Origin of the sequence: Bordetella trematum (assembly GCF_900078335.1) — a bacterium.
GTDB lineage: Bacteria > Pseudomonadota > Gammaproteobacteria > Burkholderiales > Burkholderiaceae_B > Bordetella > Bordetella trematum.
In genome coordinates this window covers 166,538-355,489 of record NZ_FKBR01000006.1, presented here as the reverse complement: position 1 = coordinate 355,489, position 188,952 = coordinate 166,538, and the positions used below count along the sequence as shown (strand labels likewise).

Annotated in this window: 163 protein-coding genes and 1 pseudogene (1 of these 164 running past the window's edge); 99 read left to right on the top strand and 65 right to left on the bottom strand. The window is 64.9% G+C overall.

Going from position 1 to position 188,952, the window contains the following annotated elements; genetic code table 11:
- Positions 1-226 precede the first annotated feature (226 nt).
- From A7V84_RS20985 to A7V84_RS02230, 4 genes are all read right to left on the bottom strand, one after another.
- Positions 227-817 carry a DUF6988 family protein gene (locus A7V84_RS20985; RefSeq protein WP_147297407.1) on the bottom strand — a complete coding sequence of 197 codons (591 nt, stop codon included), beginning with the start codon at positions 815-817 and terminating at the stop codon, positions 227-229.
- Between the two features lie 248 nt (positions 818-1,065).
- Positions 1,066-2,271, bottom strand: coding sequence for a tyrosine-type recombinase/integrase (locus A7V84_RS02240; protein WP_212760399.1), 1,206 nt, complete (start codon positions 2,269-2,271; stop codon positions 1,066-1,068).
- A gap of 668 nt (positions 2,272-2,939) precedes the next feature.
- On the bottom strand, positions 2,940-3,206 hold the full coding sequence (locus tag A7V84_RS02235) for a hypothetical protein (protein WP_025516440.1): 267 nt from the start codon (positions 3,204-3,206) through the stop codon (positions 2,940-2,942).
- A 377-nt stretch (positions 3,207-3,583) separates the two neighbouring features.
- Positions 3,584-3,910, bottom strand: a complete 327-nt coding sequence (locus A7V84_RS02230; protein ID WP_033534660.1) for a hypothetical protein — start codon at positions 3,908-3,910, stop codon at positions 3,584-3,586.
- 178 nt (positions 3,911-4,088) lie between these two features.
- Between A7V84_RS02230 and A7V84_RS02225 the strand changes: the two genes are divergently transcribed.
- On the top strand, positions 4,089-4,364 hold the full coding sequence (locus A7V84_RS02225; protein WP_025516435.1) for a hypothetical protein: 276 nt from the start codon (positions 4,089-4,091) through the stop codon (positions 4,362-4,364).
- Between the two features lie 75 nt (positions 4,365-4,439).
- Here A7V84_RS02225 and loiP read toward each other — a convergent pair whose 3' ends face one another.
- Positions 4,440-5,213 carry a metalloprotease LoiP gene (loiP, locus tag A7V84_RS02220; protein WP_025516434.1) on the bottom strand — a complete coding sequence of 258 codons (774 nt, stop codon included), beginning with the start codon at positions 5,211-5,213 and terminating at the stop codon, positions 4,440-4,442.
- A gap of 186 nt (positions 5,214-5,399) precedes the next feature.
- The gene (locus tag A7V84_RS02215; protein WP_063492227.1) at positions 5,400-7,790 is read right to left on the bottom strand and encodes a heavy metal translocating P-type ATPase; all 2,391 of its coding nucleotides are present in this window, start codon (positions 7,788-7,790) and stop codon (positions 5,400-5,402) included.
- Between the two features lie 113 nt (positions 7,791-7,903).
- Between A7V84_RS02215 and cadR the strand changes: the two genes are divergently transcribed.
- Both cadR and A7V84_RS02205 read left to right on the top strand, forming a co-directional pair.
- Positions 7,904-8,338 (top strand): Cd(II)/Pb(II)-responsive transcriptional regulator, encoded by a 435-nt coding sequence (cadR, locus tag A7V84_RS02210; protein ID WP_033534662.1) that lies wholly within the window; start codon positions 7,904-7,906, stop codon positions 8,336-8,338.
- 145 nt (positions 8,339-8,483) lie between these two features.
- Positions 8,484-9,086 carry a nitroreductase family protein gene (locus tag A7V84_RS02205; protein ID WP_033534663.1) on the top strand — a complete coding sequence of 201 codons (603 nt, stop codon included), beginning with the start codon at positions 8,484-8,486 and terminating at the stop codon, positions 9,084-9,086.
- A gap of 66 nt (positions 9,087-9,152) precedes the next feature.
- Here A7V84_RS02205 and A7V84_RS02200 read toward each other — a convergent pair whose 3' ends face one another.
- The 3 genes from A7V84_RS02200 to A7V84_RS02190 are packed head-to-tail and all read right to left on the bottom strand — an operon-like array spanning position 9,153 to position 11,685.
- Complete coding sequence (locus A7V84_RS02200) at positions 9,153-9,644, bottom strand: GNAT family N-acetyltransferase (protein WP_025516426.1); 492 nt, start codon at positions 9,642-9,644, stop codon at positions 9,153-9,155.
- Between the two features lie 41 nt (positions 9,645-9,685).
- Entirely contained in the window at positions 9,686-11,020 is a 1,335-nt protein-coding gene (locus A7V84_RS02195) for an ATP-binding protein (RefSeq protein ID WP_025516424.1), read from the bottom strand.
- Positions 11,017-11,685: a response regulator gene (locus A7V84_RS02190; protein ID WP_063492228.1), complete on the bottom strand. Its 669-nt coding sequence runs from the start codon at positions 11,683-11,685 to the stop codon at positions 11,017-11,019. The genes A7V84_RS02195 and A7V84_RS02190 overlap by 4 nt, the downstream gene beginning before the upstream one ends.
- A gap of 165 nt (positions 11,686-11,850) precedes the next feature.
- On the opposite strand from A7V84_RS02190, the gene dsbD reads away from it, so the two are divergent.
- The 4 genes from dsbD to A7V84_RS02170 are packed head-to-tail and all read left to right on the top strand — an operon-like array spanning position 11,851 to position 16,610.
- Complete coding sequence (dsbD, locus tag A7V84_RS02185) at positions 11,851-13,602, top strand: protein-disulfide reductase DsbD (RefSeq protein WP_425320897.1); 1,752 nt, start codon at positions 11,851-11,853, stop codon at positions 13,600-13,602.
- A gap of 38 nt (positions 13,603-13,640) precedes the next feature.
- Complete coding sequence (gene dsbG / locus A7V84_RS02180; protein WP_025516421.1) at positions 13,641-14,405, top strand: thiol:disulfide interchange protein DsbG; 765 nt, start codon at positions 13,641-13,643, stop codon at positions 14,403-14,405.
- A 13-nt stretch (positions 14,406-14,418) separates the two neighbouring features.
- Complete coding sequence (locus A7V84_RS02175; protein ID WP_081695081.1) at positions 14,419-15,207, top strand: sulfite exporter TauE/SafE family protein; 789 nt, start codon at positions 14,419-14,421, stop codon at positions 15,205-15,207.
- 44 nt (positions 15,208-15,251) lie between these two features.
- Complete coding sequence (locus A7V84_RS02170) at positions 15,252-16,610, top strand: dihydrolipoyl dehydrogenase (protein WP_063492230.1); 1,359 nt, start codon at positions 15,252-15,254, stop codon at positions 16,608-16,610.
- 21 nt (positions 16,611-16,631) lie between these two features.
- Here A7V84_RS02170 and plsY read toward each other — a convergent pair whose 3' ends face one another.
- Positions 16,632-17,270 carry a glycerol-3-phosphate 1-O-acyltransferase PlsY gene (gene plsY, locus A7V84_RS02165; RefSeq protein ID WP_025516417.1) on the bottom strand — a complete coding sequence of 213 codons (639 nt, stop codon included), beginning with the start codon at positions 17,268-17,270 and terminating at the stop codon, positions 16,632-16,634.
- A 174-nt stretch (positions 17,271-17,444) separates the two neighbouring features.
- On the opposite strand from plsY, the gene surE reads away from it, so the two are divergent.
- From surE to rlmD, 6 genes are all read left to right on the top strand, one after another.
- Entirely contained in the window at positions 17,445-18,203 is a 759-nt protein-coding gene (gene surE / locus A7V84_RS02160) for a 5'/3'-nucleotidase SurE (RefSeq protein WP_025516415.1), read from the top strand.
- A complete protein-coding gene (locus tag A7V84_RS02155) occupies positions 18,188-19,021 on the top strand; it encodes a protein-L-isoaspartate(D-aspartate) O-methyltransferase (protein ID WP_025516413.1) in 834 nt (277 codons plus the stop codon). Before surE ends, A7V84_RS02155 begins: the two co-directional genes overlap by 16 nt.
- A 17-nt stretch (positions 19,022-19,038) precedes the next feature.
- The gene (locus A7V84_RS02150; protein ID WP_025516412.1) at positions 19,039-19,896 is read left to right on the top strand and encodes a peptidoglycan DD-metalloendopeptidase family protein; all 858 of its coding nucleotides are present in this window, start codon (positions 19,039-19,041) and stop codon (positions 19,894-19,896) included.
- A complete protein-coding gene (locus A7V84_RS02145) occupies positions 19,893-20,666 on the top strand; it encodes a 3'-5' exonuclease (protein ID WP_063492231.1) in 774 nt (257 codons plus the stop codon). Before A7V84_RS02150 ends, A7V84_RS02145 begins: the two co-directional genes overlap by 4 nt.
- 123 nt (positions 20,667-20,789) lie before the next feature.
- A complete protein-coding gene (locus A7V84_RS02140; protein WP_063492232.1) occupies positions 20,790-21,341 on the top strand; it encodes a hypothetical protein in 552 nt (183 codons plus the stop codon).
- Between the two features lie 149 nt (positions 21,342-21,490).
- Entirely contained in the window at positions 21,491-22,909 is a 1,419-nt protein-coding gene (gene rlmD, locus A7V84_RS02135) for a 23S rRNA (uracil(1939)-C(5))-methyltransferase RlmD (RefSeq protein ID WP_063492233.1), read from the top strand.
- Positions 22,910-22,913: 4 nt separating this feature from the next.
- Here the strand turns inward: rlmD and cueR are convergent, their stop codons facing one another.
- Complete coding sequence (gene cueR / locus A7V84_RS02130; protein ID WP_025516405.1) at positions 22,914-23,315, bottom strand: Cu(I)-responsive transcriptional regulator; 402 nt, start codon at positions 23,313-23,315, stop codon at positions 22,914-22,916.
- A gap of 185 nt (positions 23,316-23,500) precedes the next feature.
- Here cueR and A7V84_RS02125 point away from each other — a divergent pair, with 185 nt between their 5' ends.
- The 3 genes from A7V84_RS02125 to A7V84_RS02115 all read left to right on the top strand — a co-directional run bounded on the left by A7V84_RS02125 (position 23,501) and on the right by A7V84_RS02115 (position 26,086).
- Complete coding sequence (locus A7V84_RS02125) at positions 23,501-23,701, top strand: heavy-metal-associated domain-containing protein (RefSeq protein WP_063492234.1); 201 nt, start codon at positions 23,501-23,503, stop codon at positions 23,699-23,701.
- A 140-nt stretch (positions 23,702-23,841) separates the two neighbouring features.
- Positions 23,842-24,570, top strand: a complete 729-nt coding sequence (locus tag A7V84_RS02120) for a glutathione peroxidase (protein WP_025516402.1) — start codon at positions 23,842-23,844, stop codon at positions 24,568-24,570.
- A 106-nt stretch (positions 24,571-24,676) separates the two neighbouring features.
- Entirely contained in the window at positions 24,677-26,086 is a 1,410-nt protein-coding gene (locus A7V84_RS02115) for a dihydrolipoyl dehydrogenase (RefSeq protein ID WP_063492235.1), read from the top strand.
- 5 nt (positions 26,087-26,091) lie between these two features.
- Here A7V84_RS02115 and A7V84_RS02110 read toward each other — a convergent pair whose 3' ends face one another.
- On the bottom strand, positions 26,092-26,967 hold the full coding sequence (locus tag A7V84_RS02110) for a 23S rRNA (adenine(2030)-N(6))-methyltransferase RlmJ (RefSeq protein ID WP_025516398.1): 876 nt from the start codon (positions 26,965-26,967) through the stop codon (positions 26,092-26,094).
- Between the two features lie 9 nt (positions 26,968-26,976).
- Entirely contained in the window at positions 26,977-27,723 is a 747-nt protein-coding gene (ugpQ, locus tag A7V84_RS02105; RefSeq protein ID WP_025516397.1) for a glycerophosphodiester phosphodiesterase, read from the bottom strand.
- Positions 27,724-28,013: 290 nt separating this feature from the next.
- On the opposite strand from ugpQ, the gene A7V84_RS02100 reads away from it, so the two are divergent.
- A complete protein-coding gene (locus A7V84_RS02100) occupies positions 28,014-29,969 on the top strand; it encodes a SurA N-terminal domain-containing protein (protein WP_025516395.1) in 1,956 nt (651 codons plus the stop codon).
- On the opposite strand, the gene A7V84_RS02095 is transcribed toward A7V84_RS02100, so the two are convergent.
- Positions 29,951-30,601 (bottom strand): arylesterase, encoded by a 651-nt coding sequence (locus A7V84_RS02095; RefSeq protein ID WP_051348275.1) that lies wholly within the window; start codon positions 30,599-30,601, stop codon positions 29,951-29,953. The genes A7V84_RS02100 and A7V84_RS02095 overlap by 19 nt on opposite strands.
- Here A7V84_RS02095 and A7V84_RS02090 point away from each other — a divergent pair.
- Positions 30,600-31,280: an ABC transporter ATP-binding protein gene (locus A7V84_RS02090; protein WP_033534672.1), complete on the top strand. Its 681-nt coding sequence runs from the start codon at positions 30,600-30,602 to the stop codon at positions 31,278-31,280. The two genes, A7V84_RS02095 and A7V84_RS02090, sit on opposite strands and share 2 nt — an antisense overlap.
- Before the next feature lie 3 nt (positions 31,281-31,283).
- Here the strand turns inward: A7V84_RS02090 and A7V84_RS02085 are convergent, their stop codons facing one another.
- Positions 31,284-32,225 (bottom strand): DMT family transporter, encoded by a 942-nt coding sequence (locus A7V84_RS02085; RefSeq protein ID WP_025516390.1) that lies wholly within the window; start codon positions 32,223-32,225, stop codon positions 31,284-31,286.
- A 270-nt stretch (positions 32,226-32,495) separates the two neighbouring features.
- Here A7V84_RS02085 and A7V84_RS02080 point away from each other — a divergent pair, with 270 nt between their 5' ends.
- From A7V84_RS02080 to A7V84_RS02055, 6 genes are all read left to right on the top strand, one after another.
- Complete coding sequence (locus A7V84_RS02080; protein ID WP_063492236.1) at positions 32,496-40,775, top strand: two-partner secretion domain-containing protein; 8,280 nt, start codon at positions 32,496-32,498, stop codon at positions 40,773-40,775.
- Between the two features lie 326 nt (positions 40,776-41,101).
- Positions 41,102-41,806, top strand: coding sequence for a fimbrial biogenesis chaperone (locus A7V84_RS02075; protein WP_025516386.1), 705 nt, complete (start codon positions 41,102-41,104; stop codon positions 41,804-41,806).
- A 79-nt stretch (positions 41,807-41,885) separates the two neighbouring features.
- On the top strand, positions 41,886-44,348 hold the full coding sequence (locus A7V84_RS02070; RefSeq protein ID WP_231886740.1) for a fimbria/pilus outer membrane usher protein: 2,463 nt from the start codon (positions 41,886-41,888) through the stop codon (positions 44,346-44,348).
- On the top strand, positions 44,345-45,445 hold the full coding sequence (locus tag A7V84_RS02065; protein WP_063492237.1) for a fimbrial protein: 1,101 nt from the start codon (positions 44,345-44,347) through the stop codon (positions 45,443-45,445). Before A7V84_RS02070 ends, A7V84_RS02065 begins: the two co-directional genes overlap by 4 nt.
- Before the next feature lie 94 nt (positions 45,446-45,539).
- Complete coding sequence (locus A7V84_RS02060; RefSeq protein ID WP_157988189.1) at positions 45,540-46,658, top strand: fimbrial protein; 1,119 nt, start codon at positions 45,540-45,542, stop codon at positions 46,656-46,658.
- A gap of 170 nt (positions 46,659-46,828) precedes the next feature.
- On the top strand, positions 46,829-48,724 hold the full coding sequence (locus tag A7V84_RS02055; RefSeq protein ID WP_231940035.1) for a ShlB/FhaC/HecB family hemolysin secretion/activation protein: 1,896 nt from the start codon (positions 46,829-46,831) through the stop codon (positions 48,722-48,724).
- 9 nt (positions 48,725-48,733) lie between these two features.
- On the opposite strand, the gene A7V84_RS02050 is transcribed toward A7V84_RS02055, so the two are convergent.
- The 3 genes from A7V84_RS02050 to A7V84_RS02040 are packed head-to-tail and all read right to left on the bottom strand — an operon-like array spanning position 48,734 to position 51,502.
- Complete coding sequence (locus A7V84_RS02050; RefSeq protein ID WP_025516374.1) at positions 48,734-50,029, bottom strand: TRAP transporter large permease; 1,296 nt, start codon at positions 50,027-50,029, stop codon at positions 48,734-48,736.
- On the bottom strand, positions 50,022-50,522 hold the full coding sequence (locus tag A7V84_RS02045) for a TRAP transporter small permease (protein WP_025516372.1): 501 nt from the start codon (positions 50,520-50,522) through the stop codon (positions 50,022-50,024). Before A7V84_RS02045 ends, A7V84_RS02050 begins: the two co-directional genes overlap by 8 nt.
- 5 nt (positions 50,523-50,527) lie before the next feature.
- Entirely contained in the window at positions 50,528-51,502 is a 975-nt protein-coding gene (locus tag A7V84_RS02040; RefSeq protein WP_025516370.1) for a TRAP transporter substrate-binding protein, read from the bottom strand.
- A gap of 368 nt (positions 51,503-51,870) precedes the next feature.
- On the opposite strand from A7V84_RS02040, the gene A7V84_RS02035 reads away from it, so the two are divergent.
- Positions 51,871-52,377: a winged helix DNA-binding protein gene (locus A7V84_RS02035; RefSeq protein WP_025516368.1), complete on the top strand. Its 507-nt coding sequence runs from the start codon at positions 51,871-51,873 to the stop codon at positions 52,375-52,377.
- A gap of 54 nt (positions 52,378-52,431) precedes the next feature.
- Complete coding sequence (locus A7V84_RS02030; RefSeq protein ID WP_063492239.1) at positions 52,432-56,055, top strand: hydantoinase B/oxoprolinase family protein; 3,624 nt, start codon at positions 52,432-52,434, stop codon at positions 56,053-56,055.
- 39 nt (positions 56,056-56,094) lie between these two features.
- Here A7V84_RS02030 and A7V84_RS02025 read toward each other — a convergent pair whose 3' ends face one another.
- Genes A7V84_RS02025 through gmk form a run of 3 tightly spaced genes read right to left on the bottom strand, consistent with a single transcriptional unit; the run spans position 56,095 to position 59,277 of the window.
- A complete protein-coding gene (locus A7V84_RS02025) occupies positions 56,095-58,380 on the bottom strand; it encodes a RelA/SpoT family protein (protein WP_033534677.1) in 2,286 nt (761 codons plus the stop codon).
- A 23-nt stretch (positions 58,381-58,403) separates the two neighbouring features.
- Positions 58,404-58,607, bottom strand: coding sequence for a DNA-directed RNA polymerase subunit omega (gene rpoZ, locus A7V84_RS02020; protein ID WP_025516363.1), 204 nt, complete (start codon positions 58,605-58,607; stop codon positions 58,404-58,406).
- Between the two features lie 37 nt (positions 58,608-58,644).
- Positions 58,645-59,277, bottom strand: a complete 633-nt coding sequence (gene gmk, locus A7V84_RS02015; RefSeq protein WP_025516361.1) for a guanylate kinase — start codon at positions 59,275-59,277, stop codon at positions 58,645-58,647.
- A 148-nt stretch (positions 59,278-59,425) separates the two neighbouring features.
- Between gmk and A7V84_RS02010 the strand changes: the two genes are divergently transcribed.
- Entirely contained in the window at positions 59,426-60,196 is a 771-nt protein-coding gene (locus A7V84_RS02010) for an SDR family oxidoreductase (RefSeq protein ID WP_025516360.1), read from the top strand.
- 34 nt (positions 60,197-60,230) lie between these two features.
- Here the strand turns inward: A7V84_RS02010 and A7V84_RS02005 are convergent, their stop codons facing one another.
- Positions 60,231-60,818 (bottom strand): C40 family peptidase, encoded by a 588-nt coding sequence (locus A7V84_RS02005; protein ID WP_025516358.1) that lies wholly within the window; start codon positions 60,816-60,818, stop codon positions 60,231-60,233.
- 339 nt (positions 60,819-61,157) lie between these two features.
- Here A7V84_RS02005 and cml point away from each other — a divergent pair, with 339 nt between their 5' ends.
- Positions 61,158-62,351 carry a CmlA/FloR family chloramphenicol efflux MFS transporter gene (cml, locus tag A7V84_RS02000; RefSeq protein ID WP_025516356.1) on the top strand — a complete coding sequence of 398 codons (1,194 nt, stop codon included), beginning with the start codon at positions 61,158-61,160 and terminating at the stop codon, positions 62,349-62,351.
- A 96-nt stretch (positions 62,352-62,447) separates the two neighbouring features.
- Positions 62,448-63,938 carry an AMP nucleosidase gene (locus A7V84_RS01995; protein WP_025516353.1) on the top strand — a complete coding sequence of 497 codons (1,491 nt, stop codon included), beginning with the start codon at positions 62,448-62,450 and terminating at the stop codon, positions 63,936-63,938.
- Between the two features lie 80 nt (positions 63,939-64,018).
- Here the strand turns inward: A7V84_RS01995 and A7V84_RS01990 are convergent, their stop codons facing one another.
- Positions 64,019-64,930 carry a YicC/YloC family endoribonuclease gene (locus A7V84_RS01990; RefSeq protein ID WP_025516352.1) on the bottom strand — a complete coding sequence of 304 codons (912 nt, stop codon included), beginning with the start codon at positions 64,928-64,930 and terminating at the stop codon, positions 64,019-64,021.
- 128 nt (positions 64,931-65,058) lie between these two features.
- Between A7V84_RS01990 and rph the strand changes: the two genes are divergently transcribed.
- Positions 65,059-65,796, top strand: a complete 738-nt coding sequence (gene rph, locus A7V84_RS01985) for a ribonuclease PH (protein ID WP_033534679.1) — start codon at positions 65,059-65,061, stop codon at positions 65,794-65,796.
- Between the two features lie 14 nt (positions 65,797-65,810).
- On the opposite strand, the gene A7V84_RS01980 is transcribed toward rph, so the two are convergent.
- Together A7V84_RS01980 and A7V84_RS01975 are read right to left on the bottom strand one after the other, a co-directional pair.
- Complete coding sequence (locus A7V84_RS01980) at positions 65,811-67,190, bottom strand: MmgE/PrpD family protein (RefSeq protein WP_033534680.1); 1,380 nt, start codon at positions 67,188-67,190, stop codon at positions 65,811-65,813.
- 5 nt (positions 67,191-67,195) lie between these two features.
- Positions 67,196-68,356, bottom strand: coding sequence for an acyl-CoA dehydrogenase family protein (locus A7V84_RS01975; RefSeq protein ID WP_025516347.1), 1,161 nt, complete (start codon positions 68,354-68,356; stop codon positions 67,196-67,198).
- 124 nt (positions 68,357-68,480) lie between these two features.
- Here A7V84_RS01975 and A7V84_RS01970 point away from each other — a divergent pair, with 124 nt between their 5' ends.
- Both A7V84_RS01970 and A7V84_RS01965 read left to right on the top strand, forming a co-directional pair.
- Positions 68,481-69,401 (top strand): LysR family transcriptional regulator, encoded by a 921-nt coding sequence (locus tag A7V84_RS01970; RefSeq protein WP_025516346.1) that lies wholly within the window; start codon positions 68,481-68,483, stop codon positions 69,399-69,401.
- A 75-nt stretch (positions 69,402-69,476) separates the two neighbouring features.
- On the top strand, positions 69,477-71,123 hold the full coding sequence (locus A7V84_RS01965; protein WP_063492240.1) for a methyl-accepting chemotaxis protein: 1,647 nt from the start codon (positions 69,477-69,479) through the stop codon (positions 71,121-71,123).
- Here the strand turns inward: A7V84_RS01965 and A7V84_RS01960 are convergent.
- Complete coding sequence (locus A7V84_RS01960; protein WP_025516343.1) at positions 71,043-72,845, bottom strand: EAL domain-containing protein; 1,803 nt, start codon at positions 72,843-72,845, stop codon at positions 71,043-71,045. The genes A7V84_RS01965 and A7V84_RS01960 overlap by 81 nt on opposite strands.
- A 129-nt stretch (positions 72,846-72,974) precedes the next feature.
- Here A7V84_RS01960 and rdgB point away from each other — a divergent pair, with 129 nt between their 5' ends.
- The 10 genes from rdgB (at position 72,975) to A7V84_RS01910 (ending at position 83,891) form a co-directional block, all read left to right on the top strand.
- Positions 72,975-73,598: an RdgB/HAM1 family non-canonical purine NTP pyrophosphatase gene (rdgB, locus tag A7V84_RS01955; protein ID WP_025516341.1), complete on the top strand. Its 624-nt coding sequence runs from the start codon at positions 72,975-72,977 to the stop codon at positions 73,596-73,598.
- An 11-nt stretch (positions 73,599-73,609) separates the two neighbouring features.
- Positions 73,610-74,833: a radical SAM family heme chaperone HemW gene (gene hemW / locus A7V84_RS01950; protein WP_063492241.1), complete on the top strand. Its 1,224-nt coding sequence runs from the start codon at positions 73,610-73,612 to the stop codon at positions 74,831-74,833.
- Positions 74,834-75,028: 195 nt separating this feature from the next.
- Entirely contained in the window at positions 75,029-76,441 is a 1,413-nt protein-coding gene (gene glnA / locus A7V84_RS01945) for a type I glutamate--ammonia ligase (RefSeq protein ID WP_025516338.1), read from the top strand.
- Positions 76,442-76,538: 97 nt separating this feature from the next.
- Positions 76,539-77,594 carry a nitrogen regulation protein NR(II) gene (gene glnL / locus A7V84_RS01940; RefSeq protein ID WP_025516337.1) on the top strand — a complete coding sequence of 352 codons (1,056 nt, stop codon included), beginning with the start codon at positions 76,539-76,541 and terminating at the stop codon, positions 77,592-77,594.
- Positions 77,594-79,021: a nitrogen regulation protein NR(I) gene (ntrC, locus tag A7V84_RS01935; RefSeq protein ID WP_063492242.1), complete on the top strand. Its 1,428-nt coding sequence runs from the start codon at positions 77,594-77,596 to the stop codon at positions 79,019-79,021. Before glnL ends, ntrC begins: the two co-directional genes overlap by 1 nt.
- A 360-nt stretch (positions 79,022-79,381) precedes the next feature.
- Entirely contained in the window at positions 79,382-80,536 is a 1,155-nt protein-coding gene (locus A7V84_RS01930) for an ABC transporter substrate-binding protein (RefSeq protein WP_025516333.1), read from the top strand.
- 88 nt (positions 80,537-80,624) lie between these two features.
- Positions 80,625-81,506 (top strand): branched-chain amino acid ABC transporter permease, encoded by an 882-nt coding sequence (locus A7V84_RS01925; protein WP_033534684.1) that lies wholly within the window; start codon positions 80,625-80,627, stop codon positions 81,504-81,506.
- A gap of 3 nt (positions 81,507-81,509) precedes the next feature.
- A complete protein-coding gene (locus A7V84_RS01920; RefSeq protein ID WP_025516329.1) occupies positions 81,510-82,376 on the top strand; it encodes a branched-chain amino acid ABC transporter permease in 867 nt (288 codons plus the stop codon).
- Entirely contained in the window at positions 82,369-83,184 is an 816-nt protein-coding gene (locus A7V84_RS01915; protein WP_025516328.1) for an ABC transporter ATP-binding protein, read from the top strand. Before A7V84_RS01920 ends, A7V84_RS01915 begins: the two co-directional genes overlap by 8 nt.
- Positions 83,181-83,891, top strand: a complete 711-nt coding sequence (locus tag A7V84_RS01910) for an ABC transporter ATP-binding protein (protein WP_025516326.1) — start codon at positions 83,181-83,183, stop codon at positions 83,889-83,891. Before A7V84_RS01915 ends, A7V84_RS01910 begins: the two co-directional genes overlap by 4 nt.
- 134 nt (positions 83,892-84,025) lie before the next feature.
- Here the strand turns inward: A7V84_RS01910 and A7V84_RS01905 are convergent, their stop codons facing one another.
- Positions 84,026-84,988: a LysR family transcriptional regulator gene (locus A7V84_RS01905; protein ID WP_033534685.1), complete on the bottom strand. Its 963-nt coding sequence runs from the start codon at positions 84,986-84,988 to the stop codon at positions 84,026-84,028.
- 154 nt (positions 84,989-85,142) lie between these two features.
- Here A7V84_RS01905 and A7V84_RS01900 point away from each other — a divergent pair, with 154 nt between their 5' ends.
- The gene (locus A7V84_RS01900) at positions 85,143-85,841 is read left to right on the top strand and encodes a pirin family protein (protein ID WP_033534686.1); all 699 of its coding nucleotides are present in this window, start codon (positions 85,143-85,145) and stop codon (positions 85,839-85,841) included.
- Between the two features lie 73 nt (positions 85,842-85,914).
- Positions 85,915-86,814: a pirin family protein gene (locus A7V84_RS01895; RefSeq protein WP_025516322.1), complete on the top strand. Its 900-nt coding sequence runs from the start codon at positions 85,915-85,917 to the stop codon at positions 86,812-86,814.
- Between the two features lie 19 nt (positions 86,815-86,833).
- Here the strand turns inward: A7V84_RS01895 and A7V84_RS01890 are convergent, their stop codons facing one another.
- The 3 genes from A7V84_RS01890 to A7V84_RS01880 form a co-directional block, all read right to left on the bottom strand.
- On the bottom strand, positions 86,834-87,613 hold the full coding sequence (locus tag A7V84_RS01890; RefSeq protein ID WP_025516321.1) for an ABC transporter ATP-binding protein: 780 nt from the start codon (positions 87,611-87,613) through the stop codon (positions 86,834-86,836).
- A gap of 4 nt (positions 87,614-87,617) precedes the next feature.
- Positions 87,618-89,276, bottom strand: coding sequence for an ABC transporter permease (locus tag A7V84_RS01885; protein ID WP_051348279.1), 1,659 nt, complete (start codon positions 89,274-89,276; stop codon positions 87,618-87,620).
- A gap of 123 nt (positions 89,277-89,399) precedes the next feature.
- Positions 89,400-90,440 (bottom strand): Fe(3+) ABC transporter substrate-binding protein, encoded by a 1,041-nt coding sequence (locus A7V84_RS01880; protein ID WP_033534688.1) that lies wholly within the window; start codon positions 90,438-90,440, stop codon positions 89,400-89,402.
- Positions 90,441-90,729: 289 nt separating this feature from the next.
- On the opposite strand from A7V84_RS01880, the gene A7V84_RS01875 reads away from it, so the two are divergent.
- The 5 genes from A7V84_RS01875 (at position 90,730) to A7V84_RS01855 (ending at position 95,826) form a co-directional block, all read left to right on the top strand.
- Positions 90,730-91,506, top strand: coding sequence for a ferredoxin--NADP reductase (locus A7V84_RS01875; protein WP_025516315.1), 777 nt, complete (start codon positions 90,730-90,732; stop codon positions 91,504-91,506).
- Positions 91,507-91,723: 217 nt separating this feature from the next.
- Entirely contained in the window at positions 91,724-92,110 is a 387-nt protein-coding gene (locus tag A7V84_RS01870; protein ID WP_025516314.1) for a Rid family detoxifying hydrolase, read from the top strand.
- A 17-nt stretch (positions 92,111-92,127) separates the two neighbouring features.
- A complete protein-coding gene (gene recG, locus A7V84_RS01865) occupies positions 92,128-94,218 on the top strand; it encodes an ATP-dependent DNA helicase RecG (RefSeq protein ID WP_063492243.1) in 2,091 nt (696 codons plus the stop codon).
- 55 nt (positions 94,219-94,273) lie between these two features.
- The gene (locus tag A7V84_RS01860; RefSeq protein ID WP_025516310.1) at positions 94,274-95,233 is read left to right on the top strand and encodes a LysR substrate-binding domain-containing protein; all 960 of its coding nucleotides are present in this window, start codon (positions 94,274-94,276) and stop codon (positions 95,231-95,233) included.
- Between the two features lie 92 nt (positions 95,234-95,325).
- Positions 95,326-95,826 (top strand): Dps family protein, encoded by a 501-nt coding sequence (locus A7V84_RS01855; RefSeq protein WP_025516308.1) that lies wholly within the window; start codon positions 95,326-95,328, stop codon positions 95,824-95,826.
- A 54-nt stretch (positions 95,827-95,880) separates the two neighbouring features.
- On the opposite strand, the gene A7V84_RS01850 is transcribed toward A7V84_RS01855, so the two are convergent.
- Positions 95,881-96,540, bottom strand: a complete 660-nt coding sequence (locus tag A7V84_RS01850) for an RBBP9/YdeN family alpha/beta hydrolase (RefSeq protein WP_063492244.1) — start codon at positions 96,538-96,540, stop codon at positions 95,881-95,883.
- 208 nt (positions 96,541-96,748) lie between these two features.
- Here A7V84_RS01850 and A7V84_RS01845 point away from each other — a divergent pair, with 208 nt between their 5' ends.
- The gene (locus A7V84_RS01845) at positions 96,749-97,873 is read left to right on the top strand and encodes a branched-chain amino acid ABC transporter substrate-binding protein (protein WP_025516304.1); all 1,125 of its coding nucleotides are present in this window, start codon (positions 96,749-96,751) and stop codon (positions 97,871-97,873) included.
- Positions 97,874-97,963: 90 nt separating this feature from the next.
- Here A7V84_RS01845 and A7V84_RS01840 read toward each other — a convergent pair whose 3' ends face one another.
- The 4 genes from A7V84_RS01840 to ugpB form a co-directional block, all read right to left on the bottom strand.
- Positions 97,964-99,052 carry a sn-glycerol-3-phosphate import ATP-binding protein UgpC gene (locus tag A7V84_RS01840; RefSeq protein WP_063492245.1) on the bottom strand — a complete coding sequence of 363 codons (1,089 nt, stop codon included), beginning with the start codon at positions 99,050-99,052 and terminating at the stop codon, positions 97,964-97,966.
- 41 nt (positions 99,053-99,093) lie between these two features.
- Positions 99,094-99,936: a sn-glycerol-3-phosphate ABC transporter permease UgpE gene (gene ugpE / locus A7V84_RS01835; RefSeq protein WP_063492246.1), complete on the bottom strand. Its 843-nt coding sequence runs from the start codon at positions 99,934-99,936 to the stop codon at positions 99,094-99,096.
- A 16-nt stretch (positions 99,937-99,952) separates the two neighbouring features.
- A complete protein-coding gene (gene ugpA, locus A7V84_RS01830) occupies positions 99,953-100,834 on the bottom strand; it encodes a sn-glycerol-3-phosphate ABC transporter permease UgpA (RefSeq protein WP_025516288.1) in 882 nt (293 codons plus the stop codon).
- 75 nt (positions 100,835-100,909) lie between these two features.
- Positions 100,910-102,220 carry a sn-glycerol-3-phosphate ABC transporter substrate-binding protein UgpB gene (ugpB, locus tag A7V84_RS01825; RefSeq protein ID WP_063492247.1) on the bottom strand — a complete coding sequence of 437 codons (1,311 nt, stop codon included), beginning with the start codon at positions 102,218-102,220 and terminating at the stop codon, positions 100,910-100,912.
- A gap of 127 nt (positions 102,221-102,347) precedes the next feature.
- Here ugpB and proC point away from each other — a divergent pair, with 127 nt between their 5' ends.
- The 7 genes from proC (at position 102,348) to A7V84_RS01790 (ending at position 108,877) form a co-directional block, all read left to right on the top strand.
- Positions 102,348-103,181 (top strand): pyrroline-5-carboxylate reductase, encoded by an 834-nt coding sequence (gene proC / locus A7V84_RS01820; protein ID WP_025516285.1) that lies wholly within the window; start codon positions 102,348-102,350, stop codon positions 103,179-103,181.
- A gap of 14 nt (positions 103,182-103,195) precedes the next feature.
- A complete protein-coding gene (locus A7V84_RS01815) occupies positions 103,196-103,732 on the top strand; it encodes a queuosine precursor transporter (protein ID WP_101604847.1) in 537 nt (178 codons plus the stop codon).
- Positions 103,733-104,020: 288 nt separating this feature from the next.
- A complete protein-coding gene (locus tag A7V84_RS01810) occupies positions 104,021-105,136 on the top strand; it encodes a high-affinity branched-chain amino acid ABC transporter substrate-binding protein (protein WP_025516282.1) in 1,116 nt (371 codons plus the stop codon).
- Between the two features lie 102 nt (positions 105,137-105,238).
- The gene (gene livH / locus A7V84_RS01805; protein ID WP_025516281.1) at positions 105,239-106,165 is read left to right on the top strand and encodes a high-affinity branched-chain amino acid ABC transporter permease LivH; all 927 of its coding nucleotides are present in this window, start codon (positions 105,239-105,241) and stop codon (positions 106,163-106,165) included.
- Entirely contained in the window at positions 106,165-107,409 is a 1,245-nt protein-coding gene (locus A7V84_RS01800) for a high-affinity branched-chain amino acid ABC transporter permease LivM (protein ID WP_025516279.1), read from the top strand. The genes livH and A7V84_RS01800 overlap by 1 nt, the downstream gene beginning before the upstream one ends.
- Complete coding sequence (livG, locus tag A7V84_RS01795) at positions 107,406-108,173, top strand: high-affinity branched-chain amino acid ABC transporter ATP-binding protein LivG (RefSeq protein ID WP_025516278.1); 768 nt, start codon at positions 107,406-107,408, stop codon at positions 108,171-108,173. The genes A7V84_RS01800 and livG overlap by 4 nt, the downstream gene beginning before the upstream one ends.
- 2 nt (positions 108,174-108,175) lie before the next feature.
- Positions 108,176-108,877 carry an ABC transporter ATP-binding protein gene (locus tag A7V84_RS01790; protein WP_025516276.1) on the top strand — a complete coding sequence of 234 codons (702 nt, stop codon included), beginning with the start codon at positions 108,176-108,178 and terminating at the stop codon, positions 108,875-108,877.
- Positions 108,878-108,913: 36 nt separating this feature from the next.
- Here A7V84_RS01790 and cuyB read toward each other — a convergent pair whose 3' ends face one another.
- The 4 genes from cuyB to A7V84_RS01770 form a co-directional block, all read right to left on the bottom strand.
- Positions 108,914-109,681, bottom strand: a complete 768-nt coding sequence (cuyB, locus tag A7V84_RS01785) for a cysteate racemase (protein ID WP_033534693.1) — start codon at positions 109,679-109,681, stop codon at positions 108,914-108,916.
- Positions 109,682-109,911: 230 nt separating this feature from the next.
- Positions 109,912-110,526, bottom strand: coding sequence for a glutathione S-transferase family protein (locus A7V84_RS01780; protein WP_063492248.1), 615 nt, complete (start codon positions 110,524-110,526; stop codon positions 109,912-109,914).
- A gap of 63 nt (positions 110,527-110,589) precedes the next feature.
- Complete coding sequence (locus tag A7V84_RS01775) at positions 110,590-111,498, bottom strand: DMT family transporter (protein WP_025516270.1); 909 nt, start codon at positions 111,496-111,498, stop codon at positions 110,590-110,592.
- 4 nt (positions 111,499-111,502) lie between these two features.
- Entirely contained in the window at positions 111,503-111,886 is a 384-nt protein-coding gene (locus A7V84_RS01770) for a DUF423 domain-containing protein (RefSeq protein ID WP_025516268.1), read from the bottom strand.
- A 77-nt stretch (positions 111,887-111,963) separates the two neighbouring features.
- Between A7V84_RS01770 and A7V84_RS01765 the strand changes: the two genes are divergently transcribed.
- From A7V84_RS01765 to A7V84_RS01755, 3 genes are all read left to right on the top strand, one after another.
- The gene (locus A7V84_RS01765) at positions 111,964-112,350 is read left to right on the top strand and encodes an RNA-binding S4 domain-containing protein (RefSeq protein WP_025516267.1); all 387 of its coding nucleotides are present in this window, start codon (positions 111,964-111,966) and stop codon (positions 112,348-112,350) included.
- Positions 112,347-112,910 (top strand): GNAT family N-acetyltransferase, encoded by a 564-nt coding sequence (locus A7V84_RS01760; RefSeq protein ID WP_025516265.1) that lies wholly within the window; start codon positions 112,347-112,349, stop codon positions 112,908-112,910. The genes A7V84_RS01765 and A7V84_RS01760 overlap by 4 nt, the downstream gene beginning before the upstream one ends.
- A gap of 72 nt (positions 112,911-112,982) precedes the next feature.
- Positions 112,983-113,789, top strand: a complete 807-nt coding sequence (locus A7V84_RS01755; protein WP_063492617.1) for a MetQ/NlpA family ABC transporter substrate-binding protein — start codon at positions 112,983-112,985, stop codon at positions 113,787-113,789.
- Here the strand turns inward: A7V84_RS01755 and A7V84_RS01750 are convergent.
- The 12 genes and pseudogenes from A7V84_RS01750 to A7V84_RS01700 all read right to left on the bottom strand — a co-directional run bounded on the left by A7V84_RS01750 (position 113,767) and on the right by A7V84_RS01700 (position 127,249).
- Entirely contained in the window at positions 113,767-114,960 is a 1,194-nt protein-coding gene (locus tag A7V84_RS01750; protein ID WP_038854931.1) for an alpha-hydroxy acid oxidase, read from the bottom strand. The two genes, A7V84_RS01755 and A7V84_RS01750, sit on opposite strands and share 23 nt — an antisense overlap.
- A 110-nt stretch (positions 114,961-115,070) precedes the next feature.
- Positions 115,071-115,961 carry an archaetidylserine decarboxylase gene (gene asd, locus A7V84_RS01745; protein WP_025516260.1) on the bottom strand — a complete coding sequence of 297 codons (891 nt, stop codon included), beginning with the start codon at positions 115,959-115,961 and terminating at the stop codon, positions 115,071-115,073.
- Between the two features lie 81 nt (positions 115,962-116,042).
- Positions 116,043-116,522: a hypothetical protein gene (locus A7V84_RS01740; RefSeq protein WP_025516258.1), complete on the bottom strand. Its 480-nt coding sequence runs from the start codon at positions 116,520-116,522 to the stop codon at positions 116,043-116,045.
- A gap of 89 nt (positions 116,523-116,611) precedes the next feature.
- The gene (locus tag A7V84_RS01735) at positions 116,612-118,318 is read right to left on the bottom strand and encodes a thiamine pyrophosphate-binding protein (RefSeq protein WP_025516256.1); all 1,707 of its coding nucleotides are present in this window, start codon (positions 118,316-118,318) and stop codon (positions 116,612-116,614) included.
- Between the two features lie 54 nt (positions 118,319-118,372).
- Positions 118,373-119,092, bottom strand: coding sequence for a FadR/GntR family transcriptional regulator (locus tag A7V84_RS01730; RefSeq protein ID WP_025516254.1), 720 nt, complete (start codon positions 119,090-119,092; stop codon positions 118,373-118,375).
- A 142-nt stretch (positions 119,093-119,234) separates the two neighbouring features.
- On the bottom strand, positions 119,235-119,609 hold the full coding sequence (locus A7V84_RS01725; protein WP_063492249.1) for a DUF488 domain-containing protein: 375 nt from the start codon (positions 119,607-119,609) through the stop codon (positions 119,235-119,237).
- Between the two features lie 29 nt (positions 119,610-119,638).
- Positions 119,639-121,333, bottom strand: a complete 1,695-nt coding sequence (locus A7V84_RS01720; protein WP_025516250.1) for an MFS transporter — start codon at positions 121,331-121,333, stop codon at positions 119,639-119,641.
- Positions 121,334-121,404: 71 nt separating this feature from the next.
- On the bottom strand, positions 121,405-122,709 hold the full coding sequence (locus A7V84_RS21585; RefSeq protein ID WP_063492250.1) for an ATP-binding protein: 1,305 nt from the start codon (positions 122,707-122,709) through the stop codon (positions 121,405-121,407).
- Positions 122,655-124,661, bottom strand: a complete 2,007-nt coding sequence (locus A7V84_RS21580; protein WP_412778638.1) for a transporter substrate-binding domain-containing protein — start codon at positions 124,659-124,661, stop codon at positions 122,655-122,657. Before A7V84_RS21580 ends, A7V84_RS21585 begins: the two co-directional genes overlap by 55 nt.
- A 30-nt stretch (positions 124,662-124,691) precedes the next feature.
- Positions 124,692-124,919: pseudogene (locus tag A7V84_RS21785) on the bottom strand (hypothetical protein); the annotation flags it as partial.
- A gap of 95 nt (positions 124,920-125,014) precedes the next feature.
- Complete coding sequence (bvgA, locus tag A7V84_RS01705) at positions 125,015-125,638, bottom strand: virulence response regulator transcription factor BvgA (RefSeq protein ID WP_025516247.1); 624 nt, start codon at positions 125,636-125,638, stop codon at positions 125,015-125,017.
- Between the two features lie 411 nt (positions 125,639-126,049).
- The gene (locus tag A7V84_RS01700) at positions 126,050-127,249 is read right to left on the bottom strand and encodes an EAL domain-containing response regulator (RefSeq protein ID WP_063492252.1); all 1,200 of its coding nucleotides are present in this window, start codon (positions 127,247-127,249) and stop codon (positions 126,050-126,052) included.
- Between the two features lie 863 nt (positions 127,250-128,112).
- Here A7V84_RS01700 and A7V84_RS01695 point away from each other — a divergent pair.
- Positions 128,113-129,705 carry a TerC family protein gene (locus A7V84_RS01695; RefSeq protein ID WP_025516237.1) on the top strand — a complete coding sequence of 531 codons (1,593 nt, stop codon included), beginning with the start codon at positions 128,113-128,115 and terminating at the stop codon, positions 129,703-129,705.
- Here A7V84_RS01695 and A7V84_RS01690 read toward each other — a convergent pair.
- A complete protein-coding gene (locus A7V84_RS01690) occupies positions 129,688-130,455 on the bottom strand; it encodes a hydratase (protein ID WP_025516236.1) in 768 nt (255 codons plus the stop codon). The two genes, A7V84_RS01695 and A7V84_RS01690, sit on opposite strands and share 18 nt — an antisense overlap.
- A 164-nt stretch (positions 130,456-130,619) precedes the next feature.
- Between A7V84_RS01690 and A7V84_RS01685 the strand changes: the two genes are divergently transcribed.
- Both A7V84_RS01685 and A7V84_RS01680 read left to right on the top strand, forming a co-directional pair.
- A complete protein-coding gene (locus A7V84_RS01685) occupies positions 130,620-131,381 on the top strand; it encodes a hypothetical protein (protein ID WP_063492253.1) in 762 nt (253 codons plus the stop codon).
- 62 nt (positions 131,382-131,443) lie between these two features.
- Complete coding sequence (locus A7V84_RS01680) at positions 131,444-133,057, top strand: EAL domain-containing protein (protein ID WP_063492254.1); 1,614 nt, start codon at positions 131,444-131,446, stop codon at positions 133,055-133,057.
- Between the two features lie 18 nt (positions 133,058-133,075).
- Here the strand turns inward: A7V84_RS01680 and A7V84_RS01675 are convergent, their stop codons facing one another.
- A complete protein-coding gene (locus tag A7V84_RS01675; RefSeq protein ID WP_025516231.1) occupies positions 133,076-133,405 on the bottom strand; it encodes a DUF4148 domain-containing protein in 330 nt (109 codons plus the stop codon).
- A gap of 415 nt (positions 133,406-133,820) precedes the next feature.
- Here A7V84_RS01675 and A7V84_RS01670 point away from each other — a divergent pair, with 415 nt between their 5' ends.
- The 3 genes from A7V84_RS01670 to A7V84_RS01660 are packed head-to-tail and all read left to right on the top strand — an operon-like array spanning position 133,821 to position 136,059.
- Positions 133,821-134,606: an amino acid ABC transporter substrate-binding protein gene (locus A7V84_RS01670; RefSeq protein ID WP_025516230.1), complete on the top strand. Its 786-nt coding sequence runs from the start codon at positions 133,821-133,823 to the stop codon at positions 134,604-134,606.
- 39 nt (positions 134,607-134,645) lie between these two features.
- On the top strand, positions 134,646-135,299 hold the full coding sequence (locus A7V84_RS01665) for an amino acid ABC transporter permease (RefSeq protein WP_025516229.1): 654 nt from the start codon (positions 134,646-134,648) through the stop codon (positions 135,297-135,299).
- Between the two features lie 7 nt (positions 135,300-135,306).
- Entirely contained in the window at positions 135,307-136,059 is a 753-nt protein-coding gene (locus A7V84_RS01660; protein WP_063492255.1) for an amino acid ABC transporter ATP-binding protein, read from the top strand.
- Positions 136,060-136,274: 215 nt separating this feature from the next.
- Here the strand turns inward: A7V84_RS01660 and A7V84_RS01655 are convergent, their stop codons facing one another.
- The 5 genes from A7V84_RS01655 to A7V84_RS01635 all read right to left on the bottom strand — a co-directional run bounded on the left by A7V84_RS01655 (position 136,275) and on the right by A7V84_RS01635 (position 142,656).
- The gene (locus A7V84_RS01655; RefSeq protein WP_063492256.1) at positions 136,275-137,792 is read right to left on the bottom strand and encodes a tripartite tricarboxylate transporter permease; all 1,518 of its coding nucleotides are present in this window, start codon (positions 137,790-137,792) and stop codon (positions 136,275-136,277) included.
- A 4-nt stretch (positions 137,793-137,796) separates the two neighbouring features.
- Complete coding sequence (locus A7V84_RS01650) at positions 137,797-138,261, bottom strand: tripartite tricarboxylate transporter TctB family protein (protein WP_025516223.1); 465 nt, start codon at positions 138,259-138,261, stop codon at positions 137,797-137,799.
- A 272-nt stretch (positions 138,262-138,533) separates the two neighbouring features.
- On the bottom strand, positions 138,534-140,762 hold the full coding sequence (locus tag A7V84_RS01645; RefSeq protein ID WP_025516221.1) for an NADP-dependent isocitrate dehydrogenase: 2,229 nt from the start codon (positions 140,760-140,762) through the stop codon (positions 138,534-138,536).
- A gap of 278 nt (positions 140,763-141,040) precedes the next feature.
- Complete coding sequence (locus A7V84_RS01640; RefSeq protein ID WP_063492257.1) at positions 141,041-141,775, bottom strand: hypothetical protein; 735 nt, start codon at positions 141,773-141,775, stop codon at positions 141,041-141,043.
- Positions 141,772-142,656: a hypothetical protein gene (locus tag A7V84_RS01635; protein WP_025516217.1), complete on the bottom strand. Its 885-nt coding sequence runs from the start codon at positions 142,654-142,656 to the stop codon at positions 141,772-141,774. The genes A7V84_RS01640 and A7V84_RS01635 overlap by 4 nt, the downstream gene beginning before the upstream one ends.
- A 543-nt stretch (positions 142,657-143,199) precedes the next feature.
- On the opposite strand from A7V84_RS01635, the gene A7V84_RS01630 reads away from it, so the two are divergent.
- The 3 genes from A7V84_RS01630 to A7V84_RS01620 are packed head-to-tail and all read left to right on the top strand — an operon-like array spanning position 143,200 to position 144,754.
- Positions 143,200-144,165: a S66 peptidase family protein gene (locus A7V84_RS01630; RefSeq protein ID WP_063492618.1), complete on the top strand. Its 966-nt coding sequence runs from the start codon at positions 143,200-143,202 to the stop codon at positions 144,163-144,165.
- Positions 144,162-144,356, top strand: coding sequence for an Arm DNA-binding domain-containing protein (locus A7V84_RS01625; protein ID WP_025516212.1), 195 nt, complete (start codon positions 144,162-144,164; stop codon positions 144,354-144,356). Before A7V84_RS01630 ends, A7V84_RS01625 begins: the two co-directional genes overlap by 4 nt.
- 59 nt (positions 144,357-144,415) lie before the next feature.
- Complete coding sequence (locus tag A7V84_RS01620; protein ID WP_025516211.1) at positions 144,416-144,754, top strand: tRNA-binding protein; 339 nt, start codon at positions 144,416-144,418, stop codon at positions 144,752-144,754.
- A gap of 7 nt (positions 144,755-144,761) precedes the next feature.
- Here A7V84_RS01620 and A7V84_RS01615 read toward each other — a convergent pair whose 3' ends face one another.
- Positions 144,762-145,718 (bottom strand): helix-turn-helix transcriptional regulator, encoded by a 957-nt coding sequence (locus tag A7V84_RS01615; protein WP_231940037.1) that lies wholly within the window; start codon positions 145,716-145,718, stop codon positions 144,762-144,764.
- 136 nt (positions 145,719-145,854) lie between these two features.
- Here A7V84_RS01615 and A7V84_RS01610 point away from each other — a divergent pair, with 136 nt between their 5' ends.
- On the top strand, positions 145,855-148,053 hold the full coding sequence (locus A7V84_RS01610; RefSeq protein ID WP_063492258.1) for a TonB-dependent siderophore receptor: 2,199 nt from the start codon (positions 145,855-145,857) through the stop codon (positions 148,051-148,053).
- A gap of 431 nt (positions 148,054-148,484) precedes the next feature.
- Positions 148,485-149,897: an aminotransferase-like domain-containing protein gene (locus tag A7V84_RS01605; protein ID WP_025516206.1), complete on the top strand. Its 1,413-nt coding sequence runs from the start codon at positions 148,485-148,487 to the stop codon at positions 149,895-149,897.
- A gap of 67 nt (positions 149,898-149,964) precedes the next feature.
- Here the strand turns inward: A7V84_RS01605 and A7V84_RS20980 are convergent, their stop codons facing one another.
- Positions 149,965-150,213, bottom strand: a complete 249-nt coding sequence (locus A7V84_RS20980; protein WP_127070819.1) for a hypothetical protein — start codon at positions 150,211-150,213, stop codon at positions 149,965-149,967.
- Between A7V84_RS20980 and A7V84_RS01600 the strand changes: the two genes are divergently transcribed.
- The 15 genes from A7V84_RS01600 (at position 150,212) to A7V84_RS01530 (ending at position 166,108) form a co-directional block, all read left to right on the top strand.
- Complete coding sequence (locus A7V84_RS01600; protein WP_052125708.1) at positions 150,212-151,216, top strand: helix-turn-helix transcriptional regulator; 1,005 nt, start codon at positions 150,212-150,214, stop codon at positions 151,214-151,216. The genes A7V84_RS20980 and A7V84_RS01600 overlap by 2 nt on opposite strands.
- A 108-nt stretch (positions 151,217-151,324) precedes the next feature.
- Entirely contained in the window at positions 151,325-152,359 is a 1,035-nt protein-coding gene (locus A7V84_RS01595) for a histone deacetylase family protein (protein WP_025516203.1), read from the top strand.
- Positions 152,360-152,405: 46 nt separating this feature from the next.
- The gene (locus A7V84_RS01590) at positions 152,406-153,809 is read left to right on the top strand and encodes an aminotransferase (RefSeq protein ID WP_025516201.1); all 1,404 of its coding nucleotides are present in this window, start codon (positions 152,406-152,408) and stop codon (positions 153,807-153,809) included.
- A gap of 22 nt (positions 153,810-153,831) precedes the next feature.
- Positions 153,832-155,409 carry an ABC transporter substrate-binding protein gene (locus A7V84_RS01585; RefSeq protein ID WP_033534702.1) on the top strand — a complete coding sequence of 526 codons (1,578 nt, stop codon included), beginning with the start codon at positions 153,832-153,834 and terminating at the stop codon, positions 155,407-155,409.
- A 22-nt stretch (positions 155,410-155,431) separates the two neighbouring features.
- A complete protein-coding gene (locus tag A7V84_RS01580; protein WP_025516199.1) occupies positions 155,432-156,409 on the top strand; it encodes an ABC transporter permease in 978 nt (325 codons plus the stop codon).
- A complete protein-coding gene (locus A7V84_RS01575; protein WP_025516198.1) occupies positions 156,406-157,248 on the top strand; it encodes an ABC transporter permease in 843 nt (280 codons plus the stop codon). Before A7V84_RS01580 ends, A7V84_RS01575 begins: the two co-directional genes overlap by 4 nt.
- A complete protein-coding gene (locus tag A7V84_RS01570; protein ID WP_063492259.1) occupies positions 157,245-158,921 on the top strand; it encodes an ABC transporter ATP-binding protein in 1,677 nt (558 codons plus the stop codon). The genes A7V84_RS01575 and A7V84_RS01570 overlap by 4 nt, the downstream gene beginning before the upstream one ends.
- A gap of 81 nt (positions 158,922-159,002) precedes the next feature.
- On the top strand, positions 159,003-159,317 hold the full coding sequence (locus tag A7V84_RS01565) for an ArsR/SmtB family transcription factor (RefSeq protein ID WP_063492260.1): 315 nt from the start codon (positions 159,003-159,005) through the stop codon (positions 159,315-159,317).
- 66 nt (positions 159,318-159,383) lie between these two features.
- Complete coding sequence (locus A7V84_RS01560) at positions 159,384-160,664, top strand: arsenic transporter (protein ID WP_025516241.1); 1,281 nt, start codon at positions 159,384-159,386, stop codon at positions 160,662-160,664.
- A gap of 144 nt (positions 160,665-160,808) precedes the next feature.
- On the top strand, positions 160,809-161,390 hold the full coding sequence (locus tag A7V84_RS01555; RefSeq protein ID WP_025516196.1) for a YceI family protein: 582 nt from the start codon (positions 160,809-160,811) through the stop codon (positions 161,388-161,390).
- Between the two features lie 240 nt (positions 161,391-161,630).
- Entirely contained in the window at positions 161,631-162,509 is an 879-nt protein-coding gene (locus tag A7V84_RS01550; RefSeq protein WP_063492261.1) for an NAD(P)-dependent oxidoreductase, read from the top strand.
- A 64-nt stretch (positions 162,510-162,573) separates the two neighbouring features.
- Positions 162,574-163,539, top strand: coding sequence for a Bug family tripartite tricarboxylate transporter substrate binding protein (locus tag A7V84_RS01545; RefSeq protein ID WP_025516194.1), 966 nt, complete (start codon positions 162,574-162,576; stop codon positions 163,537-163,539).
- Between the two features lie 24 nt (positions 163,540-163,563).
- Positions 163,564-164,241 (top strand): RraA family protein, encoded by a 678-nt coding sequence (locus A7V84_RS01540; protein ID WP_025516192.1) that lies wholly within the window; start codon positions 163,564-163,566, stop codon positions 164,239-164,241.
- Positions 164,238-165,266 (top strand): hydroxyacid dehydrogenase, encoded by a 1,029-nt coding sequence (locus A7V84_RS01535; protein ID WP_063492262.1) that lies wholly within the window; start codon positions 164,238-164,240, stop codon positions 165,264-165,266. The genes A7V84_RS01540 and A7V84_RS01535 overlap by 4 nt, the downstream gene beginning before the upstream one ends.
- 191 nt (positions 165,267-165,457) lie before the next feature.
- On the top strand, positions 165,458-166,108 hold the full coding sequence (locus A7V84_RS01530) for a GntR family transcriptional regulator (RefSeq protein ID WP_063492620.1): 651 nt from the start codon (positions 165,458-165,460) through the stop codon (positions 166,106-166,108).
- Between the two features lie 99 nt (positions 166,109-166,207).
- Here the strand turns inward: A7V84_RS01530 and A7V84_RS01525 are convergent, their stop codons facing one another.
- Positions 166,208-167,998: an acyl-CoA dehydrogenase gene (locus A7V84_RS01525; protein ID WP_063492263.1), complete on the bottom strand. Its 1,791-nt coding sequence runs from the start codon at positions 167,996-167,998 to the stop codon at positions 166,208-166,210.
- Between the two features lie 216 nt (positions 167,999-168,214).
- On the opposite strand from A7V84_RS01525, the gene A7V84_RS01520 reads away from it, so the two are divergent.
- The 7 genes from A7V84_RS01520 to A7V84_RS01490 all read left to right on the top strand — a co-directional run bounded on the left by A7V84_RS01520 (position 168,215) and on the right by A7V84_RS01490 (position 175,555).
- On the top strand, positions 168,215-169,168 hold the full coding sequence (locus tag A7V84_RS01520) for a tripartite tricarboxylate transporter substrate binding protein (RefSeq protein WP_197479204.1): 954 nt from the start codon (positions 168,215-168,217) through the stop codon (positions 169,166-169,168).
- 31 nt (positions 169,169-169,199) lie between these two features.
- Positions 169,200-170,021 (top strand): IclR family transcriptional regulator, encoded by an 822-nt coding sequence (locus A7V84_RS01515; protein WP_063492264.1) that lies wholly within the window; start codon positions 169,200-169,202, stop codon positions 170,019-170,021.
- A gap of 66 nt (positions 170,022-170,087) precedes the next feature.
- Positions 170,088-172,172, top strand: a complete 2,085-nt coding sequence (locus tag A7V84_RS01510; RefSeq protein WP_063492265.1) for a 3-hydroxyacyl-CoA dehydrogenase NAD-binding domain-containing protein — start codon at positions 170,088-170,090, stop codon at positions 172,170-172,172.
- Positions 172,173-172,196: 24 nt separating this feature from the next.
- Positions 172,197-173,375, top strand: coding sequence for an acetyl-CoA C-acyltransferase (locus tag A7V84_RS01505; RefSeq protein WP_063492266.1), 1,179 nt, complete (start codon positions 172,197-172,199; stop codon positions 173,373-173,375).
- A gap of 26 nt (positions 173,376-173,401) precedes the next feature.
- Entirely contained in the window at positions 173,402-174,178 is a 777-nt protein-coding gene (locus tag A7V84_RS01500; RefSeq protein ID WP_063492267.1) for an SDR family oxidoreductase, read from the top strand.
- Between the two features lie 41 nt (positions 174,179-174,219).
- Positions 174,220-174,900 carry a 3-oxoacid CoA-transferase subunit A gene (locus A7V84_RS01495; RefSeq protein WP_063492268.1) on the top strand — a complete coding sequence of 227 codons (681 nt, stop codon included), beginning with the start codon at positions 174,220-174,222 and terminating at the stop codon, positions 174,898-174,900.
- A 7-nt stretch (positions 174,901-174,907) separates the two neighbouring features.
- Positions 174,908-175,555, top strand: coding sequence for a 3-oxoacid CoA-transferase subunit B (locus tag A7V84_RS01490; RefSeq protein WP_063492269.1), 648 nt, complete (start codon positions 174,908-174,910; stop codon positions 175,553-175,555).
- 1,061 nt (positions 175,556-176,616) lie between these two features.
- Here A7V84_RS01490 and A7V84_RS01485 read toward each other — a convergent pair.
- A complete protein-coding gene (locus A7V84_RS01485) occupies positions 176,617-177,531 on the bottom strand; it encodes a LysR family transcriptional regulator (RefSeq protein ID WP_063492270.1) in 915 nt (304 codons plus the stop codon).
- A gap of 115 nt (positions 177,532-177,646) precedes the next feature.
- Between A7V84_RS01485 and A7V84_RS01480 the strand changes: the two genes are divergently transcribed.
- Genes A7V84_RS01480 through A7V84_RS01470 form a run of 3 tightly spaced genes read left to right on the top strand, consistent with a single transcriptional unit; the run spans position 177,647 to position 180,602 of the window.
- Entirely contained in the window at positions 177,647-178,618 is a 972-nt protein-coding gene (locus tag A7V84_RS01480) for a Bug family tripartite tricarboxylate transporter substrate binding protein (RefSeq protein ID WP_033534707.1), read from the top strand.
- Between the two features lie 26 nt (positions 178,619-178,644).
- Positions 178,645-179,841, top strand: coding sequence for a CaiB/BaiF CoA transferase family protein (locus A7V84_RS01475; protein ID WP_063492271.1), 1,197 nt, complete (start codon positions 178,645-178,647; stop codon positions 179,839-179,841).
- Positions 179,838-180,602, top strand: a complete 765-nt coding sequence (locus A7V84_RS01470) for an enoyl-CoA hydratase/isomerase family protein (RefSeq protein ID WP_063492272.1) — start codon at positions 179,838-179,840, stop codon at positions 180,600-180,602. The genes A7V84_RS01475 and A7V84_RS01470 overlap by 4 nt, the downstream gene beginning before the upstream one ends.
- Before the next feature lie 36 nt (positions 180,603-180,638).
- Here A7V84_RS01470 and A7V84_RS01465 read toward each other — a convergent pair whose 3' ends face one another.
- From A7V84_RS01465 to A7V84_RS01455, 3 genes are read right to left on the bottom strand one after another with little or no spacing between them, the layout of a single operon-like run.
- Entirely contained in the window at positions 180,639-181,862 is a 1,224-nt protein-coding gene (locus tag A7V84_RS01465; RefSeq protein WP_063492622.1) for a CaiB/BaiF CoA transferase family protein, read from the bottom strand.
- 5 nt (positions 181,863-181,867) lie between these two features.
- Positions 181,868-182,650, bottom strand: a complete 783-nt coding sequence (locus A7V84_RS01460; RefSeq protein ID WP_063492273.1) for an enoyl-CoA hydratase-related protein — start codon at positions 182,648-182,650, stop codon at positions 181,868-181,870.
- Positions 182,651-182,688: 38 nt separating this feature from the next.
- A complete protein-coding gene (locus A7V84_RS01455) occupies positions 182,689-183,489 on the bottom strand; it encodes a MetQ/NlpA family ABC transporter substrate-binding protein (RefSeq protein ID WP_025516176.1) in 801 nt (266 codons plus the stop codon).
- 477 nt (positions 183,490-183,966) lie between these two features.
- Here A7V84_RS01455 and A7V84_RS01450 point away from each other — a divergent pair, with 477 nt between their 5' ends.
- The 3 genes in view from A7V84_RS01450 to A7V84_RS01440 are tightly spaced (at most 6 nt apart) and all read left to right on the top strand, a layout consistent with a single transcriptional unit that may run on beyond the window.
- Positions 183,967-184,971, top strand: a complete 1,005-nt coding sequence (locus A7V84_RS01450) for an efflux RND transporter periplasmic adaptor subunit (RefSeq protein ID WP_231940040.1) — start codon at positions 183,967-183,969, stop codon at positions 184,969-184,971.
- A gap of 6 nt (positions 184,972-184,977) precedes the next feature.
- Positions 184,978-188,034: a multidrug efflux RND transporter permease subunit gene (locus tag A7V84_RS01445; protein ID WP_033534711.1), complete on the top strand. Its 3,057-nt coding sequence runs from the start codon at positions 184,978-184,980 to the stop codon at positions 188,032-188,034.
- Positions 188,031-188,952, top strand: the beginning of a protein-coding gene (locus A7V84_RS01440; protein ID WP_063492275.1) for an efflux RND transporter permease subunit. Its footprint extends 2,135 nt past the window's final position; the window shows 922 of its 3,057 coding nt (coding positions 1-922); its start codon is at positions 188,031-188,033; its stop codon lies off the right edge, out of view. Before A7V84_RS01445 ends, A7V84_RS01440 begins: the two co-directional genes overlap by 4 nt.

The following is a 188,952-nucleotide window of genomic DNA, read 5'->3' as shown; positions in this document are numbered from 1 at the left end:
TCTCGGCCGAGCTGAAAGCCTTGGACGACGACTTAGCGAGGTGGGAAAAGACGCTGCAGGCTGGGCCGACCAAGTGAACGGGCTGCAGGGGTATGTGCGGGCGTTGGGTGTCAAACCGTCAAGCCGGTAGCTTGGTTCCCCTAGACTGAAAATCGCATAACCGACTCAGGAATTGAACGTTGATTTATTCGCTTGGCTAGACCATTCCGCCGCATCTTTTATTTTTTCATATGTCAAAGTCTCGGGTCCGTGCTGCTTGAAGCTCGATCAGCAAATCCTTGGGGATGGAGGAGTCTAAGAGCTCTGCGATGCAGAAATACCAGATTAACGATACTGTCTTCAGCGCTAAATAGACGTTGGAGAGGTCGTGTGCGTCTGTAATTGTGATGCCGTCGCTTTGGTTGAAGATTTGCTCAGATCCCCCGTGCGTTAGTTCGTGCAGTGTATTGCCGAATATTCTAGTGATCTGAGCGTCAATTCTTCCGTAGTGAGGCTTTATTTTTGCCAATTGCCTGGATCTTCTAGCAGTGGTCCCCGGTAAGTCTTGGCCATTTAGAAGCAGTTCTAGCTGAGCTTCAGTGGAGCAGTACTTGATCCATCCCGCCCTAAAAAATGCTTCGATTAACGGGCGTAATAATGCAAGACTTGACGTGTATCGGCGATGTTGAATCAACAGTGTGATGGCACGCGCATGATGAATCCCCACAAAAAACAAGGATCCACATAAGCCATTTCTTTCGGTGCGAAGTAAATTAGCCTTCTCGAGGATCACTTTAGATGACTCATCCCATCTTTTCATTTTGCTGAGTTGCAACAAAACGGAATCTGCGTGGCTGCGTAGATCTGTCATTTTCTGGAGTATGTGTGGAGGCAGGAGTTATCTTGATGTTCCCTATACCTCAACCTATTTTTTGTGAAATTCAAGGCTGTAGATCCCGGTAGGTGATCCCCCAACCCTGGTGACCGACCGCGGTGGCAAGGTTTGGTGGGGCAGTGGGAGCAGGCCAGGCCGGGCTTCTCGTTTTGATACGGTACTTCAGTTTATGTACTCAGCGGCGCAACGTTCTAGTCAGCGCCGTTGGCGCAAGACTCTAGGAAGGCTGCCCAAAGCTCCAGCGCGGCTCTGCGCTCTGGGATATCGTCTCGAACGTCATAGATCGCCTCCATCCCCTTGAGCTTGTGGTTAAGCGCCAGCTCTGACACCTCATTACTGACGCCCAGGTTTCGCATGTGCCCCTTGGCAGTGCTGCGCGTGTCGTGCGGGGTAAACCTACGGACATCCAGATCGCCCCGATCAAATGCGCGGGTGATGGCTGCCCAGAGTGTTGTCTTGCCGATATGGGTATCACCCCCCCGGTTTCGTCGTCGGCGCTCCTGGCGCGCGGGCAGCACCCATTCCGACGTTCCTGCCAGCTCCTGCAGTTTCTGAAACCAGCCAATAACTGTCGGCGTGAGTGGCACGGTAAAGGCCCGGCGAACCTTGACGTTTTCCTCGGGCACCACCCAGATGCCTTTGGCCAGATCCACATTTTCCCAGCGGGCCTTCGCCAGCTCGACAGAGCGGACGCAGGTGGCCAGCAGGATCCGGAAGGCCAGGGCGTTCTCGGTACCGATTTCGTCGATATTGGCAAGCAGGCTGCGCAAGTCTTGCTCGCTCAGCATCACCCGGCGCTTGATCGGCGGGCGCGGACCCATCAATGACACTAGGTCGATGCCGGCGGCTGGATTGACGTTGATCAGGCGCATGCCGCATGCGTGGGCGAAAAGCTGCTTTGCTGTGGTGAGGATCCGCTTGCTGATTGTCCATGTCCGGTTGGCCGAGGTCAGCATGTGCACGATGTCGGAGGGCTGCACCTGATCTACAGGGATCACGCCCAGTTTGGGCAGGATCACCTTGTCCAGATCCCAGTTCCGGTAGGTGATGGTGTCGGCGGCCAGGCCGGCCAGCTTCTTGCTGCGGAAGTCCTCGACTAGCGTTCGGACGTTGGATACCTTCGTCGCCCGTGCTTTGCTGCGCTGCTTCTCCAGCGCCGGGTCGGCGCCGCGGTCAATGGCCGCCCGGAAGTCTCTGGCCGCCTTGCGCGCCGCTGCCAGGGAAATGTCGGGGTAATTCCCAATGGTGACCTCCTTCTGCGGGCCGCCCTGGCGATAGCGCAGTACCCAGGTGGCCGTGCCGGCCGCCGATAGCGTGAAGGTGAGGCCTTCGCCATCGCTGCGCGCCAGCTTCTCGCCTGCGCTTACCCAGCGCCGGAGCTGAATGTCATCCAGCAAGTTTTTTCCTCGTTTTGCCACCTTGATCCCCTTTCGAAATGAGTAGCTAGGGCCGCTGGCTACTCATCTAGCTACTCATTGAACTATCGCCAGCAAAGTACTACATGGAACGCCCAGAAACAAAACAGCCCGCGTTTATGCGGGCTGGCGGGGAGGAGGGTTTATGGCAGGAAACACAGGAGCACCTGCATGGGGCTTGCAGGTGGCTAATTGCATGAATCTCGTAGGTCGTTGATTGCTGCGGGTTTTCCGGCTGGTGGCTTGAATAAGTGTCGTTGCAGCGACTCGTCTGGCCACTCTCCTTGGCGGAGGCGGGCAGGGTGGCCACCCATGAGGCCAGATGATACCCGGTCAACCGCTGTACCCGGACCTGTTCGCAGGCTGGCATGTCGATGCGCGCGATCCGCCGCGCTCAGGTGCCCGACGCCGGCGCGTCGTCTCCGGCGCAGAGACGGTGGGGCGGCGAGCTGCCTGCACGGGGCGTCAAGACGTCGGCGCATCGGCGGTAGAACGATGCCGCTGCCGGCGATGGTCGGGGGTCTGTTTGCAGAGGGCCGGTGCGGCGGCAGTGTCCGCCGCAACGTTTGTGCAGGTGTTGTGTTGCAGATTGACGGCGTCGCCGCCTTGCCTGTTGCGGGCCATGCCAGGCAAGCGGCGTGCCGTGGGCGCTACTGCGTGAGCGGGTCTTGAGAGGATAGCTCTTCAGCGATGACGGCTAGCCGAGCGCTTTCGTGCCTGTCTTGCAGGGCAAGATATTTTTCCTGTGAGCCGTCAGTGCGGTCAGCGTCACCGTAGAAGGATTCATCAAGGTACTGTTGGTACCAAGTTGACTCTTTGAGGGTCATTCCCACAAATATTTCATTACCCTCCCCATCCGTAGATAGGGCGCGAATTGCCGACAAATACGCCCGTGCTCCGGGCTTGAATTCCAACATGACACTCCTTGTATGAGCATCCATTGTAGGCATTTGCGATTTTTCCCCTTTCTGCGGCGCTCATCGAGGCCTGAGCAGCACCGACGTTTTGGGTCGGGGTCATCGTTGGGCGTGACGATTTCCATGGCAGTGAAGCGGCGCGGGAAGACGCTTCGGGGCAGGTTCGATCCCGGTGGCGGGCGGCCCGGGGAGCCGAAGCTTGGGACGGTCGGTAACGCAGCCGCCGTGCCCTGGATCGTGGCGGCTGGGTCAGGGCGCCCGCTCTTGCCGGGCCTTGTTTCCTGGCGCCGGCGTGCACTGACGCGCAATCATTGCCGCCAGTCAAGCGGGCATGTCGTTACACGGCATGCCCATGCCGTTTTCGGCGGGGCGCCGGCTCAGAAGTATTCCACCGTCATCACCGTGCCCACGGCCTTGCCGCCCTGGAAGACTTCGCGCACGCTGTGCTTGGCACGCGTGGTCAGCTGGGTTTCGCCGGCGCGCAACGGCGTGGTCCACAGCTCCGGGCTCTGATCGATCGGCGAGCGGCATTGCAGGGTGGCTGCGCGGGCATTGTTGCTGGGCAGCGGTTGGCAGGACGCTTCGGTGATCTGGCCCACGAAACGAATGATCAGTCGATCGGCGTGGGCGGCAGACAGGGCGCCGACACCGGCCAGGGCGAGGGTCAGGCGGGCGGCAATACCGGAAATCTTGAGTTTGGACATGAGGCGGCGGGTAACGAGCGGTAGGGCGCCAACGCCTGTCCGCCGTAAGGCAGGGCAGGGTGGCGGGGAAGGCTTTCACTCGTTATCGGCAGCGCAGAGCCGAACTTTAGTATTTGTCAGAAAATGGCCGGCTGCGGGGCAGCTTTGTTAGGATGCCGTCTTTTTGAAGGATGTCCCGGTGAAACGTTTGCTGCTGGCGGCGCTGCTCGCCCCTCTGTTTCTGACGGCCTGCGGTCGCGAGGCGCCACCTGCGCCCACGGGCAAGGCCTGCCTTGGCGCCAATGCCGATACCCTGGTCGAGAACCTGGGCGGGCAATGCCAGGCGGGCGATGCGATCGCGACCAAGCACCCCTCGTATTTCTGCGATTTCCGGTACGCGATTGCTTATAACAGTTACAACTCCGCCCTGTGCATCTACACCGGACAACAGGCAGAGGAACGAATCCCGAAGTAGAGCGCCGGAGCTGTCCTGAAACAAAAATGGCTTCGTGCCAGGGCACGAAGCCATTCAAGTCAGACAAAAATCTGATTACTTGCCGCTGTCGATGCGCTGCTGGATGTGCGCGGCGCGCGACGGCGAGGACGGGTGCGAGCTCAGCATGCTGCTTTCCCCGCCGTCCAGTTCGCCCAGTTTCTGGAAGGCCGTCACCAGGCCCTTGGTGTTCATTTTCTTCTGCTTCAGCAGGTCGTAGGAGTAGTCATCGGCATCCGATTCCTGCGACTGCGAGAATTGGGCATTGATGAATTTCTCGGTCAGGTCGCCCAGTTGCGAGGAATTCAGCGCGTTGACCACGCTATTGCCGGCAGCGCCGGCGGCCGAGCGGGCTGCGCTTACGGCGTAGGCGGTCTGCATGGCCTTCTTGCTGTGGCCCAGGGCAACGTGGCCGATCTCGTGGCCGATCACGCCGCGCAGTTCGTCGTCGTTCATCATGTCCATCAGGCCGCTGTAGACGCGCACGCAACCATTGCCCATCGCCCAGGCGTTGACTTCGTTGGTCTGGTAGACCTTGTAGTTGATCTTCTGCCCGTTGACATTCATGTTGCCGAAACCGGCCATGACCTTGTTCAGGCGCTTGGCATACTTGTTGCCGGCGGGCGCCACCTTCGACTGGGCGTCGCTTTCCTTGCATGCGGCGTTCGAGAGCTGGACGATATCCGCATCCGAGAGCGTGGCGGCCTTGGCCATGTCGCTGCCGGCGCTCATCAGGTTGTTGGTGTCCAGGTTCTTGAGGCTGGCGCAACCGGCCAGGGTCAGGCTGCCGGCCAGGGCGGTCAGGAGCAGGGCGCGTTGAACGGGCTTCATATCCTCTTTCTTTCCTTTTGTTGGTATGACAGATTAGGCAGGCACGTCGTGTCTGCCGCGGGCGCACTGTAGAGAGGTCCGCGCGCATAGTGATGAGTTTATTTTTCCGGCCGCAACAAAATGTGGCGGCCCGCCCGGCCGGTTCAGGCGCAGGGCGGGCCGCGGTGGCGCAGCAGGCGGGCGGGGCTAGCGCCCCTGGCCGGCTCGCAGCAGGCGCAGGCCGTTGGCCACCACCAGCAGGCTGGCGCCCACGTCGGCGAACACAGCCATCCAGAGCGTGGCGTCGCCGCTGACAGCCAGCACCAGGAAAATCGCCTTGATGCCCAGCGCAAGCGTGATGTTCTGCGTCAGGATGCGATGCGTGGCGCGCGACAGGCGCAGGAAGGTGCCGATCTTGCGCAGGTCGTCGTCCATCAGGGCGACGTCGGCGGTTTCGATGGCGGTGCCGGTGCCGGCCGCGCCCATGGCAAAGCCGATGTCGGCGCGCGCCAGCGCCGGGGCGTCATTGATGCCATCTCCGACCATGCCCACCATCCCATCGCCGGCCTCGTGCTTGGCAGCGACACGGGTGAGCTTGTCTTCGGGCAGCAGATCACCATGGGCTTCGTCGATGCCGGCTTCACGGGCCACGGCCTGCGCCGTGCGGGCGTTGTCGCCGGTCAGCATGAGAGTCTTGACGCCGAGCGTGTGCAGATCGGCGATGGCGGCGGCGCTGGTCGGCTTGAGCGTGTCGGCCACGGCTGCCAGGGCCAGCACGCGTTGGCCATCGCTCAGGGCGTTGGCCGTCTTGCCGGCCGTCTCGAATGCGTCGATGCGGGTTTCGATCTCGGGGGTGAGTACGCCCAGTTCGCGCATCAGGCGGCGATTGCCGAGGTAGAACGTCTCCTCGCCGATGCGGCCCGATACCCCGCGCCCGGCCAGGGCCTGGAAGTCGCTGACCTCCAGGAAGCGGGTGCCGGCGGCCGCCTGGGCCAGTGCGCGCGAGACGGGGTGGTCGGAGCGCGAGGCCAGGCTGCTCAGGATGAGGGCGCTGGACTGCCCGGCCTGGCTGACCGGTTCGACCACGTCGAGGTCGGTCTGTACAGGCTTGCCGCGCGTGAGGGTGCCGGTCTTGTCCAGGGCCAGCCAGCGCAGCTTGCGGCCGTTTTCCAGATATACCCCGCCCTTGATGAGAATGCCGCGACGGGCCGCAGCCGTCAGGCCGCTGACCACGCTCACGGGGGTGGAGATCACCAGCGCGCAGGGGCAGGCGATGATCAGCAGCGCCAGCGCGCGGTAGATGGCTTCCAGCCAGGCCTGGCCCACCACCAGCGGCGGCACGATGGCCACCAGCAGGGCGATCACGACCATGGTGGGCGTATAGACGCGCGAGAAGCTGTCGATGAAGCGCTGGGTCGGCGCGCGGGCGCCCTGGGCCTGTTCCACCGCATGGATGATGCGGTCGAGCGTGGTGCTGCCCGCGCCGGCCGTGACCCGGTAGTCAAAGCTGCCGGAGGTATTGACCGTGCCGGCGAAAACCTCGTCGCCCACTGCTTTCTCGACCGGCATGCTCTCGCCGGTGATGGGGGATTGGTCGATGGCGGACTGGCCCTCGGTGATCGCGCCATCGGCGGCAATCCGCTCGCCGGGGCGCACCCGTACGCTGTCGCCCACGCGCAGTTGCGCGGCCGGCACTTCGATCCACTCGCCATTGGCGTCCTGGCGCAGGGCGGTCTGGGGAGCAAGGTCCATCAGGCCGCGAACGGCGTTGCGGGCACGGTCCAGGGCGCGCGCCTCGATGAGCTCGGCCACGTTGAAGAGGGCCATCACCATCGCCGCCTCGGGCCACTGCCCGATGAAGACCGCGCCGGTGACGGCGATGCTCATGAGGGCGTTGATGTTCAGGTTGCCGTTGCGCACGGCAATCCAGCCCTTGCGGTAGGTGCCCAGGCCGCAGGCGGCGATTGCCCCCAGGGCAAACAGCGCCGTGACCCAGACGGGCCAGCCTGCAAAGTGGACGGCTTCCGACAGTGCTGCCAGCACGCCGCCCACGGCCAGCATGCGCCAGGCAGGTTTGGCCTGCGGCGCGGCCGCAGGGGCGGCGTCGCCTTCGATGAGCTCGGGCGTCATGTCCAGGCTGCGAACGGCGGCCATCACCCCTTCGAGGGTGCCGTCGTCATGCACCACCGTAAGCACGCGCTGCATGAGATTGAAGTCCAGTTCCCGGACTTCATTCATGCCGCCGAGTTTCTTGCGGATGAGGGTTTCTTCGGTCGGGCAGTCCATCTGGCCGATGCGCAGGCGCGAGAGCGTCTGGCCGGGGCCGGCCTGAAGGTCGCTGGCGCGCAAGGGCGCGGCGCTGAAGCCTTGGGCGCCGCAGCACTCGCCACCCTCGGCGGCTGCCGGGTGGCTGTGATCGTGATCGTGGTCGTGATCATGGGCATGATCATGACTGTGGCTGTGCTGGTGGCCGGCCTCATGGGAGTGATCCTGCTGGCAGGCCGTGTCATGGGCGCGTTGCTGGCCTTGCGAGGCCGGTTGCTGGCCGCAGCAGGCGCCGCGGGTGTCGGGGGCGGCCGAACGGGAGGGGCTGGGCATATGGGTTGAGTCCTTGTTCCATTCATCCGGCGCCTTGGCCGGTGATTTCAGGCGTATTCCACACCCTGGAGTTACTATAAGGTCAAGTATTGGAATACAGGAATGGAGCGGGTATGAAAATCGGAGAACTTGCCAAGGCGGCCGGGACGACGGTGGAAACCGTGCGTTACTACGAGAAGGAAGGGCTTTTGGCCGCGCCCGAGCGGGGCATGAATAACTACCGCAGCTACGGCCCCACCCATCTCGAACGTTTGCGCCTGATACGCAATTGCCGCGCGCTCGATATGACCCAGGACGAAATCCGGGCCATTCTGCAACTGACCGACAACCATCGGGCTGGATGTGGCGGCATCAATGAACTGTTCGATGAGCACATTGCCCATGTGGATGCGCGCATTGCCGAACTGACCCAGCTCAAGGAACAATTGGCCCAGCTGCGGCATCAGTGCGCCGAAGCACGTCCCGACGTCGACGACTGCGGCATTCTGCACGGCCTGTCGCAGATGCAGGTCGAAGAACGTCCGGAGCGGCATACCCATCTGGGCTGATATCGCCGAATGTCCCTGCCTGCCGGCGGGGGATGGCGCAGCCCCGTGCCGGCTGCCGCTATCATAAGAACCTTTCTCATTAACGCCCGATCGGGCCGGGGGCGTCGCGACTGCCGCGTCCGCGCCCGCTGGAGTTTCGCAAGCCATGACCGAACACGCTGTCAATCCCGCTCTTCACGCGCTCAATACGCGCCGCTCCATGAAGTTGCTGCGCGCGCCGGCGCCCAAGCCCGACGAGCTGGCCCAGATTCTTCAGGCCGCCATGAGCGCGCCGGATCATGGCGCGTTGCGGCCGTGGCGTTTCGTGAAGATCCAGGGCGAGGCCATTGGCCGCTTTGCCGATGTGGCGCTCGACGCCGTCAAGCGCAGCGGTGACCCGCGCATGACGCCCGAAAAGGAGAAGGCCGTGCGCAGCTGGATGGCCGGCGTGCCCTTGTTCCTGGCGCTGGCTGCCAAGATCGACCATAGCTCCAAGGTGCGTGAGCAGGAGCAGGTGCTGGCCACGGGCGCCGCCGTGATGAACATCCTGAACGCCACCCATATGCTGGGCTACGGCGCGTTCTGGAGTACCGGCCTGGGCACCTATGTCGAGGAGGTTCAGGAGATCCTCGGCCTGGATCCGCTGGATTACCGCTTCATGGGCTATCTGGCCATCGGCACGCCGGCTTGCGCGGTGCCGCCCGTCACGCGACCTGATTATCAGGACTTCATCACGGAGTGGACCGGCGAGCCGGTGCAGGCAGGCTGACACTGCGGCAAGTCGGGAAGGGCCGCGGTCCGTGCATTCACACGGGCCGGCCTTTTTCTTTCCGTGTCACAGGTCCATGCGCATTTCGTGCCATGACATACCGCCCAACCCGGATGCCGATGGCTTCTGGTAGTGGTAGCCGAAGTGCTCATAGAGCGGGATGTGGCGCTCCTTGCACATCAGGTGGATGGTGGCTTTGCCCCGCTCCTGCATCTGTTTGACGAAGGCGCGCATCAGCGGGCCGGCGTAGCCGCGGCCCTGGTGCTCGGGGTCGATGGCGACCGACATGATGACAACGTTGGGCGCGGCCGGGTCATGGCCGATCAATTCCTTGAAGGCGTCATCGGACATGCGCACTTCGTGGGCGCAGCCGCTGTTGATGTAGCCGATCACTTTCCCGTCTTTTTCCATGATCAGAAAGCCTTCGGGATATTGCTCGATGCGGGTGGTGATCTTGGCCAGGCTGGCGGCTTCGTCGCCTTCGTAGGCGGCGACTTCGATCTCGCGGCAGCGGGCAGCGTCGGCAGGGGTGGCGAAGCGGAAATGCAGTTCTGGCATGTCGTTGGCAGCAAGCGTCAGGGCCTGTTCGGGCCGTAGGGTCAAGGAAGGTTCAGGGGAAATCGCAACTCGGCCTGCAGCCCGCCGCCCTCGCGCGGGCTCAGGCACAGGTCTGCGCCATAGCGCTGGGCAATGGCCTGTACGATGGAAATGCCGAGCCCGGACCCGCTATTGTCGCGGCGGCCCTGGTCGCCGCGCCAGAAACGCTGGCCGATCCGGGTGGCCTGCGCCGGGTCCAGGCCCGGCCCCCGGTCGGCGACCGTGATGCAGCACAGGCCGTTGGCGGTATCGACGTTCAGGCTGAGATGCACCGGGCTGTCGGCAGGAGCATAGCGCAAGGCGTTGTCCAACAGGTTGCGCACGGCGGTTTCCAGCATGGTGCGCGGCAATGGGCAGGGCGGGTCGGCGGGATCCAGCGCCAGGTGCAGGCGTTGGCGGTCGGCCTCGGGCCGGCTGGCGGCCAGGGCACGCAGGATGGTAGACAGGCCGACGCTCGTCGTCGCCGGCTGCGGCCCGGATTCGGTGCGTGCCAGATCCATCATCTGGTCCAGGGTGTGGCGCAGCCGGCGCACGCCTTCCTCGGCATGGCCGAGCGAGGCCTCGGCCTGCCTGGCGTCGCTCAGGCGGATGACCTGCAGGTGGGTATCGATCACCGTCAGCGGCGTACGCAGCTCGTGCGCGGCCGCGTCGGTGAAGGCGCGCTGGCTGGTCAGGGCGCGCGCCAGCCTGCCCAGCAGCCCATTGAGCGCATCCAGCACGGTGCGTAACTCTTTGGGCGGATGCGCCACGGTGATGGGCGTGGTGTCGTCGGTGGCTTTGCCGCGTAGCTGCTGGCACAGGGCGCGCAGCGGCGCCAGCCCGTGCCCGATGCCGATCCACAGCGCGATCAGCCCGCCGATCAGGGCGATGAGGAAGGGCACGCCCGCGGCCATCAGGAGGTCGCGCCCCAGCTGGCTGCGCTGGTCGATGCGATCGGCGGTGGTGATCTGGTAGTCGCCGGCCTGCAGGACGTAGACGCGCCAATCCTTGCCCTGGATCTGGCGGGTGCTGTAGCCGGCCGGCAGGCTGGCAAAGATGGCCGGCGATTGTTGTTCGGTGCTGACCAGCACTTCGCCGCGCATGGCGCGCACTTCGCAGGCGATGCCTTCGCCGCCGCCTACCCGCACCGCGTGGGCCAGGTCGGCGTTGAGAGCGCCGGGCCCCAGGGCGGAGCGTTGCAGCAGCCCGGCCACCATGCGCGCCGACATGGCCAAGCGGCCGTCCAGCGTGTGTTCGAGGTTGGATTGCACGCCGCGCATCATCCAGGCCGCAGCGGCCAGCCACAGCACGGCCAGGGCGACTCCGGCAATCAGCACGGCGCGCAGGCGCAGGCTCATGGTTCGACCCTCCAGCCCAGGCGATAGCCCAGGCCGCGCGTCGTTTCGATGGCCTCGTGGCCGAGCTTGCGGCGGATGTTGTGGATATGGACGGTCAGGGCGTTGCGGCTGACCTCTTCGCCCAGGCCGTAGAGGCGTTCGTTGAGGGTTTCCGGCGACAGCCAGCGCCCGCCGGCTTCGGCCAGCTGGGTAAGCAGGTCGACCTCGCGCCGCGACAGGGGCACGGGCTGCTCGTTGAGCCAGACCTGCCCGCTGTCGGGCTCCAGGCGCAGCGGACCGGCGCTGATGAGCTGTGCCGCGCGGCCCTGGGTGCGGCGTTGCAGGGCGTGCAGGCGCGCCGCCAGTTCGCGCAGGTCAAAGGGCTTGACCAGGTAATCGTCGGCGCCGGCGTGCAGGCCGGCCAGACGGTGCTCGACTGCATCGCGCGCCGACAGGATGATGATGGGCAGCCCCGGTTCGAAGGCACGCACACGTTGCAACAGCGTCAGGCCATCGCAATCGGGCAGGCCGAGGTCCAGCACCATGGCCTGATAGCTGTCTTCGTGTTGCGCCGCCTGGGCCTGGGCAGCGCTGCCGGTGTGGCGAACCGTGATGCCGTGGGCACGCAAGCCGGCCACGATGCCCTGGGCGATCAGTTCGTCGTCTTCGACCAGCAATACACGCATAAATCCATCTTCCCGCCTTGATCAGGCGCCATGTTAGAGCAAAGCGGCGCGGCCGTGCCGCGACCGCAGTGCAGGCGCCAAGTGTTTATTTTCAGTTAATCGGGGCCGGGCATCATGACGATTCATCAAGCCGGGAGGGATTGCGTGTCGTCGTGGATTTATCGAGTGTTGGTCTGTGCAGGCCTGGTGCTGGCCATGGTCGCCGGCGCAGGCGCAAGTGCCAGCCTGTTCTCCAGCCAGCCCGATGACGAGTTCCTGCCTGCCGAAGACGTGTTCGTGCTGGATCCGCTGGTGACACAGGCGGGACAGACCAGCCTGACGGGCACCGTGGCGCCGGGGTATTACGTTTATCGTCACTCGCTGTCCCTGGCCGACGCCAAGGGGGATCCGGTAGCGTTGGCGCTGCCGGCCGGGCAGGCCAAGCACGACGAGTTCTTTGGCGATACCGAAATCTACAGCGGTCAGGTGCCGCCTTTGCGTTTCCCGGCGGATGCCCAAGGGCCGCTCACCCTGCATTGGCAGGGTTGTGCCGAGGCCGGCATCTGCTATCCGCCGCAAACCGTGACGCTGTCGACCAGCGGCGGGGTTGCCGACCCGGCCGCGGCCGCGGCCCCGGAGCTGGCGCAGGACGAAGCCGCCGCCCAGCGTCTGGCGAGTCTGAGCCCCGTCTCCGGTGTGCTGCTGTTCTTCGGCTTTGGCCTGTTGCTGGCCTTCACGCCGTGCACCCTGCCCATGATTCCCATCGTGTCGACCATGGTGGTCGGCGGCCAGGTGCGCGCGGCGCGCGCCTTCGCCTTGTCTTTGGTCTATGTGCTGGCCATGGCGGGTACATACGCCCTGGTGGGTGTGGCGGCAGGGCTGGCCGGCGCCAATCTCCAGGCCACGCTGCAATCGCCGTGGCTGTTGTCGGCATTCGCCGGCCTGTTTCTGGTACTGGCGGCATCCCTGTTCGGCGCGTTCGAGCTGCGCCTGCCTGCCGGTCTGCTCAATCGGGTCGAGTCAGCCGGGCGGGGGCGCGCCGGTGGCAGCCTGGTTGGCGCCGGCGCACTGGGGGTGCTGTCGGCCTTGCTGGTGGGCCCTTGCATGACGGCCCCGTTGGCAGGCGCCTTGCTCTATATCAGCCAGACCGGCAGTGCCTTCTATGGGGGCATGGCCCTGTTTGCCCTGGGGCTGGGCATGGGGTTGCCGCTGCTGGCGATCGCGGTTTTCGGCGCGCGCATTCTGCCCCGGCCCGGCGCCTGGATGGACCGCGTGCGGGTCGCCTTTGGCTATGTGATGGTCGCCATGGCGATCTGGATGCTGGAGCGGATTCTCTCGCCGACCCTCAGTCTGCTGTTGTGGGGCGCGTGGCTGCTGACGCTGGCGGTTGGCTTGCTGGGGTGGTCGGCGGCCTTGGCGCAACGCCCGCGCGGCGCCTGGACGCTGCGTAGCGTGGCGGCCGTGGCGGGGGTCTGGGCCGTATTGATGATGGCGGGCGCCGCTTCCGGGGGCGTGTCGCTGCTCCAGCCCCTGGCGCGCAGCGGCGCTCCTGCCTCAGCGCCTTCGGCGAGCGCCGCGCCGGCGACGGTCAAGACCGTACAGGACGTTCAGGGCCGCCTGGATGCGGCCGCGGCTGCCGGGCAATGGACTCTGATCGATTTCTATGCCGACTGGTGCGTCAGCTGCAAAGTGATCGAGGCCACGGTTTTCGGCGACCCGCGCGTGGCCGCGCGCCTGTCGCGCATGCAGGTATTGCGTCCGGATGTCACACTCAATGACCGACAAGATCGAGATTTACTCAAGCATTGGGGGGTAATGGGCCCGCCCACGCTTATCCTTGTGGGGCCGGATGGCCAGGAACGTCGGGCGCAGCGCACGGTCGGAGAGATTTCCGCCGCCGCGTTCCTGCAGCGTCTGGACGCCGCAGGCGCGCCGTGAACGTTCCCCGGGCCTTGTTTCCTCTCTCAGGAGTTTCTATGTTTTCGTTTCGTCAAACCACCGCCTCTGTCGCCGTCGGCCTGCTGCTGGCCACGGGGGTCAGCCAGGCGGCCGAGCGGCCCGCCGCACTCAAAGCCCTGGAAGAACAGGGCCTGACCATCGTGCAGGAATTCGATGCCGGCAAGGGCCTGCGCGGTTTTGCGGGCATGGCCGGGGATCAACCGATAGCGGTGTATGTCTCCGATGGCGATCAGGTTATCGTCGGCACGCGTCTGGACGACAAGGGCAAGCCGATGGACGAGGCCACCCTGCAGCGCCTGGTCGCCAAACCCATGAGCCAGGCGGCCTGGGCCCAGCTCGAGAATGCCACCTGGGTGCGCGACGGCAAGGCCGATGCGCCCCGCGTGGTCTACACCTTCAGCGATCCCAACTGCCCGTATTGCAACCGTTTCTGGGAAGCGGCCCGCCCGTGGGTCGATGCGGGCAAGGTGCAGTTGCGCCACGTGATGGTGGGCATCATCCGCCAGGACAGCCCGGGCAAGGCTGCCGCCATCCTCGATGCCAAGGATCCTTCGGCCGCGCTGCTCGAAAACGAGACGCGCTTTGACAAGGGCGGCATCAAGCCGCTGGCCGAAGTGTCGCCGCGCGTGGCGGGCATTCTGGACGACAACCGCGAGCTGATGATGTCGCTCGGTTTTCGCGGCACCCCGGGCATCGTCGTGATGGACGATCAGGGCCTGATCAAGAAGTACAACGGCATGCCGCAGGCCAACGCGCTGACCGACGTGCTCGGACCGCGTTGAGGGCGTAGGCATGATGGCAGGGGTGCTGCTCGGGCTGGCCGTCGGTGCCGTGCTCGGCCTGACGGGCGCCGGCGGCGGGATTTTCGCCGTGCCGGCACTGGTGTTCGGCCTGGAGATGGAAATCCGTCAGGCCGCGCCGCTTGCCTTGCTCGCCGTGGGCGCGGCCGCCGGCTTGGGCGCGCTGCAGGGCTTGCGTCAGGGCGTGGTGCGCTACCGTGCCGCCGTGATGCTGGCCCTGGCTGGCGCCCTGACCGCGCCGCTGGGGGTGATGCTGGCGCATCGCCTGCCGGCTGCCTGGCTGAGCGTGCTGTTCGCGGCCATCATGCTGGTGGTCGCCTGTCGCATGTATCGCAGTTCGCGCGCCGTGGCGTCCCAACCCGGCGAAACAGCGCCGCGCGCCTGTCGTATCTCGGCGCAGACCGGCCGCTTTGTCTGGACCCCGCGCACCGCCGCCACCCTGGGCGGCATCGGGCTGGTGTCGGGTCTTTTTACCGGCATGCTGGGCGTGGGAGGCGGCTTCATCATCGTGCCGGCGCTGGCGCATTTCAGCGAGCTGCGCATGCAAAGCATCGTGGCGACCTCGCTCATGGTGATCGCACTGCTGTCTGCGGTTACGGTCAGCATCGCCTGGGGGCAGGGCATGGCCATGGGCGCGCCGGCCTGGGCCTTCCTGGTGGCGGCGGTGGCTGGCATGGGCGCCGGGCGGCTGGTCTCGAACCGGATTCCCGCCGCCGCGCTGCAACAGTTGTTCGCGCTGGCCTGTGTGGCGGTCGCCGCCATGATGGTCTGGCGCAGTTTCTAGCGCGCCGTACCGCGGCGCGAGGCGACACCTCAGGGGAGAGTTTCATGCAGGAAAGAATCGTGGACGTGGCGGTCATCGGGGCCGGCACGGCGGGCGTACGCGCCTTCAACACCCTCAAGGCGGCAGGTCGCAAGGTGGTGCTGATCGACCGGGGTCCGCTGGGCACAAGCTGCGCGCGCGTCGGTTGCATGCCCTCCAAGGCCGTGCTGCACGCTGGCATGCGTTGGTCGACGGCACGCGGCCTGCCCGCGGGAGCCACGCTGGACGCCAGCGGTCCGCCGGCCTTGTGGGCGCATGCCATCCAGACCCGCGACGCCCTGGCCGGGGGCGCTGCCGAACGCACGCGGCGGGCCGCTGGCGACGATCTCATCATGGCCGAGGCGCATTTTCTTGCCCCCGGCGTGCTGCAGGCCGGCGCAACCAGGGTGCAGGCGCGCGCGGTCGTGGTGGCCACCGGCTCGCAACCGGCCGTGCCCAAGGCGCTGATGTCGCTGGCGCCCTACCTGCTCACGACGGACTCGCTCTTCGAACAACAGCAATTGCCGGCGCGGCTCGGCGTGCTGGGATTGGGGGCCATTGGCCTGGAGCTGGGGCTGGGCCTGTCGCGCCTGGATGTGCAGGTGGTCGGGGCGGATCAGGCCGCGCGTATCGGCGGCATCCAGGATCCCGAGATCCTGGCACGCGCGCTGGCGCGCTTCGGGCAGGAGATGCCGCTCTGGCTGGGTCAGCCCGTAACCCTGGAGGAGCAGGGCGCTGCGGTGTTGATGCGTGCGGGCGAGCACCGCGCCACGGTCGATCGTGTGCTGGTGGCAACCGGGCGAGTACCGAATACTGCCGGCCTGGATCTGGCTGCAGCAGGGGTGGCGCTGGATGCGCAGGGGCGGCCCGTCATCGATCCGGCCACCTTGCGGGCCGGCGATGCGCCGATTTATTTCGCGGGTGACGTTCAGCCCGACCGACCCTTGATGCACGAGGCGGCCGACGAAGGTTTGCTGGCAGCCCGGGCGGCGCTGGTCTGGCTGGACGGCCAGGCGCAGCCGGCGTCGCGGCGCAGCGTGCCTTTGTCCATCCTGTTTACGGACCCGGATGTCTGTCAGGTGGGAATGGGCTATGACGAGGCCATGGCTGCCGGGGCCCGGGTCGCCGGCGCGCAAGGCTCGGGCAATGGCCGCTCCAAAGTGTTGGGGGCGCCGGATAACCTGTTGCACCTGTATGTCGCGCCCGGATCAGGACGTCTGCTGGGCGCGGCCATGATGACCAGCCATGGCGAGCATCTGGCACACCAGCTGGCCTGGGCGATTCAGGCCGGGCAGACGGTCGAGGACCTGCTGGCCATGCCTTACTACCACCCCAGCATCGAAGAAATGCTGCAAAGCGCCTTGCAGGCTGCCCGCGCAGCCTGATTGGCGCCTGGCGCCAGGGGCTTACTTCTTCTTGGCGCCGATCCGGCTTTCGTTGCCCTTGAGCAGGCGGGCGATATTGGCGCTGTGGCGGTAGTAGAGCAGGGCGCTGATGCCGACCAGCGCGGCGGCCAGCGGCATGTTCATCCGCCACAGCGAACCGGCCCCGAAGAGGTAGTACACCGGCGCCATGAAGGCCGCCACCAGCGCGGCCAGCGACGAATAGCGAGAGATCACGGCCACCGCCAGCCAGGTCAGGGCGGTAGCCAAGGCCAGCCAGGGGCTGACGGCCAGCAGCACGCCCAGCGCGGTGGCGACCCCCTTGCCGCCCTTGAACTTCAGGAATACCGGATACAGATGGCCCAGGAACACGGCCAGCGCCACCAGGGCATAGGCCAGGGGCGGGATCCCGGGCGCCAGGGTCAGGGCCAGCCACAGGGCGAACCAGCCTTTGGCGGCGTCGCCCAGCAGAGTGAGGGCGGCCGCCGGTTTGCTGCCGCTGCGCAACACATTGGTGGCGCCGGGATTGCCCGAGCCGTAGCTGCGAGGGTCCTGCAGCCCCATTACCTTGCTGACCACCACGGCGAACGGAATGGAACCTATCAGATAGGCCAGCGCGATCAGCATCGCGGAGAATAAGGTCGAGGGCTCGGTCAGAACCATGGCGTGTAGGGTGTCCTCAAGGCGAAAGGGGCGTCGGGCGATGCCCGGGGCTTGCGTAGGCAGGCGATTCTACTCCGCCGGGCCGCGCTGTCCACCCGGTGTTGCGCCGATTGTGGCCGCGCAGACGGTACAATCGCATGCTGTGGGTCAAGCTGGCCACCTTGTGGAGAAATGATGCGTATTCTGGTTTCCAACGACGATGGCTATAACGCCCCTGGCCTGGAGGCGCTGGTTCAGGCGCTGGAGGGACTGGGAGAGCTGACGGTGGTCGCGCCGGAAACCAACCATAGCGGCGCATCCAATTCGCTGACCCTCAATCGCCCGCTGTCGGTACGCACGGCGGGCAATGGTTTCATGTATGTCAACGGCACCCCCTCCGATTGCGTGCACGTGGCCCTGACCGGCCTGATGGATGCGCGCCCGGATCTGGTGGTCTCCGGCATCAACAACGGTGCCAACATGGGCGATGACACGCTCTATTCAGGCACGGTGGCTGCGGCAAGCGAAGGCTATCTCTTCGGGATTCCGGCGATCGCCTTCTCGCTGGTCGAGAAAGGCTGGGCCCACCTGGAGTCGGCTGCGCGCATGGCGCGCGAGGTGGTCGAGCGGCAAATCGCCGCGCCGCTGGCCGCGCCGGTGTTGCTCAACGTCAATATTCCCAACCGGCCCTATGAAGACATGCGCGGGCTGCGTGTCACCCGCCTGGGCAAACGTCATCCCGCCCAGCCGGTGGTACGCACGACCACGCCCTACGGCGATCCGGTCTACTGGATCGGCCCGGTGGGCATGGCGGCCGATGCCAACCCGGGAACGGATTTTCATGCCATCACCGATGGCGCCGTGTCGGTCACCCCGCTGCGGCTGGACCTGACCCAGCATGGTCAGCTCGAAGAGATCGGCCAATGGGTAGCCAACTCATGCGCAAGCGTATAGATTCTCGCGATGGTCTGCCGGGCCTGAACAGCCCGGCTACAACGACCGGTTTTTCCCGCTCCAGTCTTGGGCCGGGCTACACGGCGGCCAACAGCAATACGCGGATTTCGGCCGCGGCGCTGCCGCGCGCCGTACCGGTGGCGCCGCGTGCGCCGGGCCCGTCCGGCGGCAACCTGGGCCTGAATTCCGAACGCCTGCGTCAGGCCATGGTGCAGCGCCTGCGCCAGCAGGGCATCGCCGATGAGCGGGTGCTGGGAGCCATGGCTGCCGTGCCGCGCCATCTGTTCGTCGACGAGGCGCTGGCCAGCCGCGCCTATGAGGACGCCGCGCTGCCCATCGGCCATTCTCAAACCATTTCGCAGCCCTGGGTGGTGGCACGCATGCTTGCCGCCGTCTGCGAGGCGCGCAAGCCGACGCGGGTCCTTGAGGTCGGCGCCGGCTGCGGCTATCAGGCAGCGGTGCTGGCGCAGTTTGTGCGCGAGGTCCACGCGATCGAACGCATCCGAGGCCTGTACGAGCTGGCGCGCACCAATCTGCGTGCCTTGCGGCTCATGACCCGTGTGCGCCTGATCTACGGCGATGGCAACCTTGGCGTGCCGGGCGTGGCGCCGTTCGATGCTATCGTTGTGGCTGCGGCGGGGCTGGCCATACCCCAGACGCTACTTACTCAACTCGCTCCAGGCGGGCGGCTCATCGCTCCGGAAGGCGGGGCCAGCCAGAGGCTGGTCCTGATCGAGCGCACCAGCGTTTCAAGCTGGAAGCGCACGGAACTCGAGGCCGTGCGCTTTGTACCCTTGAAGGCAGGAATACAATCTTGAGCAAACAGGAGATTCGAATGCTCAACGGGCAGTTGCCGCTGGCAGCAACGCTTTTCATGAATACGATGGCCCAGAATATCCGTCGCCCGGCACGCTGGCTCGGCGTGCTGGGCCTGGTTGCCCTGGCGGGCTGCGCGTCCAAGACGCAGCGTGCGCCCGTGGTCGACCTGAACAACCAGACGTCCTCGGGTGCGCCCGCCATCACGGCCGGCAGCTACGTGGTCAAGCCGGGCGATACCTTGTTCAAGATCGCGCGCGCGAGCAATGTCGACATCGACACGATCAAGCGCCTGAACAATCTTTCCGATCCCAACCAGATCCATGTCGGCCAGGTGCTCAAACTGAGCGCCGGCACCAGCACGGCCTCCATGACGCCGCCCAAGCCGCCGCGTCCCGCCGAGCCGGCCGACACCTCCTCGTCGGGCACGGGCTCGCCGGCAGAAGCCACGCCTGTCGCGCCGACGCCGGCGCCGGTCGCGCCCAAGCCGGTGGCGCGAGCCGCTGATGCCAACGTCATCAACTGGGGCTGGCCGTCCAGCGGGCAGATCACGCAGACCTTCAACAACAGCACCAAGGGCATCGATCTGGCCGGCACTCCCGGCGATCCGGTCGTGGCCGCCGCCGACGGCAAGGTGATGTACAGCGGCAATGGCGTGCGGGGCCTGGGCAACCTGATCATCATCAACCACAACAACGGTTTCATCACCGCCTACGCGCACAACCGGGCCTTGCTGGTCAAGACCGGCCAGGAGGTCAAGCGCGGCGCCAAGATCGCCGAGCTGGGCCAGTCGGATACGACGTCGCCCAAGCTGCACTTCGAAATCCGTCGCCAGGGCACGCCGGTCGACCCCATGCAGTACCTGCCTGCACGATGACGCCGACCCTGGTTTTCGACCTCGAAACCGTCCCCGATGTGCACGGCCTGCGCCAGCTGCACGGCTGGGGCGATGATGTCTCCGATCTGGAAGTCGCCGAGCGGGCGTTCGCGGCACGCCGCGAAGCGGTCGGCCATGATTTCCTGCCGCTGCATCTGCAGAAGGTCGCCGTCATCGGTTGCGTGTTTCGCGATGACCAGGGGTTTCGCGTCAAGACGCTGGGCCAGCCTGACGATCCCGAGCCGGTGCTGCTCAACCTGTTCTTCAAGACCATCGAACGCTACACGCCCAGGCTGGTCAGCTGGAACGGTTCGGGTTTTGATCTGCCTGTCCTGCATTACCGCAACCTGATCCACGGGATCTCGGCGCCGCGCTACTGGGACTGGGGCGACGAAGACCGCGATTTCAAGTTCAACAACTATCTCAGCCGCTACCATACCCGCCACCTGGACCTCATGGATGTTCTGGCGAAATACAACGGGCGGGCCAATGCGCCGCTGGACGAACTGGCCAAGCTCTGCGGTTTCCCGGGCAAGCTGGGCATGGATGGCAGCAAAGTCTGGCAGGCCTGGCACGAGGGCAGGGGCGACGAAATCCGCGCCTATTGCGAAACCGACGTGGTCAACACCTGGCTGGTGTATTGCCGTTTCCGCCTGATGCGCGGCGAATTGGACCGTGCCGCCTATGACGCCGAGGTCGAGCTGGTGTGCCGCACGCTGCAAGACAGCGACGCGCCGCACTGGAAAGAGTATCTCGCCGCCTGGGTCTGAGACCTCTGCAGGCCGATTCGCATCGCGCAATCGACTGAAACAAAGCCCGGTTGCGGCGAAACCCGGCTGAAACGGCTCGCGCCGCACAATGCTCCTGCGTTCCAACCACTCAGGAGATGACTTATGTCCCGCAACACGCTTCGTACCTCGCTCGCCGCCCTGGCTATGGCAATCGCCGCAGGCGTGGCGGTTGCTCCCGCTGTCGCCGCGCCGGATGCGCCGCAGGCCGCCGGCCAGCATCGCGGCCCGATGAAACACGACGGCATGTGGGTGCCCGGCCTGGGCCCGTTGTCGCAAGCCCAGGTCGATACGCTCAATCTGGATGCCAAGCAGAAAGCCCTGTTCGATACGGCGCGTGAAGCCTCGCGCCAGAGCATGCAGTCCCGCCATGAGGCTCGTCCGCAACGCCACGCGCTGCTGCAAAGCCAGCTGGCGGCAGGCAAGCTGGACCCTCATGCGCTGATCGCCGAGGGCGCCAAGCATCGCGAGGCCATGCAGGCTGAGCACAAGGCGCTGCGCCAGCAGTGGCTGGCCGTCTGGGACAGCCTGAACGATACCCAGCGCGCCGCAGTGTCGCAGATGGCCAAGGAGCGCCTGGATAGCAAGCAGGCACGCCACGGCGATGGCGGCTCCGGCCATCATCGGCGCGGCGGCATGCACGGCCAGCGTTCCTGATTCCCGATTCGCCGCGCCCGGCGCGGCGGTCAGCCCCTGTCCCGGAATTTTTCTGCGGCCCGCCAGGCCTTGCCCTGGCGGGCCTTTTTCTTTTGTGGCCAGGGTCTTTTACAATGCGCGGCTGCCGAAAAAATCTGGATGCGTGCGAGATGGACGACGAAGTACTGATGATTGAATCCCTGGACCTGGAAGCCAGGGGCGTGGCCCACCGTGAGGGCAAGGTCGTGTTCGTGGAGGGGGCCCTGCCCGGTGAGCGCGTGCGGGCCACCACCGTGCGCCGCAAGCCTTCCTATGAAACCGCACGCGTGGAAGAAGTGCTCAGGCCTTCCTCGCAACGGGTCGAGCCTCGCTGCCCGCACTTCGGCGTCTGTGGCGGCTGTGCGATGCAGCACCTTGAGCCCTCGGCCCAGGTCGCCATCAAACAGCGCTCGCTGGAAGACAGTTTCTGGCATGTCGGCAAACTGCGCGCCCGGCGCATCCTGCCCGCGCTGCATGGCCCGACCTGGGGCTATCGCTATCGTGCGCGCCTGTCGGTGCGCCTGGTGCCCAAGAAAGGCGGCGTGCTGGTGGGTTTTCATGAGCGCAAGAGCAGTTACGTGGCCGACATGCGTGAATGCCACGTGCTGCCGCCCAGGATCAGCGCCATGCTGCTGCCGCTGCGCGCCATGATCGCCTCGATGTCGCGCCCGGATCGCATGCCGCAGATCGAGGTGGCATTGGGCGACAGCGCCACGGTGCTGGTGTTGCGCCACCTGGAAACCCTGACTGACCAGGACATCGCCATCCTGCGCGCCTTTGCGCGCGAGCACGATGTGCAATGGTGGTTGCAGCCCAAGGGGCCGGATACGGTGCATCCCCTGGAGCGCGCCGATGCCGATGGCCTGGCCTATACCCTGCCCGAATTCGGTCTGCGCATGCCTTACCGGCCGACCGACTTCACACAGGTCAATCACGCGATCAATCGCGCCATGGTCAGCCGTGCGCTCAAGCTGCTGGACGTGCAGCCGGAAGATCGGGTGGCCGATCTGTTCTGCGGCCTGGGCAACTTCACCCTGCCGCTGGCCACCCAAGGGCGCGAGGCGGTGGGCGTGGAGGGCAGCAAGCCCCTGACCGACCGCGCCATGGAGGCCGCCACGCGCCACGGCCTGCAGGACCGCACTTCCTTTGCCACGCTCAATCTGTTCGAGGTTGATGTTTCCTGGCTGCGCGGGCTGGGCTACTTCGATCGCATGCTGATCGATCCGCCGCGTGAAGGGGCTCAGGCGGTGGCCCAGGCCCTCTCGCAACTCAGCGCAGCCGAACGGCCACGCCGTATCGTCTATGTATCCTGTAACCCGGCCACGCTGGCGCGCGATGCGGCCATCATGGTTCACGAGGGCGGGTACGTGCTGCAGGCCGCCGGCGTGATCAACATGTTCCCTCATACCGGTCACGTCGAGTCGATCGCCGTGTTCGAGTCCTTGTCCGAGGCCGAGGTGCTTCAGGTGCAGGAGCAGGCCAGGGCGCGTCACGCCGCGCAAGCGGCCGCCGCGGCCGAAGCCCTGGCGGGCGGCGACCAGGCGGCCTGAGGTATCAGGCGGCGGGTGGGCTTTCGCTCAGCCCGCTGATGATGGGGCAGTCCGGCCGGGCGTCGCCATGGCAATGGCGTGCGAGATGGCGCAAGGTATCCGCCATCTCGTGCAGTTCGGCGGCTTTGCGCTCCAGCTCGGCTACATGTTCCAGCGCGATGCGTTTCACATCGGCGCTGGCGCGGCTGCGGTCGCGCCAGAGCGCCAGCAGCTCATGCATCTGCTCGACCGAAAACCCCAGGCCGCGCGCACGGCGTATGAAGTGCAGGGTATGCAGGTCCTCCTCACGGTAGTGCCGGTAGCCGGCGTCGCTGCGCGCAGGCGCAGGGATGAGGCCGATGCTTTCGTAGTAGCGGATCATCTTGGCGGAAATGCCGCTGGCGAGGGACGCCTGGCCGATATTCATGTCGATCTCCACGGAAAGTGCGCGTTGTCCGCCATGGCGGAGCGAGGGTTCGGATCAGACAATATGAACCTTCCCATCATGGAAAGGTCAAATGATCATCTGGCTTGACCTTCCCATGATGGGAAGCCTTATGCTAACGGTATTCCCTTCTCAGGCAAAGATGCCGTGTTTTCCAGGAGCCACTCATGAGCGCTGTATTCATCGTCAACGACATGACCTGCGGTCATTGCGTCAAGGCCATCACCAACGCCGTGCAGGCCGTATTGCCGGGCGCCAGCGTCGAGGTGGATCTGGCGCGCCACGAAGTGAAGGTCGAGCCGGGCGAGCCCCGGGCGGCCATCGAGGCGGCCATCCGCGATGCGGGCTATGATCCTAAGGTTAAATAAATCGGTATCTTTATATCGATACCTTTTGTCAATCGATCAATTTAAATAATTGAATTGGATTTATCGATAGCAAATACGTAAAGTAACGACATCGGCGGTGTGATTGCCGCCAATCACCCGATATTCCATAGGAGAGCTAAATGCTGCAAAACCGTGAAGGCCAGCGTGTCCCCAACGTGACGTTTCCCGTTCGTGACGGCAACAGCTGGAAGAAGCTGACGACCGACGAACTGTTCAAGAACCGCACCGTGGTCGTTTTCTCGCTGCCTGGCGCATTCACGCCGACCTGCTCTTCGACCCACCTGCCGCGCTACAACGAACTCGCGCAGACTTTCTTCGACAACGGCGTGGACGAAATCGTCTGCGTGTCGGTCAACGATACCTTCGTGATGAACGAATGGGCCAAGGACCAGGAGTGCGGCAACATCACCATGGTGCCGGACGGTAATACCGCCTTCACCGCAGGCATGGGCATGCTGGTCGACAAGGAAGACCTCGGCTTCGGCAAGCGCAGCTGGCGCTACTCGATGCTGGTCAAGGACGGCGTGGTCGAGAAGATGTTCATCGAGCCCGAGAAAGAAGGCGATCCCTTTGAAGTCTCCGACGCCGATACCATGCTGAACTACCTGGCGCCCAACGCCAAGAAGCCTGAACAGGTGGTGGTGTTCGCCAAGGACGGCTGCCCGTTCTGCATCGAGGCCAAGGCCCTGCTGCGCGACAAGGGTTTCGATCCCATCGAGATCCCGCTCGACAACAAGGTCCGCGGCCGCGTGCTTGGCGCGGTCTCGGGCAAGGGCACGGCTCCCCAGGTGTTCATCAGCGGCAAGCTGATCGGCGGTCTGGACGAGCTCAAGGCGCACTTCGCCTAAAGCCCATGCGCCCTTCGGGGCGCGCCTTCCTCTGTCACCGGATGCCCGCCGGCCGCGCTTGAGCGGTGGCCGGCGGGCATTTGCGTCTGTTGCCTGGAGTATCCCCATGAAAACCCTGCATACCGACATCGCGGTCATCGGCGCCGGCACGGCCGGTCTGGCCGCCTACCGCGCGGCCCGAAACGCCGGAAAACGGGCCCTTCTGATCGAAGGCGGCCCCTATGGGACGACCTGCGCCCGGGTGGGCTGCATGCCTTCCAAACTGTTGATCGCCGCTGCCGAGGCGGCGCATGCCGCGCGCCATACCGAGCCCTTTGGCGTGCAGGTGCCGGGCGGTGTCACCGTCGATGGTGCCGCGGTGATGCAGCGGGTCAAGCGTGAGCGGGATCGTTTCGTGGGATTCGTGCTGGAAAGCGTCGAGAACCTGCCGGCCGAAGACAAGCTGCACGGCTACGCGCGTTTTGTCAGCGACACGGTGTTGCGGATCGATGACCATACCGAAGTGCATGCCGAGCGCGTGGTGATCGCGACCGGTTCGCGCCCGGCCATCCCCGGGCCGTTCAAGGCTCTGGGCGATCGCCTCGTGGTCAACGACGATGTGTTTTCCTGGGATACGCTGCCCCGCCGCGTGGCCGTGTTCGGTCCTGGCGTGATCGGGCTTGAACTCGGGCAGGCATTGGCGCGCCTTGGCGTGGACGTCAGGGTATTCGGTGTGAGCGGCAGCCTGGGCGGCATCAGTGACCCGGAGGTGCGCCAGGCGGCACGCCGTATTTTCCAGGGCGAGTTCTATCTGGACCCCGATGCCCGCGTGCTGGAGACAAAACGGGTCGGCGACGAGGTCGAACTGCGTTACATCGCGCTGGACAATACCGAGCGCACCGAACGCTTCGACTATGCGCTGGTCGCCACCGGGCGTCGGCCCAATGTCGATGGCCTGGGGCTGGAGAACACTTCCCTGGCGCTGGACGAGCGTGGCGTACCGCGCTTTGATCGCCATACCATGCAGGCCGGCAAGTCCGCGATTTTCATTGCCGGAGACGCCAACGCCGACGCGCCCTTGCTGCACGAGGCCGCCGACGAAGGCCGCATCGCGGGCGAGAACGCTGCGAGTTTTCCGGTTGTCAAGGCCGGCTTGCGGCGCGCAGCGCTGGGCGTGGTGTTCTGCGATCCTCAGATAGCGCTGGTCGGCACGCCTTACCGGAGCTTGCCGGCCGGGCGGTTCGTGATCGGGCAGGTGGATTTCGGCAACCAGGGACGGTCCCGCGTGATGCTGAAGAACCAGGGCTTGCTGCGCGTCTATGCCGAGTCGGGCAGCGGGCGTTTCCTGGGCGCCGAGATGGTCGGGCCGGCGGCGGAGCATATCGGCCACCTGCTGGCCTGGGCCGTCCAGCAGGAACTGACTGTTGCGCGCATGCTCGACATGCCGTTCTACCATCCCGTCATCGAAGAGGGCCTGCGCACCGCCTTGCGCGATGCCCAGGCCCGGATCAAGGCGACGCAACGCCAGGCCGCCTGAGGCGTTCAGGCCTTGCCTGCCGCGGGGTTCTCCACGTACTGCAGGGTGTAGCTGGCGCGGTCGTCCTGCGCCAGCTCGCGTGCCAGATAGGGCATGGCCTCCTTGAGGGCCGCTTCCAGCGTCCAGGGCGGATTGACGAGAAACATGCCGCTGCCATGCAGGCCGAAGCCGTCCGTGGAGGGGCGTCTGACGCTCAGCGTAGCGTGCAGCCAGCTCTTGACCGGCAGGCGCTCCATCTGGCGCGCCATGTCGGCGGCTTCGCGCCGCTGCACCAATGGATACCACACGGCGTAGGTGCCGGTGGCGAAGCGTTTGATCCCTTCCTTGACCGCCGTCAGCGTGCGGCGGTAATCCTGCTTGTCTTCATACGAAGGATCAATCAGCACCAGGCCGCGTCGTGTGGGCGGGGGCAGCAGCGCCTTCATGCCTTCGAAGCCGTCGGTGGCGTAGATGGTGGTCTGGCGCAGATGCTGGCGGCTGGTTTGCTCCAGGTTCTTCGCCAGCACGCCCGATTCGGTCGGGTGCATTTCGAACAGGCGCAGGCGATCCCGGTCGCGCAGGGCATCGAGCGTCAGCCAGGGCGAGCCGGCATAGTGACGCAGGCGGCCGTCCGGGTTGTCCTGGCGCACGCGTTGCACGTAGTCGGCCAGGATCGGCGGCAGGTCCTGGCGCTCCCACAGACGGCCGATGCCATCGGCGAACTCGGCATTCTTGTTGGCCCAATCGCCATCCAGGGCGTAGAGCCCGGCGCCGGCGTGGGTGTCGACGACCCAGTACGGGGCATCCTTGCGATTGAAGTACTCCAGCGTGTGGAGCAGGATGGCGTGTTTCAGCACGTCGGCGTGGTTGCCGGCGTGAAAAGCGTGGCGATAACTGAACACGAGGTTCCTCTAGGCAGGCCGGATTTCGGCCAGATTGTCGGTAAAAATGGCGTCGACCCCCAACGCCAGCAACTCGCGCGCGCGGCCCGGTTCGTTGATGGTCCAGGCCGCGACGCGGTAGCCGGCGGCGTGGATGGCCTGCACGCGTTCGGCGCTGGCGTCGCGGTGATTGATGTTCAGCGCCACCGCCTCCAGCGCGGCCAGGCGCTGCGCCCAGTCGGCGGGGATGGCGTCGACCAGCAGGGCGCGCGGCATATGCGGTGCGACGCGACGCGCCTCGGCCAGGGCGCTTTCCTGGAAGGATGACAGCAGCGGCGGCACGGCCGCATCTTGCCAGAAATGGGCGCACAGTTGCGCGACCGCCGCGCCGGTCTCGGCTTCCTGCCCAGGGCAGGGCTTGATCTCGACGTTGCAGGCCAGGTCGTTGGCGCGTGCAAAGCGCGCAATGGCGGCAAAGCTGGGTGGCGGTTCGCCCGCGAACCCGGCCGAATGCCAACTGCCGGCGTCCAGCTGCGCGATCTGGCCGAAGTCGAGCGCCCCGGCCGGGCCGTGGCCATCGGTGCAGCGATCGAGCGTGTCATCGTGCAGCAGAAAGGCGATGCCGTCGCGGCTGAGTTTGACGTCGAACTCGAACATCGTAAACCCGTGAGCCGCGCCCACCCGCATGGCTGCCAGGGTGTTTTCCGGCGCCAGGTGGCCGCCATTGCGGTGGGCGATATAGGGAGAATAGGGCCAAGCCGGCAGGCAGGACATGATGGGGCCTCGGTCAGATGGGAAAGGAGACGTCCGCGGACGGGCAGCGTGCTGCGAAACACCTGCAAGCATACCGCCTAAGCGGCTCGCCAAAGCGGTCTGCGGGCTTGCGTAAAGGGGCTGGGCAGCGCTTGAGGAGGTGGTAAACTCCGGCGGCTGACCAAGCGTTTTTGTCTTCATTTAGAAGCGTTGGCGCGCGGGGTCGTACACAGCAACGACAGGGGCGATCCGATTTCGCCCTTTTTTCGTGTTTGGCTAGGCCCGCGCCGCGCCAATCTGGCAACAGGAAATACATGTTCGAATTAATTCGCACCCATAGGCGTTGGATGCAGTTCATCCTGCTGCTTCTGATCGTGCCGTCATTTGTGCTGGTGGGTATGCAAAGCTACTCCAGCTTCATTGACAGTGAGGTCGAGCTGGCGGTCATTTCCGATCAGGGCATCAAGCAGTCCGAATTTGATATGGCCCACCGCAATCAGCTGGAACAGTTCCGCCAGCGCCTGGGGTCGCAGTTCGATCCGGCCGTGCTGGACACGCCGGCCATGCGCCAGCAACTGCTGGACCAACTGATCGATCAGCGCCTGCTGGCCATGGTCGCCCAGGACAACCGCTTCTCGGTTTCCGATACCACGCTGCGCGATACCATTGCCGCCATCCCGCAAGTCCAGGAAGATGGCCGCTTCTCGCCAGAGCGCTACCGCCAGGTGCTGGCTGCCCAGGGCCTGTCGCCCACCTCCTTCGAGAACGGCCTGCGCCGGGATCTGGCCGTGGCCCGTGTGCTCGAGCCCATCGGCCTGTCGGCAAGCGTGCCGCAGGTCGTGGTCGAAGACATCCAGGCGGCACTCACCCAGAAGCGCAGCATCCAGCTGCGCCGCTTCGATGCCGCCGACTATCGCGCCAAGATCACCATCACGCCGCAGGATCTGCAAACCTGGTACGACGCCAACAAGGACAGTCTGCGCGTACCCGAGCAGGTGCAGGTGGACTACCTGGTGCTGGACGAGGCGGCCGCCACGCAGGGCGTGCAGGTCAAGGATGAAGACATCGCCAGCTACTACGAGCAGAACAAGCACCGCTTCGGTACGCCCGAGCAGCGTCGCGCCAGCCACATCCTGATCGAGCTCCCGCCAGGCGCCTCGCAAGAGCAGCGCACGGCCGCGCGCGAGCGTGCCGAGTCGCTGGCCGCCGAAGCGGCGGCCAACCCGGCGGCCTTCGCCGATCTGGCCCGCAAGTCGTCGCAGGATGCCGGCTCGGCCGCGCAGGGCGGGGACCTGGGCTGGATCGCGGGCGGCTCGGTGCCGCCCAGCGTGGCCAAGGCCATCGCCGAGCTGCCCAAGGATGGCGTGTCCGGCGTGGTCGAGAGCCCCTTCGGCCTGCACATCCTGAAGGTCACCGATATCAAGCCGGCCGTCACCAAGCCGCTGGCCGAAGTCAAGGACCAGATCACCAGCGAAATCCGCAAGCAGCTGGCTTCGGCGCGCTTCGCCGAAATGGCCACCAAGCTGCAGGGCGCCGTCTATGACCACCGCGACAGCCTGCAGCCTGCCGCCGACGCGCTCGGCCTGAAGCTGCGCCACGCCAGCGGCGTGACGCGCAGCGGCCTGCTGCCGGCCTCGCAAACCGAAGGCCCGGCCGCCTCCGGGAGCGCCGATTCGGCCTTGCTGGACAATCCGCGCGTGCGCCAGGCGCTGTTTGCCAATGAAGTCCTGCGCGAAAAGCAGAACACCGGGGTGATCGAACTCACGCCCGATACCATGCTGGCGCTGCGCGTGGCCGACGTCCAGCCGGCCCATGTGCCGCCCCTGGACAAGGTCAAGTCGGTTATCGAGGCCCGCTTGCTCGACGAGCGCGCCGCCCAGGCTGCGCACGAGGCCGGCGAAGCCGCCCTGAAGACGCTGCAGGCCGATGGCGGCACCGAAGGCTTCGGCCCGGTGCAGACCATCTGGCGCGAGCAGCCTTCGGATCTGCCGCGTAGCGTGCTGGACGCCGTGATGCGCATGGATCCGGCCAAGCTGCCGGGCTACACCGGCGTGGCGGCGGGTGCCGATTTCATTCTGGTGCGTCTGGACGGTGTCGAAGCCGGCCAGTCCCAGCCCGATGACGCCAGGAACCTGGCCCGCCAGCTGGCAGGCGCCTGGGGCGAGGCCGAAGATCAGGCCGTGCTGAACCTGCTGCGCGATCTGTACAAGGTCAAGGTGATGCCGCCCGCCGCAGCGGTGGTGCAGGGGGATCAGCCAGCCGAAGGCTGATCTTTCAGCAGCGGCTCCAGGCTCGGCCAGACATTGTCGAGCAGGGCCGGCTGGGCCGCCTCGTTGGGGTGGATCCCATCAGCTTGAAATTGCGCCCGGTCTGTTGCCATTCCATCCAGAAGGAATGGCGCCAGCCGGGCGTTTTCCTTGTCCGCCACATCTTTGAACACCTGGGCGAAACGTTCGCTGTATTGGCGTCCATAGTTGGGCGGTATCTGCATGCCGACCAGCAAGGGACGTGCCCCGGCAGCCTTGATCTGGCGCGTCATGGATTCGAGATTCTGCTGCGTCATGGCCAGAGACAGCCCGCGCAGCGCATCGTTGGAACCCAGCTCAAGCAAAACGATCTGAGGCTGGTGTCGCGTCAACAGGGAGGGCAGGCGGCTTTTTCCCCCGCTGGTGGTGTCGCCGCTGATGCTGGCATTGACGACCTGATAATTCGGGTATTGTTCGGAAAGCCGCTGCGTCAGCAGGGCCACCCAGCCGCTGCCGCGTTTGAGACCATACTCGGCCGACAGGCTGTCGCCCACCACCAGAAGCACGGCCGGCGCGGGGTCGGTCTGTGAGTGGGCGGCGGGCAGCGTGGCGGCCGACACCATCAATACGGATACAAAACGGAAAATCGGGTGCATGGATAGCAACAAGGCAATAGAAGTCGTTGGTCTGGGCAAGCGCGTCGCGGACGCGGCCGGCGAGCTCACGATACTCGATACACTGGATTTTACGGTTGGCCATGGCGAGGCCGTGGCGATCACCGGCAGTTCCGGATCCGGCAAATCCACTTTACTCGGACTGCTGGCCGGGCTTGACGTTCCCTCAAGCGGCACCGTGCGGCTGGCCGGTCAGGATATCTTCGCGCTGGATGAGGACGGTCGCGCGCGGCTGCGCGCCCGGCAGCTCGGTTTTGTGTTCCAGTCGTTCCAGTTGCTGCCCAATCTGACGGCGCTTGAAAATGTAATGCTGCCCCTGGAACTGGCAGGCCAGCCGGCCGCCCAGACCAGCCAGGCGGCACGTCAGATGCTGCAGCGGGTGGGTCTGGGCGAGCGCCTGAATCACTATCCGCGAACCTTGTCGGGAGGCGAGCAGCAGCGGGTGTCGCTGGCGCGTGCCTTTGTGGTGCAGCCGGCCTTGCTGCTGGCCGATGAGCCGACCGGCAGTCTGGATGCCGCGACCGGCCAGACCATCATCGAACTGATGTTCGATATGCAGCGCGAGCAGGGGGTCACCCTGGTGCTGGTGACCCATGACCGCGGGCTGGCTGCACGCTGCGATCGCCAGCTCGTGCTGGCAGGCGGTCGGCTGCAGGCCTGAGGCTCAGGGTCGCGCCCGGCGTGCCCGGCGCCATTCCAGCATCCCGGTCACCATGCCGCTGCCACAGATGATGGCGATGCCCAGCCAGGTCAATGCATCCGGGAAGTGCCCCCAGAACAACCAGCCGACCGCCGTGGCGCTCACGATCTGCAGGTACACGAAGGGCGCGAGGGTGGAGGCCGGCGCATGGCGGTAGGCCTGTATCTGCAACAGGTGGCCCATGGCGCCTGAGACACCGGTCGACAGCAGCAATGCCCAGGTAGTCCCGTTCAGCTCGGCCAGCACCGGCAGCGCTGCAGGCAGCGTGAAGGGCAGCGCCAGCGTCAGGCAGGCCGCGCCTACCGAACCGCTCCAGATCAACGAGGTATACGGGTCATCGGCGGCGACCCGGCGCGTCAGGACGAATTGGGCGGCAAAACAGACCGCCGTGCCCAAACCCGACAGCACGCCCACCGGATCCAGGCCGCCGCCCGGCCGGATCACGATCAGCACCCCCGCGAAAGCCACCGCGCAGGCGATCCAGCGCGACAGGCGTGGCGGTTCGCGCAGCAGCCAGGGCGCCACCAGCAACACCAGCATGGGGGCCAGGAAGTTGATCGCCGTGGCTTCGGCCTGGTGCAGATAGCGCAACGTATTGAAGAACATCAGGGTGGCGCAGAGCATGGCCGCGCCGCGCAGCAGTTGATCGCGCGGAAGGCGGGCTCGCAGTACGCGGCGGCCACGCGCGGGTAGCACCAGCCCCAGCACCAGGGCTATGTGAACCACATAGCGGACCCAGCAGAGGATCAGCAGCGGCACACCGGCGCTCATGACCCATTTGCCGCTGCCGTCCAGGCAGGACAGGGTGGTGACGGACAGGATCAGCAGCAGAATGCCCAGCAAAGGCTTTCCGGCGGCAAGGGCCGGGGCAACGCCCGGCGCCGGATTGCGATATGCCCGCTGCATGGCTGTCTCCTCGATAGGGATGCGCGCCTCGTGGGGGCGCGTCGGCGGACATCATACGCCCGTCGGACGAATTCAAGGCGCCAGCGCTCGGAAACCGCGAGGCATGGGCGATGGATTACGAATAGGAAGACGCCTACGAGTGAACACGTTCCCGCTGGCTGCGGCCATCCCGGGTCGAAATTCATACTCTCAGCAGCCCTAAATCCAATTCACGGAATCCCGATTCAAGCCGGATTCTCGTGCCCATCCTCGACAAGAAGGTGGCTCGCCTTGAACACTAACCTTTACCGCCTGGTATTCAACAAAGTGCGTGGCATGTATGTGCCCATCGCAGAAGTCAACGCCGTCGGCCGCAAGAAGTCCGGTCGTCGCGCACGCCACGGCATGGCCTCGCTGTTCCGTCTTGCCGGCCTGTCGCGCGCCATGCTCGGGGCCTTCGGGCTGGCCGCCATCGCGCCGGCCTTCGCCCAGATCGTAACGGACGGGCGCGAAGGTCCGGACGTCAGCAAGTCGGCCTCGGGCGTGCCCCTGATCAACATCAACGCCCCGAATGCCCAGGGCCTGTCGCACAACAAATTCAAGCAGTTCGACACCAGCAATCCGGGCGCCGTGTTCAACAACAGTCTGGTGGATGGTCGTTCGCACATTGCCGGTCAGGTAAGCAAGAACCCGCGGTTGGGCGACAAAATGGCAACCGGCATTCTGGCCGAGGTCACCGGCACCCAGAGCAGCCGGCTGCAGGGCACCCTGGAGGTCTTCGGCGGCCCGAGCCATCTTTTCATCGCCAACCCCAATGGAATCACTGCCGACGGCCTGAGCACCTATAACGCCACCGGCCTGACGCTCACCTCCGGGCGTCCCTGGCTCAATGATGGCAAGATGGGCTTTCAGGTCGAGGGCGGGCGGATCACGGTGGGCGCGGGCGGCGTCAATACCGACGGCCTGAAAACCTTCGACATGATCGCCAAGCTGATCCGTGTTGATGGCCCGGTGGCGCACACCGGCGAAGGCAAGGGTGCCGCGTTGCTGGCGGTGGCCGGCACGGGTCGTTTCGACGCGGCGACCGGCAAGCGCTTGTCGGATGATGCCGGGGCGGGCAGCGCCGAAGCGGCCTCCGGCTATGCCATCGATGGTGCGGCGGCCGGCTCGATGTACGGTTCCTCCGTCATGCTGGTGGCCACCGATTCGGGTATGGGCGTACGCTTGCCCGGAAGCTTGTCCGCGCCTGAAAACCTTTTCATTGATGCTGCGGGCAACATCACCCTGGGCACGGCCCGCGCGGGCGACGTCGTGCTGCGCGCCGGCGAAAGCGTCGACGGCCGGCTGGTCCTGGCTACCGGGCAGATCGATGCGGAGGCGGGGCGCGACCTGTCCCTGGCGACCGCCAACGGCCGCAATCTTGCACTGACCGCCGGCAAGAATCTCACCGTGGGCGCGGCGGCGACCAGCCATGGCCTGCAGGCCAAGGCGGGCGGCGACGTCTGGGCCGGGCTGCTGCAGGCCGATGGCGGCGTCGATATCGATGGCGCTCAGCGCATCGAGATCAAGGAACTGCAGGCCGATGACGGCACCGCGCGCTTGCGCGCTGGTACGGACCTGAACATCGGTTATCTGCAACTGGGGCCCGCAGAGTCCGCGGCGGGCGCCGCGGCAAGCCCTCCGGCCACCTCTGCCAAGCCGGCTGCGAGCGGCACGGAAGTGCTGCTGCAGGCCGGGCGCGGCAGTATCAAGCTGGACCAGGCGAGCCTGACGGCAGGGCGCAGCCTCAAAGTGGCCGCAGGCGAGGATCTGCTGCTGGGCGACCTGGCCATCGCAGAGAAGCTGACGGCCCTGGCTGGCAAGGGAATTGCCATCAACAATCTGCGCGCTGATGGGGCCGTGCTCAAGGCCGGGGAAACGCCGCCAGCGCCGGCGCCGCGCCGTCGCTCGCGCCGCAGTGCCGAAGCCATTGCCGAACCGGCCCCCGCGTCCGGGGGCGACGTAAGGCTGGGCAGCGCTGACACCGGCGCGGGCGGCATGGACGTCAGCGGCGGATCGCGCCTGCTGATGGGGCGCGTCAGCAGCTCCGGCTCTGTGAATATGTGGACCAGCGGTGCTGCCTCCATCGAAACCCTGGCGGTCGGCGGTGACGTCAATTTGTCTACCCGGACCGGCGACATCTGGCTGGGTGTCGACAAGCCGACGGAGGGGGGCTCGACGGTGGGCGGCAAGCTGGCCCTGAACGCAGGGGGCAACGGAGACCTGATCTTCATCAACAAGGATATTTCGGCCAAGCAGATCGTCCTGCAGGGCAACAACGCCATTATTTCCAAGGCGCTGCTGGAGGCGACGGGCGAAGACCTGAGCGCCGGCCAGCCCGCCGTCGATGTTCAGATCAAGGACACCTTGCTGTTGCAGGGCGACCTCTATGGCTTGCTGGGTGATGATAAGCAGGACGGTGCGGTCGTACGCAAGGTCAAGCACCGGCCTGTGGTGTACAAGATCGGCGAGGACGGCAAGGAATCGGTCATCGAGGGGGCTGTCATCGCCTCTGATTCCGGCCTGCGCGCCAATAAGGGTGATGTCGTCATCAAGGGCAAGGACGTCAGCAATAACGGCGGCATGATCGCCTCTAAGCAGGGCAAGACCAAGCTCGAGCTGAGCGGTAAGCTGGATAACCAGGGCCTGGTCAATGCCAGGGACATGCTCGAGATTAAGGCCAACGAGGTCTCCAATCAGCTCGCCATGCGCTCCTATGGCGTGACCAGTGTGCAGGCCAGGAAAAACCTGAGCAATACTGGCGTGATCGCCGCTCTGGTCGAGGAGGGCGCAGAGTCGGGCACCGAGTCGGGCACGCGAAGCACTTCGGTGTCCTTGAGTTCCGATGGCTCCATCGACAACGACGGCGAGGTGTCTTCAGTGGGCGCGGTCAGCATGGGCGGCATCGTAGCGTCAGGTGGCGCGGGTGCGGGCTCGCGGCCGGTGATCACGAACAGCGAGAGCAGCGTCATCAATGGCCAGTCCTATATGGCCAGCGGCAAGGCGGTTTCCAACCTGGGCAAGCTGACGCTGTTTGGCGGCGTCGCCAAAATCGTCGCCGACGAAAAGGTCAAATTGGCCGGTGACATCGACATTACCAAGAATCGCGGCGGCGCCACAGGCGGCGCCGGCGGTGGCCGCGGCCGGAACGGAAGCCTCGACGTGCAGGCCCGCGATCTCGAGGCCAACGGCAAGATCGCAGTCAATGGCAACATCAAGCTGACCCTCCAGGATGCAGCGCAACTCGGGACGGGTAGCGACATCAAGGGCACGATGCTCACGATCGCCGCCAAGAGCCTGAGCAACGAAGGCACGATGGGCATTTCGGGCAAGGCCGAGGTCACCGCCCAGGATGATATCGTCAACAAGGGCAAGGTGCAGGCAAGCGATCTCAGCCTGACGGGCAAGAACATCAGCAATATCGGCAGCAACGCCATGCTGAAGGCCACCAAGGCGGTCACGCTGAACAGCAATGACGGCGAGGTGCGCAACGAGGGCGAGGTCATGGGCAAGAGCCTTACCCTCAAGGCGCGGGTGCTGGACAACCAGGCCACCGGCCGGGTGGCGGTCACGGATGGCACGTTCGATACCACCGAGGCTCTGCGCAACGCCGGCAAGATCCAGGCGACCCACGATATCAAGGCCACCACCCGCGATTACGCCAATACCGGCATCTTCAGCGCTGGCAATGACCTGACCCTGAACATCATCAATCCCGAGGGCCTGACGCTGGACCAGGCGCGCCAGGCGCCGCTGGCCAATAATTTGTTGACCATCAACACGCCCTCGCTGCGCGTCAAGAGCGACTTGCAGAATCCCGGCAAGATCGTGCTCAACATCACCGACAGCGATCTGAACAACGACTCGGTGATCGCCACGCCCAAGCAGCTCAGCCTCAAGATCAAGGGCAAGGTGAACAACGAGGCGGGCGCCCTGATGTGGTCGGGCACGGGCATAGACATCGATGCCACGGACATCAGCAATCAGGCCGACGCCTGGATGCTGACCCAGGCCGGCAATATCGAGCTGGTAGCCAAGAACGGGGTCAGGAATCACAGCGGCCGCATCGAGGCCAAGCAGAATCTCATCATCGATGCGCCCACCATCGAGAATCTCTCCACCCTGTCGGGCAAGGTCTGGGTCAGCGAGTCAGCCAAAGAAAAGGTCACGACCTCCAATTCGCTGGGCTACTGGACCGTCGGCCGCTGGCGTCATACCGAGATTTTCGGCTTCGATGTGCGCAAACCCGAGGCCGACCTGAGCGTCAAGCAAGGCGTGATGCGCGCCGGCGGCGATATCGAGATCAATCAGAAATCGAAGCCGGGCGCGGCCACGCCTACAGTCCGTAATCAGGGCATCATGCTGGCCGACGGCACGCTCAAGGCCAAGGGCAACATCTCCAACGAGTCGCTATTCCGTCCCTTGGGGCTGATGGACTACCTGAAGATGAACACCGGCACCTATGAAACCTGGCTCCAGGACAAGGGCGCCATTGCCCATGGCGATCTGGTCAAGCATGGTTCGCTCTACAACATGCTGGAATTCATCCTGGGCGATGCCAAGCGCGAGCGTAACCTGTGGTGGTATCGATATAACCTGACGGACAGCCTCGGGCCGGTGTTGGCTGCGGCCAACATGTCGCAGGCGCCGCTGCTCAATCACGTCATGGCCAATGTGCTGGGTGCGGATTGGCGCGGGCTGAAGCCGAATGAAATGGCCCAGCGCTGGCGCGAATTCAAGGCCGGCACGCGTGGCGCCACGCTGGACTTCTACCCGGCAAGCCAGACCGTGATGGCTGGCCGCAAGGGGGTCGACCTGAGCGGCGGCTCGGTTTCCATGGGATCCAACAGCAGCCAGGACGCCCAGCGCGCCCGTCTGGAGGGGCAGCGTCCCCAGGTGGCCCAGATCGGGCAGGCGGAGGTGCCCATCATCGACGGCACCCTGGATGCGAGCTTTGCGCTGGGCAATGGCGTGGGCGCGATCGATCCGGCCCTGCGCAGCTTGCTGGGCAATCGTTTCCTGTTTGCGCGCGTGGGCGCCGAAGGCAAGCAAGAGGTTGCATCCCAGGCCGGGCAGACACCCAAGGCGCGCCGCGTCAAGCGCGACCTCCTTCTCGAGGCTGCCGCCGAGCAGAAGCCGGAGGTGCCCAAGCCGATCTACGAAACCCGCCTGAAGTATGTCAACCAGAAAGACTACTACGGCTCGGAGTACTTCTTCAAACTGATGAAGTACGAGCCGCGGAAAGGGCTGTATGTCAGCGGCGACAACTACTTCGATTCCATGCTCGTGCGCGAGATGTATGAGCGCCTGCTGGGCGGGGCGCAGGGCAGGATGGGGAACAGCGGCGCGCAAGGAGTCAAGGTGCTGATGGACAACGGCGGGGAGGAATCCAAGCGTCTTGGCCTGACCGTCGGTACGCCGCTGACCAAGGCGCAGCGCGAGGGCTTGCAGAAAGACATCGTCTGGTACGAGTTGCAGAATGTCAACGGCCATCGCACGATGATGCCGAGGGTGTATCTGGCCGATCGTTCGCGCAGGGCTGCCGATGCTTCGCGCAAGCAGGGCGGGGCGGTAGTGGCCTCGGGCGGCGCGGTCACGATCAAGACCGGCGGCGCGGATGTCAACCTGGTCAATGCCGGTGTGCAGGGCAAGACCGTCACGGTGGACGCGGGCAAGGGCAACCTAACCTTCGCCAGTACCGGCGGGGTGCGCGGCGGGGTCATGGCCGAGGACGAAGCCGTCCTGAAGGGCAAGGATATCTTCCTGGCCGGCGGCCGCGTGAAAGGCAAGGACGTCAATCTGACCGCCGAGCGCAACCTTGAGGTGCTGGGCAGCCTGGGCTATGACGACAAGGGCGCGCTTACCTTGCGGGAGGATTCCCCGCAGGTGGTGGCCGCCGATCAGGCGATCGTCAAGGCCGAGCGCCTGGCCACCCAGGGAGCCAGCCTGTCAGCGGGCAAGACTCTCGATATCGCCGCGACCAACGTCAATCTGGGCACGGCAAGGGAGGTCGAGTCGACCTACTCTTTCAATGTCCGTCACGGCCTGGGCGAAGCCTTCGCTGCATTGTCGCAAAGCATTACCACCGAACAGAGCGCCAGCGCCAGCGAGCGTGGCAGCTCGCTGGCGGCGGGTAAGCTGAAACTTAAGACCAGCGGCGATCTCAGCATCACGGGCGGCGCCATCCAGGCCGACCAGAGCGATATTCAGGTCGGTGGCGACCTGACGCTGAAAGCGGCTTCTGCCGACCTCTGGGCGCAGACTAAGAACGACACGCGCGAACTCTTCGCGTCAGCCAGCGCCGGCGCTGCCGGTTTCCAGGCCGAGGCCAAGGCCGGCACCGAGCAGGGCATTACCGCCAGCACCAGTCGTGGCACCAAGGCGGGCGCGTTTGCCGGCTATGGTATCAACGTCCGCTCGGAGGAAGCGACGCTCAGCGGCAAGGTTCACAGCAACGGGCAGCTCAATGTGGGGTCGGGCAGCATCAAGGTGGCCGGTACCGCCGATCTGGGCGGCGCCGACATCAACAGCGATCGTTTCGAGGCCAAGGGCAACGCCGACAAGCTGAGCATCTCGGCCAGCGACATCAAGACGACCAAGGCCGTGGATGTCATCAACAACGAGACGAGCTACAGCAGTTTCACGAGCTCGCCCGAGGCCTATGTCAATTCGTCCCTGCTGACGACGATCTCGCGCTTTGGCGACATGATCGGACAGGCCGTGGACGAGCCCGGCCGGCAGGTGGATCCATTGCTGGCCATCGGCATGGCGGCGACCGAAGCCACACAGCTGATCTTCGGCGACACGATCGCGGCCGGGGTGACCAATTCGCTGTCCGGCTCGTGGGGCAATAAGAGCAGCACTTCGACCCGCGAGAATACCCAGAAATTCGGCGGCAACATCGATCTCGTTGCCACCAAGGGCGACATCAATCTCAAGGGCGCCCAGTTCGCGGGCGGCCAGGAGGTCGGTCTGACTGCCAAGGGCGCGGTGACGCTCGAAGCCGCCAAGAGCACCACCAAGAGCTTTGCGCAAGACCATACCGTTACGGTGGCGGCCAACGCGAATGCCGGCGCCAATGCCGTCATGGCCACCGCCGGGGTGGGGTTCTCGGCAACGCTGTCGGGCAATCACAGCGTCACCAACGAAAACAGCACCACGTATCAGAACGCCAGCATCGATGCCGGTCGGGTCAACATCAAATCCGGTGGCGACACCACCTTGCGTGGCGCCACCATCAACACCACGGGTGCCACCAAGATCGCCAGCGGCGGCAGCCTGAACGTCGAGAGCCTGCAGGACGAGACCAACGTGGAGAAGAATGGCGGGTCCTGGTCGGCGGGCGCCTCGCTCAGCTTCAATACCAAGACCAAGGTCGCCGTGGCGCCCACGGCCGGGTTCACGGTCGAGCATCACCATCAGCGCGAGAAAGCGGTGAAGCAGCAGTCCGGCATCACCAGCGGCGGCGCGCTGGACGTCAAGGCCAAGGACGACATCAACCTGAAGGGCGCCCACCTGCTGGCCCAGGGTGGGCAGAGCAGCATCAAGGCGGGTGGCAAGATCCGCGCCGAAGAAGTCAAGGATGTCACCGACATCGATGGCGGCAAGGGCGGGCTGTCGATCGGCCTGAACACCACCACCGGCATGATCATGCTGAATGGTCAGTATGCGCGTGACAAACGCGATCATCGCGAAGTCATCAACAAGGCCACCATCGACGTGGGCGACCCCGCCCGTGTCAAAGCCGGCCAGGGCATCAGCGGTCCGCTGAACACGGACGGCAAGCAGTTGACCAAGAAAACGGTGGAAAGCCTCTATGCCGGGGGCGAGTCGGAAGTCTCGCTTGCGGTCGGGTCCTTCAAGCGCAAGAAAAAGGTCGTGGAGGACGTTGAACCGCCGGTCTCGCGACGGGACAGCGTCGATGGCCCGCCGCCTTCGCGTCGAGACAGTGTTGATGATGATCAGCCGCCTCCGCCGCCGCCTCCTCCGGGAAGTCGTACCGTGGATGACCCCCCACGCCCGAAGTGGGACGACTACAAGCGGCCGGATCCGCCAGTATTCGTCGACGTCGATGAGGTCATTTACCCCCCCATCAAGGAAGAGGTCAAGCACGATGTCCGGCCCAAGCCCAAGCCCAAGCCCAAGCCCAAGCCCGAGCCAAAGCCGAAGCCCAAGCCAAAGCCCGAGCCAAAGCCCGAGCCCAAGCCCAAGCCAAAGCCCACGCCTAAACCCAAGCCCAAAGCGCTGGGTGGTCGCTATGAGGTGCAGAAGCAGGTGAAGGTGGCGCAGAGCCAGGTGGCGAAGATCAATCAGATGCAGGACGTGCGGGGCAAGCTGAAAGAGCCTGTGACGCTGACGTTCGAGACGCCGGACGGTCCCAAGACCTTCACGATCACCAAGCGCGATCAGGTGATGAACCTGAACAACCTGGTGGTCAAGAGCAAGCCGCCTCAAGGGCCCCTGCAGCGCTTCAAGATCCATGTCGAGGACGTCGGTGGCAAGAACTACCGCCTGACCTATCGCACGGAGTAAGCCGACGACCGCCGGCCCCGTTCAAACTGTGCGGGGCTGGCGGTAGAGAGGTTTCCTGCAAGCTCGTGGGCTTTGGCCGGCAGCGATTTTGGTGCCGGGTGCCTAAAGTAGTTTTTATTACGTTTGTCATAAAGGCATCGGCCATTGCCCCCCGCCGCAAGAGCTCCGTCCCCTCATGTTTGTCATCCCGCATGTCACGTCTTCTTCTCTGTAAGCCTTGCTTCTCCTACGGGCGTGCCTGGCTGGTCATTTCCTCTTTGCCGATCGGGGCGTCAGCATGGCGCCGGTTTTTTTTCCGTTTCAGCTCCTGGCGTGGCGGGCTGGCCATGCTGTTGGCCTGTCTGAGTGTCCCGGCGGCACAGGCCAGCCTGGTCATCGAAGGCACGCGGGTGATCTATCCCTCCAACGTGCCCGAAGTGGTCGTCAAAATGACCAACGAGGGGGCTTCCCCTTCGCTCATGCAGGCCTGGATCGATGACGGCCAGCCGCGTGCCACGCCGGATCAGCTGGATGTGCCTTTTTTCATCACGCCACCCCTGGCGCGGGTGGAGCCCGGCAAGGGGCAGGCCCTGCGGATTTTCTTCACCGGCTATGGCGATCCCAAGAAGACCCTGCCCACCGATCGCGAAACCCTGTTCTGGCTGAATGTGCTGGACGTTCCGCCCAAGCAGGAGGCAGGCGAGGATGTCGGGGCCGTTATGCAGATCAGCGTGCGCTCGCGCCTGAAGATGTTCTACCGGCCGGCCAGCCTTCCCGGCACGGCCGAGGGCTCGTTGTCGCAACTGGTGTTCGAGGCGGCGCCAGGGGGCAAGGTCACGGTGCGCAATCCCACGCCGTATTACATCAACGTGCGCGACCTGAGTTTCGGGCCGGACAACGCTCCAACGCACAAACTGCCTGCGACCATGCTGGCGCCGTTCTCCAGCCAGGTGCTGGAGGCGGGTCCGGGGGCGCCGAAACAGGTGCGCTATGCGGCCATCAGTGATCTGGGTGCGATCTATTTCTTCGAAAAAACCATCGCGGCCCGCTGACCTGCACCGCCCCGCGCCTGCCGTGTTTACCCAGGGCAGTTCCCTGTCTCGTCGCAGGTGGTGGCGACTGTCTCCCCTGGTGGCAGCCCTGGCCAGCGTGCTGGCATGCGAGGCCTCTGCGGCTCAGGCTCCCGCCTACGCCGAGGCCCAATTCGATCCCATGATGCTGTGGGGGGCGGCCAGTCGCGCCGACGTGGAGCGGTTTACCCGTCGCAACGTCCTGGAGGCGGGCCGCCACTATGTCGAAGTGGTCGTCAATGAACGCCGCGGCATCTCCATGCCGGTGCAGTTTGTTTCCGCTGCGGATGACGCGCCGCTCACCGATGCCCACGCCTGCTTCACCCAGGAGCAATGGCAAAGGCTGGGCGTTAAGCTCGCCGTGCTGGCCCCGGCCTTGCGCGAACGCATGGCGGCCGGGCAGTGCCTGGGCGTCAAGGCGCTCTATCCCGGCAGCCTGGAGCAATACGACTTCTCGGCCAGCCAACTGCTGATCAGCGTGCCGCAGGCCTTCATCCAGTACAGCGCCTATCAGGATGTCTCGCCTGACCAGTGGCAAAGCGGCATCACCGCGTTTCGCAACAACTACAGCTACAGCTATCAACGTTTTGCCTCGCGCGGGGTGCAGTTTTCCTCATTCAACGCCTTGCTGGACAGCGGCCTGAATGTCGGTGGCTGGTTCTTGCGCAACAGCGCCTACTTCAGCCAGAGCCAGGGGCGACGCCAGTTCCGCTCCCAGCGCACGACGCTGCAGACCGATATCCCGTCCTGGCGCGCGCGGCTGGTCATGGGCCAGCTGTATACGGGGGCCGAGTACTTCAGCGCCTACCGTCTGCAGGGCGTCATGCTGTCGACCGATCCGGCCATGCTGCCTTATTCCGAGCGGCTGTATCGTCCCACCGTGCGTGGGGTGGCGAACTCTCAGGCGACGGTACAGATCCTGCAGGGCCAGACCGTCATCTACCAGGGCCGCGTGGCGCCTGGGCCTTTCGCCATCGACGACTATTCACCGATAGGCTATGGCGGCGACCTGACCCTGGTGATCACCGAGGCCGATGGTTCCGAGCAACGCTATACGGTGCCGTTCGGTAATGCCGTGCGGCTGATACGAAAGGGGCAGTTGCAGTACTCCCTCAGTGCCGGGCGCTACGATCCCGGCCCGCGCGGCGGCCTGAAACCCTGGATGGGCCAGGCGACGGCGCGCTGGGGCGTGCAGGAGTATGCCAATCTGTACGGCGGGGTGCTGGCCGCGGGCAGCCAATACGGCGCCGTGTCCATCGGGGCCGGCTTCAACACGCCAGTGGGGGCGGTCAGCCTGGACAGCAGCTGGGCCCGGGCGCGGCGGCGGGGCGAGCCGGCTTCCTGGGGCGTGAGTTACCGCCTGTCGTACACCAAGACCGTCAGCGCCACCCGCACCGTGGTTCGGCTTGCGACGGTGCGTTATTCGTCCGAGGGGTTCTGGACCCTGAACGATGCGCTGTCGGGGCGCTTCTCCGATGTACGGCCGGGACGCCCGCGCGGGGAGTTCAATCTGTCGATGTCCCAGCCCCTGGGGCGCTGGGGCAGTGTGTACCTCTCGGGGTCCCTGCGCAATTACTGGCATGCCGCGCCGCGCCAGACCCAATGGCAGGTAGGTTATTCGACCCGGGTGCAGGGCGTGACGGTGTCCGTGACGGCCTCGGCCAGCCAGGGCGGTTTCGGGTCCGGGCGTCAGGTGATGTTGAACCTGTCCATTCCCCTGTCCGGCTGGAAAACGGGCGGCGTATTGCGCAGTACCGTGCTGCAGGACTCCGGTCGGGGCCGCACCGAGCGGATTTCCTATGACAACACCGTGGGACGCAATCGCGCGCTCTCTTATGGGCTGGACATCACGCGCGATGCGCAGCGCCAGCAAGGCTACGGGCTGAACGCCTCCTACGTGGGGCGCTACGGCTACGTGTCGGCCGCCGCCAGCCGCCAGGGCGAGACGACCCAATGGTCGGTCAACGGCAATGGCGGATTGGTGATCCACGGCGGTGGGGTCACCCTGGGCCAGACGCTGCCTGACAGCATCGGGCTGATCGAGGCACGCGACGCCGGCGGGGCCACCATCGCCAATATGGGCAACGCCAAGCTGGATGGCAATGGCTACGGCCTGGTTTCCTTGTCGCCATACTCGGTCAACGAGGTGCAGATCTCGCCCGAAAACCTCTCTCTGGATGTCGAGTTGCAGTCCACCACCGAGGAGGCGATCCCGCGCGCCGGCGCCGTGGTGCCGCTGGTCTTCAAAACGAAGCGCGAGCGGGCGGCCTTGCTGGTGATCGGGCCGGAGGATCGCGCGCGTCTGCCTTTCGGCACGCCCATTCACGACCAGGACGGCACCATCATCGGCACCATCGGGCAGGGCGGGCGCGCCCTGCTGCGCGGCGTCACCGATCAGGGCGTACTGATCCTGCGCTTCACGAATGGCGAATCATGCCGCGTGCCTTATCGCCTGCAGGGCGATGGGGCCCGGGGCGAGGGCAGGGTCCCGCTGATCCCGCTGCGCTGCGGGGGGCCGTCATGAGCGGTCTCCATGGCTGGGGCCTCTACCTGTGGCTGGGGCTGGCCCTGGGTTGCGGACCCGTCATGGCCCAGACTGCCAATTGCGGTTCGGGACGGATCCTCAATGTCCAGGGCGAGGCGCGCGTGACTCCCGCCACCCCGCTGGGCGCGCCGCTGGGCAATCTGACCTCCAGCTCTTCCTTTGTGACGGGTTCCTGCGAGTACGACGTGGGTGACGAGACCGAGGCGGCCGCCTGGAGCTTCGAGAAATCCGTGACGATGGTGCTGCGCCCCAATGCGCGCCATCCGAAGGTGGAGAACCCCTATGGTTTTGTGCTGGCCTTGCCCGGCCTTACGGATCGGATCGGGGTGGGCTTGCGGCTGGTCAGCAGCAACGGCAAGCCGATCAGCGCCGATGCGACGGAAATCGTCATCGGCCATAGCCCGAAGACAGACGATGTGGTGCAGTATTTTTTCAATGGCAGCAATGTCCAGGTGTTTCCGGCCAACACCAACATCCAGTACCAGGCCATCAAGGTCAAGGAGGGCAAGACGTCCGGGGTCTTCTATGTCAGCAACTACCCGGACCTGTTCGAGGTCGACTGGTACGTCGATTACGACACCGCCGACCGGCGTCTGGTGGCAACCACTCCGGTCGGCATGATCCTGGGCATCGGGGGGCTGAAGCTGAATGTTTCCGGGTGCTCATTGGGCAGCTTGCGGGAGACCTTGCCCAAGAAGCCGCGCGCGGATTTTCGCGCGCGGGGCACAGTCTCGGATGAAAAGGCGCTGAGCCTGCCGGTCACCTGCTACGGCACCGGCACGGTCAATCTGTCCATCAGCCCGAACAAACGCTATAGCGACGCGCAGGGCGTGGGTCTGCCCACCGGCAGCGGCGAGGGGCTGTCGCAGGGGGTCGGCATTCAGCTGTTGTCGGACGGCACCACCAAGACCGCCTGGGATTTCGACCGTCGCATCCTGCTGGGCGAGGCCAATGTCGGCGAGGGCGTAAACAGGACTTTCAACGTGCCCCTGTGGGCGCGTTATTACCAAACCGACGATACGGTTCGCCCAGGCGGGCTGAGCGTCGGCTTCACGGCGACGCTCGAATATGAGTGAATGGCAAACGAGGCTTCGCGTCGATGCGAAGCCTGACCGCAATCAGACAAACCCTGGTTTTCTCCCCGCGATCTGGGCATCCCGGGCCCTTGGCGTGAGGCGGCGCACCAGCTGGTCATTGTGGCTGCTTGCGGCCAGCCTGGCGGCGGTCGCCCCGGCGGCAGCGGCGACCGCGGTCTGCGCCAGTGGAGAGATCCCCAATATCCGGGGCGAGGCGCGGGTCACGCCCAGCACGCCCGTAGGCACCCTGCTGGGCCGGATGGTCACGACCAGCGGGTTTGTCAGGAACAGCTGCGAGTATGACGTCGGCAATGAAGAAGAGGCGGCGGCGTGGAACGACGAGAAGGGCCTCACTATGGTGCTGCGCCCGAACGCGCGCTTCAGCAAGGTGGAGTCTAGCGTCGGTTATGTGCTGTCGCTGCCCGATATCACGGACCGCATCGGGGTGGGCCTCAAGCTGGTGAGCGCCAACGGCGTGGCGTTGACCGGTTCGGAAGAGGATATCGTCATCGGCCACGCTTCCAAGGAGGCCGGCCTGGTGCTTTATTTCTTCGACGGCAGCAAAGTGTCGGTTTTCCCGGCCAATACGATGTTGAGCTATCAGGCCGTCAAGGTGAAGCCCTCGACCGAGTCGGGCGTTTTCTACCTGAGCAACTACACCGACATATTCAATGTGGACTGGTATGTGGATTACTACGATCCTGCCAAGAAGCGCCTGATCCTGACCACGCCCATCAGCATGATGCTGGGCATCGGCTCGGCGCCCTTGAAGATCAATGTGTCCGGCTGCTCGCTGGGGTCGCTGCACGAAACCCTGCCCAAGACGCCGCGGTCTTCCTTCACGGGGGTTGGCTCGACCTCTGAGGCCATGAAGTCCTTCAACCTGCAGGTGAACTGCCAGGGCACCACCCTGGTGAAGCTGTCGATCAATGCCAACAACCCCTTCACCTCGGGCGTGGGCGTCGGGCAGCCTGCTGCTACCAGCGGGACCACGGCGGGCGCGGGCGGAATGGGTATCCAGTTGCTGTCGGGCGCCTCGGGCGATACGCCCTGGAACTTCGACAACGCCATGACCCTGAACGAAGCCAATGTGGGTGAAAGCGGCAATACGGCGTTCGCCGTTCCTCTGCGGGCACGCTACTACCAGACTGCCGCAACCGTGCGGCCCGGTCGCCTGACCGTGGGTTTCACGGTGACCTTCCAGTATGAGTGAAAACCGCGTCGACCCCGGCAACGGGGCTCGCCTGTGCCGACGGCCGGGAGGGCCCTGGGGCCTGCTCGCCTGGTCGCGGGCCCCGTCCACCGCAAGGCGTGGGCATGAGCATGACGCCTCGTGCCCCACGAGCGCGCCCGGCTCAGACCGTCCCTTCAAGACTCCAGGCCATGACTGAGCCGAAGCTTCGATCCCATGCCGCCCTGTTTCGCCCCGCGATGCGGGCCGGTTTGCTTGTCTGCTTGGGGTTGGCAGCCCTGCCGGCCGAGGCGCAGCACCGGCCGGCTGCCAAGCCGGGAATGGCGCCGCTGGCTACCCCCGCCGCGGCGCCCGGCCATCAGGGCCTGCCTGCCGGTGCCGGGCCGCGAGCCAGCGGCCCGCTGGCGCCGCGCCTGCCGCCACCCCTGGGTCAGTTGCCGATCACGCCGGGCCAACGCGACCTGAACCTGGGGCAGCAGCTGCTGGAGCGTCGCCAGCAACAGCAGGATATCGAACGGGCGCTGACCGCGCCGCCGGGCACGCCGCTGGTCCCGCCGCCCGCGCCACCCGCGCCCGCGCAGGGCAAAGGCGGCCATACCGTGACGCTGACCGGCGTCGACCTGGATTTCAGCGGTCAGCGACCGCTGTTCAATGTGGCGCGCAAGTCGGCCGCTTATCTGGATCGCCCGCTCGACAACCAGGGCGTGTTCGAGCTGGTGCGCGCCCTGACCGCCGAACTCTACGAGCGGGGCTACGTGACTTCCAATATCTCCCTGGGTCAGCCGGCTGTGGTGGCGGGGCGGCTGAAGCTGCGGGTCAACTGGGGCAGGATCAAGGGTTGGCGCATCGACGGGAGGCCGATCAGCAGCTGGCGCGAGTTTTCCATGGTGGGCTGGGCCATGCCGAACTGGCGCAATGCCATCCTGAACATCCGCGATATCGATCAGGCGATCGAGGCCATGAACAACGGCTTCAAGCGGGTGACCGTCGCGATCGAGCCGGCAGACACCCTGGGCGATTCCTATCTGAATCTCTCGGTGCAGCGCAATGCCTGGATGCAGGCTTCGCTCGGACGGGATAATTCGGGCTTCGGCGTGCCGGCGCAGGGCCGGGACAAGTACAACCTGACGCTGGGCTTCGGCGATCTGCTGGGCTGGAACGATACGCTGACCCTGTTCACCAGCCGACGCTGGTACGCCGACCGCGTTCACGATGGCGAGCAGTCATATGACATGGCGTTGCGCCTGCCCCTGGGTTATACGCGCATCGATCTGCAGGCCGGCTACAACTCATACAAGAACCTGCTGCGCAGCGGGGGCCTGAGCTATCAATCGGCGGGCAATTCCCGCAGCGTGGGGCTGCGCGTGACCCGAACCGTATTCCGCGACGCCACCAGCCAGCTGAGTTTCTACGGCGCTTTGAAAACCCGCCAGAACAAGAACTACCTGGCCGGTACGCGGCTGGAAGTCAGCAGCAAGCACTACAGCGATGCCACGCTGGGGCTCCAGTGGAGCAAGCAATTCGGGCGGCATGCGGGGTTTGTCGACCTTTCCTGGAACCGGGGGCTTAACATCAACCAAGGCCAGTATGCCGCGTTTGATGAGGTCGAACCCCGGGGCCATGTCTCGCGCGTGAACGGCGTGCTGTCGTGGCAAGCCAGCTTCGCCCCAGGCGGGCAGTTTCTGACGGTGCAATCGCAACTGGGGTTTCAGTACTCGCGCCAGATCCTGCTCAATAGTTACCAGCTCACCCTGGGCGATGAGTACACCGTCCGGGGGTACAACCGCCATTCGCTGCAAAGCGGCGACCGGGGTTTCTATCTGTCCAACACCGTGACGCTTCCCTTGAACCTGCCGTGGTTCGCAGGCGGCCAGGCGCGCCTGGCTCCCTTCGTCGGGCTCGATGTGGGCATGTTGTACAACAACGCGAAGGACAGCCGCAGCCAGAAGATGGCGGGCGCGGCCATCGGGCTGCGGCTGAGCACGCCTTTGCTGAGCTTCTCGGCGACCTACAGCAAACCGCTGCTGGCCGCCGAGGGCAGGGGCAAGACGCCGGTCTGGTATCTGAACACCACGCTCAGCTTTTGAGCCGCCAGCCTACATCTGCCGCGGCAGCCAGGTGGCGATGGCCGGGAAACAATAGAGCAACAGTACGCCGAGGGTCATCAGGAAAAACATGGGCAGCGAGACCCGGGCGATGTAAGGCAGTTGGCGCCCGCTCATGCCGGCGAGCACAAACAGGTTGAACCCGATCGGCGGCGTGATCTGGGCCATTTCCACCACGAACACGATGAAAATGCCGAACCAGATCAGGTCGATGCCCGCAGCCTGCACGGTGGGCAGCAGCACGCCCATGGTCAGCACCACGATGGAAATGCCGTCCAGAAAGCAGCCCAGAACGATGAAGAACAGCATCAGCGCGATGATCAGGCCAAAGCGCGACAGACCGAGTGTACCGATCCATTCGGCCAGCGCTCGTGGCAGGCCGATATAGCCCATGGCCAGCGTCAGGAACTGAGCGCCAGCCAGAATGAGCGCGATCATGCAATACAGCCGGGTGGCGCCCAGCAAGGACTGCATGAAACTGCTGCGATTGAGCGAGCCCTGCAGGGCCGATAGGGCCAGGGCGCCAACCACGCCGACGGCTGCCGCCTCGGTGGCCGTGGCGATGCCCGTATAGATCGAGCCCAGCACGGCCGCAATGAGCAGCACGACCGGAATGAGGTGGCGGGATTGCGCCAGCTTCTGGCGCAACGACATGGCCGGGTCGGCCTCGGGCACTTCCTTCGGATTGCGGATGGCCCACCACGCGATATAGCCCATGAACAGCAGGGCCAGCATCATGCCCGGGATGACGCCCGCCATGAAGAGCCGGGCAATCGAGACATCGGCAGCGACCCCATAGACGATCATGATGATGGAAGGCGGGATCAGCAGGCCCAGCGTGCCTGCCCCGGACAGCGTGCCGAGAATCTTGGATTCGGGATAGCCCCGGCGCTTGAGCTCCGGAATGGTCATCTTGCCCACGGTCGCGCAGGTGGCCGCCGAGGAGCCCGAGACGGCCGCAAAGATCGCGCACCCGATCACGTTGGTGTGCAGCAGGCGGCCGGGCAGGCGGTTGAGCCAGGGGGCGAGCCCTTTGAAAAGATCTTCTGACAGCCGCGTCCGGAACAGAATCTCTCCCATCCACAGGAACAAGGGCAGGGCGGTGAGCGTCCAGCTCGAGGCCGCGCCCCAGATCGTGACGGCCATGGCGTCGCCGGCCGGACGGCTGGAGAAGATCTCCATGCCGATCCAGGCGGTGCCGGCCAATGTCAGCCCGACCCAGACTCCTCCCGCCAGCAAGGCGAAGATGGAGACAACCAGCATGGTGATGACGAGGATTTCATTCATGGGTTTGCTGCGAGGTGGCGGCGGCGTGTCCGCACAGCCGGCGGATCAGTTCATCAAGCAAGGCAATGAAGAACAGCACGGTGCCCACGGCCATGGCTGTCTGGGGAATCCAGAGCGGCGTGGCGTCGTTGGAGGTGGAGATGTCGTTGTAGGCCCAGGAGTCGTGCGTGAGCTTGATGCTGAAAAAGGCGAAGGCCGCGGCCAGTACGGTCGCCACCGCAAGCGCGACGATGTCCAGACGGCGACGATTGGCCGGTTGCAGTGCATTGAGCACCAGGGTGACGCGGATGTGCTCGCCATGCTTGAACGTACTGGCCAGCGCCAGAAAGCCGGCGGCGGCCATGAAATAACCGGCATAGGCGTCGGTGCCGGGAATGTTCATGCCGAGCTGGCGCGCCACGATGGCGGCCAGCACGGACAGCAGCACACCCACGGTGCTCAGGCCGGCCAGCAGGCCGGCCGCGCCGTACAGGGTATCCAGGAAACGGCGCATGCTGCTCAGGGCTTGCGATAGGCGTCGATCATGGCCTGGCCGTCGGGGCCTGCCTTCTTGAGCCAGTCTTCAAGCATGCGCTTGCCGATCTTGTCCAGGCCCTCGGTGAGCTGCGGCGTGGGCTTGATGATTTCCATGCCGTTCTTGCTCAGCTGCTCTTTGTACCAGCTGTTCTTGTCCTGGGAGAGCTTCCAGCCACGAGCCTCTGCCTGGGCGCCGGCTTTCAACAGCGCCTGCTGGGTCGGGGCGTCCAGCGCGTCGAAAGCCTTCTTGTTGACCACGACAGCGTTCTTGGGCAGCCATGCCTCGGTGTCATAGAACTTTTTGATGTACTCGTAGGTCTTGGTGTCGTAGCCGGTGGAGCCGGACGACATATACGAATCGATCACGCCCGTGGCCATGGCCTGGGCCAGTTCGGCCTGTTGCACCGTGACAGGCTGCGCGCCGACCAGTTCGGCGATCTTGGCCGTGACCGGGCTGTAGGCGCGCCATTTCAGGCCCTTCATGTCGCCCACCTCCTTGATGTCGCGGTTGGCGAAGATGCCTTGCGGCGGCCACGCCACCGCATACAGCAGCGTCATGCCCTGCTTGTTGAGCTGCTTTTCAAGAAAGGGTTTCTGGGCCTGATAGAGCTTGAATGAGGCGTCGTAGCCCGTAGCGAGGAAAGGCAGGCCGTCGAGCTCGTAGATGGGCGCCTCGTTGGCAAAGTTGGTCAGCAGGATCTCGCCGATCTGGGCCTGGTTGCCCTGGACCGCTCGCTTGATTTCCGGCGCCTTGTACAGCGACGCATTGTTGTGCAGCGTGATTTTGAGCTTGCCGCCTGACAGAGCGTCCACGTCTTTGACGAAATCAACGAGGTTTTCGACATGCAGATTGCTGGCCGGATAGGCCGTGGGCAGATCCCATTTGGTCTGAGCCTGGGCGCTGGCGCCGAAGGCAAGCAGGACGCTGCCGGCAAGCAGGCTGAGCTTCTTGTACATGGTGTATCCCTCTTGTTGACGTAGTGATGGGGGAGCGAAAGCGCCGCGATATGTGGCTTTCGACCTGTTGGATTCTACGATTGCGGTTTTGCGGCCGGGCCAGAGGAAACCCGTTGTTCGGGTAAGTCCCAGGGGTGGTGCGTGGCCGCACTGCGCCATGTCTCTGGGGGCTGCCTTGTCCGGGAAAACGATGCGCATGCGGCGGAAAAACCTGTGTCGTGGACGTTGCGCATTTTCGCGACGGACGGGGGGTTTGCACGATTGGGGAAAACCCTTTTCTTTTTATCGGTAAATAAAAAGGTTTTTCATTGAGAAATTATCGATAAATCATTAGTATTTCCACGCTGAAATTCACTCGGGAGAGCGCCTTGAAAACCAATCTGATCGCCTCATCGGCCCATTTGGCAGCCGGGCGTGCCCCGGATCTCTCGGAGGTGGAGTTCGGCCTGATGATCGCCAGCCATGCCTTCGACCGCTGGACCGTGCGCTGCATGGCGGCGGCTGGCCTGCCCGAGCTGACCGCGACCGATGTGATGGTGCTGCACCACGTCTATCACCGCCAGCGCTCCAAGAAACTCGCCGATATCTGCTTCACGCTCAATGTCGAAGACACGCATATCGTCAGCTACGCCCTTAAGAAGCTGGAGCGATTGGGCGTGGTGCGAGGCGAGCGCAACGGCAAGGAAGTCTTCTACGGCGTCACCGAACTGGGCGCCGAACATATCAAGCGCTATGGCGTGATCCGCGAGCAATGCCTGCTGGAGGGCCTTGAGGCCAGCGCCGGCAGTCTGGAGTTCACCCGCCAGCTGGCCAATACCCTGCGTGCCCTGTCCGGCCTGTACGACCAGGCGGCGCGGGCCGCGACTTCGCTGTAAGGGCGCCGGGCGCAGGGGCGCGCCGGGCCGATTTTTACTTCGCTAGAGGTTTCTATGAAGTGGCAATTCTGGATCGATCGTGGGGGCACGTTTACCGACATTGTCGGCCGCCGCCCCGACGGGGCGCTGGTGACAGCCAAAATGCTCTCGGAAAACCCCGAGCAGTATCGGGATGCCGCCGTCGCCGGCATTCGCAAGCTCCTCGGCCTGGCGCCAGGCCAGCCTGTGCCTGCCGATCAGGTCGAGTGCGTGAAAATGGGCACGACGGTCGCCACCAACGCCTTGCTCGAACGCAAGGGCGAGCGCACCGTGCTGGTCACCACACGCGGCATGCGCGATGCGCTGCGCATTGCCTATCAGAACCGGCCGCGCTTGTTCGACCGCGAAGTGCTGCTGCCGGAAATGCTCTATGACGACGTGATCGAGGCCGACGAGCGGCTGGATGCGGCCGGCGAGATGGTGCAGGCGCTCGATGAGGCGGCTTTGCAGCGCGCGCTTGCGCAAGCTTATGCGCAGGGCTTTCGCACTGCCGCCATCGTGTTCATGCATGCATGGAAGAATCCGCAGCACGAAGCGCGCGCCGCCGAGCTGGCCCGCGCGGCCGGTTTCTCGCAGGTATCGGCCTCTTACGAGACCAGCCCCCTTATCAAGTTCGTGTCGCGCGGCGACACCACGGTGGTGGACGCCTATCTGTCGCCGATTCTGAGACGTTATGTGGAGCAGGTGGCCGCCGAGCTGCCCGGCATCCGCCTGATGTTCATGCAATCCAACGGCGGCCTGACCGATGCCCATCGCTTTCGGGGCAAGGATGCCATCCTGTCGGGTCCGGCCGGCGGCATCGTGGGCATGGCGCGCAGCAGCGCCCTGGCCGGCTTCGGGCAGGTGATCGGTTTTGACATGGGGGGTACGTCCACCGATGTGTCGCACTACGCCGGCGAGTTCGAACGCGAGTTTGAAACGCTGGTGGCGGGCGTGCGCATGCGCGCGCCGATGATGAGCATCCATACCGTGGCTGCGGGTGGCGGCTCCATCCTGCATTTCGATGGTTCGCGGCTGCGCGTGGGCCCGGATTCGGCCGGCGCCAACCCGGGGCCGGCCTGCTATCGACGCGGCGGTCCGCTGGCCGTGACCGACTGCAACGTGCTGCTGGGCAAGATACAGCCGGCATTTTTCCCCAGCGTCTTCGGGCCCCAGGCCGATCAGCCGCTGGATGCCGAGGTGGTGCGCACCCGCTTCGAGGCGCTGGCCGATGAGGTCGGCGCCGCCACCGGGCGCAGCATGACGCCGGAGCAATTGGCGGAAGGTTTCCTGGAAATCGCGGTCGGCAGCATGGCCGAGGCCATCAAACGCATTTCTGTGCAGCGCGGCCACGATGTCACGGAATACACGCTCACCACCTTCGGCGGCGCCGGGGGGCAGCATGCCTGCCTGGTTGCCGATGCGCTGGGTATGACCACGGTGTTCGCGCACACCCTGGGCGGGGTGCTGTCAGCCTATGGCATGGGTCTGGCGGATCAGACGGAAATGCGGCAGAAGACCGTCGAGCAGGTCCTGAGCACGGCCTTGCTGCAAGAGCTGGAAGGCGAGCTCGATGTGCTCGCCGGCCAGGCTTGCGAGGAGCTGACGCGCCAGCACGTCGAGCCGCAGGCCATGCGTGTGGCGCGGCGGCTGCATCTCAAGTATCGCGGCACCGACACGGCGCTGGAAATCTCCGCCGGGCCACTGGAGCAGGTGCGGGCGGATTTCGAGGCCGCCTATCGTCAGCGCTATTCCTTTCTGATGCCGGGCCGCGAGCTGGTGGTTGAAACCATTTCGGTGGAGGCCACCGGCGGCGGACAGCAGATCAGCGAAGCCGTGAGCACGATGCCGCGCGAACAGCCCCTGAGTGCGCGGCAGACCGTGCGCATGTACAGCGCTGGCGCCTGGCACGATACGCCGCTCTATGTGCGCGACGATCTGATGGCCGGCGATGTGCTGGACGGACCCGCGATCATTTCCGACTCGAATCAGACCACAGTGGTCGAGGCCGGATGGCAGGCTCGGCTCGATACCCGCGGCCATCTCGTGCTCAAGCGCGTGCAGGCCCGCGCCCAGCGTCGCGCGGTGGGCACCCAGGCCGATCCGGTCATGCTTGAGGTGTTCAACAACCTTTTCATGTCCATTGCCGAGCAGATGGGCTACCGGCTGCAGAATACGGCTTATTCGGTCAACATCAAGGAGCGGCTGGATTTCTCCTGCGCGATCTTCGATGACGAAGGCAACCTGATCGCCAATGCGCCGCACATGCCGGTGCATCTCGGGTCGATGGGCGAATCGATCAAGACGGTCATGCGGGCCAATGCGGGGCGCATGCGGCCGGGTGACGCCTATGTCGTCAACGACCCCTATCATGGCGGCACCCACCTGCCGGACGTCACCGTGATCACGCCGGTGTTCGATCGCCAGGGCCGGGATATCCTGTTCTATGTGGGCTCGCGCGGCCACCACGCCGACATCGGCGGCACCACGCCCGGCTCCATGCCCCCCGACTCGCGCACCATCGACGACGAAGGGGTGCTGTTCACCAACTTCCAACTGGTCAGGGATGGCGAGTTCCGCGATGAGGCGGCGCGCGCCATCCTGGCGTCGGGCCGCTGGCCGGCACGCAATCCGGACCAGAACATTGCCGACCTGCACGCCCAGATCGCTGCCAACGAAAAGGGGGTGCAGGAGCTGCTGGCGATGTGCGATCACTTTGGTCTGGAGGTCGTGCGTGCCTACATGGGGCATGTCCAGGACAATGCCGAAGAGGCCGTGCGGCGCGTGATCTCGGTGCTCAAGGACGGCGAGTACAGCTATCCGCTGGACAATGGCGCAGTGATCCGCGTGCAGGTCAGGGTCGACCGCGAGGCCCGCAGCGCGGTGGTCGATTTCACGGGCAGTTCGGCGCAATTGGACAACAACTTCAACGCACCCAGCGCGATCGCGGTGGCGGCGGTGCTGTATGTATTCCGCACCCTGGTCGACGACGATATCCCGCTTAACGCAGGTTGTCTCAAACCGCTGGACATCGTGATTCCGGACGGCTCGATGCTCAAGCCCGATCCGCCGGCATCGGTGGTGGCCGGCAATGTGGAGACGTCCATGTGCGTGGTCAACGCGCTGTATGGCGCCCTGGGCGTGCTGGCGGCCAGCCAGGGCACGATGAACAATTTCACCTTCGGCAATGCCCGCTACCAGTACTACGAAACCATTTCCGGCGGCACGGGCGCCGGGCCCCGGCGCATCGACCGGACCGGCCCGCAGGACCCGGGCTTTGCGGGCACGTCGGTGGTGCAGGCCCACATGACCAACTCGCGCCTGACCGACCCCGAGATCCTGGAGCTGCGCTTTCCGGTGCGGCTGGAGTCGTACGAGATCCGCAAGGGCTCGGGTGGGGCAGGGCGTTATCGGGGAGGCGACGGGGGGGTGCGCCGGGTGCGTTTCCTGGAGGCGATGACGGCGGCCATTCTGTCGAACAACCGGCTGCATGCGCCGTTCGGCCTGGCCGGGGGCAGTCCGGGGCTGGTCGGTCGCAACTATGTCGAGCGTGCCGATGGCCGCATCGATGCCTTGGGGCCGCAGGATTGCACCGAGCTTCAGCCCGGCGATGTCTTTGTGGTGGAAACCCCTGGCGGCGGGGGCTACGGCGCAGCCTGACGCAGACGCCACCGCGCCGATGCGGCTCGGTGGCGTTCCTCAGCCTTTGACGCGAACGATTTTCTGTACCTGCGGCACGTGCCGGATCGCCCGGATCACCTGGGCCAGATGCTTGCGGCTGTCGACCTGCACGGTCAGATGCAGCGAAACCGTGGAGACGGCGTCATCGTGCATCGTGACGTGCACGATGTTGGCATCGGCCGCCGTGACTTCGGCAGCAATGCGGCCCAGCACGCCGCGCTCGTTGCGCGTGACGATATCCAGCCGGGTGGACAGATGCTTGGCGGTGTCTTCGTCCCAGGCGACCGTCACCCAGCGGTCGGGCTCCCGCAGCCGCTGACGGATGGCCACAGGGCAGTCTGCGGTATGCACCACCAGGCCGTGGCCCAGACGCATGCCTGCAATGAGGGGGTCGCCCGGCAGTGGGCCGCAGCAAGGCGCCAGCTGCACCGCCTGGCCTTCGCTGCCCTGAATCAGGATGGGGGCGGCGCGCGCCGAGGTGATCTGGTCGACCGCAGCGGCCGTGGTGGCCACCAGATCGTGTTCGGGGCCGAAGCGGCGCGCCACGACCGCAGCCAGGCGCTTGCCCAGACCGATGTCGGCCAGGATCTCGTCGCGGGAGATGGCGCCGCTGCTGCGGGCCAGTTTTTCCCAGGCCGGATCGTCGCTGGCCGGCATCGACAGGTGCAGCTCCTGCATGGCCTGACTGAGCAGGCGTTCGCCAAAGGCGACCGACTCTTCATAGCGCACGGTGCGCAGGAAGTGGCGGATCTCGGAGCGCGCCTTGCCGGTGCGCACGTAGTTGAGCCACTGCGCATTCGGGCGCGAGGCCGGCGAAGTGATGATCTCGACCGTGTCGCCGCTGGCCAGCGCGGTACGCAGCGGTGCGAACTCATTGTTGATTTTGGCCGCCACCGCCTGATTGCCGATGTCGGTGTGGATGGCGTAGGCGAAATCTACCGGCGTGGCGCCACGAGGCAGGGAAATGATCTTGCCGCGCGGCGTGAAGACATAGACCGCGTCGGGGAACAGGTCAACCTTGACGTGTTCCAGGAACTCGCCGGAGTCGCCCGTCTGGCTCTGGATGTCGAGCAGCGACTGCAGCCACTGGTGCGTGCGTTTCTGCAGTTCGTTGAGCGTCAGGTCGGCGTCTTTGTAGAGCCAGTGCGAGGCCACGCCTTCTTCGGCCACGTGATGCATGTCGCGCGTGCGGAACTGGAATTCCACCGGCGTGCCATAGGGGCCCACCAGCGTGGTGTGCAGGGACTGGTAGCCATTGACCTTGGGAATGGCGATGTAGTCCTTGAACTTGCCTGGCACCGGGCGGTAGAGCTGGTGCAGGGTGCCGAGCGCGAGATAGCACTCCGGCAGCGTGTGGACGATGACCCGGAAGCCATAGATATCCAGCACTTCGGAGAAGCTCTTTTTCTGCTCTACCATTTTGCGGTAGATGCCGTAGAGCGTTTTCTCGCGTCCGGTGACCTCGGCCTCGATACCGGCAGCCGGCAGCGCGGCACGCACCGCGTCCTCGATTTTGCTGATGACCTCGCGCCGGTTGCCGCGCGCGGCCAGCACCGCCCGGTAGAGCACCTGGTAGCGGTTGGGATACATCGCGGCAAAACACAGATCCTGCAGTTCTCGGAACAGCAGATTCAGGCCCAGACGATGGGCGATGGGCGCGTAGATCTCGAGGGTTTCGCGCGCAATGCGGCGGCGTTTCTCGGGATTGACGGCGTCCAGCGTGCGCATGTTGTGCAGCCGGTCCGCCAGCTTGATGAGGATGACGCGCACGTCGCGCGCCATCGCCAACAGCATCTTGCGAAAGCTCTCGGCCTGCTGTTCAGCCTTGGAGGCGAAGTCCAGGCGATCCAGCTTGGAGAGTCCGTCGACCAGTTCGGCGACTTCCGGGCCGAAGCGCTCGGCGAGTTCTTGCTTGCTGACACCCTGATCCTCCATCACGTCGTGCAGCAGGGCGGCAGACAGCGCATTGGCGTCGAGTTTCCAGCCGGCGCAGATTTCCGTGACGGTGATGGGGTGGGAGATGTAGGGCGCGCCGGAGGCGCGGAACTGGCCCAGATGGGCCTGGTCGGCGAAGCGGTAGGCTTCGCGCACCCGCTCGACTTCGGCAGGCTTGAGATAGGTGCTGATGATTTCCGTCAGCGGCGCCAGCGACGCAATGGGCGATGCGCTGGCCTCAACGGCCGCCACATCGGCCTGGGGCGGTTGCTTGGCGTTTTTCTTGCTGCCACGCCGGCCCAGCCGGGAGCCGGCGCGCAGCGCCGCGAGGAGTCCTGAAGATGCGTGCTTCAGTCCGGGAAAAGCCATGCCTGCCGCCCTCCCGGCTCGTATCAGGTCGGGACTTTACGCAGCATTTCCAGGCCGGTCAGGCCCGAGGCGATCTCGCGCAGCGCGGTCACGGTGGGCTTGTCCTTGGTGTCCAGGCGCGGGGCGTGACCCTGGGCCAGTTCACGCGCACGGTAAGTCGCCGCCAGGGTGAGCTTGAAGCGGTTGGGAATCTGGTTCAGACAATCTTCGACAGTGATACGGGCCATGGAAATACCTGAATTCGGGGTGTAGGGGACGAACGCTTCAGTGACTTGCGGGGATGCCGAGTTGCGCAAACAAATCGGCATTTCGCAGGGCCTGAGACGAAAAACGCAGCCGCGCGGCGCTGATGATCTGTAACAGCTCCGAGAGGGCTACGCTAAATTCTTGATTAATAATAACATATTCGCATTCCGGCGCGTGAGCGATTTCTCCGCCCGCCGCCAGCAGACGGCGCGAGATCACTTGCTCGGAATCCTGACCCCGCGCCTTCAGGCGCGATTCGAGCTCTTCGATGGAAGGCGGCAGGATGAAAACGCCGATGGCCTGCGGATAGCGCTGGCGCACCTGGCGCGCGCCCTGCCAGTCGATTTCCAGCAGCACGTCGCGCCCGGCTGCGATGGCCTCGTCGATGCGATCACGCGGCGTGCCGTAGTAATTGCCGTGAACCTCGGCCCACTCCAGCATCATGCCGGCCTCGCGCTGGGCCAGGAAATCCTCCTTGCTCACGAACCGATATTCGCGGCCGTCCTGCTCGCCCGGGCGCGGCGCGCGCGTAGTGCAGGAGATGGACAGCATGATGGAGGGGTCCTGCGCGAGCAGCGCGCGAACCAGGCTGGATTTGCCGGCGCCGCTGGGCGCGACGACCATAAAGACATTGCCGGAAGGTGCGGACATGATGTGAAACAGGCGCGTAGCGAGAGGCGAAGCATAGCAAATCGTCCGCCCGGGGGGAAAGCGCCGCGCGCCTTGTCACGGGCGCTTGCAGTCGTCATGCCGGGATTGGGGTAGGATTGCCGCGTCCAACAGATGATAGGGGAAGATGATGCAATCCCAAGAAATACCGGGCTCGCGCGTGGCTCTGGTTACCGGTGCCGGCACGGGTATCGGGCGTGCCGTGGCGCTGGAGTTTCTGGCCCGGGGCTACAAGGTCGTGCTGGCCGGTCGCCGGCGTGAGCCTCTCGAAGAAACCCGTATTGCGGCCGGCGAAGACGGCGTGCGTGCCCTCGTGGTACCCACCGACGTGACCCAGGAGGCCGATGTCCGCGCCCTGTTCGACGAGATCCAGCGCGAGTACAACCGTTTGGATGTGCTGTTCAACAATGCCGGGCGCAATGGACCGGCTGTGCCGATCGAAGATCTGCCGGTCGAGGTCTGGCGTTCCGTGGTTGATACCAATCTGACCGGCATGTTTCTGTGCGCACAGGCGGCCATCCGCTTGATGAAGGCGCAGCAGCCGCAAGGCGGGCGCATCATCAATAATGGCTCCATCTCGTCGCATGCGCCGCGGCCTTACTCCATTGCCTATACGGCAACCAAGCACGCGGTCACCGGATTGACCAAGTCGATTTCGCTGGATTGCCGCGCCTACGGTATTGCCTGCGGCCAGATCGATATCGGCAACGCCGCTACCGACATGACCGACCGGATGGCCAAGGGCGTGCTGCAGGCCGACGGCACCACCCGCGCGGAGCCGCGCATGGACGTGGCGCACGTGGCCAAGGCCGTGCTGGACATGGCGCGCCTGCCGCTCGACACGAACGTGCAGTTCATGACCATCATGGCTACCAATATGCCCTTTGTGGGGCGAGGCTGATCCGGCATCGGGAGCGGGCGGGCTGCCCGCCCTGTCAGGGGCGGCTGGCGGCCAGCAGTTGCTGGCGCTGGGGATCCTGCACGTAGCTGCGCGCACCCATGTAGCGCTTGGACCAATAGCTGTTGTCCAGGCGGTCGACGCGTACCTTGCTGCCGCGCGAGGGGGCATGGACGAACTGGCCCTGGCCGATATAGATGCCGACGTGCGAGGTTACGCCACGACGGGCAGTGGCGAAGAACACCAGGTCGCCGGGGCGCAGATCCTTGCGGGCGATGGATTCGCCGCTCTGGCGTTGCGCGCGTGAGGTGCGGGGCAGGTCGATGCCGGCGGTTTCGCGAAAGACGAACAACGTCAGGCCGCTGCAGTCAAAACCATCGATGGGATCGTTGCCGCCCCAGGTGTAGGGGGTGCCGAGCTTGTCCAGGCCGGATTGGACGATGCGGTCGCGCAGTGTCGGGACGGTGGGCTGGTCTATGGCGCGCAGCCCCTTGATGGAGGACAGCGCCACGGGTTCGGGCATGGCCTGGGCGGCGAAGGGCAGGGCAAGCGCCATCAGAGGGGCGCAGAACAGCCCTGCAAGCCAGGACCGTTGTCGGAGGACTTTTCGCGTTGGTGGAGTCATTGCGGCACTTTGGACAGCAAAGTGTTGAGCGGATGGCTGGACGGACGTGCAAGCCGGCGGCAAGGCACAACCTTACCAGCGGGCTTCTCGCCAAGGGCCGGAAAAACGTATTTCATTACACTTTTTTTCGATTTATGCGGAATGCGTCAGTGAGTCTTGGTTATAAACCGCGGCTATCATCGGTTCCGTGATTTTTATCAGCCTCCTTCATTAATGGTGTCTCTCGCACTTCGCTAAGCCGCAATAACCGTTGTTTCGTTATTGCGGCGATCGCCCTCGGCTGGTTCCGGCTCAGGACAGTTCGCCGTCAGATCCTCATGTCTGTACGGATGTCTTGTCATGCCTGTCTGTTTCTCTCCTGTTCGTCCCTGGCCCGCTTCGCTCTTTGGCGCGCTGGTGCTGATGGCGCCTTTCGATCTGCTGGCCTCTCTGGCCATGGATGTGTACCTGCCCGTGGTGGCGGGCATGCCCCAAGCGCTGGACACCTCGGCATTTCTGATTCAGCTGACCCTCAGTCTCTATCTCTTGATCCTGGGCTGCGGCCAATTGATATTCGGCCCCTTGTCCGATCGCTGCGGCCGGCGCCCCATTCTGTTGGGCGGCGCCAGTCTCTATGCCGTTGCCTCCGTAGGGATGGCCCTGGCCGACAGTGGCGCGGGCTTTCTTTCCTGGCGCATTGCGCAGGCCCTGGGCGCCTCGGCCGCGCTGGTGGCGACCTTCGCCACGGTGCGCGATGTCTACGCTGAACGGCCCGAAAGCGCCACGATCTACGGGCTTTTCAGCGCCATGCTGGCTTTTGTCCCTGCTCTGGGTCCTTTGCTCGGCGCTGCTGTGGACGCGTGGGCGGGATGGCGCGCGATCTTCTGGATGCTGGCTTTGTTGTCCCTCGCGAGCGGCTGGCGTGCCTGGCGGCGATGGCCCGAGACCCGGGTGTCGCCGGCGACCGACAGTCGCATCCGGGTGGCGCGGATAATGTGCAACCGGAGCTTTCTGGTGCATACCTTGGGTTTCGCCACGGCGATGGGGGCATTCTTCGTATTCTTTTCAAGCGCGCCCGGCGTCTTGATGCGACGTGGCGGCTACGACGGGCTGAGTTTCAGCCTCGCTTTTGCGTCCGTGGCCGGGGTCATGCTGGTCGTGTCCCGGCTGGCCGGGCGCGCCGTGCAGCGATGGGGCCACGCGGCTTGCTTTGCCAGCGGGGCGGCATTGATCCTTGCAGCGGGGTTGTCGCTGGGCGGCGCGGCATGGATCGGTGGGCCGCTGTTCCTGTGTTTCGTGGTCCCCATGTGGATCGCCGCAGCCGGGCTGGTATTGATGGTCAGCGTGACGGCCAATGGAGCGCTGGCTGATTTCGGCGCCGCGGCCGGCCTCGCGGTGGCGCTTTACTATGGCCTGCAAAGCCTGCTGGTAGCCGTGGTGGGCACGACGTTGCTGGCGCTTTTCGACGACGGCAGCGCGGGGCCGCTGGCGGCATACTGTGTGCTGATGCCGGCAGCCAGCCTCGCAGCGTTCAGCCGCTTGAAAAAGGTTTGATGCGCAAGCCCCGCAGCAGATGCGGGAGCGTCATGCACATGGGGCATAATCCGGGGCAATCCGCGCCGTTTGGCGCGCACCGCAGGAACAACGATTATGAGCGCAGTCTATTCCGCCAGCCATTTTCATCGCCCGCCGCCGGTGCCGTTTGCGCGCTTCGATAATGCGCGCGCCGCCGTGGAGCGCCTGATCGAAATCTATGACCGCAATACGGCATTCCTGCGCGAGGCCTTCAGGCAGGTGCTTGGCGGGCAGGAGCAGCAGGGGCGGGTGCGGGCTTGCTATCCGGCCATCCGTATTGCAGTCCAGACCTATGATCCGATCGACTCCCGCTTGTCGTATGGGCATGTGGCCGAGCCGGGGCAGTATCAGACCACGATTACCCAGCCGGCGCTGTTTCGCGATTATCTGCTGGAGCAGATCGGCCTGCTGCTGCAGAACCATGGCGTGCCGGTGGAGGTGGGCGAGTCGGATATGCCCATTCCGCTGCATTTTGCCTTTCCCGAGGGCACCTATGTCGAAGGCGAACACCTGGAGCGCTTGAAGCGTCCCTTGCGCGATCTGTTCGACGTGCCGGATCTCGCCGTGACCGACGATGCGATCGTGAACGGGTCCTGGCGTGGGCGCGAAGGCGAGCCGAATCCGCTCGCGCCTTTTACCGCCACCCGCGTGGATTATTCGCTGCATCGCCTGCAGCATTACACCGCGACGGCGCCGTCGCATTTTCAGAACTTCGTGCTGTTCACGAATTATCAGTTCTATGTCGACGAGTTCTGCGCGCGCGCCCGCGAACTGATGGCCAAGGGCGGCGGCGACTACGATGCCCTGATCGAGCCGGGTAATCGCGTCACCCGTCGGGGCGAGACGGCTGCGCCGCCGGATCCCGCGCAACGCCTTCCGCAAATGCCGGCCTACCACCTGACGCGCCCCGATCACTCCGGCATCACGCTGGTCAATATCGGGGTCGGGCCGTCCAACGCCAAGACGATCACCGACCATATCGCCGTGTTGCGTCCGCATGCCTGGTTGATGCTGGGGCACTGCGCCGGGCTGCGCGATTCGCAACGCCTGGGTGACTATGTGCTGGCGCATGGCTATGTGCGCGATGACCATGTGCTGGATGCGGATCTGCCCACCTGGGTGCCGGTGCCGCCCCTGGCCGAAGTGCAGGTCGCGCTGGAGCAGGCCGTTCAGCAGGTCGCGGGGCTGTCGGGCTGGGATCTCAAGCGCATCATGCGCACCGGCACGGTGGCGACCATCGACAACCGCAACTGGGAGCTGCGCGACCAGGGCGAACTGGTGCAGCGCTTTGGCCAGTCGCGCGCGATCGCGCTGGACATGGAGTCAGCCACCATCGCGGCCAATGGCTTCCGGTTCCGCGTGCCGTACGGCACCTTGCTGTGCGTGTCCGACAAGCCCTTGCATGGCGAACTGAAATTGCCGGGCATGGCCAGCGCCTTCTATCGGCGGCAGGTGAATCAGCATCTGGAAATCGGCATCCGGGCGCTTGAACTCTTGCGCCAGATGCCCCCGGAACGGCTGCATTCACGCAAACTGCGCTCGTTCATGGAAACGGCGTTTCAATAGCCCGTGCCACGTCTGTGGCAGCAGCGGGCGTCTGGCGTAGGCAGGCGGCGGGCCGCGGAGATGGCGCCCGCCGTCAGGGATCACTCCAGGTTCTGCGCCTGTTCGCGCATCTGCTCGATCAGCAGCTTGAGGTCCATGGCCGCGCGGGTGACCTCCAGGCTTCCGGCCTTGGAGCCCAGGGTGTTGGCTTCGCGGTTCATTTCCTGGAAAAGGAAGTCCAGGCGCTTGCCGGCGCTGCCCTTGGCCTTGGCTTTGCCGGTCAGCAGGTGTTGCAGTTCTTCCAGGTGCGAGCGCAGTCGCGACAATTCTTCGGCCACGTCGATGCGCAGGGCAAACAGGCCGGCCTCCTGGGCCACGCGCTCGGTGAGCTCGGCGCCGCTGATGTGAGCGAAACCGGCAGGAAAGGCCGCTTCCAGGCTGTCGCGCAGCTTGGTGATCAGCTTTTCGCGGTGATCGGCCAACAGTTGCGGCAGATGGGCCTCGACCAGTTCGACGATGCGCGCCACGCCGTCGGCGCAGTCGCGCATCATCTGGGCCAGCCGTTCGCCTTCTCGCTGGCGGCCTTCCTGCAATTGCGCCAGGGCCTGCTGGGCAGCCTGCATGCAGGCTGCACCCCATGCTTGCGGGTCCATGGCGTCGTTGTTGCGCATGCCGGGCCAGTTGACCAGTTCGGTCAGGCGCGGCGCAGCCACGTCGGGCAGCACGCGGCGCGCGGCGTCAAGCTGTTCGGCCACGCGCGCCAGCCATTGCGGATCCAGGGGCGGCAGTTCGGTGGCGGTGGCGCGGGTGAAGCTGGCGCGCACCTCGACCTTGCCGCGCGCCAGTTGGGCGGTCAGCAGCTCACGCAGGGGCGTTTCGACGTGGCGCAGTTCATCCGGCAGCCGGAAGTGCAGGTCAAGAAAACGGCTGTTGACGCTGCGCAATTCGAGGGCGAGCGATCCTTGTTCGAGGTCGACGCGGGCGTTGCCAAACGCGGTCATGCTGCGAATCATGGCGGAATATCCTGGAAAACGGGCGCCAGAAGGCGCCAAGGCGGGAATGATGCCCGCAGGATAACCGATGGGGCAGCCCTCACACGTACAATGCAGGCTTGATTTCCGTTTCCTTGTTGGAGTCCGTCTTGATCCCTGCCGCCCAATGCCTGCGCGCCGATGGCCGCGCCGCCGATGAATTGCGTCCTTTCACCCTGACGCGCAGTTTCACGCGGTATGCGGAAGGGTCGGTGCTGGTGACGGCGGGCCATACCCAGGTGCTCTGCACTGCCAGCGTACTGGAGAAGGTGCCGCCCTTCCTGAAGGGGCGGGGCGAGGGCTGGGTCACCGCCGAGTACGGCATGCTGCCGCGCGCCACGCACACCCGCGGCGACCGCGAAGCCGCACGTGGCAAGCAAAGCGGGCGCACGCAGGAAATCCAGCGCCTCATCGGCCGCAGCCTGCGCGCCGTCTTCGATCTCAAGGCGCTGGGCGAACGCACGCTGCATCTTGATTGCGATGTGCTGCAGGCCGATGGGGGCACCCGCTGCGCCAGCATCAGCGGCGCCTGGGTGGCGGCGGCCGATGCCGTGCATTGGCTGATGGAGCGCGGGGTGCTGACGGCCAACCCCATTCGCGATCACGTCGCGGCGGTGTCGGTAGGCCTGGTGCAGGGGCGTGCCGTGCTGGATCTGAACTACGAGGAAGATTCGGGCTGCGAGGCCGACGTCAACGTCGTGATGACGGGCGCAGGCGCTTTTGTGGAAGTGCAGGGCACCGGCGAAGAGGCCACCTTCACCCGCACGCAGCTCGATGAAATGCTCGGCCTGGCCGAGGGCGGCATCGCCCGGCTGGTGGCGGCGCAGCGCGCTGCGCGCGCCGCCTGAAGCCTCGCAGCCGGCTAGCGACCGGCCGCCGGCAACAGCACGCCCACGGCGGGCTGTTCGGCCAGGCGCCAGATCTGCGCTGACAAGGCTTGCATCTCCGGCGCGCTGGCCGCGTTGGCATATTGGCCCAGGCTCAGCACCTTGGCTTCGATCTCCGGGCGCGACAGGGTGTTTCCCGGATCGCCCTTGGGCTCGTCCACCCGGGCGCTGAGCGCACGCCCATCGGTCGTGGTCACACTGACCTTGCCGATCCAGCGCTGCGGATAGGCGGCCTCGACTTCCTCATCGAGGATCATCGTCACGCGTTCGCGCCAGGCCGCCACTTCCGGATCGTGTAGGGCGGCGTCGAATTGCGCCAGCCCGGCGCGGCCCTTGAGGGCGATGAGGGCCAGCACGGTGCCCATGGAGAACTTGGATTGATGGACGGTGCTGGGGTTGCGCACCGGGCCCAGCACATCCAGTGCCGCCTGATGCACCTGCGCCTGAACGGCGGCGATGTCGGCGGCTTGCAAGCCGTGCTCCTGCATCAGGGCTGCCAGGGCATCGGCGGCAGGATGGGTGTGGCGGCAGGAGGCGTGGTACTTGAACGAGGTCTCGGCCAGCGCCCAGCGACGGCCCAGGCCGTCGGTCAGGCAGGCGGGACTGGCGTCGCGCGACATGCCCGCTGCCATGCCTTGCGCCCCTTGCAGAATATCGCGTGCACCGGTGAAACCATCGCGAGCCAGATAGGCGGCCGTCAAGCCTGCCGCTGCCGCGTGGGCGGTGTGCAGTTGCTTGGAGTCGGCGGCATCGCGCAGGAACTCCCACAGGCCTGCGGCCTGGGTGCCGGCCGAGCCCAGGGCGTGCAACATCTGTTCGGGGTTGAGTTCGAGCAGCCGCCCCACGGCCACGGCGGCGGCCAGCGTGCCTACCGTGCCGGTGGTATGGAATATCTTGTAGTGTGACCGGCCGAGGAACTCACCGATGCGGATGCCGACCTCGTAGCCGGCCACGGCGGCCGTCAGCAAGGCCTGGCCGCTGGCGCCCAGGGCCTGGGCCACGGCCAGCGCCGGGGGGAACACCACCGCCGCCGGATGAAATACGGAGCCATTGTGCACGTCATCCTGCTCGACCACGTGGGCGGCAGCGGCATTGACCATGGCCGCGAACAGCGGGGAGCTGCCGCGCCGTTCGATCAGGATCTCGCAGGGGCCGTCCGCCGGCCCCATGGCGCGCGCATAGGCGGCGATGTGTCGCACGGCCGGGGCCTGCGCGCCGGCAAGTATGGAGCCCAGCGTGTCGAGCAGCAGATCTTCGGCGCGCCGCAGCACAGCCGGCGGGATGTCGTCGTAGCGCAGTTCGCTGGCAAAGGTTGCCAGGGCTGCGCAGCCATTGGAGGAAGGCGTATTCGTCATGGCGATCAGAAGGAACGGGGCAGGCCAAGCACGTGCTCGGCGATATAGGAAAGGATGAGGTTGGTCGAGATGGGGGCGACCTGGTAGAGGCGCGTTTCGCGGAACTTGCGCTCGACGTCGTACTCGTTGGCAAAGCCGAAGCCGCCATGGAACTGCAGGCAGGCGTTGGCCGCTTCCCACGAGGCGTCGGCGGCCAGCAGCTTGGCCATATTGGCCTGGGCGCCGCAGGGCTGGTGCGCATCGAAGCGACGGGCGGCTTCATAGCGCATCAGGCTGGCCGCTTCCACATTGATGTGGGCGCGGGCGATCGGGAACTGCACGCCCTGGTTCTGGCCGATGGGGCGTCCGAACACCACGCGCTCTTTGGCGTAGGCGCTGACCTTGTCGACGAACCAGTAGCCATCACCGATGCACTCGGCAGCGATCAGGGTGCGTTCGGCGTTCAGGCCGTCCAGGATATAGCGGAAGCCCAGGCCTTCCTCGCCGATCAGGTTGGCGGCCGGGATTTCCAGATTGTCGAAGAAAAGTTCGTTGGTTTCGTGGTTGACCATGTTGGCAATGGGGCGCAACTCCATGCCATTCTTGAGCGCCTGGTGGATGTCGACCAGGAAAATCGACATGCCTTCGGATTTGCGCGTCACCAGTTCCAGCGGGGTGGTGCGCGCCAGCAGGATCATCAGGTCGGAATGCTGCACGCGCGAGATCCAGACCTTCTGGCCATTGATCACGTAATGGTCGCCACGCCGCACGGCGGTGGTCTTGATGCGCGTCGTGTCGGTGCCGGTGGTTGGTTCGGTCACGCCCATCGATTGCAGGCGCAGCTCGCCGCTGGCGATGCGCGGCAGGAACTCGCGCTTCTGGGCCTGCGAGCCGTGGCGCAGCAGCGTGCCCATGTTGTACATCTGGCCGTGGCAGGCGCCTGAGTTGCCGCCGCTGCGGTTGATTTCTTCCATGATGACCGACGCCTCGGTCAGCCCCAGGCCCGAGCCGCCGTACTCCTGGGGAATCAGCGCCGCCAGCCAGCCGGCCTTGGTCAGGGCCTCGACGAATTCTTCCGGATAGCCGCGCTCCTCGTCGATGCGACGAAAGTACTCGGAAGGAAATTGGCTGCAGAGATCGCGTACCGCTTCGCGGATGTCTTGATAGTCGTTCTGGGCGTCGGACATGAGGGCTATGATGTTTGTTTTGAATGGTGACAGGCAGGACTTTGCCGCAGCACGGCGGAATTGCCTATTCAACATTGCTTAACACCGGCTTTCCCAAGCCAGAAGCGCGCGAGATATTCCAGGCATGGCAACCCATTTTGACCTGACCGACCTGCAGCTCATGGTGCATGTCGGCGATTGGCACAGCTTGACCCGGGCGGCGGAAAAAGCCCACCTTTCCCTGCCTGCGGCCAGCACCCGGGTGAAGAATCTGGAAGAGCAGTTCGGCACGCAGTTGCTGTGGCGCAATAATCAGGGGGTCACGCTGACGCCGGCCGGCCAGGCGCTGACCCGCCATGCGCGTCTGGTGCTGCAGCAGGTCGAGCAGCTGCGCGGCGGGATGCAGGAGTTCGCCCAGGGCGTGAAGGGGCATGTGCGGGTACTGGCCAATACCACGGCCAGCACCGAATTCATGCCGGCGGTGCTGGCGCACTACCTGGCGCGTTTTCCGGACGTGCATGTCGAGCTGCGCGAGCGCCTGAGCTACCTGATCGTGCGGGCGGTGGCCGAAGGGGCTGCCGATATCGGTGTGGTGGCCGGCTGTGCGCCCGATCCCAAGCTGCAGTTCATCCCGTATCGGCGCGACCGACTGGTGCTGGTTGCACCCAGCCGCCACCGCCTGGCGGCGCGCAAGACGGTGGCCTTTGCCGAGACCCTCAATGATGATTTCGTCGGCTTGTCGGAGTGGAGCGCGATCCATCCTTTTCTCCTGCAGGCCGCTGCGGCGCTGGGGCGCACGTTTCGCTTTCGCATCGAAGTGGGTAATTTCGAAGCGGCTTGCCGCATGGTGGCCAGCGGCGTCGGCCTGGGTGTGGTGCCCGAGTCGGTGGCGTTGCGCCAGGCGCAGAACCAGGATATTGCGGTGGTGCCCCTGACCGATGACTGGAGCGTGCGGCAGCTGCATATATGCGTGCGCGACCTGGCGGCGCTGCCGGCGTTTGCGCAGGCGCTGGTGCAGACCCTGGTGGAAGATGCGGCCGGCGCCTTGGTGGCGCCCCGGATGTAAACAAACTGTTACCAGCGCTCGGGATAATCCTCCGGCATAACCCGCATCTCGCGGGGCGTTTGCCGATGGGGAATCATGACTGGAAATCTGCGGGTCGCTACGGCCCTGACCGCCACGATGGCCGTGTTCGTGTTGCTGTTCGCGCTGGGCGCTGCAGCGGGGCTGGGCGCCTTGAACATCAACCGCGCCCACATCGAGGCGCTGGGGCGCGGCGACATCGAGCGCGCCAATGCCCTGAGCGACACCACGGCGCGTCTGTTTCAGGCGCGCGCTCAACTGACCGACGCCAAGACGCTGATGGAAGGCGGCCTCGAAGAGGGCCGCGACGAAGCGCTGCAGCGCGCCGGCCGCCTGCTGGAGCTGGCAGCTGAGAGCCAGGCGCGGCTGGCGGCCAACCCGGATGAGGCCGGCTCTGGCTATGGGCAGGTGTTGCAGGCCTATGAGGGGCTGGCGTTGCAGGCCCTGGCCCCTCTGGCGGCGGCGATCCAGGGGTGGAACGGCATCCAGGCCAATCAACTGGTCGAACGGGTGCTGCCGGCGGCCACCGATGCCTATGTGGCGGCGGCGGAGGGCTACCAGGCCTACGCCCGCGCCCAGGGGCAGCAGCGGCTGGCGCAGGCCGCCCGGGTGATGGACTTCATGACCTGGGGCGCACTGGCGATGCTGCTGCTGGTGGCCTTGCTGGCGTTGCTGATCCGCCAGGGCTTTCGACGCACGGTGCTGCGGCCTTTGGGCGCTGCCGGACAGCACTTCGGGCGCATTGCCGATGGCGATCTGACGCAGCGCATCGAGGATCGGGGCACGAATGAGATCGGTGTGCTCTATCGCGCCATGGCGCGTATGCAGGGCGGGCTGACCCAGGCGGTGCTCAGTGTGCGCAGCGGCGTCGAGCACATGCATGAAAGCGCCGGGGAGATCGCCAGCGGCGCGGCCGAGATGTCGCGTCGCGCCGAGCGGCAGGCCGCGGCCCTGCAGGAGACGGCCGCCAGCATGCTGCGCCTGGCCGACACCGTGGCGGCGACGGCCACGCACGCCGAAACGGTCAATCAGCGGGTCGGGCAAGGCGCGCAGCTCGCCCGCGCCGGCGGCAAGGCGGTCAAGAATGCGGTATCCGGCATGGCGGCAATCTCGGCCTCGGCCGAACGCATCGGCGAGATCGTCGGCGTGGTGGAAAGCATTGCCTTTCAGACGAACATCCTGGCACTCAACGCGGCGGTAGAGGCGGCCCGGGCAGGTGCGCAGGGCAAGGGTTTTGCCGTGGTGGCGGCCGAGGTGCGGTCGCTGGCGCAACGCAGTGCGCAGGCGGCCCAGGAAATCAAGACCCTGATCGACACTTCGCGTGAGCGTGTGGCCGCCGGGGCGCGCCATGTGGCGCAGGCCGGCGAGATGATGGAGGGCATCGTGCAGGCCGTCGAGGGCGTCACGGGGGAGGTGCGCGAGATTTCCCTGGCTTGCGCCCAACAGGCTGCCGACATCGCCGCCGTGAATGCTGCGGTGGCGCAGGTCGATCACGACACGCAGGAAAATGCCGCCATGGCCGAGCAGACCGCCGCCGCTGCCCAGACGCTGGAAGCGCAGGGGCAGGCCCTGCGCGAGGCGGTGGCGGTATTCAGATTGCAGGCGCCGGCGGCGCCGAAGCGCTCAGAGCCGGTGCAGGTAGGGCTCGACCACCATCGCGAGGTTGCGTTGCTTGACCTGGCGCTTGACATGGGCGGCCGCTGAGGCGATGTCTTCGGGCAGCACGCGCGGGCTGCCTTCGGTGGCCAGCGCCGCAGGCTGCACCCGCAGCACGCCGATGCCCAGCGTCACGAAAGGAAAGAAGCGCAGGCTGCCATATCGGTCTTCGGCATGGATGCCGCCTTCCTGGCGGGCCTGCTGGTCATACAGGCCGATGGCGCGGGTATTGAACTCGGCCACGCTGGCCGACAGGCGCGCCTGCCAGTCGGCGCTGCGCAGGGCGATCACGAAATCGTCGCCGCCGACATGGCCGACGAAATCCCGCTGCGGGTCGCAATGACGCCGTATCGCTTCGGCGCACAGCAGAATCATGTCGTCACCGCGCCAATACCCGTAGACATCATTGAAAGGCTTGAAGCTGTTCAGGTCGGCATAGCCGATGATGAATTCTTCGGGTTGATCCAGCAATTGTGCAATGCGCTTGCTGATGGGGATGTTGCCGGGCAGGGAGGTCAGCGGGTTGGCGTAGCGGGCCGCTTCCAGGCGGATCTCGGTAACCGAGCGCACCAGCGCCTCGCCGGTGCCCAGCCCGTCATAGCGACCGTTGCGCGTGATGATGAAGCCGTCGGCCAGGTAGCGCTGGTCTTCCGAGGTCAGTACGTGGCTGAGCTGGTCGATGCAGGTGCCGATATCCACCAGCACCGGCGCCGGGTTCATGAAGGTGTCGCAACGATTGCGGCCGAACAGGTCGCGGGTGTAGGGGCGGGCGTAATGCTCCAGGAAATCGCGCCGGTTGATGATGCCCACGGGGTGATCCCGGGCGTCGAGCACGGCCAGGGCATGCAACAGGCGCTGCTCCTGAAAGAGCCGGTGCACATCGTCGTTGCTGTGGCGCTCGATGTAGACGGCCGGCGCCTGCACGCGCAGATGCAGCGCCGTGCGGCCGCTGCCGCCGGATTGCGCCGACAGGCTGGTCGAAGGCAGGCTGGCCGCCAGGGTGGCGGGCAGGCCGCTTGCCGGCGCAGCCTGCGGATGGCCCAGGTGCCAGCCCTGGGCATAGCGGATACCCAGGTCGGCGGCAGTCTGCAGGTCCTCCTGGGTTTCGATGCCTTCGGCGACCACGACGGCCTTCAGCTGGTGGGCCACGGCCAGCAGCGCGCGCAGCAAGGCAAGGCGGTTTTCGTCACGGCTGATGTCGCGAAAGAAATAGCGATCGATCTTGACCAGATCGGGACGCAGTTCCAGCCACAGGTGCAGACTGGCGTGGCCGACTCCATAGTCGTCCAGGGCGAGCTTCATGCCGCGCTGGCGCAGGGCCTGCAGGGCTTGCCGCAGCTCGTCCAAGTCTTCGCAGCGCGGGTCGTGGTCGGTCAGCTCGATCACGATGCGTTCGGGCGGCATGCCGGTGCCGGCCAGCAGCCGGCTTGCCAGCTCTGTGCCGTGGCGCTGCCAGTAGGCGAGGATGGCGGCGCCGGACAGGTTCAGGAACAGACGCCCCTGACCCTGCTGGCGGGCGTAGCCGCTGGCTCCGGCCCGAAAGCACTCCCATTCCAGCTCGTTGCGCAGGCCAAGGCGGGTGGCCTCGGCGAACAAGGCATCGGGCAGGTGCAACGGACTGTCCTCGGGGCCACGGATCAGGCTTTCGTGCCCGTGCAGGCGCGCCTGCCCCAGATCGACAACAGGTTGGTAGCGGGGCTGCAGGTGGCGGCGTTGCAGCAGTCGCGGCAAAGTGGCGGCCGGGGAGGGGGCATCAAGCAAGGGCGTCATGCGTCGGGCGAAAGGAGCCGCCTGGGCGGCGGGATGCTCCATCATGAACGGGGTTTATGTCCGAAATGTTGCGATTTGTCATGTTTATTGACACCTGGGGACACTCGCGCGGGCAGATACAATGCCGGCATGTCTGCTGCCATTCCTTCTTCTTTGCGCCGCGTCGTGCTGGCGTCCAACAACCCCGGCAAATTGCGCGAATTCGCGGCTTTGTTTGCGCCCTTGGGCATCGAGTTGCTGCCGCAGGGCGAGCTGGGTGTCTCCGAGGCCGATGAGCCTCATGTGACCTTTGTCGAAAACGCCCTGGCCAAGGCGCGCCACGCCAGCCGCGTGACCGGTCTGCCGGCGCTGGCCGACGATTCCGGTCTGTGCGTGCGCGCCCTGGCCGGTGCGCCGGGCGTCTATTCGGCGCGCTACGCGCAGCGCGAAACGGGCGCGGCCAAGGGCGACGCCCAGAACAATGCGTTGTTGCTGGAGCGACTGCACGGCCAGGCCGACCGGCGTGCCTGGTACGTGGCTGTGCTGGCGCTGCTGCGGCACGCGGACGATCCCTGTCCGCTGCTGGGCGAAGGTCATTGGCACGGCGAGATCGCACACGCTGCCGCTGGCGAGCATGGTTTCGGCTATGACCCTTACTTTTATCTGCCCGACCTGGGCCGGACCGCCGCCGAACTGGCGCCCGAAGAAAAGAATGCCGTCAGCCACCGCGCGCGGGCGCTGCGTGAGCTGATGGCCAAGTTGCAAGCGCTCTAGCATCGTCCAGCATGGCCCTCATCATTCCCATTCAGCCCGCCGGCGCTGCGCCGGCCAAGCATCCGGTACGCGTGCCGGCAGGCGCCACGCTGACCAGCCTGCCGCCGTTGTCGGTCTATGTGCATGTGCCCTGGTGCGTGCGCAAATGCCCTTATTGCGACTTCAATTCGCATGCCTCGCCCCAGCAAGGCATCCCCGAGCGCGCCTACCTGGACGCGCTGCGCGCCGATCTGGAGCAATCGGTGCCGCTGATCTGGGGGCGCCAGGTGATTTCGGTGTTCATCGGCGGCGGCACGCCCAGCCTGCTGTCGGCTGCGGGGCTGGACGAGTTGCTGGCGATGCTGCGGGCCTGCCTGAATCTGTTGCCCGATGCGGAAATCACCATGGAGGCCAACCCGGGCACGGCCGAGGCCGGTCGTTTCCGCGATTACGCGGCCAGTGGCGTGAACCGGCTGTCGCTGGGCATCCAGAGCTTTGACGATGCGCAGTTGAAAAAACTGGGCCGCATTCATGACGCCGCCCAGGCCCGGGCTGCGATCGAGATGGCGCAGGCCGCCGTCGGGCGGGTCAACCTGGATCTGATGTTCGCCTTGCCCGGGCAGGATCTGGCCGCTTGCCTGGCCGACGTGAACCAGGCGTTGGCCTTCGGCACCGAGCATCTGTCGATGTATCACCTGACGCTTGAGCCGAATACCGTCTTCGCCAAGTATCCGCCCGAACTGCCTGACGATGACAGCAGCGCGCAGATGCAGGATGCGGTCGAAGACGCGCTGGCGCAGGCAGGTCTGCAGCGCTATGAGGTGTCCGCTTATGCGCGTCCGGGTGCACGCAGCCGGCACAACGCCAATTATTGGGAGTTCGGCGACTATCTTGGGTTGGGCCCCGGGGCGCATGGCAAGCTGTCGTTTCACGATCGCATCCTGCGCCAGGCGCGGCACCGCAATCCCGAGTCCTGGATGACGCGCGCCATGGCCGGCGATGGCAGCCACGTCGCCGAGTCCGTCGAAGTGCAGCCCGATGCGCTGCCTTTCGAATTCATGCTCAATGCGCTGCGCCTGAAGGACGGGGTGGCGGCCACGCTGTTTGCCGAACGTACGGGGCTGTCGCTGGCCGCGATTGCGCACCAGCTTGAGGCGGCCACCGCGCGCGGCCTGCTGGACCCCGATCCCACCCGCCTGCGGGCCACGCCGCTGGGCTGGCGCTTTCTCAATGACCTGCAGGAAATCTTTCTGTAATCGTTTGGCACCAAGATGGGGCGTCGCGGCCTCGCGATCTGCACCATTTTGGTGCTAAATTGAAGCCATTCGGCGTTGCGTGGCGGGAAAACCCCTAGCCTTACCCGGGCGCGGGCGTTGGCACGCTTATTGCTTAGGTGCTGATGCTGCCGGTCGGGCGTGGTGCCCGTGACGCTATTACTCAATGGAGATGACATGGCAAGCCCCCAAGACGTTCTGAAAATGATTGCGGACAACGACGTCAAGTTCGTGGACTTCCGCTTCACCGACACCCTCGGGCGCGAGCATCACGTCTCCGCGCCGGCCCATACGGTCGATGAAGACAAGCTGGAAAGCGGCCAGGCCTTCGACGGCTCGTCGATCCCCGGCTGGAAGGGTATTGAGGCGTCCGACATGCTGCTGATCCCGGATGCCTCGACGGCCAACCTGGATCCCTTTCGCGAAGAGCCCACGCTGATCCTGACCTGCGACGTGGTCGAACCCACGGACCTGAAGGGCTATGACCGCGACCCGCGTTCGCTGGCCAAGCGCGCCGAGGCTTACCTGAAGTCCTCTGGCCTGGGCGATACCGCCTACTTCGGTCCGGAGCCCGAGTTCTTCGTGTTCGACGGCGTGACCTGGAATACCGACATGTCGGGCACCTTCGTGAAGATCAAGGCCGAGCAGGCCCCCTGGTCCACGGGTCACGATTTCGAGGGCGGCAACATGGGTCATCGCCCGGCCGTCAAGGGCGGCTATTTCCCGGTCCCGCCGGTCGATGCCTTTCAGGATCTGCGTTCGGAAATGTGCCTGCTGCTCGAGCAGATGGGCGTGCCGGTCGAAGTGCACCACCATGAAGTCGCCGCCGCCGGCCAGCTGGAGATCGGCACCCGCTTCAGCACGCTGGTCAACCGCGCCGACTGGAGCCAGATCATGAAGTACGTGATCCACAACGTGGCTCACGCCTATGGCAAGACGGCTACGTTCATGCCCAAGCCCGTGGTCGGCGACAACGGCTCGGGCATGCACGTGCACCAGTCGATCTGGAAAGATGGCCAGAACCTGTTCGCCGGCAACGGCTACGCCGGCCTGTCCGAGTTCGCCCTGTATTACATCGGCGGCATCATCAAGCACGCCCGCGCCCTGAACGCGATCACCAACCCGGGTACCAACTCGTACAAGCGTCTCGTGCCGCACTACGAAGCGCCTGTGAAACTGGCGTATTCGGCGCGCAACCGCTCGGCTTCGATCCGTATTCCTTACGTTGGCAATCCCAAGGCCCGTCGCGTGGAAGCGCGCTTCCCGGATCCCCTGGCCAACCCCTATCTGGCCTTCTCGGCCCTGATGATGGCCGGCCTGGACGGCGTGCAGAACAAGATCCACCCGGGCGATCCGGCCGACAAGAACCTGTACGACCTGCCGCCGGAAGAGGATGCAAAGATCCCGACCGTCTGCGCCTCGCTCGAAGAGGCCCTGGCTGCGCTGGACAAGGACCGCGAGTTCCTGACCCGTGGCGGCGTGTTCAGCAACGACATGCTGGACGCCTATATCGATCTGAAGATGGGCGAAGTCACGCGCCTGCGCATGACGACCCACCCGGTCGAGTTCGATATGTACTACAGCCTGTAAGCCCGCAAGCCCGGCCCGCCGCGGGCACCACCTTGGTGCAGGCGGCGGCCGCCTGCGGCGCTCCATGCCGGAGCGCCGACCAGACTGCGAGCCCATGATGAATGTCGACGTCTTTGACCTGCTGGCCACGTCCGTCTTTCTGCTGGATGCGCGCGGTCACATCGAGCATGCCAATGCGGCGGCCGAGGATCTCTTCGGGCGTTCCCGCAAGCAGCTGCGCGGGCTGGCCGCTCCCGTGCTGTTCGAGCATCCCGAAACCCTGCAGGATTCGATCGACGCGGCGGTTGCCGGCCGTTTCGCCGACCGGCGTCAGCTCTCGGCCATCCGGCGTGCAGGCGATCCGCTGGAGGTCACGGTCACTACGGTGGCCTGCAACGGGCAGCCCTGGCCGGTGCTGATCGAAACCCGCGAGATCGAACAGCGCGTGCTGGCCGATCGCAATCATCGTCTGGTCGAAGAGATCGAGTCGCATCGTCAGCTGTTGCGCAACCTGGCCCACGAAGTCAAGAATCCCCTGGGCGGCTTGCGCGGGGCCGCGCAATTGCTGGAGGCCGAACTTCCCACCCCGGCGCTCACCGAGTACACCCAGGTGATCATTTCCGAAGCCGACCGACTGCAGGCGCTGGTGGACCGACTGGGCGGGGCGCAGCGCGTGCCCCTGCGTACGCATGCCGTCAATATCCACGAAATCTGCGAGCGCGTGTGCGCCCTGATCCGTGCCGAGTTTCGCCATGCCGTGGAACTGGTGCGCGACTATGACGCATCGGTGCCCGAGTTGATGGCGGACGCGGCGCGCCTGATGCAGGCGGTGCTCAACGTGGCGCGCAATGCTGCACAGGAATTGGTGCACGCCGGCGCGACCGTGACTGCGCCGCGCATCATCCTGCGCACCCGAGTGGCGCGCCAGCTCATGCTGGGCGCGCGCTATCACCGGCTGGCGCTCGTGCTTTCGGTGATCGACAACGGCCCGGGCGTGCCCGAGGACATCCGCGAACGCATCTTCCACCCCCTGGTGACCGCGCGTGCCGGCGGCACCGGCCTGGGCCTGAGCCTGGCCCAGGATCTGGTTCAGCAACATGGCGGCATCATCGAGTTCGAGTCCCGGCCCGGGCACACCGAGTTCCGCCTGGTATTTCCGATGGAGCCGCTCTGATGGAGTCCGTATGGATCGTTGATGACGATCAGGCCATCCGCTGGGTACTCGAGAAAGCCCTGGCGCGCGCCGGCGTCACGACCCGCAGCTTCTCCAACGCGGCCGACGTGCTGGACGCGCTGTCGGAAGGCGCCCCGGCGGCGCTGGTTTCCGATATCCGGATGCCGGGCGGCGATGGCCTGGCGCTGCTGCGCCGCATCAAGACCACCCATGCCAGCCTGCCTGTGATCGTGATGACCGCCTACGCGGACCTGGACAGCACGGTCAGCGCTTTCCAGGATGGGGCTTTCGACTACCTGGCCAAGCCTTTCGATGTGAACGAGGCGGTAGCCCTGATCGAGCGCGCGCTGCGCGAATCCGAGCCGCCGGTCGAGGTCGCCGCCGCCGATGGGGCTGTGCAACCGTGGATGATGACGCAATCGTCTTCCACGGCCATGCAGGAAGTGTTCCGTGCCATCGGGCGTCTGGCGCAATCCAAGGTCACCGTGCTGATCACCGGCGAGTCCGGCACGGGCAAGGAACTCGTGGCGCGCGCGCTCCATGCGCACGGCGCGCGCGCCAGCGGGCCCTTCGTGGCGCTCAATGCGGCCGCGATCCCGCGTGATTTGCTGGAGGCTGAGCTGTTCGGCCACGAGCGTGGCGCCTTCACCGGCGCCAACACGCTGCGCCGCGGGCGTTTCGAGGAGGCGCACGGCGGCACGCTGTTCCTGGACGAGATCGGCGATATGCCGATCGAGTTGCAGACACGCCTGTTGCGCGTGCTGGCCGAGGGTGGCTTCTATCGGGTGGGCGGGTCGCAGTTGCTGCGTGTGGATGTGCGCATCGTGGCGGCCACCCACCAGCCGCTGGAGCAGCGGGTCGAGCAAGGGCTTTTCCGCGAAGACCTGTTCCATCGCCTGAACGTGATCCGCCTGCGTCTGCCGCCGTTGCGCGAGCGGACCGAGGATATTGCCGGACTGGCGCGTCATTTCCTGGCCTTGAGCGCGCGCACGCTGGGCGTGCCCGCCAAGCGGCTGACCAAGGATGCCATGGAGGCGCTGGCGCGCTTTGATTTTCCGGGCAACGTGCGCCAACTGGAAAATTTCTGTCACTGGATGACGGTCATGTCGGCCGGGCAGGTCATCGACCGCGACGATCTGCCTCCCGAGTTGCGTCAGTCCGTGGCACAGGTCGCCGCGCCCGGGCAGGGCGGCGACTGGCAGCGCGCCTTGCAACGCGAAGCGCAGCAACGCCTGGCCGCGGGCGAGCCAGCCTTGATGGCCAGCCTGACCCGTCAGTTTGAGACCATTTTGCTGGAAAGCGCCTTGCAGGCCACGCGCGGGCGGCGGGTCGAGGCTGCCGCCCGATTGGGCATCGGACGCAATACCATTACCCGCAAACTGCGTGAGCTCGGGCTCTCCGACGAACCAGAAAGCGAGCCATCCTAGGGAAACTACCCTGGTCCCGCGTGCCCAAGTCCGGGTATCATCCCGCCGCCTACTGGGCGGGGCGATGGTGACATCGGCGCGCCGCCCGCATCGCGCGCAGTGGCTGCCGCTGCTGCAGCGGCAAGCGTGATCCCTGGTTGAAAGCCTCCCGATTCTGCCCAAGCGGCAAGACAGGCCTGCGTTTGGGGCCTTTTCTTGCGTCACGCTGGCCAGAAGGGTTTCTGTCTGAAACAAAAGGCGTATGCTCTCAAACCTTGACGCTTGAAGTCGGGGCCCGCGCAGCAGGTTCGCCCTGTCAGGGGCAAATTGCGCGGCTTCGATGATCCAAATTCCGAGACCGACTATAAGGTGCTAACAACCATGCAATCCAAGACCAAGACGCTTCTGGCTGCCCTGATCGCGGCCGGCATCATTCCGGCGGCCAGCGCGGCCGACATCAAGCTGGGCGTGGCTGAGGCCCTGTCCGGCGGCGCTGCACAGTACGGTGCCTCCATCCGCAACGGCTTCGAGCTGGCTGCCGCCGAGATCAATGGCGAGGGCGGCATCAACGGCGACAAGATCGTGCTGGTGGTCGAGGACGAGCAGGGCAAGAAAGAAGAAGCCATCAACGTCTTCAAGAAGCTGATCTTCAAGGACAACGTGCTGCTGGTGTTCGGCCCCACGTTGTCGAACTCCGCCCAGGCTGCCGACCCGATCGCCCAGGCCTCCAAGGTCGTCGTTTTCGGCACCTCGAACACCGCCGATGGCATCACCACCATCGGCAATTATGTGTTCCGCAACTCGGTCACCGAGGCCGACGTGCTGCCGGCCACCATCTCCACCGTCAAGGAGAAGACCGGCCTGAAGAACGTGGCCGTGCTCTATGGCAATGACGACGTCTTCACCAAGAGCGGCTACGACAACTTCAAGAAGGCGCTGGAAGACCAGAAGATCCCCGTCACCACGACGGAAACCTTCGCCAAGGGCGACGTGGACTTCAAGGCCCAGCTCACCAAGATCAAGGGCACCAACCCCGACGCCATCGTGCTGTCGGCGCTGCTGGCCGAAGGCGCGCCCATCATGGTGCAGGCCCGCCAGCTTGGCCTGAACGTGCCGGTCATCGGCGGCAACGGCATGAACTCGGTCAAGATTTTTGATCTGGCTCCGGGCGGCGCTTCCAACAACCTGTGGATCGGTAGCCCCTGGTCGATCGAAAACCAGACCCCGCAGAACACCAAGTTCATCGACGCCTACAAGGCCAAGTTCGGCAACGCGCCCGACCAGTTCGCCGCCCAGTCGTACGACGCCCTGTACATCGTGGCCCAGGCCCTGAAGAACACCAAGTTCAGCGGCAACATCGCCAAGGACCGTGCGGCGCTGCGCGATGCCCTGCCCGGCGTGGAGTGGACCGGTGCGACCGGCCCCTTCAAGTTCCGCCAGGTCAATGACCGTGCCGGCAAGCCGGCCGGCTACGACGCCGATCAGGCGCCCATCGTGAGCGTGACCCGTGATGGCAAGTACGTCATCGAGAACTAAGCAGTAACGGGTCCCCTCGACCGAGGGATACGCCTTGCGGACGGCCAGGACGCCGTCCGCAAGGCGCTTTTGATTTGGAACGTCCCCAATGTTGGAACAACAATTCGTCAATGCCTTATCGCTTGGCGCGGTCTACGCGCTTTTTGCGTTGGGCTTCACGCTGGTTTTCGGCGTGCTCGGAGTCATCAACCTCGCGCATGGCGCGGTGTTCATGGTGGGCGCCTATGCGGCGCTGACCGTGGTCGAGCAGCTCTCGCTGCCGCTGTGGGCGGCGCTGGCGGTGGCTTTCATGGTGGCCGGCCTGACCGGCGTGCTGATTGATTACCTGGTGCTCAAGCCGCTGCGCAAGCGCAACGCACCGCACCTGATCCCCATGATCGCCACCATCGGCGTGGGCATCATCCTGAACAACACCGTTCAGGGCATCTTTGGCGCCAGCAATCTGCGCTTCCCGCACGGCACCGTGCCCGAGGAAGTGATCGAGATCGGCGGCATGCACCTGACCGTGATCGAGCTGGGCATCATTTTCCTGTCCTTTGCGCTGATGGCGGTGCTGATGTTCGTGATGCGCCGCACCCAGTTCGGTCGCGCGCTGCGCGCCATCGCCGAGTCGCCCAAGGCGGCCTGGCTGCTGGGCATCAACGTCGAGCGCCTGTTCATCACCACGTCGTTCGCTGCCGCTGCGCTGGGCGGCGTGGCGGGCGTGCTCATCGGCCTTTATTCCAATGCGCTCTTCCCGCTGATGGGCCAGCCCATGCTGCACAAGGGCATCGCGGTCATCATCCTGGGAGGCATGGGCGACATCCGTGGCGCCATGCTGGGCGGCCTGTTCCTGGGTTTCGCCGAGGTGCTGTCGGTGGCCTATATCGGCTCGACGATGCGGGATGCCGTGGCTTTCGGTCTGCTGTTCCTGATCCTGCTGGTGCGTCCGCAGGGCCTGTTCGGCAAAGTGGTTCAACGAAAGGCATAAGTGATGAGCGGATTCGAAAATTTCTGGGCCATTTATGGCAATCTGGTGCTCACGCTGGGCACCAACGCTTTGCTGGCGCTGTCGATCTGGCTGACGCTGGCCTGCGGCATGCTGGCCATGGCGAATGCCGCCTTCATGGGCATCGGCGCCTACGCGGCGGCGCTGCTCACCATGAACTACGAAGCTTCCTTTCCGCTGGCGCTGGCCGGCGGCATGGTGGCCCCGGCGATCGTGGCGGCGCTTATCGGGCTGCCAACCTTACGGCTGTCCGGGGTCTATCTGGCCATGGCCACACTGGGCTTTGGCGAGGTGGTGCGGGTGGTGGTGCTCAATACCGACTCCATCACCGGGGGGGCGCTGGGGCTTAACGGCATTCCGCAAATGACCGAGTGGTGGCACGTGCTGCTGGCGGTGGTGGTGGTGCTGTTCATTCTGTGGCGCATGCGCAAGTCCAAGGTGGGTCGCGCCTTTGACGCCATCCGTGGCGACGAGACCGCCGCCGGCCTGATGGGCATCGACGTGCGTTCCAACAAGATGCTCGCCTTCGTGGCCGGCGCGATGATTGCCGGCCTGGCCGGCGCGCTCAATGCCCACCTGACCTTTTTCATCGGGCCGAGCGAATATGGCTTTGACCGTGGCGTCGAGATCCTGACCATGGCCATCCTGGGCGGCATCGGCGGGCTGGCCGGTCCGGTGCTGGGCAGTGTCATCATCACCACGCTGCCCGAGCTGCTGCGCGGTTTTGCGGATTTCCGCCTGGTGGTCAACGGGGTGATCCTGGTGGTCATCGTGCTGTTCCTGCCGCAAGGCATCTGGGATCCGGCCCGCTTCAAGCGCTGGATGCGTCAGGGAGGCAAGCGCCATGCTTGAGTTGTCTCATATCTCCAAGAGCTTTGGCGGTCTGCACGTGCTGCATGACGTCAGTTTGTCGGTCCCCGAGGGCAGCATCTATGGCCTGATCGGGCCCAATGGCGCCGGCAAGACCACGGTGTTCAACCTGATCACCGGCCTGCTGCCGCCCAGCGGCGGTACGATCACCTTCAATGGCCAGAGCGTGCTGCGCCGTGCGCCGCACAACATTACCCGCATGGGAATTGCGCGCACCTTCCAGAACATCCGTCTGTTCAAGGAAATGACGCTGCTCGAAAACGTGGTGGTGGGTGCCTACCGGCACATGAACTACGGTTTCGCCAGTCTGTTGCTGGGTCTGCCGGGTTTTCGCGAGCATGAGCAGCGGGCCCGGGAACGCGCCCACGAACTGCTGAGCTGGATGCGGCTGGATCACAAGGCCAATGACCTGGCCGATAACCTGTCGTACGGCGAGCAGCGCCGTCTGGAGCTGGCGCGTGCGCTGGCCACCGAGCCCAAGCTGCTCCTGCTGGACGAACCGGTGGCCGGCATGAATACCGGCGAGCGCGCCGAACTGATGAACGAGATCTTCGCCATCCGCGACCGCGGCTACACCATTCTCATGATCGAGCACGATATGCGCTTCGTCATGGGGCTGTGCGAAGAGATCGCGGTGCTGAACTTCGGCAAGATCATCGCGCGCGGCGGCCCCGACGCCATTCGCAACAACGAACAGGTCATCGAGGCTTATCTGGGCCGCGAAGACGATGAGGACGAAGACACCGAAGCGGCGCCCGGGCGCGCCGCGCGCGCGGAGGAAGCACAATGAGCGCCATGCTGGAAGTCCGCGGGCTGGAAGTCAACTACGGTCACATCGAGGCGGTACGCGGCATCGACCTGGACCTGAACCAGGGTGAAATCACCGCCTTGGTGGGCGCCAACGGCGCCGGCAAGTCCACCACTTTGCTGGCGCTCTCTGGGCTGCTGCCCAAGGCGCGCGGCCGCGTCACGTTCGAGGGCGAGGACATCACCCAACTGCCGCCGCATCAGCTGGTGGCGCGTGGCATCGTGCAGGTGCCGGAAGGGCGCGCGATTCTCACCACCATGACGGTGCTCGAGAATCTTGAGCTGGGCGCCTACCGGCGCGGGCTGAAGCACATTGCTTCTGACCTGGAGTACGTCTTCAACCTGTTTCCCCGGCTCAAGGAACGCATCAACGGCATGGCCGGCAACCTTTCCGGCGGCGAGCAGCAGATGCTGGCTATCGGGCGGGCGCTGATGGCCAAGCCGCGCGTGCTGCTGCTTGATGAGCCCTCGATGGGGTTGGCCCCGATCGTGGTGCAGGAGATTTTCCGCTCGCTGCGCGCCATCAACGCCGACGGCTTGACGCTCTTTCTGGTAGAGCAGAACGTGCGCCAGGCGCTCAAGATTGCGCAGTACGGCTACGTGCTCGAGAATGGCGCGATGGCTTTACAAGGCACCGGCCGCGAGCTGCTGGGTCATCCGCGCGTGCTCGAGGCGTATCTGGGCGCCTGAGCCTGGCGGGTCCTGCCGGCATGCACGGAGCGCGAGCCCCCTCCTGTCACAGACGGGAGGGGGCTCGCGGCTTTCGGGCTCTGGCTGGGGGGTGCCGCCGGCCAAAGCCAGGGGCTGCCGCTGGCAGGCATGGATCACTCGGCGGACGCTTCCAGCCGCACGCCCAGCAGGCTTTCGCACAGACGTGGCGATTGCAGCCGTTGCAGCCACCATTGCAGGGCCCGCCCGGGCTGGCCGGCACGCCAGGCGTACAGCACCTGTTCGGTGGGCGTGATCACGTCCTCCACCTCGCACAGCACGAGCTGGCCCCGCGCGATGGCCGTTGCAGCCAGCGTCAAGGGCAGAAAGCCGCAACCTAGGCCTTGGATCTGCGCCTGTAGCTTGGCGCGCATATTGGGCATGACGATGCGTCGCTGGCTGTCCAGCAAGCCGCGCGTGCCCGGCGGCAGATCGCGTGCCGTATCGGCCACCACGATGGCGCAATGGGCGGCGATGTCCTGCGCGCTCAATGCGCGCGGCAGCCCGGCCAGCGGATGCTCGGGCGCCACGCAAAAGCCGAATTGGGTTTGCCCCATGGCCAGACTGCGATAGGCCCCGGCCGGTGCGGTGGCGGCATCGGCGCCGATCACCAGATCGGCTCGCCCGCTGGCCAGTGCGTCCCAGGTGCCGCTGAGCACTTCCTCGGAAAACTGCAGAGTGGTCCCACCGGCTTCGCTCTCGAAGTCGCGCACAAGGTCGAACAGCGGTTCCCAGGGCAGCACGGCGCTGACGGCGATGCGCAATTCGACTTCCCAGCCGGTCGCCACGCGGCGTACGCGGCAGGCCAGTTCATCCAGCGATTGCAACAGCAGCCGGCCATCCTTGAGCAGCGTTTCTCCGGCCGGCGTGAGCCGGGCGCGCTGGCCGCTGCGATCGAACAGCAGCACATCGAGACGATCTTCCAGCTTGCGCACCGAGTAGGTGACAGCCGACGGCACCTTGCCCAGTTCGCGCGCCGCACGGGCAAAACTGCCGTGACGGGCAATGGCATCGACCATCAGCAGCAGGTCGGGCGTGATGGCGCCCGGCGCGGGCGTATGGGAAAGCGTGGGAGACATTGGTATTCAAATTATTTGAATGACATCTTCAATTCTAGGCCACCCTGCGGTGGCATCCAAGCTTGATAATGGTCTTCATAGGCAACACATCGGGCGTTTTCCTCAAGTGAATCGACCGGCTGTGTATTCAAATTATTGAAATCAGGAGGGCATCATGCTCACGCTGCGCCCGGCCGCTGACCGCGGCCACGCCAACCATGGCTGGCTCGACACTCACCATACTTTTTCTTTCGCCAACTACTACGACCCGGCCCACATGGGCTTCGGGCCGCTGCGTGTCATCAACGACGACCGGATCGCGGCGGGCAGGGGGTTCGGCACGCATGGACACCGGGATATGGAGATCATCACCTATGTCCTGGAAGGCGCCGTAGCGCACAAGGACAGCATGGGAACGGGTTCGGTCATCCGCCCGGGAGACGTTCAGCGTATGAGCGCCGGACGCGGGGTGCTGCATTCGGAGTTCAATCCGCAGCCCGATGCGCCCACGCATATGCTGCAGATCTGGATCGAACCGGACGTCACGGGGATCGAGCCCGAGTATGACCAGAAGACTTTCGACGAAGCCAGCAAGCGCGGCCGCCTCTGTCTGGTCGCTTCGCCCGACGGCGCACAGGGGTCGATGAGATTGCACCAGGATGTCCGTTTGTACGCGGGGCTTTTCGACGGTCAGGAGCAGGCGGAACTGCCGCTGGCGGCGGGACGCCGGGCCTGGGTCCACCTGGCGCGCGGCCGGCTGACGGTCAATGGGCAGGTGTTGAACGCCGGCGACGGGTTGGCCGTGCAAGCCGAGAGTCGTTTGCTTCTGAGCGCAGGCGAGGCGGCCGATGTACTGGTGTTTGATTTACCCTAAAGTAAGACCCAAAGATGCTGGCGGGGCAAGGTGCTCCGCCAGCCGGCATCCCGACTTCCCTGGAGAACCTAGCATGTCTCATCCCGAATCCGTGTCGCCGCTGGAGACCGTGGTTGTTCCCCGCAGCAGCGACCTGGGCGACCTGCAGGTCCGCCGCGCGCTGCCTTCCGCGCAGCGGCGGATGGTGGGTCCCTTTGTCTTTCTCGACGAAATGGGCCCGGTTACCTTTGGCGCAGGCCAGGGCCTGGATGTGCGTCCGCACCCGCACATCGGGCTGTCCACGGTAACGTATCTGTATGAGGGCGGTATCGTGCACCGTGATGGCGCAGGCCATGTGCAGACCATTTTGCCGGGCGAGGTCAACTGGATGACGGCTGGGCGCGGCATCGTGCACTCCGAGCGTTCTTCGCCGGAAAGCCGTCAGGCGCCGCAGCAACTCTTCGGCCTTCAGTTCTGGGTAGGTCTGACCCGCGAGCACGAAGAAACCGAACCGGGCTTCTGGCACCATGGCCGCGACGCGCAGCCTGTGGTCGAAGGCGAGGGCGTAAGCGCCCAGATTGTCGCCGGCAGCCTGTTCGGCAAGACCTCGCCGGTCAAGACCTTGTCGCCTTTGTTCCTGGGAGATGTGCGCATGCGAGCCGGGGCCCGGTTGGAGCTGCCGGCCGAGCACGAGGAGCGTGCCGCCTACCTGACGCAGGGCAGCGTGGCGGTCGACGGGCAGCGTTTCGAGGCGGGCCGTCTGCTGGTGTTCAAGGCGGGCTGTCCTATCACGATCCGTGCCGAAAGCGAGGCGCGTTTTGCGCTGCTGGGGGGCGAACCCTTGGATGGCCCGCGTTTCATCTGGTGGAACTTCGTGTCCAGCCGCAAGGAGCGCATCGAGCAGGCCAAGCACGACTGGCAGCAGGGGCGATTCAATCAGGTGGTGCCCGGCGACGAAACCGAGTTCATTCCCTTGCCTGAACCCCGTTCCTGAGGGAGGGGGCAGCCGCGGCCTATTCGCGTCCGCGCGAGTAGGCCGCCTCGCGTTGCGCCTGCAGCGTTTCGCGGCGGATGTAGTCGCGCACGAAGTCGCTGGCCGGCGCATGACGCAGGTTATAGGGGCTGTCCCATTGCATCAGCTCGCCCTGGGCCATGATGCCGATCTGGTCGGCGATGGCGAAAGCTTCGGCCTGGTTGTGGGTGACCAGTATCGCGGTATGGCCGGTGGCAGTGAGGATTTCCCGAACCTCGAAGGCCAGTCGTTCGCGCGTGTCCACATCGAGGTTGGAGAACGGTTCGTCCAGCAGCAACAGCTCCGGCGAAGGTGCCAGGGCGCGTGCCAGCGCAACCCGTTGCTGCTGCCCGCCGGAAATCTCGTGCGGATAGCTATGCGCGACATGGCCCAGGCCCACCAGATCGAGCATTTCGGCCACGCGCTGGCGCTGCGCCTCGCGCGTCTGGCGACGCAGCCCGAAAGCCACGTTCTGCGACACGGTCAGGTGCGGAAACAAGGCGTAATCCTGAAACATCATGCCGACATTGCGCTTTTCGGGCGCGACTTGTTCGGATTCCGAAGACAGGACACGCCCCCCCAGGGAGATGGACCCGGCGCGCAGCGGTTCGAAGCCGGCGATGGCGCGCAGCACCGTGGTCTTGCCGCAGCCCGACTCTCCCAGCAGGCAGCCGATCTGGCCGGCCGGCAAGGTCAGGCTCAGGTCCTTGACCACCGATTTGAGGCCTTGCGGGGTGTCGTAGGCCAGGGCGAGATGAGCGAGTTCTAGCAGCTTGGGCACGAGGTCAATGTCCCATCTTGAGGTTGGTGCGGGCAAGCAGGATCACCGGCAGCAGGCCGGCCACCACGATGGTCAGGGCCGCCACGGCGCCTTCCTCGTAGGTGCCCCGTGCCGCTTCCGCATAAAGCCAGGTCGCCAGAGTGTCGAAATTGAGCGGCCGCAGCAGCAGCGTGGCCGGCAGTTCCTTCATGGTGTCCACGAAGACGAGCAGGGCGGCGGCGGCCAGGGCAGGGCGCAGCAGCGGCAGGTGCACCCGCCGCAGCGTGCTGCTGGGAGTCTCGCCCAGCAGACGCGAGGCCTGCTCCAGCGAGGGCGGAATGCGTGCCAGCCCGGCTTCCACGCCGCCGGCCGAGATGGCCAGAAAGCGGATCGCATAGGCGCCGACCAGCGCGGCAATGCTGCCCATGAGCAACATGCCCGGAAAGCCGAAGAGATCTCCAGCCAGACGATCGATGGCGGCAAACGGCGCCAGCAATCCGATGGCCAGTACCGTGCCCGGTACGGCGTAGCCCAGGCTGGCCACGCGAGCGCAGACTCGCGCCAGACCTGCGCCGGGCCCCAGGTTGCGTGCCGCCCAGGCCACCGCCAGGCCGCCGAGGACCGTCAGGACCGTGGCGCAGCCGGCCACCAGCAGGGTATTGCCCAGGCTGGAGAGCAACTGTTCGGACACGGCGCCAACCAGGTGCAGGCGCTTGTAGGTTTCGGCCACCAGATAGAGCGCCGGGGCCACAAAGCCCACGACCACCGGGGTCCAGCCGAGCACAACGGCCACGGCGGCCGCCGTCCCGCGCAGGCGTTGCGGCTGCATGGGCCGCATGCGCTGAGTGTTGGCATAGCGTTGGCGCTTGCGCCCGCGCCGCTCCAGCAGCACCAGGGCCACCACGAAGGCCAGCATGGTCAGGGCGATCTGGGCAGCGCTGGCCAGATCGGAGCGCGTCACCCAGGTGGTGTAGACCGAGACGGTGAGGGTTTGCACGCCCAGGAATTCGGAGGCGCCGATATCGTTGAGGGTCTCCAGCAGGGCCAGACTCACACCCACGGCGATGGCCGGCCGGGCCAGCGGCAGCGCAACGCGGAAGAACACCCCCCAGCGCCCGGCTCCCAGCGTGCGCGCAGCCTCGATCAGGCTGGCCGCCTGCGTCATGAACATGACGCGCGTGCTGAGATACACGTAGGGATACAGCACGAAACCCAGCACGAAGATGGCGCCGCCGATGGAGCGCAGGTCCGGCAGGCGGAACTGGCGCGGGCTGTCGTAGCCCAGCAGGTCGCGCAGCGTGGACTGGATCGGGCCGATCGGATGCAGCAGATCGAGATAGGCGAAGGCGATGATATAGGTCGGCACCGCCAGCGGCAGCAGCAAGGCCCAGACCAGGGTCTTGCGGGAGGGGAAATCGTAGGCAGCGACGAGCCAGGCGGCCCCGGTACCCAGCAGGGTCACCAGTACGCCGACGCCGGTCAGCAGCAAGGCGGTGTTGGCCAGGGCCTGCGGCAGCACGTAGCGTGCGAGGTGGTTCCAGTGCGACAGGTCAGAGTCGAAAGCCCACCATCCCAGGCTGATCAGGGGCGCCAGGACGGCGAGTGCAACCAGGACGGCTGCCAGCAGCCAACCCCGGCCGCGCAGGCCGGCGCCGGAAAACCGAGCCAGAGTGAATTTGGACATCATCAGCGAAAAGCACAAAGCGGCCTGTGGGGCCGCCCTGTGGTGTTGGCGATGGCGAGCATGGACTCGCCGAAGGCATCCGGCCGGACTGGGCCGGCCGGAATTCTAACCCGCCATGGCGGATCAGTTGTCGAAGCCGACCTTGTCGACCAGTTCGCTGGCCTGTTTGCGGAACTTGGCGATCTCGGCCACGGGCAGGGCGTCGATCTCGAGCGTGCCGAAGCTGGCGACCACGGGGTCCAGCTTCACGCCCTTGCGCACGGGGTACTCGTAATTGGCCTGGGCGTAGAGCGTCTGGGCCGGTTCGGAAACCAGGTACTCCATCAGCTTGACGGCGTTGTCCTTGTTCGGGGCATGCGCGGCCACGGCTGCGCCGCTCACGTTGACGTGGGTGCCCTTGGACTTGGCGAAGGTCGGGCGCACGACGTTGATGGCATCGCCCCATTTGCGGGCATCGGTGCCGGGCTGGGCGTTTTTCATCTGGCCGACATAGTAGGCATTGGCCAGGCCGATGTCGCAGATGCCGCCAAGGATGTCGCGCGCCACGTCGCGGTCGCCGCCGGCGGCCTTGCGGGCCAGGTTTGCCTTGACGCCGCGCAGCCACTTCTCGGTGGCCTCGGCGCCGTCGTGGGCGATCATGGCCGCGACCAGGGCAGTGTTGTAGGGATGCTGGCCAGAACGGATGCAGACCTTGCCCTTCCACTTGGGATCAGCCAGATCTTCGTACTGGAAGGCATCCAGCTTCATGTCTTTGTCGACGTACAGCACGCGGTCGCGCAGGGAGAGGGCATACCACTGGCCCTTGTCGCCGCGCAGGTTGGCAGGGATCACGCTGTCGAGGGTTTCGGACTTGATGGGCTGGGTGACGCCGCCGTCGACCAGATCGACCAGGTTGCCGATGTCGACCGTCATGAGGATGTCGGCCGGCGACTTGTCGCCCTCGGCCTTGACGCGCTCAAGCAGGCCGTCCTTGACGAAGACGGTGTTGACCTTGATGCCGGTATCCTTGGTGAAAGCATCCAGCAGGGGCTGAACCAGTTTGGGCTCGCGCGTGGTGTAGAGGCTGACCTCTTCCGCTGCGCTGGCCTGATAGGACAGCGAGGCCGCGCCGGCAAGCATGAGCGTGCGCAACAGGGTGTTCAGGGCGGGGCGCTTGAACGTCATCGAAGGATCTCCGGCTGTTGACGCCCGGGGCGGGCGTCGTATCGAAAATGATTATCAAGACGCGAACGATATCAGGAACACTCTCGCTGTTCAACAGAATGTCAGCGTTGCGGACCAGATCCTAGGCGGTCGCTCCGCAGGGGCGGACCCCCGGTTTGAGGCATATCGGTATAACGAACAAATGAGAGCAATTATCAGGTAGATGGAGTAAACTCAGGGCTTACCCTAGGCTTAAAACTGCTGTCTGGCACGCTCCGTCTAGCACTCATGTGTGCCGCCCTGAAAAAATATGGCTGCTTTCAATACTGAGCGCGTGCTGAGCGTGCACCACTGGAACGACACCCTTTTCTCCTTCACCACGACCCGTGACAGCGCCTTGCGTTTTCACAATGGTCACTTCGTGATGATCGGCCTGGAAGTCGAAGGCAAGCCGCTGATGCGTGCCTATAGCATCGCCAGCGCCAACTACGAAGAAAACCTCGAATTCCTCAGCATCAAGGTTCAGGATGGCCCGCTCACCTCGCGGCTGCAACACCTCAAGGAAGGCGACAACATTCTGGTGAGCCGCAAGCCCGTCGGCACCCTGGTGGTCGATGACCTGCGCCCCGGCAAGCACCTGTACCTGTTCGCCACGGGTACTGGCCTGGCCCCCTTCATGAGCATCATCAAGGACCCCGAGGTCTACGAGCGCTTCGACAAAGTGGTGCTGCTGCACGGCGTTCGCTTCGTCAGCGAGTTGGCCTATGCCGACTACATCGAGCGCGAGCTGCCAGAGAACGAGTTCTTCGGCGACATGCTGCGCGGCAAACTCATCTATTACCCCACCGTCACGCGCGAACCTTTCCGCAACCAGGGCCGCCTGACGGAACTGGTCGAGAGCGGCAAGCTCTTCGAGGACATCGGCCTGCCGCCGCTGGATCCGGCCACCGATCGCGCCATGATCTGCGGCAGCCCCCACATGCTGGCCGATATCCGCGCCATGCTGGATGCGCGCGGCTTCGAGGTGTCTCCCGGCGTTGGCGAAGCGGGCGATTATGTCTACGAGCGCGCCTTCGTCGACAAATAATCCGCCGCTCCCGCGACAACAGGCAATGCCGGCACTCCCTTGCCGGCATTTTTTGTTGGACCGTGTCCCGCAAGGGCGTGCCGGGTGGCGGTTGCGCTGCAGGCAATGGCATCATGATCAGGCCCTCAGGCAAGCCGTTTCGGCATACAATTTCGCAAACACCTATTACTGTTCAAGCGTCGATAGGAATGTTTATCCCTCACCAAGGAGCCGCTTTATGAGCAAAGAGATCATCCATACCGATGCGGCCCCGGCCGCCGTGGGTCCGTATTCGCAGGCCGTGGCCGTCTCGGGCAGCAAGACTGTCTACCTGTCGGGCCAGATCGGGCTGGAGCCGGGCAGCGGCGAGCTGGTGTCGGAGAACTTCGACGCTCAGGTGCGTCAGGCCTTCGCCAACATGGAAGCCGTCATCAAGGAAGCCGGCGGTACGTTGAACAACATCGTCAAGCTGACGCTGTTTCTCACCGACCTGAGCCGCTTCACGGCTGCCAACGCCATCATGGCCGAACTGATCCCGCAGCCGTTCCCGGCGCGCTCGACCATCGGTGTGGCCAGCCTGCCCAAGGGCGCGCAGTTCGAGGTCGAGGCCATTCTGGTTCTCTGATCCCGATCCGGCAGCCCATGCCTGCACCAAGCCAGCCAGCCAAGGCCGTCAAGCCCGCCGCCGGCAAGCCAGCCGGCGCGCACTCAGATACTGCGCGCCGACTGCAAAGCCTGGGCCTGCACGCGTCCGAGGACTTCGTGCTGCATCTGCCGCTGCGTTACGAGGATGAAACGCAGATCACTCCGATCTCGGCTTTGCGGCCCGGTATGGCCGCGCAGGTCGAAGGCGAGATTCTGCGCTCGGAAGTGCTCTATCGGCCGCGCCGCCAGCTGACTGCGGTCATTGCCGACGAAAGCGGCGAACTGCAACTGCGTTGGCTGAACTTTTACCCTAGTCAGCAGAAGCAGTTGCAGGCCGGGCACCGCCTGCGCGCGCGTGGCGATGTGCGCGGCAGCCTTTTCGGGCGCGAGATGGTGCACCCGCGCATGACGCGTGCCGATGCCGAACTGCCCACGGCCCTGACTCCCGTCTATCCCAGCACCGAAGGGCTTGCCCAGCCGGTGTTGCGGCGCGCCGTGACGCAGGCTTTGCAGCAGGTCGAGCTGCACGACACGCTGCCCGAGGCGCTGCGCGCAAAGCTGGCGCTGATGTCTTTCGGCGACGCGGTACGCCTGCTGCACGCCCCGCCGCCCGGCACGTCCCAGCAGGCGCTGCTGGAGCGCACGCATCCGGCCTGGCAACGCATCAAATTCGACGAGCTGCTGGCGCAGCAGTTATCCCTGGCCGCGGCGCGCGCGGCGCGCCGCGACAAGCGGGCGCCGCCCATGCCGCCGGATACAGCCGCCGATGGCCTGGTGGCCAGACTGTATGGGGCCTTGCCCTTCACACTGACCGGTGCGCAGCAACGCGTAGTGGCCGAAATCGCCGAAGATCTGGCCCGGCCTTTCCCCATGCATCGTCTGCTGCAGGGCGATGTCGGCAGCGGCAAGACCGTGGTGGCCGCGTTGGCGGCGGCCCAGGCCATTGCCAACGGCTTTCAGGTGGCCCTGATGGCCCCCACCGAAATCCTCGCGGAGCAACATTTCCGCAAACTCGCGGCCTGGCTGGAACCTTTGGGGGTGAAGGTGGCATGGCTGAGCGGCAGCCTGGCCGCCAAGGCCCGCCGGCAGGCCGTTGCCGACGCCGAGTCGGGCGAAGTGCAACTGGTGGTCGGCACCCAGGCGTTGATCCAGGATACGGTCAGTTTCCGTCGCCTGGGGCTTTCTATCGTGGACGAGCAGCATCGTTTCGGTGTCGGCCAGCGGCTGGCGCTCAATCGCAAGGGCGAGGAGGACACCGGGCATGTCGTGCCCCACCAGCTCAACATGAGCGCCACGCCCATTCCGCGCACGCTGGCGATGACGTTTTTCGCGGACCTGGATGTTTCGGTGATCGACGAATTGCCGCCCGGGCGTACGCCGGTCATCACCAAACTGCTGTCCGAGGCCCGTCGCGACGAACTGATAGCGCATATCGCCCAGGCTGCCCGCAGTGGCCGTCAGGCCTATTGGGTCTGTCCGCTGGTCGAGGAGAGCGAGGCGCTGCAGCTGCAGACTGCCGTCGACACCTATGACGCCATGCGCACCGATCTGCCCGATTTGCGCATCGGCCTGGTGCATGGACGCTTGCCGCAAGCCGAGAAAGCTGCCGTGATGGAGGCTTTCCGCGCCGGCGAGGTGGATCTGCTGGTGGCGACCACCGTGATCGAGGTCGGGGTGGACGTGCCCAACGCCTCCCTGATGGTGATCGAGCACGCCGAGCGCTTCGGGCTGGCGCAGCTGCACCAGTTGCGCGGACGGGTAGGGCGTGGTCAGGCCGAGTCGGTGTGCGTGCTGGTGTACCAGACGCCGCTGTCGCAGGTGGCCCGCGAACGCCTGCGGGCCATGTTCGAAACCACCGATGGATTCGAGATCGCGCGGCGGGACCTCGAACAACGCGGACCGGGAGAATTTCTCGGAACGCGTCAGTCGGGCATGGCGTTGCTGCGCTTTGCCGATATGGAACAAGACCTCGCGCTGGCCGAGGCGGCGCGCGAGGCAGCGGTGCAGCTGCGCAAACAGGCGCCGCAGGCTGTCCAGGCCCATCTGGCGCGCTGGATGCGCGGCCGGGAAGATTTCCTGCGTACTTGAAACGGCACATCGATGCCTGCCGCCCCTCGGGGCACACTTTCCAGGAGCCGAAGCAATGACCCTGACCGAATTGAAATACATCGTGGCGGTCGCACGCGAACGCCACTTCGGGCGTGCGGCCGAGGCCTGTTTCGTCAGCCAGCCGACCTTGTCGGTAGCGATACGCAAGCTGGAGGACGAACTGGGCGTCACGCTCTTCGAGCGGGGCGGCTCCGAGGTCGGTGTCACGCCCATCGGGCAGCGCATCGTGGCGCAGGCTCAGAAAGTGCTCGAGGAAAGCGCCAGCATCAAGGAGATCGCCCGCCAGGGGCATGATCCTCTGGCCGGGCCGCTGCGCGTCGGCGTCATCCATACCATCGGGCCTTATCTGCTGCCGCGGCTGGTGCCCGAGCAGATCGCCCGCACGCCGCAAATGCCTCTGCTGCTGCAGGAGAATTTCACCCTGAGGCTGGTGGAACTGTTGCGTCAGGGCGAGATCGACTGCGCCATCATGGCCTTGCCGCTGCCCGAGGCCGGGCTGGTGACCCAACCCCTGTATGACGAACCGTTCGTGGTGGCCGTGCCCCACGAGCACGAGTGGGCCAGGCGCCAGGCCATCGATGCGCAGGATCTGAAACAGCAGACCATGCTGCTATTGGGCAGCGGCCACTGTTTTCGCGACCAGGTGCTGGAAGTCTGTCCGGAGCTGTCGCGCTTTGCCGCCACCAGCGACGGTATTCAGCGCACCTTCGAGGGCTCCTCCCTGGAGACCATCCGCCATATGGTCGCCGCCGGCATCGGCGTGACGGTGCTGCCGGTGACGGCCGTGCCCGAGCATCCTGCCGCCAAGAGTCTGCTGAGCTACGTGCCCTTCAAGGGCGAACCGCCGGTACGTCGCGTGGTGCTTGCCTGGCGGCGCAGCTTTCCGCGCCTGGCTGCGGTCGAGGCGCTGGCGCAGGCCGTCTATGCTTGTGGCTTGCCCGGAGTGACCATGCTCGATGGCGAAGCGCTGGCGACCCAGGCCGATGTGAACTGACAACGCGCCGGTCGTGTCATGCGGCGGCTGTCGCCGTGTCACGAGCGCGGTGGTATTCTTGACTGATCCTCAACCAGGTTAAGGAGCACGGTATGGCAAAGACTTCCAAAGGCAGCGCCAGCGCGCCGCGTATCAATATCGGGATTTCCGACAAGGATCGCGCCGCTGTTGCGGGTGAGCTGGCCAAACTGCTGGCTGACTCGTATTCGCTCTACCTGATGACGCACAATTTCCATTGGAACGTCACCGGGCCGCTTTTCAATACGCTGCACAACATGTTCATGACGCAGTACACGGAAGAGTGGGGCGCGCTTGACGCCATCGCCGAACGTATCCGCGCCCTGGGCCACTATGCGCCGGGCACCTACCGCGAGTATGGCAAACTGACTTCGATCGAAGAACCGAGCGACATCCCCGAGGCCCTGGAAATGGTGCGCATGCTGGTCAAGGGTAACGAAGCCGTGGCCCAGACCGCCCGCGCCGCCTTCGAAAAGGCCGATGCCGCCAACGACCAGCCTACCGCCGACCTGCTCACCCAGCGGCTGGACGTCCATGAAAAGAATGCCTGGATGCTGCGCAGCCTGTTGCAGTAAACCGTTAGCCTGAGTCCGCCCCGCCGCGCGCTTGCCCGGCGGGGCGTTTTCATTTCAGGGCAGGGGAAGCCCGCCCCTGAGCCTGGCGTTGGTGACGGTGCACGCATGGCGGCCAGCCGGGTCGCCGGCCGGTTTCGGCGCTTGGGGTCGTCTCGGAGGCGGCGCCGTTACACGCCAGACGGCACGCCGGCGTAGCGCGGCCAACAACTTCAGGCCCTGAGGCCATTCACCCAGGCCGCTGTCGGCGTTGATGTGGCCTGCCGCGGGCAGGATTACCAGGCGGCTGCTCCAATCGCGCGCGAACCGCTCGGCCCGGGGCAGGCTGCAGTAGGGGTCATTGTCGCTGGCGACCACCACGCTCTGAAAGGGCAACGGCCGGCGGGGCGCGGGCGCGAAGTCCCGCAGACAGACCGGGGTGTCGGGTTGCTCGACATCGGGCGGGGCCACCAACAGGGCGGCGGCTACGCGAGCGTGCAAGGCAACGGGCAGGCCGGCGCTGACCAGGCAGCCCAGGCTGTGGGCGATCAGCAGCACAGGCCAGGGCGCCTCGTCGACAGCCTGGGCCAGACTCTGGATCCAGGCGGCGCGCGAAGGGTTCTGCCAGTCGTGCTGCTGCAGGCGGCGGACGTTGGGCAGGCGCTCGGCCCAGAGGGTCTGCCAATGCCGGGGGCCGGAGTTCTTCCAGCCGGGGACAAGGATAGTTTGCAGTCTCATGCGGCCATGTTGCCCGCCACGCCTGCTGACTCCAACGACTATCTTTGTCCTTGTATATGCCGCTGGAGTTATTAACGGACCGCCCGCTCCCAGGGCATACCCGGCTCTCGGCGAGCAGGGCCTTCGGTGTATGCTTGGGCTGCAAAGGCAGCCGCTGCGGCGCTTGCCCAAGATCAACGAAGATAAGCAACAGAAGGAGAGAGCCCCCATGAAAACGCATTTCCGTTTGACCCCCGTGCTGGCCGCTTGCGGCCTCGCGATGGGGCTGGCTTTTGGCGGCGCGCAGGCGCAAACCATCAAGATCGGCGTGGTCGGCCCGACCACGGGGCCGGTGACGCAGTACGGGGACATGGTGCGCGAAGGGGTCGACACCGCGATCGAGGTGATCAATGCCTCGGGCGGCGTCAACGGCGCCAAGCTGGAGGCCGTGGTGATCGACGATGGCTGCGAGCCCAAGCAGGGGCCGGTAGCCGCCAACCGCGTTGTCAACGAGAAGATCGGCTTCGTGGTTGGCCACGTGTGCTCGGGCGCCACCATCGCCGCCACCGACATCTATAACAACGAAGGCGTGATCATGATCACGCCCTCGGCCACCGCGCCGGCCGTCACCGAAGGCAAGGATTACGAGTTCATCTTCCGCACCATCGGGCGCGACGACCAGCAAGGCCCGGCCGCGGCCAAGTTCATCCTCGACAAGATCAAGCCCGGCAATGTGGCGGTGCTGCATGATAAGCAGTCGTATGGCCAGGGCATTGCCACGGCGGTCAAGAACGACCTCGAGAAGGGCGGCGTCAAGGTGGCGGTGTTCGAGGGGATCAATGCCGGTGACAGCGACTTCTCGGCGGTGATCACCAAGCTCAAGAGCAACGGCGTGGACTTCGTCTACTACGGTGGTTATCACCCCGAAATGGGCCTGCTGATGCGTCAGGCCGCCGAGCAGGGCGTCAAGGCCCGCTTCATGGGCCCGGAGGGCGCGGGCAACCCGGACATCAATGCCATCGCCGGCGATGCGGTCGAGGGCATGCTGGTGACGCTGCCGGCCGATTTCACCCAGAACCCGGACAACGCTGCCATCGTCAAGGCCTTCCAGGACAAGAAGCGCAATCCCAATGGCGCTTTCCAGATGACGTCCTACGCTGCTACGCAAGCCATTGCCGACGGCATCAAGGGCGCCGGCAGCACCGATCCGGAGAAGGTGGCCAAGTACCTGCACTCCAACACCTTCCAGACCCCGATCGGCAAGACCTCCTGGAACAAGCAGGGCGACCTGAACGACTTCGAGTTCGAAGTCTTTACCTGGCACAAGGACGGCAGCAAGACGCGCTTCCAGTAAGCCGCGTTTAGGTGCCAGTCCATGGCGCCTGCCGCCCCGGATGCTTCGCGGCATCCGGGGCTTTTTTTTGCACAAAGCTGTCGTGGCGCGCTAGAAATCCGGCACCCGTCGGCCAGTGTCGGCGTCGAACCAGTGCAGGGGATGGCGGGCGTCGGGGCCGATTTCCACTTGCTGTCCGACCTGCATGGCGGTTTGGCCTGGGTCGCGCGTGGCGCAGCGCAGTACCAGGCGGGTGGCGCCGTGGCGTAGGTGCAGAAGTTGCTCCGATCCGAGGGTTTCGATCATCTCGATCTCGCCGCCAATGCCGGGAGCGCCGAGCACCATGTGTTCGGGGCGCATGCCGAGGATGAGGCGGCGTGCGCGCAGGGCCGCCGGCACCGCCTGGGAGGACAGCCCGAGGCGGGCGCCTTCGGCATGGCGGACCGTGCCGTCTGCGGCGATATCGACGGGGATCAGATTCATGGGGGGCGAGCCGATGAAGGCTGCCACGAAGGTCGAGGCGGGCCGTTCGAAGACTTCTGCCGGCGTACCGATCTGTTCTGCGTGCCCCTGGTTCATGACCACCATGCGATGGGCGAGCGTCATGGCTTCGACCTGATCGTGGGTGACATAGAGGCTGGTGGTGTTCAGACGCCGCTGGAGTTTCAGGATCTCCAGGCGCATGGTCACGCGCAGCTTGGCGTCCAGGTTGGAGAGCGGCTCGTCAAACAGGAATACCTTGGGTTCGCGCACGATGGCGCGCCCCATGGCCACGCGTTGGCGCTGCCCGCCGGAGAGTTGGCGGGGACGGCGCTCCAGCAGGGCCTCCAACTCCAGTATGGCGGCCGCTTCCTTGACCCGCTGGGCGATCTCGGCACGCGTCAGGCCGCGTATCCTCAACCCATAGGCCATGTTGTCGTAGACCGACATGTGGGGGTAGAGGGCGTAGTTCTGGAACACCATGGCGATGTCACGCTCGGCCGGCTCGCGCAGGTTCACGGATTGGCCGTCAATGAGGATATCTCCGCCGCTGGGTTGTTCCAGGCCCGCGACCAGGCGCAACAGAGTGGACTTGCCGCAACCGGATGGCCCGACGATCACGATGAACTCACCGTCTTCAAGGTCCAGATCGATGCCATGAAGAATGGGCGCGCCGCCGGGATAGGATTTCTGCAGTTTACGTAGGGACAGGGTTGCCATGAGAGAGGAGCGGTCGGGAAGGGGAAAGGCAGGGGCGGCGGTTACTTTTCGCTGTCGACCAGACCGCGCACGAACCACTTCTGCATCAGGATGACGACCAGCGCCGGCGGCAGCATCGCCAGCATGGCGGTTGCCATGGTGAGGTTCCATTCGGTGACGCTGTCGCCGCCGCTGATCATGCGTTTGATGCCGATCACCACGGGGTACATGTCTTCCTTGGTCGTGATGAGCAGGGGCCAGAGGTATTGATTCCAGCCATAGATGAACTGGATCACGAAGAGGGCCGCGATACTGGTGCGCGCCAGCGGCAGCAGAATATCGAAGAAGAATCGCAGCGGGCCCGCGCCATCCATCCGGGCCGCTTCGGCCAGCTCATCGGGCACGCTGAGGAAAAACTGGCGGAATAGGAACGTAGCTGTCGCCGAAGCGATCAATGGCAGGGTCAGTCCGGCATAGCTGTTGAGCAGACCCAGGTCGGCCACCACCTTGTAGGTCGGGGCGATGCGCACTTCGACGGGCAACATCAGGGTGAGAAAGATCAGCCAGAAGCACAGCATCCGCCCGGGAAAGCGGAAATACACCACCGCGAAGGCCGACAGCAGCGAAATAACGATCTTGCCTATGGCAATCAGCAGGGCCATGACCAGGCTGACGAACATCATCCGCCCGACCGGCGCGCTGCCCCCTGCGCCATTGCCCAGCGCACGGGCATAGTTCTCCAGCAGATGGCTGCCAGGCACGAGCGACATCGGCGCGGCGGCGACCTCCTGGGCAGTCTGGGTCGAGGCCACAAAGGCCACATAAACCGGGAAAGCGACCAGCACGACGCCGCAAAGCAGCACCGCGTGGGCCAGGATGTCGAGCCAGGGACGGCGTTCTACCATGATGGGCGTCCAATGATCAGTAATGGACCTTGCGGTCGATGTAGCGGAACTGCACGACAGTCAGTGCGATTACGATCAGCATCAGCACTACCGACTGGGCCGCCGAAGCCCCCAGGTCCAGCCCGCGGAAGGCGTCGCTGTAGACCTTGTAGACAAGGATGTCGGTGGCATGCCCGGGGCCGCCCTGCGTGGTGGTGTCGATCACGGCAAAGGTGTCGAAAAAGGCATAGATCACATTGACCACCAGCAGGAAGAAGGTGGTGGGCGAGAGCAGCGGAAAGACGATGGTCCAGAAGCGCCGCAGCGGGGAGGCGCCGTCGATGGCGGCCGCTTCGATGAGCGAGCGCGGAATGGCCTGCAGCCCGGCCAGGAAAAAGAGGAAGTTATAGGAGATCTGCTTCCAGACGGCGGCGATCAACACCAGCACCATGGCCTGGGCGCCATCCAGGCGCGGGTTCCAGTTCACGCCCAGGCCCTGCAGGCCGGCCGCAAGAATCCCCACCGCGGGCGAGAACAGAAACAGCCACAACACGCCGACCACGGCCGGCGCGACCGCATAGGGCCAGATGAGCAGGGTCTTGTAGACGCCGCAGGCGCGCAGCACGCGTTGCGCCATGACGGCCAGCAACAGGGAGACCGACAGGCCGATGGCCGCCACCAGAAAGGAAAACAGCGCCGTGACCTGGAAGGATTGCCGGTAAGCGGCCTGGGCAAACAGGTCGGTGAAGTTTTCCAGGCCGACGAACTCGGATGACAGGCCAAAGGCGTCTTCCAGACGCAGCGACTGCCACAGCGCCTGCCCGGCAGGCCAGAAGAAGAACACCAGGGTGATGGCCAGCTGAGGAGCCAGCAGCAGATAAGGCAGAGTGCGATGGCCGAAGACGACGCGTTTTTCCATGGGGGGCAGGCAGCGGTGCAGGCCCGGCAGGCGGGCAGGGGCGGCGCATCTCATGGCGGAGATGCGCCGCAGGGCTTACTTGACGCTCTTCTCGAACTTCTGGAGCAGTTCGTTGCCGCGCGCGGTGATGGTCTTCAGGCCTTCCTGGGCGCTGATCTGGCCATTGAAGATGCGCTCCATTTCGGCGTCTTCGATGTCGCGGATCTGGGGCAGGTAGCCCAGGCGCAGACCGCGCGAGCGGTCGGTGGTCTGTACATTGAGTTGCTTGACGGCCACTTCGGTGCCGGGGTTTTTCTCGTAGTAACCCTGCTGGCGGGTCAGGTCGTAGGCGGCCACGGTGATCGGCACATAGCCGGTTTCCTGGTGCCAGGCGGCCGCGACCTCGGGGCTGGCCAGGTACTTGAAGAACTGGGTCACGCCGCGATAGATCTCGGGGCTGCGGTCGGCGAACACCCACAGCGAGGCGCCGCCGATGATGGTGTTCTGCGGTGCGTTGGGCACCCCGGCGTAATAGGGCAGGGTGGAGGTGCCGAAAGCGAACTTGGCGTTCTTGGCAATGTTGGCGCGCATGCCGCTGGAGCCGGTGGCCATGCCGCATTTGCCGCTGATGAACAGGGCGCCGGCGGCGTCGCCGCGCCCGCCGTAGGTGAAGAGTCCTTCTTTGGCCATCTTGGCCAGATTGTCCAGGTGGCGCAGATGCAGCGGGCTGTCGATGGCCAGCCGGGCATTCAGGCCGCCAAAGCCGTTGTTCTCGGTGGCGTAGGGCACATCGTGCCAGGCCGAGAAAGTCTCCAGCTGCACCCAGGACGGCCAGGTGGTGGTGTATCCGCACTCCTGGCCGGCGGCCTTGAGCTTGCGGGCGGCCTGGGCCACTTCCTCCCAGGTCTTGGGCGGCTGTTCAGGATCCAGGCCGGCGGCCTTGAAGGCGTCCTTGTTGTAGTAGAACACCACCGTCGAACTGTTGAAGGGCATGGACACCAGCTTGCCCTGCTGCGAGGAGTAGTAGCTCGCCACGGCGCCCAGGAAGGCTTTCGGGTCGATCGGGTCGCCCACTTCCTCGGACATTTCCTGGACCGGCTTGATGGCGCCCTTGGCGTACATCATGGTGGCGGTACCGACCTCGAACACCTGCAGGATGTCTGGCGCATTGCCGGCCCGATAGGCGGCGATGCCGGCGTTCATGGACTCCCCATAGCTGCCTTTGTAGACGGCGTGCACCTGGATATCGGGATGGGTCTTGTTGAAAGCCTCCACCAGGGCGTTGACCCGCTCTCCCAGCGGCCCCTCCATCGAGTGCCAGAACTGGATTTCAGTGGCGGCCTGCGCTGAAGCGCCGGCGAAGGTCAGCGCCAGCAGGCTGGCGAGGGCTAGACGTGAAGCGCGCATGAACTGGGTTCTCCCGTGGTAAGCCGGCGTGGTATTGGAACCACGCCCGAGGGGCACACATTAGGAAGGCTTTATGACGGCGATATGACGTGCCGACTGGAAAACCGTACCGGTTTACAATCCCGCCATGGACAAAGCTCTCTCTATTGCCTTCATCGGCGGCGGCAACATGGCGTCGGCCCTGGCCCAGGGCCTGGCCGGCAAAGTCTGCCCGGCCGCCAATATCCATGTGGTCGATATCAACACCGACGCCCACGCCAGCTGGCTGGCTGCAGGCATGACGGCCTCGGCCGCACCGGATGCGGCGCTGTCGCGCTGCAAGGTCTGGGTCTATGCCGTCAAACCGCAGGTGATGCGCCCCGTCATCGAGGCCTCGCGCCCGTGGCTGCAACCCGATACGCTGGTGATCAGCGTGGCGGCGGGGCTGCGCGCCGACACCCTGGCCGCCTGGCTGGGCGAACCGGACCGTCCCTGGCAACGCCTGGTGCGCTGCATGCCCAACACGCCGGCCCTGGTGGGCGCGGGCGTGACCGGCATGGCGGCGCTGGCGGGCGTGGATGCACAGGGACGTGAGCTGGCCGAAACCATGCTCTCGGCGGTGGGCGATGTGGTCTGGGTCGCCGACGATGCCGCCCTCGATGCAGTGACCGCCCTGTCGGGCAGCGGTCCGGCCTATGTGTTCCTGTTTCTGGAAGCGCTCATCGACGGCGGCGTGGCAGTGGGGCTGAGCGCCGATCAGGCGCGCCGCCTGGCACTCGGCACGCTGGCCGGAGCCACCCGCCTGGCGGCCGAATCGAGCGAGGCGCCGGGTGTGCTGCGTGAGCGGGTCACCTCCAAGGGTGGCACGACGGCGGCCGCCCTGGATGTCTTCGGCCGCGCCGACCTGCGCGGCATCGTCGAGCAGGCCATGCAGGCTGCCGCGCGCCGCTCGCGTGAACTGGCCCAGGAGTTCGGGCAGTGACACGGTTTGACGCCATGCGCGGCTCGCAGTTTGCGGTGGCCGTGTTCTGCATGGGGCTGGTGGTGGTCGGCTCCAATATCCTGGTGCAGATCCCTCTCAATGATTGGCTGACCTGGGGCGGGCTGTCGTATCCGGTGGCCTTTCTGGTCACCGACGTGCTCAACCGACGCTTTGGCCCGGCCGCCGCACGGCGCGTGGTATGGGTGGGTTTTGCCGCGGCGCTGGTGGTGTCGGTCTGGGTGGCATCGCCGCGCATCGCCCTGGCTTCGGGGCTGGCCTACCTCTGCGCCCAGCTGATCGACATCCGGGTCTTCGATCGCCTGCGCGACGGCGCCTGGTGGCGCGCACCGCTGATCTCGGGCGTGATCGGCGCCGTGGTCGACACGGCCGTCTTCTTCAGCGTGGCCTTTGCCGGCACCGGCACGCCATGGGTCACCTGGCTGGCTGGCGACCTGCTCATCAAACTTGCCGTCAACATCAGCATGCTGGCGCCGTTCCGCGCCCTGATGTGGAATCTGGCTCGCCCTTCGGACGTGCCGCAGGCGCGCTGAGGCGGGCAACGCGCACGGCAGGACGTTTTGTTTCTTACATGAGGCTTACGTCTCTCAACGTGCGCCTACGTCACGCATATTGCCGGGTTCGTGATCAGGCGAGAAATATTCGGGAATACACGCAGTGACACTCCTGGGGCATGCTTTCAGAATACCCGGCACGTCTGGTTTTTGGTGTTTCAGACACTGAGAACGGGATGTGTAAGCAAGGCCTGTGCGGAAGAACGTGTGTTCGCCTGTCCTTCGACAACAGATCCGCTCAAATAAATCTTGCCGGGAGAATTCTGCATGAAATTGCCGCAACGCTTCACCCCCCTTGCCGTCGCGATCGGCGCACTGGCCCTGGCCGGTGCCGTGCAAGCTGCCGATACCATCAAGATCGGTATTCCCCAGCCCATGACCGGTCCCAACACCCAATATGGAGACCAGATCCAGGCCGGCGCCCTCACGGCCATCGAAGCGATCAATGCCAAGGGCGGCGTGAACGGAAAGAAGTTCGAGGCCATTCTGATCGACGATGGCTGTGAGCCCAAGCAGGCCGTGCCGGCTGCCAACCGGGTGGTCAACGCGGGCGCGAAGTTCGCCGTCGCGCATGCCTGCTCGGGCGTGGCCGTGGCCGCCGTCAATGTCTATGAGCAGGAAGGCATCGTCGCCATTACGCCGGGGGCCACTTCGCCGCTGGTGACCGACACCGGCAAGCCGCATTATTTCTTCCGCACCATCGGCCGGGATGATCAGCAGGGACCGTTCGCGGCCCGCTATATCGCCAACACCGTCAAGCCCAAGAAGGTCGCCGTGCTGCACGACAAGCAGACCTATGGCTCGGGCGTGGCCACGCAGGTGAAAGACGCGCTGGAGAAGGAAAAGGTCAATATCGCGATGTTCGAAGGCATCAACGTCGGCGATAGCGATTACTCGGCCATCATCACCAAGCTCAAGTCGGCCGGCGTGGATTTTGTCTACTTCGGCGGTTACCATCCCGAGCTCGGGCTGTTGCTGCGCCAGGCGCGTGAACAGGGCCTGAATGTACAGTTCATGGGCCCCGAAGGCACCGCCAACCAGGATCTGGTCGCGATCGCCGGCCCGGCCATCGATGGCCTGCTGGTGACGTTGCCGGCAGATTTCACCAAGATGCCGGGCAACGAAGGCATCGTGAAGGCCTTCAAGGATGCCAAGCGCGATCCGGACGGCGCCTTCCAGATGCCGGCCTATGCTGCCGTGCAGGTGCTGGCCGACAGTATCGGCGCCGTGGGCGAGGACCCCAACAAGGTCGCCGACCACATGCACAAAACCGGCTTTGATACCGCCATCGGCAAGGTCGATTTCGACGCCAAGGGCGATTTGAAGGACTTCGAGTTCGCGGTCTTCAAATGGGACAAAGACGGCAAGAAGACCCAGCTGTAAACAAGCCATGGGGGGCGGATATCCGCCGCTTCCCCCGCAGAGCCAAGGTTTCCGGCTCCGGGTTGCATTACCGGAGCCGGAGCTTTTTGGAGTCCATTCCCTATGCATGACCTGATACCCCAACTGACCCAGCAATTCTTCAACGGATTGTCACTGGGTGCGATCTATGCGTTGATTGCCATCGGCTACACGATGGTCTACGGCATCATCGGCATGATCAACTTCGCGCACGGCGAGATTTACATGATTGGCGCCTATGTCGGCTTGGTGACCCTGACCGCCATCGGCACCAATAGCGGGGTACCCCTGCCTTTCATCATTGCGGCCATGCTGGTGGTGGCCATTGTGGTCACCAGCGTCTACGGCTTCAGCGTCGAGCGCGTCGCCTATCGCCCGGTGCGCAACAGCCCGCGCCTGGTGGCCCTGATCTCGGCCATCGGCATGTCGATCTTCCTGCAGAACTGGGTCGCCCTGGGGCAGGGCGCGCGCGACATGGCCGTGCCTTCGCTGGTTTCCGGCGCCATCCAGTTCAATATGGGTTCGGATTTTGACGTCACGGTGCCGTATTCGCGCCTGATGATCATTCTTGTGACCGTGGCGCTGATGATCGCCCTGACGCTCTTCATCAAGTATTCGCGCATGGGACGGGCCTCGCGCGCCTGCTCGCAGGATATGCACATGGCCAACCTGTTGGGCATCGATACCAACCGGGTCATCTCCTTCACGTTCGTGCTGGGGGCCGGCTTGGCAGCGGTGGGCGGCGTGCTGATCGCCATCACCATCGGCAAGCTCAACCCCTTCATCGGCTTTCTGGCAGGCATCAAGGCGTTCACCGCCGCAGTGCTGGGCGGTATCGGCAGCATCCCCGGCGCGATGCTGGGCGGCGTGCTGCTCGGCTTGGCAGAAACCTTCGCCGCCGCCTACATCTCATCGCAGTACAAGGACATCGTCGCCTTCACGCTGCTGGTGCTCATCCTGCTGTTCCGTCCCACCGGGCTGCTGGGCAAACCTGAGGTTGAGAAAGTCTGATGGCCAATAATTCTTCTCTCAAAAACGCCGTGATGGCCGCCGTGATGACGGCGGTGCTCGTCATGCCGATCTTCGGCCTGCAATTGGTGCGCCAGGGCGCGCGCACCGTGATGGAAGCCCGCTGGGAAATGGTCGGCCTGGCCGCTGCCGTGGTGTTCGTGTTCCAGCTGTTGCGGCCCTGGCTCAGCCGGCCTTTCAGGCGCCTGGCCGTCGAGTTGCCGACGCTGCCGTCCAGCATTACCAGCGGCGGGCGTCGCTGGGTCTGGCTGCTGCTGCTGTTGGCCGTGGCGGTGGGCTGGCCTTTTTTCGCCGGGCGCAGCTCGGTGGACATCGCCACCCTGGTGCTGATCTACGTCATGCTCGGCCTCGGGCTGAACATCGTGGTGGGTTTCGCGGGCCTGCTGGATCTGGGCTTTGTGGGTTTTTACGCCGTGGGCGCCTATACCTACGCGCTGTTGTTTCATTGGGGCGGCTGGAGCTTCTGGGAGGCCTTGCCATTTGCCGGCGCCATGGCCGCGCTGTTCGGTTTCGTGCTGGGTTTTCCGGTGCTGCGGCTGCGTGGCGACTATCTGGCCATCGTGACGCTGGGCTTCGGCGAGATCATTCGCCTGCTGCTGATCAACCTGACCACGTTCACGGGCGGGCCGGATGGGATTTCCGGCATACCCAAGCCGACGTTCTTCGGCCTGGAACTGACCCGGCGCGCCAGCCAGGAGGGCGCACAGACGTTTCACCAGTTCTTCGGGCTGACCTTTCAGAACCAGGACCTGGTGATCTATCTCTACATGATGGCACTGGTGCTGGCACTGGCAACGCTGTGGGTATCGACCCGCCTGATCCGCATGCCGGTCGGGCGCGCCTGGGAGGCCCTGCGCGAAGACGAGATCGCCTGCCGTTCGCTGGGCCTGAACCCGACGCGCATCAAGCTCTCGGCGTTCACGCTGGGAGCGATGTTCGCCGGTTTCGGTGGCGCGTTCTTCGCGGCACGCCAGGGCATGGTCAACCCGGAGTCCTTCACCTTCATCGAGTCGGCCCTGATTCTGGCCATCGTGGTGCTGGGCGGCATGGGTTCTCAGATCGGCGTGATTCTCGCGGCCGTGCTGCTGACCGTGCTGCCGGAGGTGGCGCGCGAGTTTGCCGAGTACCGCATGCTGATCTTCGGTCTGGTGATGGTGTTGATGATGATGTGGCGTCCGCAGGGGTTGTTGCCCATGAAGCGTCCTCACGTGGAGCTGCGTAAATGAGCGACACTTTGTTGAAAGTCTCTGGCCTCACGATGCGTTTTGGCGGTCTGCTGGCCGTCGATGGCGTGGGGTTCGACGTCAAGCGCGACGAGGTCTTCGCCATCATCGGCCCCAACGGCGCGGGCAAGACCACGGTGTTCAATTGCGTGGGCGGTTTCTACCGTCCGACCTCGGGGGAGATCACCATGGATGGCAAGCCCATCCAGGGGTTGCCCAGCCACCGGGTGGCGCACCACGGCCTGGTGCGCACCTTCCAGAACGTCCGTCTGTTCAAGCAGCTGACGGTGCTGGAGAACCTGCTGGTAGCGCAGCATACGCAGGTCGAGTCGCGTCTGCTGCCCGGCTTGCTCAAACTCAAGTCCTACCGGCGTTCCGAAGCCGAAGCGCTCGAGCGCGCCGCGCACTGGCTGGATTTCATGGGGCTGACGGAATTCGCCAACCGCGAAGCGGGCAACCTGGCCTATGGGCACCAGCGTCGGCTGGAGATTGCGCGCTGCATGATCACCAAGCCCAAGCTGCTGATGCTCGATGAGCCGGCCGCCGGCCTGAATCCCCAGGAAAAACGCGATCTGCAGCAACTGATCGACCATCTGCGGCGCGAGTTCGGCGTCGCAGTGCTGCTCATCGAACACGATATGAGCCTCATCATGGGCATTTCCGACCGCATCCTGGTCATGGAGCATGGCAAGCCCATTACCACCGGCACCCCCGAAGCGGTGCGCAACGACCCGCGCGTCATCAAGGCCTATCTGGGGGAAGAGTAACCATGCTCAAGCTGGAAAACATCCATACCTACTACGGTGCCATCCAGGCGCTCAATGGGGTGTCGGTCGAGGTCAACCAGGGAGAGATCGTGACCCTGATCGGCGCCAATGGCGCCGGTAAAACCACCTTGCTGATGACGGTCTGCGGCGAACCCAGGGCCCGGGAAGGACGCATCACCTTCGAGGGCCGCGACATCACCCGCGAGCCTACCCACCTGATCATGCGCAGCGGGATCGCCATCTCGCCCGAAGGCCGGCGGGTCTTTAAAGACCTGACCGTCACCGAGAACCTGCAGATGGGGGGATTTTTCTCCAAGGGGCCGCAGGTCGAAGAGGGGCTGGAGCATGTCTTCAAGCTCTTTCCGCGTCTGCGCGAACGGGCGGGGCAGCGCGCCGGCACCATGTCCGGCGGCGAACAGCAGATGCTCGCCATCGGCCGCGCCTTGATGACGCGCCCGCGCCTGTTGCTGCTGGACGAGCCCACGCTGGGATTGGCGCCGCTGATCATCGCGCAGATCTTCGAGATCATCCGCACGATCCGCGATGAGGGCGTTACCGTCTTTCTGGTGGAGCAGAACGCCCACAAGGCCTTGCAGGTGGCCGACCGTGGCTATGTGCTGGAGAACGGCCGTGTGGTCCTGCAGGACACGGGCGCCAATCTGTTGGTCAATGATGAGGTGCGCAAGGCCTACCTCGGGGGGTAGGGGGCACACGGCGCCGCCGGGCGGCGGCGCCGCGGCTCAGGCCGCGACGGTCTCGTCGGCCGCCACGAGGGCTTCGTCGGCGTCGGCCGTGTGGGCCTGATAATGGCTGATGGCCGCCAGCGCCAGGGCATCGATCGAATCGGTCAGGGCGATCCCCAGGCTCTTGCGCAAGGCGTGCGGCACGGCCAGCGGCAGTTCGGTGCAACCCAGCACCACGGCATCGGCGCCGCGCATGCCCAGACGGCGCACACATTCCGCGGCCGGTTCGAAGGCTTCATCGACGGCATTGCCCTTGACCGCCCGGATGGAGGCCATGCACAGGGTATCGATTTCTTCTTCGGTGGGCACAATGCAGGTATAGCCGTGCTTCTCGAGGGTCTGCTGGTACAGGCCCAGGCTGAGGGTGGCTGCCGTGCCCATCAGGCCGATGCGTCCGCGGGCAATGCCCTGGCGGCGCAGGTCCTGGGCCACGCTTTCGATGATGTGCAGCACCTCGCACTCGGAAGCGGCGGCCAGTTGCTCGTACCACAGGTGGGCCGTGTTGCACGGCACGGCGATCAGGCGTGCGCCGGCGTCATTGAGCATGCGCACGCCACGCAGCATGGCCGGCAGCGGATCGGCCCCGCCATACAGACGCGCGGTGGTCCGGTCCGGGATGCGCGGATCGTTCAGGAGCAGGGTGGGGATGTGCTGCTGATCAATGCTGGCCGGGGTCAGGGCCGCCAGGCGTAGCGCGAATGCCGCGCCGGCCAGGGGACCCATACCCCCGAGAACGCCCAGATAACAAGATGCAGTTGAATTCATGACGAAACAGGTAATGCGTGGCGAGCCGGCGGCACGCCACCATGCGGCTGTCAAGCGATCGGGAAGACAGTCGGCCAGAGAATGAATCCGTAATCGGAGGCGTGGTGGCCTCCTGGCCGGACATAGGTCGATGATACTGCGGCTTGCAGGATTTATCCAGGGTTTACCCTAGCCGCCCGGCCCGGGGCCGGCTGCGAGGGCCGACCCGGTCCCGGGCGAGCGTCGAAGGATCAGGACAACCCCTCGGCTGCGACTGCCGCCTGGACCTTGGGATCGGCTGCCATACGCTTGAAGAAGGCGTCCAGGTGATCGTAGCCGGACAGGTCGATGGACTTTCCGTGGGCCCAGCGCAGCACGACATAGAGATAGGCATCGGCGATCGTGGGACGGCTGCCGCAAAGGTAGTTGCGCCCCCCAAGGCGGTCATTGAGAACGCCGAAGATCAAGCGCAACTGACGGGCCGCGCCCGCGCGCAGGGCCTCCTGGGCGGCCGGGTCATCGAGATAGCGTTGCGCGCCGAAAACCAGGGCAAAGGTGCGGTGCAGATCTGAGTTGATCAGGCCCAGCCAGCGGCGGGTTTCGGCCCGTGCGGCCGGGGTGTCATCGCCCATCAGCCCGGCTTGTGGCGCGCTTTCGGCCAGGTACTCCAGGATGGCTGCGCTCTGGGTCAGCACCAGCTCGCCATCGACCAGCGCCGGCACGGCGCCCAGCGGGTTGATCTTGAGGAATTCCGGGCTTTTGAGGGCGTCGCGGGTCAGGGCCTGGGTCTCGTAGGGGCGGCCGATCCATTCCAGCACGATATGCGAGGCCAGCGAGCAGGCGCCGGGCAGGTAATACAGTTTCATGGCAATGACCTCCGTGGAAAAGTCAGGCTAAGACGTATCCTGGCTGTTGGTATGGTACGCCGATCAGGCCGTGCGACGGCGTCGCTTGCGGCTGCGGGTTTCACGCCAAGCAATGTACAGACCGCTGCCGGCGATGAAGAGCGCACCCAGGGTGGCCGAGGCATCGGGCGCTTCGCGCCAGATCAGCCAGCCCAGCAGCGTGGCCCACAGCAGCCCGGTGTAATCGAAGGGGGCCACCACGGAGGCCGGGCCGATGCGAAATCCCTGGGTGATGAGCGTCAGCCCCAGCGTGCTGCACAGCGCCACGCCGGCAAACAAGGGCAGGTCGGCCAGCGCCGGGGTCTGCCAGAACCAGGGAATCACCACGGCACTGCATACCAGTTGGCCGGCCACGATATAGAACATTGTGGTCAGCATGCTTTCTGCGGCGCTGATGGCGCGTGCGGTGATCATCATGACGGCATACAGCATCGCCGTCACCAGCGGTAGCAGCGCCGCCAGCTGGAAACTTGCCGAACCGGGACGCACGATGATGAGCACGCCGGCGAACCCCGCCGCCACCGCCAGCCAGCGGCGGGCGTCCACGCGCTCTTTTAGCACCAGCACCGATAGGGCGGTGACGAACAGCGGCGCGGCAAAGGCGATGGCGGTGTTTTCGGCCAGGGGCAGATAGCTCAGGCCCAGGTAGAAACACCAGGCCGACACGATGTTGATCACCCCACGGCTCAGGTGGATGCCCAGATGGCGGGTGCGCAGCGCCCGTCGCCCGCCCAGGCTCAGCACCAGCAGCAGCACGACCGGTGTGGCCAGCAAGGCGCGCAGGAACAGGATTTGTATGGCGGAGTACTCGGCGCCCAGCCATTTGGCCTGGGCGTCGCTGACGGTCAGGCAGAAAATGCCGGCGATGACGCAGGCGATGCCCGCCAGCGGACTTGCGCCTTTGGCAGGCGCAGGGGAAAGCGGCTCAGACATGGGATCAGCGGCCGGCCGGTTGTGCGATGGCCGCCCAGGCGAGCAAGGCCCAGGCCACCAGGAAGGCGACCCCGCCGATGGGCGTGATGGCGCCCAGGATGCGGGTGCCGGTGCCGGCCAGCAGATACAGGCTGCCGCTGAACAGGATGATGCCGGCGAACATGAGCCAGCCGGCCACCGGCACCAGGGCAGAGGCGTAGCGCGTGCTCAGCCAGGCCACCGCGAACAGGCCGAGCGCGTGGATCAGCTGGTAGAGCACTGCGGTCTGCCAGACGGCCAGCATGTCGGCGTCCAGCACGCGTTTGAGCCCGTGCGCTCCGAATGCTCCGGCGCCGACGGCAATAATCATGTTGATGGCGGCCAGAATGACGAAGGGGCGGTCAGGCATGGAAATCCTCGGGGATGCGGTGGGAGCGGGTGGCCCCCTGCGGCTATCATAGGCCGCTAACTGGTAAGGATAGTAGTGTGACCGAGAAGATCCGATTGGACAAATGGCTCTGGGCCGCCCGCTTTTACAAGACCCGCAGCCTGGCGGTCGATGAAATCGGCCGTGGCCGTGTGCTGGTCAACGACCAACTGGCCAAGCCGGCCCGCGAGGTCGGCCCCGGCGACCGGGTGCGGATTCGCAAGGAAGACCCCGCCATGGAGGTGCTGGTGCGCGCCGTGAGCAGCGTGCGCGGCCCGGCGCCCCAGGCCCGGCTGCTGTATGAGGAAACCCCCCAGAGCCAGGCCGCCCGGGAACGCGCCGCGGAGATGCGTCGCCTGGCCCCGGAGCCGGCGCAGCAGATCGCCGACGGCCGCCCCACCAAACGCGACCGGCGGCTGATCGACGCCTGGCGCAACAAGCCGTGAAGGCGCCGGAGATCCTCACGCCCCGCCTGCGTCTGCGGGCGTGGTGCGATGCCGACCTGCCCGCCATGGCGGCCATGAATGCCGACCCGGATGTAATGGCGCACTTTCCCGCGCCCCTGCCACGCGCCGACAGCGACGCCCTGGCCGCCAGGCTGGGCGCGGCCCTGCAGACGCAGGGGTACGGTTGTCGTGTCATCGCCTTGCCCGGGATGGCGGATTTCATCGGCTTCGCCGGTCTGTCCGCGGTGCGGTTCGAGGCTGGATTCACGCCAGCCGTGGAGATCAGCTGGCGGCTGGCACGACCCTATTGGGGTCGGGGCTATGCCGCCGAGGCGGCGCGCGCCTGCCTTCAGGAAGGCTTCGGGCGTCTGGGGCTGAGCTGCATCCATGCCTTTACCCGGCCGGATAATCAGCGCTCGCGCCAGCTGATGACGCGCCTGGGCATGCAGTACCAGGGTGAATTCGAGCATCCGGGCCTGCCGCAGGGCCATCCCCTGCGGCCCCATGTGCTGTACCGCCTGTCGCACCCCGGGCTAAACCCCGGGCAGCGCCGGGGATAAGGCCGGTCGCAGCGGGCCGATCGGGCACAATGCGCAGCAACTCCTTTCCTCTGTTTGATGCTGGATGACGCCATGAGGCATATTTTTTTCCGTGGGTGGCTGGCCTTTACCCTGAGCGCCTTGCTGGCCGGTGCGATGGCGCAGGCTGCGCCTTTGCGTGTCGGCGTGATCGCCAGTGTCGCCAACGAGGCGACCGAGATCGCCATCGCGCAGGCGGCGCGCCAGGGCCTGGAGGTCGAGCTGGTTGAGTTCAGCGACTGGGTGCTGCCCAATATTGCGGTGGCCGATGGTTCGATCGACGCCAATTTCTTTCAGCATGAGCCGTTTCTGCAGCTGTTCAACCAGAGCCGGGGCACCGCCCTGACGCCGATGGCCTACGGTTATTCGACCACGATCGGGCTGTTTTCCAAGAAGTTGAAGAAGGGCGACCCGATCCCACAGGGGGCGACCATCGCCATTCCCAATGACCCGGTCAATACGGGGCGCGCCTTGCTGCTGCTTGAACGGATGGGGTTGCTGAGCCTGAAGCCCGGCGTGGAACACCGCGCCACGGTGCAGGACATCACCGCCAACCCGCGCGGCATCAAGCTGGTGCAGCTCGAAGGGTCGCAGGCTGCACGTACCTTCGACGATGTGACCGCTTCGGTGACCTACACCACCTTCGCCAAGCATGCCGGCATCGACGAAAAAGACGGGCTGGCCTTCGACAATACCGATGCCCAGGCGCTGCGCCGCTACGCCATCCGCTGGGTGACCACGCCGCAGGGCGCGGCCGATCCGCGCCTGCAGCAGTTCATCGAGATCTATCAGCAGTCGCCCGAGGTCAAGGCGACCCTGACCCGTCTGTACGGCGACCTCATCCGTTTTCCCTGGGAGTGAACGCGTCGCGAGGCGATATCAGGAGGCTGGCGTCCATGTCTTGCGGCGAAACCAGCCCCAGCATGGCCATATCGCGGTCGATCTCGTCATGCAGCAGCTTGATGGCGTGCGCCACGCCCACGCGGCCGGCAACCGCCGCAGCATAATTGAACGGCCGGCCGACAAAGACAAAGTCTGCACCCAAAGCCAGCGCCTTGAGCACGTCCGTGCCGCGCCGGATGCCGCTGTCCATCATGACGGCCATGCCGCGCGCCTCGCGGGCCACACCCGGCAAGGCGCGCAAGGCGGCAGTCGCGCCATCGAGCTGCCTGCCGCCATGATTCGAGACGATCACGCCATCGGCTCCGTGTTCGCGGGCGAGCGCCGCATCGTCCGGATGCAGAATGCCCTTGATGATGAGCAGACCGCCCCAGCGCCGCCGGATGTGCGCCACATGGCTCCAGTCCAAGTGGTCACGGGCATGGAAATCGCGCATTACATTGGCTGACACGATGGGCGCGCCACGCGTGGCCAGCGAGTTCTCGAAATGAGGCATGCCATGGCGCAGCAAGGTGCGTAGAAAGACTCCGCAGGTCCAGCGCGGGCGTATGAGTCCGTCCCAGGCCAGCCTGAGGCCCGGTTTGAGCGGCGTGCTGAAACCGGTGCGCACGTTGTTTTCCCGGTTGGCGGACACAGGGATGTCGACAGTCAGCACCAGATGGCGGTAACCGGCGGCGGCAACCCGGTCGAGCAGGGCGTCGATGCGTGCCAGATCGCCGGGCAGATAGGCCTGGAACCAGGTGCCGGGCGCCGCCTGGGCCACGGTCTCGAGCGGGATCAACGAGGTGGCGCTCAGAATCGCCGGCAGCCCGGCCTGGCGTGCCGCTTCGGCCAGCACGATATCGCCCCGATACGCCGACAGCGCGCTGATGCCCATGGGCGCGATCCCGAAGGGACTGCTGTAACGCTGGCCGAAGAGGGTGACCGCCTGGCTGCGGCCGGACACATTGCGCAGCACACGCGGCAGAAAACCCAGTTCGGCGAAAGCCTTGCGGTTGTCATCGCGCGAGTGGTTGTCCTCGGCCGCGCCGGCGATGTAGCCGAAAATGGGGCGCGGCAGGCGGCGACGGGCCGCCGCCTCGAAGTCATCGAGCGATAGAAGGCGCGCAAGCGCACGGGAAGTAGAGAACATGTCGATTCCGGCTGGACGCCTCGCAGCGTCGAAGCCGGCAATCTACCTGCCGTGGAATTTTCTTGAAAGCGAATAAATAATGAGTTGTTTGTTCGCTTAATGGAAACAGCCTACACCGCATCCACGGCCGGATGCCGATCTGTAGGCAAGGCGAGGGTTTCCCCCATGCGGATTGGCCCGCGCACCGAAGGCTGGTCCAGCCAGCGCATGCGGTCGCGCCCGAACAGCACGATGACGGTCGAACCGAGCTTGAAGCGGCCCATTTCGGCGCCGCGCTCCAGGTGGATGGGCTCGCGTGCCGCGCCGTCATAGCGCACCGTACGCACCTGACGCTTGTGCGGCGTGACCAGGCCGGCCCAGACCGTCTCAATCGAGGCCACGATCATCGCGCCGACCAGCACCAGGGCCATGGGGCCGTGCTCAGTGTCGAAAATGCACACCACGCGTTCATTGCGGGCAAACAGTTCGGGCACATGGCTGGCCGTCAGGGGGTTGACCGAGAACAGGCGCCCCGGCACGTGGATCATTTCGCGCAGGGTGCCGGCCAGCGGCATATGCACGCGGTGGTAATCGCGCGGCGACAGATAGATGGTGGCAAATTCGCCGTCCTGGAAGGCTGCGGCACGCTCGGCATCGCCGCCCAGCAGGGCCGTGAGGCCGAAGCTGTGGCCCTTGGCCTGAAAAATGCGGCCCTCGCGGATCGGCCCCAGCTGACTGATGGCCCCATCGGCGGGCGAGACCGCATTGGCGGGATCATCGTCCAGGGGGCGAGCATCGGCCTTGAGCGCGCGCGTGAAGAAATCATTGAAACAGGCGTACGCGCGCGGATCTTCGATGAGCGCTTCGCTCATGTCGACGCGGTAGCGCCGCACAAAGCGCGAAATCATGTAGTTCTTGATTTCGGGCGAGCGGCTTTCCGCCAGCAGGCCGAAACCGCGCGAGACAAGGTGATGCGGCGCCAGGTACTGGCTGGCGAGAAAAATCTGGTCTTTGAAGGCCATGGATATCCTGGGGAAACCGGCGCGGCGGCACCGGTACGGCGAGATAAGACTGAAGTGTAACGTTTGCTGCCGAAGAAGACGTCAGGTATCGGCGTCCGGGGCGCTGGGCAGGCGCACGATGGGGGCATCCGGTGGGATACGGGTCACGCGCGGCCGCGGAATGCGGCGCAGCGTCAGGCGCGAGGAGCGCACCGCGGCATTCTGCAGCAGCACCCCGAGCACGGAACCCTTGTCCTGGATCCAGCGCGGCTTGTCGCGCAGCAGGCGCAGGGCCGCCGAGGGCGGTCCGAGGCGATAAGTCAGGCCATTGATGCTGGTGCTCTGCTTGCCGTCGAAGGCGGTGCTGTCGAGCTGGGTCATGCCGACCGCGTCGAGATTGTCGCTGTCGTGGTCAACCCGGTAGACAAAGGTCAGGCGGTTGTGTGGATCATGCACCACCACCAGTTTGTCGATGCCCGCGACATCGGAGAAGATGCCGAAGACTTCGGATTCCACCAGTTGATTGCCTCGTTGTTCTTCCGTGTAGAGAAAAATCGTTGGCAAAAGATGGCGCAGGGTCATTGGGGCGTGAGCGGGCAGGCAGAGGTGAAACCCGCGATTCTACCTGCCCGCGCCGCGAAGACGACCGGTTGGCCGCTGTTACGCACCGTTCAGGCGCCGGCCCGCTGTCTTTGCAGCGCCGCCTCGCGGATCGCGTCCAGCGTCTGTCCCGGGGCGATGCCGTTGCCGTCATAGCGTATTTCCACGAGCGCAGGCAGTCGTTCCCGCTCGGCAAAAGCGCATGCGCGTTCGAAGGCGGGCCCGAAGTCGGCATCACGTTCAACGATTTCCCCATGGCCGCCATAACCCTTGATGATCTGGCTGAAGTCCGGATTCTCGAACGACAGCGCGATCGGCCGCCCGGGGAAGTCGCGCTCCTGGTGGGCCCGGATGGTGCCCCACATCCCATTGTTGAATACCAGGATCACAATGCCCAGGCGATACTGCATTGCCACGCCCAGCTCCTGCATATTCATCTGGAAGCAGCCGTCGCCGGCATAGCAGACCACCGTGCGCGCAGGATCCTGCAGCTTGGCGGCGATGGCTGCCGGCAAGCCGTAGCCCATGGCGCCCAGGGTCGGGGCCAGACTGGTGCCAGGGCCGGTGAAGGTGCGATAACGATGCGGATAGAGGGCGTAGTTGCCCGCGCCTACCGTCAGGCAGGCATCTTCGGGAAGGTGGGCAGCCACATGGGCGGCGGCCTGATCCAGCCCCAGCGGGCCGGGCGCAGGCAGCGGCTGCAGACTGTCCTGCCAATCGCGATGCGCCTGGACCACGCGCTCGCCGCGCGCCACCGTATGGCCCGGCGACAGCGTTGCGGCGGCTTCGGCAAAGCGCGCCGGATCGGCCACGATGCTCTGCGTGGTGGCATATACCCGACCCAGTTCGTCGGGATCCGGGTAGACGTGGATCAGGGACTGGCGCGGCAAGGGGCTTTCGAGAAGGCTGTAGCCTTCTGTCGTGGCCTCTCCCAGCCGCGTTCCGACTGCCAGCACCAGATCCGCCTCGAGCAGGCGCTGGCGCAGGGCATCCGTCATGCCCCAGCCGACATGGCCGGCGGCATTGGGATGGCGTTGATCAAAACACTCCAGCCGGCGCCAGGCCGTGCCGACAGGCAGTTCGAAGCGGCTGGCGAAATCGGCGATCTGGGCCATGGCGGTTGCTGTCCAGCCCGAGCCCCCCAGCAGCAGGAAAGGGCGTTGCGCGACATCCAGCAGGGCGGTCATGCGGGCCAGGTCGGCCTGGCTCGGGCTGCTGTGGCTGCGTTGATAGCGGGGCATGTCCGCCACCGTGGCGCGACCCCAGAGTGTGTCTTCGGGCAGGGCCAGCACGACCGGGCCGGGTCGTCCGCTGGTGGCCACCTGGAAGGCGCGGGCAATGAACTCCGGGATGCGTTCGGTGCGATCGATCTGCGCGACCCACTTGCTCATCGGCCCGAACATGCGGCGATAGTCGATCTCCTGGAAGGCCTCGCGTTCGACGAAGTCGTTGCCCACCTGGCCGACGAACAGGATCATCGGGGTGGCATCCTGGAAAGCCGTGTGCACGCCGATGCTGGCATTGGTCGCGCCGGGGCCCCGGGTCACGAAGCAGATGCCGGGTTCGCCCGTCAACTTGCCATGGGCTTCGGCCATATAGGCGGCCCCGCTTTCCTGGCGGCAGACGATGGGTTCGATGCTGCCGCGATGCTCGTTCAGGGCGTCGATGCAGGGCAGATAGCTTTCGCCGGGGATCATGAAGATGCGGCGCACGCCGTGCTGGCGCAGTTGCTGCATCAGAATCTGTCCGCCGTTGCGTTCGGTGAGCGTTTGCGTCATACAGAAGCTCCTTGAGCAGGACCGGTATAGAAATAGACGGGATGCCCCGAGGCGCTAACGCAGCGCACCGGTGCCGAAATCGTCGCGCAGGCGCGCCAGAATGCCGACCAGATGGTCATGCATGGCCTGCCGGGCGGAGGCAGGGTCGCGTGCCGTGATGGCGGCCAGGATGACCGCGTGTTCTTGTCGCGCCACCGCCCACACCCTGGTGTCCACAAAATGCTGTTCCATGCGGCTGAACAGCGGGCTGATGCTGCTGAGATGCCAGATATGGGAGATCGCCGCCGCCAGCGCCGCGTTGCCGCAAGCAGCCGCAATCGCGCTATGGAAGGCCTGGTCGTGCAGGCTGGGCGTCTCGGTCAAGGACATGGCCTCGTGGGCGCTGCGGATCGCGGCCAGTTGCGCGGCCGAGGCGCGCTGCGCCGCCAGGGCGGCGCACTCGGGCTCCAGCAGCAGACGCGTGTCCAGCAGATCGAAGGGACCGATGTCGCTGGGCTCCACCCCGCCGGCCTGGGCGGCGGCGTATTGCCCGTCGTCGCGCGGCGCGCAGACGAAGACGCCCGTGCCGACCCGGACCTCGACATAGCCCTCGATTTCGAGCGCGATGAGGGCTTCGCGTACCGAGGCGCGGCTGACCTGCAACTGCTCGGCCAGGTCGCGCTCGGCGGGCAGGCGCGCGCCGATCTCGAAATCTCCGGCGCGGATGCGACTGGCGATCTGGTCGGCGATCAGGCGATAAAGGCGGGTCGGGGTGACAGCGTGAAAGAGTGCCATGGTCTGTAACTCAAGTGGCCGAGTGGTCAGGCCACTGGGCGATGACGAAGTGTGCAGTATTTGTCGCAACAGAAAAAGCGTTGATGGCGTTTCTGCGGGAAAACCATGAGCCGGCGCCCGCTGGCTGTCCAGGGCCGCGCGATCAGGGGCGGGCCAGCGCGCTCAGGGCCTGTTGCAGCACGACGGCGTTATTGCGCTCGGGGTCGCGCGCACCATATACCAGCGTCAGGCGGCTGGCGCCGGCGGCGCTCAGCAAGGCCTGCATGGCGGCGCGCTGGGCCGGTTGCCCCAGCTCTTGCAGATAAGCCTCGCGAAATGCGTCCCAGCGTTCGGCGTCGTGGTGGAAGGTCTTGCGCAGGGCATCGCTGGGCGCCAGATCGCGCGCCCAGGCATCCAGTGCCAGGACGGCGCGCGCACGACCGCGTGGCCAGAGACGGTCGACCAGCACACGGTAGCCGTCCTCGGGGCCGGGGTCTTCGTAGGCGCGTTTAAGAACGATGGCGCGAGCTGCGGGCATGAGGTGGCTCCGAAGGCGGACAGGGCGGATCAGGCCACGCGCGAAGATCGCTCGCGTATCGCCTGATAGCTGACTCCCTGGCTGATCTTGGGCGGCTGTGGACCGCTATGGAAGGCATTGACGGCATCCAGCACCATCTTGTCGGCCAGGGTCAGCCGATCGATCATGCGCAGGTATTGCAGCCAGTTGTCGACCACGAACACTTCGGCCCAGATGGTGGGTTCGTTGAGATCGCGAAAGGCCTGCCATTGGTCGGCGCCGTTGCGCATGCGCATGCGCCGCAGCGCCGGGATGCTGCCCAGGAAGGCCGCCTGCTTGTCGTGCTCGATGACATATTGCACGCTGACGATGATCGCCCCGTGGGCCGGGTCGAAGTCCTGTGCACGGGGCGCCTCGGAAGCTACCGGCCAGGCAGCCAGGTCCTGGGTTTCGTTCAGATTGGGCAAATGCGTGCGCGAAAAGAGCAGGGTGGTCAGCCCCAGCGTCAGGCCAGCCGCCAGCAGGCTGCCCTGCACCCCCAGGGTTTCGGTGAAATGGCCCCAGGCGAAGGAGCCCAGCGCCAGCCCGCCAAACAGCGCCGTCTGGTAAAGCGCCAGGGCGCGCGCCTTGACCCAATCGGGCACCAGCACCTGGATGGAAGTGTTGTAGGTGGCCAGCACGGCGATCCAGCAGCTTCCGGCCAGCAGCAGCGCCGGAAAGATCAGGCTCAGCAGGTCGAACACGCCGATGATCACCAGGCAGGCCGACAGCAGGGCGCAGCCTGCCGTGATCAGGCGCGCACTGCCAAGGCGCCGCTGCGCGCTGCTGACCCACAGACTGCCGCTGATGGCGCCCAGCCCCAGCGCGCCCAGCATGTAGCCATAGAGCGAGGCGCTGCCATCGGCGTGGTCATAGGCCAACAGCGGCAACAGCGCCCACAGGGCGCTGGCAGAAATACCGAAGGTGAAAGCGCGCTGCATGACCTGGCGGGTCACGTTGGAGTGTTCGGTAAAGCGCAGGGCCGCCACCACGCCCTCGACGATGCGTTCCGGCGGCAGCGAACGCGCCGGCACGGCACGGCGCCAGCGCCAGATGGCCCACATCAGAGAAGCAAAGCAGAGGCAGTTCAACAGGAACACCCAGGGCGCGCCCACCGCGCCCAGCAGCATGCCGCCCAGTGCCGGCCCGAGCGCGCGGGCAACGTTGAAGTTGACGCTGTTAAGCAGTACGGCACGGCCGATCTCCGGGCGTGGGACCTGCTCGCCCACGGCCGCCTGCCAGGCCGGCGTGATGATGGCGCTGCCGACGGAAACGAAGAACACCGCGATGATCAGCGTGACCGGATGCAGCTTGCCGGCGAAGGCGAGGGCGGTGATCACCACGCCCATTCCCAGCTCCAGCGCCATGCCAAGCAGCATCACCTTGCGCCGGTCGTAGTTGTCGGCCAACACGCCGGTCAGGATCGACAGCACTACCAGCGGCAAGGCCGCGGCCACCTGGATCATCGCCACCAGGACGGGGCTGCTCTGCTCCGTGGTGACGATCCATGCCGCCGCCACGGATTGCGCCCATACGCCGAGGTTGGCGAACAGATTGGCGATCCAGATGATGCGAAAGGCGCTGTGGCGCAGCGGCGCCAGCACTCCGGGAGGCGAACCGTCATTGACAGTGGGATCGGGCTCGGAGGCCGGCGAAGGCGTGGTGCCGGGGGGCAAGTCGTCTTTGGCGGAGGGCGGTTGCAACATGAGCGCGGGAAATCCTGCGAGGGTTTGAGAACAACCCGAAGCCAGAAGATTCCCCGAGCCCCATGCGCCTGTCAAGCCGGCGGGGCCTGCGGACCTGCGCCGGCCAGCCAGTCCTGCAGGGCCTGCTCGAGTTGCGCCAGGTCCTCCAGCAGACGGGCTGTCAGGGCGGCGGCCTGGGCGTCGTCGCAGTCTGGCGCCGCGTCTTCCAGCTTGCGGGCGGCCTTCAGCGTCGCCTCGGCGCCGACGACCCGCGCACCGCCGGCAATCCGGTGGGCATGGTCGGCCAGCAGGGCATGATCGCGGTTTTCCAGTGCCTGACGCAATGCGTCTGCATCTTCCCGGTTGGTCTCGATGAGAGCCTGCACGATGCGCTGCGTCAGCGCGGCATCGCCCTGAGTCAGTTGGTGCAGCTGCTGCGGCGCGAAGCACAAGGGCCCGACCGCTGTCGCAGACTCCTTGCGTATGGGCGGCGCGCAGGCAGGGCCTGCGGGCGCCAGCCCGGCCAGACGGTCGCGCAAGGTGTCCACGCCGAGCGGCTTGAACAGGCATCCATCCATGCCCGCCTGACGGCAGCGCTCGGCCTCTTCGGGTTGGGCCGAGGCCGTCACCGCCAGGATGACGGTACGCGCGCGCCCCTGTTCGGCTTCCAGGCGGCGGATTTCCCGGGCCAGGGCATAGCCGCTCATGCCGGGCATATTGCAGTCGGTCAGCACGACATCAAAGGGTTGCGCCTGCCAGGCGGCCAGCCCCTGCCGCCCGTCGGCGGCTTCCTGGACGTCGTGGCCGATAAAAGCCAGTTGCTGGCTCAGCAGCATGCGGTTGGGGGAGTGATCATCGATGACCAGCACTTTCAGACGGCGTGATGCGCCCTCCCTGGGCGTCGCTTCCGCTGCGCTTGCGCCATAGCTGCTGCAGGCCAGCAACGGGGCAGTGAGCGTTATCTCGATGCGGGTGCCCTTGCCGGGAATGCTGCTGAGATCAAGGTTGCCGCCCATGGCGTCGATGATCCGGCGGCTGATGGCCAGCCCCAGGCCCGTGCCGGAGATGTGCTGCTCTTCGTCGCCGGCCGGGCGGATCTGGGTGAACGGCTCGAACAGCTTGCGCCGGTCGGCGGCGTTGATGCCGGGGCCGGTGTCGTCGACCATCAACTCGATCTGGGCCAGGCCGCTGTCGAGACGGCGCTGGCGCAAGGTGAGGGTGACGCCACCATGCTCGGTGAACTTAAGGGCGTTGCTGATCAGATTGGCCAGCACCTGCTTGAGTCGGGCCGCGTCGATCTCGACATCCTGCTCATCGCTCTGTTCGCGATGCAGCGCCAGGGTCAGGTTGCGCTGGCGCGCCAGACCCTGAAAGACGTTGATGAGGTTCTCGGCCACCTGCCGCAGGCTGGCGCCACCTGCAGGGCATCGCGATCGGCCACCGGATCCGGCTCGCGACGCAGCACCAGCTCCAGCATGCCGATGATGGCGTTCATGGGGGTGCGGATCTCATGGCTCATGGTAGCCAGGAAGGTCGTCTTGGCCCGGCTGGCGGCATCCGCGTCCTCTTTGGCTTCCTGCAACTGGTGCAACAGTTCGGTGCGTTCGGTCAGATCCGTCCAGCCGCCGATCATCCCGGCCACGTGGCCGAGCGAGTCGGTGTAAGGCAGCATCCAGTGATACAGATAGCGCTTTCTGCCATCGATGTCGATTTCCATGTCCTGGAATACGGCCCCCTGGGAACCATGCATGACATCCAGATACTGCTGATGAACCTGGGCGGCCTGTTCGGCCTGCTGCTCAGCACTGGGCGACTCCGTGATCTTGCGGCCCAGCACCTCCGCCTCGGCCACATTGAAAGCCTGCAGATAGCTGCGGTTGCACAACACCATTCGGCCTTCGAGGTCGCGGACAAAGACCGGATAAGGAATTCCATCGAGCAGCACGTGCATGAAGGCGAGCTGATCGTTGAGCGCGCGCTCGGCACGGCGTCTTTTTCTTATCTGCAGGCGCAGATAGAAAATCCATGCAAGGAATATGAGCGCGGAAGCAAATGCCAGGCCGATCAGCAGATAAATTTCAGTCCGATAGGCATACCAGGTATTGATTTGCGGCGGCGCCTGCGCGCGCCAGCGGTTAAGCACATAAATCTGCTCGTCAGCCGGCAGCAGCGCCAGGGCCTTGTTGATGATGCTTTGCAATTCATCTTGCTGACGACCGAAGGCGAAAGCCAGCCGGGCCGGCGCGATATTGAATGCGGCGAGAATCTCCAGCTCGTCGCGAAAATAATTGCGCAGATAGAAATTGGCCGCCAACTGGCTCTGGATCGCCATGTCGGCCCGCCCGTCCAGGACGGCCAGCAAGGCCTCATTGGGACTGGCCACCGGGACGACCTTGGCCAGGGGATAATGATCGCGCAGCTGGGCCAGCGAGGAGCTGCCCGTGACGGTTGCAATGCGTCGGCCGGCATAGGTGGCGTCGGCCGAGAGCGCGGGGTCGCCACGTCGTCCGACCAGCACGACTGCCGAGGTCAGGTAGGGCGTGCTGAAGTCCAGGGAGGCGTCGCGCGCGGCGCTCCAGAACATTCCTGCGCCCATGTCTGCCGCGCCGCTCACGAGCGCCTGCTGCATCTCGGCCGCAGTGTCGACCCCCTGGTAGACAAACCGCAAGCCGGTCAGATCACTCAGCCGTTGCAGCAGATCGATCGACATGCCAGACGGCCGGCTGGCATTGCGGTTGTACATGGAGAAAGGCGGAAAGACGTTGAGCGTGACCACGCGCACTTCATGCTGGCGTTGTAACCAGCGTTTTTCCCTTTCGGTCAGGCGCAGGCGCGACACCGCGCGAAAAGAGGCGGTCGGCAGCCCCCAGCGATACAGCACATTCTGCCGCCACACGTCGGGAATGCTGGCGATAGCCTGGTTGAGAATATGACGCAGTCGTCCGCTGCTGTGGCGCAGGGTGTACATGCCGCCGATCGACCCGAGCTGATCGCGCTTTTGAAGTTCGATATCTTCAAAAATGCCCGCCGCCATGTAATAGGCCACGGACAGAGGATCGCCCAGATAGACGTCGGCCTGACCGTAGGCAACGGCACTCAGGCCCAGCAATGGCGTGGCCAGGTTGACCCAGGATCCGGTCTGGCGCTGGCCCGGCGCGAGCAGTTTGCGCGGGTTCACCGCCACGCGCAGGCCGCCGAAATCCTGCGGCAGCGTCGCCGCGCCGCGCCGCGTGACGAGTACGGCGGGGTTGACGATATAAGGCTCGCTGGCTAACAGTCCTGCCCCGCCCAGGGGAGCGCCGTCGACATCATCGACGATATCGACTGCGCCATCGCGCAAGGCCTGCAAGGCGCTTTCGCGGTCAGGATATAAAACGATGACGGGAGTCAGCCCAAGGTTGTAACTGATTATCTTTAGATAATCCGCGTTTATGCCCGCGAAGGCGCCGCTATATGTGAACTGAAAAGGCGCAAAATCTGGAGAGAAAATGCCGACGCGTAATTCCCTGTTGCTGGCCAGCCATTGCCAGTCCTCGGTGTCCAGTTCGATGGAAAGCCGCGGCACCTGGACGTTGGAACCGAGAGGTAGATAGGTTGCCGTCGCCATGGCGGGCAGACCGATACAGAGCAGAAGAAAACACAGGCAATATTGCAACAAGATCCGCTGAAGGCGGCTTTGCCGCTGGTCGTGCATGATGCCAGCTACCCCAGGTTATTGCGCTTTGCCAGGTCGATCAGCTCGACCAGGGTGGTGGCGTTGAGTTTCTGCAGCAGGCGGGTCTTGTAGGTGCTGATGGTTTTGTTGCTCAGGAACATGCTGTCGGCAATGTCCTTGTTGGTCAGTCCCTGGGAAAGCAGTTGCAGCACCGCCAGCTCACGGTTGGAGAGCGAGGCGATCAGCATCGCATCGTCCTGGTGCTCGGTGCCCCGGATGTCGCTGAGGGTGGTTTTCGGGAAATAGGTGTAGCCGGCCACGACGGCCTTTGCGGCATCGACCACTTCCTGAAGATTGCCGTGCTTGGATACGAAGCCTGCTGCGCCGGCGTTGAGGCAGCGGCGCGCAAACAGCGCCGGCTGCTGGCCGGTGAGAATCAGGACATGCATGGGCAAGCCGAGCGCTTGCAGGCGGGTCAGCACTTCCAGACCGTCGAGCTTGGGAATGGCGATATCCAGAATGACCAGATTTGGCAACATTTCGCGGGCCATGCTGATGCCGTCAAGCCCGTTGTCGGTTTCACCTACGATTTCAAAACCCTCTCTTTCCATGAGGGCCTTTAAGGCAAAACGGATCACAGGGTGATCATCAATAATCAGTATTTTTTGCATGGCGGAGCGCTGCCTCACAAATTTTCGGTTGTATCGAGGACTATTATGTTTGAAAAAAATCAGCGAGCCATGGCGTATTTTTTTTACGGTACGGGGCGGACTGAAAGCGTGTAAACCGTATTTATTTATTAATATCTACATATATGAAAACTGCTCTTTATGGCACTATATATTTCAGATTAGTGCATTGCTGCGATACCAATAAAAATCGGATGAAATGATAGATCCCCCAGGGAGCAGGCAAAAGTTAGGACTAAGAGGGTTCTTCCAGTCTCATCCGGCCATCCTCCCGGCAAGGGGGCACAGCCCGCAGACGCGGGAAGCCAGAGAGGGCTGGGGGCGGGTCCGAGAATAGGACCAATGAACAGCGTAAGAGGAAAGCGAAAGGACGCCGGGTGCCGGCGGCCTGCTTCAGGTGTTGGCGACCATGGGGTTGAACAGCCAGGCCTCGTACTCGTCGCCCGACATGGGGCTGGCGTACCAGTAGCCTTGACCCAGGGCGCAGCGCATGTCCAGCAGGGCATTGCGCTGATCGGCGGTTTCGATGCCTTCAGCCACCACATTGATGCCCAGGCGATCTGCCAGCGACAGGGTGGCGGCGATCACGCTTTCACTGCGCGCATCGCCAGGCAGGCGCTGGACGAAGGAAGCGTCGATCTTGAGCTGGTTGAAGGGCAGGTTGCACAGCCGCTCCATCGAGGAGAAGCCGGTGCCGAAATCGTCGATCGAGACCGTGCAGCCCAGCAGGCGCAGGCGCACCAGGGTTGCGAGCGTGGCGGCCTCGACCGACAGCAGCCCGGTTTCGGTGACTTCGATGGTCAGGGCCGTGGCAGGCAGGGCGTGACGTTCCAGGCCCGCCATCAGGCCAGGCAACAGTTCGGAGCTGGAGAGCTGGCAGGTCTCGACGTTGAGCGCCAGGCTGGCGCCACGCCCGGCGTTTGAGGAACGGGCCGTGCATGCCATGGCCTGTTCGGCCAGCGCTAGCGTCAGATGGTCGAGCTCGCCACAGTTTTTCACGGCCTCGATGAAGCTGGAGGGCGGCAGCAAGCCATGCTCCGGATGCGCCCAGCGCGCCAGAATCTCGGCGCCGGCCGGCTGCAGGGTGCGGATGTCGAACTTGGGCTGGTAATAGGCGATGAACTCCCCGCGCTCCAGGCCGATCTGGATTTCGCGGGGGCTCGGGTCGGAGAAAACCGGCGCACGCGAAGCGCTGGCGGGCGGATCCGAGTCGTCTTCGTAGCGGCGCAGCAGGGATTCCAGGCGACCGAGCTTGAGCGGTTTGCCCAGATCGCCGAGCACCTGGATGCCCAGCAGGCTGGCCATGTGGAGGATGGCGGCGGTGAGATCGCTGCTGACGTCGCTGCTCAGGATGACGGACTTGATCTGCCCGCGCCGGCTGGCCTCGCGCAGGAACTGGGTGCCGTCCATGCCGGGGGTTCGGACGTCGCAGATGACGATATCGGCCGGACCATGGGTGGCCAGCTGCTCCAGCGCATCATTGCCCTCCTGGGCCTGATAGATACGCGAGTAGCCCAGCACGTCGAGGGCGCGTGTCATGACCAGCCGCTGGGCGGGGTGGTCTTCGATCACAAGAATGGCCGGCTGCTTCATGCTGAGTCGGGGGTGCTTCGCGCCGGGCGTCAGGGCCGCAGAACAGGCTTTGGCTCAGGGGCGGCGCATAAAGTTAGGGGTTGATGTTGTCGGTTGCCACCCGGCCGGTACCTCGACCTGATACAGGATGGAGGCACGCGATCGTGCTGTCCGGGAAATTATTTTGCGATTTATATCTTGATTTATATACGGTTGAACACAAATTTCCAAGATCATTTCGTGCCATGCACAAGATATGCGGCCTGATCCCTGTGGCGAGATGGTCTGATGAGACCGGCGTGGATGGCGCAAACCAGCACAAGCGCGGCTCAGGCAGCGACCACAGCAAGCCACAAGAAACCATGGGGCATCGCAGCATATGCTCCGGTAAGTTATCAGATAAAACCGTCGAAAATGTGGGATATCTCCGCAATCTAGGACAAGTATTACCCGCGTGAAGCATGGCTTTGGCAACCCGTTCCAGCCTGGCTGACCCGCGTTTTTTGCTGTTTATAACGGCCGCGTCCCTGACAACTTAAACGGCGCTCTCTCCTAGCCGCCCCGGGCCTGCCACCGGGACATGGACATGGCAAGTTTTTTTGCTAATATTCAGCCTGATGAAAGCTATTTGGGACAGACGCGTAGCCCTGTTGTCACGGCTTGCCGCTGGGCAGCAACGCCTCTTTCCCTCTCTATGACAGACGAGCCTCCTTCTCGACGCGGCGCCTTGTGCGCGCCGACCCATGCATCCTGGCGCGCCTTGCGCACCGCCTCCCCAGCCAGAGCGGCCCCGCGCCGACCTGCGCGCCATCGTTCCATCTATTCCTGTTCAGCCCGCGGCGTCTGCGCCGGGGCGGGGCGTTCTTTTTTCTTGAGGATTGTTGATGTTATTTGACTGGATGTCCGACCCCACCGCTTGGGTAGGCCTGGCCACACTGATCGTGCTGGAGATCGTGCTTGGCATCGACAACCTGGTCTTCATCGCGATCCTGGCTGACAAACTGCCCGCCCACCAACGCAACCAGGCACGCATGCTGGGGCTGACGCTGGCCCTGGTCATGCGCCTCGGATTGCTGGCCAGCATCGCCTGGGTAGTGACGCTGACCGCGCCGCTCTTTACCGTGCTGGGCGCCGAGATTTCCGGACGCGACCTGATTCTCATTCTGGGCGGGCTGTTCCTGCTCTTCAAGGGAACCATGGAGCTGCATGAGCGCGTCGAAGGGCGCGCCCACGCGGCCGGCGGCCGGCAGCATTACGCGGTGTTCTGGCAGGTCATCGCCCAGATCGTCGTGCTGGACGCGGTGTTCTCGCTTGACTCGGTCATCACGGCAGTCGGCATGGTGCAGGACCTGAGCATCATGATGACGGCGGTGATCATCGCCATGCTGGTCATGATGCTGGCCAGTCGTCCGCTGATGGCCTTCGTGGGCCGCCACCCGACCGTGGTGATCCTGTGCCTGGGCCTGTTGCTGATGATCGGCTTCAGCCTGGTGGCCGAAGGCCTCGGATTCGATATTCCGAAAGGCTACCTGTACGCGGCCATCGGTTTCTCCATTCTCATCGAGTTGTTCAATCAGCTGGCCCAGCGCAACCGCAATCGCGATGTGCACGGATTGGGGCGGCGCGAGCGCACCGCCCAGATGGTGCTGAAACTGCTGCGCGCCGGCGGCGGCGAACCGGAGTCGGCCGCCGAACGCCCGAGCCTGAACAGCGACGACAGCGATTTCGACTTTGCGCCCGAAGAAAGCAATCTGATCGAGGGGGTGCTTTCGATCGGCGAGCGCGACCTGCGCAGCATCATGGTGCCGCGCGGGGACATTGTGTGGCTGGACGTCAAGGATGACCCGGAGACCGTCTTGAGCAAGTTCACCTCGGGCCACTCGCGCCTGCCTCTGTGCGACGGCGACCCTGGCAACGTGGTGGGGGTGCTGCACTTCAAAGACGTGCTGGGACCGCTGCGCGTGCCGGGCGCCCTGGATCTGGTGGCTCTGGCGCGTCAACCCCACTACGTGCCTGAAACCGTACCGGTCATGAAGCTGCTGCAGGCCATGCGCGAATCCCGCGATCATCTCCTGATCGTGGTCGACGAGCATGGCGTGTGCGAAGGGCTGGTGACGCCTATGGATCTGCTGACCGCCGTGGCCGGCGAGCTGCCGGAGCAGACCGGTGACTCCGTGACTGCGGCCGCGCCGCTGGAGAACGGCGCCTGGATGCTGGATGGGCGCTTGGCCACGCCCGAAGCGGCCCGTGTGCTGGGCGCGCCGGCACTGGCACAGGACTATCCGGATGATGCCACCCTGGCTGGCTGCGTCTTGCGCGCCGCCGGTCATCTCTTGAGCGTCGGGGGCAAGGTCCGCTGGCGTGAATGGGAGTTCGAAGTCACCCGCATGGAAGGCCGCCGGATCGCCCAGATCCTGGCGCGCCGCCTCGATGAGAGCGGCGCGCCCCAGATGGGTGACTCAACGCCGCAGCCCTAATTCCAGCGTCATGGCGCCCAGGTCGCCAAAGCGTAATGCGAGCTGTCCTTGCGCAGGGACCTCCAGGCAGCCGGCATACGAACCGGTGATGATGTGCTGTCCCGCAACCAGGCCCAGGCCGTTCTCGCGCAGGAAGTTCACCAGCCAGTACAGCGGTGCTCGGGGTTCGCCGTCGGGATGGCGGCCGGCCAGCGTCTGCACCCGGCCGGCATGCTCGAGCTCAAGGGTCATGGCAGCCGGCTCTGGCTGGGCCACGGTGGGCCCGAGAACCAGGCCCGCATTGAACAGATGGTCGGCAAGCAGCTCGCAATGGGGCAGGGCGTGCGGATCGAGATAGCGGCTGCCGAGTATTTCCAGGGCCAGGCGCGCGCTGCCGATCGCCATATCGATCTCATCGCGTGAATAGGGGAGGTCGCGCGGCGGCAGGTCCTGCGTCAGCTCAAAGGCGATTTCAGGCTCAAGGCGCAGGATGTCTTCAGGCCCGCCCAGCGCACCGCCCTGATGCAGGCCACTGACATAGATCGGGGCCAGACGCAGGGCGCCCTCCAGCGGCAGGCCGCATTTCCAGCCGGCGATCGGATCGCCTGCGACGAGCGACAGCGCCGCCTGGGCCTGCTGAACGGCCAGAGCCTGGCCTTGCGTCTGTGGCCGGCAGCCTTGTGGCAGACGATCACCGGGTTGGCGGCGGGCGCGCCGCAGCCATAGTGCGGCGGTCTGGGCGCCGGCATAGTACTGAATCGATTCTGACATGGGATTAAGAAGAAAAAGGGCAAGTCTAGGCTACGCTATTGTCCGCCATGCGCGGCAGGTTTGCGGGTTCGCCTTGGGTGGCGGCCGGCAATCGTGGTAAACAAGCGCCTCTCAGGATCACATGGCGAGGCCGACGCGCAAGTCGGCTGGCCTACCCTAAAGGCATGGACTTCTCGGCACCGCTGGCGCTGGCGCGCTTTTTGTACGGCTTCTCCCTGGCATGGGCGGTGGCCGCAATTCTGCTGTCGATGAGCGCAGGTTGTCTGCTGATGCTGCGATGGATCATGCGCACCCACCAGGAGGACTACCGTCAGGATCTCATCAGCGGCATCGTCGTCCTGGCGTGCGTGACCCTGGGCCTGATGGCCTGTTATGCGGCGGGGCACGCCCTGCATGCCTGGTTCGGCGCAGGTCGTTGGGCAGGGGGGCGCCAGGATTGGCTGGCTGGTCAGCATCATGTCTCGGCTGCGGCGCTGGTGGGAGCAACGGTAGCGGCAGGCCTGATGGCGGCCGGGCCGCGCCTGTGGCGACGCTGGCGCGCGCGTGGCGAAGCTGCAGGGTCCAAGCCGCCGAAGGCGGCCGGCAAATCCGTCGCGCCGGCCACCAAACGGACCCCGAAAGCGGCCGCCGGGCGCGCTGCGAGCCAGGCAGCAGCCATGCATGGCCCGCGGCGCGCCGGACTGGGCTGGGCGGCGCTTTTTCTGCTGGCGGCGGGGCTGTTATTGCTGGCCTTGCTGCATATCGTGGCTCCGCTGCTTGACATCGGCGCCGGCGGCGCGACCCCGGAGGTGCCGGATGACGTGGCTGAGCGGGCGCGTCCGCTGTACTACCTCGCTGCGGCGCTGCTGTCGGCAGGCGGGCTGGCACTCGCAGGCTGGTGGCGTTGGCGCGGTCCGTTTGAGGAGCAGCGCCGCAAAGTCAGGTAACCTAGCTCGGAATATCCCGCCAGGCAGTCATTTTTCATGGATTTCCAAGACGGACATCAAACGTGTACAAGGCTTTCCAGACTGCCCGAGCCCGCCAGTGGCGTTACCTGGCCACCATTTCGGTACTGCTGCCGGTATTGATATGCCTGCTGCTGGCCTGGATCAGCGCCCAGCGCCTCAATGCCAATGCCGGCAGCAATGAAGCCGCCACGGTACGACACCAGATCGAACGCATCCTGAGAGAAGCCGGCATCGCCGTGGACATCATGATGCCGCAGCTCGCGCGCGACTGCCCGTCGCTGCAGCTCGGCCTGGCCCGCATGGCCAGCCAGCGTCCTTATTTCCGATCATTGATGATGTTCGAGAAACAGGCGCCATTCTGCTCATCGCTGCTGGTTACGCCGCTGGACAGCCAGCAGCGCTGGAACCTGAGTTTCAGCCGCAGTCTGCGGGTGATCGAGAACACGCCGGTTGCCTTCTCCTATCCCGGCCTGTTGCTCAGCGACTACGACCCCAAGACAGACCGGCACGCCGTGGCCGTGGTCGATGGTCAGTACCTGCAGGACATGATCGATTCGGTCGCCGCGCTCGACGGCCATTTGATCGAGGTGCGTATCGATGGCGCGCCGGGCTTCGCCAGCCGGCCGGTGCCGGATGGCTTCGTCAAAGGCAGTGAGGTCGAGCTCTGGAAGGAGAGCTTTGTTGCGGCCGGCGCGCATTTCGTCATCCTGGTTGAGGCCTCTGATCGTCTGGTGTGGGCGACCTGGCTGCGACTGCTGGCAGCCTTTCTGCCGGCAGCGCTGGTCATCGGCTTGCTGCTCGCATGGGTGTTGTCGCGAGTGCAGCGCCAGCGATTGTCTTTCGGCGAGCAGATTCATGCCGCCATGCGGGCCGGGGAGTTCTATATGGCCTATCAGCCTGTGTGCGAGGTGCAGGGCGCGCGCTGCGCCGGGGTGGAGGCCCTGATGCGCTGGGAGCGCCCGGGTTACGGCTCCGTCAGCCCGGGAGTGTTCATCCCGGCCGCCGAAGTCGAAGGCGCCATCGTTGCACTGACCCGCCACGCCATGGAGCTGATCGAGAAAGACTGGGCCGCGATGAGCCTGCCGTCGTCCTTGCATATGGGGTTGAATATCGCCGCCGAGCATCTGGTGCAGCCCACATTCCCGGAAGAAATGCTGGCGTTCAAGCAACGGCTAGGCCCGACAGGCCCCAAGCTGGTGCTGGAGCTCACCGAGCGCAGCATGGTGGAGGATACCGGGCGGGCCCAGGACAACATTGCCCGCCTGCGGGCGGGCGGCATGCTGGTGGCGATCGACGATTTCGGCTCCGGGTACTGTTCGCTTTCCTATCTGCAGCAGTTTCCGGTGGATTTCCTGAAGATAGACAAGGTGTTCGTCGATGCCATCGTGAACGCGCAGCAGGAGTCGCCGATACTGGACCTGATTCTGACGCTGGGGCAGCGCCTGCAACTGGCCGTGGTGGCAGAAGGCGTGACGACGCCGGCCCAGTACACCTATCTGAGCGCACGCCAGGTCACCTATGTGCAGGGTTACCTGATCGCCCGCCCGATGGCTGCCAACGTGCTGGCCTGCTGGTATCTGCGCCAGGGCCAGGACGTCATGGCCGGAAAATTGCCGGATGCAGATGAAAACGCCGGCTCCGAGGAGCCGGCGTAGGCACTGAGCACGGGGTGCTTAGTTGCTGTGGGGCGGGTAGTCGAGCTCGCCGAAGGTGTATTCGCCGTTGGCCTTGGCCTGGGCCAGTTCTTCGCGCACCTGGGCGCGGGTCTTGGTGCTGGTGACGGCCTGGGCGGCAGGGTAGTCAAGCTCGCCAAAGGTATATTGGCCGTTGGCCTTGGCTTGCGCCAGTTCTTCGAGCACCTGGGCGCGGGTCTTGGCATTGGCATCGACGCGGCCATAGACGCCGTCATAGGGCGTGTTGTTCGGTTCGGTGTTGTCGGAGGCGTGGGCGCCACCAGCGATAACGGCCATGGACATCAACAGGGCAGAGGTTAGGACTTTCATTACGATCTCCATAAGTATAGGTGAGATGGGATCGGACCCGGCGGAGAAGCCGTCAAAGTTCGTTTGTGTTTCCCAATGACTGCATTGTCCTCGCGTCTCGCCCTAGGATAAACCCGGAATTCTTGAAAAGATTATTCCATTTATGGTGGTAATCGGCGATATAAACTCGGATATCCACCATTGAAACCTGATTGTAGCCATTGGAATGGCTCGTCAACCTTAATGGGAGCGAAGCGATCGGGCCCATTCTTTCTGCCCCCGGTACGAATCCGAACAGGAACGCGCAGACTCGCGCCGGACCGGGGCGATGGCCCCGCTCAGGACGCGTCCCGGACTGTCCCGATATAATTGAGGATTCGCCTGTAAATCGGGGGCTTTTGCCCCGCTTCCTTTACGCGTCCACGCGTCTTTCCCAATGAAAAAACTCAGCGCAATTCTCCTGGCTTCCACTTTGCTCGCAGCATGCGGCGACAAGGCTCCGCAAGAGAGCGCGGCTGCCGCGCCGGCTGCGCCCGTCAAAGTGGTGGTGGGCCTGGATGACAACTTCCCCCCGATGGGTTTCCGCGATGACAAGAACCAGCTGGTCGGGTTCGATATCGACATGGCCAAGGAAGCCGGGCGCCGCCTGGGCCTGGAGGTGGAGTTCAAGCCGATCGACTGGAGCGCCAAGGAAGCCGAGCTCAATGGCAAGCGCGTCGATGTTCTCTGGAACGGCCTGACCATCACGGAAGAGCGCAAGAAGAACATCGCTTTCACCGCACCCTACATGGCCAACCACCAGATCATCATGGTGGCCGAAGCCTCTCCGATCCAGAACAAAGCCGATCTGGCCGGGCAGGTCCTGGGCGCACAAGAAGGCAGCAGCGCCGTGGACGCCATCAAGAAGGATGAGCCGGTCTACCAAAGCCTGAAGGAACTGAAGCTGTTTGGCGACAACGTTACCGCGCTGATGGATCTGTCGGCCGGTCGCCTGAACGCCGTCGTGGTGGACGAAGTGGTGGGGCGCTACCTGGCTTCCAAGCGCCCGGGCGAGTATCGCGTGCTGGTCGAGAACTTCGGCACCGAAGATTACGGAGTGGGTGTGCGCAAGGATGACACCGAACTGCAGGGCAAGCTGGACAAGACGCTGGGCGACATGAAGCAGGACGGCACGTCCGGCCGCATCGCCACCCATTGGTTCGGCGCCGACATCATCAAGTAAGGGCGACGGGCGGCCGTCACAGCGGCCGCCTCGCGACTCATGGATTACGTCCTCTCTCTATTGGGGCCCATGGCCGACGGCGCCAAGGTCACCCTGACGCTGTTCTTCATTACGCTGGCCCTGGCCGTGCCGCTGGGTCTGGTGCTGGCTTTGGCGCGACTGTCGCGATTCAAGCTGCTGTCGCGTCTGGTCAACGGCTATATCTGGCTGATGCGCGGTACGCCGCTGATGCTGCAGCTGCTGTTCGTCTATTTTGCCTTGCCTTTCGTGCCGGTGATCGGCGTCAGGTTGCCGGATTTCCCGGCGGCCGTCGTGGCCTTTGCGCTGAACTATGCGGCGTATTTCGCCGAAATCTTTCGCGCCGGCATCCTGGCGGTGGATCGCGGGCAGTACGAGGGCAGCAAGGTGCTGGGAATGAGCTATTTCCAGACCCTGCGCCGCATCGTGCTGCCGCAGATGGTGCAGCGCGTGCTGCCGCCCATGAGTAACGAGACCATCACCCTGGTCAAGGATACGTCGCTCATCTATGTACTGGCGCTCAACGATATTCTGCGCACCGCACGCGGCATCGTGCAGCGCGACTTCACGACCACGCCATTCCTGGTGGCGGCGGCCTTCTATCTTCTGATGACGCTGGTGCTGACCTGGTTCTTCCAGCACCTGGAAAAACGCTATGCCAAGTACGACCAGTAGCACGCCCATGATCGAAGCGCGAGGCATCGTCAAGGCCTTCGGCGCCGTGACCGTGCTCGAAGGCGTGTCGCTGACCCTGCAGAAAGGCGAAGTCGTCGCCGTGATCGGGCCCTCGGGGTCGGGCAAGAGCACCTTCCTGCGCTGCCTGAACCATCTGGAAACCATCGATCGCGGCAGTATACGCATCGAAGGCGATACCCTGGCTGACGATGGCGACGGTGGCGCCAGCCGCTATCCTGCCGAGGCCGAAGTGCGCCGGATCTGCCGCAAGATGGGCATGGTCTTCCAGTCCTTCAATCTGTTCCCGCACATGACGGTACTGCAGAACATCATCGAGGCGCCCATGACGGTCAAGGGCCTGAAGCGCGATGAAATTCTGCCCAAGGCCGAAGAACTGCTGCGCAAAGTGGGCCTGCTCAACAAGCGCGACAATTATCCTTCCCGCCTGTCGGGCGGCCAGAAACAGCGCGTGGCGATTGCCCGGGCGCTGGCCATGGAGCCGGACATCATGCTGTTTGACGAGCCGACCTCCGCGCTCGATCCCGAACTCACCGTGGAGGTGCTGCGCACCATGCGCCAGCTTGCCGAAGAGCATATGACAATGCTGGTGGTGACCCACGAAATGGGGTTCGCGCGCGAAGTCGCCCACCGGGTCATCTTCATGGACCAAGGCCGGATCGTCGAGGAGGCGCCGGCCCGTGAGTTCTTCGACTCGCCGCGCCATGCCCGCAGCCAGAGTTTCCTGGGGCAGATGCTCTAGAAGACGAGACCGGCTGACGCACCGGCCGACCGTTGCGGGCAGTCCGGGCGACGCGATGCTCGCGCCGGAGAGTTCTGCGGCCGGCGCCTCGACGGACCAAAGCGTCTCGAGGAAATGCCGGTTATCCAGGCTAGCGACCGATAGCGGATGTTCCAAATGGAACGGCGCCACCCGCTTGGGGGTGGCGCCGTGCGCACAGCCAGTGGGGCCGCAGGTCAGTTCTGGGCGAGCAGCTCCTTGCTGCGTGCGCGCTGACGCACTGCCGAGGTGACCAGCAGGGCGATCAGCAGCACGCAGGCCACGATGAAGCCCAGGCTGATGGGACGTTCGACGAAGATCGACAGTTCGCCGCGCGAGAGCAGCAGGGCGCGGCGGAAGTTTTCTTCGACCATGGGGCCCAGCACGAAGCCCAACAGCAGCGGCGCCGGCTCGAAGCGCAGGCGGATGAAGAAGTAACCCGCCACACCGAAGAACGTCACCATCGCCACGTCGAACAGGTTGTTGTTCGTGCTGTAGACCCCGACGCAGACGAAGAACAATGCTGCGGGGAACAGGTAGCGGAAGGGTACGGACAGCAGGCGCACCCACATGCCGATGAGCGGCAGGTTCAGGATCAGCAGCAGGATGTTGCCCACCCAGAAGCTGGCGATCAGGCCCCAGAACATGTCGGCGTGTTCGATCATCATCTGCGGACCCGGCTGGATGCCGTGGATGATGAGCGCGCCCAGCATCAGCGCCATGACCGGGTCGCCGGGGATGCCCAGGCTCATGGTCGGGATGAAGCTGGTCTGCGTGGAAGCGCTGGTGGCTGCTTCCGGACCGGCAATGCCTTCGATAGCGCCACGGCCGAAGCGTTGCGGCTCGCGGGCGACCTTCTTCTCGGTCGCATAAGAGATGAAGGAGGCAATGGTCGGGCCGGTACCCGGCAGGATGCCGAAGGCCGCGCCAATGGCCGTGCCGCGCACCAGGGCGCCGCGCGACTGCTTGATGTCGCCCGGCTGCGGACGCATCGCGCTCATGCTGATCTTGGTGTTGGTGATCACACCGCCATCGCCGACCTGGTTGATGTTCTTCAGGAAGTCAGCCACGCCGAACAAGCCCATGGCCAGCGCCACGATCTGCAGACCGTCGCTCAGTTCGATGATGCCGAAGTGAAAACGCATGGTGCCCGTGTTGACGTCGGTGCCGACCACGCCCAGCAACAGGCCGACCACCACCATCGCCACGCCTTTGATGGCCGAACCCTTGGCCAGGGTCGCGCCAGCCAGCAGGCCCAGCATCATCATCGAGAAGTACTCGGCCGGGCCGAACTTGAAGGCCACGTCGACCAGCAGCGGCGAAAACAGGATCATTGCGATGATCCCTACCGAAGCGCCGCAGAACGACGAGAACATCAGCATGAACAGGGCCGAGCCGGCCTTGCCATTGCGTGCCAGCGGGTTGCCGTCCAGGCAGGCTACCGCGTGCGAGGCGGTACCCGGCAGATTCAGCATGATGGAGGTGATGCCACCGCCGTACTGCGAACCGTAGTAAATGCCGGCCAGCATCACCAGGGCCGCCGTGGGCGTCATGGTGTAGGTCAGCGGCAGCAGGATGGAGATCGCGGCCAGCACGCCCATGCCCGGCAACACGCCGATCAGGTTCCCCATGAAGACGCCGAAGATCGCCCACATGAGGTTGTCGAGCTGGAACGCGATGCCGAAGCCATGCATCAGGTTGTCGAGAATTTCCATGGCATCAACCCCAGCGGAACAGCGGGAACTGCAGTTGCAGGCCCCAGGCAAAAATGGCGACACCCAGGATGGTCACGCCGATCGACAGCAGGGCTGCCGTCTTGACGGTGTGTTGACGATCGCCCAGTGCCGAAATGAACACCAGGGCCAGCGTGGCCGGCACCAGGCCGCCATACTCACCCAGCACCATGAAGGCGATCAGGCCGCCCAGGATGCAACCCCAGCCACGCCATTGCGGCGGCGGATTCTCGTGCTCCTCCTCTTGCTCGTCGGGCGCCGGCGCGCGCAGGATCGCCAGCCCGAGCAAGGCGAGCAATACGCCCAGGATGGCCGGGAACATGCCGGGCCCCATGTGGGCCAGGGTGCCCAGTTTGTAGGTGGTGGCCTGTGCCAACGCCCCCAGGCCAAGGGCGATCATCACGCCTCCTGCCACCCACTCCCGGCGTTTTCGCCTGTTGTCCTGCTGCATCCCTGTTTCTCCTTTTATTGACTGACAAGGCTCTGAAATCAACCTGACTGAGAATTGACGTCAGGCTGACGTTCGGTTGAAAAGGCGTGCAGTCTAAAATTCGAAACTTCCGTTAGGCTTTCAAACCTGCTCTAAACAGGGCCTAACTTCGGGAAAATACCTAATAATTTCATTTAACTTTCATTAACCTTGCTTTCCGAAAGAATTCGCCAGAAATAGAAAAAGCGGCCCGAAGGCCGCTTTTTCAGTGCAGTTGAACGCGGTTAGGCGTATCAGCCGATCGAATCCAGAATGGCGTTGAGCGTAGCGCTCGGACGCATGGCCTGGCTCGTCTTGGCGGCATCGGCGTGATAGTAGCCACCGATGTCCACCGGCTTGCCCTGGGCTGCCTTGAGTTCCTCAAGGATCTTGGCTTCGTTGTCGAGCAGGGCCTTGGCCACCGGCGCAAACAGCTCGGCCAGCTCCTTGTCTTCGGTCTGCTCGGCGACGGCCTGGGCCCAGTACATGCCCAGGTAGTAATGGCTGCCGCGATTGTCCAGGCCGCCGACCTTGCGGTCCGGCGACTTGTTGTTGTCCAGGAACTTGCCGGTGGCCTGATCCAGCGTCTTGGCCAGCACGCCGGCGCGACGGTTGCCCGTGGTGCTGCTCAGGTGGTCCAGCGACGCCGCCAGGGCCATGAATTCGCCCAGCGAGTCCCAGCGCAGGAAGCCTTCTTCGAGGAACTGCTGAACGTGCTTCGGGGCCGAGCCGCCCGCACCGGTTTCGAGCAGGGCGCCGCCGGCCATCAGCGGAACGATGGACAGCATCTTGGCGCTGGTGCCCAGTTCCAGGATCGGGAACAGGTCCGTCAGGTAGTCGCGCAGGACGTTGCCGGTCACCGAGATGGTGTCCTTGCCGGCACGAATGCGTTCGAGGGAGAAACGGGTGGCTTCGACGGGCGACAGGATGCGCAGATCCAGGCCGCTGGTGTCGTGATCCTTCAGGTAGCGCTCCACCTTCTGGATCAGTTGCGCGTCGTGGGCGCGCTGCGGATCCAGCCAGAACACGGCCGGGGTATTCGAGGCGCGCGCACGGGTGACGGCGAGCTTGACCCAATCCTGGATGGCGGCATCCTTGGTCTGGCACATGCGCCAGATATCGCCCGCCTGCACGGCCTGCTCCAGCAGCACGGCGCCGCTGGCGTCCTGCACGCTCACCACGCCGTCATCGGCAACGATGAAGGTCTTGTTGTGCGAGCCGTATTCTTCGGCGGCCTGGGCCATCAGGCCGACGTTGGGCACGCTGCCCATCGTGACCGGGTCGAAGGCGCCATTGCGCTTGCAGTCTTCGATGACGGCCTCGTAGACGCCGGCGTAGCAGCGATCCGGAATGACGGCCTTGGCGTCCTGCAGCTTGCCGGCGGCATCCCACATCTTGCCGGAGTCGCGGATCATGGCCGGCATGGAAGCGTCGACGATCACGTCGCTGGGCACGTGCAGGTTGGTGATGCCCTTGTCGGAGTTCACCATCGCCAGGGCCGGGCGGGCCTGGTAGAGCGCCTCGATGTCAGCCTTGATGGCCGCTTGCTGCTCGGCCGGCAGGGCGCCCAGCTTGGCGTACAGATCGCCGATGCCGTTGTTGGCGTCGAAGCCGATCTGCTTGAGGGCGTCGGCGTGCTTGGCCAGCACTTCCTGGTAGAACACCGACACCACGTGGCCGAAAATGACCGGGTCGGAGACCTTCATCATGGTGGCCTTCAGGTGCACCGAGAACAGCACGCCCTGACGCTTGGCGTCTTCGATCTGGGCCTGCAGGAAGGCGCGCAGCTTGGCGACCGACAGCACGGCGGCGTCGATGACTTCGCCGGCCTTGACGGCGACCTTGTCCTTGAGCACCTGCTTGCTGCCATCGGCCTTGGTCAGGACGATGGACAGATCGCCGGCTTCGGCGAGCGTGGTGGATTTTTCGGAGCCGTAGAAGTCACCGCTGTCCATGCTGGCGACGTGCGCCTTGGAGTCAGCCGTCCAGGCGCCCATCTTGTGGGGGTGCTTGCGGGCGTAGTTCTTGACCGAGGCCGGCGCACGGCGGTCGGAGTTGCCTTCGCGCAGCACCGGATTCACGGCGCTGCCCTTGACCTTGTCGTAGCGGGCCTTGACGTCGCGCTCGGCATCGGTGGCGGGCTCATCCGGGTAGTCGGGCAGCTTGTAGCCCTGACCTTGCAGTTCCTTGATGGCGGCCTTGAGCTGCGGCATCGAAGCGCTGATGTTGGGCAGCTTGATGATGTTGGCTTCGGGCTTGAGCGCCAGGGCGCCCAGTTCGGCCAGGGCGTCGCTGACGCGCTGGGCTTCGGTCAGGCACTCGGGGAAGAGGGCGAGGATACGGCCGGCCAGCGAGATGTCGCGCGTCTCGAAGGTAATGCCGGCGGGCTTGGCAAAGGTCTGGATGATGGGCAGCAACGAACGGGTGGCCAGTGCCGGGGCCTCGTCGGTGAAGGTGTAGATGATCTTGGGAGTGTTAGACATAGTCTTTTTGACAGCCCGTGTGCGCTGCGCGCATCCGGACATACTTTGCGCGGTGCGCCGTAGAGTTTGTCGGGAGTGTGAAACAGGCGGATGACTCGCAGCCAGGGGCGGGCCGCAAGGAGGCGGCGTGGCGCATCGCCTGCGGGGTGCTCCTGGCCCGTGGCGGGCCATATCGTCCTGTCGGTGGGATCGCGCCGGCCTTATGAGCTGACCGACTGCAATCGCCACATGTCCTGATTGTAATGCCTGTACACGCTGTGCGGGCGCCGGCGCCGCGATCAGTCATGCCGTTTGACCCGCGCGGCGATGGCAACCTGCGAGCGCGCCTCGGCGCGCAGCGGCGCGTGCGCGGGCTGCGCTACGCGCCGATGGGCAGACGATTGGCCGGGCTGGGTGCGTCGCGGCCCGGCAGGATGGTTGTGCGCGCCCTGGGCGTGGTGGTGCTGGCCGTGGCCGCTGGACAGCTGCAGCAGGCGTTCGATCGACCACCCGCGTCCGCACAGCAGGCGGCGCGTCTGGCGCTGGTCCATCACTTCCGGGTCCGGTTGCGCGGGCAGCCCGTGGAGATGCTTGTCGGCCACGTGAACATAACCGTTCTCGTTCTGCCGCGCGAGCGATTGCCAGAGGGCGTGCGCCCCGGGCGACTGGCGCGCGCCGCTCAGCAGGCAATAGCCGGCCTGCAGTTCCCGGCGGTAGATCTGCGCAGCCAGGCCGCGGCGCTGATAGTGCGGCCGCAGGCGGGCATGGGGAGAGCGCAGCATGCGATCGACGCGGCGGTTGACCTCGATCAGGCGGTTGAAGATCACGCAGCCCACGAAGACGCCGTTGCTCGGATCCTCGATATAGACGAAGAACTCGCCATCGGCTTCCTGGCGCCAGAGCCGCAGGGGCAGGGGCAGTTCCTGGAGCGTGGCCAATGCCGGATCGAGACGGCCCTTGGCGCGCAGGCGCGCCTCCAGGGCGTCCAGTTCTTTCTCGACGACGGCAGGGTCCCAGTGAACGTCTATCCTCATGCCGCCTGTCCAAGACCGGGCATGGGCCCGGCCCACCAGCCGCTGCGCAGTTCGCGCGGCGTTTGATTGGCATGCACGCGGGCGCTGGATTCCCAGGCATGTTCGCAGACTTCCACGCCGGCATAGACGCCGTAGCCGTCCCCGGCCTGGATATCGCCCTCGGCGGCCAGGCTTTCACCGGCACGGATGCTGCCGCCGGCAAGGATGTCGCCGCGCGCCCGGATGCCCCAGCCCGCGCCAAGATGGCTGCCCACCCGGATCTCTCCGCCACAGTCGATGCCGTGGCCGGTGAGCAATCGCTGGCTGGCGTCGATGCTGCCGCCGACCTTCAGGCCTTTGTCGCAACGGAAATCCTCCGCCGCGCTGAGCGATTCTCCCACCGAGCAATCGCCCCCCACCTGGGCGGCGCCCTGGCAGAGCAGATCCCAGCCTGCACGCAGGCTTTCGCATTGCAGGCCGGTGGCGGCCTGCACATTCCAGTCGGCCTGGATCAGGCCGCCGGCCTGCAGCCGGCCTTCACTGCGCAGCGCGCCGCCACACTTGATGTCGCCGCCGGCGATGACGTTGCCGCCAGCGGAAATGCCCCCGCCCGCATGGATGTCGCGCCCCGCGCGCAGCACCGTGCCCACCTCGATGGCGCCGCGCACCCGGATGGTTCCGGCAAAGACCAGCGCTTCGGCGTCGACCTGATCGAGCGTCAGGACGGCATCGGTGGGACCGAACTGGTCCAGCAGCCAGCACGCGTCCTCGACGCGGCCGTCGGCCACCAGGGCGTTGAGGATTTCCTGATAGCTGCTGTCCTGGCGGGCGTTGCGTACATACCAGCGGAAACCGTCGGCGCAGGGCTGCTTGGCCTTGATGAAGGCCTTGGTGATGTCCATGCGTATATTCCTTCCCGCCCATGGCGGGAATCGTGGCCCGCGTATATCGGCAGACGCGGACGCACAGCAGGCGCGGGAGCTGCCCGACGACCTGAGGAATAATTGCGCGTTTAGTGCTGGGAGGGGGAGGGGGGGTCGCCGGGCTCAATCATCTGCGGCTAGCGCAGGTGTTGGGCCGCACTGACGTCCATAGGGCGTCACGCCGCGCAGCAGGGCGGGCGCGCACACATGGCGGGCGGAGAAGGCGGATCCAGTCATGGACCAGCATTGTACGAAGTTGCGCGCGGCTTGCAAAGCGCGGCTTGCAAAGTCGGCCCGTTTGGCTTGCCTGCGGTGGCTGGCGATAATGTGGCCTCGCGCGTGCGACAAGGAGCGACGATGGACAATCAATGGGGGCGGCAACGACGCCGCTGGCTGGGCGCCGGCGCCGGCAGCGCCCTGCTGGCGCTGGCAGGATGCGCGGGCCGAGCGCCTGCCGTGTCGCCTGGCGCCACGCCTGCACGACCCGCTGCGCCGACGCGCACAGACCGCACCGCAAGGGCGGTGCCTGCCTTGCGGGCTGGCGCGCAGATCGCCGTGGTTTCGCCTGCCTCGGCGGTCAGCGGCGCACCCGAAGCGGCCGCCCGCTGGCTGGAGAGCCGGGGCTACAGTGCCCGTCTGATGACCAGCCAGCGCCTGGACGCGCCTTTCGAGTATCTGGCCGGGCCGGACAGCCTGCGCCTGGCCCAGCTGCACAGCGCCTTTGCCGATCCGCAGATCGACGCCATCTGGTGCCTGCAGGGCGGATTCGGTTCCTGGCGGCTGCTGCCGCAGCTGGACTATGCGCTGATCCGCGAGAACCCCAAGCCCTTCATCGGCTACAGCGACATCACGGCGCTGCATCTGGCGTTGCAGCGCCAGGCCGGGTTCGTCACTTTCCATGGCCCGATGCCCGGGCAGGACTTCCGCTTCGGTCGCAACGAGCCGACCGAATCCCTGACCTGGGCCATGCTCAATGGCGAACTGGGGCAGGGCAGCTGGATCGAGGCGCCCGGGGACAGCCCCTTGATGACCCTGGCCAGCGGCACGGCCAGCGGCCGCTTGGTCGGGGGCAATCTTGCGCTCATCAGCGCCCTGATGGGAACGCCCTACGAAATCGACACGGAAGATGCGATTCTGTTTTTTGAAGATGTCAACGAGCTGCCTGCGCGAGTGGATCGCATGCTGGCCCAGTTGAAAGCCAGCGGGAAACTGCGCCAGGCCGCCGGTGTGCTGATCGGCACTTTCACGCGCGGCGCCTCGGGCAATGCCTATGCTGCAGAGCGGCGCTACCAGCCGTTGATGCGCGAAATATTTCAGCCCCTGGGCATTCCGGTGCTGGCGGGCTGGCCCAGCGGACACGGCGACCCCAATCTGATCCTGCCCCTGGGCGCGCGCGTGACGCTGGATGCCGAGCGCGGGGCCTTGCGCCTGGATCAGGCGGTCGTGGCGGCCCCGACGACCGCCGCCCGATTCCCGCAAGCCGCATGAGCCGCGGTTTCGAAGGGGTGCGCCCGGCCTCCGAATCATCGATCGAGATCGGCTTCATATTCGAAGGGCGCCATTGTGTTCAGCGCCTGCGGCTCAAGCCCACGGCGGCCAACCTCAAGAAGGCCGCGCTGCAGCGCGAGGCCATCCTGCAGGCTATCGCAAGGGGTGAGTTTTCCTGGCCGCCGGCCTAGGGGTGGCGCGTGAGCATGGCATCATGCGCGCTGATCCGAGATGAACAGGAAGGCTGATCATGAATGAAATTACCTGGGATGACTTCACCAAGGTCGAGCTGCGCGTCGGGCGCATCGTGCAGGCCGAAGTGTTTGCCGAAGCCCGCAAGCCCGCATACAAGCTACAGGTGGATTTCGGCCCTGAGCTGGGCTTGCGTAAATCGAGCGCCCAGATCACCGATCACTATCAACCGCAGGCGCTGGTGGGCCGCCTGGTGGTGGCGGTGGTTAACTTCCCGCCCAAACAGATCGGCCCCATGCGTTCGGAATGCCTGGTGACCGGTTTTCATGACGAGCAGGGTGGGGTGCGGCTGTGTGTGCCCGATGGCGACGTCCCGCTGGGTACCCGCCTGCTGTAAGCCCGCCTCAATTCTTGAGGGCGGCGCGTGCTGCCTGGCTGGGAGCCATGCCGAAGGCCCGCCGGAATGCGGTCGCGAAATTGGCCGGGCTGCTGTAGCCGGCAATCTCGGCTGCCTGCGCCACGCTCAATCCCTCACGCTCCAAGGCACAGCGCGCCCGGCGCAGGCGGGCATCGCGGCGGTATTCGTCCACGCTGGCATCCCAGGCCGCCCGGAAGTGGCGTTGCAGCGTGTTGACGCTCAAATGATGACGGGCGGCAATTTCGGCCAGGCTCCAGTGATCCGCCATGCCGCTTTCGAGCTCCTCTCTTACCTGCGCCATACGCAGAAACTTGCGCCGGCTCAGTTTGACCCCGGCCGTTTCGCGCAGGCCTTGCGCCACCTGGTGCAGCAGTTCCAGTACCCGGCTCTCCAGATAGAGGGGGAGCAGATCGTCGTCCTGGCGCGGCGGCTGGAGCAACTGTTGCAGCACGGCCAGGGACGGGCGGGTCAGGGCATGGCGGCGCAGGTCCAGATGGCCGGCGCCCGCCTGACGCAAAGGATGGGTGTCGGGCAGGCGCGATTGCAGCCAGGCCGGCGCCAGGGAGATCAGCACGCTGCGATCGATGTCGCCACGGCGAGACTGGCGTTGCAGCCGGTACATCTGGCCGGCTCCCCAGATCAGGGCGTGGCCGGCCAGGCCGGGCCGGCGCGCCAGCATCTGCCCATCCACGCTGAGATCAGCGCCGCCGGTCAGCGTCAGCAACAGATGCAGCCCGGCAGACTCCTGCGTCCACCAGGGCGCGCCTTGCAGATCTCGGCAATCGTGGCGCCGCAGCTGCAGGCCCGGCAGCAGGCTGCGTTTGTCACGCATGCCATCGAAGCGGGCCACGCTGCTGCCGAGCGCGCCGAGGTAGCGGGTCGCGGCGTCTTCCGGCAGGGAAGTTCCGGCAATTGATGGTTTGGAAAAGGTTTTTGAGTTCAAGGCAAAGATCTGAGGCCGACGGGACTGACATAATCCGGTTCAGATAATGTTATTACAAATCATTCCTAATTGCAGAAATTGACCTGACACGGTCACGCTTTGTGGCCGTTCGTCGCCATCCCTGGAGATTGTTTTCATGTCGCTCGCGCGTTTTTCGCGGCATTACGCCCGCTCGGCCCTGCTGTTGGCCATGACTGCCCCTGCATGGGTACAGGCCCAGGAGGTCACCCATGTGCAGGAGATGTCGGCCGTGAAGGTGGTCGGCACGGCCGAAGAAGAAGGCAAGGAATCCCTGGGGGTGTCGATCATCACGGCCGAGGAAATCCAGCGTCGCCCGCCGGTCAATGACCTGGCCGACATCATCCGGCGCGAACCGGGGGTGAACCTCACCGGCAACAGCGCAAGCGGCTCGCGCGGCAACAACCGCCAGATCGATATCCGCGGCATGGGCCCGGAGAACACGCTGATCCTGATCGACGGCAAGCCGGTCAGCTCGCGCAATGCCGTGCGTTATGGATGGAGCGGCGACCGGGATACGCGGGGCGACTCCAACTGGGTGCCGGCCGAAGAGGTCGAGCGCATCGAAGTGATCCGCGGTCCGGCCGCCGCGCGCTACGGTTCGGGCGCCATGGGCGGGGTGGTCAACGTCATCACCAAGCGCCCGACCGACAAGGTCTCGGCCTCGGCAACGTACTATCTGAACCAGCCGGAAGATCACAAGGAAGGCAACACCAACCGGGTGAACATCAGCCTGTCCACGCCGCTGAGCGAGTCGCTGTCGATGCGCATCTACGGCAACTACAACAAAACCAACGCGGATTCGCGCAATATCAACGCCGGCCACGCCAAAGAAGGCGCCAACGGCGTGGTGTCGACCGCCGGGCGGGAAGGCGTGATCAACCAGGACCTGAATGCGCTGCTGTCCTGGAAGATGGACTCGCGCAACACCTTCGATTTCGACGCGGGCTATAGCCGCCAGGGCAACATCTTTGCCGGCGACACCATGCTCAACGTGAACAACGACTACACGGATGGGCTGTACGGCCAGGAAACCAACATCATGTACCGCGACAACGTGGCGCTGACCCACCGCGGTTCCTATGACTGGGGCACGACCAAGTCGAGCCTGAGCTACGACTACACCCGCAATTCGCGTCGCCAGGAAGGCCTGGCCGGCAGCACCGAAGGCGCGCCCAATGGTGACTTCGAAACGTCGCGCCTGAAGCACTGGCGCGCAGCCACCGAAGCCAGCGTGCCGTTCACCTGGGGCCTGGATCAGATGGTGACCGTGGGCGCCGAATGGAGCCGCGAGTCGCTCGACGACCCGAGCAGCCTGCGCCAGACCTACACCGGCGGCAACATCGGCGGCGTGGCCGCCGAGAATCGCAGCACCAAGTCGACCCAGACCAGCTATGCGCTGTTCGTGGAAGACAACATCGAGGCGACCGACTACGTCATGGTCACGCCCGGCGTGCGCATGGATCACAGCGACAAGTTCGGCGTGAACTGGAGCCCGAGCCTGAACGCCTCGTGGGAAGCCTTCGACGGCTTCAAGATCAAGGGCGGGATCGCGCGCGCCTACAAGGCGCCCAACCTGTATCAGTCCAACCCGAACTACCTCTTGTACAGCCGGGGCAACGGCTGCCTGGCCTCGCAGACCAACACCAATGGCTGCTACCTGATGGGCAACAAGGACCTGTCGCCGGAAATCAGCGTCAACAAGGAAATCGGCGTCGAGTACGACTCCGGCAGCTGGCGCAGCAGCGTGGCCTACTTCCGCAATGATTACAAGAACAAGATCGTCAGCGGCACCGACATCATGTATCGCCTGGATAACGGCGCGCGCGTGACCCAATGGGTCAACAGCGGCAAGGCCGTGGTCGAAGGCCTGGAAGGCAATCTGTTGATCCCGCTCACCGACACGGTGGACTGGAACACCAACTTCACGTACATGATCGAGTCCAAGAACAAGGATTCGGGCCAGCCGCTTAGCGTGATCCCGAAGTACACGATCAACAGCACCCTGGATTGGTTCTACTCCGATAAGCTGAATTTCCAGGCCAACGTGACCTACTACGGCAAGCAGGTCGGCCCCACGCTGAACGAGCGCACCGGAACCCAGCTGGAAGGCGAAGCCCGTAACACCGTCAGCCCCTATGCGCTGGTGGGTCTGAGCACGGGCTATGAGGTCAACAAGAACCTGCGCTTCCGGGTGGGCGTGAGCAACCTGTTCGACAAGCGTCAGTACCGCGAAGGCAATGCCTCGAGCGCCGGCGCCGCGACCTACAACGAACCGGGCCGCGCCTACTACGCCACCATGACGGTGCGCTATTGATCCTTTTGCCGGCCGGGCGCGTGCTGCGCCAGGCCGGCAAGCGCCATGCAAACCCGCGATTTCGCGGGTTTTTTTATGCGAACCGAGAGTGGGCTGCAAGCAGGACGCCAAGCGTACAAAGATATAATGTCTGTAGTTATTGATTGGTTTTTGTACGGAATATGCACCCGTCCAGCAGCTTGTCGTGCTAAGCGTTTAGGGCGAACCTGCGGGGCTTTCCGAGGTTGCCGGCTGGCGACCGCAGCAATCGTAAGACCAACACGTGGCTGAACGGTCTGCTGCGGATGTGCCAGCCGCCGGGGCCATGGGCTGCGGCCCGGGCGTCACATAAAGCGCTTTCAACCCATTCGATAGGGACAGATCACACAAGATCTTCCATCACTGAATGGCCATTTTTAGGTAGGCAAGGTCTGGCATAGGACGCATACGGTATGAGCAGAAAAAAAGGCAGTGTTGCCGACCTGGCGTGGCTGAGCGCCTTAAAGCCCGGGCAGGGGCCGCGCTATCAGCAGATCGCGCAGCAGGTGATTGACGCCGTGCGCGAGGAGCGGCTGCGCCCGGGCGACCGCCTGCCGCCCCAACGCGAGCTGGCCCAGCAACTGGGTGTGGACCTGACTACGGTCACCCGTGCCTACAATGCGCTGCGTAGCGCCGGCATGCTTACTGTGCAGGGGGCTCGCGGCACCTATATCGCCTCGGCCGCGCTGGTCCCCGAGGACGCGGGCTTCACGGTCGACCTGAGCATGAACATACCACCGCTGACCGATAGCCCGGCCTTTGGCCGGGCGCTGCAGGTGGCGGCCGCGCATGCGCACGCGCGCGTGGCCAGCGATGCCTTGATGAGCTATCACGTCGGCCCGGGCGCGGGGGTCGATCGCGAGGCGGGGGCCCAATGGCTGCGGCCCGCTCTGGGGCCGCTGGATCGTTCTCGGATCATCGTCTGCGGCGGCGCCCAGACGGCCCTGGCCGCCCTGATATTGGCCTACAGCCGGGAAGGCGACACGGTGCTGACCGAGGCCATGACCTATCCGGGGCTGCTGGCGGCAGCCAGCACCCAGCGGCGCCACATTCAGGCCGTGGCGGGCGACCAGGAGGGCATGTTGCCCGAGGCGCTGGAGCAGGCTTGCCTGGCGCGCCGCCCGGCGCTGATCTACCTCAACCCCACGATGCAGAATCCGACGGCGGCCACGCTGTCAGCGCAGCGCCGCGCCGATCTCTATGAAGTCGCCAGCCGCCATCAGGTGGGCATCATAGAAGATGACCCTTATTGGCTGCTGGCCGAGGATGCGCCCGCGCCCATCGCCACGCTGCAGCGCGAGGGGGCAGCGCCGGTCTACTACGTCTGCACCCTGTCCAAGACGCTGGCGCCGGGCCTGCGCACCGCCTATATCGCCATGCCGGCGCAGGCCAGCGCCGCGTCGGTGCTCGACGCCTTGCGCTCACTCACGCTGATGCCGGCTGCCTGGATGACAGCCGTGGCCACCGAGCTGATCGAAAGCGGCGTGGCCGCCCAATGGCTGGCGACAGTGCGCGAGGAACTGGCCGCACGCCAGACGTTGGCCGCAGCCATTCTCCCAGCGCAGGCGCGCGGAAATCCCTATGGCCTGCATCGCTGGCTGCCGTTGCCTGCCGGCTGGGACGAGTATCGGCTGACGCGCGCCGCTCAGGGGCAAGGGCTGGGCGTCACGCCATCGGCTGCCTTCAGCGCCGTCGACCAGATTTCCAATGCCTTACGTATCTCACTGGGGGGCGCGCGCGACAGGCATACGCTGGAGAGGGGGCTACGACGGCTGGCTGCCATTCTGGCGGACGCCACCATGCAAAGGATCTCGGGCGTGGTTTGACTGGTTTGATTCTATGCTTGTGAGGCATGCCTGATCGCAGAACAGCATACGATATATTTTGTATGTTTCACGAAGCTCCGATAGTGATTTTCGTCAGGCCGGCAACGACCTTCCCGGTGCCCGCCTGATGCGTTTTCTGCGGCACGGCCTTGGTATTGTCCCCAGTCTTGAGCAGCAATCTTGTTGTGTAAACTGCCCCGATCGCGCGCCCAAGGATGCAAAAACCTTCCAGGTAAAAGCGCGGCAGCACAGCGAAACGTGTAATTGCCGGGCCCTTCAGGCCTGACTTCACCCTTGGGGAGGGGAGTTGTCTCATGGCAGATCGTCAACAGGTCGGCGTCGTCAGCGGCGTCGTGCTACGCAATGCCCATGCGCGCATTGCGTGCCTGCTCAACCGCCAGCCGGCCTTGCCGGCGCCGGACTCGCAATCCGAAGGGTCTTTGCTGGCGTTCACCTACATGCTTGAGAGCGCCGCCACGCAGAGCGGCCGGCCCAACTTCGGGCTGGAATTGGCGCGCCTGGGCGACCAGGCCGGCGCGCCGTCGACGGTGTCGCGGTTGTTCTGCATGGCGCCCACGGTCGGCGAGGCCCTGCGCGGCGTGATCGAGTGTTTTCCTTCCATCCAGACCGCGACCAGCGTCACCTTGCGGCATTCCGCAGAACGCTGCGACATGATCTACGCCATCGACGATCCGAGCATACGCCGCCACCAGCAGGATGCCGTCTATACCCTGGTGCAGTTCGCGCAGGCGCTGCGGCGCCACACCCGCGCACAGGTGCCCCTGATGCAGGTGTGCCTCACCATTCCGCGTCCCGCGCAGGATTCGCATCGTTATACCGAGACCTTCGGGGCGCCGGTTCAGTTCAATGCTTCGCACAATGTGCTGGCGCTGCATCCGCGGGCCTTGTTGATGCGCCTGGAAACCGGCGACTCGCGGCGTTTCCTGCAACTTTGCCGCGACGTGCGTCAGGGCTCGCTGGAGCCGGGCACCGCGCGTCTGTGGGAGGACGCCTTGCGCGCATGGATCGTCTGCGCCATCGAAGAGGGCGGGCCGGTGACCCAGGAGGCCGCCTGCGTGGACTTCGGCATCACCAGCCGCACGATGCAACGCAGGCTGCGCAGCCTGGGGATCAATTTTCTGGCGCTGCGTGCGCGCACCCGCCTGCAGCTGGGCGCACGCCTGCTGCGCGAAACCCGCCTGCCGATCACCCGAATCGCCCAGCAGCTGGGCTTTAGCGAAACCAGCGCTTTCAGTCGCGCCTTTCGCCAGGATGAGGGCTGCAGCCCGCAAGCCTACCGGCAGCTGCGCAGGGCCTGAACTGCCCCAGGCATGCGGACAAACCCTGGCGCGCAATGTCGCGTCAGGTCAATTCAGAAGCCGGCATGCCCCCTAAGCTGAAGCCATTCAGCCCAAGGAGCAGCGGACTTGAAGTACACCCTTTCGATCTCTCATGACGGCCACTCGCCACGCGACATCGTGATCCGTGGCGCCAAGGTCCAGAACCACGAAATCCCCGAGCGCGCCGAGCGTCTGCATGAAGCCATGCGGGCCCTGGGACACAGCGAGGTGCCGGTGCGCGACTGGGGCATGCGCTGGATCTCGGCGGTGCACGACCTGGGATATCTTGAGTTCCTGGAGACGGCCCACGCGCGCTGGATGCAACTGCCCAACGCCTCGCCGGTCATCCACGCGCATGCCCATCCCCATTACAGCCTGCGCACGCCGCCGGCCAGCATCCAGGGGCAGACGGGCTATTACCTTGGCGGCGGCTCCGCTCCCATGACAGCCGGCACCTGGCGCGCGGCGCTGTCCTCGGCCCATTGCGCCCTGGAAGCCGCCCAATGGGTCCTCGAAGGCGAACGCGAAACCTACGCCCTGTGCCGTCCGCCCGGGCACCATGCCTATCGCGACTATGCCGGTGGCTTCTGCTATCTGAACAACGTCGGCATTGCCGCCAATTTCCTGGCCCGGCATATGGGCCGGGTCGCCATCCTGGACATCGACACCCATCACGGCGACGGTACCCAGAGCCTTTTCTACGAACGCGACGACGTGCATTTCGTTTCCGTGCACGGCGACCCGGATGCGCTGTTTCCGTTCTATGCCGGTCATGCCCATGAACGCGGGCGCGGCGCAGGGGAGGGCTTCAACCTGAATCTGCCCCTGCCCATGCGATCGGAAGATCCCGCTTGGCTGGACGCCGTGCATGCCGGCATGCGCTCCATCGACCATTACAGCCCGGCCGCCTTGCTGGTGTCGCTGGGTTTTGACGCCTTCAAGGGCGACCCCTCATCCGATCTGTGCGTCAGCACCGAAGGATTCCGCCAGGCGGGACTGCGCATCGGCGCCTGGAACGGCCCCATCGTCCTGGTTCAGGAGGGCGGCTATGTCGTCGACAAACTGGCCGAGAACCTGAGCGCCTTTCTGGACGGCTTCTTCACCTCGCGAACCCGGGCCTGAATCCGGCGCCGCCTGCTTTCCTCCGAATCCCTACGAGCCCATTGCCATGACAACCACTACTGCCTCAACCACCGCCTTCGGGCAACAGGACGTGCGCCACGTCATCCATCCGTATACCAACCTCGCGGCCCACGAACGCTCCGGCCCCACGGTGATCACGCGGGGGGAGGGCTGCTATGTCTATGACGAACACGGCAAACGCTACTTCGAGGGCATGTCGGGCCTGTGGTGCGCCTCGCTGGGCTTCTCCGAGCGCCGCCTGATCGACGCGGCGATGGCGCAGTTCGAACAACTGCCGTACTACCACCTTTTCAACCACCGTTCGCACCCGCCGGGCATCGCCCTGGCCGAAGCCCTCACCGCCATGGCGCCCAACGGCCTGTCGCGCGTGCTGTTCGGCAACTCCGGCTCGGAAGCCAATGACGCGGCCGTCAAGCTGGTCTGGTACTACAACAATGCCCGCGGGCGCAGCCAGAAGAAGAAAATCATCTCGCGCATCAACGGCTATCACGGCGTGACCGTGGCCTCGGGCAGCCTGACGGGCCTGAAGCACGTGCACCAGGATTTCGATCTGCCCCTGCCCCGCATCCTGCACACCGACTGCCCCAGCCACTACCATTTCGCCGAGCCGGGCGAGAGCGAAGAGGCCTTCGCGGCGCGCCTGGCCGACAACCTGGAGACGCTGATCCAGCGCGAAGGGCCGGAGACCATTGCCGCCTTCATTGCCGAGCCGGTCAACGGCTCGGGCGGGGTGATCGTGCCGCCCAAGGGGTATTTCGAGCGCATCCAGGCGATTCTGCGCAAACACGACATTCTGTTCATCGTCGACGAGGTCATCTGCGGATTCGGGCGCACCGGCAACATGTTCGGCTGCGACACCTATGGGCTGAAGCCGGACATGATGACCGTGGCCAAGGGGCTGTCGGCCGCCTACCAGCCGATTTCCGCCTTGCTGGTCAGCGAAGACATCTACAGCGCCATGACAGAGGAGAGCCGCAAGCTGGGCGCCTTCGCCCACGGGCTGACCTACGCCGCCCATCCGGTCGCGGCCGCCGTGGCCCTGGAGACCCTCAAGATTTATCACGAACGCGCCATTGTCGATCACGTGCGGGGCATGTCCACCGTCATGTTCGATCTGCTCGATGGCCTGCGCGACCACCCCATGGTGGGCGAGGTGCGGGGCGTGGGGCTGGTGGCCGCGGTGGAGTTGACGGCCGAGAAGGGCCAGAAACGGGCGTTCGACCCCCAGGCCGGCGTCGCTACCCAGGTGCAGAACCGCGCCATGGAGCATGGCGTGATCGTGCGCGCTCTGGGCAACTGCGTGGCCATGTGCCCGCCGTTGATCTCCGAGCCGCAGCAATTGCATGAGTTGGTCGACGGCCTGCGCCGGGCGCTGGACGAAACCCACGCACAGGTGCGCGGCCAGACCCGCAGCGCCGCGCTCGCTTGAGACACACACGGAGAAACGCTTCATGAAACTGATTTCCGCCCTTGTCCTGACCCTGGCCGCCATACTGCCCGGCGCAGCCAGCGCCCAGACGCCCAAGCCGGGCGGCTCGCTCAACCTGCTGGTGCAGCCCGAGCCGCCGACCCTGAACGTGGGCATGAACAAACTCGGCCCGACCTCGTTTGTCGGCAGCAAGATCTATGAAGGGATGATTTCGCTGGACCCTGATCTGAAGCCGATTCCGCGACTGGCCGAATCCTGGACGATCTCCGAGGACGGCAAGACCTATACCTTCAACCTGCGCAAGGGCGTCAAGTGGCACGACGGCAAGCCCTTCACCGCCGCGGATGTGCTGTTCAGCTTCCAGAAGTACCTGCCCGAGGTGTTTGCCCGGACCCGCATGGTGATGGAGCAGGTCGAGTCGATCACCGCACCGGACGACCATACGGTGGTGTTCCAGCTCAAGCAGCCGTTTCCGGCCTTCATGCTGATCACCGAGGTGGCAGGCGGCACCATCATGCCGGCCCACCTGTTCGAGGGGGAGACCAACTATCGCACAGCGGCGGCAAACAACCAGTTCATCGGCACCGGCCCCTTCAAACTGGCCGAGTGGAAAAAGGGCGCCTATATCCGCTTGAGCAAGAACCCCGATTACTGGGATAGCGGCAAGCCCTATCTGGACAATATCTTCTTCCATATCGTGCCTGATGCCGTGGGGCGCTCGATCGCCTTCGAGAGCGGCAAGGTCGATGCCATCCGCGCCGGCGACGTGGAGAACTTCGAGATCCCGCGTCTGGCGCAATTGCCCGGCACCACGCTGACCAAGGCCGGCTGGGAGTTTCTGCAGCCGCTGGCCTTCCTCAACCTGAACCTGCGCAACAAACCGCTGGACGATCTGCGCTTTCGCCAGGCCATCGCCCACGCGATTGATCGCGATTTCATCATCAAGACGCTGTTTGCCGGTTTCGGCGAGCCGGTCAACGGCCCCTTCACCAATCGTTTCCCGTTCAAGGACAAAAGCGTAGAAACCCATTACGCCTACGATCCGGCCAAGGCCAAGCAATTGCTTGACGAAATGGGCCTCAAGCCGGACAGCAATGGCACACGGGTGACGCTGCGACTGCTGCCGCTGCCCTACGGGGAAAGCTGGCAGCGCCTGGCGGAATACACCCGTGAACGCCTGGGCGCGGTCGGCATCAAGACCGAGATCGTCGCCACCGACGTGCCGGGCTGGTTCTCGCGGATTTCCTCGGGCGACTTTGACCTGGCCTACAACTTCATCTATCTGCTGGGTGATCCGGCCATCGGGGTGACGCAGACCTATCTGTCGACCAACCAGCTCAACCGGGGCAATGCAGCCAACGTCGACGGCTATGTCAACAAGGAGGTCGACGCCTTGCTGCTCAAGGCCGAGAACGCCCAGGATCCGGCCGAACGCGCCGCGCTGTACTCCCAGGTGCAGAAGATCCTGTCGCACGAACTGCCGGCCTTGTGGACGCACGAAATGGTGATGCCCACCGTCTACCGCAGCAAGATCAAGAACCTGATTTCCACCAGCTTCGGCATGAATGAGAATTTCGCCGATGTCTGGATCGACAAGTAAGCCAACCGGGACCCGCCAGACGATGGAAAAGCTCTCCTTCTTCCTGCGCCGCTGCGGCAAGGCGGCGATCGTGATGCTGTTCGTGGTGGTGATCAACTTTCTGTTGATACGCATGGCGCCGGGCGACCCGGCCACCATCCTGGCCGGCGAGGCCGGCGCGGTCGACGCCGGATTCGTGGAGCGCGTGCGCAAGGACTACGGGCTGGACAAGCCCTTGCCGGTGCAGCTGGGCACCTATATGTCGCAGCTGGCCCAGCTGGACTTCGGCCACTCGTACCGCGAGAACCGTCCGGTCAAGGACATCATCTTCGAACGGCTGCCCGCCACGCTTTTGCTGACGCTTAGCGCCTTTGCCTTCTCGGTGATCTGCGGGGTCGGGCTGGGGCTGGCGGCGGCCAGGCGGGCAGGGTCCTGGGTCGATACCGTGATCACCACGGGGTCATTGATCTTCTTTGCCATGCCTTTGTTCTGGTTCGGGCTGGTAGCCATCGTGGTGTTCTCCCTCAAGCTGGGATGGCTGCCCCCCTATGGGATAGAGACAGTCGGCGCCGAGCTCACCGGCATGCAGGCCTTCCTGGACGTGGGCAGTCATCTGTTGCTGCCGGCGCTGTCGCTGGGGCTGTTCTATATGGCGCTCTACACTCGGGTGACCCGCGCCTCGGCCATCGAGGTCATGGACCAGGACTTCGTCAAGACGGCCTATGCCAAGGGCGTGCCGGCCAGCCGCGTGTGGCGCAAGCACATCCTGCGCAATGCCTTGCTGCCGGTCATTACCTTCATGTCCCTGCAGGCGGGCTACATCCTGGGCGGTTCGGTGCTGGTGGAGACCGTGTTCGCCTGGCCCGGCGTGGGGCGACTGGCCTTCGATGCGCTGTTCCAGCGCGACTACAACCTGCTGCTGGCCATCTTCTTCGTCAGCTCGCTGATGGTCGTGATCTTCAACCTGCTGGCCGACCTGCTGTATAGCGTTGCCGACCCGCGTATCGAGTTGCAGAAATGAAGACTCTCCTGAAACGCTTCTTTGCCCAGCCCGCCGGCGTGGTCGGCGCGGTCTTGCTGCTGGCTGTGCTGATCCTGGCTATCGGCGCACCCATTTTCTATCCGGGCGATCCCTGGGCGATGGTGGCCGCGCCCAGCCTGCCGCTGGGTTCGCCCGGCCATGTCTTCGGCACCGACATGCTGGGCCGCGATGTGGCGGCCGGCGTGGCCCACGGCGCGCGCGTCTCGTTGCTGATCGGCCTGACGGCCACACTGGTGGCCGTGGTGGTCGGTACGGCCCTGGGGGCGGCTGCCGGCTACTACGGCGGCAGGGTGGATGATCTGGTGATGCGCTTTACCGAGATCTTCCAGACCATTCCCGGGTTTCTGCTGGCGCTGCTGATGGTGGCGATCTTCGGCTCCTCGATGTATTCCATCGTGCTGTCGATCGGCGTGATCTCGTGGCCGTCGGTGGCTCGGCTGGTGCGGGCCGAGTTCCTGTCCCTGCGCAGCCGCGATTTCGTCAAGGCGGCCGTGCTCGGGGGGCAATCGGATCTGCGCATCCTGTTCCACCAGATCCTGCCCAACGCGCTCTCGCCCATCGTGGTCGTGGCCTCGCTGAACATGGCGACCGCCATCCTGCTGGAGTCGGCCATCAGCTTTCTCGGCCTGGGCGACCGGAACATGATTTCGTGGGGCTTCATGATCGGCGCCGGACGCACCACGCTGATGCATGCCTGGTGGCTCTCGGCCATCCCTGGAGCGGCCATTTTCATTACCGTGCTGGCCCTGAACCTGATGGGCGATGCCCTGAACCACGCGCTCAACCCGCGCACCAAGAAGGCCGGAGGTTTCGCATGAGCGTACTGCTGGACATCAAGAACCTCACCGTTTCGCTGCCCCACGGGGGAGAGCGGGGCTACGCCGTCAGGAACCTGACGCTGCAGGTACCGCGCGGCAAGACCGTCTGTGTCGTGGGCGAATCGGGATCGGGCAAGTCCGTCATGGCCAACGCGGTCATGCGCTTGCTGCCGGCGCATTCGCTGCGCCTGGACAGCGGGGAGATTGTCCTGGACGGGCTGTCGCTGCTGGCGCTCGACCCACTGGAGATGCGCGCCATCCGGGGCGCACGTATCGGCATGATCTTCCAGGAGCCCATGACCTCCCTGAATCCGGTCATGCCGGTGGGCGAGCAGATCGACGAAGTGCTGCTGGTGCATGGCGTCAAGGATCCGGCCCAGCGCGCACAGCGGGTGCTGGAACTGCTGCGTGACATGAAGCTGCCGCAACCCGAGCAGATCAAGGACCGCTACCCCTTTCAGTTGTCGGGCGGGCAGCGCCAGCGCATCCTGATCGCGATGGCCATGGCGATGGAGCCGCAGCTACTGATCGCCGATGAGCCCACGACCGCGCTGGACGCCACGACCCAGGCGCAGATCCTCATGCTGATCAAGGAGTTGCAGGAGCGCCACGGCATCGGCGTGCTGTTCATCACGCATGATTTCGGCGTGGTGGCCGATATCGCCGATCACGTGGTCGTCATGCGCCACGGGGAAGTGGTGGAGCAGGGCAGTGCACAGGAGGTGCTGGGACAACCGAAGCATGAGTACACCCAAGGCCTGCTGGCAGCCGTGCCGCGCCTGAACGTGGACCCGGGCGCCACACCGGTACGGGCCGCCGCGCCCTTGCTGCAGATCCGTGATCTGTGCAAGACCTACCCGGCGCGCGGCGGGCTGTTCAACTCGGGCAAGCGCACGGTGGCGCTGGACCATATCAACCTGGACATCCTGCCCGGCGAAACCGTGGGCCTGGTGGGCGAGTCGGGTTCCGGCAAGACCACTCTGGGGCAATGCGTGGTGCGCCTGCTGGCGGCCGACAGCGGCGAGCTGCTGTTCGACGGCCAGCCCCTGCACGCGCTAAAGGGACGTGAACTGCAGCGCATGCGCCCACAGATCCAGATGGTGTTCCAGGATCCTTTCGCCTCGCTCAATCCGCGCCATCGGGTCGAACGCATCATCACCGAGAACCTGATCCTGACGGGCGTCAGTCGCAAGGAGGCCCGTGCGCGCATGCGCGAAGTGCTGCAGCTGGTGGGCATGAACCCGGACACCGCGCCCCTGCGCTATCCGCATGAGTTCAGCGGCGGGCAGCGTCAGCGCATCGGCATCGCGCGCGCCATCGTGATGCGCCCCAAGCTGCTGGTCGCCGATGAGGCCGTCTCGGCCCTGGACGTCTCGGTGCAGCAGCAGGTGCTCACGCTGTTGCGTGACGTACGGCGCGAACTGGGGCTGGCCATGCTGTTCGTGACCCACGATCTGAGAGTGGCCTCCCAGATCTGCGATCGCATCGCCGTCATGAACAAAGGCCAGCTGGTCGAGCTGGGGTCGGTCTATGACATTGCCACGCGGCCGCAGCATCGCTACACCCGGGAGCTCTTTGACGCCATGCCGGGACGGGAGTGGGCGGAGCCGGCGCCCGTGGCGCCGCCGCAGGGGACAAGCGGGCCGGCCTTCAAGATGGCCGCCTTCGCCTGAATCGGGGGGCATCCGCGGCAGGCCGGCCCCCACGACGGGCAGCGGGCCACATCGTGTCGATGTTTCGACTACAATCGAATAATGGAACCGAACCACGCCGTCAAAGCCCTTGCCGCGCTCGGGCACGAATCCCGCCTGACCGTCTTCCGCCTGCTGGTGCAGGCGGGTCCCGACGGGCTGCCCGCGGGCCAGCTGGCCGAACAGGCCCACATCGCCCCGTCGTCGCTGTCCTTCCACCTGAAGGAACTGGTGCACGCCGGCCTGCTGTCGCAGCGCCAGGACGGGCGCTTCATCATCTATGCCGCCCGCTTCGACGTCATGAACGCGCTGCTGGCCTATCTGACCGAAAACTGTTGCGACGGGGCGCCCTGCGCCGCCAAACCCGCCGACGCCTGATCCCCTGTTTTCCCTACCGCCTCCGTGCGCCATGCGGCGGGGGCGTGCCCCCGAGCGCCCCGATCCATGATTGCTGCCATTCTTATCTTTGTTTTCACCCTGGTGCTGGTCATCTGGCAACCGCGCGGCCTGGGCATTGGCTGGAGCGCGAGCCTGGGCGCAGCCCTGGCCCTGCTGACAGGCGTGGTCCATCCCGCCGACATCCTGGTGGTGTGGAAAATTGTCTGGAATGCGACCGGCACCTTCATCGCCATCATCATCATCAGCCTGTTGCTCGACGAAGCGGGTTTCTTCGAATGGGCTGCCTTGCACGTGGGAAGATGGGGCAGGGGCCGTGGCCGGGCCCTGTTCGCCTGGGTGGTCCTGCTGGGGGCCGCGGTGTCGGCGGTCTTCGCCAACGACGGCGCCGCGCTGATCCTGACGCCGGTCGTCATGGCCATGTTGCTGGCATTGGGCTTTTCTCCTGGCGCGACGCTGGCCTTCGTGATGGCCGCGGGCTTCATCGCCGATACCGCCAGCTTGCCGCTGGTGGTGTCCAACCTGGTGAACATCGTGTCGGCCGACTTCTTCGGCATCGGCTTTGGTCGCTACGCGGCGGTCATGGTGCCGGTCAACCTCGCAGCCATCGGCGCCACCTTGCTGGTGCTGCTGGGGTATTTCCGGCGCGATATCCCGGCGCGCTACGCCATACAGGCGTTACGCGACCCCGCCTCTGCCATCCGCGACCGCCGTAGCTTCCGTGCCGGCTGGGCGGTACTGGGCTTGCTGCTGGTGGGGTTTTTCGCGCTGGAGCCGCTGGGCGTGCCGGTCAGCGCCACGGCCGCAGTGGCCGCCGCCATCCTCTACGGCGTGGCGCGCAGCGGGCGGATCATCGACACCGGCAAGGTGCTGCGCGAAGCTCCCTGGCAGATCGTGGTTTTCTCGCTGGGCATGTATCTGGTGGTTTATGGCCTGCGCAATGCCGGGCTGACGGACCTGCTGGCCGGTTTGCTGAACGCCTGCGCCGCCCATGGCGTGTGGGCCGCCACCTTCGGCACAGGCCTGCTGGCGGCGTTTCTGTCCTCGGTCATGAACAACCTGCCCACGGTGCTCATCGGCGCCCTGTCTATCGAGGCCAGCCAGGCCAGCGGCGCCGTCAAGGAAGCGATGATCTATGCCAATGTGATCGGCAGTGATCTGGGGCCCAAGATCACCCCCATCGGCAGCCTGGCGACCTTGCTGTGGCTGCATGTGTTGCAGCGCAAGGGCGTGCGCATCGGCTGGGGCTATTACTTCCGCGTGGGCATCGTGTTGACGCTACCGGTCCTGGTGCTGACCCTGGCGGCCCTGGCCTGGCGCCTGAGCTGAAATCGGGCGTTCCTTTCATGGAACGATGAGGCTCCATTTGTGATCTAGGCGCGGCAGCGTTCTGTTCCTACACTGGGACCAAGGCAAAACTGCCTGGTCTGCGCGGCGTTTCGCTGCAGCCCATTGCATACAAGGATATCAACCATGAAAACCCTGCTTCGCGGCCTGGCCGCCGCCTTTGTTCTGACCGGCGCCGCCCAGGCCGCCCCGGTGGACTATCGCATCGACCCCGAACATACCGAAGTGGTGGTGGGCTGGGATCATCTGGGCTTCTCCAAGCCCACGGCGCATGCCAGCGGCATCGAGGGCGTCATCCGCTATGACGCCGCCAAGCCCGAGGCCTCGTCGGTCGCGTTGAGCGTACCGTTGGCCCGATTGACCTCGCACGTCGCCAAACTGGATGAAATGTTGCAAGGCCCCCAGTTTTTCGACACCGCCCGCTATCCCGACGTCCGTTTCGAAAGCCAGTCGGTCGAGAACCTGGGCGATGACCGCCTGCGTATCCATGGCACGGTGCGCATCAAAGAGCAGAGCCGCCCGCTGACGCTGGAGGCCCGCCTGAACCGGCAGGGTGTCCATCCCATGGCGCAGCGCCCGGCCATCGGCTTTGACGCCCAGGCCGTGCTCAAGCGCAGCGACTTCGGCGTGGACGCCTTTGCCCCCGACGTCAGCGACGCGGTGCTGCTGCGCATTACCGTGGAAGCCATCAGCGAGGCCGGCCGCTAACGCGCCACAGGGCAGGGCGGTCCTCCGCCGCAACACACAGCGCCCACCGTTCCCGTCCGCTCCTTCAGGGGAGGGCGGCAACGGCGGGCTTTTTTTTGCTGCGCGCGCTCGTTATGGCCCCACTTGCCCGAATAATGTATTTCTAATGTTCTTTAAATTGAGAAAACACCGGGTATTCCCTTATAACTAAGGCCTTAATTCTGCCTTATAAACCCGCTATTGTTTTTTTTATGTACTTTTATGAAGATCGCATTCATAGGATTAGGCGAGGTTGGCTACTGTTATGCCCAGGCCTGGACAAGCGCGGTCCATGCGGTGATCGGGGTCTGCGAACTGCGTGGCGATAGCGCCATGCAGGAGCGGGCCGCGCAGCTGAACACGGTGTTGCATGCCGAGCCGGGCCCCTGGCTGCAAGAAGCCGACGTGGTGATCGGCGCGGTCTTCGGCAGCGCCGCCTGCGAGGTCGCGCAGGCCTGCGTGGCGTTCATGCGTCCCGGCACGGTCTATGCCGACTTCACCACGGCCAGTGCCGCCGACATGCTGGCTGCCTCGGTCTCGGCGCGCGAGGCCGGCGTGGGCTTTACCGATGTCGCCATCATGGGCGCGATCGCCTTGCTGGCCGAAGCCACGCCGTTGATGTGCGTGGGCGAAGGGGCAGGGCGGGTGCTGCAACTGGCGGCCGACATCGGCGCGCCGGCGCGCGAGATCAGCGGTCAACCGGGCGACGCCGTGCGACTGAAGCTGCTGCGCAGCATCATGACCAAGGGAATGGAAAGCCTGGCGGTCGAATGCCTGGTAGCCGCCGAGGCGATGGGCCTGCGTGGCGCCCTGTATGAAGTGCTGGCCGATATCGACCAGATTCCATTGACCCGATTCATGGATGCCTTCGTGCGCTCGCACGTCCTGCATGCCGGACGGCGTCTGGCCGAAGTGAATGAGTCCCGCGACCAGCTGATCGAGGCCGGGCTGCAGCCGCTGGTGCTCGATGGCGTGGCCAGACTATTTTCCCGAACCCGTGACGGCCTGCTGGCCGACCAGCAACGCCAGGCCTGTACGCCGCCCGATACGGTCGAGGACCGTCTGGGCTGGCTGGCGCCGCTGGCCGCCCGACGCGCCTGACCCCCGCCGGCCGGTGACGCTGGCCGGTCCATATTTTTCCCAGATAGACCCGTGTGAGGATGACATGAAACGACTGAAGACTTTTTCCGCATTGCTGCTGACGCTGGGCTGCCTGAGCGCCAGCGCGGCTGACCTGGGCAAACAACCCGTGACCATCATTTCGCCCTTTCCCCCGGGCGGCGGCACCGACACCCTGACTCGTATGGTGGGCGGCGCCATGGGCGAGAGCGCCGGCTGGAACATCGTGGTCGAGAACAAGCCGGGCGCCGGCGGCAACCTGGCGCTGGACGCGACCTCGCGCGCCAAACCCGACGGCCACACCCTGGTGATGGCGCAGACCGACAACATCGTGCTCAACCCCTGGCTCTACAGCAAGCTGAGCTACGACACCTTCAAGGATTTCAAGCCGGTCGGCCCGGTGGCGCTATCGCCCAGCGTTTTCGTGGTGCTGCCCGAATCCAAGTTCCAGAGCGTCGATGACGTGGTCAAGGCCGCCAAGGCCGAGCCCAACCAGATTTCGCTGGGCATTCCCGGCATCGGAGGCACGGGCGACCTGACCGGCTACCAGTGGCGCAAGGCCTCGGACATCGAACTGATGCACGTTCCGTACCGCGGCTGGGCGCAGGCCTACCCAGATCTGGCCAGCGGCCGCATCGACATGTACGTGGGTTCGGTGGCGTCGCTGCTGCCGCAAATCCGTGGCGGCAAGGTGCGCGCCCTGGCTGTGGTGTCCAAGGAGCGCTCGCCCGCGCTGCCGGACGTGCCGACCTTCGCCGAGCAGGGCCTGCCGACGATCAATCAGCCGATCTGGTGGGGCCTGATGGCGCCGGCCGGCACGCCCGATGACGTCATCGCCGAGCTCAACGGCACCCTGCGCAAGGTGCAGGCCGACCCCGAACTGATCAAGAAACTCGAAACCGCCGGCTACAGCGTGTTGACGGGCTCGCCCGAAGACCTGGCCAGGCAGCACCGCCAGGACCACGACGCCTACGGCAAGGTGGTCGAGGCCGCCGGCATTCCCAAGCAATAACCCGACCAGGCATCAGGAGCAGCAATGATCGGTTTTCATATCCATGCACGCAGCCGCGCGGTCTCGCCGCAGGTCGTGACCCAGTTTCGCGGCCTGCCGGTCGCCAACGTGAGCGACACCATGTCGCGCATGATGGCCGGCGGCGCGCGCCTGCGCCCCATGCACGACGGCACGCCGATGGCCGGCCCCGCGCTCACGGTGCGCACCCGCCCGGGCGACAACCTGCTGGTGCACAAAGCCCTCGATCTGGCCCAGCCGGGCGACATCATCGTGGTCGATGCGGGCGGCGACCTGACCAACGCCATCATCGGCGAGATCATGACGCGCTACGCCATGTCGCGCGGCCTCGGCGGGCTGGTCATCAACGGCGCCATCCGCGACAGCGCCGAGATCCGCGCCGGCAGCTTTCCGGTATTTGCCGCCGGCGTCACGCACCGCGGCCCCTACAAGGATGGCCCGGGCGAGATCAACGTCGACATCGCCATCGACGGCATGACCATCGCACCGGGCGATCTGGTGCTGGGCGACGCCGACGGCTTGCTGGCGGTGGGCTTCGATCAGGTGGAGGCCGTCTATGCCGCCACCCAGGCCAAGCAGCAGGCCGAGGCCGTCATGATGCAGCAGATCGCCGACGGCTGCCTGGACACGGGCTGGGTCGACGCCCGCCTGCGCCAGCTCGGCTGCGGCGGGGTGGCCGAATGAGCGCGACGCAAATCGCCCGCCTGGATCTCTGGATCGACCCGGTCTTTGACCGGCTCGTTCAGGCCGAGCCGGCGCTGTCGCTGAAAGTGCTGCCCGCCCTGGCGGGCGATGCCCGCACGGCCGCCGGCCTGGCTGAAGCGCAGGCCTATCACGTCAGCGCGGCCAAGGACGAAGTCCCGCGCGACTGGTGGGTGGATGCCGAATTGCTGGCGGCCTGCCCGCAGTTGTTGTGCGTCTCTTCGGGCGGCGCGGGCTATGACACGGTCGACGTGGCCGCCTGCACCGAGGCGGGCGTCGCAGTGGTCAACCAGGCCGGGGCCAACGCGGCCTCGGTGGCCGAAATGACCTATGCCTTGTTGCTGTCGCTGGTCAAGCGACTGGATGCCAGTGGCGCTGCATTGCGTGGCGGGCAATCCGTCAGCCGCGAGGCGCTCATGGGTCGTGAGATCGAGGGCAGGGTGCTTGGCCTGGTGGGCATCGGCGAGATCGGCCAGCGCGTGGCGCGCATCGCACCGGCCTTCGGCTTGCAGGTGCTGGCCTGCGATCCGCTGCTCAGCGACGCCGAAATCCGCGAGCGCGGCGCCGAACCGGTCGATTTCGACAGCCTGCTGGCACGCGCCGACATCGTCAGCCTGCATTGCCCGCTCAACGCAGAGACACGCGGCAGCTTCGATACACAGGCGTTTGCGCGCATGAAGCCGGGCGCGCTGTTTCTGTCGACCGCGCGCGGCGGCATCCATGACGAGGCCGCCTTGCTGGCGGCGCTGGAATCGGGCCATCTGCATGGGGCCGGACTGGACGTCTGGACGGTCGAACCGCCGCCGGCCGATCACGGCCTGCTGGCGCGTGCGGATGTCGTGGCCACGTATCACACAGGCGGGGTGACCCACGAGGGCCGCCGCAAAGTGGCCGAAGGCTCGGCGCGCCAGCTGATTGCCATGCTGCGGGGCGAACGGCCCGCGCGCCTGCTCAATCCGCAGGTATGGCCGCGTTACCTGGAGCGCCTGCGAGCGGCACGCGCCTGAGGCAGGTCGTTCTCAAGGCCGTGCCGCAAGGGCCGGGCAGGGGGGCCGCGCCGCGCACGGGCTTGCCGGCGGGGCGGTATGCCCCCGTCCGTGCCCGGCCCGGGCGGCCTTGAGGCTTGCGCAAGACCGGGCAGGGCGGCAGTATGGCGCTCCGATATCTTCAGTCGATCAAACAGGGGACACAGGGCAAGATGGCCAGTACGCAGGATTACGTCTACGGTGAATTGCGACGCCGCCTCATGGCAGGCGCCTATGTGCCTGGCGAGCGCCTGCGCGAAGAGCCGATTGCGGCTGAGTTCTCCGTCAGCCGCACGCCTGTGCGCGCTGCCATCGACCGTCTGGAAAGTGACGGCCTGGTCAAGCGCGAAGGCCGTCGGGGCGCGTTGGTGCTGGGCTGGCACGAGCGCGACATCAATGAGGTCTTCGAGCTGCGTCTGCTGCTGGAGCCCTTTGCCGCCGAATCCGCCGCCTTGCACGCCAGCGCCGAGCAGATCGACGAACTGGAGCGCATCAACAACCAGATGCTGGCCGCCGTCCAGGCCAACGCCGAAGACCGTGCCGCCCAGGTCCAGCACTACAACAACCTGTTCCATCACGCCTTGCTCAACGCGGGCCAGAGCGCACGCGTGCGCGCCATGGTCGAAGGCCTGCTGGACATGCCCATCATCATCGGCTCGTTTTACTTCTACAGCACCGAAGACATGCTGCGCAGCGTCGAGCAACACCGCGAGATCATCGCCGCCGTACGCGCCGGCGACCCACGCTGCACCCACGCTGCCGTACGGTTCCACCTGGCTTCGACCTTTCTGCTGTTCCGTCAGCAACGCCGGCCGATGGCCTGAGCACCTCACCCGCACGCCGAGCGCCATGAAGCGCGGAGCGGGCAGGGCGTGCAGGCCGGCAATCCGCCCGGGGCCCCGCGTACCTGGCACGTAACATCGCTATAACAAGTCGACATCCACGTTCAGGGCGGAATGCTCGGTGGCTCGCAATAGCCGATGTACTGGCATGGTTAAGGCCAGTTCAGTTTGAAAGAACCAGGTGCAGGTCGAGATTTTTCCGAGGAAAAACTTCTCGAGATGCGGGCGGGTTTGCATTTGCGAATGCGCCACTATGGCTTGCCATAGCCAGATCCACCCGATGACGTTGTGTCCGAAGAGATCAAGGTAATACGCCGCGTTTGCGCTACCTTCGCCGGCGTTCTTTTCAACGGCGTTCAAGAGCACATCGGTCGTTTCGCGCAGTTCCCGCCATGAAAGATCCAGGGCGGCGGCGTGTTCCGCGAGTTGCGAATGTCCGCTGGCTTTTGCGGCGCGGGTCGTGAGCATCACCCGCTGATGCAAGTGTTCCAGTGCACGCCCGCCGTGCATGCCTGCCTTGCGGCTGAGCAGATCCATTGCCTGAATCCCGTGCGTCCCCTCATGCAATGCGTTCAGGCGATTGTCCCGATAAAACTGTTCCACGGGATACTCGCGCGTATAGCCGTATCCTCCGTGGACCTGGATCGCGAGATCATTGGCGGCTAGGCCGAAGCGCGCGGGCCACGATTTGACGACCGGAATCAGCAGGGACAGCAACAAGGCCGCATCCTCGCGCTGCTGCAGGTTGGGGTGTGTGCCCTCGTCGTCGGCTAGCCGGGCTGCGACAAGACACAATGCCAAAGCCCCCTCTACGTATGCCTTCTGAGTGAGCAGCATGCGTCGGACATCTGCATGTTCGATGATAGGCACGGGTTGGGTATCCCGATTTTTAACGCCTGGGAGACGCCCTTGGCGTCTGTCTTTCGCGTAGGCCAAGGCATGGAGGTAAGCTGTGTATGCCAGCATGGTGGCGCCCATTCCAACGCCGATTCTTGCCTCGTTCATCATGGTGAACATGCACTGCAGACCCTGTCCTGGCTCGCCGATCAATTCACCGATGCAGCCATCGTTTTCTCCGAAGGACAGCATCGTGGATGTGGTGCCCCGGTAACCCATTTTGTGGATCAAGCCTGCGAGCGCAACATCATTCGATTCGCCGGCTCGTCCCTCGCTGTCAACACGCAACTTCGGGACGATGAAGAGCGAGAGGCCGCGCGCCCCTGGCACTCGTGCCAGCACCAGATGCACGATGTTCTCACTGATATCGTGATCACCTCCAGAGATGAAGATTTTCTGTCCCTTGATCGCATACCGTCCATCTGGCAAGGGCGTGGCGGTCGATCGAAGATCGGGCACTGAAGATCCTGCGTCGGGTTCCGTGATCGCCATCGTCCCCAGCCAGCGGCCTTCCAGCAGTGGCGGTAGAAAGCGCTCCTTCTGCGCCGCGGTTCCGAACTTTCTTATCAGGTTTGCATTGGCGCTCGTGAGGAAGCAGTACGCCGAGGTGCCTACATTTGCTGCCCGGAACAAGGCCAGACACGACTGGGACACGGTAACTGGCAACTGCATGCCGCCCAGCTCATAGTCGTGTGTGGCGGCAAGAAACCCGCCCCTGGCGAATGCACGGACAGCTTCTCCAATTTCCGGGAGTGTCTTGACGGCCACCCCATCGAATTCGGGCTCGTTCTCATCGGAAAAGCGATTGTGAGGTGCGAAATGCTCAGAGGCCAGCCGTTGCGCTGCATCTATCGCGGCGTTGAACGTGTCTCGGGAATGATCAGCGTAGCGTTCCCGCTGAGTTAACGACTCGCTCTCCAGCATGTCATAGAGCAGAAAGTCCAAGTGGTCACGGCAGATCAGCAGGTTAGGCATAAGGGTTCCGAATCGACGATCAGTTTTCCTCTTGTTCCGCTGTGCAGAATAGCAAACTGCATTGCAAAACAATGTTGGCGATGCTAGCATCATTTCAAACACAAAACCGGAAAAATTCGGTATCGGGTTCTACGTGCTGCAGTCGCTGTGGCTGACGAGATGGAACGCGTCTTCTGCAGTTCTTGCAGTCTTGACTTGCCCATTTTGGAGACGACCATGAATCTACGCGCCGCCTTGGCGATGTTTGTGTTAGCCGCAAGCCAGTCCGCTTCCGTCGTTGCATCTCCGGACGCCTACCCCACAAGACCCATCACGATCATCGTGCCGTACGCGGCGGGAGGCACCACGGACGTCATGGCACGAGCGCTCGCGAAGAGCCTGGCGAATCAGTTGAAGCAACCGGTGGTCATCGAAAACAAGCCTGGGGTAGGCGGGTCAATGGGCGTGGCTGCCATGCAGACCGCCAAGCCTGACGGTTACACATTGACGATGACGCCGGTAGGCATCTTTCGCCAACCGCTGTTGCAGACGGTGCCCTGGGACCCGATCCGTGATGTGACTTACTTGGCGACGGTCCTTACATATGACTTCGCGCTTGCCGTGAAAGCCGACTCACCTTTTAAGACGGCCAAGGAGTTGGTGGACTTCGCAAAGAAGCATCCAGGAGAGATCGATTACGGGACGCCTGGGAGGTACACGGGAAATCAGGTTGTGCTTGCCATGCTGGGCAAGCGCGAAGGGGTGGAGTTCACCCATATCCCATACAAGGGCGATGCAGACGCGATCGCGGCGTTGATGGGAGGGCATGTCAAGGCCGCCGTTGTGACCAACAGCGTTCTCGCGCAGGTCAAGTCCGGAAAAGTCCGGGTGCTTGCCACGGCTGATGACGCCCGGAACCCGGAATTTCAGGGTGTGCCCACACTAAAGGAATTGGGCTACGACGTCATTGTGCAATCGCCATTGGGAATAGGTGGTCCCGCAAACCTGCCGGCGCCGATCGTTGAAAAGCTCGACAACGCGATCAAGGCGGCCCTGGACGACAACGAAGTCAAAACTGCAGCCAAGAATTTCGGCGTGAGAACCTATTATCTCGACCACGAGGCTTACGCCGCGTTCGCCAAGAACGAGTATGAAAGTCAAAAACCCTTGATCTCCGATCTAGGTCTTTAACCATAGGGGCCTGGCGGCCCTAGACGTAAATATGACCATTGCGCAATCTTCTTCAGAAACTCTCCAGCGTACAAAAGGCCCGGAGCCGGATGACAGACATTTCGTGACGGCGCTAGCCCGCGGATTGGAGGTTCTCGCCAGCTTCAAAGGCGGGGACAGCGCACTGGGCAATCAAGAGATTGCGCGCCATTGCGGACTGCCCAAATCCACCGTGTCTCGCCTGACAGCCACATTGGCCCGGCTCGGGTATTTGCGGCTCGACGAGGACACCGGCAAGTATCACCTTGGGGTGGCTACTCTGGCCTTGGGGGCCGGCATGCTCGCCAAGCTCGACGTCCGGCAGATTGCAAAACCCGGTATGCAGAAACTGGCAAGCGCCTTTGATGGTTTGGTTGCGCTGGGTGCCCGCGACAGGTTTTCGATGCTTTATCTGGAAGCCTGCCGCAGCCCGGCTGCCTTAACCCTGAACCTTCATATCGGTTCGCACGTTCCAATCGCCGTTACTGCAATTGGCCGGGCCTATCTCGCGGAGGCAGGCCCATCGGAGCAACGGGAGGTCATTGAGCGTGCCCGGGAGCTGGATGTCGGCACCGCCGACGCCATCGGGCGCGGTATCGCGCAGGCATTGGAAGACTACGACACATTGGGGTGCGCCTGCTGTTTTGGCGACTGGAATCCTGATGTGCACAGCATTGCCGTTGGCCTGCGGCTGGGCGGAAACCAGCCTCTGATGGCGTTGAATTTTGGAGGGCCCGCATTCCGGATGTCCCGCGAGTATCTCCTCAACGAGGTCCGCCCACGGCTGCTCGATCTGGCGTCCGAGATCAAGGAGCAGACGGGTTTCCCAGGGTAGGCCGAGACGCTTGTAGTCGCCATACCGTTTCACCCCAGTCTCTAACGATGAAAGGTTCCCCGCTCTATGACGCAGCTCGCCTACCAAGTACTCGACGGCATCGCCCTGATCGTGATGCAGAATCCGCCAGTCAATAGCATGGGGCATATTCAGCGCCGGCAGATCCTGAACGCGTTGGAGCGATCCGGGGAGGATGCTCAGATCCGGGCAGTGGTCATAACCGGCTCTGAAGAGGTGTTCTCGGGCGGCGCGGATATCACCGAGTTCGGAACGCCCAAGGCGAACCGGCAACCCACGCTGCGCGACATCATCGAAGCCCTCGATGAATTTCCAAAACCCGTTATCGCCGCCATCGACGGCATTTGCCTGGGCGGCGGACTGGAACTGGCCCTGGCGGCCCATTACCGCATCGCCACACGGCGCGCTGTGGTGGGATTGCCTGAGGTGAAGCTGGGGCTCTTGCCCGGCGCCGGAGGCACTCAGCGCTTGCCGCGTCTAGTCGGGCTGGAGCGGGGCCTGGACATGATCGTACATGGCAAAAAGGAGAGGGCGGCAGCGCTGGCCGATACCCGCCTGTTTGACCTGATAGTCGAGGACGGCGTCGCGGATGCAGCCGTCGCATTTGCCCGGCGGCGCCTTGAGGCTGGCGATGCTCCCCCCCGGACGCGAGACATCCGCATGACGGAGCCGGACGCGGAGGCTTTCCTACAGGTCGTGCGCCGCAACATCTCCGCCGCCAATCCCCGGTTTCCGGCGCCCATGCAATGCGTTGAGGCGGTCGCCGGCTGTCTGCTCCCTTTCGATGAGGGAATCCGCAAGGAAAGGGCGCTTTTCGTTCAACTGATGAGCACGCCGGAATCGGCGGCGCTAAGGCATGTCTTCGCGGCCGAACGGGCTGCGGCAAAGGTGCCGGGAATCACGAAGGAAACGCCGCGGCGGGTGATCCAGCGAGTCGGCGTTGTCGGCGCCGGCACTATGGGCACCGGAATCTGCATGAGCTTCCTGAACGCCGGCATACCCGTGACGTTGCTCGACCTGGATGGCGACGTGCTCGCCCGGGGCGTGGCGACAATACGCAAGCATTACGACGCGACGATGCGCAAGGGGCGAATCAGCGCAACCGAACTCGAAAAGCGCATGTCCCTGCTCGGGACGACACGCATGTATGGTGACCTGAAGGATGCCGACTTGGTCGTCGAGGCGGTCTTTGAAGACATGGCGATCAAAGAAAAGGTCTTTCGTGCACTTGACGAAGCCCTCAAGCCCGGCGCAATCCTGGCCACCAACACGTCCACGCTTGACGTGAATGTCATCGCCGGATTCGTCAAACGTCCTGAAGATGTGCTCGGGCTGCACTTCTTCAGTCCCGCAAACGTGATGCGGCTGCTCGAGATCGTTCGCGCAGACCGGACATCCGCTGAAGTTCTTGCGACGGCCCTCGCGGTTGCCAAAACCATCGGCAAACAGCCTGTGGTATCGGGCGTGTGCGATGGCTTCATTGGTAACCGCATGCTCAATGGCTATCGGACTGCAGGCGAAGAACTGCTGTTGCTTGGTGCATCGCCGCGCGAGATCGACAGGGCTCTGGAGGACTTCGGCTTCGCAATGGGACCATATCGAATGGGTGACCTGGCCGGCCTGGACATTGGCTGGGCCATCCGCAAGCGGAGGCAAGCCGAGCATCCAGACCGGGATTTTTCCTCCGTGGCGGATCGGCTATGCGAGGCCGGGCGCTTCGGTCAGAAAACTGGCGCGGGCTGGTATCGATACGAAGAGGGAGGCCGCATCCCTCATGAGGATCCCGTCGTCGCGGACATTCTCGATGCTTACCGCAGGGAGAATTCGATCGAGCCAAGCAGTTTCACGCCGCGCGAGATCGTTGACCGTTGCGTGTTTGCGCTTGTCAATGAAGGTGCCCGGATCGTGGAGGAGGGCGTCTCACAGCGGGTCTCCGACCTCGATATTGTTTATCTGAATGGCTATGGATTTCCGCTGCAGCGTGGCGGCCCCATGCACTATGCGCAGCAGGTCGGGATCTTCAACGTCGTTCGCGCCTTGCGGCGCTTCGCCGCGCACTCGCGAATACCAGATTTCTGGCAGCCCGCAGCATTGCTGAGCAGCCTGGCCAATTCCGGCGAAGCATTGACGTAACCCAGCGATCACATTGAGAACATCATGAACGAGGCTGTCATCGTATCTACGGCGCGCACCGCTCTGGCCAAATCGTGGCGCGGCGGATTCAATATGACTTATGGGGCCACGTTAGGCGCGCACGCCGTTCGCCACGCCGTGGCGCGAGCAGGCGTGGACCCCGCAGAGGTTGAAGACTGCATCATGGGAGGAACCTATCTGGAAGGCACGACCGGGGGCAACATCGCCCGGGCTATCGCCTTGCGGGCCGGGCTTCCTGTGACGACGGCTGGCTTGAGCATCAATCGATTTTGCTCCACAGGCCTGCAAAGCATCGCACTGGCTGCCCAGCGCGTGATCCTCGAAGGGGCGCCGATGATCGTAGCGGGCGGTGTCGAGAGCATTTCCTGCACGCAAAACGAAGCCAACACGCATATGCGCCGCGACCCCTGGCTACTGGAGCACAAACCTGCTCTCTACATGAGCATGCTGCAGACGGCCGAGAATGTCGCCCGCCGATACAAGATCAGCAAGGATGCCCAGGACGAATATGGCGTGCGCAGCCAACAACGCGCCGCCGCTGCACGGGACGCGGGCCTGTTCGACACGGAAATCGAACCGATGAAGACCATCATGGCCGTACAGGACAAGGATTCGGGCATGTTGTCGCGCCGGGAGGTGATCGTATCGGCGGACGAGGGCATCCGCCCAGGCACCACCCTAGAAAGCATTGCGGCAATCCGGCCGGCGTTGCCGGGCGGGGTGATCAGCGCAGCGAACGCGAGCCAGTTCTCCGACGGTGCATCGGCCTGCCTGGTCATGGATGCCAGGCTTGCGGAACGCCGGGGAGTACAGCCTCTGGGAATCTTCAGGGGGTTCGCCGTTGGTGGCTGCGAACCCGACGAGATGGGCATCGGCCCTGTCGTTGCGGTGCCTCGTCTGCTGAAGCGTGCAGGGCTGAAGGTGTCCGATATCGATCTATGGGAACTGAACGAGGCATTTGCCTGCCAGGTGCTCTACTGCCGCGATGTCCTGGGCATACCCGACGATCGGCTCAATGTGAATGGTGGCGCCATCGCCATGGGACATCCTTACGGGGTGTCGGGGGCTCGCCTGGTCGGCCATGCGCTCATCGAAGGCAAGCGGCGCGGGGCGCGGTACGTCGTGGTGACGATGTGCGTTGGCGGCGGTCAAGGTGCCGCAGGTTTGTTTGAGGTCGTTTGAGTTGCTGCAGCAAGGGAGAAGAATCCATGAGTGTGAAGGCGCTGTTTCAGTTGGAAGGAAAGGTCGCTCTCGTTACAGGCGGATCTCGCGGGCTCGGACTGCAGGTGGCCGAAGCGCTGGGTGAAATGGGCTGCAGGGTGGCTATCACCGCCCGCAAGGAGGCAGAATTGGACGTGGCTGCGCAGCACTTGCGGTCGCAAGGGATCGACGTCCTGGCTGTGCCCTGCAATCTGGCGCAGTTTGATTCCATACCTGGCCTGGTCGGCCGCGTATTGGAGCACTTCGGCGAGATCGACGTACTGGTGAACAACGCAGGCGCAACTTGGGGGGCTCCCGCCGAGGATTACCCGGATGAAGCATGGCACAAGGTCATGGACCTGAACATCAATGCCGTGTTTTACCTGTCGCGAGAGGTCGGTCGCAGATCGATGATTCCGCGCCGAGCCGGGAAGATCATCAATGTCGCCTCTGCTGCGGGATTGCGCGGCACCGCGAAGGGCGTATCAACGATTGCCTACAACACATCGAAAGCGGCCGCCATCAACTTCACCCGCGCGCTGGCATGTGAGTGGGGCCGCTACAACATCAACGTGAATGCCATTTGCCCTGGATATTTCTCCTCCCGAATGGCCGACGCACAGATTCAACGTATGGGGCAATCTTTATTGGATCGCATACCGCTCGAGCGCGTGGGCGGCGAAGAGGATCTGAAGGGCATTGCGGTACTGCTGGCCAGCGAAGCCTCCCGCCACATCACAGGTCAGGCAATTCTGGTGGACGGCGGCGCAAGCGTTAGCGCGTGATCACAACACGCATCACCGGTATTTTCCAGTGCGGAGCTCAGATGATCGATAAATTTCAAGACAGCGTGCAAGAAGCGGTGGCCGACATTCCGGACGGCGCAACTGTTCTGGTCAGCGGATTCGGAGGGGCAGGGCATCCGACTGAACTATTGCATGCCTTGCTCGCGCAGGGTGCGCGCGACCTGACGATGGTCAGCAATAATGCCGGGAACCATGAGCTGGGTCTGGCTGCTCTCATCAAGGCGGAGCGGGTTCGAAAGATGATCTGTTCGTTTCCCCGTGGCAGTCACTCCTATGTATTCAATCAGTTCTACGCTGAGGGTCGCATCGAGCTGGAGTGTGTGCCTCAGGGCACCATTGCGGAACGCTTGCATGCTGCGGGCGCGGGGCTGGGCGGCTTTTATACGCGCACGGGCTACGGTACCGAACTGGCCAAAGGCAAGGACGTTCGCGAAATTGACGGCCAATGGTATGTGTTCGAGCGCCCGCTGCACGCGGATTACGCCTTGGTGCTTGCCGAAAAAGGGGATCGTTGGGGAAATCTGACTTACAACAAAACTGCACGCAATTTCGGCCCCGTCATGTGTCAGGCGGCAAAAACATCCATTGTTCAAGTCAAGCACAAGGTAGAACTGGGCGATCTGGACCCCGAAGTCATCGTGACCCCCGGCATATTCGTGCAACGAGTCGTGGTCGTGAGCAATCCACAATTCTCGAGTTGAAAACGCAATGAAAAAACTTACGCGTAATCAGATGGCCGCCCGAGTCGCCAAGGATATCCTGCCTGGCAGCTACGTCAACATTGGCATCGGCCTCCCGGAGCTGGTGGCCAACCATCTCGATCCGGCCGACGAGATCTTGTTGCATAGCGAGAACGGCATGATTGGAATGGGGCCTGAACCCGCATCTGGCGAAGCCAACCCCGAGCTCATCAATGCGGGGAAGCGTCCGGTGACGTTGCTGACCGGCGGCGCTTTTTTTGGCCATGTCGACTCGTTCGCCATGATGCGCGGGGGACACCTCGATCTATGCATCATGGGAGCCATGCAAGTGTCGCAGGCCGGGGATCTTGCGAATTGGTCATTGGGGCGGAAAGGGGAGCCGCCCGCCGTGGGCGGGGCCATGGACCTGTCAGTCGGCGCGCGGAAGGTGTTCATTCTTATGGAACACAACGCGAAAGATGGAACGCCAAAACTGGTTGAAAACTGCAGTCTGCCGCTGACAGGACTTGGTGTCGTACACCGCATCTATACGGATCTGGCGATCATCGAGATCACATCCGAAGGGTTCTTTTTAAGAGAAAAACTGGTGGAGATCAGCGATGACGAACTCCAAAGATGTACCGGCGCCAAAGTGCACTTTCCCAAAACCCGCTGAACCTCTGCAATGATCATATGAAGAATGAACCCGGCCCAAGTGCGCGCAGCATAAGCCAAGTGACACGACACGCCGGGCAACGCCAACACAGCTCGACACATGCTGGCCTAAAACAGAGCGTGTCAGCAAGGGTAGCCAGCTGGCACCCACAAACTGCCAGCCAAGAATTGGGCCAGTGGAATGGGTTGGCTGGCCACCAGAATTACGATGCCTGCAAGTCCACCCAAAATACGCATAATGTATATTATGTAAAGTGACGAATACGGAGCAGCAAGGGATTCCCTGGCCTGCCGGTTCCGGGATCCCCTGTTTCCGGCCTTCTGCCGGTCATTGCTGGTGGTTGCAGGAGCCGTGTCCCGGCTGCGCACGCACGCGACTGCAGCCTGGCCTGCGCGATGGCGCCGCGAGGTCCTGCGTCTTGCCCAGGCCGGATCCGCCCTCCGGCCAACCCGCGCCCGGCGCGACGACATCGAAGGTGGGCGTTCTCGCACGCGCTGGCCCGCGTTCAGGCGTCGCTGCTTGATGTGGCGCCGCCCAAGGAATGGCGTGACGGATGCGCGGCCAATGCTTCCCTCGCTGGCTGACCGTGATTTTCTGCCCTGTCAGGCCGTGCTTCCCCGGCCGGCTTATCCGCCGCTTTACTGCAGCGGCGCGAACCCATGCGCTCCAGCGCGACCGAGCGCCGGTTTCCAATCGTGCGAAAAGAAGTTTTTATTTATAAATCAGAGGGCTACTTCACGAACGTGAAGCATTGTCTCGAAAAGGATGTGTGCGACTCCAGCATGTCATCCTGCCTCCACCCCTGCCTTGGGGCCTTAGCAAAACTCGATGAAATCTATTTCCGGACTATTTTCAATGGGTTAACGCATTGATTTGAGGTTTTTTATGAGATGCGTTGCGAAGCTGCCCCTGCACCTTGCCGTAAGCCCATGATGCCGTGTCGCCGCGCAGCACATCGCGGCATCAGACATGCCATCAATAGATAATTGACTGGAGGTTTCGTTCTCATCTATATGATAAATAACGATTATGTTCTGCTATGCCATGCGGCTCCGGTGCCCTCAGTGGGTCTGCAACAGCATCTTGACCTTCTCTGCCACCGCCCGCGTGGCGATGGAGCTTGGCACGGTGCTCGACGAACACAGGAAGACCGGCCGGCGCAAGCCTTGCGGGCCGATACGCCGCACCACCACCTCGCCGCGCTCGGCCTCCTGGCGGCAGGAGGCGAGTGAAACGATGGTGTGGGCCAGTCCGGCGGCAGCCAGATGAACGAGTTGTGCAATGGCGTTCGCCTCGGCAATCACCTGGAAACGCAGGTTCTGATGGTGTTGGTAGCGCTCCAGCAGGCGCCGCAGGCTATGAGGTTCGCCCGGCAGCACCATGGGCAGGTCTGCCAACTGGGCGACCGTGACCCCGGGTTTGCCATCGACCCGCACCACCGGGTCTATCGGCGTGCCCGGCGGTGAAACCAGGACGAGTTCTTCCTCCACCACCGGCTCGAATTGCAGGTCCACCCCGCCCTCGTCACCGAAGGTCAGACCCAGGTCGACATGGCCGGAACTGACAAAACCAGGGATATAACCGGTGCTGGCCTCGATGATCTTGATGTAAACGCCGGGCCAGTGCGCCAGGCTAAATTGCAGCAGCGGTACCGTCAGCAAACGGGCGATCGACATCGACATCGCCAGGGCGACGGTGCCGCGCGGCACGCTCTGATCATCGCGCACATCGTTGCGCGCGGCCTCGATGCGGCCGAGGATCTCGCGGGCATGCGCCAGCATCCGCAGCCCGGCGGCCGTCGGCGTGACCCCGCGCGAGGAGCGCTGCAGCAGGGTGACGCCCATTTCCTCTTCCAGATTGCGCATCACCAGGCTGAGCGCCGGTTGTGCCAGATGCAGGCGTGCGGCCGCCGCGCTGATCGAGCCGCAGGAGCACACCGCCACGAAGCACTGCATGGCACGCACGCTGATGGTCATGTTGCCCTTTCCGCTATCACTTTAATGTTATGGCTTGCATCAAGTATATGTATTTCAAATATAAGGGCAAGGTCTCCATAATCCCGGCACAACATACCGATATTCAGGAGATCACATGTCCCGTCGCCACGTTCTCTGGGCCGCCACGACCGCCCTGCTGCTATCCGGCCCGGCCTCGGCAGCTGCTTGGCCCGACCGCCCCATCACCCTGCTTGTGCCCTTCTCCGCCGGCGGTCCGACGGATTTCATTGCCCGCCTGGTCGCCGAGCCGCTGGGCAAGGAGCTGGGCCAGCCCGTGATCATCCAGAACAAACCCGGCGCGAGCGGCAACGTGGGTTACCAGAGCGTGCTCAATGCCCCGCACGATGGCTACACCCTGCTGCACAACACGGTCGGCATGCAGGCCATCAATCCGATGATGTATCCCAGCGCCAAGATGGCGCCCAGCCAGGATTTCGTGACGGTGGGCATTACCGGAGCGATGCCGAATGTGCTGGTCGTCAATCCGCAGAAAAATCCGGTCGCCGATCTGAAGGAATTGGTCGCCCAGGGCAATCGTGCGCCGCAGGCACTGAGCTACGCCAACTTCGGCCCCGGCAGTTCGCCGCACGTCTATGGCGCGCTGTTGCAGAAGATGGCGGGGTTCAAGGCCGTGAGCGTGCCGTACAAAGGCAGTTCCAACGCCATGACCGATGTTCTGGGCGGTCAGGTCGATTTCCTGTTTGACAGCATGACCACCAGCCTCGGTCAGATCCAGAGCGGCCGGCTGAAAGCCCTGGCCATCACCTCGGCGCAGCGTTCGCCGTTGCTGCCCGATGTGCCCACCCTCAAAGAAGCCGGCTATCCCGCCGTCGATCTGAAATTCTGGTTCTCGCTGCAGGCGCCGGCGGGCACGCCGCCCGAAGCCGTCGGCAAGCTGCGCGAAGCCATCGCCAAGGTGGTCGCCAGCGAAGGCTTCCGCACTGCCATGCAGGAGCGCGGCGCCGAAGCGCTGAGCGTGGCTCCAGCCGATCTGGACGCCTTCATGCAGAAGGAAACGGCGTCCTGGGTCGATGCGGCCCAGGCCATCGGCCTGAAACCCGAGTAATGCAGAATCTAGTGACAGGTAGCACGATGACTCCCTTGAAAGGCATACGCGTCCTGGACCTGAGCAAGGTCCTGGCCGGCCCGCTCTGCGGGCAATATCTCGGCGAACTCGGCGCCGAAGTGATCAAGATCGAGCCGATTGGCCAGGGGGACGATACGCGCGCCTGGCTGCCCCAGCAGTCCGGGCAGTCCGCGACCTTCCTGGCGGTCAACCACAACAAGCGCAGCCTGGCGGTCGACCTGAAGCAGGCGGCCGGCCGCGCGGTGGTTCATCGCCTGGCGGCCAAGGCCGACGTGGTGCTGCAGGGTTTCGGCGGCGGCACTGCCGCTCGGCTTGAGGTCGACGAGGCCACCTTGCGCACCCTGAATCCGCGCCTGATCTATTGCGAGATTTCCGGCTACGGACGCGAAGGCCCGATGGGCGACGAGCCGGGCTATGACGTGATGCTGCAGGCCTTCAGCGGCATGATCAGCACCATGGGCGAACCGGGCGGCAACTTTGCCCGGGCCAGCTTTTCGCCGGTGGACCTGGGCACCGGCTCATTCGCCTTGAGCGGCATCCTGGCAGCCCTGCTCGAGCGGGAACGTACCGGTCAGGGGCAGTATCTGGACGTGTCCTTGCTCGATACCTCCCTGGGACTGATGTCCTATATGGCCCAGAACTATTGGCGTAGCGGGAAAGTCCCGCAGCGCATGGGGACCGGCCATCCTGCCATGTGCCCCTATCAGGCGTTCGAGGCCAGCGACGGGCCGCTGATGCTGGGCGTGGGCAACGACGCACAATGGCGGCGTTTCTGCGCGGTGGCCGGATTGAATGCGCTGGTCGATCATCCCGACTACGCCACCAATGCGGACCGGGTGCGCAATTTCGACGCCACCGTGGCGCAAGTCCAGCAATGCATGTCGCGCCGTACCGTGCAGCAGTGGCTGGATCTGCTCAAACCCGCGGGCGTGGCCTGTTCGGCAATCCACACCCTGGATCAGGCCCTGGCTCATCCCCAGGTGGCGGCACGCGGGATCCTGGTCGAGAGCCAGCACCCGGTGCTGGGTGAAGTCCGCAGCGTCGGCCTGCCCGTGCGCTTTTCGCGCCAGCCTCGCCAGGCCCGCCGGCCGGCGCCCTTGCTGGGCGAGCACAGCCGCGCGGTGCTGGCCGAAAGCGGTTTCAGCACCGAAGAAATCACAGCCCTGCTTGCCCAGGGCATCATCGAGGAGCCGGCGGCATGAGCCCGATCCGCTATGAAATCCGTGACCGGGTGGCCGAGATCCACCTCAACCATGCTCCGGTCAATGCACTGGACATCCCCGTGCTGGATGCCTTGATCGCGGCCCTGGACCGTGCCGGCGCGGACCCCGCTGTGCGGGCCATCATCCTCGCCAGCGATTTGCCGGGGCGCTTCTGCGCCGGGCTGGATATCAAGAAACTGCTGGCCAGCCCTCCTGCCGGCGTGCACGCCCTGCTGAGCCGGCTGTACATCCAGCTTTATGACACCCAGTTCCGGTTGAACAAGCCGTCCATCGCCGCGGTCAGCGGCGCCGTGCGCGGTGGCGGGATGACGCTGGCGATCTCCTGCGACATGCTGGTGTGCGACCGGGACGCCACTTTCGGCTACCCGGAGGTGGATGTCGGCGTCCTTCCCGCCATCCACTATGCGCACCTGCCCGCCATTGTCGGCAAGCATCGTGCCTTTGATCTGCTCTTTACCGGCCGTATTTTCGATGCGCCGCAGGCCGAGGCCCTGGGCCTGGTGTCGCGCGTGTGCGCCAGCGGCCTGGTGCTCGCTCAGGCACGCGAGCTGGCACAGGTTCTCGCCGCCAAGCCCCCTGGAGTGCTGGCACGCGGCAGGCGCGCCTTTGTCTATGCCAATGATGGCGACTATCGCCGTAACGTTGCCGCCGCCGTCGAGGCGTTCTGCAATGTGACGGCGCTGGACGAGGCGCGCGAAGGCATGCAGGCCTTCGTGGAAAAGCGCCCGCCCAACTGGTAGTGTCGGCCGGGCAGCGGGAGCTGCCCGGTGGCAGGCTCAGCCTTGCAGGGCCACGGCCTCGATCCCCGCAAGCGCGGCGATCTCATCCTGCGAATAGCCGATTTCACTGAGCACCTCGCGCGTGTGTTCGCCATAGAGTGGCGCGCCCCGGCGGGTCACGCCGTTGCCGTGCGAGAACTTGACCGGCAGGCCCAGGGCCTGGACTTCGCCGGCGACCGGGTGATCGACCGTGATGACCATGTCGCGTGCCCGGGTCTGCGGGTCGTCGAGCATTTCGCGCATCTTGCGCACCGGTCCGGCTGGCACGCCGGCGGCTTCAAAGCGTTCGACCCAGTAATCCGTGCCATGGCCGCTCAGGGCCGTGGAAATGATGCCGATCAGCTCGTCGCGGTTCTGCATCCGTGCGCCGTTGGACGAAAAGCGCGCGTCGGTGACCAGGCCAGGCAGGCCGATGGCCTGGGTCAGTTTTTCCCAGGTGGCCTGGCTGACCGCACCGATATTGACCCAGCCATCCTGGGTGGGAATGGCCTGGTAAGGCGCCGCCACCGGATGGGCCGAGCCCATGGGGCCGGCCGACTCGCCGGTCGCAAAGGCCATGGCGGCCTGCCAATAGGTGAAGATCATGGACGCTTCATATAGCGAGGTGTCCAGGTACTGGCCTTGCCCGGTGCGCAGGCGTTCGATATAGGCGGCCAGCACGCCGTTGGAGGCGAGGATGCCGGCCGAGATATCGCCAATGGGCACTCCCACCTTCACGGGCGGGCGGCCCGGGCCCTCGCCGGTCAAGCTCATGATGCCCGACATGCCTTGTGCGATCAGGTCGTAGCCGGCGCGCCTGGCGTAGGGGCCGGTCAGGCCAAAACCGGTGATCTTGCAATAGATGATGCCCGGGTTGGCCGCCTTGAGCGAGGCATAGTCCAGGCCCAGCTTCTCCATGGTACCCGGGCGGAAGTTCTCCAGCACCACGTCGGCCTGGGCGATCAGGCGGCGCACCACGTCCACGCCTTCGGCCTTCTTGAGATTGACGGCAATGCCGCGCTTGTTGCGATTGACGATCATGAAGGCGCAGGACTCGCCATTGATCTCGGGCGGCGTGGCGCGGCGCGTGTCGTCGCCGCCGGGCAAGCGCTCCACCTTGACGACGTCGGCGCCCATGTCGGCCAGCATCAGGCCGGCCACCGGTCCGGCCATAACGTTGGTCAGCTCGATGACCTTCAGGCCGGCCAGCGGACCCTTGCGGGGAACAGTGTTGGTTTGCATCGGCATTACTTTCCGTGAAATTCGGGTTGGCGCTTATCGAGGAAGGCGCGGTAGCCTTCGACAAAATCCTGGGTGTCGAAGCAGGCGTAGCCCTCCTCCTGCTCGGCCGGCGTCAAGGGCGCGGCCTGGGCCTGCAGGCGGCGGATGAACTGCTTGTGCCAGCGCGCCGACAAGGGCGCCAGCCCCGCGATGCGTGCCACGGTGGCGGTGATTTCCGCCTCCCAGTCCGCCACGGGCACCACGCGCGTCACCAGGCCTTTGACATAGGCATCGGCCGCCGAGAGCAAGCGCCCTTCCAGCAGCAGCTCCAGCGCCACCTGCGGACCGGCCGCGGCCAGCAAGGCCTCCAGTTCGGGATAGGCGAGCACGCCGCCCAGACGCGCGATGGGGATGCCCAAGCGGGCATCGTCGCTGGCGATGCGCAGATCACAGCAGGCGGCGATTTCCAGGCCGCCGCCCACGCAGGCTCCGCGAATCGCCGCCAGAGTCGGCACGGGGCTGTTGCGCACGGCCTGCATGGCACGATGCGCCTGGGCGGCATAGGCGATGCCCTGCGTCTTGCTGGCACGCATGGTCTCGAACTCGTCGATGTCCGCGCCGCTGCCAAAGGCCAGCTCGCCCGCGCCACGCAACACGATGCAGCGCAACGCCGGGTCGGCGGTCAGCGCGTCCAGATGCTCGGCCAGTTGCACCCACATGCGCTGGCTGATGGCATTGCGCTTGGCCGGGTTGTCGATCAGCAGCGTGGCGACCTGCGCCTCGCGCTGCAAAACAATATTTCCACTCATGGGTGGGACTCCGCAATCAGGCCGGACCGGCCCAGGGTTCAATAGGCAGGGATGATGGAGCCCTGGAACTGCTGCTCGATGAACTGGCGCACGTCTTCCGACTGGTAGGCCCGGACCAGTTGCGCAACCCAGGGCTGATCCTTGTCGACCGCGCGCACGGCGATCAGATTGGTATAGGGCGACTCGGCGGACTCGCGCGCAATGGCATCGCGCGTCGGGTTGAGTTTGGCAGCCAGGGCATAGCTGGTGTTGATGATGGCCGCGTCCAGGTCATCCAGGGCATGCACCAGCTGGGCGGCGTCCAGCTCCTTGAGCTTGAACTTGCGGGGGTTCTCCACCACATCCAGCGGGGTGGCCTTGATGCCGGCTTCCGGACGCAGCTTGATCAGGCCATGCGCCTGCAACAAGAGCAGCGCGCGCCCGCCGTTGGTGGGGTCGTTGGGCACGCCGATGATCGCGCCATCGGGCAGCTGGTCCAGCGCCTTGACCCGCTTGGAATACAAGCCGATCGGCAGAATCACGGTATTGGCGGCTGCCACCAGCTTGTAGCCGCGATCAGCGACCTGCTGGTTCAGATAGGGATGGTGCTGGTAGGCGTTGGCCTCCAGGTCACCCGCCACCAGGGCCGAATTGGGCTGGATGAAGTCGCTGAATTCGATCACCTGGATGGTCAGCCCTTGCTTGGCAGCCGCCTGCTTGGCGGCTTCGGCGATCTGCGCATGGGGGCCGGGCGTCACGCCGAGACGGACCACTTTGTCCTGGGCCCAGGCGCCGGAGGAGGAAAAGGCCAGCGCCGAGGCGGCAACCAGGAGCTTCAGCAGAAAACCGCGCTTTTTCATAAGAGCCAACGAATCTATCAGGGAAGGAAAAGGACTCCGATCGTAATAAAAGGGGTCAGTTTCCCGAACGACTTCTATGCCATATGCATATCCTGTGCAGGCATATGTCAGCGCCCTGCCCCCTGCTGCCGACGCCATCGCCCGAGAGCGGGGCTGTTTCAGGGTTTGTGCCGGCGTTGTGCCGAAATGCAATCCACGCAGCCCTGCGCGGCCTCCTGAAGCGCACCGGCCAGTCAACCTTCCCGCAAGCAAGGTTAATAATGACTCTCATTTATATTTATATAGAATACGCGCTGTTTCATTTTCAGAGTCCTGTCAGCGCAGATGGCCCCGCCCTCTTTCGCCGGCCTGTGGCGCTCCCGGCGAGCATGGGCCGTAGCCTGGCTTGTTCTTCTGGTGATCGTTGCGGCCTATCATGGTTGGCGGGGCCGCACGGCGGCCGTTGTCGCATCGCCGCCCGCGCGCCAGGGCATCCCGGTGGAAGTCGCTCGCGTTCAAGCGACCCCTCTGCCCATCCGGCTGCACGCCCTGGGCACGGTCAAGCCACTGGCCGAGGTGGTGCTGCGCGCGCAGCTCGATGGCCAGCTGCAGCGCTTGCACTTCTCCGAAGGACAGACCGTACAGGCTGGCCAACTGCTGGCCGAGATCGACCCCCGCCCCTATCAGCACGCCTTGCGCACCGCCGAAGGCCAACTCGCCCAGACCCAGGCCAAACTGGATAATGCCGAGGCCGACCTGCATCGCCTCGAGACGCTGGCGCGCAAGGACTCGGTCGCCGGTCAGGCGCTCGACACGGCACGCGCCACCGTGGCGCAATACCGGGGCGCTCGCCAGAGCGACGCGGCCGGCGTGGACGAAGCCCGGCGCCAGCTGGCGCTTACCCGGGTCGTGGCGCCCATACAGGGGCGCATCGGCCTGCGACGCATCGACGCCGGCAACCAATTGCGCGCTGCCGACACCGCCGGCCTTGCGACCCTGTTGCAGATGGCGCCGATTTCGGTGCTTTTCAGCCTGCCCCAGGAGCGCCTGGCCGCGCTGCGTGCTGCCCAGGCAGCGGGTACGCCGCTGCGCGTCGAGATCTGGGACGCCGATGAGCGCCGCCAGCTGGCCGAAGGCGCCCTGCAGGCGCTGGACAACCGCATCGGTCTGGAAAGCGGCAGCGTGTCGCTGCGCGCGGTCTTCGACAATGGCGACGGCGCGCTGTTTCCCTATCAGTTCGTCAACGTGCGCCTGGCCCTGCCCGCGGCCGATCGGGCGCCCACCATGCCGGCGGCGGCCGTGCAGTACGGGGCCGAAGGCCCCTACGCCTACGTCATCGACGAAACGCTCAAGGCCCGCCGTCGCAATATCGTGCTGGGCCCGATCAGCGCTGCACGCGTGAGTGTCATCGGGGGACTGGCGGTAGGCGAGGAGGTGGTGGTCGAAGGCGTGGATCGCCTGGACGAAGGCCGGGCCGTGCAACGGCTGGCGGTCCAGGAGTAAACCGCCATGAGCCTGTCGCGGCCCTTCATTCTGCGTCCTGTCGCCACCAGCTTCCTGATGGTGGCGATGTTGCTGGCCGGCCTGCTGGCCTGGCGGCTGCTGCCGGTGGCCGCCCTGCCTCAGGTCGACTACCCCATCATCCAGATTTCGACGACCTATCCCGGCGCCAGCCCAGCGGTCATGGCGCGTGCCGTCACGGCCCCGCTGGAGCGCCGCCTGGGCCAGATCCCGGGCCTGCGGCAGATGAGCTCATCCAGCGGCAGCGGCGTCTCGGTGATCACCCTGCAGTTTGCCCTGACTGTTCCGTTGGGCGTTGCCGAGCAGGAGGTGCAGGCGGCGATCAGCGCCAGCGACGCCTTGCTGCCCGGCGATCTGCCCGCGCCGCCCGTCTATCGCAAGGTCAATCCGGCCGATGTCCCCATCCTGACGCTGGCCGTGACCTCCGACACCCTGCCCTTGCCCGAGGTCCACGACCTGGTCGACACCCGGATCACCCAGCGCCTGTCGCAGCTGTCCGGCGTGGGCATGGTGAGCCTGGCCGGCGGACAGCGGCCCGCCGTGCGCGTGGCCATCGATCCGCAGGCGCTGGCCGCGCGCGGACTGCAGCTCGATGATGTGCGCGCCGCCATCGCCAAGGCCAACAGCAACCAGCCCAAGGGCAGTTTCGACGGCCCCGTGCGCCAGGTCATCATGGACGCCAATGACCAGTTGCAAAGCGCCCAGGATTACCGCGACCTGATCATCGCCTGGCGCGGCGACGCGCCGCTGCGCCTGGGCGAAGTGGCCCGCATCGAGCAAGGCCCCGAGAACCGCTATCTGGCCGCCTGGGTGGATCGCCAGCCGGCCGTGCTGATCAACATCCAGCGCCAGCCGGGCGCCAACGTGATCGCGGTGGCCGAACAGGTCAAGGCGCTGCTGCCGCAGTTGAGCGCATCGCTGCCGGCTGCCGCGACGCTGTCGGTGCTGACCGATCGCACCGACAGCATCCGCGCCTCGGTGCGGGGGGTGCAATGGGAGCTGATCTTTGCGGTGGTCCTGGTTGTCCTGGTGACCTTGCTGTTTCTGCGCAACCTGCCGGCCACCCTGATTCCCAGCCTGGCCGTGCCGCTGTCACTGATCGGCACCTTTGGCGTGATGTATCTGGCGGGCTTCTCGACCAACAACCTGACCTTGATGGCCCTGACGATTGGCGCAGGCTTCGTCGTGGATGACGCCATCGTCATGCTGGAGAACATTGCCCGCTACCGCGAACAGGGCATGAACCGCATGGCCGCCGCGCTCAAGGGCGCCGGGCAGATCGGCTTTACCCTGGTGTCGCTGACGTTGTCGCTGATCGCGGTGCTGATCCCGCTGCTCTTCATGGAAGACGTGGTCGGTCGGCTGTTCCGGGAGTTCGCCGTCACGCTGGCAGTGGCCATCCTGATCTCGCTGGGCGTGTCGCTGACGCTCACGCCCATGATGTGCGCCTATCTGCTGCCGCCCCATCGCGAGCAGGCCGAAGGCTGGATGACGCGGCTGCAGGCAGGCTACGCACGCAGCCTGGACGCCACGCTGCGCCATCCGCGCGCCACGCTGGCCGCGATGCTGGCAACGATTGCGCTGACCGCCGGCCTGTACCTGCTCATCCCCAAGGGTTTCTTCCCGACCCAGGACAGCGGCGTACTGCAGGCTGTCACGCAGACCACGCAGAGCATTTCCTACCCGGCCATGGCCGGGCGTCAGCAGGCCATGGCCGAAGCCTTGCTGGCCGACCCGGACGTCGCCAGCCTGTCGTCGTTCTTTGGCGTGGATGGCGTGAACACCACACTGAACACCGGCCGGCTGCTGATCAACCTGAAGCCCTGGTCGGAACGCAGCGCACCGCTGCCGCAGATCCTGCAGCGGCTTCAGCAGCGCGCCGCCGACGTGCCGCACATGGCTCTGTTTCTGCAGCCGGTGCAGGAGCTGAATATCGATGACCGGGTCGGCCGGGGCCAGTATCAGTTCACGCTGACCTCGCCCGACGCCGACTTGCTGGCACGCTGGACCCAGACGTTTACGGCGCGCCTGCAGACCCGCGCCGAAATCTCGGATCTGTCAGCCGAACTGCCGCTGGGCGGACGCCAGGCCTATCTGGACGTCTCGCGCGACCAGGCCGCCCGCCTGGGGCTGAGCATGGACGATGTGGCGCAGGCCCTCTACAACGCCTTCGGCCAGCGTCAGGTCGCTACCCTGTTCACGCAATCGAACCAGTATCGCGTCGTGCTGGAGGTCGACCCGCAACGGGCCCAGGGCCCCGAGGCCCTGGAACGCCTCTACCTGCGCAGCGCCAATGGCGCACCCGTGCCGCTGTCCGCGCTGGCGCGCGTGAGCGAGCGGGCCACCCCGCTGGTGGTCACCCACCTGGGCCAGTTCCCGGCCGTGAACCTGTCGTTCAATCTGGCACCGGGCGCGTCCCTGGGCGAAGCGGTGGCCGCCATCGAGCGCGCCCGCGCCGACATCGACATGCCACCCAGCGTCGAGCTGCGCCTGCAGGGTGCCGCGGCAGCCTTCCAGGCTTCGCTGGGCAATACGCTGTGGCTGATGCTGGCCGCCGTGGTCACCATGTATCTGGTGCTGGGCATGCTCTATGAAAGCGCGATTCATCCGCTGACCATCCTGTCGACCCTGCCTTCGGCAACCGTGGGCGCGCTGGCCGCGCTGTGGCTGTCGGATCGCCCGCTGGACCTCATAGCGGTGATCGGCATCATCCTACTCATCGGCCTGGTGAAGAAAAATGGCATCATGATGGTGGATTTCGCCCTGCAGGCCCAGCGCGAGCGCGGATTGCCAGCCCCAGCCGCCATCCGCGAGGCCGCCCTGCTGCGCCTGCGCCCGATCCTGATGACCACGCTGGCGGCACTGGTGGGCGCCCTGCCCCTGATGCTGGCCAGCGGCTCGGGCGCCGAACTGCGCCAGCCGCTGGGCTGGGTCATGGTGGGCGGACTGGCGGTCAGTCAGGTGCTGACGCTCTACACCACGCCGGCGGTCTATCTGTTCTTCCATCGGCTGGGTGAACGCCGCAAGCGGGGCCTGTCGGCATGATGGGCGTGCTGCTCAAGCGCCCGGTCGCCTGCCTGTTCCTGGCCTTGGCCCTGCTATTGGCCGGGGCGCTGGGGTGGCGTCTGTTGCCGGTGGCGCCCTTGCCGCAGGTAGACTTCCCTACCATCGAAGTGCGCGCCGAACTGCCTGGCGCCAGCCCCGAGAGCATCGCGGCGACCGTGGCCGCGCCGCTGGAGCGTGCACTCGGCAGCATTGCCGGGGTCACCTCCATGACCTCATCGAGCAACCAGGGCGCCACTCGCGTCTACCTGCAGTTTGCCCTGGATCGCAATATCAACGAGGCCGCGCGCGAAGTGCAGGCGGCCATCAATGCCGCGCGTGCGGATCTGCCTGCGGGCATGCCGGCCAATCCCGGCTATCGCAAGGTCAATCCCTCGCAGGCCCCCATCATGGCGCTGGCCCTCAGCTCCCCCACACGCTCGGCCGGGACGCTTTACGATCTGGGAGCCACCGTGCTGGCGCAGCGGCTCGCCCAGGTCGAAGGGGTTGGCGAAGTGACCCTGGGCGGAAGTTCCCTGCCGGCAGTGCGGGTACAGGTCAATCCGAATGCCCTGGCCCACTACGGCGTGGCGCTGGACGATCTGCGCGCCGCGCTGCTGCGGGCCGCTCCGCTGCGCCCGCCCGGGCAGATCGAGGATGCCGATGGCACGCGCTGGGAAATCGGCGCCCCGGCACAGCCGCGTACCGCAAGCGACTTCGAAACCCTGGTGATCCGCGAACGCGATGGCGGTGTGATCCGCCTGGCGCAGGTCGCCCGGGTCAGCGACTCGGTGGAGAACCGCTATAGCAGCGGGTTTCACAACGGCCAGCCCGCCGTGGTGCTGACCATCAGCCGCCAGCCCGGTGCCAACATCATCCAGACCATCACCGCCCTCAAGCAGACCCTGCCCGGGCTGCGGG

Excerpts from the sequence above, each read along its gene's own strand:
- asd (WP_025516260.1), bottom strand. The coding sequence starts at position 115,961 with ATGGCCTTCAAAGACCAGATTTTTCTCGCCAGCCAGTACCTGGCGCCG.
- A7V84_RS02065 (WP_063492237.1), top strand. The coding sequence starts at position 44,345 with ATGAGCGGTCTCCATGGCTGGGGCCTCTACCTGTGGCTGGGGCTGGCC.
- A7V84_RS02075 (WP_025516386.1), top strand. The coding sequence starts at position 41,102 with ATGCTGTTGGCCTGTCTGAGTGTCCCGGCGGCACAGGCCAGCCTGGTC.
- A7V84_RS02090 (WP_033534672.1), top strand. The coding sequence starts at position 30,600 with ATGGATAGCAACAAGGCAATAGAAGTCGTTGGTCTGGGCAAGCGCGTC.
- rpoZ (WP_025516363.1), bottom strand. The coding sequence starts at position 58,607 with ATGGCCCGTATCACTGTCGAAGATTGTCTGAACCAGATTCCCAACCGC.
- A7V84_RS01995 (WP_025516353.1), top strand. The coding sequence starts at position 62,448 with ATGAGCGCAGTCTATTCCGCCAGCCATTTTCATCGCCCGCCGCCGGTG.
- A7V84_RS02230 (WP_033534660.1), bottom strand. The coding sequence starts at position 3,910 with ATGTCCAAACTCAAGATTTCCGGTATTGCCGCCCGCCTGACCCTCGCC.
- A7V84_RS02170 (WP_063492230.1), top strand. The coding sequence starts at position 15,252 with ATGCAGGAAAGAATCGTGGACGTGGCGGTCATCGGGGCCGGCACGGCG.
- A7V84_RS01660 (WP_063492255.1), top strand. The coding sequence starts at position 135,307 with ATGATCGAAGCGCGAGGCATCGTCAAGGCCTTCGGCGCCGTGACCGTG.
- A7V84_RS20980 (WP_127070819.1), bottom strand. The coding sequence starts at position 150,213 with ATGAGACAACTCCCCTCCCCAAGGGTGAAGTCAGGCCTGAAGGGCCCG.
- A7V84_RS01850 (WP_063492244.1), bottom strand. The coding sequence starts at position 96,540 with ATGAGACTGCAAACTATCCTTGTCCCCGGCTGGAAGAACTCCGGCCCC.
- A7V84_RS02040 (WP_025516370.1), bottom strand. The coding sequence starts at position 51,502 with ATGTACAAGAAGCTCAGCCTGCTTGCCGGCAGCGTCCTGCTTGCCTTC.
- A7V84_RS01930 (WP_025516333.1), top strand. The coding sequence starts at position 79,382 with ATGCAATCCAAGACCAAGACGCTTCTGGCTGCCCTGATCGCGGCCGGC.
- A7V84_RS01685 (WP_063492253.1), top strand. The coding sequence starts at position 130,620 with ATGGACTTCTCGGCACCGCTGGCGCTGGCGCGCTTTTTGTACGGCTTC.
- loiP (WP_025516434.1), bottom strand. The coding sequence starts at position 5,213 with ATGAAGCCCGTTCAACGCGCCCTGCTCCTGACCGCCCTGGCCGGCAGC.
- A7V84_RS01860 (WP_025516310.1), top strand. The coding sequence starts at position 94,274 with ATGACCCTGACCGAATTGAAATACATCGTGGCGGTCGCACGCGAACGC.
- cuyB (WP_033534693.1), bottom strand. The coding sequence starts at position 109,681 with ATGAATTCAACTGCATCTTGTTATCTGGGCGTTCTCGGGGGTATGGGT.
- A7V84_RS01495 (WP_063492268.1), top strand. The coding sequence starts at position 174,220 with ATGATCGATAAATTTCAAGACAGCGTGCAAGAAGCGGTGGCCGACATT.
- A7V84_RS01465 (WP_063492622.1), bottom strand. The coding sequence starts at position 181,862 with ATGCAAACCAACACTGTTCCCCGCAAGGGTCCGCTGGCCGGCCTGAAG.
- recG (WP_063492243.1), top strand. The coding sequence starts at position 92,128 with ATGCCTGCACCAAGCCAGCCAGCCAAGGCCGTCAAGCCCGCCGCCGGC.
- A7V84_RS02030 (WP_063492239.1), top strand. The coding sequence starts at position 52,432 with ATGAAGTGGCAATTCTGGATCGATCGTGGGGGCACGTTTACCGACATT.
- A7V84_RS01520 (WP_197479204.1), top strand. The coding sequence starts at position 168,215 with ATGAATCTACGCGCCGCCTTGGCGATGTTTGTGTTAGCCGCAAGCCAG.
- A7V84_RS01445 (WP_033534711.1), top strand. The coding sequence starts at position 184,978 with ATGAGCCTGTCGCGGCCCTTCATTCTGCGTCCTGTCGCCACCAGCTTC.
- A7V84_RS01735 (WP_025516256.1), bottom strand. The coding sequence starts at position 118,318 with ATGACGCAAACGCTCACCGAACGCAACGGCGGACAGATTCTGATGCAG.
- ntrC (WP_063492242.1), top strand. The coding sequence starts at position 77,594 with ATGGAGTCCGTATGGATCGTTGATGACGATCAGGCCATCCGCTGGGTA.
- A7V84_RS01600 (WP_052125708.1), top strand. The coding sequence starts at position 150,212 with ATGGCAGATCGTCAACAGGTCGGCGTCGTCAGCGGCGTCGTGCTACGC.
- A7V84_RS01840 (WP_063492245.1), bottom strand. The coding sequence starts at position 99,052 with ATGGCAACCCTGTCCCTACGTAAACTGCAGAAATCCTATCCCGGCGGC.
- A7V84_RS01855 (WP_025516308.1), top strand. The coding sequence starts at position 95,326 with ATGGCAAAGACTTCCAAAGGCAGCGCCAGCGCGCCGCGTATCAATATC.
- A7V84_RS02125 (WP_063492234.1), top strand. The coding sequence starts at position 23,501 with ATGAGCGCTGTATTCATCGTCAACGACATGACCTGCGGTCATTGCGTC.
- A7V84_RS01720 (WP_025516250.1), bottom strand. The coding sequence starts at position 121,333 with ATGTTGCAACCGCCCTCCGCCAAAGACGACTTGCCCCCCGGCACCACG.
- A7V84_RS01580 (WP_025516199.1), top strand. The coding sequence starts at position 155,432 with ATGGAAAAGCTCTCCTTCTTCCTGCGCCGCTGCGGCAAGGCGGCGATC.
- A7V84_RS01470 (WP_063492272.1), top strand. The coding sequence starts at position 179,838 with ATGAGCCCGATCCGCTATGAAATCCGTGACCGGGTGGCCGAGATCCAC.
- A7V84_RS01815 (WP_101604847.1), top strand. The coding sequence starts at position 103,196 with ATGCGCGGCTCGCAGTTTGCGGTGGCCGTGTTCTGCATGGGGCTGGTG.
- A7V84_RS02145 (WP_063492231.1), top strand. The coding sequence starts at position 19,893 with ATGACGCCGACCCTGGTTTTCGACCTCGAAACCGTCCCCGATGTGCAC.
- A7V84_RS01480 (WP_033534707.1), top strand. The coding sequence starts at position 177,647 with ATGTCCCGTCGCCACGTTCTCTGGGCCGCCACGACCGCCCTGCTGCTA.
- livG (WP_025516278.1), top strand. The coding sequence starts at position 107,406 with ATGAGCGACACTTTGTTGAAAGTCTCTGGCCTCACGATGCGTTTTGGC.
- ugpB (WP_063492247.1), bottom strand. The coding sequence starts at position 102,220 with ATGCGCGCTTCACGTCTAGCCCTCGCCAGCCTGCTGGCGCTGACCTTC.
- A7V84_RS01770 (WP_025516268.1), bottom strand. The coding sequence starts at position 111,886 with ATGCCTGACCGCCCCTTCGTCATTCTGGCCGCCATCAACATGATTATT.
- A7V84_RS01570 (WP_063492259.1), top strand. The coding sequence starts at position 157,245 with ATGAGCGTACTGCTGGACATCAAGAACCTCACCGTTTCGCTGCCCCAC.
- A7V84_RS01900 (WP_033534686.1), top strand. The coding sequence starts at position 85,143 with ATGCTCACGCTGCGCCCGGCCGCTGACCGCGGCCACGCCAACCATGGC.
- A7V84_RS01510 (WP_063492265.1), top strand. The coding sequence starts at position 170,088 with ATGACGCAGCTCGCCTACCAAGTACTCGACGGCATCGCCCTGATCGTG.
- A7V84_RS01575 (WP_025516198.1), top strand. The coding sequence starts at position 156,406 with ATGAAGACTCTCCTGAAACGCTTCTTTGCCCAGCCCGCCGGCGTGGTC.
- A7V84_RS01565 (WP_063492260.1), top strand. The coding sequence starts at position 159,003 with ATGGAACCGAACCACGCCGTCAAAGCCCTTGCCGCGCTCGGGCACGAA.
- A7V84_RS01455 (WP_025516176.1), bottom strand. The coding sequence starts at position 183,489 with ATGAAAAAGCGCGGTTTTCTGCTGAAGCTCCTGGTTGCCGCCTCGGCG.
- A7V84_RS02235 (WP_025516440.1), bottom strand. The coding sequence starts at position 3,206 with ATGTTGGAATTCAAGCCCGGAGCACGGGCGTATTTGTCGGCAATTCGC.
- A7V84_RS01675 (WP_025516231.1), bottom strand. The coding sequence starts at position 133,405 with ATGAAAGTCCTAACCTCTGCCCTGTTGATGTCCATGGCCGTTATCGCT.
- A7V84_RS01535 (WP_063492262.1), top strand. The coding sequence starts at position 164,238 with ATGAGCGCGACGCAAATCGCCCGCCTGGATCTCTGGATCGACCCGGTC.
- A7V84_RS01665 (WP_025516229.1), top strand. The coding sequence starts at position 134,646 with ATGGATTACGTCCTCTCTCTATTGGGGCCCATGGCCGACGGCGCCAAG.
- A7V84_RS02120 (WP_025516402.1), top strand. The coding sequence starts at position 23,842 with ATGCTGCAAAACCGTGAAGGCCAGCGTGTCCCCAACGTGACGTTTCCC.
- A7V84_RS02025 (WP_033534677.1), bottom strand. The coding sequence starts at position 58,380 with ATGGCTTTTCCCGGACTGAAGCACGCATCTTCAGGACTCCTCGCGGCG.
- surE (WP_025516415.1), top strand. The coding sequence starts at position 17,445 with ATGCGTATTCTGGTTTCCAACGACGATGGCTATAACGCCCCTGGCCTG.
- A7V84_RS01585 (WP_033534702.1), top strand. The coding sequence starts at position 153,832 with ATGAAACTGATTTCCGCCCTTGTCCTGACCCTGGCCGCCATACTGCCC.
- A7V84_RS01905 (WP_033534685.1), bottom strand. The coding sequence starts at position 84,988 with ATGTCTCCCACGCTTTCCCATACGCCCGCGCCGGGCGCCATCACGCCC.
- A7V84_RS01755 (WP_063492617.1), top strand. The coding sequence starts at position 112,983 with ATGAGGCATATTTTTTTCCGTGGGTGGCTGGCCTTTACCCTGAGCGCC.
- A7V84_RS01790 (WP_025516276.1), top strand. The coding sequence starts at position 108,176 with ATGCTCAAGCTGGAAAACATCCATACCTACTACGGTGCCATCCAGGCG.
- glnL (WP_025516337.1), top strand. The coding sequence starts at position 76,539 with ATGAATGTCGACGTCTTTGACCTGCTGGCCACGTCCGTCTTTCTGCTG.
- A7V84_RS01460 (WP_063492273.1), bottom strand. The coding sequence starts at position 182,650 with ATGAGTGGAAATATTGTTTTGCAGCGCGAGGCGCAGGTCGCCACGCTG.
- A7V84_RS01880 (WP_033534688.1), bottom strand. The coding sequence starts at position 90,440 with ATGACGTTCAAGCGCCCCGCCCTGAACACCCTGTTGCGCACGCTCATG.
- proC (WP_025516285.1), top strand. The coding sequence starts at position 102,348 with ATGGACAAAGCTCTCTCTATTGCCTTCATCGGCGGCGGCAACATGGCG.
- hemW (WP_063492241.1), top strand. The coding sequence starts at position 73,610 with ATGGCCCTCATCATTCCCATTCAGCCCGCCGGCGCTGCGCCGGCCAAG.
- A7V84_RS01490 (WP_063492269.1), top strand. The coding sequence starts at position 174,908 with ATGAAAAAACTTACGCGTAATCAGATGGCCGCCCGAGTCGCCAAGGAT.
- A7V84_RS01780 (WP_063492248.1), bottom strand. The coding sequence starts at position 110,526 with ATGAAACTGTATTACCTGCCCGGCGCCTGCTCGCTGGCCTCGCATATC.
- rlmD (WP_063492233.1), top strand. The coding sequence starts at position 21,491 with ATGGACGACGAAGTACTGATGATTGAATCCCTGGACCTGGAAGCCAGG.
- A7V84_RS01870 (WP_025516314.1), top strand. The coding sequence starts at position 91,724 with ATGAGCAAAGAGATCATCCATACCGATGCGGCCCCGGCCGCCGTGGGT.
- A7V84_RS01530 (WP_063492620.1), top strand. The coding sequence starts at position 165,458 with ATGGCCAGTACGCAGGATTACGTCTACGGTGAATTGCGACGCCGCCTC.
- cml (WP_025516356.1), top strand. The coding sequence starts at position 61,158 with ATGCCTGTCTGTTTCTCTCCTGTTCGTCCCTGGCCCGCTTCGCTCTTT.
- A7V84_RS01515 (WP_063492264.1), top strand. The coding sequence starts at position 169,200 with ATGACCATTGCGCAATCTTCTTCAGAAACTCTCCAGCGTACAAAAGGC.
- A7V84_RS01810 (WP_025516282.1), top strand. The coding sequence starts at position 104,021 with ATGAAATTGCCGCAACGCTTCACCCCCCTTGCCGTCGCGATCGGCGCA.
- A7V84_RS01690 (WP_025516236.1), bottom strand. The coding sequence starts at position 130,455 with ATGTCAGAATCGATTCAGTACTATGCCGGCGCCCAGACCGCCGCACTA.
- A7V84_RS02205 (WP_033534663.1), top strand. The coding sequence starts at position 8,484 with ATGACCGAACACGCTGTCAATCCCGCTCTTCACGCGCTCAATACGCGC.
- A7V84_RS01925 (WP_033534684.1), top strand. The coding sequence starts at position 80,625 with ATGTTGGAACAACAATTCGTCAATGCCTTATCGCTTGGCGCGGTCTAC.
- A7V84_RS01920 (WP_025516329.1), top strand. The coding sequence starts at position 81,510 with ATGAGCGGATTCGAAAATTTCTGGGCCATTTATGGCAATCTGGTGCTC.
- A7V84_RS02200 (WP_025516426.1), bottom strand. The coding sequence starts at position 9,644 with ATGCCAGAACTGCATTTCCGCTTCGCCACCCCTGCCGACGCTGCCCGC.
- A7V84_RS02085 (WP_025516390.1), bottom strand. The coding sequence starts at position 32,225 with ATGCAGCGGGCATATCGCAATCCGGCGCCGGGCGTTGCCCCGGCCCTT.
- cadR (WP_033534662.1), top strand. The coding sequence starts at position 7,904 with ATGAAAATCGGAGAACTTGCCAAGGCGGCCGGGACGACGGTGGAAACC.
- plsY (WP_025516417.1), bottom strand. The coding sequence starts at position 17,270 with ATGGTTCTGACCGAGCCCTCGACCTTATTCTCCGCGATGCTGATCGCG.
- ugpE (WP_063492246.1), bottom strand. The coding sequence starts at position 99,936 with ATGGTAGAACGCCGTCCCTGGCTCGACATCCTGGCCCACGCGGTGCTG.
- A7V84_RS01800 (WP_025516279.1), top strand. The coding sequence starts at position 106,165 with ATGGCCAATAATTCTTCTCTCAAAAACGCCGTGATGGCCGCCGTGATG.
- A7V84_RS02195 (WP_025516424.1), bottom strand. The coding sequence starts at position 11,020 with ATGAGCCTGCGCCTGCGCGCCGTGCTGATTGCCGGAGTCGCCCTGGCC.
- gmk (WP_025516361.1), bottom strand. The coding sequence starts at position 59,277 with ATGTCCGCACCTTCCGGCAATGTCTTTATGGTCGTCGCGCCCAGCGGC.
- A7V84_RS01610 (WP_063492258.1), top strand. The coding sequence starts at position 145,855 with ATGTCGCTCGCGCGTTTTTCGCGGCATTACGCCCGCTCGGCCCTGCTG.
- A7V84_RS02215 (WP_063492227.1), bottom strand. The coding sequence starts at position 7,790 with ATGCCCAGCCCCTCCCGTTCGGCCGCCCCCGACACCCGCGGCGCCTGC.
- cueR (WP_025516405.1), bottom strand. The coding sequence starts at position 23,315 with ATGAATATCGGCCAGGCGTCCCTCGCCAGCGGCATTTCCGCCAAGATG.
- A7V84_RS01640 (WP_063492257.1), bottom strand. The coding sequence starts at position 141,775 with ATGAGGATAGACGTTCACTGGGACCCTGCCGTCGTCGAGAAAGAACTG.
- A7V84_RS01700 (WP_063492252.1), bottom strand. The coding sequence starts at position 127,249 with ATGAAGCAGCCGGCCATTCTTGTGATCGAAGACCACCCCGCCCAGCGG.
- A7V84_RS01635 (WP_025516217.1), bottom strand. The coding sequence starts at position 142,656 with ATGGACATCACCAAGGCCTTCATCAAGGCCAAGCAGCCCTGCGCCGAC.
- A7V84_RS02150 (WP_025516412.1), top strand. The coding sequence starts at position 19,039 with ATGCTCAACGGGCAGTTGCCGCTGGCAGCAACGCTTTTCATGAATACG.
- A7V84_RS01590 (WP_025516201.1), top strand. The coding sequence starts at position 152,406 with ATGACAACCACTACTGCCTCAACCACCGCCTTCGGGCAACAGGACGTG.
- bvgA (WP_025516247.1), bottom strand. The coding sequence starts at position 125,638 with ATGCAAAAAATACTGATTATTGATGATCACCCTGTGATCCGTTTTGCC.
- A7V84_RS02050 (WP_025516374.1), bottom strand. The coding sequence starts at position 50,029 with ATGAATGAAATCCTCGTCATCACCATGCTGGTTGTCTCCATCTTCGCC.
- A7V84_RS01500 (WP_063492267.1), top strand. The coding sequence starts at position 173,402 with ATGAGTGTGAAGGCGCTGTTTCAGTTGGAAGGAAAGGTCGCTCTCGTT.
- A7V84_RS02115 (WP_063492235.1), top strand. The coding sequence starts at position 24,677 with ATGAAAACCCTGCATACCGACATCGCGGTCATCGGCGCCGGCACGGCC.
- A7V84_RS02100 (WP_025516395.1), top strand. The coding sequence starts at position 28,014 with ATGTTCGAATTAATTCGCACCCATAGGCGTTGGATGCAGTTCATCCTG.
- A7V84_RS01560 (WP_025516241.1), top strand. The coding sequence starts at position 159,384 with ATGATTGCTGCCATTCTTATCTTTGTTTTCACCCTGGTGCTGGTCATC.
- glnA (WP_025516338.1), top strand. The coding sequence starts at position 75,029 with ATGGCAAGCCCCCAAGACGTTCTGAAAATGATTGCGGACAACGACGTC.
- A7V84_RS02175 (WP_081695081.1), top strand. The coding sequence starts at position 14,419 with ATGGCAGGGGTGCTGCTCGGGCTGGCCGTCGGTGCCGTGCTCGGCCTG.
- A7V84_RS01875 (WP_025516315.1), top strand. The coding sequence starts at position 90,730 with ATGGCTGCTTTCAATACTGAGCGCGTGCTGAGCGTGCACCACTGGAAC.
- A7V84_RS02190 (WP_063492228.1), bottom strand. The coding sequence starts at position 11,685 with ATGCGTGTATTGCTGGTCGAAGACGACGAACTGATCGCCCAGGGCATC.
- A7V84_RS01540 (WP_025516192.1), top strand. The coding sequence starts at position 163,564 with ATGATCGGTTTTCATATCCATGCACGCAGCCGCGCGGTCTCGCCGCAG.
- A7V84_RS01975 (WP_025516347.1), bottom strand. The coding sequence starts at position 68,356 with ATGTCCGACGCCCAGAACGACTATCAAGACATCCGCGAAGCGGTACGC.
- A7V84_RS02005 (WP_025516358.1), bottom strand. The coding sequence starts at position 60,818 with ATGACTCCACCAACGCGAAAAGTCCTCCGACAACGGTCCTGGCTTGCA.
- A7V84_RS01845 (WP_025516304.1), top strand. The coding sequence starts at position 96,749 with ATGAAAACGCATTTCCGTTTGACCCCCGTGCTGGCCGCTTGCGGCCTC.
- rdgB (WP_025516341.1), top strand. The coding sequence starts at position 72,975 with ATGTCTGCTGCCATTCCTTCTTCTTTGCGCCGCGTCGTGCTGGCGTCC.
- A7V84_RS01525 (WP_063492263.1), bottom strand. The coding sequence starts at position 167,998 with ATGCCTAACCTGCTGATCTGCCGTGACCACTTGGACTTTCTGCTCTAT.
- A7V84_RS01605 (WP_025516206.1), top strand. The coding sequence starts at position 148,485 with ATGAGCAGAAAAAAAGGCAGTGTTGCCGACCTGGCGTGGCTGAGCGCC.
- A7V84_RS01915 (WP_025516328.1), top strand. The coding sequence starts at position 82,369 with ATGCTTGAGTTGTCTCATATCTCCAAGAGCTTTGGCGGTCTGCACGTG.
- A7V84_RS01775 (WP_025516270.1), bottom strand. The coding sequence starts at position 111,498 with ATGTCTGAGCCGCTTTCCCCTGCGCCTGCCAAAGGCGCAAGTCCGCTG.
- A7V84_RS02055 (WP_231940035.1), top strand. The coding sequence starts at position 46,829 with ATGACTGAGCCGAAGCTTCGATCCCATGCCGCCCTGTTTCGCCCCGCG.
- A7V84_RS02045 (WP_025516372.1), bottom strand. The coding sequence starts at position 50,522 with ATGCGCCGTTTCCTGGATACCCTGTACGGCGCGGCCGGCCTGCTGGCC.
- A7V84_RS02095 (WP_051348275.1), bottom strand. The coding sequence starts at position 30,601 with ATGCACCCGATTTTCCGTTTTGTATCCGTATTGATGGTGTCGGCCGCC.
- A7V84_RS01910 (WP_025516326.1), top strand. The coding sequence starts at position 83,181 with ATGAGCGCCATGCTGGAAGTCCGCGGGCTGGAAGTCAACTACGGTCAC.
- A7V84_RS01725 (WP_063492249.1), bottom strand. The coding sequence starts at position 119,609 with ATGCCCGCAGCTCGCGCCATCGTTCTTAAACGCGCCTACGAAGACCCC.
- A7V84_RS01895 (WP_025516322.1), top strand. The coding sequence starts at position 85,915 with ATGTCTCATCCCGAATCCGTGTCGCCGCTGGAGACCGTGGTTGTTCCC.
- A7V84_RS01965 (WP_063492240.1), top strand. The coding sequence starts at position 69,477 with ATGACTGGAAATCTGCGGGTCGCTACGGCCCTGACCGCCACGATGGCC.
- A7V84_RS01545 (WP_025516194.1), top strand. The coding sequence starts at position 162,574 with ATGAAACGACTGAAGACTTTTTCCGCATTGCTGCTGACGCTGGGCTGC.
- A7V84_RS01550 (WP_063492261.1), top strand. The coding sequence starts at position 161,631 with ATGAAGATCGCATTCATAGGATTAGGCGAGGTTGGCTACTGTTATGCC.
- ugpA (WP_025516288.1), bottom strand. The coding sequence starts at position 100,834 with ATGGAAAAACGCGTCGTCTTCGGCCATCGCACTCTGCCTTATCTGCTG.
- A7V84_RS01505 (WP_063492266.1), top strand. The coding sequence starts at position 172,197 with ATGAACGAGGCTGTCATCGTATCTACGGCGCGCACCGCTCTGGCCAAA.
- A7V84_RS01475 (WP_063492271.1), top strand. The coding sequence starts at position 178,645 with ATGACTCCCTTGAAAGGCATACGCGTCCTGGACCTGAGCAAGGTCCTG.
- A7V84_RS01650 (WP_025516223.1), bottom strand. The coding sequence starts at position 138,261 with ATGCAGCAGGACAACAGGCGAAAACGCCGGGAGTGGGTGGCAGGAGGC.
- A7V84_RS02140 (WP_063492232.1), top strand. The coding sequence starts at position 20,790 with ATGTCCCGCAACACGCTTCGTACCTCGCTCGCCGCCCTGGCTATGGCA.
- A7V84_RS01990 (WP_025516352.1), bottom strand. The coding sequence starts at position 64,930 with ATGATTCGCAGCATGACCGCGTTTGGCAACGCCCGCGTCGACCTCGAA.
- livH (WP_025516281.1), top strand. The coding sequence starts at position 105,239 with ATGCATGACCTGATACCCCAACTGACCCAGCAATTCTTCAACGGATTG.
- A7V84_RS01740 (WP_025516258.1), bottom strand. The coding sequence starts at position 116,522 with ATGACCCTGCGCCATCTTTTGCCAACGATTTTTCTCTACACGGAAGAA.
- A7V84_RS02155 (WP_025516413.1), top strand. The coding sequence starts at position 18,188 with ATGCGCAAGCGTATAGATTCTCGCGATGGTCTGCCGGGCCTGAACAGC.
- A7V84_RS01960 (WP_025516343.1), bottom strand. The coding sequence starts at position 72,845 with ATGACGCCCTTGCTTGATGCCCCCTCCCCGGCCGCCACTTTGCCGCGA.
- dsbG (WP_025516421.1), top strand. The coding sequence starts at position 13,641 with ATGTTTTCGTTTCGTCAAACCACCGCCTCTGTCGCCGTCGGCCTGCTG.
- A7V84_RS01885 (WP_051348279.1), bottom strand. The coding sequence starts at position 89,276 with ATGTCCAAATTCACTCTGGCTCGGTTTTCCGGCGCCGGCCTGCGCGGC.
- A7V84_RS01645 (WP_025516221.1), bottom strand. The coding sequence starts at position 140,762 with ATGTCTAACACTCCCAAGATCATCTACACCTTCACCGACGAGGCCCCG.
- A7V84_RS01670 (WP_025516230.1), top strand. The coding sequence starts at position 133,821 with ATGAAAAAACTCAGCGCAATTCTCCTGGCTTCCACTTTGCTCGCAGCA.
- A7V84_RS01730 (WP_025516254.1), bottom strand. The coding sequence starts at position 119,092 with ATGGCACTCTTTCACGCTGTCACCCCGACCCGCCTTTATCGCCTGATC.
- A7V84_RS01970 (WP_025516346.1), top strand. The coding sequence starts at position 68,481 with ATGGCAACCCATTTTGACCTGACCGACCTGCAGCTCATGGTGCATGTC.
- A7V84_RS01485 (WP_063492270.1), bottom strand. The coding sequence starts at position 177,531 with ATGACCATCAGCGTGCGTGCCATGCAGTGCTTCGTGGCGGTGTGCTCC.
- A7V84_RS01695 (WP_025516237.1), top strand. The coding sequence starts at position 128,113 with ATGTTATTTGACTGGATGTCCGACCCCACCGCTTGGGTAGGCCTGGCC.
- A7V84_RS01555 (WP_025516196.1), top strand. The coding sequence starts at position 160,809 with ATGAAAACCCTGCTTCGCGGCCTGGCCGCCGCCTTTGTTCTGACCGGC.
- A7V84_RS01980 (WP_033534680.1), bottom strand. The coding sequence starts at position 67,190 with ATGACGAATACGCCTTCCTCCAATGGCTGCGCAGCCCTGGCAACCTTT.
- A7V84_RS01750 (WP_038854931.1), bottom strand. The coding sequence starts at position 114,960 with ATGTTCTCTACTTCCCGTGCGCTTGCGCGCCTTCTATCGCTCGATGAC.
- A7V84_RS01620 (WP_025516211.1), top strand. The coding sequence starts at position 144,416 with ATGAATGAAATTACCTGGGATGACTTCACCAAGGTCGAGCTGCGCGTC.
- A7V84_RS02010 (WP_025516360.1), top strand. The coding sequence starts at position 59,426 with ATGCAATCCCAAGAAATACCGGGCTCGCGCGTGGCTCTGGTTACCGGT.
- A7V84_RS01625 (WP_025516212.1), top strand. The coding sequence starts at position 144,162 with ATGAGCCGCGGTTTCGAAGGGGTGCGCCCGGCCTCCGAATCATCGATC.
- A7V84_RS01655 (WP_063492256.1), bottom strand. The coding sequence starts at position 137,792 with ATGGAAATTCTCGACAACCTGATGCATGGCTTCGGCATCGCGTTCCAG.